The organism is Pseudomonas sp. SORGH_AS_0211, from assembly GCF_031453455.1.
In the GTDB taxonomy this organism is placed as follows: domain Bacteria; phylum Pseudomonadota; class Gammaproteobacteria; order Pseudomonadales; family Pseudomonadaceae; genus Chryseomonas; species Chryseomonas aestiva.
Genome location: NZ_JAVIZV010000001.1, coordinates 2902261 through 3082500, shown reverse-complemented (window position 1 = coordinate 3082500; position 180240 = coordinate 2902261). Strand labels below are relative to the sequence as shown.

160 protein-coding genes, 2 rRNA genes, 1 other RNA gene and 3 pseudogenes (2 of these 166 cut by a window edge) are annotated in these 180240 nt (G+C 66.2%); 95 read left to right on the top strand and 71 right to left on the bottom strand.

The features are described from left to right. A 23S ribosomal RNA gene (locus QE393_RS14305) occupies positions 1–2891 on the top strand (it extends 5 nt beyond the left edge of the window). Positions 2892–3049: 158 nt separating this feature from the next. Continuing rightward, positions 3050–3165 (top strand): 5S ribosomal RNA (rrf, locus tag QE393_RS14300). Positions 3166–3669: 504 nt separating this feature from the next. On the opposite strand, the gene cmoB is transcribed toward rrf, so the two are convergent. From cmoB to lon, 5 genes are all read right to left on the bottom strand, one after another. Continuing rightward, complete coding sequence (gene cmoB / locus QE393_RS14295) at positions 3670–4527, bottom strand: tRNA 5-methoxyuridine(34)/uridine 5-oxyacetic acid(34) synthase CmoB (RefSeq protein WP_405046254.1); 858 nt, start codon at positions 4525–4527, stop codon at positions 3670–3672. Beyond that, complete coding sequence (locus tag QE393_RS22585) at positions 4481–4639, bottom strand: hypothetical protein (RefSeq protein WP_405046253.1); 159 nt, start codon at positions 4637–4639, stop codon at positions 4481–4483. Before QE393_RS22585 ends, cmoB begins: the two co-directional genes overlap by 47 nt. After that, positions 4636–5373 (bottom strand): carboxy-S-adenosyl-L-methionine synthase CmoA, encoded by a 738-nt coding sequence (gene cmoA / locus QE393_RS14290; RefSeq protein WP_273808036.1) that lies wholly within the window; start codon positions 5371–5373, stop codon positions 4636–4638. The genes QE393_RS22585 and cmoA overlap by 4 nt, the downstream gene beginning before the upstream one ends. 63 nt (positions 5374–5436) lie before the next feature. Next, positions 5437–5829, bottom strand: coding sequence for a protease inhibitor I42 family protein (locus QE393_RS14285; protein ID WP_310044187.1), 393 nt, complete (start codon positions 5827–5829; stop codon positions 5437–5439). 61 nt (positions 5830–5890) lie between these two features. Then, positions 5891–8281, bottom strand: coding sequence for an endopeptidase La (lon, locus tag QE393_RS14280; protein ID WP_310044185.1), 2391 nt, complete (start codon positions 8279–8281; stop codon positions 5891–5893). Between the two features lie 228 nt (positions 8282–8509). On the opposite strand from lon, the gene QE393_RS14275 reads away from it, so the two are divergent. The 5 genes from QE393_RS14275 (at position 8510) to QE393_RS14255 (ending at position 13270) form a co-directional block, all read left to right on the top strand. Further along, the gene (locus tag QE393_RS14275) at positions 8510–9175 is read left to right on the top strand and encodes a methylamine utilization protein (protein WP_310044182.1); all 666 of its coding nucleotides are present in this window, start codon (positions 8510–8512) and stop codon (positions 9173–9175) included. Continuing rightward, positions 9159–11477: an EAL domain-containing protein gene (locus QE393_RS14270; protein WP_310044180.1), complete on the top strand. Its 2319-nt coding sequence runs from the start codon at positions 9159–9161 to the stop codon at positions 11475–11477. Before QE393_RS14275 ends, QE393_RS14270 begins: the two co-directional genes overlap by 17 nt. Then, positions 11474–12325 carry a DUF3034 family protein gene (locus QE393_RS14265; RefSeq protein ID WP_310044177.1) on the top strand — a complete coding sequence of 284 codons (852 nt, stop codon included), beginning with the start codon at positions 11474–11476 and terminating at the stop codon, positions 12323–12325. Before QE393_RS14270 ends, QE393_RS14265 begins: the two co-directional genes overlap by 4 nt. Continuing rightward, positions 12325–12753 (top strand): group 1 truncated hemoglobin, encoded by a 429-nt coding sequence (locus QE393_RS14260; protein WP_310044174.1) that lies wholly within the window; start codon positions 12325–12327, stop codon positions 12751–12753. Before QE393_RS14265 ends, QE393_RS14260 begins: the two co-directional genes overlap by 1 nt. Before the next feature lie 79 nt (positions 12754–12832). Beyond that, entirely contained in the window at positions 12833–13270 is a 438-nt protein-coding gene (locus QE393_RS14255; protein ID WP_310044170.1) for a DNA methylase, read from the top strand. Between the two features lie 51 nt (positions 13271–13321). On the opposite strand, the gene QE393_RS14250 is transcribed toward QE393_RS14255, so the two are convergent. Further along, a complete protein-coding gene (locus QE393_RS14250) occupies positions 13322–14428 on the bottom strand; it encodes an alpha/beta hydrolase (RefSeq protein WP_310044168.1) in 1107 nt (368 codons plus the stop codon). 91 nt (positions 14429–14519) lie between these two features. Between QE393_RS14250 and QE393_RS14245 the strand changes: the two genes are divergently transcribed. Then, positions 14520–14738, top strand: coding sequence for a hypothetical protein (locus tag QE393_RS14245; RefSeq protein ID WP_310044166.1), 219 nt, complete (start codon positions 14520–14522; stop codon positions 14736–14738). On the opposite strand, the gene QE393_RS14240 is transcribed toward QE393_RS14245, so the two are convergent. Next, a complete protein-coding gene (locus QE393_RS14240) occupies positions 14735–15718 on the bottom strand; it encodes a DctP family TRAP transporter solute-binding subunit (RefSeq protein WP_310044164.1) in 984 nt (327 codons plus the stop codon). The two genes, QE393_RS14245 and QE393_RS14240, sit on opposite strands and share 4 nt — an antisense overlap. Positions 15719–15884: 166 nt before the next feature. Between QE393_RS14240 and QE393_RS14235 the strand changes: the two genes are divergently transcribed. Next, the gene (locus QE393_RS14235) at positions 15885–16718 is read left to right on the top strand and encodes an aldo/keto reductase (protein ID WP_310044162.1); all 834 of its coding nucleotides are present in this window, start codon (positions 15885–15887) and stop codon (positions 16716–16718) included. On the opposite strand, the gene mnmC is transcribed toward QE393_RS14235, so the two are convergent. Further along, entirely contained in the window at positions 16715–18652 is a 1938-nt protein-coding gene (gene mnmC, locus QE393_RS14230) for a bifunctional tRNA (5-methylaminomethyl-2-thiouridine)(34)-methyltransferase MnmD/FAD-dependent 5-carboxymethylaminomethyl-2-thiouridine(34) oxidoreductase MnmC (protein WP_273808025.1), read from the bottom strand. The two genes, QE393_RS14235 and mnmC, sit on opposite strands and share 4 nt — an antisense overlap. A gap of 55 nt (positions 18653–18707) precedes the next feature. Beyond that, complete coding sequence (locus tag QE393_RS14225; RefSeq protein ID WP_273808023.1) at positions 18708–18923, bottom strand: DUF6316 family protein; 216 nt, start codon at positions 18921–18923, stop codon at positions 18708–18710. Between the two features lie 297 nt (positions 18924–19220). On the opposite strand from QE393_RS14225, the gene QE393_RS14220 reads away from it, so the two are divergent. The 7 genes from QE393_RS14220 (at position 19221) to QE393_RS14190 (ending at position 24609) form a co-directional block, all read left to right on the top strand. Beyond that, entirely contained in the window at positions 19221–19859 is a 639-nt protein-coding gene (locus tag QE393_RS14220) for a peroxiredoxin (protein WP_273808022.1), read from the top strand. Positions 19860–20023: 164 nt separating this feature from the next. Then, on the top strand, positions 20024–20611 hold the full coding sequence (gene ssuE / locus QE393_RS14215; protein WP_208692342.1) for an NADPH-dependent FMN reductase: 588 nt from the start codon (positions 20024–20026) through the stop codon (positions 20609–20611). Positions 20612–20626: 15 nt separating this feature from the next. Next, the gene (locus QE393_RS14210) at positions 20627–21592 is read left to right on the top strand and encodes a sulfonate ABC transporter substrate-binding protein (protein WP_310044160.1); all 966 of its coding nucleotides are present in this window, start codon (positions 20627–20629) and stop codon (positions 21590–21592) included. 24 nt (positions 21593–21616) lie between these two features. After that, positions 21617–22765: an FMNH2-dependent alkanesulfonate monooxygenase gene (gene ssuD, locus QE393_RS14205; protein WP_273808019.1), complete on the top strand. Its 1149-nt coding sequence runs from the start codon at positions 21617–21619 to the stop codon at positions 22763–22765. Positions 22766–22775: 10 nt separating this feature from the next. Then, positions 22776–23564: an aliphatic sulfonate ABC transporter permease SsuC gene (gene ssuC, locus QE393_RS14200; protein ID WP_273808018.1), complete on the top strand. Its 789-nt coding sequence runs from the start codon at positions 22776–22778 to the stop codon at positions 23562–23564. After that, positions 23561–24370 carry an aliphatic sulfonates ABC transporter ATP-binding protein gene (gene ssuB, locus QE393_RS14195; RefSeq protein WP_273808017.1) on the top strand — a complete coding sequence of 270 codons (810 nt, stop codon included), beginning with the start codon at positions 23561–23563 and terminating at the stop codon, positions 24368–24370. Before ssuC ends, ssuB begins: the two co-directional genes overlap by 4 nt. A 23-nt stretch (positions 24371–24393) precedes the next feature. Continuing rightward, positions 24394–24609 (top strand): molybdopterin-binding protein, encoded by a 216-nt coding sequence (locus tag QE393_RS14190; RefSeq protein WP_010795839.1) that lies wholly within the window; start codon positions 24394–24396, stop codon positions 24607–24609. Between the two features lie 236 nt (positions 24610–24845). Here the strand turns inward: QE393_RS14190 and QE393_RS14185 are convergent, their stop codons facing one another. From QE393_RS14185 to QE393_RS14175, 3 genes are all read right to left on the bottom strand, one after another. Beyond that, entirely contained in the window at positions 24846–25406 is a 561-nt protein-coding gene (locus QE393_RS14185) for an alpha/beta hydrolase (protein ID WP_310044159.1), read from the bottom strand. A gap of 230 nt (positions 25407–25636) precedes the next feature. Continuing rightward, positions 25637–26257, bottom strand: a complete 621-nt coding sequence (locus QE393_RS14180) for an NAD(P)H-dependent oxidoreductase (RefSeq protein WP_273808013.1) — start codon at positions 26255–26257, stop codon at positions 25637–25639. After that, on the bottom strand, positions 26244–27638 hold the full coding sequence (locus QE393_RS14175) for a class II fumarate hydratase (RefSeq protein ID WP_310044157.1): 1395 nt from the start codon (positions 27636–27638) through the stop codon (positions 26244–26246). Before QE393_RS14175 ends, QE393_RS14180 begins: the two co-directional genes overlap by 14 nt. Before the next feature lie 173 nt (positions 27639–27811). On the opposite strand from QE393_RS14175, the gene QE393_RS14170 reads away from it, so the two are divergent. From QE393_RS14170 to arfB, 5 genes are all read left to right on the top strand, one after another. Then, complete coding sequence (locus QE393_RS14170; RefSeq protein ID WP_133862822.1) at positions 27812–28348, top strand: DUF2059 domain-containing protein; 537 nt, start codon at positions 27812–27814, stop codon at positions 28346–28348. Between the two features lie 100 nt (positions 28349–28448). After that, positions 28449–28760 carry a BolA family transcriptional regulator gene (locus tag QE393_RS14165; protein WP_187980128.1) on the top strand — a complete coding sequence of 104 codons (312 nt, stop codon included), beginning with the start codon at positions 28449–28451 and terminating at the stop codon, positions 28758–28760. Between the two features lie 266 nt (positions 28761–29026). Beyond that, positions 29027–29980, top strand: a complete 954-nt coding sequence (locus QE393_RS14160) for a rhodanese-related sulfurtransferase (RefSeq protein WP_310044154.1) — start codon at positions 29027–29029, stop codon at positions 29978–29980. A 1-nt stretch (position 29981) separates the two neighbouring features. Next, positions 29982–30617 carry a DsbA family protein gene (locus QE393_RS14155; protein WP_310044152.1) on the top strand — a complete coding sequence of 212 codons (636 nt, stop codon included), beginning with the start codon at positions 29982–29984 and terminating at the stop codon, positions 30615–30617. Next, complete coding sequence (gene arfB / locus QE393_RS14150; RefSeq protein ID WP_405046252.1) at positions 30614–31030, top strand: alternative ribosome rescue aminoacyl-tRNA hydrolase ArfB; 417 nt, start codon at positions 30614–30616, stop codon at positions 31028–31030. Before QE393_RS14155 ends, arfB begins: the two co-directional genes overlap by 4 nt. A gap of 15 nt (positions 31031–31045) precedes the next feature. Here the strand turns inward: arfB and QE393_RS14145 are convergent, their stop codons facing one another. Beyond that, on the bottom strand, positions 31046–31891 hold the full coding sequence (locus QE393_RS14145; protein WP_273808006.1) for a universal stress protein: 846 nt from the start codon (positions 31889–31891) through the stop codon (positions 31046–31048). Positions 31892–31951: 60 nt separating this feature from the next. Continuing rightward, complete coding sequence (locus tag QE393_RS14140) at positions 31952–33412, bottom strand: SulP family inorganic anion transporter (protein ID WP_310044150.1); 1461 nt, start codon at positions 33410–33412, stop codon at positions 31952–31954. Between the two features lie 492 nt (positions 33413–33904). Here QE393_RS14140 and fdnG point away from each other — a divergent pair, with 492 nt between their 5' ends. The 7 genes from fdnG (at position 33905) to QE393_RS14105 (ending at position 47698) form a co-directional block, all read left to right on the top strand. Then, complete coding sequence (gene fdnG, locus QE393_RS14135; protein WP_310044148.1) at positions 33905–36985, top strand: formate dehydrogenase-N subunit alpha; 3081 nt, start codon at positions 33905–33907, stop codon at positions 36983–36985. Then, a complete protein-coding gene (fdxH, locus tag QE393_RS14130; protein ID WP_273808003.1) occupies positions 36985–37944 on the top strand; it encodes a formate dehydrogenase subunit beta in 960 nt (319 codons plus the stop codon). The genes fdnG and fdxH overlap by 1 nt, the downstream gene beginning before the upstream one ends. Before the next feature lie 46 nt (positions 37945–37990). Beyond that, positions 37991–38614, top strand: a complete 624-nt coding sequence (locus QE393_RS14125; protein ID WP_132831718.1) for a formate dehydrogenase subunit gamma — start codon at positions 37991–37993, stop codon at positions 38612–38614. 194 nt (positions 38615–38808) lie between these two features. Beyond that, positions 38809–39726 (top strand): formate dehydrogenase accessory protein FdhE, encoded by a 918-nt coding sequence (gene fdhE / locus QE393_RS14120; protein ID WP_310044146.1) that lies wholly within the window; start codon positions 38809–38811, stop codon positions 39724–39726. A 492-nt stretch (positions 39727–40218) separates the two neighbouring features. After that, positions 40219–42480, top strand: coding sequence for a catalase/peroxidase HPI (gene katG, locus QE393_RS14115; protein ID WP_310044145.1), 2262 nt, complete (start codon positions 40219–40221; stop codon positions 42478–42480). 231 nt (positions 42481–42711) lie between these two features. Continuing rightward, on the top strand, positions 42712–46707 hold the full coding sequence (locus tag QE393_RS14110) for a Pls/PosA family non-ribosomal peptide synthetase (RefSeq protein ID WP_310044143.1): 3996 nt from the start codon (positions 42712–42714) through the stop codon (positions 46705–46707). A 67-nt stretch (positions 46708–46774) separates the two neighbouring features. Further along, positions 46775–47698 carry an SdiA-regulated domain-containing protein gene (locus QE393_RS14105; protein WP_310044142.1) on the top strand — a complete coding sequence of 308 codons (924 nt, stop codon included), beginning with the start codon at positions 46775–46777 and terminating at the stop codon, positions 47696–47698. A 219-nt stretch (positions 47699–47917) separates the two neighbouring features. Here the strand turns inward: QE393_RS14105 and QE393_RS14100 are convergent, their stop codons facing one another. The 3 genes from QE393_RS14100 to QE393_RS14090 form a co-directional block, all read right to left on the bottom strand. After that, the gene (locus tag QE393_RS14100) at positions 47918–48442 is read right to left on the bottom strand and encodes an ankyrin repeat domain-containing protein (protein WP_280305824.1); all 525 of its coding nucleotides are present in this window, start codon (positions 48440–48442) and stop codon (positions 47918–47920) included. 123 nt (positions 48443–48565) lie between these two features. After that, positions 48566–48642, bottom strand: a non-coding RNA gene (locus QE393_RS14095) — sX9 sRNA. A gap of 61 nt (positions 48643–48703) precedes the next feature. Then, the gene (locus QE393_RS14090) at positions 48704–49795 is read right to left on the bottom strand and encodes a lipase (protein ID WP_187980119.1); all 1092 of its coding nucleotides are present in this window, start codon (positions 49793–49795) and stop codon (positions 48704–48706) included. 278 nt (positions 49796–50073) lie between these two features. Here QE393_RS14090 and selA point away from each other — a divergent pair, with 278 nt between their 5' ends. Further along, a complete protein-coding gene (gene selA, locus QE393_RS14085; protein WP_310044140.1) occupies positions 50074–51483 on the top strand; it encodes an L-seryl-tRNA(Sec) selenium transferase in 1410 nt (469 codons plus the stop codon). A 153-nt stretch (positions 51484–51636) separates the two neighbouring features. Here selA and phnE read toward each other — a convergent pair whose 3' ends face one another. The 5 genes and pseudogenes from phnE to QE393_RS14060 all read right to left on the bottom strand — a co-directional run bounded on the left by phnE (position 51637) and on the right by QE393_RS14060 (position 57004). After that, positions 51637–52368, bottom strand: coding sequence for a phosphonate ABC transporter, permease protein PhnE (gene phnE, locus QE393_RS14080; RefSeq protein ID WP_310045639.1), 732 nt, complete (start codon positions 52366–52368; stop codon positions 51637–51639). A 51-nt stretch (positions 52369–52419) separates the two neighbouring features. Beyond that, positions 52420–53232, bottom strand: a pseudogene (locus QE393_RS14075) (PhnE/PtxC family ABC transporter permease); the annotation flags it as partial. Further along, on the bottom strand, positions 53226–54035 hold the full coding sequence (locus QE393_RS14070) for an ATP-binding cassette domain-containing protein (protein ID WP_310044139.1): 810 nt from the start codon (positions 54033–54035) through the stop codon (positions 53226–53228). The gene QE393_RS14070 and the pseudogene QE393_RS14075, both read right to left, overlap by 7 nt. Further along, positions 54032–54880: a putative selenate ABC transporter substrate-binding protein gene (locus QE393_RS14065; protein WP_273807993.1), complete on the bottom strand. Its 849-nt coding sequence runs from the start codon at positions 54878–54880 to the stop codon at positions 54032–54034. Before QE393_RS14065 ends, QE393_RS14070 begins: the two co-directional genes overlap by 4 nt. Positions 54881–55075: 195 nt before the next feature. Further along, positions 55076–57004, bottom strand: coding sequence for a transglycosylase SLT domain-containing protein (locus tag QE393_RS14060; protein WP_310044136.1), 1929 nt, complete (start codon positions 57002–57004; stop codon positions 55076–55078). A gap of 220 nt (positions 57005–57224) precedes the next feature. Here QE393_RS14060 and QE393_RS14055 point away from each other — a divergent pair, with 220 nt between their 5' ends. Further along, on the top strand, positions 57225–59141 hold the full coding sequence (locus QE393_RS14055; RefSeq protein ID WP_273807991.1) for an ATP-binding cassette domain-containing protein: 1917 nt from the start codon (positions 57225–57227) through the stop codon (positions 59139–59141). Positions 59142–59159: 18 nt separating this feature from the next. Here the strand turns inward: QE393_RS14055 and QE393_RS14050 are convergent, their stop codons facing one another. Further along, positions 59160–59600, bottom strand: coding sequence for a universal stress protein (locus tag QE393_RS14050; RefSeq protein WP_007162381.1), 441 nt, complete (start codon positions 59598–59600; stop codon positions 59160–59162). Between the two features lie 415 nt (positions 59601–60015). On the opposite strand from QE393_RS14050, the gene fadB reads away from it, so the two are divergent. The 6 genes from fadB to QE393_RS14020 all read left to right on the top strand — a co-directional run bounded on the left by fadB (position 60016) and on the right by QE393_RS14020 (position 67381). Then, on the top strand, positions 60016–62163 hold the full coding sequence (gene fadB / locus QE393_RS14045; RefSeq protein ID WP_310044134.1) for a fatty acid oxidation complex subunit alpha FadB: 2148 nt from the start codon (positions 60016–60018) through the stop codon (positions 62161–62163). Positions 62164–62178: 15 nt separating this feature from the next. Beyond that, positions 62179–63357 carry an acetyl-CoA C-acyltransferase FadA gene (gene fadA, locus QE393_RS14040; RefSeq protein ID WP_273807988.1) on the top strand — a complete coding sequence of 393 codons (1179 nt, stop codon included), beginning with the start codon at positions 62179–62181 and terminating at the stop codon, positions 63355–63357. 72 nt (positions 63358–63429) lie between these two features. After that, positions 63430–63681, top strand: coding sequence for a DUF1653 domain-containing protein (locus QE393_RS14035; RefSeq protein WP_208692317.1), 252 nt, complete (start codon positions 63430–63432; stop codon positions 63679–63681). Positions 63682–63830: 149 nt separating this feature from the next. After that, positions 63831–66437: a type I DNA topoisomerase gene (topA, locus tag QE393_RS14030; RefSeq protein ID WP_310044131.1), complete on the top strand. Its 2607-nt coding sequence runs from the start codon at positions 63831–63833 to the stop codon at positions 66435–66437. A gap of 58 nt (positions 66438–66495) precedes the next feature. After that, positions 66496–67014: a DUF6586 family protein gene (locus tag QE393_RS14025; protein ID WP_310044130.1), complete on the top strand. Its 519-nt coding sequence runs from the start codon at positions 66496–66498 to the stop codon at positions 67012–67014. A gap of 130 nt (positions 67015–67144) precedes the next feature. Further along, positions 67145–67381 (top strand): hypothetical protein, encoded by a 237-nt coding sequence (locus QE393_RS14020; RefSeq protein ID WP_007162387.1) that lies wholly within the window; start codon positions 67145–67147, stop codon positions 67379–67381. A 63-nt stretch (positions 67382–67444) separates the two neighbouring features. On the opposite strand, the gene sulA is transcribed toward QE393_RS14020, so the two are convergent. Beyond that, positions 67445–67945: an SOS-induced cell division inhibitor SulA gene (gene sulA, locus QE393_RS14015; RefSeq protein ID WP_310044129.1), complete on the bottom strand. Its 501-nt coding sequence runs from the start codon at positions 67943–67945 to the stop codon at positions 67445–67447. A gap of 181 nt (positions 67946–68126) precedes the next feature. Continuing rightward, positions 68127–68738, bottom strand: coding sequence for a transcriptional repressor LexA (gene lexA, locus QE393_RS14010; RefSeq protein WP_183628616.1), 612 nt, complete (start codon positions 68736–68738; stop codon positions 68127–68129). A gap of 236 nt (positions 68739–68974) precedes the next feature. Here lexA and QE393_RS14005 point away from each other — a divergent pair, with 236 nt between their 5' ends. The 3 genes from QE393_RS14005 to QE393_RS13995 all read left to right on the top strand — a co-directional run bounded on the left by QE393_RS14005 (position 68975) and on the right by QE393_RS13995 (position 71510). Next, a complete protein-coding gene (locus QE393_RS14005) occupies positions 68975–69685 on the top strand; it encodes a TetR/AcrR family transcriptional regulator (RefSeq protein ID WP_310044126.1) in 711 nt (236 codons plus the stop codon). 80 nt (positions 69686–69765) lie between these two features. Beyond that, entirely contained in the window at positions 69766–70758 is a 993-nt protein-coding gene (gene nagZ, locus QE393_RS14000) for a beta-N-acetylhexosaminidase (RefSeq protein ID WP_310044124.1), read from the top strand. A gap of 11 nt (positions 70759–70769) precedes the next feature. Then, positions 70770–71510 carry an S-methyl-5'-thioinosine phosphorylase gene (locus QE393_RS13995; protein ID WP_273807975.1) on the top strand — a complete coding sequence of 247 codons (741 nt, stop codon included), beginning with the start codon at positions 70770–70772 and terminating at the stop codon, positions 71508–71510. A gap of 45 nt (positions 71511–71555) precedes the next feature. On the opposite strand, the gene mfd is transcribed toward QE393_RS13995, so the two are convergent. After that, positions 71556–75005 (bottom strand): transcription-repair coupling factor, encoded by a 3450-nt coding sequence (mfd, locus tag QE393_RS13990; RefSeq protein ID WP_310044121.1) that lies wholly within the window; start codon positions 75003–75005, stop codon positions 71556–71558. Positions 75006–75159: 154 nt separating this feature from the next. On the opposite strand from mfd, the gene QE393_RS13985 reads away from it, so the two are divergent. Together QE393_RS13985 and sthA are read left to right on the top strand one after the other, a co-directional pair. Next, a complete protein-coding gene (locus QE393_RS13985) occupies positions 75160–76602 on the top strand; it encodes a glyceraldehyde-3-phosphate dehydrogenase (protein ID WP_158894588.1) in 1443 nt (480 codons plus the stop codon). Between the two features lie 210 nt (positions 76603–76812). Beyond that, positions 76813–78208, top strand: a pseudogene (sthA, locus tag QE393_RS13980) (Si-specific NAD(P)(+) transhydrogenase). A 195-nt stretch (positions 78209–78403) separates the two neighbouring features. Here sthA and QE393_RS13975 read toward each other — a convergent pair. Genes QE393_RS13975 through QE393_RS13965 form a run of 3 tightly spaced genes read right to left on the bottom strand, consistent with a single transcriptional unit; the run spans position 78404 to position 79967 of the window. Next, positions 78404–79120, bottom strand: a complete 717-nt coding sequence (locus tag QE393_RS13975) for a glycerophosphodiester phosphodiesterase (protein WP_310044118.1) — start codon at positions 79118–79120, stop codon at positions 78404–78406. An 8-nt stretch (positions 79121–79128) separates the two neighbouring features. Next, complete coding sequence (locus tag QE393_RS13970) at positions 79129–79419, bottom strand: phosphodiesterase (protein ID WP_310044117.1); 291 nt, start codon at positions 79417–79419, stop codon at positions 79129–79131. Then, positions 79416–79967, bottom strand: a complete 552-nt coding sequence (locus tag QE393_RS13965) for a PilZ domain-containing protein (protein ID WP_183628631.1) — start codon at positions 79965–79967, stop codon at positions 79416–79418. Before QE393_RS13965 ends, QE393_RS13970 begins: the two co-directional genes overlap by 4 nt. 107 nt (positions 79968–80074) lie before the next feature. On the opposite strand from QE393_RS13965, the gene QE393_RS13960 reads away from it, so the two are divergent. The 16 genes from QE393_RS13960 to QE393_RS13885 all read left to right on the top strand — a co-directional run bounded on the left by QE393_RS13960 (position 80075) and on the right by QE393_RS13885 (position 93875). Then, complete coding sequence (locus QE393_RS13960) at positions 80075–81325, top strand: lipoprotein-releasing ABC transporter permease subunit (RefSeq protein ID WP_007162399.1); 1251 nt, start codon at positions 80075–80077, stop codon at positions 81323–81325. Continuing rightward, positions 81318–82019, top strand: a complete 702-nt coding sequence (gene lolD, locus QE393_RS13955; protein ID WP_310044115.1) for a lipoprotein-releasing ABC transporter ATP-binding protein LolD — start codon at positions 81318–81320, stop codon at positions 82017–82019. Before QE393_RS13960 ends, lolD begins: the two co-directional genes overlap by 8 nt. 7 nt (positions 82020–82026) lie before the next feature. Continuing rightward, a complete protein-coding gene (locus QE393_RS13950) occupies positions 82027–83268 on the top strand; it encodes a lipoprotein-releasing ABC transporter permease subunit (RefSeq protein WP_310044112.1) in 1242 nt (413 codons plus the stop codon). A gap of 104 nt (positions 83269–83372) precedes the next feature. Next, positions 83373–85613 (top strand): DNA internalization-related competence protein ComEC/Rec2, encoded by a 2241-nt coding sequence (locus tag QE393_RS13945; protein ID WP_310044110.1) that lies wholly within the window; start codon positions 83373–83375, stop codon positions 85611–85613. Positions 85614–85661: 48 nt separating this feature from the next. Then, a complete protein-coding gene (locus QE393_RS13940; protein WP_059315847.1) occupies positions 85662–86297 on the top strand; it encodes a MotA/TolQ/ExbB proton channel family protein in 636 nt (211 codons plus the stop codon). Further along, positions 86294–86734 (top strand): biopolymer transporter ExbD, encoded by a 441-nt coding sequence (locus tag QE393_RS13935; RefSeq protein ID WP_187980105.1) that lies wholly within the window; start codon positions 86294–86296, stop codon positions 86732–86734. The genes QE393_RS13940 and QE393_RS13935 overlap by 4 nt, the downstream gene beginning before the upstream one ends. Beyond that, a complete protein-coding gene (gene lpxK / locus QE393_RS13930) occupies positions 86731–87738 on the top strand; it encodes a tetraacyldisaccharide 4'-kinase (protein ID WP_187980104.1) in 1008 nt (335 codons plus the stop codon). Before QE393_RS13935 ends, lpxK begins: the two co-directional genes overlap by 4 nt. A gap of 14 nt (positions 87739–87752) precedes the next feature. After that, positions 87753–87938 carry a Trm112 family protein gene (locus tag QE393_RS13925; protein ID WP_007162406.1) on the top strand — a complete coding sequence of 62 codons (186 nt, stop codon included), beginning with the start codon at positions 87753–87755 and terminating at the stop codon, positions 87936–87938. Beyond that, positions 87935–88699, top strand: a complete 765-nt coding sequence (gene kdsB / locus QE393_RS13920; RefSeq protein ID WP_187980103.1) for a 3-deoxy-manno-octulosonate cytidylyltransferase — start codon at positions 87935–87937, stop codon at positions 88697–88699. The genes QE393_RS13925 and kdsB overlap by 4 nt, the downstream gene beginning before the upstream one ends. A 6-nt stretch (positions 88700–88705) precedes the next feature. Continuing rightward, complete coding sequence (locus QE393_RS13915) at positions 88706–89173, top strand: low molecular weight protein-tyrosine-phosphatase (protein WP_187981249.1); 468 nt, start codon at positions 88706–88708, stop codon at positions 89171–89173. Continuing rightward, complete coding sequence (gene murB, locus QE393_RS13910) at positions 89163–90185, top strand: UDP-N-acetylmuramate dehydrogenase (protein WP_187980102.1); 1023 nt, start codon at positions 89163–89165, stop codon at positions 90183–90185. The genes QE393_RS13915 and murB overlap by 11 nt, the downstream gene beginning before the upstream one ends. Continuing rightward, positions 90182–90760, top strand: a complete 579-nt coding sequence (gene petA, locus QE393_RS13905; protein WP_187980101.1) for a ubiquinol-cytochrome c reductase iron-sulfur subunit — start codon at positions 90182–90184, stop codon at positions 90758–90760. Before murB ends, petA begins: the two co-directional genes overlap by 4 nt. Beyond that, positions 90757–91950: a cytochrome bc complex cytochrome b subunit gene (locus tag QE393_RS13900; protein WP_187980100.1), complete on the top strand. Its 1194-nt coding sequence runs from the start codon at positions 90757–90759 to the stop codon at positions 91948–91950. The genes petA and QE393_RS13900 overlap by 4 nt, the downstream gene beginning before the upstream one ends. Further along, positions 91947–92612, top strand: a complete 666-nt coding sequence (locus tag QE393_RS13895; RefSeq protein WP_187980099.1) for a cytochrome c1 — start codon at positions 91947–91949, stop codon at positions 92610–92612. The genes QE393_RS13900 and QE393_RS13895 overlap by 4 nt, the downstream gene beginning before the upstream one ends. Positions 92613–92844: 232 nt before the next feature. After that, the gene (locus tag QE393_RS13890; RefSeq protein WP_158892870.1) at positions 92845–93459 is read left to right on the top strand and encodes a glutathione S-transferase N-terminal domain-containing protein; all 615 of its coding nucleotides are present in this window, start codon (positions 92845–92847) and stop codon (positions 93457–93459) included. An 11-nt stretch (positions 93460–93470) separates the two neighbouring features. Then, entirely contained in the window at positions 93471–93875 is a 405-nt protein-coding gene (locus QE393_RS13885; protein ID WP_133862775.1) for a ClpXP protease specificity-enhancing factor, read from the top strand. A gap of 94 nt (positions 93876–93969) precedes the next feature. Here QE393_RS13885 and suhB read toward each other — a convergent pair whose 3' ends face one another. Then, positions 93970–94785: an inositol-phosphate phosphatase gene (gene suhB, locus QE393_RS13880; protein ID WP_133862774.1), complete on the bottom strand. Its 816-nt coding sequence runs from the start codon at positions 94783–94785 to the stop codon at positions 93970–93972. 140 nt (positions 94786–94925) lie between these two features. On the opposite strand from suhB, the gene trmJ reads away from it, so the two are divergent. The 20 genes and pseudogenes from trmJ to QE393_RS13780 all read left to right on the top strand — a co-directional run bounded on the left by trmJ (position 94926) and on the right by QE393_RS13780 (position 112938). Continuing rightward, the gene (gene trmJ / locus QE393_RS13875; RefSeq protein WP_187980098.1) at positions 94926–95714 is read left to right on the top strand and encodes a tRNA (cytosine(32)/uridine(32)-2'-O)-methyltransferase TrmJ; all 789 of its coding nucleotides are present in this window, start codon (positions 94926–94928) and stop codon (positions 95712–95714) included. A gap of 84 nt (positions 95715–95798) precedes the next feature. Continuing rightward, complete coding sequence (gene iscR / locus QE393_RS13870; protein WP_017639755.1) at positions 95799–96296, top strand: Fe-S cluster assembly transcriptional regulator IscR; 498 nt, start codon at positions 95799–95801, stop codon at positions 96294–96296. 31 nt (positions 96297–96327) lie between these two features. Next, positions 96328–97543, top strand: a pseudogene (locus QE393_RS13865) (IscS subfamily cysteine desulfurase). A 27-nt stretch (positions 97544–97570) separates the two neighbouring features. Continuing rightward, positions 97571–97957 (top strand): Fe-S cluster assembly scaffold IscU, encoded by a 387-nt coding sequence (gene iscU, locus QE393_RS13860; RefSeq protein WP_007162419.1) that lies wholly within the window; start codon positions 97571–97573, stop codon positions 97955–97957. A gap of 9 nt (positions 97958–97966) precedes the next feature. Next, the gene (gene iscA, locus QE393_RS13855; RefSeq protein WP_133862771.1) at positions 97967–98290 is read left to right on the top strand and encodes an iron-sulfur cluster assembly protein IscA; all 324 of its coding nucleotides are present in this window, start codon (positions 97967–97969) and stop codon (positions 98288–98290) included. Between the two features lie 8 nt (positions 98291–98298). Beyond that, positions 98299–98820, top strand: a complete 522-nt coding sequence (hscB, locus tag QE393_RS13850; protein ID WP_133862770.1) for a co-chaperone HscB — start codon at positions 98299–98301, stop codon at positions 98818–98820. A 45-nt stretch (positions 98821–98865) separates the two neighbouring features. Further along, a complete protein-coding gene (gene hscA / locus QE393_RS13845) occupies positions 98866–100725 on the top strand; it encodes a Fe-S protein assembly chaperone HscA (protein ID WP_187980096.1) in 1860 nt (619 codons plus the stop codon). Between the two features lie 7 nt (positions 100726–100732). Beyond that, positions 100733–101071, top strand: a complete 339-nt coding sequence (gene fdx / locus QE393_RS13840) for an ISC system 2Fe-2S type ferredoxin (RefSeq protein WP_133862768.1) — start codon at positions 100733–100735, stop codon at positions 101069–101071. An 11-nt stretch (positions 101072–101082) separates the two neighbouring features. Then, positions 101083–101283 carry a Fe-S cluster assembly protein IscX gene (gene iscX, locus QE393_RS13835; protein ID WP_133862767.1) on the top strand — a complete coding sequence of 67 codons (201 nt, stop codon included), beginning with the start codon at positions 101083–101085 and terminating at the stop codon, positions 101281–101283. A gap of 91 nt (positions 101284–101374) precedes the next feature. Continuing rightward, the gene (gene ndk, locus QE393_RS13830) at positions 101375–101806 is read left to right on the top strand and encodes a nucleoside-diphosphate kinase (protein WP_187980095.1); all 432 of its coding nucleotides are present in this window, start codon (positions 101375–101377) and stop codon (positions 101804–101806) included. A 93-nt stretch (positions 101807–101899) separates the two neighbouring features. After that, positions 101900–103039 (top strand): 23S rRNA (adenine(2503)-C(2))-methyltransferase RlmN, encoded by a 1140-nt coding sequence (gene rlmN / locus QE393_RS13825; RefSeq protein WP_310044097.1) that lies wholly within the window; start codon positions 101900–101902, stop codon positions 103037–103039. Positions 103040–103049: 10 nt separating this feature from the next. Further along, positions 103050–103820: a type IV pilus biogenesis/stability protein PilW gene (gene pilW, locus QE393_RS13820; RefSeq protein ID WP_133862764.1), complete on the top strand. Its 771-nt coding sequence runs from the start codon at positions 103050–103052 to the stop codon at positions 103818–103820. Further along, positions 103817–104785, top strand: coding sequence for a helix-turn-helix domain-containing protein (locus QE393_RS13815; protein ID WP_310044094.1), 969 nt, complete (start codon positions 103817–103819; stop codon positions 104783–104785). Before pilW ends, QE393_RS13815 begins: the two co-directional genes overlap by 4 nt. A gap of 27 nt (positions 104786–104812) precedes the next feature. Beyond that, positions 104813–105925 (top strand): flavodoxin-dependent (E)-4-hydroxy-3-methylbut-2-enyl-diphosphate synthase, encoded by a 1113-nt coding sequence (gene ispG / locus QE393_RS13810; protein ID WP_231354549.1) that lies wholly within the window; start codon positions 104813–104815, stop codon positions 105923–105925. 24 nt (positions 105926–105949) lie between these two features. Beyond that, positions 105950–107257, top strand: a complete 1308-nt coding sequence (gene hisS, locus QE393_RS13805) for a histidine--tRNA ligase (RefSeq protein ID WP_273807939.1) — start codon at positions 105950–105952, stop codon at positions 107255–107257. Positions 107258–107268: 11 nt separating this feature from the next. Continuing rightward, on the top strand, positions 107269–107910 hold the full coding sequence (locus QE393_RS13800; protein WP_310044092.1) for a tetratricopeptide repeat protein: 642 nt from the start codon (positions 107269–107271) through the stop codon (positions 107908–107910). Further along, positions 107910–109052, top strand: a complete 1143-nt coding sequence (bamB, locus tag QE393_RS13795) for an outer membrane protein assembly factor BamB (protein WP_183628681.1) — start codon at positions 107910–107912, stop codon at positions 109050–109052. Before QE393_RS13800 ends, bamB begins: the two co-directional genes overlap by 1 nt. Positions 109053–109130: 78 nt before the next feature. Continuing rightward, a complete protein-coding gene (gene der / locus QE393_RS13790; RefSeq protein WP_158892845.1) occupies positions 109131–110618 on the top strand; it encodes a ribosome biogenesis GTPase Der in 1488 nt (495 codons plus the stop codon). Positions 110619–111010: 392 nt separating this feature from the next. After that, positions 111011–112159 carry a pyridoxal phosphate-dependent aminotransferase gene (locus QE393_RS13785; RefSeq protein ID WP_273807937.1) on the top strand — a complete coding sequence of 383 codons (1149 nt, stop codon included), beginning with the start codon at positions 111011–111013 and terminating at the stop codon, positions 112157–112159. Next, entirely contained in the window at positions 112147–112938 is a 792-nt protein-coding gene (locus QE393_RS13780; protein WP_273807936.1) for an amidohydrolase, read from the top strand. The genes QE393_RS13785 and QE393_RS13780 overlap by 13 nt, the downstream gene beginning before the upstream one ends. On the opposite strand, the gene QE393_RS13775 is transcribed toward QE393_RS13780, so the two are convergent. After that, positions 112939–114087 carry an aminotransferase class V-fold PLP-dependent enzyme gene (locus QE393_RS13775; protein WP_310044090.1) on the bottom strand — a complete coding sequence of 383 codons (1149 nt, stop codon included), beginning with the start codon at positions 114085–114087 and terminating at the stop codon, positions 112939–112941. It lies immediately after the preceding gene. 131 nt (positions 114088–114218) lie between these two features. Here QE393_RS13775 and QE393_RS13770 point away from each other — a divergent pair, with 131 nt between their 5' ends. After that, positions 114219–114680 carry an Lrp/AsnC family transcriptional regulator gene (locus QE393_RS13770; RefSeq protein ID WP_133862755.1) on the top strand — a complete coding sequence of 154 codons (462 nt, stop codon included), beginning with the start codon at positions 114219–114221 and terminating at the stop codon, positions 114678–114680. A 244-nt stretch (positions 114681–114924) separates the two neighbouring features. Here QE393_RS13770 and QE393_RS13765 read toward each other — a convergent pair whose 3' ends face one another. The 3 genes from QE393_RS13765 to leuA all read right to left on the bottom strand — a co-directional run bounded on the left by QE393_RS13765 (position 114925) and on the right by leuA (position 121051). Further along, a complete protein-coding gene (locus QE393_RS13765) occupies positions 114925–115875 on the bottom strand; it encodes an aldo/keto reductase (RefSeq protein WP_310044088.1) in 951 nt (316 codons plus the stop codon). A gap of 53 nt (positions 115876–115928) precedes the next feature. Then, positions 115929–119240, bottom strand: coding sequence for an EAL domain-containing protein (locus QE393_RS13760; RefSeq protein ID WP_310044085.1), 3312 nt, complete (start codon positions 119238–119240; stop codon positions 115929–115931). Positions 119241–119380: 140 nt separating this feature from the next. Next, positions 119381–121051, bottom strand: a complete 1671-nt coding sequence (leuA, locus tag QE393_RS13755; RefSeq protein WP_310044084.1) for a 2-isopropylmalate synthase — start codon at positions 121049–121051, stop codon at positions 119381–119383. 511 nt (positions 121052–121562) lie between these two features. Here leuA and QE393_RS13750 point away from each other — a divergent pair. Continuing rightward, positions 121563–121847, top strand: coding sequence for a DUF4174 domain-containing protein (locus tag QE393_RS13750; RefSeq protein ID WP_310044083.1), 285 nt, complete (start codon positions 121563–121565; stop codon positions 121845–121847). Between the two features lie 536 nt (positions 121848–122383). Here the strand turns inward: QE393_RS13750 and QE393_RS13745 are convergent. Beyond that, positions 122384–123052: a glutathione S-transferase gene (locus QE393_RS13745; protein WP_310044081.1), complete on the bottom strand. Its 669-nt coding sequence runs from the start codon at positions 123050–123052 to the stop codon at positions 122384–122386. 27 nt (positions 123053–123079) lie between these two features. After that, entirely contained in the window at positions 123080–124360 is a 1281-nt protein-coding gene (locus tag QE393_RS13740) for a mechanosensitive ion channel family protein (RefSeq protein WP_183628696.1), read from the bottom strand. Between the two features lie 112 nt (positions 124361–124472). On the opposite strand from QE393_RS13740, the gene QE393_RS13735 reads away from it, so the two are divergent. After that, entirely contained in the window at positions 124473–124862 is a 390-nt protein-coding gene (locus QE393_RS13735) for a DUF6491 family protein (RefSeq protein ID WP_310044077.1), read from the top strand. A gap of 7 nt (positions 124863–124869) precedes the next feature. Continuing rightward, entirely contained in the window at positions 124870–125424 is a 555-nt protein-coding gene (locus QE393_RS13730) for a DUF488 domain-containing protein (protein WP_310044074.1), read from the top strand. A 4-nt stretch (positions 125425–125428) separates the two neighbouring features. On the opposite strand, the gene QE393_RS13725 is transcribed toward QE393_RS13730, so the two are convergent. The 3 genes from QE393_RS13725 to QE393_RS13715 form a co-directional block, all read right to left on the bottom strand. Beyond that, the gene (locus tag QE393_RS13725) at positions 125429–125635 is read right to left on the bottom strand and encodes a hypothetical protein (protein WP_160923296.1); all 207 of its coding nucleotides are present in this window, start codon (positions 125633–125635) and stop codon (positions 125429–125431) included. 98 nt (positions 125636–125733) lie between these two features. Next, complete coding sequence (locus QE393_RS13720) at positions 125734–126555, bottom strand: peptidoglycan DD-metalloendopeptidase family protein (RefSeq protein ID WP_310044070.1); 822 nt, start codon at positions 126553–126555, stop codon at positions 125734–125736. Positions 126556–126630: 75 nt separating this feature from the next. After that, positions 126631–127737 (bottom strand): L-dopachrome tautomerase-related protein, encoded by a 1107-nt coding sequence (locus tag QE393_RS13715; RefSeq protein WP_310044068.1) that lies wholly within the window; start codon positions 127735–127737, stop codon positions 126631–126633. Between the two features lie 159 nt (positions 127738–127896). On the opposite strand from QE393_RS13715, the gene QE393_RS13710 reads away from it, so the two are divergent. Further along, positions 127897–128076, top strand: a complete 180-nt coding sequence (locus tag QE393_RS13710; protein WP_273807922.1) for a hypothetical protein — start codon at positions 127897–127899, stop codon at positions 128074–128076. Positions 128077–128087: 11 nt separating this feature from the next. On the opposite strand, the gene QE393_RS13705 is transcribed toward QE393_RS13710, so the two are convergent. Continuing rightward, on the bottom strand, positions 128088–129125 hold the full coding sequence (locus QE393_RS13705) for a purine nucleoside permease (protein WP_310044065.1): 1038 nt from the start codon (positions 129123–129125) through the stop codon (positions 128088–128090). Between the two features lie 73 nt (positions 129126–129198). Continuing rightward, on the bottom strand, positions 129199–130578 hold the full coding sequence (gene xseA, locus QE393_RS13700) for an exodeoxyribonuclease VII large subunit (RefSeq protein ID WP_310044064.1): 1380 nt from the start codon (positions 130576–130578) through the stop codon (positions 129199–129201). A gap of 102 nt (positions 130579–130680) precedes the next feature. On the opposite strand from xseA, the gene QE393_RS13695 reads away from it, so the two are divergent. Further along, a complete protein-coding gene (locus QE393_RS13695) occupies positions 130681–131232 on the top strand; it encodes a sugar ABC transporter ATPase (protein WP_310044062.1) in 552 nt (183 codons plus the stop codon). Positions 131233–131536: 304 nt separating this feature from the next. On the opposite strand, the gene otnI is transcribed toward QE393_RS13695, so the two are convergent. From otnI to QE393_RS13665, 6 genes are all read right to left on the bottom strand, one after another. Further along, entirely contained in the window at positions 131537–132316 is a 780-nt protein-coding gene (gene otnI / locus QE393_RS13690; protein WP_310044060.1) for a 2-oxo-tetronate isomerase, read from the bottom strand. A 15-nt stretch (positions 132317–132331) separates the two neighbouring features. Then, positions 132332–133792, bottom strand: a complete 1461-nt coding sequence (locus QE393_RS13685) for an SLC13 family permease (RefSeq protein ID WP_027601498.1) — start codon at positions 133790–133792, stop codon at positions 132332–132334. 139 nt (positions 133793–133931) lie between these two features. Further along, complete coding sequence (locus tag QE393_RS13680; protein ID WP_310044056.1) at positions 133932–134570, bottom strand: aldolase; 639 nt, start codon at positions 134568–134570, stop codon at positions 133932–133934. Further along, on the bottom strand, positions 134567–135859 hold the full coding sequence (otnK, locus tag QE393_RS13675) for a 3-oxo-tetronate kinase (RefSeq protein ID WP_310044054.1): 1293 nt from the start codon (positions 135857–135859) through the stop codon (positions 134567–134569). Before otnK ends, QE393_RS13680 begins: the two co-directional genes overlap by 4 nt. A 5-nt stretch (positions 135860–135864) precedes the next feature. Next, on the bottom strand, positions 135865–136758 hold the full coding sequence (gene ltnD, locus QE393_RS13670) for an L-threonate dehydrogenase (RefSeq protein ID WP_133863183.1): 894 nt from the start codon (positions 136756–136758) through the stop codon (positions 135865–135867). A 21-nt stretch (positions 136759–136779) separates the two neighbouring features. Then, positions 136780–137484, bottom strand: coding sequence for a FadR/GntR family transcriptional regulator (locus QE393_RS13665; protein ID WP_007163085.1), 705 nt, complete (start codon positions 137482–137484; stop codon positions 136780–136782). 192 nt (positions 137485–137676) lie between these two features. Here QE393_RS13665 and dksA point away from each other — a divergent pair, with 192 nt between their 5' ends. Further along, on the top strand, positions 137677–138081 hold the full coding sequence (dksA, locus tag QE393_RS13660) for an RNA polymerase-binding protein DksA (RefSeq protein WP_273807914.1): 405 nt from the start codon (positions 137677–137679) through the stop codon (positions 138079–138081). A 298-nt stretch (positions 138082–138379) separates the two neighbouring features. Here dksA and pdxY read toward each other — a convergent pair whose 3' ends face one another. Further along, on the bottom strand, positions 138380–139273 hold the full coding sequence (pdxY, locus tag QE393_RS13655) for a pyridoxal kinase PdxY (protein ID WP_310044048.1): 894 nt from the start codon (positions 139271–139273) through the stop codon (positions 138380–138382). A gap of 184 nt (positions 139274–139457) precedes the next feature. Here pdxY and QE393_RS13650 point away from each other — a divergent pair, with 184 nt between their 5' ends. After that, complete coding sequence (locus QE393_RS13650) at positions 139458–139895, top strand: DUF4345 family protein (protein ID WP_133863180.1); 438 nt, start codon at positions 139458–139460, stop codon at positions 139893–139895. A gap of 18 nt (positions 139896–139913) precedes the next feature. Here the strand turns inward: QE393_RS13650 and QE393_RS13645 are convergent, their stop codons facing one another. Continuing rightward, positions 139914–140846, bottom strand: coding sequence for a LysR family transcriptional regulator (locus QE393_RS13645; protein WP_310044045.1), 933 nt, complete (start codon positions 140844–140846; stop codon positions 139914–139916). Between the two features lie 120 nt (positions 140847–140966). Between QE393_RS13645 and fpr the strand changes: the two genes are divergently transcribed. Both fpr and QE393_RS13635 read left to right on the top strand, forming a co-directional pair. After that, a complete protein-coding gene (gene fpr, locus QE393_RS13640; protein WP_007160677.1) occupies positions 140967–141746 on the top strand; it encodes a ferredoxin-NADP reductase in 780 nt (259 codons plus the stop codon). A 137-nt stretch (positions 141747–141883) separates the two neighbouring features. Continuing rightward, positions 141884–142570 carry a dihydrofolate reductase family protein gene (locus QE393_RS13635; protein WP_273807910.1) on the top strand — a complete coding sequence of 229 codons (687 nt, stop codon included), beginning with the start codon at positions 141884–141886 and terminating at the stop codon, positions 142568–142570. Here the strand turns inward: QE393_RS13635 and QE393_RS13630 are convergent. The 6 genes from QE393_RS13630 to QE393_RS13605 all read right to left on the bottom strand — a co-directional run bounded on the left by QE393_RS13630 (position 142567) and on the right by QE393_RS13605 (position 149145). After that, positions 142567–144804: a bifunctional diguanylate cyclase/phosphodiesterase gene (locus QE393_RS13630; protein ID WP_273807909.1), complete on the bottom strand. Its 2238-nt coding sequence runs from the start codon at positions 144802–144804 to the stop codon at positions 142567–142569. The two genes, QE393_RS13635 and QE393_RS13630, sit on opposite strands and share 4 nt — an antisense overlap. 351 nt (positions 144805–145155) lie before the next feature. Then, positions 145156–146532 carry a nucleotide 5'-monophosphate nucleosidase PpnN gene (gene ppnN, locus QE393_RS13625; protein ID WP_310044040.1) on the bottom strand — a complete coding sequence of 459 codons (1377 nt, stop codon included), beginning with the start codon at positions 146530–146532 and terminating at the stop codon, positions 145156–145158. A gap of 119 nt (positions 146533–146651) precedes the next feature. Beyond that, positions 146652–147347: a tRNA (N6-threonylcarbamoyladenosine(37)-N6)-methyltransferase TrmO gene (tsaA, locus tag QE393_RS13620; RefSeq protein WP_310044037.1), complete on the bottom strand. Its 696-nt coding sequence runs from the start codon at positions 147345–147347 to the stop codon at positions 146652–146654. A 31-nt stretch (positions 147348–147378) separates the two neighbouring features. Next, on the bottom strand, positions 147379–147651 hold the full coding sequence (locus QE393_RS13615; RefSeq protein WP_273807906.1) for a hypothetical protein: 273 nt from the start codon (positions 147649–147651) through the stop codon (positions 147379–147381). Between the two features lie 69 nt (positions 147652–147720). Beyond that, positions 147721–148347, bottom strand: coding sequence for a CatB-related O-acetyltransferase (locus tag QE393_RS13610; protein ID WP_310044035.1), 627 nt, complete (start codon positions 148345–148347; stop codon positions 147721–147723). A 54-nt stretch (positions 148348–148401) separates the two neighbouring features. Continuing rightward, positions 148402–149145 (bottom strand): haloacid dehalogenase type II, encoded by a 744-nt coding sequence (locus QE393_RS13605; protein ID WP_310044033.1) that lies wholly within the window; start codon positions 149143–149145, stop codon positions 148402–148404. 100 nt (positions 149146–149245) lie between these two features. On the opposite strand from QE393_RS13605, the gene QE393_RS13600 reads away from it, so the two are divergent. Beyond that, on the top strand, positions 149246–149833 hold the full coding sequence (locus QE393_RS13600) for an HAD family hydrolase (RefSeq protein ID WP_310044030.1): 588 nt from the start codon (positions 149246–149248) through the stop codon (positions 149831–149833). A 92-nt stretch (positions 149834–149925) separates the two neighbouring features. Continuing rightward, positions 149926–152115, top strand: coding sequence for an ATP-binding protein (locus tag QE393_RS13595; protein WP_310044028.1), 2190 nt, complete (start codon positions 149926–149928; stop codon positions 152113–152115). A gap of 2 nt (positions 152116–152117) precedes the next feature. Here the strand turns inward: QE393_RS13595 and QE393_RS13590 are convergent, their stop codons facing one another. From QE393_RS13590 to QE393_RS13575, 4 genes are all read right to left on the bottom strand, one after another. Continuing rightward, positions 152118–153071, bottom strand: coding sequence for an alpha/beta hydrolase (locus QE393_RS13590; RefSeq protein ID WP_405046302.1), 954 nt, complete (start codon positions 153069–153071; stop codon positions 152118–152120). Positions 153072–153139: 68 nt separating this feature from the next. Further along, entirely contained in the window at positions 153140–154000 is an 861-nt protein-coding gene (locus QE393_RS13585) for a neutral zinc metallopeptidase (protein WP_273807901.1), read from the bottom strand. A 118-nt stretch (positions 154001–154118) separates the two neighbouring features. Further along, positions 154119–155186 (bottom strand): NAD(P)-dependent alcohol dehydrogenase, encoded by a 1068-nt coding sequence (locus tag QE393_RS13580; RefSeq protein ID WP_273807900.1) that lies wholly within the window; start codon positions 155184–155186, stop codon positions 154119–154121. Positions 155187–155432: 246 nt separating this feature from the next. After that, positions 155433–156365: a LysR family transcriptional regulator gene (locus QE393_RS13575; RefSeq protein WP_310044026.1), complete on the bottom strand. Its 933-nt coding sequence runs from the start codon at positions 156363–156365 to the stop codon at positions 155433–155435. Between the two features lie 166 nt (positions 156366–156531). Between QE393_RS13575 and QE393_RS13570 the strand changes: the two genes are divergently transcribed. The 3 genes from QE393_RS13570 to QE393_RS13560 all read left to right on the top strand — a co-directional run bounded on the left by QE393_RS13570 (position 156532) and on the right by QE393_RS13560 (position 159588). Then, a complete protein-coding gene (locus QE393_RS13570) occupies positions 156532–157596 on the top strand; it encodes an SDR family oxidoreductase (RefSeq protein WP_273807898.1) in 1065 nt (354 codons plus the stop codon). A gap of 101 nt (positions 157597–157697) precedes the next feature. Next, a complete protein-coding gene (locus QE393_RS13565; RefSeq protein WP_310044024.1) occupies positions 157698–158468 on the top strand; it encodes a sulfite exporter TauE/SafE family protein in 771 nt (256 codons plus the stop codon). 232 nt (positions 158469–158700) lie between these two features. Beyond that, entirely contained in the window at positions 158701–159588 is an 888-nt protein-coding gene (locus QE393_RS13560; RefSeq protein ID WP_310044021.1) for an alpha/beta hydrolase, read from the top strand. Between the two features lie 166 nt (positions 159589–159754). Here QE393_RS13560 and QE393_RS13555 read toward each other — a convergent pair whose 3' ends face one another. From QE393_RS13555 to QE393_RS13525, 7 genes are all read right to left on the bottom strand, one after another. Then, positions 159755–160726 (bottom strand): D-2-hydroxyacid dehydrogenase family protein, encoded by a 972-nt coding sequence (locus tag QE393_RS13555; RefSeq protein WP_273807895.1) that lies wholly within the window; start codon positions 160724–160726, stop codon positions 159755–159757. Positions 160727–160873: 147 nt separating this feature from the next. Further along, positions 160874–161680 (bottom strand): ABC transporter ATP-binding protein, encoded by an 807-nt coding sequence (locus QE393_RS13550; RefSeq protein ID WP_310044019.1) that lies wholly within the window; start codon positions 161678–161680, stop codon positions 160874–160876. After that, positions 161662–162675: an iron chelate uptake ABC transporter family permease subunit gene (locus tag QE393_RS13545; RefSeq protein ID WP_310044016.1), complete on the bottom strand. Its 1014-nt coding sequence runs from the start codon at positions 162673–162675 to the stop codon at positions 161662–161664. Before QE393_RS13545 ends, QE393_RS13550 begins: the two co-directional genes overlap by 19 nt. Beyond that, positions 162672–163649 (bottom strand): FecCD family ABC transporter permease, encoded by a 978-nt coding sequence (locus QE393_RS13540; protein WP_405046301.1) that lies wholly within the window; start codon positions 163647–163649, stop codon positions 162672–162674. The genes QE393_RS13545 and QE393_RS13540 overlap by 4 nt, the downstream gene beginning before the upstream one ends. Before the next feature lie 59 nt (positions 163650–163708). Then, positions 163709–164653, bottom strand: a complete 945-nt coding sequence (locus QE393_RS13535) for an iron-siderophore ABC transporter substrate-binding protein (RefSeq protein WP_273807890.1) — start codon at positions 164651–164653, stop codon at positions 163709–163711. Between the two features lie 249 nt (positions 164654–164902). Further along, positions 164903–166153: a hypothetical protein gene (locus tag QE393_RS13530; RefSeq protein WP_273807889.1), complete on the bottom strand. Its 1251-nt coding sequence runs from the start codon at positions 166151–166153 to the stop codon at positions 164903–164905. 232 nt (positions 166154–166385) lie between these two features. Then, positions 166386–168506, bottom strand: a complete 2121-nt coding sequence (locus QE393_RS13525) for a TonB-dependent siderophore receptor (protein WP_273807888.1) — start codon at positions 168504–168506, stop codon at positions 166386–166388. A gap of 165 nt (positions 168507–168671) precedes the next feature. Here QE393_RS13525 and guaB point away from each other — a divergent pair, with 165 nt between their 5' ends. From guaB to QE393_RS13510, 3 genes are all read left to right on the top strand, one after another. Further along, a complete protein-coding gene (gene guaB / locus QE393_RS13520) occupies positions 168672–170141 on the top strand; it encodes an IMP dehydrogenase (RefSeq protein WP_273807887.1) in 1470 nt (489 codons plus the stop codon). Positions 170142–170228: 87 nt separating this feature from the next. Next, positions 170229–171806, top strand: a complete 1578-nt coding sequence (gene guaA / locus QE393_RS13515) for a glutamine-hydrolyzing GMP synthase (RefSeq protein ID WP_133862639.1) — start codon at positions 170229–170231, stop codon at positions 171804–171806. A gap of 682 nt (positions 171807–172488) precedes the next feature. After that, a complete protein-coding gene (locus tag QE393_RS13510) occupies positions 172489–173487 on the top strand; it encodes a TIR domain-containing protein (RefSeq protein WP_310044011.1) in 999 nt (332 codons plus the stop codon). A gap of 272 nt (positions 173488–173759) precedes the next feature. Here QE393_RS13510 and QE393_RS13505 read toward each other — a convergent pair whose 3' ends face one another. The 5 genes from QE393_RS13505 to chrA form a co-directional block, all read right to left on the bottom strand. Continuing rightward, a complete protein-coding gene (locus tag QE393_RS13505) occupies positions 173760–175067 on the bottom strand; it encodes a hypothetical protein (RefSeq protein ID WP_310044008.1) in 1308 nt (435 codons plus the stop codon). Between the two features lie 563 nt (positions 175068–175630). Beyond that, positions 175631–177577, bottom strand: coding sequence for an EAL domain-containing protein (locus tag QE393_RS13500; protein ID WP_310044006.1), 1947 nt, complete (start codon positions 177575–177577; stop codon positions 175631–175633). A gap of 248 nt (positions 177578–177825) precedes the next feature. Continuing rightward, positions 177826–178503: a type 1 glutamine amidotransferase domain-containing protein gene (locus QE393_RS13495; protein ID WP_273807879.1), complete on the bottom strand. Its 678-nt coding sequence runs from the start codon at positions 178501–178503 to the stop codon at positions 177826–177828. A 158-nt stretch (positions 178504–178661) separates the two neighbouring features. After that, positions 178662–179915, bottom strand: coding sequence for a hypothetical protein (locus QE393_RS13490; protein WP_310044004.1), 1254 nt, complete (start codon positions 179913–179915; stop codon positions 178662–178664). A gap of 177 nt (positions 179916–180092) precedes the next feature. Next, positions 180093–180240: the end of a chromate efflux transporter gene (chrA, locus tag QE393_RS13485; protein WP_273807877.1), read on the bottom strand. The gene runs 1025 nt beyond the window's last position; only the last 148 of its 1173 coding nucleotides appear in the window; its start codon lies off the right edge, out of view; its stop codon occupies positions 180093–180095.

The window sequence follows — 180240 nt, the reverse complement described above, 5'->3', positions numbered from 1 at the left end:
AGTGAAGAAGCGCATACGGTGGATGCCTTGGCAGTCAGAGGCGATGAAAGACGTGATAGCCTGCGATAAGCTTCGGTGAGGTGGCAAATGACCTGCGACCCGGAGATCTCTGAATGGGGAAACCCACCTAGCATAAGCTAGGTATCTTAACCTGAATCCATAGGGTTAAGAGGCGAACCAGGGGAACTGAAACATCTAAGTACCCTGAGGAAAAGAAATCAACCGAGATTCCCTTAGTAGTGGCGAGCGAACGGGGACCAGCCCTTAAGTTGATTTGAGAGTAGCGGAACGCTTTGGAAAAGGCGGCCATAGTGGGTGATAGCCCTGTACGCGAAACGCTCTTATCAATGAAATCGAGTAGGACGGGGCACGAGAAACCCTGTCTGAATATGGGGGGACCATCCTCCAAGGCTAAATACTCCTGACTGACCGATAGTGAACCAGTACCGTGAGGGAAAGGCGAAAAGAACCCCGGAGAGGGGAGTGAAATAGAACCTGAAACCGTATGCGTACAAGCAGTGGGAGCCTACTTTGTTAGGTGACTGCGTACCTTTTGTATAATGGGTCAGCGACTTATTTTCAGTGGCGAGCTTAACCGAATAGGGGAGGCGTAGCGAAAGCGAGTCTTAATAGGGCGTTTAGTCGCTGGGAATAGACCCGAAACCGGGCGATCTATCCATGAGCAGGTTGAAGGTTAGGTAACACTGACTGGAGGACCGAACCCACTTCCGTTGAAAAGGCAGGGGATGACTTGTGGATCGGAGTGAAAGGCTAATCAAGCTCGGAGATAGCTGGTTCTCCTCGAAAGCTATTTAGGTAGCGCCTCATGTATCACTCTGGGGGGTAGAGCACTGTTTCGGCTAGGGGGTCATCCCGACTTACCAAACCGATGCAAACTCCGAATACCCAGAAGTGCCGAGCATGGGAGACACACGGCGGGTGCTAACGTCCGTCGTGAAAAGGGAAACAACCCAGACCGTCAGCTAAGGTCCCAAAGTCCTGGTTAAGTGGTAAACGATGTGGGAAGGCTTAGACAGCTAGGAGGTTGGCTTAGAAGCAGCCACCCTTTAAAGAAAGCGTAATAGCTCACTAGTCGAGTCGGCCTGCGCGGAAGATGTAACGGGGCTCAAACCAGGCACCGAAGCTACGGGTATCACCTTTGGTGATGCGGTAGAGGAGCGTTCTGTAAGCCTGTGAAGGTGAGTTGAGAAGCTTGCTGGAGGTATCAGAAGTGCGAATGCTGACATGAGTAACGACAATGCGAGTGAAAAACTCGCACGCCGAAAGACCAAGGGTTCCTGCGCAACGTTAATCGACGCAGGGTGAGTCGGTCCCTAAGGCGAGGCTGAAAGGCGTAGTCGATGGGAAACGGGTTAATATTCCCGTACTTCTAGTTACTGCGATGGGGGGACGGAGAAGGCTAGGCCAGCTTGGCGTTGGTTGTCCAAGTTTAAGGTGGTAGGCTGACTGTTTAGGTAAATCCGGACAGTTAAGGCCGAGAGCTGATGACGATCCTTCTTTTAGAAGGAGAAGTGGTTGATGCCATGCTTCCAGGAAAAGCCTCTAAGCTTCAGGTAACTAGGAACCGTACCCCAAACCGACACAGGTGGTCGGGTAGAGAATACCAAGGCGCTTGAGAGAACTCGGGTGAAGGAACTAGGCAAAATGGCACCGTAACTTCGGGAGAAGGTGCGCCGGTGAGGGTGAAGGGTTTACCCCGTAAGCTCATGCCGGTCGAAGATACCAGGCCGCTGCGACTGTTTATTAAAAACACAGCACTCTGCAAACACGAAAGTGGACGTATAGGGTGTGACGCCTGCCCGGTGCCGGAAGGTTAATTGATGGGGTTAGCGCAAGCGAAGCTCTTGATCGAAGCCCCGGTAAACGGCGGCCGTAACTATAACGGTCCTAAGGTAGCGAAATTCCTTGTCGGGTAAGTTCCGACCTGCACGAATGGCGTAACGATGGCGGCGCTGTCTCCACCCGAGACTCAGTGAAATTGAAATCGCTGTGAAGATGCAGTGTATCCGCGGCTAGACGGAAAGACCCCGTGAACCTTTACTGTAGCTTTGCACTGGACTTTGAGCTTGCTTGTGTAGGATAGGTGGGAGGCTTTGAAGCGTGGACGCCAGTCTGCGTGGAGCCATCCTTGAAATACCACCCTGGCAATCTTGAGGTTCTAACTCTGGTCCGTTATCCGGATCGAGGACAGTGTATGGTGGGCAGTTTGACTGGGGCGGTCTCCTCCTAAAGAGTAACGGAGGAGTACGAAGGTGCGCTCAGACCGGTCGGAAATCGGTCGTAGAGTATAAAGGCAAAAGCGCGCTTGACTGCGAGACAGACACGTCGAGCAGGTACGAAAGTAGGTCTTAGTGATCCGGTGGTTCTGTATGGAAGGGCCATCGCTCAACGGATAAAAGGTACTCCGGGGATAACAGGCTGATACCGCCCAAGAGTTCATATCGACGGCGGTGTTTGGCACCTCGATGTCGGCTCATCATCACATCCTGGGGCTGAAGCCGGTCCCAAGGGTATGGCTGTTCGCCATTTAAAGTGGTACGCGAGCTGGGTTTAGAACGTCGTGAGACAGTTCGGTCCCTATCTGCCGTGGACGTTTGAGATTTGAGAGGGGCTGCTCCTAGTACGAGAGGACCGGAGTGGACGAACCTCTGGTGTTCCGGTTGTCACGCCAGTGGCATTGCCGGGTAGCTACGTTCGGAAGAGATAACCGCTGAAAGCATCTAAGCGGGAAACTTGCCTCAAGATGAGATCTCACTGGAGCCTTGAGCTTCCTGAAGGGCCGTCGAAGACTACGACGTTGATAGGTCGGGTGTGTAAGCGCTGTGAGGCGTTGAGCTAACCGATACTAATTGCCCGTGAGGCTTGACCATATAACACCCAAACAATCTGACCGCGGTCAGAGCGTGAGGAAGACGACGCCGAAAACGGCGCGTGGGTTCGCAAGACCCAAGACGAGTTGTCTACTTCGATCACAGACCCAATTGGGCCAGCCAGGCATGCAGCAGCGCCTGGTCAGCCAACCGAATTGCTTGACGAACATAGAGCATTGGAACCACCTGATCCCTTCCCGAACTCAGAAGTGAAACGATGCATCGCCGATGGTAGTGTGGGGTTTCCCCATGTGAGAGTAGGTCATCGTCAAGCGCCTAACACCCAGCACCCCCGCTCAGTTCACTCTGACGGGGGTGTTGTCTTTGGGGCGGAAAAAGTTTGGCCGGGCGTCAGGGGGCTTGAATGCTGGGCGCAAATAATCGGCGAGCGGAAGCCTGAAGCTGTGTAGCTGAGGCGGCCCTAACCCCAGTCCTCTCCTTGGGGAGAGGGGATCAAAGGGCACGGCGGAGACGTTGCAGTAGTGCCTGTCGGGCAGGTGCTGCTTTAAGCCTGCAAGGGCACAAGAGCCCCAACAGCCCGGCTGCGCCGGGCTGTTTTGTTTGAAGCGCGGCACAGGACTGTCGTAGGTTGGCGCTGAGCGTAGCGAAGCCCAACGAGGGGCCGCTGCAGGTATCAAGAGAATGGCGGCGGGGCGGTGAGGGGCCAGGGTTGGAGTCTGAATGTTGGGCTTCGCTGTGCTCAGCCCAACCTACCGCAGCACCTAAGACGGCGTTAAGAGAGCAAGAAAAAGCCCGGCATGTGCCGGGCTTTTTGCGTTCAGGGTTTGCGGGCGATCAGGGTGGCGCGCAGGGGGGCGGGGAGGCCTTCGACTGTCAGGCGGGGATCTTCCGGGTTCAGGAAGTCCGGTAGCGACTGGAAGCCCATCCACTCGGTGGAGCGCTGTTCGTCTACCGTCGTGGGGGTAAGGTCCACCAGGCGGATGTCACGATAGCCGGCGCGTTGCAGCCAGAGCTGCAGGGCGGCCGCGGAGGGCAGGAACCAGACATTACGCATCTGGGCATAGCGGTCTTCGGGGACCAGCACGGTGGCGGCATCGCCTTCGACGACCAGGGTTTCCAGGACCAGCTCACCGCCGCTGTCGAGGCAGTTCCTCAGGTCCAGCAGGTGGTCGATGGGCGAGCGGCGATGGTAGAGCACGCCCATGGAGAAGACGGTGTCGAAGCCGCCGTCCAGGGCGGGCAGTTCTTCCAGCGTCAGTGGCAGGTGCCAGGTGGGCAGGTCGGGCAGATAGCGACGCAGGGCCTGGAACTGGCAGTGGAACAGCCAGTTGGGATCGACGCCCAGGACCAGGTTGGCTCCAGCACCGAGCATGCGCCACTGGTAGTAGCCGTTGCCACTGCCGACGTCCAGGACGCGCTTGCCCTGCAGATCCAGGTGGGGGGCGACCCGGTCCCACTTCCAGTCGGAGCGCCACTCGGTGTCCAGATGGAGATCGAACAACTGGAAGGGCCCCTTGCGCCAGGGCCGCAGTTGCAGCAGTGCCTCGCGCAGGGCCTGGTGCTGCTCAGCGGTAGGCGCGCCGGCGAGGCGCACGGCATACCGCAGATCGACAGCTGCTACAGCGATTTCAGGGAGCGCATCGATACCCCGCTTGCCAGCGCTGCAGATCGCCATGGCCACGGGCGTACTTGGCGGCCAGGACGGCTTCGAGGGACTGGGACCAGGTAGCCAGCGAGGTAGCCGCCAGCGCCTGTTGCAGGGCTGCGAGGTAAGGGTGCTGGGTCATGGCAGGGCGATCAGGGAGGTGAAGTTGAGGCATTGGAACCAGGGCACGACGGTGGTGAAGCCAGCGGCCTGCAGGCGTGCCCGGTGTTCGTCCAGGGTGTCGGTGAGCATGACGTTTTCCAGCGCGGTGCGTTTCTGGGCGATTTCCAGTTCGCTGTAGCCGTTGGCTCTCTTGAAGTCCAGGTGCAGGCCGTTGAGCAGTGCCTGGGTTTGAGCGTCCGGGAAACGGATCTTTTCCGATAGCAGCAGGGCTCCTCCTGGCAGCAGGCTGTTGCGCAGACGGCTGAGCAGGTCCAGGCGCTGTTCCGGAGCAATGAACTGCAGGGTGAAGTTGAGCGCGATCACCGAAGCCGATGCGAGCGGAACCTCGAGGATGTCGCCTTCCACGACTTCGACTGGCAGCAACTCCTCGTGCATCGAATCCTGGGCGCTGAGGTATTCGCGGCAGCGGGTGACCATGGCAGTGGAGTTGTCGATGGCTACCACCCGGGTACCCTCGGCGCGGACATGACGGCGCAGGGCCTGGGTCACGGCGCCCAGGGAGCAGCCGAGGTCATAGAGGCGGCTATGAGGCTGGGCGAAACGCGCGGCGATGACGCCGAGATTTTCGACGATGGTGGGATAGCCCGGCACGGATCTCTTGATCATGTCGGGAAAGACGCGCACCACGTCTTCGTTGAAGGTGAAGTCGGCAGGAGGTTGCGGCGACGCGAACAGGCGGTCGGCTTCGCTCATGGGCGGTACCTGGAAAATCGAAAGGGAGCATTGTACCCCCGGCAGGCATTGCAGGACGTGGCGTCAACGGATTTCGATACGGCAGTCGAAGCGCGCCTGGGGCTCGGCTTCGGCATCCCAGGGCTGGCGGGCCTGGAGTTCGAGATGGGCGCTGCCGGCGCTCTGGGCGCGGAAGCGCCAGAGGGACTGACCGGCGCTGCCGATGCCGCCCTGATCCTGGCGCTGTTCGCGGAAGACTTCCGGGCCGAGTTGCCTGAGATTGTCGCTGCGCTGGAGGACAGCCCAGCGATAGCCGCTGGTGGGATCGCTGGGCAGGGTCACGGTCAGTTCCTGGCCCGTGTGCATGGCCAGCGGGGTGCAGTCGCTGTCGTCGCCCAGGATGAGGTTGCCACTCGGCTGGGTACTGCTGCAGCCGGCCAGGAGCAGACAGCCGCAGAACAATAGACGGTTGGACATGAAAACCTCCGGGGTATGACGGCAAAACGCAGAGCATACCCCAAGAGATTGGCCGGTCGGACTAGAAGAGCACCTTGGCCACGTCGGCGAAGCGCTTGGCGAAGTGGACGGTCAGCCCTTCCCTGAGATAGGCGGGCAGCTCTTCGAAGTCACCACGATTGGGCTCCGGCAGGATCAGTTCGCTGATCTTCTGCCGCCGCGCCGCTATGACCTTTTCCCGTACCCCGCCGATGGGCAGTACCTGACCGGTGAGGGTCAGTTCGCCGGTCATGGCCACGTTCTTCTTCGGCGCCTGGTTGCGGGCCAGCGACAGCAGGGCGGAGGCCATGGTGACGCCGGCGCTGGGACCGTCCTTGGGCGTGGCGCCTTCGGGGACGTGCAGGTGGACGAAGGCCTGGTCGAAGAAATTCGGATCGCCCTTGAAGTCCTTGAGGTGCGCGGTGACGTAGCTGTAGGCGATCTCGGCGGATTCCTTCATGACGTCACCCAGCTTGCCGGTGAGCTTGAAGCCGCGATTCAGGGTATGAATGCGCGTCGCCTCGATCGGCAGGGTGGCGCCGCCCATGCTGGTCCAGGCCAGGCCGGTGATGATGCCGACTCCGGACAGCACCTGCTCCTTGCGGAAAGGCGGTATGCCCAGGTAGTCCTCGAGATCCGAGGCACCAATCTTCACCTTGAGCTTGGGATCCTCGATGAGCCTGACCACCGCCTTGCGCACCAGCTTGCCCAGCTGCTTCTCCAGCTGGCGCACGCCGGCTTCGCGGGCATAGCCCTCCACCAGGGCCTTGAGGGCGCTGTCGGTGAGTGTCAGGCGATCCTTGGGCACCCCGGCCTTGTCCAGCTGCTTGGGCCAGAGGTGGCGCTTGGCAATGGCCTGCTTCTCCTCGGCGATGTAGCCGGAGAGGCGGATGACCTCCATGCGGTCCAGCAGGGGGCCGGGGATGGAATCGAGGGTGTTGGCGGTACAGACGAACAGCACCTTGGACAGGTCCAGGCGCAGATCCAGGTAGTGGTCGAGGAAGTCGACGTTCTGTTCCGGATCCAGGGTCTCCAGCAGCGCCGAGGCCGGATCGCCCTGGTAGCTCTGGCCCATCTTGTCGATCTCGTCGAGCATGATGACCGGATTCATCACCTTGACGTCGCGCAGCGCCTGGACGAGCTTGCCGGGCATGGCACCGATATAGGTGCGCCGGTGCCCCTTGATCTCGGCTTCGTCCCTCATGCCGCCGACGCTGAAGCGATAGAAGGGACGGCCGAGGGATTCGGCGATGGACTTGCCGATGCTGGTCTTGCCCACCCCGGGCGGGCCCACCAGCAGCACTATGGAGCCGGTCACCTCACCCTTGAAGGCGCCCACGGCGAGGAATTCGAGGATGCGATTCTTGATGTCGTCGAGCCCGGCGTGATGGCGGTCGAGCACCTTGCGCGCGTGCTTGAGGTCCAGCTTGTCCTGGCCGTGGACGCCCCAGGGCAGGTCGGTGGCCCAGTCCAGGTAGTTGCGGGTGACACCGTATTCCGGCGAGCCGGTCTCGAGGATGGACAGCTTGTTCAGCTCGTCCTCGATACGCTTCTGGGCGGCTTCGGGCAGGATCTTGCCTTCCAGGCGCTGGCGGAAGCTTTCGATGTCGCTGCTGCGATCATCCTTGGTGATGCCCAGCTCCTGCTGGATCAGCTTGAGCTGCTCCTTGAGGAAGAATTCGCGCTGGCGCTCGTTGATCTTGCGATTGACCTCGGCGGACAGCTCCTTCTGCAGGCGGGCGACCTCGACCTCCTTGCGCAGCAGCGGCAGTACCTTTTCCATGCGCTGCAGCATGGGCACGGTATCGAGCACCTGCTGCAGTTCGTCGCCCGGCGCGGTGGTGAGGGCGGCGGCGAAGTCGGTCAGCGGCGAGGGATCATTGGGGCTGAAGCGATTGAGATAGTTCTTCAGCTCTTCGCTGTAGAGCGGATTGAGCGGCAGGAGCTCCTTGATGGCGTTGATCAGCGCCATGCCGTAGGCCTTCACCTCGTCGCTGGGATCGGGGTTGGGGCGCAGGTGCTCGACCTCCACCAGGTAGGGCGGCCGCTGCCGGCGCAGCCAGCCGCGGATACGCACCCGCGACAGGCCCTGGGCGACGAACTGCAGCTTGCCGTCCTGACGGGTGGCATGGTGGATGCGCACCAGGGTGCCGTGCTGCGGCAGCTGGTCGGGATCGAAACCCTCGGCATCGCCGGGCTGCTGCTCCATGTAGAACAGCGCCAGGCAGTGGTGGTCGGTCTTGGCCACCAGCTCCAGGGTTTCCGCCCAGGGCTCTTCATTGACGATGACGGGCAGGACCTGGGCCGGGAAGAAGGGCCGGTTGTGGATGGGAATGACGTAGAGCTTGTCGGGAAGATTCTGGCCAGGCAGGACCAGGCCGGTCTGGCCGGCTTCTTCGCTGAGAATATCCGCTTGATTGTCCTGATCGCTCATTGGCGTACCTTGGGCTTGGATGTGAGGCCAACATGGGGCGAGGGCGGCGCTTTTTCAACGCAGGCAAAGACCTGTCCTTCTTGACCGCCGGTTACCGCTCGAAGTGCGACGACCGGGACGACGCCTGGCCACCGCGACGATAAAGATTCCCCCGGCACTGCCGCTAAAGCTGAAGTCACGCCGCGAAGCCGGCGGGAGTTTCCAAGGGCGCGTGGTGGAGAGCAGCGGGTGAACAAGCATTGGTTTGTGGCGGGATGGCTGGCTTGGGGCCTGGGAGCTGCACAAGCGGCCGAGGTCGCGGTGCAGGTGGTCGACGGTCAGGGGGCACCTCTGGCCGATGCCGTGGTGATGCTGTCGGGCCAGGGCCTGGTGCCCGAGCGACAGCCCGCGGCGATCGATCAGCAGAATCGGCGGTTCGTCCCCCATGTCCTGGTGGTGGCCACCGGCACGGCGGTGAGCTTTCCCAATACCGATGACATTCGCCATCAGGTGTATTCCTTTTCCAGTCCCAAGCGCTTCGAGCTGCCGCTCTACCACGGGCTGCCCAGCACGCCGGTGGTGTTCGACCAGCCCGGCGTGGTGGTGGTGGGCTGCAACATCCACGACTGGATGGTGGGTTACGTCTACGTGACCACCGCCGGGCGCTCCGCGGTGACCGACAGTCAGGGCCGGGTCCGACTGGAGGCGCCGGACGGTCATTATCAGCTGGCACTGTGGCACCCCGACCTCAGCGACAAGCAGGAGGTTGCCCAGCCTGCGCTGGATGTGGCGGGCAAGCCGGTGACCCTGAAACTCCAGCTGGCGGTCCAGCCGAAGCCGCAGCCTGCGGAACCGGCAAGCTCGGCTTTCGAGGATGCCTTCCACAAGGCCACGCACGATGAAGCTCATCCATAGTTTCCAGACCCGCATCGCCGGCAGCCTCTTCCTGCTGATGCTGGTGGTCATCACCCTGGTCTATCTGACGGTCAAGGCTGCCACCGAGGCCAGTGCCGTGCGCCAGTCCTATGACCAGCTCGACACCGGGGCGCGGGTATTCCGCCAGGTGCTGGACGGCCGCTGCCGCCGGCTGAACGATGCCGTGCGGGTGCTCGCCGCCGATTTCGGCTTTCGCGATGCCGTGGCCAGTGGCGATGTGCCGACGCTGAGGTCGGTGCTGGCCAACCATGGCGCCCGGGTGGGCGCGGGCGATACCTACCTGCTGGACCTGGACGGCCGGCTGATCGCCAGCACCGTGGCGGCGCATAGCGAAGGCGAGCGTCTGCCCGTCGCGATGGCATCGGGCAATGACGGCAGTTGCGTGCAGGCCGGTGCCGGCCTGCCGCAGTTGCGGGTCACGGTGCCGGTCCGTGCCCCCGTGCCTATCGCCCAGGTGGTGATGAGTTTCGCCATGGATCAGGCCATGGCCGAGGAATTTCGCTCGCTGATCAATCTGGACGTAGTGTTTCTCGGCGAAGCCGCGCTGATGGCCAGCACCCTGCCGGAGGAGCAGGGACGGCTGCTGCTGCATGGGCTGGCGACCTCACCCCAGGGCAGCGACATCTGGCAGCTGACCCTGGACGGCCGGCTCTATCAGGTCAAGCGGCTGACCCTCGGGACCGCCGATCATCCGGTACAGGTCTATCTGCTGCGTTCGCTGGACGTCGCCATGGCGGAGTTCGAACCCCTGCTCGGGCAACTGGCGCTGATCGCCGGCGGTGCCCTGCTGGCGGCCCTGCTAGGTGCCCTCTGGCTTGCGCGCAACCTGGCCCAGCCGCTGCGGCAGCTGTCGCTGATGTCCTGGCGCATCGGCCAGGGGGACTATGGGGTCAGGGTGGAGGTCCAGCGCCGCGATGAATTCGGCCGGCTGGCACAGGTGCTCGAGGAGATGCGCCAGGGGATCGCCGAGCGCGAGCAGCGGCTCAACCACAATGCCCTGCACGATGCCCTGACCGGGCTGCCCAATCGCATCCTGGCCGAGGAGCGGCTGCGGGTCTTTATCGCCACCCAGTCCCAGGTGTCGCTGCTGTACCTGGGGCTGGATGGCTTCCAGGCGATCAATGAAAGCGCCGGGGTCGCCGGGGGCGATCGCATCCTCCGGATGGTGGCCGAGCGGGCCCAGGTGCTGCTGGCCGGGCGGGGTTGCGTGTCGCGCCCGGTGGGCGACGAATTTCTCGTGCAGTTCTGCCGTGTCGGTCTGGAAGGCGCGGTGGGTCTGGCCGAGCAACTGCGCCTGTCACTGGCCGAACCGATCGAATGGGAAGGTCAGCTGTTTCGTCTGAGTTGCCGGATCGGCGTCGTCGAGTATCCCCGCCATGGCGACGACCCGACCCTGCTGATCGAACGCGCGCGCAGTGCCATGCTCGATGCCGGCCAGGTGCCGGATCGCCTGCGGGTCTATGATGAGGGTCGGGATGCGGCCCAGCAGCGGCGTCTGCAACTGGTCCACGATCTGCCGCTGGCGGGCGAGCGGGGTGAATTGATGCTGGTGTTCCAACCCAAGGTGGCCCTGCAGGGCAGTGGGCCGCACCAGGCCGAGGTGCTGCTGCGCTGGCGCCATGCCGAGCTGGGCATGGTCTCGCCGGGTGAATTCATTCCACTGGCCGAGCGCAGTGGCAGCATGGCCGGACTCACCCGCTGGGTGATCCAGGCGACCATCCGGCAACTGGCGCTCTGGCAGACCCAGGACCGCGAGGTAAAGGTGTCGGTGAACGTCTCGGCGGTCGACCTGGCCGATGCCCGGTTGCCCGAGCGCGTCATGGGCTGGCTCGATGACGCCGGCGTCTCGGCGCGGCAGTTGACCTTCGAGATCACCGAGAGCGCCATCATGGACGATCCCGAGGCGGCCATCGCGTTGCTGACGCAGCTGTCCGTGCTGGGCATCCGGCTGTCGGTGGACGACTACGGTACCGGGCATGCCTCGCTGGCGCACCTGAAGCGGCTGCCGGTGGACGAATTGAAGATCGACCAGTCCTTCGTGAAGGAACTGGCGCCAGGCAACGATGACGCCGTCATCGTCCGCTCGACCATCGAGATGGGCCACAACCTGGGTCTGGAGGTGGTCGCCGAGGGGGTCGAGGAAGCCCGGGCCCTGGCGCTGTTGCGCAGTTGGGGCTGCGATGTGATCCAGGGTTACTACATCAGCCGCCCGGTACCGGCCGCGGAATTCGAGGCCTGGATGGAGCGGCAGAGCCAGCCGGTGCTGGAGGCGTTGTCATGAATCACAGCTGGCTGCTGGCTGGCCTGCTGCTGGCGACCGGTGCCCAGGCCGACGGCGGCAAGCTGCTGGCCACCGGCGGCGCCAGCAGTCTGGAAGGCGCGGCGGGCGGCGGTATCACGCCCTGGGCGGTGATCGGTGGCTATGGCGAAAGCGGCCAGCCCGGCGCCACGGCCTTTGCCACCCGGGTGTGGACCGGTGACTACCGGCTCGATGCGGCCGGCGTGGCGGTGGCCTACGACAATCGGGTGGAAGTCTCCTATGCCCGCCAGCGCCTGGACATGCCGACCCTGCGCCGCTTGATGAAGCTCGAGGAAGACAGCCTGAGCCAGGACATCGTCGGCGCCAAGGTGCGCCTGGCGGGTGACCTGATCTACGACCGGATGCCGCAGATAGCCGTGGGGGTGCAGTACAAGCATCAACGGGATTTCGGCATCCCTGCCGCCGTGGGCGCGCGGCGCGACAGCGATGTCGAGGGCTACCTGGGCGCCAGTCGGCTGTTGCTGGGTGGTGCCTTGGGCTACAACCTCCTGGTCAACGTCGGTCTCAGGTACAGCCGCGCCAACGAGATGGGGCTGCTGGGCTTCGGTGGCGACCGCAACGACAGCCGTCAATGGCTCAAGGAAGGCTCGGCCGCGGTGTTCTTCAATCCTCGCTGGGCGGTAGGCATGGAGTACCGCGAGAAGCCGCGGAATCTGTCCTTCACCCGGGAGAGCGACTGGGTGGATACCTTCGTCGGTTACTTCCCCAACAAGCACCTGTCGCTGGTGCTGGCCTATGCCTGGCTGGGCGAGATCGCCACCCTGGACGATCAGCAGGGTCTCTATCTGTCGCTGCAGGGGAGCTACTGATGCAGGGGAAAACGCTGGTACTGGCGGCGCTGCTGCTGCTGATACTGGGGTGCGCGCCCCAGCCGCCGGCGGGTGATCGGCTCTATCAGGAGCTGGGTGGCCAGCCTGGCATCACCCGGATCGTCGAGGGGATGCTGCTCAATGTGGCGCGTGACGGGCGGATCCGGCACTACTTCGCCAACGTCGACATCGCGCGCCTGCGCAGTCTGCTCATCCAGAAATTCTGCGTCGATGCAGGCGGTCCCTGTCGCTATGGAGGGGCGAGCATGGCAGAAAGTCATCGCGGTCTGAATCTGCAACCCGCCGACTTCAATGCCCTGGTGGAAGACCTGCAGCTGGCCATGCGGCGTGAGGGCGTCCCGGAGCGGGCGCAGAATGCCCTGCTGGCACGCCTGGCCCCGCAACGCGGCGAGGTGATCCGCCAGTAGCCTGCCGGCTGTCGCTGCTTTCGAACCTCAGCCGTGCGAGAGCCTCCCTAGGCAAGACGCCTGACGCGAGGGATACGGCTTGAGCAAGACGACTTCAGCGGCCGATCTCGGCCTGACGCTAACGGTGGACGACGAACCGGCACTGTTCGGTTGGTTCCTGGCGAGCTACCTGTTCGGCAAGCGCATCTCCCAGTCCATCGCTGCCCAGGCCTGGACGGTGCTCTATCGCAAATACGGTCGCGACACGCCGCGCAAGCTGCTAAATCTGGGCCGGCAGCAACTGGTCGACTACCTTGGTGAGGGGCATTACCGACGTTATGACGAGAGCACGGCCATGCGCCTGCTGGACGTCTGCCGCCACCTGCAGGAGGACTATGGTGGCAGCTTTCTCCGCCTGCGCGAGGCCAGCGTCGATCGTGCAGAGTTCGAGCGGCGTTTGCAGACCCTGAAGGGGGTAGGCCCTAAGACCTGCGAGATCTTCATGCGCGAGGCGGGTCCCTTGCTGTTTCCAGGCTGACTGCATACCGCCGGCGCGGAGCCGGCGGTATGCAGAACGAACAAGCCGTGGTTACTTGCCCAGATCGGCCTTGAGACGGCTGCCGGCATAGGCCTGGGCGTCCTTGGCCTTCTGCACCACGGCAGCGGTGCCAAAGAACTCGTGGGTTACGCCCGGATAGACCTTGCGCTCCACCTGGACGCCGGCCTGACGCAGGGCAGTCTCCAGGAAGCCGCCGTCATCACGCAGGGGATCGATCTCGGCATTGACGATGGTCACCGGCGGCAGGCCGGCGAGGTCGGCACGGGTCAGGTCCAGGCGCGGATCCTTGAGGTCGGCAGGCGTACGGGTCACCTGCTCGACGAACCACAGCATCATCGGCCGATTGAGCGGCTTGGCGTCGTCATACTGTTCGTAGGACTGGGTATGGGTGTTGGTCTGGGCCACCGGATAGACCGACAGCACGTGCTTGGGCGCGGTGAGACCGGCCTTGCGCGCCGCCACGGCGGTCGCCACCGCCAGGTTGCCCCCGGCGCTTTCGCCGGCCAGGGCCAGGCGCTGCGGATCACCATTCAGCGAGCCGGCATGGGTGGTCACCCAGCGATAGGCCGCCAGGGCATCGTCATGGGCGGCCGGAAACTTGTATTCGGGCGCCTGGCGATAGTCCACTGACACCACGATGGCATTGGCCTGCTTGGCCAGACCACGGGCGCCACCGTCGTAGACGTTGCGATCGGCGAACACCCAGCCGCCGCCATGGAAATACAGGATGACCGGGAAGGGACCCTGGCCTTCGGGGGTGTAGATACGGGCGGGCAATACCCCGGCGGCACCGTCGACGGCGCGGTCGACGCTGGTCACGCCGGGCACCAGGGCCTCGGGCTGGGTGGGACGACCTTCGTCCTGCAGGACGCCCTTGACCGCATCGGCGATGGTAGGCTGCTTGCGGGCCTGCTGGGCGGTGAGCTTTTCCACGGCCTTGGGATCGAAGCTGGCGTACTTGTCGAGCACCTTCTGCATGTCGGCATCGGTACGCGCCATGCTCTTGGCATTGCTGACCGCTTCGGCACCCAGCGAGCGTTTTTCCGGATCGCGGGCGCAGCCGGTCAGGGCGAGGCCGGCGCCAACCAGGGCCAGGGCGAGGAGGGTGGGTTTGCTACGCAAGACGGACAGCGGCATGGCGAAAATCCTGTGCGAATTCGAGGGGACTACCCTCAAACCGACATGCTTATCGCGCGAGAGGTTCCGGCGAGCCGCCGGCAGGACCCTGGTGATCGTCCTGCTGGGGCTGCTGGGGTCCCGCGCCTTCGCCGAGCCGGCGGCCTACTGGCGCTGGCGCAGCAACACGGATGGCCAGGAGTTCTGTACCCAGACGCCGCCGGGCGCGGGCTGGGTGCGGGTCGCGGGGCCCTTTCGCGATCTGCAGTGTCGCGAGCCGGGCAACCTGCCCGTGCGCCGCTGGGCCGTACCGCCGCAACAGCGCTTCTAGTTGGAGGTCTCGGCGGCCTTGAGCAGGGAGGCGCCGAGCTCGCCTTCGTAGCGTTGCCACACCGGGCGCATGGCCTCGCGCCAGCGTGTCCGTTGCTCGGGGGTAAGGGTGATGATCTCGCTGCCGCCTGCGGCGGCGATGCGCGCGCGATCGCGCTGGTTTTCCGCCTCGGATTGCTTCTTCACCTCGAAGGTCACCTGGTCGATGATTTCCTCCAGGGTGCTGCGTATGGCGAAGGGCAGGGTGCGCCAGCGATCCGCCTTGACGATCAGCATGTAGTCCAGGGCGCCGTGATTGCTTTCGGTGAAATAGCGCTGCTGCTGATCGAGGCGCTGGCTCCAGTAGTTGGACCAGGTGTTCTCGGTGGCATTGACTGTGCCCGTGGTGAGCGCCTGCAGCGTCTGGTTGAAGGGCAGCCTGACCGCCGTGGCGCCGACGGCCTCGAACTGGCTCTGGAGGACGTCGGAATTCTGGATGCGGAATACCAGCCCCCTGGCATCGCCGGGTTCGCGCAAGGGCTTGCGCGCCGCCAGTTGCTTGAGGCCGTTGGGCCAGTAGGCCAGGCCGATGATGCCGGCCGGCTCCAGACTGTGCAGCAGCTGGCGACCACTGGGGCGCGCCTGGAAGTGATCGAGGGCCGCGCGACTCTCGAACAGGAAGGGTAGGTCGAACAGCTTGAGTTTGGGACTGAGTTCGGTGAGCTTGCTGATCGCCGGCGCCAGGATGTCGACCTTGCCGTCCTGCAGCGCCTGGAGTTCGTCGGCATCGGTGAAGGCCGTGCCGCTGGGCATCACCTCCAGCTGGACCTGCCCGGCGAGGCGCTGCGCCACCAGTTGCTGGAACAGTTGAGCGCCCTTGCCCTTGGGGGTCTCCGGTGCCACCACATGGGAAAACCTCAGAGTAATGACATCAGCGTAGCTGGACGTCATGGGCAGGGCAGCAGAGAGCAGGGCGCAAAGGCCCAGGATCGACGGTTTCATGACAGGTCCTGGTGGTTATTCTTGGAATCCTTATAGGCGTACTTTACCAGTGCGACGTCAGGTCGCAGGGCCTGTGGGAAGGCGTGGGCTGCCGTTTGGCGGATCACCGGGAGAATCGGCGTCGCGCTGGCGTTCCAACGTCCACACCCAAGAGAAGGATGCGTCCATGAATACCGCTCAAACCGTTCGTTTGCCCGATGGCACTACCGTTCCGGCGCTGGGCCAGGGAACCTGGCGCATGGGCGAGAACGCCGATCTGCATCGCCAGGAGGTCAGCGCCCTGCGCCAGGGCCTGGACCTGGGGCTCACCCTGATCGACACCGCCGAGATGTATGGCGAAGGCCGCGCCGAGGAACTGGTTGGCGAAGCCATCGCCGGTCGGCGCGACGAGGTGTTCCTGGCGAGCAAGTTCTATCCGAAGAATGCCACCGAAGCCGGCGTGCCCCTGGCGTGCGAACGCAGCCTGAAACGCTTGGGCACCGATGTCATCGACCTCTATCTGCTGCACTGGCGCGGCCAGGTGCCGCTGATCGAGACGGTCATGGCGCTGGAGAAGCTGCGTGACGAAGGCAAGATCCGCCACTGGGGCGTGTCCAATCTCGACACCAGCGACATGCTCGAATTGAACGATGATCGCTGCAGCGCCAACCAGGTGCTCTACAACCTGGAGCAGCGCGGCATCGAGCATGACCTGCTGCCTTGGAGTCAGCGTCAGCAGATGCCGGTGATGGCCTATTGTCCGCTGGGGCAGGGTGGCGATCTCTTGCGGCACCCCACCCTGGCAACCCTGGCCGAGCGGCATCAGGCCACCCCGGCGCAGATCGCCCTGGCCTGGGTGCTGCGTCAGCCGGGCGTGATCGCCATTCCCAAGGCGGGCGATGCCGGACATCTCGAAGAGAATGCGCGGGCCCTGGATCTGCGCTTGAGCGAAGAAGACTTCGCCCTGCTCGACGGTGCCTTTCCGCCGCCGCAAAGCAAGACGCCGCTGGCGATCATCTAGCCGCCGCGGATCAGCCGGCGCAGGGGAAAGCGAGTGGGGTGGCAGGCTTCGGCCACCCGGCGGGCCACCGGCAGGGGTTCGTCCTCCAGCCAGGCCGCCAGCAGTTCGGCGGCCAGCGGGGTGGTGACCAGGCCGCGCGAACCGTGCGCCAGATTCACGTAGAGCCCCGTACGCCAGGGCGCCGCCCGCTCGGGCACCTGGCGGGCGTCGTAGGCCAGCGCCTGATACTGCCGGGCGAAGGCGACTTCATCCACGACCGGCCCGACCAGGGGCAGATAGTCCGGCGAGGTGCAGCGAAAGGCCACGCGGCCGTCGAGTGCCTCGGCCTGGTAGCGGGTGGCCAGCTCGGGCGACAGCTCGGCGAGCAGCTGCAGATTGCTCTGGTGTTCCGCCTGGCTGGGCTCGGTGTCGTCCCGGTCGAAGACGAAGCTGGCGCCCAGGCAATGCCGCCCGTCACGGGCCGGCGCGAGATAGCCTTCGCCGCACACCACGGTCGCCAGCACCTGGCTGTCGGGGGTTTCCGGCAGCGCGGACAATTGCCCACGGATCGCCTTGAGTGGCAGCTCAGGTAGCAGCGTCCTGGCCTGGGCGGCACTGGCCACCACGACCACCGTCGCCGCCAGCGGCGCACTCTGGGTGCTGGCCTGCCAGCCCTGCTCGGTTCGCTGCAGGGCGGTCACCTCGGTATGGGTGACCAGCTCGATATTGGGATGGGTCAGCCAGTGCGCGCACAGGGCAGGCGGATGCACCCAGCCCCCTTCCGGAAAGAACAGGCCGCCCGCCGTCAGGCCGATTCCGGCCTTGTCGCTGGCGGCTTCCCTGTCCAGCGGGTGCAGCAGATCGGCGGGGAAGTGCGCCGCCAATTGCGCCTGCCGCTGGGCGTCCTTGTCCGTCGGCGCCAGTTGCAGCACCCCGCAGGGTGACCAGGCCGCGCCCGTCGGCAGGGCCTGCAATTCGCGCAGGGTCAGGCCGAAGCCATCGAGGATCAGCCGGCTGAGCGGGGTGTCATGGGCCGACAGCTTGAGATAGAGCACCCCCTGGGGATTGCCGGAGGCTTCCTGGGCGGGCGCCCCGTGGCGCTCGACGACCCTGACCTGCCAGCCGCGACGCGCGAGACTGGCAGCGGTGGCGCAACCGGCCAGGCCGGCGCCTATGACCAGCGCCGTGCGCGGGCCCTGGGGACGCGGGGGGCGGGCATACCAGGGCACGGCGGCCGGGATGACCGGGCGTTCCAGGGCGCCGGCCAGCATCTCCCGCTTGTGGCCGAAGCCGGGCACCTTGGCCATGGCGAAGCCGGCCTCGTTCAGGCCGCGGCGGACGAAGCCGGCGCAGGTGAAGGTCGCCAGGGTGGTACCGGCGCGGGACAGCCGCGCCAGTTCGGCAAACAGCGCGGGCGTCCACATCTCGGGATTCTTGGCCGGGGCGAAGCCGTCCAAGAACCAGGCATCGCAACGGGCATCCAGTTCGGGCAGGCGCTCCAGCACATCACCGACCAGCAGGGTCAGGGTGACGCGCCCGTCGTCCAGAATCAGCCGCTGGAAACCCGGGTGGATGGCCTGGTACTGCCGCTGCAGCGCCGCGCTGTAGGGGGCGAGTTCCGGCCAGAGGGTCAGCGCCTGAGCGAGATCGGTGGCGGTCAGGGGGAAGCGCTCGACACTGACGAAATGCAGGCGCGCAGCCCTGGGTGCCTGGACGGCGAAGAGTTGCCAGGCGCAGAGGAAATTGAGGCCGGTGCCGAAGCCCGTCTCGCCTATGGTGAAGACCTCTCCTGCCGCCAGCGCGGCGAAGCGTTCGGCCAGGCGATTCTGCTGCAGGAAGACGTAGCGCGTCTCTTCCAGGCCGCTGGCGCGGGAAAAGTAGACATCGCCAAAGGTACGGGAGAGGGGTTGCCCGGAGGCATCCCAGTCGAGCTGGGCGTGCTGGAAGTCGGTCATGAGCGGCGCGGCCTGGAGATCAGGGCGCGCAGTCTAATGGATCAGGGGCAGCCGGTCAGACGTTGCTGACGGATTGGCGCATCAGGCCCTCGGAGGTTTGCAGCCGCTCGACATAGCGATCGATCTGGTTGAGGGCTTCCTCGCGGCTGAAGAAGGGGCCTTCCAGGGTGCCTTCGCGGGTGGTGAAGAAAAACTGGCCGTTGACCACGCTGACGCGCTCGCTACGGAAATGGGTGCTGGCACCCGGGTCGTCATTGCGTTTGCCGAACATGAGAATCTCCTCCTCGTCTTGCCTACAGACCATGGCGAGCGCTGCGGGTTGCCCCGCTCGGCCGAATTGCGGTCCGTCGATCTTCCTTAGGTGTAGCACCCTAGCGGGCGCTGCGCCCGGGTGGAAAAAGCGCGACGGAATTGTGAGGGTGATCACGCGGCACATGGCGTCGCGATCGTGGGATGGCCCAGGAGGGGTCGGCTTTCGCGTTATAACCACAGCGTGATCCGATCTTTCCCGCCCGCTCTGGTGGGCGGCATAGTGCCGCTATCCCTACCTGCATCAGGAGAACTGCCAATGACCATCCGTCTGGGCGACATCGCCCCCGATTTCCAACAGGATTCCAGCCTGGGTCGCATCCGCTTCCACGAGTGGCTGGGCGACAGCTGGGGCGTGCTCTTCTCCCATCCGGCCGACTTCACCCCGGTCTGCACCACCGAACTGGGCCTCACCGCCAAGCTCAAGGACGAATTCGCCAAGCGCGACGTCAAGGTGATCGCCCTCTCGGTGGACGGCCTGGAATCGCACCAGGGCTGGATCAAGGACATCGAGGAAACCCAGGCCACCGCCGTGGGCTTTCCGATCCTGGCCGACGCCGATCGCAGCGTCTCGACCCTCTACGACATGATTCACCCCAACGCCAACGACACCCTCACCGTGCGCTCGCTGTTCATCATCGATCCGCAGAAGAAGGTGCGGCTGTCGATCACCTATCCGGCCAGCACCGGGCGCAACTTCGACGAGATCCTGCGGGTGATCGATTCCCTGCAGCTCACCGACAACCACAAGGTAGCGACCCCGGGCAACTGGAAGGATGGCGACGACGTGGTCATCGTGCCGTCGCTCAAGGACGAGGAAGAACTCAAGCGGCGTTTCCCCAAGGGCTACACCGCGGTGAAACCCTATCTGCGCCTGACGCCCCAGCCGAATCGCTGAAATCTCCTGCGACAACCAGACCCCGGCCCAGGCCGGGGTTTTGTTTTTCTGGTTATAACCAAGTACCGAAAGGGTATTTTTAGGGAATAAACACCCGCTGCTAAGGTCCGCTCATTCCTTTTTCGAGCGGCGCGACACCGCTCTTTTTTCTCTAGGAGACGGCGATGCAGGTGGTGACTTTGGCGGGCAGTCCGGCAGCGCGGTCGCGCTCCAGCGGCGTGCTGGATCTGGCAGCGAACTGGCTGCAGGGGCGCGGCGTGGAACTGTCCCGCTGGCGCATCCAGGACTTTCCCGCCGCCGACCTCATCGGCGCCCGTTTCGACAGCCCGCCAGTGGTGGAACTGATCGCCCAGCTGCAGGCCGCCGATGGCCTGGTGATCGCCACCCCGGTGTACAAGGCCTCCCTGGCCGGCGCCCTCAAGACGCTGCTGGACCTGCTGCCCGAACGCGCCCTGGCACTCAAGGTGGTGCTGCCGCTGGCCACCGCCGGCTCCAGCGGTCACCTGCTGGCCATCGACTACGCGCTGAAGCCGGTGCTCTCGGCGCTCAAGGCCCAGGAAATCCTCAACGGCGTCTTCGCCGACGACAGCCAGGTCAGCTACACCGAGACCGGGGTCGCCCTGACCCCGGCGCTGGAGCAGCGCCTGCACGAATCCCTCGAACAATTTCACGCGGCCCTGGTGCGGCGTCCCCAACCCCTGACCCCCGAGCTGCTGGCCGATCGCATCGGCCAGGCGCGCTGGGGCATCTGACCAGGAGCGTTAGTCATGCAGTTCTCCTTCACGCGTTCGCTGCTCGCCGTTTCCATGCTGACACTGGCCGCCGGCCTGGCCCAGGCGCAAGAGACGGTACGCATCGGCTACCAGAAGTACGGCACCCTGATCACCCTCAAGGCCCGCGGCACCCTGGAGCAGCGCCTGGCCAAGGACGGCGTCAAGGTGCAGTGGACCGAATTCCCCGGCGGCCCGCAGCTGCTGGAAGGCCTCAACGTCGGCAGCATCGACTTCGGCGTGACCGGGGAGACCCCGCCGGTGTTCGCCCAGGCCGCCGGCGCCGACCTGGTCTATGTGGCCCACGAGCCGCCGGCGCCCACCAGCGAAGCCATCCTGGTGCCCAAGGATTCACCCATCCAGTCGCTGAATGATCTCAAGGGCAAGAAGATCGCCCTGAACAAGGGCTCCAACGTCCACTACCTGCTGGTGCAGGCGCTGGCCAAGGCCGGCATCGCCTACAAGGACATCCAGTCGGTCTACCTGCCGCCCGCCGATGCCCGCGCCGCCTTCGAACGCGGCGCGGTGGATGCCTGGGTGATCTGGGATCCCTACCAGGCCGCCGCCGAGACCCAGTTGCAGGCGCGCACCCTGACCGATGCCACCGGCCTGGCCGACAACCACCAGTTCTATCTGGCCACCCGCAGCTTCGCCACGGCCCATCCCGAACAGGTCGGTGCCATCGTCGACGAGGTGCGTTCGGTGGGTGAGTGGGCCAAGGCCCACCCGGATGAAGTCGCCGCCCAGGTGGCGCCGCTGCTGAACCTGCCGCTGGACACCGCCGAGCGGGTGGTCAAGCGCCAGGGCTATGGCGCCCGGTTCATCAGTCCCGAGGTGGCCGCGCAGCAGCAGAAGATCGCCGACGCCTTCGCCGCCCTCAAGTTGATTCCCAAGCCGTTGGTCATCCGCGACGTGGTGTGGACCCCACCCGCCGGTCTGCGGACCGCTGCCGCCCAACCCTGATTTCGCCTGCTGGAGAAAGTCCCCATGAGTCTCGATATCTTCTGGTTCCTGCCGACCCACGGCGATGGCCACTACCTGGGTACCGCCGAAGGCGCCCGCGCCGTCGACCACGGCTACCTGGCCCAGGTCGCCCAGGCCGCCGACCGCCTGGGCTTCGGCGGGGTGCTGATCCCCACCGGCCGCAGTTGCGAGGATTCCTGGCTGGTGGCCGCCTCGCTGATCCCGGTCACCCAGAAACTCAAGTTCCTGGTGGCCTTGCGCCCCGGGATCATCTCGCCCACCGTGGCAGCGCGGCAGGCGGCCACCCTGGATCGCCTCTCCGGCGGCCGGGCGCTGTTCAACCTGGTCACCGGCGGCGATCCGGACGAACTGGCCGGTGATGGCCTGCACCTGTCCCACAGCGAAAGATACGAAGCCTCGGTGGAGTTCACCCGCATCTGGCGTCGCGTGCTGGAAGGCGAGACGGTGGACTACGACGGCAAGCACATCCAGGTGAAGGGCGCCAAGCTGCTCTATCCGCCGCTGCAGCAACCGCGCCCGCCGCTGTACTTCGGCGGTTCCTCCGATGCCGCCCAGGACCTGGCCGCCGAGCAGGTGGAGCTCTACCTGACCTGGGGCGAGCCCCTGGACGCGGTGCGCGAGAAGATCGAGGCGGTCAGGGCCAAGGCCGCCGCCCAGGGCCGCACGGTACGCTTCGGCATCCGTCTGCACGTGATCGTCCGCGAGACCAATGAAGAGGCCTGGCGGGCCGCCGACCGGCTGATCGCCAACCTGGACGATGCCACCATCGAAAAGGCCCAGGCCGCCTTCGCCCGCTTCGATTCCGTCGGCCAGCAGCGCATGGCGGCCCTGCACGGGGGCCGTCGCGACAAGCTGGAGATCGCTCCCAACCTCTGGGCCGGTGTCGGCCTGGTGCGGGGCGGTGCCGGGACCGCGCTGGTCGGCGACGGTCCCACCGTGGCCGCGCGGGTCAAGGAATACGCCGCCCTGGGCATCGATACCTTCATCTTTTCCGGCTACCCGCACCTGGAGGAGTCCTATCGGGTGGCGGAGCTGCTGTTCCCGCACCTGCCGGTCAAGCGACCGACCCAGGTGGAAGGCGCCAACTACGTGAGTCCCTTCGGCGAGATGGTGGCCAACGACATCCTGCCGCAGAAAGCGGCGCAGAGCTGAGGGGGCCGACATGAACAGCACGACCGAACGTCAACTGCAGCGCCTGGCGCCCTGGGTGGTGCCAGTGGCCCTGATCGTCGCCTGGCAGCTGGCGGTCAGCAGCGGCCTGCTGTCCAGTCGCATCCTGCCGTCGCCGGCGGCGGTACTGGAAGCGGGGTGGAGCCTGGTCAAGAGCGGTGAACTCTGGCAACACCTGGCCATCAGCGGCTGGCGCGCCGGCATCGGCTTCGCCATCGGCGGCAGCATCGGCCTGGCGCTGGGCTTCATCACCGGGCTGTCGAAATGGGGCGAGCGGCTGCTCGACAGCACCTTGCAGATGGTGCGCAACGTGCCGCACCTGGCGCTGATCCCGCTGGTGATCCTCTGGTTCGGCATCGACGAGTCGGCCAAGCTGTTCCTGGTGGCCCTGGGGGTGTTCTTCCCCATCTACCTCAACACCTACCATGGCATCCGCAACGTCGATCCGGCGCTGGTGGAGATGGCCCGCAGCTACGGCCTCTCCGGGGCGCGGCTGTTCTGGCACGTGGTGCTGCCGGGCGCCTTGCCGGCCATCCTGGTGGGGGTGCGCTTCGCCCTCGGCCTGATGTGGCTGACGCTGATCGTCGCCGAGACCATTTCCGCCAGTTCCGGCATCGGCTACCTGGCAATGAACGCCCGGGAATTCCTGCAAACCGACATCGTGGTGCTGGCCATCCTGCTCTACGCCATCCTCGGCAAGCTGGCGGATCTCGCCGCCCGCGGCCTGGAGCGTGCCTGGCTGCGCTGGCACCCGGCCTATCAGAAGGGAGCCCGCGCATGACCAGTCTGCAAGCCGTTCCGCCGCTCTCGCGCGGCATCGCCCTGAAGCTGCAACAGGTGGTCAAGACCTTTGGCGAGCGCACCGTGCTCCATGGGATCGATCTGGAGATCCCGGCCGGCCAGTTCGTCGCCGTGGTGGGCCGCAGTGGCTGCGGCAAGAGCACCCTGCTGCGCCTGGTGGCCGGTCTCGACCGCGCCAGTGGCGGCACCCTGCTGGGGCAGGACGAGCCCCTGGCGGAGCACCGCGAAGACACCCGGCTGATGTTCCAGGACGCACGCCTGCTGCCCTGGAAACGCATCATCGACAACGTTGGCCTGGGCCTCAGGGGTGACTGGAAACCGCGGGCGCTGGAAGCCCTGGCGGCGGTCGGCCTGGCCGATCGCGCGCAGGAGTGGCCCTCGGCGCTGTCCGGCGGCCAGAAGCAGCGGGTGGCCCTGGCCCGCGCCCTGATCCACCAGCCGCGCCTGCTGCTGCTGGACGAACCGCTGGGCGCCCTGGATGCCCTGACCCGCATCGAGATGCAGCAGCTCATCGAAGGCCTCTGGCAGCGTCATGGCTTCACCGTGCTGCTGGTGACCCATGACGTGGGCGAGGCGGTGGCCCTGGCCGACCGCGTGGTACTCATCGAAGACGGCCATGTCGGCCTGGATCTCGACGTCAACCTGGCACGCCCCCGGGCCGCCGGCGACGCCCAGCTGGCCCGCCTGGAAGCCGAGGTGCTGGCCCGGGTGCTGCAGCAACCGCTCAACCCCGATCTACCCGAAATCGTGCAACCCCTGCCCACGCAACTGCGCTGGGCCTACTGATCGTACATCCGAGGAGTTCTGCCATGACCATCAAGGCCATCAACGTTCGCAACCAGTTCAAGGGCACCATCAAGGAAATCATCGAGGGCTCGGTGCTCTCCGAGATCGACGTCCAGACCGCCGCCGGCATCGTCACCTCCGTCATCACCACCCGCTCGGTCAAGGAGCTGGAGCTGGTGGTGGGCAGCGAGGTGATCGCCTTCGTCAAATCCACCGAGGTGTCCATCGCCAAGCTGTGATGGGAGCCGGTGGTGAGGAAACCCGCCCTGGTGGCGGGTTTTTTGTTGGGGCTTCGGGGCGTTGGGCTTCGCTGGCGCTCAACCCAACCTACGGGTGAGCGCGAGGGCGCGGATTGGGTTGAGCGCAGCGAAGCCCAGGGTATTCCAGGTTCGAGAGGGCAAAAACGCCAACGCCCCGGCTGAGCCAGGGAAGCGCCTGGGGCCGGGGCGTCGTGAAAGATTCGGAAGGGCAGGGATCAGGCGACGCGCAGGCCCTGGCTCGACCCCAGCTTCGCCAGATGGATCAGGCCTTCTTCCCACTGCCGGTGCCCGGAGCGGGTGTTGATATGGCCGGCACCCGGGAGGATGTCCAACTCGCTGCCCCAGGCCTGGGCCAGGACTTCGGCCCGGGGGAGGCTGATGGCGTGGTCGTTGTCCGAGGTCACTATTCTGGAAGGGAAGGGCAGTGGCTGCCGCGGCAAGGGCGCAAAACCCATGAGTTCCGCCGGGCAACCCGGGCGCTCGACGTCGGCCGGTGCCACCAGCAAGGCCGCCAGCACCCGCTGCCGGCGCGCCACCGGGGCGCTGGCCGCCCAGCGGGCGACGGTCACGCAGCCCAGGCTATGGGCGATCAGCACCACCGGGGCGCCGGCCTGGGCGATGGCCGCATCCAGGGCGGCGACCCAGCGCTGCGGATCGGGGTGTTGCCAGTCCTCCTGTTCGACCCGCCGGGCATCCGGCAAGCGGCGCTGCCAGTGGCTCTGCCAGTGATCGGGGCCGGAGCCTTGCCAGCCGGGAAGGATGAGATAGCGGGTCATGGCGGTGCTCCGCGGGCAAAAGGGGAGCGTTGATAGTGCCGGCGGTTGATCCGCAGGAGAAAGAATAAAAGGCGTTTTGGTTATGCCCGGAGCTCAGGCTTCGACTGGCCGCGGTAGACCCGTAGGTTGGGTTGAGACAGCTCTATCGCCGAAGCCCAACAAGGCCGGTATCGAGTTGCCGTTGGGCTTCGCTGGCGCTCAACCCAACCTACGAAGGCGCCCTGGCTGGACTACTCGTTGCGCCCCAACCGCTCCACTTCCTGCAACCAGCGCAGCCGCTGTTCCTCGTCCGCCGCCCGCACGGGCGAGTACTCATGGACCTGCAGCACCTGGATGCCACAGGCCTCGAGGCCTTCCTGAATGCCCTGGCGATGGGGGGCCTGGTTGCGCAGGCGCTGCCAGGGAGAAGGTGGGGTGTCGGAGGTGACCAGTAACTCGGCGCTGCGGCCGGTCAGCAGAGGCTCGCCGCCCCAGGTCTGGTCGCGCTGGGCAAAGGCAAAGCCCGGTTGCAGGACGCGTTCGAGAAAGCCCGCCAGCACCGCTGGCAGGCCGTTCCACCACACTGGGTAGATGAATACCAGGTGCTCCGCCCAGTGGATCTGGCGCTGGGCTTCCAGCAGGTCCGGCTCCAGTGTCTGGGAGAGGTCATAGCCCTCGCGCAGCACCGGATCGAACTGGGCGTCGGCCAGTTTGAGCTGGCGCACCACCTGGCCGCTGGCCTGGGCGCCCAAGACATAGGCGTCGGCCAGCGACTGGCAGAAACTGGTGCGCTTGGGATTGCCCTGGATGACCAACAGGCGCCGGCCATCTCCCTCTAGCGGCGTGGCGCCGCGGGCCTCACCCACGGCCACCGGCTTCCAGCATGGTTTCCGGGCGTACCCACTGATCGAACTGCGCGTCGGTCAGATAGCCAAGCTCCAGCGCGGCGGCGCGCAGGGTCTTGTTCTCGGCATAGGCCTTCTTGGCGATCTCGGCGGCCTTGTCGTAGCCGATGTGCGGATTGAGCGCCGTCACCAGCATCAGCCCCTGTTCCAGGTGCTCGGCCATCTTGTGCTCGTCCGGCTCCATGCCGGTGACGCAGTGGGTGTTGAAGTTGCGGCTGCCATCGGCCAGCAGGCGGATGGATTCCAGCACGTTGTGGGCGATCACCGGCTTGTAGACGTTGAGCTGCAGATGGCCCTGGCTGGCGGCGAAGCCGACGGTGACATCGTTGCCGATCACCTGGCAGGCCAGCATCGACAGGGCCTCGCACTGGGTCGGGTTGACCTTGCCCGGCATGATGGAGCTGCCCGGTTCGTTGGCCGGCAGCTTCACCTCGGCGAAACCGGCGCGTGGACCGGAGCCCAGCAGGCGCAGGTCGTTGGCGATCTTCATCAGCGCCACGGCCAGGGTCTTGAGACCACCGTGCAGGGCCACCAGCGGTTCATGGCCGGCGAGGGCGGCGAACTTGTTCGGTGCGGTGACGAAGGGCAGGCCGGTGAGTTCGGCGATTTCCTTGGCGATGGCTTCGTCGAAGCCCTTGGGCGCATTGAGACCGGTGCCCACGGCGGTGCCGCCCTGGGCCAGTTCCATGACCGCCGGCAGGGCGTTGCGGATGGCGCGCTCGGCCAGATCCAGCTGGGCGACAAAGGCCGACAGCTCCTGGCCGAAGGTCACCGGGGTGGCATCCATCATGTGGGTACGACCGGTCTTGACCAGGTTCTGGTAGCGCGCCGATTGCAGCGCCAGGCCGCCCGACAGCTCGGCGATGGCCGGCAGCAGGTCGTTCTGTACCGCCAGGGCAGTGGCGATGTGCATGGCGGTGGGAAAGCAGTCATTGGAGCTCTGGCCGCGATTGACGTGATCGTTGGGATGGACCGGCTGCTTGCCGCCCATGCCGTTGCCGGCCAGTTCGTTGCTGCGCCCGGCGATGACCTCGTTGACGTTCATGTTGCTCTGGGTGCCGCTGCCGGTCTGCCAGACCACCAGGGGAAACTGGTCATCGTGGAAGCCGTCGAGGATCTCGCTGCTGGCCTTCTCGATCAGGGTGGCGACGTCTTCCGGCAGTTCGCCAAGGCGCAAGTTGACCCGTGCGGCCGCCTTCTTCACCGTCGCCAGGGCATGCACCACCGCCAGCGGCATCTGCTGGTTGCCGATGGCGAAGTTCTCCAGCGATCTCTGGGTCTGGGCACCCCAGTAGACGTCGTCGGCTACTTCGATGGGGCCGATGCTATCGGTTTCGGTACGGCTCATGGCGGTCTCCGCATATAGAAGTGTGGGTCCAGCTAACTTGGGCAGCAGGTTAGCGCCAGGGTTCACAAATGGGAAGTATTCTCAACTTTACGGCGGTCCTCGATAAGTTCAGGCCAGGTTCAGCCGCTCTGTGGCACACTCGCGGTCCATTTTCAGCCTCCTGAAGGATGCCCATGAAGAAGACCCTCCGTACGCTTGGCGCCGTCGTTGTGCTCGCCAGCGCCAGCAGCTTCGCCCTGGCCGATGCCAAGAGCCACGCGGCCGACGCGGAGCGCTTTCTCAAGCTGGCCAACGCCGACAAGCTGACCACGCCGGTCTACGCCCAGGTCCAGCAGCTCTTCGCCCAGCACTTCGAGCAGGCCAAGTCGCCGGCCAAGAAAGCCGTGCTGGAAAGCTACACCGCCCGCGCCAACCAGGCGCTGGACAGCACCATCGGCTGGGAAAAGATCAAGCCCGAGATGGTCAAGCTGTACACCGACAACTTCACCGAAGACGAGCTGGAGGGCCTGATCAAGTTCTACCAGTCCGATCTGGGCAAGAAGATGATCGCCACCCTGCCGCGCCTGTCGGCGCAGTCCGCCCAGCTGACCCAGGCCAAGCTGGAGCAGGCGGTACCCAAGGTCAACGGCATCCTCGCCGAGATGGACAAGGAGCTGGGCGTGAAGCCGCCGGCCGGTGCCGAGAACGCACCCCCGCCCGCCAAGCGCTGATTCAGCCTTGCCACAAGGCCCGGACCCGTTCCGGGCTTTGTCGTTTCCGGGCGGTGCCCAGGCTCGCTAGAATGACCCCTCTCACAGTCGAGGTATCCCCATGAGCATGCGCGAACGTATCCAGTCCAGCCTGGGCCTGTTGCAACCCGAGCACCTGGAGGTGCTGGACGAGAGCCACATGCACAGCCGCGGTCAGGAGACCCACTACAAGGCGGTGGTGGTCAGCGAGCACTTCGCCGGCCTCAACGCGGTGAAGCGCCACCAGAAGGTCTATGGCACCCTGGGCGAACTCATGGGCCAGTTCCATGCCCTGGCGCTGCACACCTATACCCCCGAAGAGTGGGCGGCCCAGGGCCAGGCACCGGATTCGCCCACCTGCCGCGGCGGCAGCAAGCACGACCTGGCGGGCTGATCTCAGGGCGCCATTGTTCAGCACCGCGCTAATTGGTTAAAATTTGACCGCGCCGGCACCCTTGCCGGCGTTTTCGTCAAAGAACCTGTTTCACGACCTCGCGAGCTAGAGACAAACAAGGCGAAAAGGGCTGAGGAAGCGGAGTTTACGAGGGGTAAATGAGCATTCCGAAGACCTTTTCAACGCGGTTTGGCCGACGCGCAGCAGGTCATGAACAGGTTCTAACCGGTCCGCCCTTTGCGAGGGCGACCCCTGGGAACTCGAAGATGACCGACAAGATTGTCGTGGCGGCCTTGTACAAGTTCGTCACCCTGGACGACTACGTCCAATTGCGTGAACCCCTCCTGCAGACCCTCCTGGCCCATGACGTCAAGGGCACCCTGCTGCTGGCCGAGGAAGGCATCAACGGCACCGTCTCCGGTAGCCGCGAAGGCATCGATGCCGTGCTCGCCTGGCTGCGCGCCGATGCGCGCCTGGTCGACATCGACCACAAGGAATCCTACTGCGCCGAGCAGCCCTTCTATCGCACCAAGGTCAAGCTGAAGAAGGAGATCGTCACCCTGGGCGTGCCCGGTGTCGATCCCAACCGCCGCGTGGGTACCTATGTCGAACCCCGGGACTGGAACGCCCTGGTGGACGATCCCGAGGTGCTGGTGATCGACACCCGCAACGACTACGAGGTGGGCATCGGCAGCTTCAAGGGTGCCATCGATCCCCAGACCAAGAGCTTTCGCGATTTCCCGGCCTATGTTCGCGAGCACTTCGATCCGGCCCGGCACAGGAAGGTCGCCATGTTCTGCACCGGCGGCATCCGCTGCGAGAAGGCGTCGAGCTTCATGCTGCAGGAAGGCTTTCCCGAGGTCTTCCACCTCAAGGGCGGCATCCTCAAGTACCTCGAAGAGGTGCCCGCGGCCGAGTCGCGCTGGGAAGGCGAGTGCTTCGTCTTCGACAACCGGGTGACCGTGACCCATGATCTCGCCGAAGGGGTCTATGACCAGTGCCATGCCTGCCGCACGCCGGTCTCGCCGGAAGACATGCAGTCAGCGCATTACAGCCCCGGCATCAGTTGCCCGCACTGCTGGGATTCGCTGTCGGAAAAGACCCGCGCCGGCGCCCGCGAGCGGCAGAAGCAGATCGAGCTCGCGCGCCTGCGCAACGAACCCCATCCCATCGGCCGCGATCCGCGGCTGAACGCCCTGCCCAGCCCCGAGGAGGCCTAGGATGCCCGGTCGCCTGCTCTATGTGATGGACCCCATGTGCTCCTGGTGCTGGGGCTTCGCGCCGGTGGTCGAGCGCCTGGCCGAGCGAGCGGCCGCCCAGGGCATTCCCCTGCACCTGGTAGTGGGCGGCCTGCGTCGCGAGCGGGTGGCCCAGGACACCGCCAGCCGGGTGCGCACCCTGGCCTACTGGCAGGCGGTGCAGGAGACCACCGGCCAGCCGTTCGCCCTGGACCAGGGGCCGCCGGAAGGCCTGGTGTACGACACCGAGCCGGCCTGCCGCGCCCTGGTCGCCGCCCGCCAGCTCGACGAAGAGGCCGTCTGGCCGCTGGCCAAGCGTATCCAGCGGGCCTTCTATGTCGAGGCCCGCGACGTTACCCAGCCGGCGCTGCTGGTGGAGCTGGCCGAAGCCTGTGGCCTGCCGCGCATCGAATTCGCGCCGCTATTCGACGGCGAGCCGGCGCACCAGGCGACCCAGGCCGACTTCGACTGGGCCTTGAATCTGGGTATCGCCGGCTTCCCCACGCTGCTGGCCGAGCGTGATGGTCAGCTGGCGCTGGTCACCAACGGCTACCAGCCGCTGGAGGAACTGGAACCGCTGCTGGACGCCTGGCTCAGCCGCGGCGCGCACCCGGCGTGAGTCTGGTCATCGACGAGCATCTGACGCTGCCCGAGCAGGAAATCCAGCTCACCGCGGTTCGCGCCCAGGGTGCGGGTGGGCAGAACGTCAACAAGGTCTCCAGCGCCGTCCACCTGAGATTCGACATCCAGGCCTCGTCGCTGCCGGAAGCGCTCAAGGAGCGGCTGCTGGGGCTGCGCGACGGCCGTATCAGCCGCGACGGCGTGGTGGTGATCAAGGCACAGCAATACCGCACCCAGGAACAGAATCGCGCCGACGCCCTGGAACGCCTGGCCGCGCTGATCGCCACGGCCAATGTCCAAGAAAAGCCGCGGCGTCCGACCAAGCCCACCTACGGCTCCAAGCAGCGCCGCCTGGAAGGCAAGTCGCGCCGCAGCGGCCTCAAGGCCAGTCGCGGGCGGGTGGATTTCTAGGCGGCGCAGCCTGCGCTAGCGCACCACGATCAGCGCACTGCCGGCGGCTTCCAGCATGTTGCGGGTGTTGCTGCCCATGAAGAAGTGGCGCAGGCGGGAGTGGCCGAAGGCGCCCATCACCACCAGTTCCAGGCCGTGCTGCTTGCGATAGCGCTCGAGGCCCAGTTCCACGTCGCCGTCGGTAATGGCGGTGGTGACCGTGCGGCCCCGGGCCCTGAGTTCGTCAGCGGCGCGGGCGAGGGCGGCGCGGCGTTCTTCGCGGTCGCGGCCGACGGTCACCAGATGGCAGGCCAGGCCGTCGAACAGCCGGCAGGTGGCCACCCAGGTCACCGCCTTGCGCGCGCTGTTGCTGTCGTCGTAGGCCAGCAGCACGCCGCTGGGTTTGACGAACAGGTGGCCGGCCACCAGCAGGGGGCGATGCAGGAGGCGGATGGCGCTTTCCAGGTGGCGGCCGATCAGTCGCTTGGGCGGACTGTCCTCGCCCTGGCGGCCCAGCACGATGAGGTCGAAATCCTCCTGCAGACTTTCCAGCGAACCTATCAGGTCACCATGCTGCAGCACGGCTCCGGCGCAGCGCGCCTGTTGCTCCTCCACCCGCAGCTGGGCCGCATCGAGCAGCAGCCGACCCTGGTCTTCCGCCAGGGTGCCGCGCTGGGCATCCAGCGCCGCCAGCTCGGTCAGCAGGTGCTCGCGGTTGACCAGCAGGGGCGGCGTGGCCTGGCCCGGCCGCGGAAAGCGGCGCTGATCCAGCACGTGCAGCAGGGTGAGCGGGGCATCCAGGGTGGTGCCGGCCCAGGCGGCGAAGTCGCAGACGGCGGCGCTGACGGCCGAGCCGTCGAGGCAGGCGAGGATCTTGGACATGGCCGCGGGTCTCCGGGAGCAGGACATTGCTGGGAGAGACCCGGGCGCGCCGTTGCGGGTTCAATCGTCGAGGGCGAGCTCGTCCGTCATGCCGCCGCGGCGCAGCAGCTGCTTGCAGCGCTGGGACAGGTGCAGCACCCGCACCCGCTTGCCGGCCTTGGCATAGCGTTCGTGCAGGGTGCGCAGCGCGGCCACGGCGGAGTAGTCGACGAAACTCAGGTGGCGGCAGTCCACCACGACCCTGGCGGGGTCGCCGGCCGGATCGAACTGGTTCAGGAAGGTGGCGGTGGAGGCGAAGAACAGGGTGCCGTGTACCTGGTACCTCTTGCTGCCGTCGGCTTCCAGGTGGCTGTCGGCATAGAGCCGGCGGGCGTGCTGCCAGGCGAAGTTGAGCGCGGCCAGGACGATGCCGCAGAGCACCGCGGTGGCGAGGTCGGCGAAGACGGTGATCACGGTGACGGCAATGATCATCAGCATGTCGCTGCGCGGCACCCGGTGCAGCACCCGCAGCGAGGCCCAGGCGAAGGTCTGCTGGGCGACCACGAACATGGTGCCGACCAGTGCCGCCAGCGGAATGCGCTCGATCAGCGGCGAGAGAAACAGCACGAACAGCAACATCAGTACGCCGGCGACCACCCCCGACAGCCGGCCGCGGCCACCCGAACTCAGGTTGATCATGGTCTGGCCGATCATGGCGCAACCGCCCATGCCGCCGAACAGCCCCGAGGCCATGTTGGCCGCGCCGAGGGCCACGCACTCGCGATTGGGCAGGCCGCGGCTCTCGGTGATCTCGTCGGTGAGATTCAGCGTCAGCAGGGTCTCCAGCAGGCCGACCAGGGCCATCAGCACCGCATAGGGCAGGATGATCTGCAGTGTTTCCAGATTCCAGGGGATGTCGGGTAGCGCCAGTTGCGGCAGGCCGCCGGCGATATGGGCCATGTCACCCAGGGTGCGGGTGGGCAGGTCGAGGAAATGCACCGCCAGCCCCACGCCGAGGATGGCGGCCAGCGCCGGCGGCACGGCGCGGGTCAGTCGCGGCAAGAGCCAGATGATGGCCATGGTCACGGCGGTCAGACCGATCATCAGGTACAGCGGCGTGCCGCTGAGCCAGGTCTCGCCCTGCTTGAAGTGTTCCAGCTGGGCCAGGGCGATGACGATGGCCAGGCCGTTGACGAACCCCAGCATGACCGGATGCGGCACCATGCGGATCAGCTTGCCCAGGCGCAGCAGGCCGAAGCCGATCATCAGTAGGCCGCCGAGCACCACCGTGGCCAGCAGGTACTGCACACCGTGCTGTACCACCAGGGCGATGATGACCACCGCCATGGAGCCGGCGGCGCCGGAGACCATGCCGGGGCGGCCACCGAAGAGGGCCGTGAGGGTACAGATGAAGAAGGCGCCATAGAGACCCATCAGCGGATTGAGGTGGGCGACCAGGGCGAAGGCGATGCACTCGGGCACCAGCGCGAAGGACGTGGTGAGACCGGCCAGGAGGTCGGCGCGGGGAGAGACACTTTTCATGGCGTATCCAGAACGGGCGACCGCACGGCGGGGCGCGATCGCGGAGAGACGACAGGGCAGCAGGACTCGGGTACAGGCCGCAGCGGCAGTACCAGGGGAGGGGTGGCGCTATGGCGGCGTCGGCAGGTGCTTGGACATGGTGAGGGGTCCGCAGGCAGCGCGAGGAAAGTTAGCGAGCTTAGCATGACTTTCCGGGGCTGCCGAGTCGCCGGGATCGCCGGACCGCTCTACTGGATACCTTTCGCCGGGCCCTGGCCTTGCGCACCCGCTCACCGAGTGGCGGCTGGCCGGCGCTGATCCGCTGCCAACGGCAGGGTACCCGGCCGTGCTGGATCCCAGGCCATGCGTCAGGCCACGGCGGCTCAGGGGACGGAAGGCCGACTTCCATTGATCGGCGACAACAGCTGAGCGCTCGATAAGCCAGGCGGTTGGGTTACTCTCTGTGCAGGGTTCGGCTACGCACCGGACCCAGCCTGAACGAGGATAAGAATCGTGGATATGAACCGTCGGCAATTCTTCAAGGTCGCTGGAGTCGGCCTTGCGGGATCCAGCCTGGCGGCGTTAGGTATGGCTCCCACAGCCGCCTTTGCCGACCAGGTGCGCCATTTCAAACTGGCGCACACCGTGGAAACCCGTAACACCTGTCCCTACTGCTCGGTCGGCTGCGGCCTGATCATGTACAGCATGGGCGACCGGGCCAAGAACGTGGCCCAGAACATCATTCACATCGAGGGCGACGCCGACCATCCGGTCAATCGCGGCACCCTTTGCCCGAAGGGCGCCGGCCTGCTGGATTTCATCCACAGCCCCAATCGCCTCAAGTACCCTGAAGTCCGCAAGCCCGGCAGCAACGAGTGGACCCGCATCAGCTGGGACGAGGCGCTCGGGCGCATCGCCACCCTGATGAAGGAAGACCGCGACGCCAACTTCATCGCCACCAACGACAAGGGCCAGACGGTCAATCGCTGGTTGACTACGGGCTTCCTGGCCGCCTCAGCGTCCTCCAATGAAACCGGTTATCTGACGCACAAGATCGCACGGAGTCTGGGCCTGCTGGCCTTCGACAACCAGGCGCGCGTTTGACACGGCCCGACGGTGGCAGGTCTTGCCCCGACGTTTGGCCGTGGTGCGATGACGAATCATTGGAGCGACATCAAGAACGCCAATCTCGTCCTCATCATGGGCGGCAATGCCGCTGAAGCCCATCCGTGCGGCTTCAAATGGGTCACCGAGGCCAAGGCGCACAACAACGCCCGGCTGATCGTGGTCGATCCGCGTTTCACCCGTTCCGCCTCGGTGGCGGATTACTATGCGCCGATCCGCACCGGCAGCGACATCGCCTTCCTCGGCGGGCTGATCAATTACCTGATCACCCACGACAAGATCCAGCAGGAGTACGTCCGCAACTACACCGACGCCGGCTTCCTGGTGAAGGAAGGCTTTACCTTCGAGGACGGCCTGTACAACGGCTACGACGCCGAGAAACGGACCTACACCGACAAGGTGAACTGGGGCTATCAGATCGGCGACGACGGCTTCGTCAAGATCGATCCGACCCTGCAGGATCCGCGCTGCGTCTTCCAGCTGATGAAGCAGCACTACAGCCGCTACACCCTGGAAGTGGCCAGCCAGACCTGTGGCACGCCGACCGACGCGATCCAGAAGGTCTGGGCCGAAATCGCTGAGACCTCGGCGCCCGGTCGCGTCATGACCATCCTCTATGCTCTGGGCTGGACCCAGCACTCCATCGGGGCGCAGATCATCCGCTGCGGCGCCATGGTTCAGCTGCTGCTGGGCAACATCGGCCTGCCGGGTGGCGGCATGAACGCCCTGCGCGGTCACTCCAACATCCAGGGCCTCACCGACCTGGGCCTGCTGTCGATCCAGCTGCCCGGCTACCTGACCATCGGTGGCGACGGCGAGCAGGATTACAACGCCTTCATTGCCCGCCGCGCCAGCAAGCCGCTGCGCCCGGGACAGATGAGCTACTGGCAGAACTACGGCAAGTTCCACGTCAGCCTGATGAAGGCCTGGTACGGCGACAAGGCCACCAAGGACAACGACTGGTGCTACCACTGGTTGCCCAAGGTCGACGTCACCGGTGCCGGCTATGACGTCCTGCGCTACTTCGACATGATGGGCAAGGGCCAGGTCAACGGCTATGTCTGCCAGGGCTTCAACCCCATCGCCGCCTTCCCCAACAAGGCCAAGGTGATGCGCGGGCTGTCCAAGCTCAAGTGGCTGGTGATCATGGACCCGCTAGCCACCGAGACCTCCGAGTTCTGGCGCAACCACGGCGATCACAATGATGTGAACACCGCGGAAATCCAGACCGAGGTGTTCCGCCTGCCCACCACCTGCTTCGCCGAGGAAGACGGCTCCCTGGTCAACTCCAGCCGCTGGCTGCAGTGGCACTTCAAGGGCGCCGAGGCACCCGGGGAAGGGCGTAGCGACATCGCCATCATGTCCGAGCTGTTCCTCAAGCTGCGCGAGGCCTATGCGAAGGAAGGCGGGGCCTTCCCCGATCCGATCCTGGGGCTGTCCTGGCCCTACGCCAAGCCCGAGGAGCCGGCGCCGGAAGAACTCGCCAAGGAGTTCAACGGCTATGCCGTCACCGATGTGCTGGACGCCAAGGGCGCGGTCTCGGCCAAGGCCGGTCAGCAGCTCGCCGGCTTCGGCCAGTTGATGGACGACGGCAGCACGGCGTCGGGTTGCTGGATCTTCTGCGGCGCCTGGACCGAGCAGGGCAACCAGATGGCGCGGCGCGACAACAGCGATCCGTTCCACATGGGGCAGACCCTGGGCTGGGCCTGGTCGTGGCCGAACAACAGACGCATCCTCTACAACCGCGCCTCCTCGGATCTCAGCGGCAAGCCCTGGGACCCGAGCAAGAAGCTGGTGTGGTGGAACGACAAGGCGCAGAAGTGGGGCGGCACCGACGTGCCCGACTACAAGATCGACGCCAAGCCGGCCGACGGCATGAGTCCCTTCATCATGAATCCCGAAGGGGTGGCGCGCTTCTTCGCCCTGGACAAGATGGCCGAAGGGCCCTTCCCGGAGCATTACGAGCCGTTCGAGACGCCCATCGGCGTCAACCCGCTGCATCCCAACAACCGCAAGGCGCTCAACAGCCCGGCGGCGCGGGTGCTCAAGGACGACTGGGCGGACTTCGGCGATCGCAAGGACTTCCCCTATGCGGCCACCACCTACCGCCTGACCGAGCACTTCCACTACTGGAGCAAGCACTGCCGCCTCAACGCCATCATCCAGCCGGAGCAGTTCGTCGAGATCGGCGAGGTGCTGGCCAAGCAGAAGGGCATCGCCGCGGGTGATCTCGTGCGCGTCACCTCCAAGCGCGGCCACATCGTCTGCAAGGCGGTAGTGACCAAGCGGATCCGTCCGCTGCAGGTCAACGGCGAGACGGTGCACCACGTCGGCATCCCCATCCACTGGGGTTTCTCCGGTGTGGCGCGGATGGGTTACCTGGCCAACACCCTGACCCCCTTCGTGGGTGACGGGAATACCCAGACGCCCGAGTTCAAGTCGTTCCTCGTCAACGTGGAGAAAGCGTGATGGCCAGCCAAGATATCTACGCCCGCTCCGCGACCACCACGACCTATACGTCGGTGCGCACCCAGGCGGAAGTGGCCAAGCTGATCGATGTGTCCAAGTGCATCGGCTGCAAGGCCTGCCAGGTCGCCTGTTCGGAATGGAACGAGTTGCGCGACGAGGTGGGCCACACCCACGGCACCTACGACAACCCGGCGGACCTCACCGCGGACTCCTGGACGCTGATGCGTTTCACCGAGCACGAGGACGAGGCCGGCAAGCTGGAGTGGCTGATCCGCAAGGACGGCTGCATGCACTGCGCCGAGCCGGGTTGCCTGAAGGCCTGTCCGAGTCCGGGGGCCATCGTCAAGTACGCCAACGGCATCGTCGACTTCAACCAGGACCACTGCATCGGTTGCGGCTACTGCATCGCCGGTTGCCCCTTCGACATCCCGCGGATCTCGAAGAAGGACAACAAGGCCTACAAGTGCTCCCTGTGTTCGGACCGGGTCGGGGTCGGCCTGGAGCCGGCCTGCGTGAAGACCTGCCCGACCGGCGCCATCGTGTTCGGCACCAAGGACGCCATGAAGGAGCACGCCGCCGAGCGCATCGTCGATCTCAAGAGCCGCGGCTACGAGAATGCCGGCCTGTACGACCCGGTTGGGGTAGGGGGCACCCACGTCATGTACGTGCTGCACCATGCCGACCAGCCGCAGCTGTACAACCACCTGCCCAAGGATCCCACCATCAGCCCCACCGTGGGCCTGTGGAAGGGCTTCACCAAACCCCTGGCGCTGTTCGCCATGGGCGCGGCGGTGCTGGCCGGTTTCTTCCACTACGTGCGTGTCGGCCCCAACCGGACCGATGACGACGACGAAGTGGTCGAGGCGCCGCCCCGTCACGAGGGCGATGCGCCCAGGGGCGAGGTCAAGCAGCTGAGTCCGTCCGTGCAGATCTTCGATCCGCACGACAAGCAGCCCTAGCAGGGGCACGCCCCCGGTTTGGCCGGGGGCGTCCTGGGAGATCGAGATGAAACCTGAAATCCAGCGTTACAACGCCAACGAGCGGACCAACCACTGGATCGTGGCGATCCTGTTCTTCATGGCCGGGCTGTCGGGGCTGGCGCTGTTCCACCCGGCGCTGTTTCCCCTGTCGAACCTGTTCGGCGGCGGCACCTGGACGCGCATCCTGCATCCCTTCATGGGCGTGGCGATGTTCGTGTTCTTCGCCTTCCTGGTGATCCGCTTCTGGCGGCACAACAAGATCGGTCGCGAAGACGCCCAGTGGCTCAAGCAGATCAACGACGTGCTGAACAACCGCGAGGAGAAGCTGCCGCCGATCGACAAGTACAACCCCGGGCAGAAGATCCTGTTCTGGGTACTGCTGGCCTGCATGCTGGTCCTGCTGGTCAGCGGCGTGGTCATCTGGCGGCAGTACTTCGCCCACCTGTTCCCCATCCCGGTGATCCGCCTGGGCGCCCTGGCCCATGCCGTCGCCGCCTTCGTGCTGGTGCTGTCGATCATCGTGCACATCTATGCCGGGATCTGGATCAAGGGTTCGGTGACCGCGATGATGACCGGCTGGGTGAGCCGGGCCTGGGCCAAGAAGCACCACTCGCTGTGGTACGAGAAGGTCACCCGCGAGAAGAAGTGAGGTGTCTCTGCTGTTGGGCTTCGCTGCGCTCAACCCAACCTACGGATGAGGGGCGCGGGCTTTCTCCCGCGCACCGATCTGACACCCTCTCCCTCCGTGAGAGGGGGTGGGGTGAGGGCAGCGGAGCCCAACCTCCCGACCCGCCCGCTATCCTGAATCCTCTATCTTCCACCGTTCTGCTAAGGAGCCCTGCCATGGCGGGCCAGATCCTCGAGCCCGGCGAAATCGAAGCCGCGGCCGTCAATCCCGATTTCATCCTGCTGCCCGGTGGCGAGCTGTTCGGCTATCGCGCCGACCGCCTGCGCCTGCTGGCCGCCGGCAATGCGCTGAGTGACTACCTGCTGCTGATGGCCGAGCTTTGCGAAGCCCAGCAAGGGGTCTTCGACCGCCTCGCCCCCCTGCCGCTGGACGAGGCGCGCAGCGCCCAGAGTCTGCAGCATGGTCTGCCACCCCTGGGTTACGACACCCTGGTCCGCGAAGGCGACTGGTTGCCCGCGCTGGATGCCCTGCTGGAGACCCTCACGCTCGCGCAGGCGCCGGTGCAGGCCGCCCTGGACGAATTGCGCCAGGCCGATGCTGGCCAGCGCAAGGCCTGGGCCATCGCCCTGCTGGCCGGCAGCTACGAGCTGGTGCCCGCTGGCGTGGTGCCCTTTCTCGGCGCCGCCCTGCAGGTGGCCTGGACCCACTGGCTGCAGCGCAGTGACTTCACCGCCCTGCGCGAACAGGGTAGCCAGACGTCCTGCCCCTGCTGCGGTGCGCCGCCCATGGCCGGCATCATCCATCACCTGGGCAAGGCCAATGGCCTGCGGTATCTCACCTGCTCGCTGTGCGCCTGCGAGTGGCACTTCGTGCGGGTCAAGTGCAGCCACTGCGAGACTGGCAAGGGCCTGGGCTACTACTCCCTGAGCACCGACGACGCCAACGCCCAGAAGGCCCCGTTGCGCGCCGAGACCTGTGCCCATTGCAAGACCTACCTCAAGCACCTCTATCGCGACCATGACGCCCGCAGCGAACCCCTGTCCGCCGATCTCGCCAGCCTGGCGCTGGACGTGCGCCTGGCAGAAAAGGGTTACGAGCGCCACGCGCCCAATCTGCTGTTCGCCCCGGGCTAGACCGGGCAGGGCGACCGCTCGGGGCAGGGCGGTCGCTGCATCTGTTTCCGCATATGGCGGTCTGCTCCGCCCGGGCCTCTGTAGGCGCGCGCTCCCCGGTTGCGCTTCGTGAAGCCAAGCCGCGCGAACCTCGGCGAAGCGGTCGCCAACGTTGCTTATCGCGCCAAGAGTCGCTCGAGGATGCCCTGTCACCTCCGGGTCATCTTGCAGAGCCAGTCTATCGCAGGGCACAAAACCTTCTATCACGCCGGGCGGCGAAGCCGTCTAGTATGGAGATTGCGCCGATTCGTCGGTGTGCCCATCTGATGAGGGGATAACAATGACCGCAACGTCCGCTTCGCCCATGGTGGGGCTCTACCCGGAGCCGGCTCGATGCCGGCTTCGGCGCCTGTCGAGCCCCTAGGCCGACGCGACCGGAACCACGCCTTCTGCAGGCCGTGCTGCTGTCGCGGCTGACAACCGGATGAACAAGACCCTGAGGTAGCCAAGAAGATGTCGACCGAATCCAAGTGCCCGTTCAATCACGCCGCCGGCGGCGGTACCACCAACAAGGATTGGTGGCCGAACCAGCTCAATCTCAACTTCCTGCACCAGCATTCCTCGCTCTCCGATCCCATGGGCGAAGAGTTCGACTACGCCACCGAATTCAAGAGCCTGGACCTCGAAGCGGTAAAGGCCGACCTGCGCGCCGTGATGACCGATTCCCAGGACTGGTGGCCGGCCGACTTCGGCCACTACGGCCCGCTGTTCGTGCGCATGGCCTGGCACAGCGCCGGCACCTATCGCGTCGGTGATGGCCGTGGCGGCGCCGGTCAGGGTCAGCAGCGCTTCGCGCCGCTCAACAGCTGGCCGGACAACGTCAGCCTGGACAAGGCGCGCCGGCTGATCTGGCCGGTCAAGCAGAAGTACGGCCGCAAGATCTCCTGGGCCGACCTCATCGTCCTCACCGGCAACGTTGCCCTGGAATCCATGGGCTTCAAGACCTTCGGCTTCTCCGGCGGGCGCCAGGACGTCTGGGAACCGGACGATGCGGTGTTCTGGGGTTCGGAAACCGTCTGGCTGGGTGGCGACGTCCGCTACGGCGCCCACAAGAAGATGGAGCAGCCCGGTGACGGTGTGCTGACCGCCCAGCCCGAGCAGCATCCGGTTGAGCACAGTCGCAACGACAATCCGCAGCGCACCCTGGAAAATCCCCTGGGCGCGGTGCAGATGGGCCTGATCTACGTGAACCCCGAAGGCCCGGACGGCAATCCCGATCCGGTGGCCTCGGCCCACGACATCCGCGAAACCTTTGGCCGCATGGCCATGAACGATGAGGAAACCGTCGCCCTCATCGCCGGCGGCCACGCCTTCGGCAAGACCCATGGTGCCGGGCCCGCCACCAGCGTCGGTGCCGAGCCGGAAGCGGCCGACCTGGAACAGCAGGGCCTCGGCTGGCACAACAGCTATGGCACCGGCAAGGGCGCCGACACCATCACCAGCGGCCTCGAAGTGACCTGGACCTCCACGCCTACCCGCTGGAGCAACGAGTACTTCGAGAACATGTTCAAGTTCGAGTGGGAGCTGTTCAAGAGTCCGGCCGGCGCCCACCAGTGGCGACCGAAGGACGGCGCCGGTGCCAATGCCGTGCCCGATGCCCACGATCCCACCAAGCGTCACCAGCCGACCATGCTCACCTCGGACCTGGCACTGCGCTTCGATCCGGCCTACGAGAAGATCTCCCGCCGCTTCCTGGAAAATCCGGACCAGCTGGCCGATGCCTTCGCCCGTGCCTGGTTCAAGCTGACCCACAGGGACATGGGGCCCCTGGCCCGCTACCTCGGCCCGGAAACCCCGGCCGAAGAACTGCTGTGGCAAGACCCGCTGCCCAAGGCCGCAGGCGCGCCCCTGGGCGAGGCCGAGGTCAAGGTGCTCAAGGACAAACTGGCCGCGTCCGGCCTGAGCGTGTCCGAACTGGTCGGCACCGCCTGGGCGGCTGCCTCCACCTTCCGCGGTTCCGACAAGCGCGGCGGGGCCAATGGCGGCCGTCTGCGCCTGGCGCCGCAAAAGGACTGGGAGGTCAACCAGCCGGCGCAACTGGCCAAGGTGCTGGGGGTGCTGGAGGGTATCCAGCGCGACTTCCAAGGGCAGGGCAAGCAGGTGTCCATCGCCGACCTGATCGTGCTGGCCGGTAGCGTCGGGGTGGAAAAGGCCGCCCAGGCGGCGGGCCATTCGATCAGCGTGCCCTTTACCCCGGGTCGCGTGGATGCCTCCCAGGAACAGACCGATGTGCAATCCTTCGGGCACCTGGAGCCCTGGGCCGATGGCTTCCGCAACTACGTGGGCGGGGAGTTCAAGGTCAAGCCGGAATTCCTGCTGGTGGACAAGGCGCATCTGCTGAATCTGACCGCGCCGGAACTGACGGTGCTGCTGGGTGGCCTGCGCGTGCTGGACATCAACGTCGGCGGCGCCAAGCACGGTGTCTTCACCCAGCGGCCGCAGAGCCTGACCAACGACTTCTTCGTCAACCTGCTGGACATGGCCACCGAATGGAAGGCCACCGGTCCGGACAAGGCCACCTTCGAAGGTCGCGATCGCAAGACCGGTGCCGTGAAGTGGACCGGTACCCGGGTCGATCTGGTGTTCGGCTCCCACGCCCAGCTGCGCGCCCTGAGCGAGGTCTACGGCAGTGCCGACGCCCAGGAGAAGTTCGTCAAGGACTTCGTCAAGGTCTGGACCAAGGTGATGGAGCTGGATCGTTTCGATCTGCGCTGATCGCCATGCGGTGACGGAAAACGCCTCCTTCGGGAGGCGTTTTTTTTGGCCTCGCCAGCGACCCGCCGTCCATCCCCGATCAGTGGCGAGTCTCGCGGAGGCCACAGCCTAGAGCCATTCCGGCGCCCCCGGCGCGAGGGTCCGCCAGCCTTAAGCAAACCCTAAGCGCCCCTTAAGGAGCGCGTAACCCGGGAGATACAAACTGCGCTAAACACCTAGAGGCTGTCCCCCATGGAAGCGCTTGCCGAACTCTCCCTCAGTCTGGTCGAAGGCCCCATCCGCCCCGATCTGTGCCGCGATGAAGTCCTCGCCGATCTGTTCGAGGCCACCGCGGCGCGGGCGCCGGAGCGACCCGCCCTGCTCGAAGGCGAGCGCAGCCTGAGCTACGGCGAACTGAACGCCTGGGCCGACCGCGCCGCCTCGCGGCTGCTGGCCGCCGGCGCCGGGCCCGGCCGCGTGGTCGGCCTCTGGCTGCCGCGCGGCATCGAGCTGCTGGTGATGCAGCTGGCCATCGCCAAGACCGGCGCCGCCTGGCTGCCCTGCGATGCCGAAACCCCGGCCGACCGCGTGGCCCTGTGCCTGGAAGACGCCCAGGCGGTAGGCGTGATCACCGGGGCGCCCTTCGCCGATCTGCTGGCGCGCCCCGGGCTTGGCTGCTGGACCCCCGACGAGCTGGGCGTCGCCTTGGCTCAGGGCGAGACCCTGCGCCGGCGTGGCCAGGTCTCCCCGGACCACCTGGCCTACCTGATCTACACCTCCGGCTCCACCGGCAAGCCCAAGGGCATCGGCATTCGTCAGGACAGCATCTGCCACTTCCTGCGTAGCGAGAATTCGCTGCTCGGCATAGAGGCCGGCGATCGGGTCTATCAGGGTTTCTCGGTGGCCTTCGACATGTCCTTCGAAGAGATCTGGATCAGCTACCTGGTGGGCGCCACCCTCTGGCTGGCACCGCGCGAGATCACCGCCGACCCCGAGGCCCTGGCCCGCGCCCTGACCGCCAATCGCATCAGCGTGCTGCACGTGGTACCGACCCTGCTGGCGCTGTTGCCGGAAGACGTCCCCAGCCTGCGCCTGATCAACCTCGGCGGCGAGATGTGCCCCGAACCCCTGGTGGCGCGCTGGAGTCGGCCGCAGCGGCGGCTGTTCAATACCTATGGCCCGAGCGAGGCCACTGTCTCGGCGAGTCTGGCGCACCTGCAACCGGGCGAGCCGGTGACCATTGGCCGGCCGCTGCCCAACTACAGCCTGCTGGTGGTGCATGCCGATGCCAGCCAGCCGCTGGCGCTGCTGCCGCGCGATCAGGTGGGCGAACTCTGCATCACCGGTCCGGGCGTGGCCGATGGCTACCTCGGGCGGCCGGAACTGACCGCCGAGAAATTCCTGCCCAATCCCTGGAGCACCGGCAGCCACGACCTCAAGCTCTATCGCACCGGCGATCTGGCACGGGTCGACGAACACGGCCAGGTGCACTGCCTGGGCCGCGTCGACGACCAGGTCAAGATCCGCGGCTATCGGGTCGAGCTGGGCGAGATCGAAGCCACCCTGGCGCGGCAACCCGGCGTCGGGACCGTGGCCGTGGTGCTGCGCGAAGAGGGCGGCGTGGAGCAACTGGTGGCCTTCCTGGTCGGCGATGGCGGTCCGCTGCCGCGCAGCGACCTGCTGCGGACCGAGCTGGCCGGCTGCCTGGCGCTGTACATGGTGCCCAGCCGCTTCGAGTGGCTCGGCGAGATGCCGCGGCTGAACTCCGGCAAGATCGACCGCAAGCAACTGCGAGCCCGGCCCCTGGCCATTGCCGTGGTGGCGCCGGTCACTCCGGCCAGTGGCACCCTGGGTGCGCTGCTGGCGGCCACCGCCGAACTGTTTCCCGGTCAGCCCCTGCACGCCGAGATGGATTTCTTCGACGACCTGGGCGGGCACTCGCTGTTTGCCGCCCGCCTGGTCTCGCGCCTGCGCCAGGACCCGCGCTATGCCAGCGCCACGGTCAAGGCGGTCTATGCCGGCCGCACCCTGGGCGCCATCGCCGAGGCCCTGGAGGCCGACGCCGCCGAGGCAGGCGCAACGACGGCCACCGAGGCCTGGGCGCCGCCCAGCCGCTGGCGGCGCTGGCGCTGTGGCCTGGCCCAGGCGGTGGTCCTGCCGCCACTCCTGACCCTGCGCCTGGGCCGCTGGCTGGCGCCCTTCTTGGCCTTCCCGCTGCTGATCCATTCCGGTACCGCGCTGCCCCTGGCGATGCTGACCGCCCTGAGTCTGTTCGTCCTGGCCATCGGCCTGGAATTCGCCGTGGCCCTGCTGGGCAAGCGCCTCACCGGCCGCCTGCAGCCCGGTCGCTATCCGCTCTGGGGCCTGACCTACTACCGCTGGTGGCTGGGGGAGCGCTTCCTCGCCCTGGCGCCGGCCTATCTGCTCAGCGGTTCGCCGCTGGCCCGTGGCTGGCTACGGCTGCTGGGCGCCCAGGTCGGGGCCGAGGCCTTCGTCGGCACCCTGACCTTGCGCGTACCCGAGTTGCTGACCCTGGGGCAGGGCGCCAGCCTGGGCAACGGCGTCAACTTCGAAAACGCCCGGGTACTGCGCGGCGAACTGCTGCTCGGCGCCGTGACCCTGGGTCGCGAAGCCCAGGTCGGCTCCTATGCCATCCTCGAAGGTGACACCGCCCTTGGTGACGGCGCACGCCTGCAGGCCCAATCCGCCCTGCGCAGCGGTCAGCGCATCCCGGCCGGACGCAACTGGGGCGGTGCGCCGGCCCATGACCAGGGTGCCGCCAGTGCCCGCGTCCTGCCGCCGGCCCCGGTGTCCCGTGCCCAGCGTGCCGTGCTGAAAGGGCTCTATGCCCTCAGTGGCCTGGTGGTCTCGGTGCTGTTCTTCATGCCGCTGTTTCCCCTGGCGCTGCTGATCGACGAACTGGAAAGCCTTGGTGGACTGCCTTGGTGGCACACCTCTTCGCTGCTGCTCGATGCCCTGCAATACGGGGTGCTGGCACTACCACTGGGCGTGGTCAGCGTTGCCCTGACCCTGCTCGGCTGCGCCCTGGCGCGCCGGCTGATCCTGCCGCGCCTGGACGAAGGCCAGTGGTCGGTCGACAGCCTCTTCTACTGGCGCAAGTGGCTGGCCAACCTGATCCAGGAGTCGGCGCTGCAAAGCCTGCAGGGCCTCTATGCCACGGTCTATTCGGCGCTCTGGTATCGCCTGCTGGGTGCCCGGGTCGGACGTGATGCCGAGATTTCCACCGCCCAGGGCCCGGTCTCCTCGCTGCTCGAGCTGGGCGCCGAGACCTTTATCGCCGATGCCGTGATGCTCGGTGACGAACAGGTCGCCCAGGGCTGGATGACCCTCAGGCGCACCTCCATCGCCCGCCGCAGTTTCGTCGGCAACGGCGCCTATGTCGCCGACGGCTGCCACCTCCCCGAAGACGCCCTGATCGGTGTCCTGGGTCGGCTCGACGAAGGCGTGCCCCTGCGCCAGGGCGAAACCTGGCTCGGCTCGCCGGCGGTCCGGCTGCCGGCGCGGGAGACCCTGACCGGCTACCCGGAAAGCCTGACCTTCCGCCCGGCACCCTGGCGCCGGGTGGCGCGTGGCCTGATCGAGGCCCTGCGCATCGTGCTGCCCACCGGCTTCACCGTCGCCGCCGGCTGCGCCATCGCCGAAGCCCTGGTGCCGCTGTGGCAGGCCGGCGCCTGGCTGCCACTGCTCGGCGAGACCCTGCTGGCCGGCAGCGCCTTCGCCCTTGCCAGCTTCGGGGTGGTGCTGGGGCTCAAGTGGCTGGTGGTCGGTCGTTATCGCCCGCGCTCGGCGCCCATGTGGACCTTCTTCGTCTGGCGCAGCGAAGCCATCACCAGCCTCTACGAAACCCTGGCGGTGCCCAATCTGCTCGGCACCCTGCGCGGTACGCCCTGGCTGCCGCTGGCGCTGCGCCTGCTCGGCGCCCGCCTGGGGCGCGGCACCTACCTGGATACCACCGACCTCACCGAATTCGACTGCGTGCGCCTCGGTGACCATGGCGAACTCAATGCATTGGCCGGGCCCCAGACCCACCTGTTCGAAGACCGGGTGATGAAGGTGGGCGAAGTCGAGCTGGGAGCCGGGGTCAACCTGGGGCCGCGCAGCGTGGTGCTCTATGGCGCCCGCGTCGGCGACGACGTGGAGCTGGGTCCGCTGTCGCTGGTCATGAAGGGCGAAACCTTGCCGGGTCGCTCGCGCTGGGAGGGTAACCCCGTTCAGCCCCGGCGCTAGGACTGTCACACAACCATAAAGACAGCCCCGGATACTCCGCCCCGTACAACAATGACGGGGCAAGGCGATGACGGCGTGGGTACGACGGATCAGGATTGGGCGGACCGGCTGGCTGCTGGCCCTGGCGCTGCTGCTGGCACTGGGAGTGACCCAGGGTCTGCGCAGCAGCCATCTGGATAGTCAATTGCTGTTCTGGCTCGGCCAGCAGTGGCAGAGCGAACCCCGAACCTCCCTGGAGCTCGGTCGCTACCGGGTGGCGGTGGAAGCCAAGCCGGTGGCCGGCGTCAGCGAGAATCTGTCCGACCTCAGCTATGACCCGGAGCGGGATCGCCTCTGGGCGGTGGTCAACAATCCGCCGGAGTTGCTGGCCCTGAGCCGGGACGGCGAGCTGCTGCAACGCCATCGCCTGGAGGGCTTCGACGACGTCGAAGGCGTGACCTATCTGGGAGACGACCGCCTGCTGCTGGCGGAAGAGGGCGCCAACGCCCTGACCCTGGTAGGCATCCCCGAGGGCGACGACGTGCTCCGCCGCAAGGACTATCGCAGCCTGACCCTGGATCTCTTCCCCCGCGCCAACCAGGGCTTCGAGGGGCTGGACTACGATGCCGCCCGCGATCGCCTGTTCGTGGTCAAGGAGCACTCGCCGCGCAAGCTCTATGAAATCCGTGGCCTGCTCAGGAGCTTCGACGGCGACTTCGCCCTGCGCATCATTGATCGCCAGGCCTGGCTGGACCAGGCGCCCAGCACCGGTGACCTGTCCGCGGTCCATGTCGATCGCCGCACCGGCCACCTGCTGCTGCTCAGCGACGAATCGCGGGTGCTGATCGAACTCGACGACCAGGGCCATACCCTGGATACCCGTTCCCTGGCGGCGCCCTTTGGTGGCCTGTCACGGCGGATCCGCCAGCCCGAAGGCGTCACCCTGGATACCGCCGGCAACCTCTATGTGGTCAGCGAGCCCAACCTGTTCTATCGCTACCAGAAGCGCTAAGAGCCTGTTCAAAGCCTGCTGCGCGTCGGCCAAACGGCGTTGAAAATGCCCTGGAAGGCCAGCCCCGCCTGGGCGGTCCCGTCGCAATGCTCATTTACCACTCGTAAACTCGCACGCGAGCCCGGTCGAGCGCGAGTCCGATCCGCTTCCTCAGGCATTTTCGCGGGGCCGCCTAGGCCTTGTTTGTCTCTAGCTCGCGAGCCTTTGAATAGGCTCTTATCAGACGCCGCCCAGTCGCTCCAGCACGGCGGGGGTATCCTTGGCGCCCATGGCGCGGGCCACGCTCAGCGCCGTGTTGCCGGCGGCATCCCGGGCCTTGGGGTCGGCGCCGCGGGCGACCAGCAGTTCCACCATCTGCACATGATTGAACATGGCCGCCATCATCAGCGCGGTCTTGCCGTCGGGCATGGCGCCCTCCACGGCGGCGCCGTGCTCCAGCAGCAGTTCGGCCATCGGCAGGTTGTTCTTGAAGGCCGCGCCGGCCAGGGGCGACTGGCCCATGTCGTTGGCCAGATTTGAATCGGCCCGGTGCTCCAGCAGGACGCGACTGGCCTCCAGGTGGCCGTGGTAGCTGGCCAGCATCAGCAGGCTGTCGCCCTTGTGGTTGCGCAGATTAGGCGTCAGCCCCTTCTCCAGCACCAGGGCCAGCACCTCGGCATTGCCGGTGCGCGCGAGGTTGAACACCTCGGTGGCGAATTCCTGGGCTTCTTCATCGGTCATGCGCTGGGGACCGTCTGCGGTCATGGTGCTCTCCTGGACTAAGGCGGGCGGGACCCTCGGGATCCCGGACGATAGGAGGGCAGACCCGAACGGCAGGGGGGAGTTCTCTCGCGGCGGCGAAACAAGGCCGCCGCAAAAGCGTGAGTCGGTTATAAAACGTCGCGAGCGGTTGTCAGACAGGTGTGTGCGGCGCGCAGGAACCGGAGTGTACGAGAGTAGTACATGAGGATTCCGAGCACCGCACGTGCCTGTATGGCGGACGCGCAGTAGTTTTATAAGCGGCTCTCAGCCGAAGGTCGCGTGGGTCTCGGCGAAGGCCTGCAACTCCGCCACGCTGTAGTTGCCGACCATCAGCACCGGGCCATGGGCCGTACCGATCTGCGCGGGTAGGGTGTCGAGAAAACCCCCGGTAGGGGTCACCCCGAGGTTGGTGTATTCGGCGGCCGGCAGATGGAATTCGGCGATCAGGCGCGCCGCTTCGGCGATCCCGGCGGCCACGCTGACTGGATGCAGGGCGGCCCCCAGCGGATTGACCTGGCCACCGTTGTCGCCGCTGAACAGGTGGCCGACCTTGGCTGCCGCCTGGGTCAGGTCGTGCTGGTCAGCCTGGGCGCCGATCAGGAACAGCGAACCATAGTGCGGCAGGCTGCCGCCGCCCTCGGCCTGGCTGACGAAGCTGGGCGCGAAGGGCTGCTCGCCACGGATGTCGGAGCTGTAGTTGGCCACCGGATCGCCGAGGGTGACCACATTGACGAAGTTGCCTCCGTGACCCGCCGCGTGCGCATCGCGGGGAATGCCCGAGGCCTCGAAGCTGATGCCGCCGAGACCGGTCTGCTGGGCGACGTAGGCCGCCGAGATGCCACCCAGGGAGTGGCCGGTGACGAAGATGTCCTGGGTGCCATAGCCCTGCTTGGCCGCCGCCTCGATCACCTGGTGGGCGAAGTCCAGCGACTGCCGCTGGGCGCTGGAGACCTGCTGGCCGAGGATCTGCAGATCGCTCAGCAGACCACCGGCGGTGGACAGGGGGTCGATCAGCAGATTCTCGCCTCTAGTGGTGCCGGCATAGCTGATGAGCACCTGGTTCTCGGCGGTGATCCAGGTGTGGGCCGTCGCGCCGTTGAGCGAGTTGTGCAGCGTCAGCTGCTGGCCATCGACCAGGAACGGCCGCATGCCGTCGGGCGTGCCACCCAGCACGTACTCGCTGATGGCGCCGTTGAGGAATTCGCTGACGGTGGGGGTGCTGGCCGAGCTGGTCTGCGCCAGCGGCGTGACCGCGGCGCTCTTCAGCGTGTGCAGGTAGGTGAAGTTGCCGAGGCTGACGATGTCGCTGTTGTCGAGCAGGCCATCGCTGGCCCAGGGGGAGGTTTTCTTGGACATGACGGCACCTTTGTTATTGTCGTGAGGTGGACGCGGTGGCCAGGGCTTTCCATGCCAGGACCGCGATGGGCGCCTGGGCAAAGCCCGCGAAAACCATCCTAGGACGGGCTCTGGCACGCGGCAAACCGGGAACCCGGGGGTCATTTCCGGACGCCCCAGGTCCGGGTTCGGGCCACTCCACGCCAGGACGGGCCAGGCCTGCGGCAGCGTGGCGCGCCCTGGTCGACCCGCCGCGGGTTCGGGCTACACTGGGGGTCGAATCGATCCAAGAGGCTCCCATGACCGCCATTCGCCTGCCGTCTATCGACCGCCTGCTGCGCCATCCCGCTTCGCGTCCGCTGGAGGAGCGCCACGGTCGCGAGCAGGTCCTTGGCGGCTATCGCTCGCTGCTTGACGACCTGCGCGACGCCCTGAAAGCCGGCACCCTGACCGCCGTGGAGGTGGAGGAGGGCGTGCTGGCCGGTCGCCTGGGCGAGCGCCTGGCGTTGCACAGCCAGCCGCGGGTGCGGCGGATGTTCAATCTCACCGGCACGGTGCTGCACACCAACCTGGGGCGGGCGCTGCTGGCGGAAGAGGCCATCGCCGCGGTAACCGAGGCCGCGCGTCAGCCGATGAATCTGGAATTCGACCTGGCCACCGGCAAGCGCGGTGATCGCGACGACCTGGTCGCCGACCTGGTGCGCGAACTCACCGGCGCCGAGGCGGTAACGGTGGTCAACAACAACGCCGCGGCGGTTCTGCTGGCCCTGCATGCCCTAGGCGCGCGCAAGGAAGGGGTGCTGTCCCGCGGTGAGCTGATCGAGATCGGCGGTGCCTTCCGCATCCCCGATATCATGGCCCGCGCCGGGGTCAAGCTGGTGGAGGTGGGTACCACCAACCGCACCCATGCCCGCGACTACGAAGCCGCCATCGGCCCGCGCACCGCGCTGCTGATGCGCGTGCACACCAGCAACTACAGCGTCCAGGGCTTTACCGCCAGCGTGGCCACGGCGGAGCTGGCCGCCATTGCCCGCGCCCATGACGTCCCCCTGCTGGAAGACCTGGGCAGCGGCACCCTGGTGGACCTGACCCGTTGGGGGCTGCCCGCCGAGCCCACGGTGCAACAGGCGCTGCGCGATGGCGCGGACCTGGTGACCTTCAGTGGCGACAAGCTGCTTGGCGGCCCCCAGTGCGGCCTCATCGTCGGTCGCCGTGACCTCATCGAGCGGATCAAGAAGAATCCGCTCAAGCGGGCGTTGCGGGTCGACAAGCTGACCCTGGCCGCCCTGGAAGCGACCCTGGCGCTCTATCGCGATCCGGATCGACTGGCCGAACGGCTGCCCAGCCTGCGCCTGCTATCCCGTCCGGCCGAGGCCATCACCACCCAGGCCGAACGGCTGCTGCCGGCCTTCGCCGCCGTGCTGGGCGCGACCTATGCGGTCAGCGTGGAGCCGGCGCTGGGCATGATCGGCAGTGGCGCCCAGCCGGTGGCACGCCTGCCCGGCGCGGCGCTGTGCTGTCGCCCCCAGGTCAGCAAGCGCCTGCGTGGGCGCGCCCTGCGGCAATTGGAAGAGGGCCTGCGCCAGCTACCCATTCCGGTGGTGGGGCGCATCGATGCCGATGCGCTCTGGCTGGATCTGCGTCAGCTCGACGACGAATCCGCCTTTCTGGCGCAGTTGCCAGCGCTGCTGCTGCCAGAGATTCGTTAAGAGTCTGTTCAAAGGCTCGCGAGCTAGAGGCAAACAAGGCCTAGGCGGCCCCGCGAAAATGCCCGAGGAAGCGGAGTTTATATAGGATAAATGAGCATTCCGAAGGCATTTTTAACGCAGTTTGGCCGACGCGTAGCAGCCTTTGAATAGGCTCTAACGAACGACCCAGCGCTGCCGGGCCCAATTGCTCAGCCCATCCACGCCCAGCACCAGCACCAGCATGCCGAGGATCACGGTGGCGGCCTGGGCCTGCTGGAACAGGCTCAGGCTGAAGTACAGCTGCTGCCCCAGGCCGCCGGCGCCGACGAAGCCGAGGATGCTGGCCATGCGGATGTTGTTTTCCCAGCGATAGAGCACGTAGGCCAGCAACTGTGGCCAGACCGCCGGCAGGGTGCCGTAGAGAAAGGCCGCCAGCGCGCCACCGCCGGCCAGGCGAATGGCCTCGGCGGGCGCCTTGGGGGTGTTTTCCAGGGCTTCGGCGAACAGCCGGCCGAGTACCCCGGCGGTATGCAGGGCCAGGGCCAGGGTCCCGGCGTTGGGTCCCAGGCCGGCGGCTAGCACCATCAGCGCCGCCCAGACCAGTTCCGGCACGGCGCGCAGGGCATTGAGCACCAGCCGCGCCAGCGCCAAGGCGCCCAGGCCCAGGCGACCGGCCGCCGGCAGCGCCAGCAGGATGCCGAGCAGCCCGGCGAGCAGGGTGCCCAGGGCCGACATGGCCAGAGTCTCCACCGCGCCGTGGGCCACGGCCGACAGCTGGGCGAGGGAGACGTCCGGCTTGAGAAAATCGGCCAGGAAGCTGCCCATCTGCGCCAGGGCGCGAGCGCTCAGCAATTCGCCGAAGGCGGTGCCCAGGTAGCTGGCGGACGCCACCAGGGCGGCGCCCATGGCCAGCACGGTCAGAGCGCCGCGGCCCCGACCCTGACCGCGCTCCACCCGGCGCAGCAGGCGACTGAGCACATCGGCCAGGAGCACCAGCACCAGGAAGGTCAGCAGCAGGCTGGCCACCTCGCCACCGGCGAACATGCGCAGCGACAGGTCCACCTGCTGGCCGAGACCGCCGGCGCCGACGAAGCCCATCACCACCGAGGCACGGATGGCGCATTCCCAGCGGTAGACGCTGTAGGAAATCATCTCGCCCGTGGCATTGGGTAGCACGCCATAGACGAAGGCCTGCAGGCGACCGGCCCCCTGCAGCAGCAGGGACCGCGCCGGGCGGGGATCGACCGATTCGAAGATCTCCGCATAGACCTTGCCCAGCATGCCGCCGTAGGTGATGGCGATGGCCAGCACCCCGGCGGTGGGACCCAGGCCCACGGCGCGGACGAACAGCAGCGCCCAGACGATCTCCGGCACGCTGCGCAGGACGATCAGCACCCCGCGGACCAGTCCGCGGAGCAGGCGCGGCAAGCGGCCTGGACGTCCGCCGCGGGGCAGGGCGGAGATCGACAGCACGCGAGTCGCGAGCAGGGCGGCGGGCAGGGCGATCAGCGCCGCCAGGGCCATGCCCAGGGTGGCGATGGCCAGGGTTTCCAGGGTGGCGCGCCCGAGCACGGCGAGAAAGTCGGCGTCATGGGCAGGCGGCCAGAAGCCGGCGAGAAAGTTGCCCATGGTGCGGGCGTTGTCGCCGGTGAAGAGTCCGAAGAGATCGAACTCCGCCAGGCGCAGCGTCGGCCAGGCCAGCAGCAGCGCCAGCAGGGTGAGCAGCAGACGAGGCCGCGCGGCCGGGTCCTGGCGGGGCGACGTCAGCATCGCGGCAGGTCGAGCGGCGTCTCGGCCGGGGCCGGGGCGGCGGGCGCCAACGTGGCGCTCAGCCCCTCGTTGGCATAGAGCGCGGCGAGATCGGCCGGGGTGACGGCGCTCGCGGGTTTGTCCCACAGCAGCCGACCGGCCCGCAGGCCGAGGATGCGCGGAAAGCGCTGCAGCGCCAGCTCCACGTTGTGCAGGCTGGTGACCAGGGTGCTGCCCTGGCGCGCCGCTGCGTCGCTCAGCACCTCCAGGGTATGGCCGGCCAGCACCGGGTCCATGGCCGACACGGGTTCGTCGGCGAGCAGCAGCTGCGGTTGCTGATAGAGCGCCCGGGCGATGCCGATGCGCTGCAATTGGCCACCGGACAGCTGGTCGCAGGAGGAATAGAGGCGATCGGCGAGATCCAGCGGCGCCAGGGCGGCGGCGGCGCCGTCACGATCCAGCGGATGCACCAGGCTGACCAGGCTGCGCGCCAGCGACCACTGGCCGAGGCGTCCGGCCAGTACCGCGGTGATGACGCGCTGGCGCGCCGGCAAGGGCGGCGCCTGATGGATGAGGCCGATGCGGGCGCGCAACTGGCGCCGCGCCCGGTTGCCCAGGCTCCAGGGTTCCTGGCCGAGCAGCTCCAGTTGACCCACGACCGGCCGCAGGCCGGTGGCCAGCAGGCGCAACAGGCTGGTCTTGCCCGCCCCGGATGGGCCGATCAGGGCGACCTGCTCACCCTGTTGCAGGCTGAGGTCGAGATCGGCCAGGGCGGGCGAGCCGTCGGCGTGTACCAGCGTCACGCCCCTGAGGGCGAGACTCACTTGAGCAGGCCGGCTGCCAGGGCGGAAGCCTCGATGCTCTTGTAGTTGTCCGGCGAGGTCGGCACGAAGCGGCTGGCCGCCTGCAGGTCGAGGATCGCCTTGTCGGCCGGCTTGGCCGGATCCAGGTCGAGGAAGGCCTGCTTGATCTTGGCCGCCAGTTGCGGATCCAGATTGCCGCGCACCGTCCAGTTGTAGTCGTAGTAGGTCGGGGTCGTGGAGATGACCCGGACCTTGCTGGTATCGACCTTGCCGGCGTCGACCAGCTTCTTCCACACCGAGGCATTGAGCACGCCGGCATCGGCCTTGCCCGCGGCGACCCAGGCGACGGTGGCGTCATGGGCGCCGGAATAGGCCACCCGCGAGAAGAACTGCTCGGGGACGATGCCCTCCTGCTGCATGAAGTAGCGCGGCATCAGGCTGCCCGAGGTGGAAGAGACCGAACCGAAGGCGAAGGTCTTGCCCTTGAGGTCCTGCAGGGTCTTCACGGCCGGGTCGGCGGTGATGAATTTGCTGGTGAATTTTTGATCTTCTTCGCGCTGCACCAGGGGGATCATCGGCGCCTTGCGCTGCGCCTGGACGAAGGTGAAGCCGCCGAACCAGGCCAGGTCCAGGCGATCCGAGGCCATGGCTTCCACCACGCCGGCATAGTCGGACACCGGGACGAATTTCACCGGCATGCCGAGGCGCTGCTCCAGGTATTCACCCAGCGGCTTGAACTTGCGGATCAGCTCGGTGGGCGCCTCGTCGGGAATGGCCGAGACGCGCAGTTCGGCGGCGGCGTGGGAGAGCAGGGAAGTCAGAGACAGGGCCAGGCCTGCTGCCAGGGCCAGCGAACGCTTGAGCATGGGTTTCTCCGGTTCAATAGCGGAAAAAAAGGGGCTGCAGTATAGGGGGTGGCGCTGTTTTGCGCAGCCGTCACGGCGCCGAAGGCCTTGCGGGATGCTGCTGCCAGTGGCCCAGGGGCTCTGGGCGGCCACTGTGCAGCGGACGAACCGGCGTCCGGGTCCGCTGCGGTGGTATCAGGGCGAGCCCGCAGGCGCTTAGGTCTCGTCGAAGAAGCGCTCGTTCCAGTCCACCAGGGGTTGCGGCGCATTGAGCTTCTGGCCGTAGATCACTGCGTAGGCCAGCACGTTCTGCACGTATTGCCGCGTCTCGTCGAAGGGAATGGTCTCCACCCAGACGTCGAAGGCCAGGTGCCGAGCGCCCGTCAGCCAGCGCTTCACCCGACCCGGGCCGGCGTTGTAGGCCGCCGAGGCCAGCACCCGGTTGCCGTTGAACTGGGCATGGACCATGGACAGATAGGCGGTGCCCAGCTGGATGTTCTTTTCCGGGGTCAGCGCCTGTTGTGGCGAGGCCAGGGGAATGGCGAACTTGCTGGCGGTATGACTGGCGGTGGCCGGCATCAGCTGCATCAGGCCCATGGCGCCCACGCCGGAGCGCGCATCGGCCATGAAACCGCTTTCCTGGCGGGTGATGGCGAACACCCAGCTGCTGTGCAGGCCGCGGGTCTGGGCCTCGCGCACGAAGCTTTCGCGGTAGGCGATGGGGAAACGGATGTCCAGATCGTCCCAGTACTTGGCCAGGCTGATGGTGCGGATCGCCGGGAAATACCATTGCATGTCATAGGCCATGCGCGCCTGGGCCACCAGTTCGTCGCGGTTGAAGTGGCGGCTGACGTAGAACCACTCGCGGCGGGCGTTGATCGGTTCTCCGCGGGCGATGAATTCCAGGGCGCGCTGCACGCCAGGGGTATTGCGCACCTTGCGCTTGAGGGCGTCGCTGAGCATCAGCGGCTTGTTGTTGAGCTGATAGGGCGCCTTGCTGCGATCGGCGGCAAGGAAGCCGTAGTAGTCACGCTCGCGACTGACCTCGGCGTATTCGCGCAGCACCGCCGGACTCTGCGGCTGCATCAGCTCCAGGGTGCGGGCGCGCCAGTATTCCCAGCGATTGGCCTTGGCCAGGCTCGGCGGAAAACGCTCGATCAGGGCGTGGGCATCGCTCCAGCGACCCAGGCGCAGGAGCAATCGGGCACGCCATTCGCTGACGTCGTCATCACGCAGCTCGGGATCGTACCGCTCCATCAGCGGCAGGGCGCGCGGATCGAAGTTCTTCGCCAGGGTCAGGCCGATCTGGCGGGCGATGGCGACCTTTTCATCGCGGGTGAAGGGCATGCGCTGGCTGTAGACGTCGAGCAGGCTCATGGCCTGTTCCGGGTCCTGGCGCGCCAGCTTGCGCAGGCCCAGGCCGACCACGTCGGCGAGGCTTTCGCTGGCCGGGGCGAAGGCCTGGACATTGGCGATCTGCTGCGGCTTCTGGGCCACGTCGATCAGCCGCTGGGCCTGGCCGGACAGCGTTGGCAACTGGGCGGACAGGGTGCGCACCAGGCCGTATTCGCCCTTGTCGGCGGCCAGCTTGGCGCGCTCCCAGACCCGCTCCTCGGTGAGCTGGCCACGCGCTGCCCAGGCCTGGAACAGGCCATCGCAGGTGGTCGGCTGGGCCTTGCCCACCAGCCAGTACTTCTCCGCCAGTTTGAAGCCCTCGCTGGCATTGCCCTGGGCGATCAGGTACTGGCCGTGCAGGCAGTCCAGTTCGGTGAAGTTGAAGTCCGGCGAATAGTATTTCTCGAAGCGATTCCAGTCGCCGCGATCGGCGAGGCTGCGCAGCCAGCGCAGGCGCAGCCAGTTGGACTGCGGCAGATCGCCGTGCTCGGCGAGAAAGCCCTCGATCTCGGTATCGCTGGCACCGGGGACGCGCTTGATCAGCTCGTCGTAGGCCAGGTAGGGCTCCAGCGGATAGGTGCGCAATTCGCCGCGATTGGCCAGGTAGACGCTGGCATCGCCACGGTCCAGCGCCGCCTTGGCCTGGTCGTAGAGTTGCCGCTGCTGCTCCAGGGGAGCGGCTTGCGAGGTGGTGGAGCCGATCAGGGGAGCGAGGAGCAGGGGCAGGATGACGAACAGGCGACCGCGCATGGGAATTCCGTAAAAGCTGGATGCGGAGGGGGCGGCGCGCCAGGCTCAGGGCAGGCGGCCGACCGTCACGGGGCAGTCTAGCTTACGTGCCGGCGGCAGGTGGCGAAAGCGTCGGCCATGGCCTGCCGTCGGGCGGTCCGGGCGTTTCGCCGGGTCGTGCAGACCGGCGCCGGGCTAGGCGTCTCTGCTAGACTGGCTGGCCTTTTTCGCGGAGAAACCCATGGCGCTGCTCAAGTTCACCAACGTATCCCTGGCCTTTGGCGTCACCCCCTTGCTGGACGGGGTGTCCTGGCAGATCGAGCGGGGCGAGCGGGTATGCATCATCGGCCGCAACGGCACCGGCAAGTCCAGCCTGCTGCGCATCGTCAAGGGCGAGCAGCAGGCCGACGACGGCGAGGTCTGGCGCGCCCCGGCGATCAAGATCGGCGAATTGCCGCAGGAATTGCCCCGCGCCGACGACCGCTCGGTGTTCGACGTGGTGGCCGCGGGCCTGGCCGGTGTCGGCGAATTGCTCGCCGAGTATCACCACCTGACCCAGGACACCAGCGGCGAACTGGACATGGAGCGGCTCATGCACGTCCAGCAGGAGCTGGAGGCCCGCGATGGCTGGCGCCTGCAGCAACTGGTGGACAGCACCCTGAGCCGGCTGCAGCTGCCGGCGGAAAAGACCCTCGCCGAACTCTCCGGCGGCTGGCGGCGGCGCGTGCTGCTGGCCCAGGCGCTGGTGGCCGAGCCGGATCTGCTGCTGCTCGACGAACCCACCAACCACCTGGACATCGGCGCCATCGCCTGGCTGGAAGACGCCCTGCGCGGCTATCCCGGCGCCGTGCTGTTCATTACCCACGACCGCGCCTTCCTCCAGGCCCTGGCCACCCGCATCCTCGAACTGGATCGCGGCAACCTGATCGACTGGCAGGGCGACTACGCCAGCTTCCTGGTGCACAAGGAGCAGCAGCTGGCGGCGGAAGAGACCGCCAATGCCCTGTTCGACAAGCGCCTGGCCCAGGAAGAGGTCTGGATCCGCCAGGGCATCAAGGCCCGGCGTACCCGCAACGAAGGCCGGGTCCGTGCCCTCAAGGCCATGCGCAACGAGCGCAGCGAGCGCCGTGAGCGCCAGGGCAAGGCCAACCTCCTGCTGGAAACGGCCGACAAGTCCGGCAAGCAGGTCATCCTCGCCGAGCACATGAGCTATGCCCACCCCGGTGGCGAACCGCTGATCCGTGATCTGACCCTGCTGATCCAGCGTGGCGATCGCATCGGCCTGCTCGGCCCCAACGGCTCCGGCAAGACCACCCTGCTCAAGCTGCTGCTGGGTGACCTGCAGCCGACCACCGGCAAGATCCAGTACGGCACCAAGCTGGAGATCGCCTACTTCGACCAGCTGCGCCTGCAACTGGAGCCGGAAAAGACGGTGATCGACAACCTCGCCGAGGGTCGCGAATTCATCACCATCAACGGCCAGGATCGGCATGTGCTGAGCTACCTGGGCGACTTCCTGTTCAGCCCCCAGCGTGCCCGCACCCCGGTCAAGGCGCTGTCCGGTGGCGAGCGGGCGCGCCTGCTGCTGGCCAAGCTGTTCAGCAAGCCGGCCAACCTGCTGGTGCTGGACGAACCGACCAACGACCTCGATGTCGAGACCCTGGAACTGCTCGAAGAGGTACTGCTGAGTTTCGAGGGCACGGTGCTGATGGTCAGCCACGACCGGGCCTTCCTCGACAACGTGGTGACCAGCACCCTGGTGTTCGAAGGGGAAGGGCGGGTACGCGAATACGTCGGCGGCTACCAGGACTGGTTGCGCCAGGGCGGCTCGCCGCGCCTGTTGGGTGTGCAGACCCGCGAGGACAGCAAGCCGGCGCCAGCGGCTGCCAAGGCTGAGCCCGCAACCGCTGCGGCACCCGTGGCCGCGGCAGCCGCACCGGCCAAGCGCAAGCTCAGCTACAAGGAGCAGCGTGAGCTGGACGCCCTGCCAGGTGCCATCGAAACCGCGGAAATCGAACTGGAAGCCCTGCAGACCGCCATCGCCGATCCCGGCTTCTACCAGCTGCCGGGCGAAGTCACCCAGGCCAAGCTTGCCCGCATGGACGCGCTGCAGGCCGAGCTGGATCGGCTCATCGAGCGCTGGGCCGAGCTGGAGTGATCCAGCCCTGCCGCGGCATCAAGCCTTGTCTTTCTTCAGGGCCACCGCGAGGGTATCGCAGGGCGCGCCGTGCAACAGGTCGTTGGACGTCGAGCCCAGCAGCAGCGCCAGACCGTGACGACCATGGCTGCCGACCACGATCAGGTCGCAGCCCTGCTCCTTGGCCATGCGGTGGATCTCCTGGCGTGGCTGTCCGTAGGCCAGCACGCAGTTGCCGGCCAGCTCGGCATACTGGGTGGTAAAGCCATCCAGCCGCTCGCGAGCCTGCTCGATCTGCTGCTGCTGCAGCGACGACAGATCCATGGGCACATCACCGCCAAAGGCCATGGCCATGGGTTCGACCACATGCACCAGGGACACCTTGCTGCCACAGCACTGACCCAGGGCCACGGCGCGACGGATCACCGGTTGGCAATCTTCGGTCAGGTCGACGGCAACCAATATGTGTTGGTAGGCCATACACATCTCTCCTTCATGATGGGGCGCCAGGCCATACCGTGGCTGGCGCTCGATTCGCAGGCTTCAGGTGCTGGCCGGACAGAACCGGCTGTCGCTCGGCAACTGTTCAGGCAGACGCTTGCCCACTTGTAGTTTCGACTCCAGGAGTCGGGGATAGCTCCACGGCTATCTTGCACAGAAGCGCGCCAAGCTCAAGCACTCACCACTCGAACCCCCGGCCGCGCTTTCCCCGTGCGTCCCAATTGACAAGCGCCCGCTTTTGCCAGAAGGTTGTGCGAACCGTTCAAACGGTTGTATGAATTTTCGCCCCGGCCCGGCCGGTGCCCTCCACACAACAATATCGGGGCTGGCGATTTTCGGCTTCCATCCGAAGCTGCCGCCCGCCTTGCGACCAGGACTCAAGGGAGACCCGCTGATGATTTTCGAAGGCAAAGCCCTTTCGGTGCGCGACGTGGAGGACGGCATCGCCGAACTTCGCTTCGACCTTCAAGGCGAATCGGTCAACAAGTTCAGCGCCATCACCCTGCGTGAATTTCGCCAGGCCGTGGACGCCCTGAAAGCCCACGCCGGCCTGCGCGGCGTCATCGTCACCAGCGGCAAGGACGTCTTCATCGTCGGCGCCGACATCACCGAATTCGTCGAGATGTTCGGCCGTCCGACCGAAGAGCTGCAGGCCGGCATCGCCGAGATCAACCGCATCTTCAACGACTTCGAAGACCTGCCGGTGCCCACCGTGGCCGCCGTGGGCGGCATCGCCCTGGGTGGCGGTTGCGAGATGACCCTAGCCGCCGACTACCGGGTGCTGAGCACCGCGGCGCGCATCGGCCTGCCGGAAGTCAAGTTGGGCATCTATCCGGGCTGGGGCGGTACCGTTCGCCTGCCGCGCCTGATCGGCAGCGACAACGCCATCGAGTGGATCGCGTCCGGCAAGGAAAACGACGCCGCCACCGCCCTCAAGGTCGGCGTGGCCGATGCCGTGGTCGCGCCCGAGCACCTGTTCGACGCGGCGCTGGACCTGGTCCGCCGCGCCGCCGCCGGCGAGCTGGACTACCGCGCCAAGCGCAAGCCCAAGCTGGAAAAGCTGCAGCTCAATGCCATCGAAGCCATGATGGCCTTCGAATCGGCCAAGGGTTTCGTCGCGAGCCAGGCCGGCCCGCACTATCCGGCCCCGCTGGAAGCCATCAAGGCCATCCAGAAGTCCGCCAACTACGGTCGCGACAAAGCACTGGAAGTCGAAGGCGCCGGTTTCGCCAAGATGGCCCAGACCTCGGTGTCCGCCAGCCTGGTCGGCCTGTTCCTCAATGACCAGGCGCTCAAGCGCAAGGCCAAGGTGCTGGAGAAGCAGGCTGCGCCGGTCAAGCTGACCAGCGTGCTGGGCGCCGGCATCATGGGGGGCGGCATCGCCTACCAGTCCGCGCTCAAGGGCACCCCGATCCTGATGAAGGACATTCGCGACGAAGCCCTGGAACTGGGGCTGAGCGAAGCCAGCAAGCTGCTCAACAAGCGCGTCGAGAAGGGCCGCCTGGAGCCGGCGAAGATGGCCGAGGCGCTCAATCGCATCCGTCCTACGCTGTCCTATGGCGACTTCAAGAGCGTCGACCTGGTGGTCGAGGCCGTGGTCGAGAATCCCAAGGTCAAGCAGGCCGTATTGGCGGAAGTGGAAGGCCAGGTGCGCGAGGACGCCATCCTCACCTCCAACACCTCGACCATCTCCATCAGCCTGCTGGCCCAGGCGCTCAAGCGTCCGGAAAACTTCTGCGGCATGCACTTCTTCAACCCGGTGCACATGATGCCCCTGGTCGAGGTGATCCGCGGCGAGAAGACCAGCGAAAGGGCCATCGCCACCACCGTGGCCTATGCCCGCCAGATGGGCAAGAATCCCATCGTGGTGAACGACTGCCCCGGCTTCCTGGTCAATCGCATCCTCTTCCCGTACTTCGGCGGCTTCGCCGCGCTGCTGGCCCAGGGCGCCGACTTCCAGCGCGTCGACCGGCTGATGGAGAAGTTCGGCTGGCCCATGGGCCCGGCCTACCTGATGGACGTGGTCGGCATGGACACCGCCCACCACGCCCGCGACGTCATGGCCGAGGGCTTCCCCGAGCGCATGAAGGAAAGCCGCAAGACCGCGGTGGACGCCCTCTACGAAGCCCAGCGCTTCGGCCAGAAGAACGGCAAGGGCTTCTATGTCTACGAGACCGACAAGAAGGGCAAGCCGAAGAAGGTCGCCGACCCGGCCGTGGCCGCGGTGCTGGCACCGGTCACCTACGAGCAGCTTGAGTTCACCGACGAGCAGATCGTCGAGCGGATGATGGTGCCGCTGTGCCTGGAAGCCGTGCGCTGCCTGGAAGACGGCATCGTCGACAGCGCCGCCGAAGCCGACATGGGCCTGATATACGGCATCGGCTTCCCACCCTTCCGTGGCGGTGCGCTGCGCTACATCGACAGCCTGGGCGTGGCCGAATTCGTCGCCATGGCCGACCAGTACGCCGACCTCGGGCCGCTGTACCACCCGACCCCCAAACTCCGCGAAATGGCCGCCGCTGGCCAACGCTTCTTCGGTTGAGCCTGGAGTAAAGAAATGAGTCTGAATCCGAGAGACGTCGTCATCGTCGACTTCGCCCGCACGCCCATGGGCCGTTCCAAGGGTGGCATGCACCGCAATACCCGCGCCGAGACCCTGTCCGCGCGGCTGATCGACGCGGTCCTCGACCGCAATCCCCAGGTCAATCCGGCCGAGGTGGAAGACGTGATCTGGGGCTGCGTCAACCAGACCCTGGAGCAGGGCTGGAACATCGCCCGCATGGCGTCGCTGCTGACCCGCATCCCCCATACCAGCGGCGCCCAGACAGTGAGCCGGCTGTGCGGCTCCTCCATGAGCGCCCTGCACACCGCCGCCCAGGCGATCCAGACCGGCAACGGCGACGTCTTCGTCGTCGGCGGCGTGGAGCACATGGGCCACGTCGGCATGATGCACGGCGTCGATCCGAACCCCCAGCTGTCGCTGCACGCCGCCAAGGCCTCGGGCATGATGGGCCTCACCGCCGAGATGCTGGGCAAGATGCACGGCATCACCCGCGAGGCCCAGGACCAGTTCGGCTACCGTTCCCATCAGCTGGCCTGGAAGGCCACCCAGGAAGGCAAGTTCAAGGACGAGATCATTCCCCTGGAAGGTCACGACGAGAACGGCTTCCTCAAGGTCTTCAGCCATGACGAGACCATCCGTCCGGAAACCACCCTCGAAGGCCTGGCTGCCTTGAAGCCGGCGTTCAACCCCAAGGGTGGTACCGTGACCGCCGGCACCTCCTCGCAGATCACCGACGGCGCCTCCTGCATGCTGGTCATGTCGGCGCAGCGCGCCCAGGACCTGGGCCTGCAGCCGTTGGCCAGGATCCGCTCCATGGCCGTGGCCGGGGTGGATCCGGCGATCATGGGCTACGGTCCGGTCCCGGCCTCGCAGAAGGCCCTCAAGCGTGCCGGCCTGACCATCGCCGACATCGATTTCATCGAGCTCAACGAAGCCTTCGCGGCCCAGGCCCTGCCGGTGCTCAAGGACCTCAAGGTGCTCGACAAGATGGAGGAAAAGGTCAATCTGCATGGGGGCGCCATCGCCCTGGGCCACCCCTTCGGTTGCTCTGGCGCCAGAATTTCAGGCACGCTGTTAAATGTCATGAAACAGAATGACGGCACCTTCGGCCTGGCCACCATGTGTGTGGGTCTTGGCCAGGGCATCACCACGGTGTTCGAACGCCTGCGCTGATCCGCCGCAGCGTGCGTCATCCGACCGGGGCGCCCCCAGGGCTGCCCCGGTTTTCTTTTTTCGAGGTGGAACATGGCATTGCAGACGGGACTTTACCGGCACTACAAGGGTCAGCAGTATCGGGTGCTGGGTCTGGCCCGGCATTCGGAGACCGAAGAAGAGCTGGTCATCTATCAGGCGTTGTATGGTGAATATGGTCTCTGGGCGCGTCCCCTGAGCATGTTTCGCGAGAGCGTCCAGGTGGATGGCGAGCAGGTGCCGCGCTTCGCGCTGATCAGCGTCGAAGCCGCTCCCTTGGGTCTGGATGCCACGCCGCAGCCTTGACCTTGCCGACATCGCCACTATATATAGCGGTGCCGCGTTGGCCGACCGCCCCCGGCGCACCAGACTGAAATCGATCTGGTCCTCCATCCGCCTTTATGGCGCTCGCCTTTCGCTCGCTTACCGCCTTCAAGCAGGAATCTGACTCTCCCATGGGTAAATCGCTGGTCATCGTGGAATCCCCGGCCAAGGCCAAGACCATCAACAAGTATCTGGGTAACCAGTACGTGGTGAAGTCGAGCATCGGCCATATCCGCGACCTTCCCACCAGCGGCGCCGGCACCGCCAAGGAGCCCGCCGCCAAGACGCGCAAGACCGCCGCCGAGGCGCCCGCGCTGTCACCCAAGGAAAAGGCCCGGCGCCAGCTCTTCACCCGCATGGGCGTCGACCCCGAACACGGCTGGAAGGCGCACTACGAAATCCTGCCCGGCAAGGAAAAGGTGATCGAGGAACTGCGCCGCCTGGCCAAGGACGCCGACACCGTCTATCTCGCAACCGACTTGGACCGCGAAGGGGAGGCCATCGCCTGGCACCTGCGGGAAGCCATCGGCGGCGACGACTCGCGCTACAAGCGCGTGGTCTTCAACGAAATCACCAAGAAAGCCATCCAGGAGGCCTTCTCCCGGCCGGGCGAACTGGACATCAATCGCGTCAACGCCCAGCAGGCGCGGCGCTTCCTCGACCGCGTGGTCGGCTACATGGTCTCGCCGCTGCTGTGGTCGAAGATCGCCCGTGGCCTGTCCGCCGGTCGAGTGCAGTCGGTGGCGGTCAAGCTGGTGGTGGAGCGCGAGCGCGAGATCCGCGCCTTCGTCCCCGAGGAATACTGGGAAATCCACGCCGACCTGGCCACGCCGAAAAAGGCCCAGGTGCGTTTCGAAGTGGTGCGCGAGAAGGGTGAAGCCTTCAAGCCGCTGAACGAAGCCCAGGCCAAGGCCGCCCTGACCAAGCTGGAAAAGGCCGCCTATCGCATCGCCAAGCGCGAAGACAAGCCGACCAGCAGCCGGCCCTCGGCGCCCTTCATCACCTCCACCCTGCAGCAGGCGGCGAGCAATCGCCTGGGCTTCGGGGTGAAGAAGACCATGATGATGGCCCAGCGTCTCTATGAGGCCGGCTACATCACCTACATGCGTACCGACTCGACCAACCTGTCGGGCGATGCCATCGCCATGGCCCGCGGCTACATCGGGAGCGAATTCGGCAAGCAGTACCTGCCGGAAAAAGCCAATGTCTATGGCAGCCGCGAAGGCGCCCAGGAAGCGCACGAGGCCATCCGCCCGTCCGACATCAACGTCAAGCCCAACAGCCTGTCGGGCATGGAGCGTGATGCCGAGCGCCTGTACGAGCTGATCTGGCGCCAGTTTCTAGCCTGCCAGATGCCCCCGGCCGAATACCTGTCCACCACGGTGACCGCCGCGGCGGGTGACTTCGAGCTGCGTGCCCGTGGCCGTATCCTCAAGTTCGACGGCTATACCCGGGTCCTGCCGCAGCAGGGCAAGCCGGGCGACGATGATGTCCTGCCCGAGATGAAGCAGGGCGAGGACCTCGGCCTGGTCAAGCTCGACCCGAGCCAGCACTTCACCAAGCCGCCGGCCCGCTTCTCCGAAGCCAGCCTGGTCAAGGAACTGGAGAAGCGCGGCATCGGCCGGCCGTCGACCTATGCCGCCATCATTTCCACCATCCAGGATCGCGGCTACGTGACGGTGCACAATCGCCGGTTCTATGCCGAGAAGATGGGCGACATCGTTACCGACCGGTTGAACGAAAGCTTCGCCAACCTGATGGACTTCAGCTTCACCGCCAACATGGAAGGCAACCTGGACAACGTCGCCCAGGGCGAACGGGACTGGAAGAATCTGCTCGACGAATTCTATGGGGATTTCAAGCAGAAGCTGGAATACGCCGAAGCGGGCGAGAAGGGCATGCGCGCCAATCAGCCGACCCTGACGGACATTCCCTGCCAGCTCTGCGGCCGGCCGATGATGATCCGTACCGCCTCCACTGGCGTCTTCCTGGGCTGCTCCGGATACGCCCTGCCGCCCAAGGAACGCTGCAAGGCCACCATCAACCTGGTGCCGGGCGACGAGATCGCCGAAGACGACGAGGGTGAATCCGAGTCCCTGGTCCTGCGCGGCAAGCACCGGTGCCCGATCTGCAGCACCGCGATGGATGCCTATCTGATCGACGAGCACCGCAAGCTGCACGTCTGCGGCAATAACCCGGACTGCCCGGGCTACGAGATCGAGGAGGGCAGCTATCGCATCAAGGGCTACGAAGGCCCGTCGCTGGAATGCGACAAGTGCGGCAGCGAGATGCAGCTCAAGACCGGCCGCTTCGGCAAGTTCTTCGGCTGTACCAACCCGGCCTGCAAGAACACCCGCAAGCTGCTCAAGAACGGTGAGCCGGCGCCGCCGAAGATGGACGCCGTGCCCATGCCGGAGCTGCGTTGCGAAAAGGTCGACGACACCTATGTGCTGCGTGACGGCGCTTCGGGTCTGTTCCTGGCTGCCAGCGGCTTCCCGAAGAATCGCGAGACCCGCGCGCCGTTGGTCAGCGAATTGCTGCCTCATCGCGACGAGATCGATCCCAAGTACCATTATCTGCTCAGTGCCCCGGTGAAGGATGCCGAGGGTCGCCCGGCGGTGATCCGCTTCAGCCGCAAGACCAAAGAGCAGTACGTGCAGACCGAGGTCGAGGGCAAGCCCACCGGCTGGAAGGCCTTCTACGACGGCAAGAAGTGGCAGGTGGAAGAGAAGCGCTAGGGCCTCGGGCTCCGGCGCGAGACAGGCGGTCGGCGTGAGCCGGCTCCAGGAGATGGGCATGGCCAACGAGCGTTACACCCGCACCAACCAGAAGCTCTATTTCGCCGGCCTGGCGCTGGACAACTGGCGCTCGGCTCAGGCGGCACCTTCCGCACAAAGCCAGGGCCGCATCATGGCCGAGCGCGAGGCCTGCCTGTTTCACCTGCATGGCGCCCTGCTGGGCCTCTGTCAGGAGGTGGCGGGTTTCTACCGCCATCCCACCATGGAGGCCACATCGCTCGCCGTACTGCTCTCACCTGAAGCCTTGAACGAGGCGCCCAGTCCGGAAATGGGGGAGCTGGTGGAGCTGGCTGGCAATCCGGAGACCTGGCTGGCACGGCTGATCGCCGAATACCAGCGGCTGCTGCAGCCGCCCCAGGCGCCACGACGGCCCAAGCAGGACCCGACGCTGGCCTTGATCGAGGCGGTCAGCCTGGAACCGGCCGAGCCGGAACTGGGTCTTGAAGAAGTGGAAGCCTGGCGCGACAGCCTCAAGCAAACGGCGCTCAGATTCCGCGGTGCCATGACCGAGTGGTAGGCCCGTTCCACCAGCAACTCATCCAAGGCTGCCAGGATGCTGGCCTTGCAGACCGTCGAAAAAGGCTCAGGCAAGTCAGCCTCTCAGACCCCACGCTGTTACACTATCCGCTTAGCTGTGGAGATACTGAATGACTACTGCCTACCTGGAAATCGTTGAACTCTCCGATGGTCGCATCGTGCTGCGCCGTGCGGACGACGAGGAAGCCCTCGTTACCCTTGAGTTTTCCAGCGATGCCAAGGATTTCCTGCATGGACAGCAGATAGAGGTGGCCAAGGCCATGTTCAACCTGGGCGTGCAGATGGCGGGTCGCTTGGCCGAAGGCGACAGCCTTCAGCGTGACGATCAACCCCGCGTCCTGCACTGACTCTCCGCCTGATCCGGCATTCCGCGCGGGAATGCCACCGCTATATCCCTTTCTGCCTGCTGCCTACGCGAATCTGACGTTCAGACTCTGGCTGTTGCCTTGGGCCGCGGCGCGTGCCAGTTGCTGCTTGCCCGCATCGCTCAGGTCGTGCAGCCAGCTGATCACCGTATGACTCTGTCCCTTGCGCAACACCTCGCAGGCCAGTTGCAGGGTCTTGGCTGCGCTCGGCGTCTGCAGCAGCAGCACGCGCTCCGGATTCAGATGGGTACTGCGCAGCCAGGCGTTGCTGAGCAGCGACGGCGGCGTGACCAGCGTCAGCCAGCGGGCATCGTCCTTGTCGCTCAGCTGGCGCAGGATGGGCGCCAGCAATTGCAGGCACTGCTCCTGGCTACCGTGCAGGGACATCTCGCTGAAGGTGTCCGGCAGCGAAGCGGTCGGCAGCTCCCGTGCCGGCTTGCCGGACTTGGGCAGAAAGGCGGTCAGCTCCTGCAGCAGGAGCTCGGGTGCCAGATCCAGCTCCTGAACGGACGAGCGCGGTGCATCGAACATCAGGGGAAATTGCATGGCGACCTCCTGGAGGCGACTTGATCAAATCCACTTGACGTCATGTACCACGGATACATGACGTCACTGTGCTCAGCCTGGTCTTGAGCGCTTTACGAAGCGCGAACAGATACCCCCGATCAAGACCTCGGCGTAAGGCAAAAGGCGTGATAAAGGCTGGCCCGAAGGCCAGCCTTAGACGTTAACGGCGGATGACGCCAACGCTTAACCCTTCGATGGCGAATTCCTGGGTAGAAAGATCGACTTCGATAGGGGAGAACTCGGGATTCTCTGCCAGCAGGGTGACCTGGTTGCCCGAGCGCTTGAATCTCTTCACGGTGACCTCGTCGCCCACCCGGGCCACGACGATCTGGCCATTGTGCACCTCGCGGGTCACATGGACGGCCAGGAGGTCGCCATCGAGGATGCCGACGTCTCTCATGCTCATGCCCTTGACCTTGAGCAGGTAGTCGGCACGTGGCTGGAAGAAGGCCGGATTGATGGCGCAGTTCTCTTCGACGTTCTGTTCGGCGAGGATGGGCGCGCCCGCGGCGACCCGACCAATGACCGGCAGGCTCTCGTCGGCCTTGCGCGTGGCATCCAGCCCCGGGATGCGGATGCCCCGGGAGGCGCCCGGCGTCATCTCGATGGCGCCCTTGCGCGCCAGGGCCTTGAGGTGCTCCTCGGCCGCGTTCGGCGATTTGAAACCAAGCTCCTGCGCGATCTCCGCGCGGGTAGGCGGAAAACCATTGGCTTCGAGGCAACGCTTGATGAAGGCCAGGATCTCGGCTTGTCGCGGTGTCAGTTTCAGCATGATGCACGTCGCGTCGTCTAATGATGCTGTGATTATATACAGTAACTCCGGGTGGTAGGCAAGGCCGCTGCCCAGGCCTTCGGACGACAGGCCCGATTCACCGCAATCTGCCTCCCGAGCGTGGATCGCCGGCTCTTTCACGCCCTTGTGCAGACCCCTCGAGTCCAGCTCGCGATTGACTTGGATAGCGTTTGAAACATATGTTTCAAACGGAAATTCATCTATCGAGGAAGGTCATGGCGCAGTCGGATACCGTAGAGCGCATTCTGGATGCGGCCGAGCAGCTGTTCGCCGAGCGCGGCTTTGCCGAAACCTCGTTGCGACTCATCACCACGCGAGCCGGGGTCAACCTGGCTGCGGTCAACTATCACTTCGGCTCGAAGAAGGCCCTGATCCAGGCGGTGTTCTCGCGCTTTCTCGATCCCTTCTGCTTCAACCTGGAGCGGGACCTCGATCAGTGGCAGCCGAAGAACGGCGAGGAGGTGAGCCTGGAGGCGCTGCTGAATCTGCTGGTGGATCACTCCCTGGCCATCAAGCCGCGGCATGGCAATGACCTCTCGGTGTTCATGCGCCTGCTGGGCCTGGCCTTCAGCCAGAGCCAGGGCCACCTGCGCAAGTACCTGGAACAGACCTACGGCCGCGCGTTCCGCCGCTTCCTGCTGCTGGTGAATCGAGCCGTACCCGAGATTCCGCCGCTGGAGCTGTTCTGGCGCGCCCACTTCATGCTGGGCGCGGCGGTGTTCAGCATGTCCGGCATCAAGGCACTGCGGGCGATCGGCGAAAACGATTTCGGCGTCGATACCCATACCGATCAGGTACTGCGACTGATGGTGCCCTTCCTCGCCAGCGGAATGCGCGCCCCCACGGCGATGCACGCGCCGGAGCTGGCCCAGGCGCAATATCGGCCACGGCGGCCGGTGGTCGCGGAGATGGCCGAGAGCTACTAGGCTGCGAGGCCGGCGGTGCCTGGGGTAAGCTTGCGTCCCTTTCACGGCGCCGTGCGCCGGAGCATTCGGACGAGGTACCCATGCAAGGCTCCCTGATGGTCGATATCGCTGGCACTTGGCTCACCGCCGAGGATCGCCAGCTGCTGCGCCAGCCGGAGGTGGGCGGACTGATCCTGTTCGCCCGCAACATCGAAACCCCAGGGCAGGTACGGGAACTGTGCCGTGCCATTCGCGCGGTGCGGCCAGAGCTGTTGCTGGCCGTGGACCAGGAAGGCGGTCGCGTGCAGCGCCTGCGCCGCGACGTGGTGCGGTTGCCGGCCATGGGGCAGCTGGGCGGACGCGCGGACAGCCTGGAGCTGGCCCGACTCTGCGGCTGGCTGATGGCGACCGAGATCCTGGCGGTGGGGCTGGACTTCAGCTTCGCCCCGGTGCTGGACGTCGACCATGGGCGCAGCCAGGTCATAGGCGCCCGTTCCTTCGGCAGTGCCGACCAGGTGATCGAGCTGGGCAGCGCCTTCATCACCGGCATGGGCGACGCCGGCATGGCCGCCACCGGCAAGCACTTCCCCGGCCATGGCTGGGCCGAAGCCGACTCCCACTATGCCATTCCCACCGACGAGCGCGATCTGGACACCCTGCTGCGCACCGACCTGCGCCCGTTCCAGGCTCTCTTGCCGACCTTGGGTGCGGTGATGCCCGCTCACGTCATCTATCCCGCGGTGGATCCCCAGCCTGCCGGCTTTTCCCGACGCTGGCTGCAGGACATCCTGCGCGGCCAGCTGGATTACCAGGGCGTGATCTTCAGCGACGACCTGTCGATGGCGGGTGCCCACGTCGCGGGCGATGCCGGCCAGCGCGTCGAGGCGGCGCTCAGCGCCGGCTGCGACATGGGCCTGGTGTGCAATGACCGCGCAGCGGCTGAGCTGGCTCTGACCCGGGTACAGCAGCTGGGCGTCTCGCCCGCGCCACGACTGGCCAGCATGAGAGCTCGCCGCCTTGTCGATCTCGATTACCGCCAGCAACCGCAGTGGAGTCTTGCCCTGCGGCGGTTGCGCCAGGCTGAACTCATCTAAAGGACGTTTCCATGACTACCTACGCCATCATCGGCGGTACCGGCCTCACCGCGCTCGCGGGTCTGGAGCTGGACCAGGCCCAGACCTTCGAGACGCCCTGGGGTGTGCCCTCGGCGCCCGTGCAGCGTGGCCACTATGCCGGCCGCCCGGTGCTGTTCCTGGCCCGCCACGGCCACCCGCATCGCATTCCGCCGCACCAGGTCAACTACCGCGCCAACCTCTGGGCGCTCAGGGAGGCCGGCGCCGAAGCCATCGTCGCGGTGAATGCCGTGGGTGGCATCCATGCGGCCATGGGCAGTGGCCACCTGTGCGTGCCCCACCAGCTGGTGGACTACACCTGGGGGCGCGGCCATACCTTCTTCGAAGGCGCGGACCTCGAGCATGTCACCCACATCGACTTCAGCTTTCCCTACGACGAACCCCTGCGCCAGCGGCTGTTGAATGCACTGCGCACGCTGCAGCTGCCGCACAGCGACCATGGCGTCTATGCCGCCACCCAGGGGCCGCGGTTGGAGACTGCGGGGGAGATCGTGCGGCTGGAGCGTGATGGCTGCGATATCGTCGGCATGACCGGGATGCCGGAAGCGGCCCTGGCGCGCGAACTCGCTCTGCCCTATGCCTGCCTGGCGCTGGTGGTGAATCCGGCGGCCGGCAAGGTGCAGCGGGAAATCACCATGGCCGAGATCGAAGCGGTCCTGGCCAGCGGCATCGACGAGGTGCGCCAGGTGCTGGCCGAGGTGCTGACAGGCTGATGAGCCCCAAGCCGCTCCCTGGATCAACCGGGAACGGCTCGTCGGTCAGCTGGCGGCGGGCGTCAGGCGATCGAACAGGGCTTCCAGAACGTTGAAGCGCTCTTCCGCCCGCTCCATCGGCACCTGGAACTTGAACAGGGTCGCGCCCTCCAGCCGGTACTTCTTCGGCTGTGCCTGGATCATCTTCACCAGCACCAGCGGATCCACCTGGGTATCGGCGGCGAACTCCAGCCGCCCGCCCTGGGGGCCCGCATCCACCTTGACGATGCCCAGGCCTTCCGCGCGCAGTTTGAGCAGCGTCAGGCGCACCAGATTCTTGGTCGGTTCCGGCAAGAGGCCGAAGCGGTCGATCATCTCCACCTGCAATTCCTTGAGGGCGTCTTCGTCCGGCGCCGAGGCGATGCGCTTGTAGAGGATCAGCCGCGCATGGACATCGGGCAGGTAGTCTTCCGGGATCAGCGCGGGAACGCGCATGTTGATGTCCGGACCGCCGCCCAGGGGCTTCTCGAGGTTGGGCTGCTCGCCCTTACGAATGGCCTTGACTGCCCGCTCCAGCATTTCCATGTAGAGGGTGAAACCCACCGCCTGGATCTGCCCGCTCTGGCCTTCGCCGAGCAGTTCGCCAGCGCCACGGATCTCCAGGTCGTGGGTCGCCAGGATGAAGCCGGCCCCCAGGTCCTGGGCACCGGCGATGGCTTCCAGGCGCTTTTCGGCATCCGGCGTCATGCCCTTGCGCGGCGGCGTGAGGAGGTAGGCGTAGGCCTGGTGGTGACTGCGCCCGACGCGGCCGCGCAGCTGGTGCAGCTGGGCCAGGCCGAACTTGTCCGCGCGCTCGATGATGATGGTGTTGGCATTGGGCACGTCGATGCCGGTCTCGATGATGGTCGAGGCCACCAGCACGTTGAATCTCTTGTGGTAGAAGTCGCTCATCACCTGTTCGAGATCGCGTTCGCGCATCTGCCCGTGGCCGATGCCGACGCGGGCCTCGGGCACCAGCTCGGCCAGTTCGCGGGCGCGCTTCTCGATGGTCTTGACCTCGTTGTGCAGGAAGTACACCTGGCCGCCGCGCAGGAGCTCGCGCAGCAGGGCTTCCTTGATCACCGCGTTCTGCTCTTCCATGACGAAGGTGCGTACCGAAAGCCGGCGGGCCGGGGGCGTGGCGATGATGGACAGGTCGCGCATGCCGGCCACGGCCATGTTCAGGGTGCGCGGAATCGGCGTGGCGGTGAGGGTGAGGATGTCCACCTCGCTGCGCAGCGATTTCAACTGCTCCTTCTGACGCACCCCGAAGCGGTGCTCCTCGTCGATGATGGCCAGGCCCAGGTCCTTGAACTTCACATCGCCCTGCAGCAGCTTGTGGGTGCCGATGATGATGTCGATCTTGCCATCGGCCAGCTCGCGCGCGGCGGCGGCGACTTCCTGGGCCGACTTGAAGCGGCTCATCACCTCGACGCGTACCGGCCAATCGGCGAAGCGGTCACGGAAGCTGTTGTAGTGCTGCTGGGCGAGCAGGGTGGTGGGGACCAGCACCGCCACCTGGCGCCCACCGTGCACGGCGATGAAGGCTGCGCGCATGGCCACCTCGGTCTTGCCGAAGCCCACGTCGCCGCAGACCAGGCGATCCATGGGCGTGCCCGCCAGCATGTCCTTGTGCACCGCCTCAATGGCGGCCTGCTGGTCCGGCGTCTCCTCGAAGGGGAAACCGGCGGAGAAGGTCGCGTAGTCGGCGGCCGGGTCCCTGAAGGCATAGCCCTTGCGCGCGGCGCGGCGGGCATAGATGTCGAGCAGCTCGGCGGCGACGTCGCGCACCTGTTCGGCTGCCTTGCGCTTGGCCTTCTGCCAGGTTTCGGACCCCAGCTTGTGCAGCGGCGCCAGGGCATCGTCGGTGCCCGAATAGCGGGCGATCAGGTGAAGGCTGGCCACCGGTACATAGAGTTTGGCGTCGTCGGCGTATTCGAGCAGCAGGAATTCCTGGGGCTGATCGTCCAGCTCCAGGGTGATCAGGCCCATGTAGCGACCGACGCCATGGTCGATGTGCACTACCGGCGCGCCTTCGCGCAACTCGGTGAGATTCTTGATGACGTTCTCGCCGGCATCGCGACCCTTCTCGCGGCGGCGGCGCTGCATGATGCGCTGGCCGAACAGCGGATTTTCCGGGATCAGGGCGACACCGGCTTCATCCAGCACCAGGCCCTCGTCCAGCGGCGCCAGGGCGATGGCGATGCGCTCGGCGCTGGCCTGGAAGGCCGCCCAGCCCTCGACCTGGCCCGGACGCAGATTCAGTCGGGCCAGCAACTCCAGCAGCACTTCGCGGCGACCGGCGCTTTCCGCGGTGAACAGCACCCGGCCGGGAAAATCGGTGATGAAGTGCTCCAGGGCCGCCAGCGGCTGGCTGGCCTTGGCATCGATGGCCAGGTCCGGCAGTGCTCGCGCCGTGAAGCGCTCGCGGCCCACACCGGATTCCAGGTCGTCCGCGCCGATGACCACCCGCGGCCAGTTCTTCAGGCGCGCGAAGCAGTCCTCCACCGGTAGGAAGACATCGGCCGGCGGCAGCAGCGGCCGCTCCGGATCGACCCGACGGTCCTCGTAGCGATTGCGGACATCGGTCCAGAACTGCTCGGCGGCCTGTTCGATACCCGGCAGCGAAAACACCTGGGTGTTGGCCGGCAGATAGTCGAAGAGGGTCGAGGTTTCATCGAAAAACAATGGCAGGTAGTACTCAATGCCCGCCGGCGTGATGCCGCTGGCCAGATCCTGATAGATGGGACAGCGGCGATAGTCCACGTCGAAGCGCTCGCGGAATCGCGCGCGAAAGCCGGTCACGGCTTCTTTATGCAGCGGGAATTCCCGCGCCGGCAACAGGCGGATGCTGTCGACCTTGTCGATGGATCGCTGCGTCTCCGGATCGAAGGTCCGCAGCGTCTCGATCTCGTCGTCGAACAGGTCGATCCGATAGGGCAGGTTGCTGCCCATGGGAAAGAGGTCGATCAGGGCGCCGCGCACGGCGAATTCGCCATGTTCGTACACCGTGTCCACATATCTGTAGCCGGCCGCTTCCAGGCGCGCGCGGGTGGCTTCGACGTCCAGCCGCTGGCCGACGTCCAGCACCAGGCTGCTGCCGAGCAGGAAACGGGTGGGCGCCAGGCGGTGTAGGGCAGTCGCCAGCGGGACTACCAAAATGCCGTGGGAGAGCTCCGGCAGCCGATAAAGCGTCGCGACGCGCTGGGAGATGATGTCCTGGTGCGGCGAGAAGACATCGTAGGGCAGCGTCTCCCAATCGGGGAAATTCAGCACCGGAAGCTCGGGCGCGAAGAAGCGCAGTTCCTGCTCCAGGCGATCAGCGGTCTGGCTGTCCTGGGTGATCAGCAGGGTGAAGCGGCGAGTCGCGGCCTTGGCGGCTTCAGCGATGGCGAGGGCTAGCGCGGCGCCGGGCAGGTTGCCCCACTGTTGGCGGCCGGCGGTTTCAGGAATTGACGGGGTACGCAAAACTGACACGCGGGCGGAACTCCGGTGGATTTCGGGAGGGTTGGGATTGTAACGACCGGGCTTTCGCGCTGTCAGTGCAGCGACGCGCGTAGATTGCCTGGGAGAGGCAGCGCGGTCATAATGTAGTTCCTTTTTTCAGCTCCTACATAGGGAAGGATTTGTCGTGAGTCAGAAGCCTGAGCAGTGCCTTGAAGAATGGATCGATCGCGAAGCGCTCGCCGAGGCCATGATTCCCCTGATTGGTCAGCTGTACCGTAACAACAATGTTGTGACCTCGATTTACGGTCGCGGTTTGGTCAACCGTTCGGTGATCTCCATTCTCAAGGCCCACCGGTTCGCCCGCCAGATCGACAACGTCGAGCTGTCCGTGCAGGACACCTACCCGCTGGTGAAGGCCCTGAGCGAGCTGGAACTGGGTGCCGCCTCCATCGACCTGGCCCGCCTGAGCCTGAAGTTCAAGGCCGAAGCCGCCGGTCGCGACCTCAAGGACTTCCTGCGCAGCGAGCTGTCCGCCGTGGTCGGCAAGCAGGGCGTCGAGCAGCGCAAGGGCAAGGACGTGGTGCTCTACGGCTTCGGTCGTATCGGCCGTCTGCTGGCACGCATCCTCATCGAGCACCAGGGTAGCGGCGACGGCCTGCGCCTGCGCGCCATCGTCGTGCGCAAGGGCGCCGACAACGACCTGGTCAAGCGTGCCAGCCTGCTGCGTCGCGATTCCGTGCACGGCTCCTTCGACGGCACCATCACCGTCGACGAAGCCAACAGCACCCTGTGCGCCAACGGCACCCTGATCAAGGTGATCTACTCCAACGATCCCACCACCGTCGACTACACCGCGTACGGCATCCAGGATGCCATCGTGGTCGACAACACCGGCAGATGGCGCGATGCCGAAGGCCTGGGCCAGCACCTCAAGTGCAAGGGCGTCTCCCGCGTGGTGCTGACCGCGCCCGGCAAGGGCAGCCTGAAGAACATCGTGCATGGCATCAACCATGACACCATCACCGCCGAAGACACCATCGTCACCGCGGCCTCCTGCACCACCAACGCCATCGTGCCGATCCTCAAGGCGGTCAACGACAAGTACGGCATCGTCAACGGTCACGTCGAGACAGTGCACTCGTACACCAACGACCAGAACCTGATCGACAATTTCCACAAGGGCGACCGCCGTGGCCGCAGCGCCGCGCTGAACATGGTGATCACCGAGACCGGCGCCGCCAAGGCCGTGGCCAAGGCCCTGCCGGAACTGGCCGGCAAGCTGACCGGCAATGCCATCCGCGTGCCGACGCCCAACGTTTCCATGGCGATCTTGAACCTGAACCTGGAAAACGGCACCAGCAAGGACGAGATCAACGAGTACCTGCGCGAAATGGCGCTGCACTCGCCGCTGCACAAGCAGATCGATTTCGTGAACTCGCCGGAAGTGGTCTCCAGCGACTTCGTCGGCTCCCGTCATGCCGGCGTGGTCGATGCCGGCGCCACCATCGTCAGCGACAACCGTGTCGTCCTCTATGTCTGGTACGACAACGAGTTCGGTTACAGCTGCCAGGTCGTGCGGGTGCTGGAAGAGATGGCGGGGGTCAATCCGCCGGCCTTCCCGGCCTGAGTCTTGCGCGCTAGGCAAGGCTGACTTGCAAGAAAAAACGGGAGCCCAGGTGGCTCCCGTTTTCGTTTTGACCGGGTTTTGCGCCACAATAGCGGCCCGTGACAAGAGGTCGCAGCCCCCTGGGGGCGATCTCGCGTCGGATCCGGCCTCGCATGAGGCGGTCCGGCTCCAGCCGTCGCCTGCGGACGGCTAACCTTCTGAGGAGAAAGCATGGCGGTCTATAGCTACGACGTGGTGGTACTGGGTTCGGGACCGGCCGGCGAGGGCGCGGCGATGAACGCCGCCAAGAATGGCCGCCGCGTGGCGGTGGTGGACAATCGCCAGGTGGTCGGCGGCAACTGCACCCACCTGGGTACCATTCCCTCCAAGGCGCTGCGCCATTCGGTCAAGCAGATCATCCCAGTTCAACACCAACGAGATGTTCCGCTCCATCGGCGAGCCGCGCTGGTTCTCCTTTCCCGATGTGCTGCGCAGCGCCGAGCGGGTGATCGCCCGGCAGGTGTCGTCCCGTACCGGCTACTATGCGCGCAACCGGGTCGACCTGTTCTTCGGCACCGCCAGCTTCGCCGACGACAACACCATCGAGATCGTCAACCTGCGCGGCGACCTGGAGCGCCTGGTGGCCAAGCAGGTGGTCATCGCCACGGGTTCGCGTCCCTATCGCCCGGTGGATGTGGATTTCAGTCATCCGCGCATCTACGACAGCGACACCATCCTGTCGCTGACCCATACCCCGCGCCGGCTGATCATCTACGGCGCCGGGGTGATCGGCAGCGAATACGCGTCCATCTTCAGCGGCCTCGGCGTGCTGGTGGACCTGATCGACAACCGCGACCAGCTGCTCAGCTTCCTTGACGACGAAATCTCCGACGCCCTGAGCTATCACCTGCAGAACAACAATGTGCTCATTCGCCACAACGAGGAATACGAGCGCATCGAAGGCCAGGAAAACGGCGTTGTCCTGCATCTGAAGTCCGGCAAGAAGCTGCGCGCCGATGCCCTGCTGTGGTGTAACGGCCGGACCGGCAACACCGACCAGCTGGGCCTGCAGAACGTGGGCCTCTCGGTCAACAGCCGGGGCCAGGTCACCGTCGACGAGAACTACCGGACCTCGGTCGCCAACATCTATGCGGCGGGCGACGTCATCGGCTGGCCGAGCCTGGCCAGTGCCGCCTACGACCAGGGGCGTTCGGCGTCGGACAACATCCTGCACGACAACAATGGGCGGGTGGTCAACGACATTCCCACTGGCATCTACACCATTCCCGAGATCAGTTCGCTGGGCAAGACCGAGCGCGAGCTGACCCAGGAAAGGGTGCCCTACGAGGTCGGCAAGGCGTTCTTCAAGAGCATGGCGCGGGCGCAGATCTCCGGCGAACCGGTGGGCATGCTGAAGATCCTCTTCCACCGCGAGACCCTGCAGGTGCTGGGCGTGCACTGCTTCGGCGACCAGGCGTCGGAGATTCTGCACATCGGCCAGGCGATCATGAACCAGGAAGGTGCAGCGAACAGCATTCGCTATTTCGTCAACACCACCTTCAACTACCCGACCATGGCCGAGGCCTACCGGGTGGCGGCCTTCGATGGTCTGAATCGGCTGTTCTGAGCAGGGCGGTTCTCTTCGCGATAGCCCGTAGGTTGGGCTGAGCGTAGCGAAGCCCAACAAGGCCTAGGGTCAACTCGGGCTGTTGGGCTTCGACGATGAAGCTGTCTCAACCCAACCTACGACGCCACACGGCACCCGTAGGTTGGGCTGAGCGTAGCGAAGCCCACTGATGCCCAGATTCGATTCGTCAGGCCCTTACCCCAGCGTCCGCCGTGCCAGACTCGGAAAATCCGTGATCAGGCTGTCCGCACCGAAATCGGCCAGGCGACGCATCAGGCTGGCGTCGTTCACCGTCCAGACCGAGACATGCAAGCCCTGGCGCTGCGCCTTGAGCAGCCGCTCCGGGGTGCACAGCGTCCAGTTCAGCGCCAGCAGGTGGCAGTCGTAGTGAGCGGCCACCTTGAGCGGATCCAGCCAGGCGTATTCCGCCACCAGCCCGCGCGCCAGCTGCGGCGTATCGCGCTGCAGGGCGCGCAGGACCTCGCGCGAGGCGCTGGTCACGGTGATCCTGTTCTGCAGGCCGAATTCCTCGACCAGCTGGGCGATGGCCCTGACGGTCTGTGCCGCCCGCACCCGGGAGGCGCTCTTCACCTCCAGCTGCCAGTGTTCGAAGGCGCACTTCTCGAACAGCTCGCGCAGGGTGGGGATGGGGCAGGGGCGTGGCCAGACCGGGCCGCCCTGGCGGGCATCCAGGGCGACCAGATCGGCGACGGCCTTTTCGCTGACCTTGCCGCCTCGCCCGGTGGTACGTTTCAGGGTAGGGTCATGAATCACCACCAGCTCGCCATCCCGGGAGAGGTGCAGGTCCAGTTCGCAGCGCCTGACGCCCAGCTCCAGGCACAGCTCGAAACCGGCCAGGGTATTTTCCGGGGCTTCGCCGCGGGCACCGCGGTGTCCGTAAATGAGGGTCATGAAGGCTCCTAGGGTGACGTGACCGGGCGTCGCGGTTCACGGACCGCGTCCAGCACCCGATCGTTTTCGAAATAGACGCTGAAATCTCGGTAGTCCCAGCGGCGAATCGCCGGGCGTCCGACCGGCGGATGCTCCTGGTCGGGCAGGCCGAAGCGCTCCAGGACCTGACTGCGACTGTCGCCGCGCAGGGGCAGCGGGGTACTGCCATCGCCCTGCTGGCCCAGCGGGATCTGCAGGGTCTCGGCCCAGCCGGGCAGGGCGGTGCCGAGCAGCAGGAACGCCAGCCAGGGGCGTTTCACGCCTCGTCTCCGCGGTCGGCGCGCCGTACCCGGGCCTGCTGGCGCAGGACATGGCGGGCCAGCAGCTGGCGCTGGGCGTCTTCCAGGTCGATGAAGCTGGTGCCGATCTCGTACCCGCCGGCCACGGCCTGGCAACCGGTCACCTCCGCCAGCACCTGCAGGCCCAGGCCCTGGGGTGGCAGTGCCATGCGCAGGTCGAGCCGGGTGCCCAGGGCGTAGGGCTCGGCATCGACGAAGGCCAGGCCGCCCTCGGACAGCACCACGTCGCGGGTGGCGCCGCTGTCGTGCAGGAGATTCCAGGTGAAGGCCTGGCCGAGCAGGTCGAGGCGCTTGTTCACCAGGCGCAGGCAGGCGGTGACGGCGCGGTCGCGCTCGTCCAGATTGCGCAGCAGGTGACGGGATTCGAATTCCAGCTGATGCAGTTCGCTCAGGAGTGCGAACAGCGGCGCGGTCTCGCCGGGGACCCCGTCGGCAGGGCTGATTTGCAGTGCGATACGGTCGGTGATGCGATAGTATTCCCGCCGTTCACGCGCGTCTGGGGTGGTCATGTCGGGCCGCTCCGTGGGTGATGGCCCCGAGTGTAGCCGGCGAGCCGGCACGGTGTCGCCGTCCAACCCGCAGGGCGCCTACGTCTTTCCGCCGTGCAAGCGAGCCTATGTTCAGACCCCTGCCGATCTACCTTGGCCTGCGTTACGTCCGCGCCAAGCGCCGCAACCATTTCGTCTCCTTCATCTCGCTCACCTCCATGATCGGCCTGGCCCTCGGCGTGGTCGTCATGATCGTGGTGCTGTCGGTCATGAACGGCTTCGATCGCGAGATGCGCGATCGCGTCCTCGGCATGATTCCCCATGCCACGGTGGAGTCCTACCAGCCGGTGCCCGACTGGCGCAGCGTGCGCGAATTGGCGCTGCAGAACAGCCAGGTGGCCGCGGTGGCGCCCTTCACCCAGTTGCAGGGCATGCTGGCCCACGACAAGGCGGTGCAGACGGTGTTGCTCAACGCCATCGATCCGGCCGAGGAGCCCAAGGTCTCGATCATCCCCAGCTTCATGCGCGAGGGCCGGCTCGACGACCTCAAGCCGGGCGAATTCGGCATCATCATCGGTTCCCTGGCCGCCGAGAAACTGGGCGTGAAGGTTGGCGACAAGCTCACCTACATCGCCCCGGAAGTGGCCGTGACCCCTGCCGGCATGTTTCCGCGCATGAAGAGATTCACCGTGGTGGGCATCTTCAGCGTCGGCGCCGGCGAGCTGGACGGCTCGGTGGGCCTGATCGACATCGAGGACGCCGCGCGACTGCAACGCTGGCCGGCGAACGCGGTGCAGGGTGTGCGCCTCAAGCTGCACGACCTGTTCCAGGCGCCCGACGTGTCCTGGAACATCGCTCGCCAGTTGCCGGGCAACGACTGGTACGCCCGCGACTGGACCCGCACCCACGGCAATCTCTACCAGGCCATCGGCATGGAGAAGACCATGATCGGCCTGCTGCTGCTGCTGATCGTCGCCGTGGCCGCCTTCAACATCGTCTCCACCCTGGTGATGGTGGTGACCGACAAGAAATCCGACATCGCCATCCTGCGCACCCTGGGCGCCACGCCCCGGCAGATCATGGCGGTGTTCATGGTCCAGGGGACCTTCATCGGCGTCATCGGCACCGCCATCGGCTGCCTGCTGGGCGTGCTCGCCGCGCTCAACGTCAGTGCCGCCCTGGCCTGGGTGCAGCGGGTCACCGGGCACCAGTTCCTCAACGCCGAGGTGTATTTCATCGACTACCTGCCGGCGCAGCTGCAGCTGCACGACGTCCTGCTGGTCTGCGGCGCGTCCTTCGCCCTGAGCTTCCTGGCCACGCTCTATCCCTCCTGGAGCGCCGCCCGTACCCAACCCGCCGAGGCCCTGCGTTATGAATGATCGAGCCGTTTTGCGTTGCCAGGACCTGGGCAAGCGCTACGAGGAAGGCCCCCAGACCGTCGAGGTGCTGAGCAACGTCCAGCTGACCCTGCAACCGGGCGAGCGGGTGTCCATCGTCGGCAGTTCGGGGTCGGGCAAGACCACCCTGCTGAACCTGCTCGGCGGCCTGGATACCCCCAGCAGCGGCAGTGTCTGGCTCGACGGCGAAGAGCTGTCGGCGCTGAACGAGAAGGCCCGTGGCCTCTTGCGCAATCGCGCCATGGGCTTCGTCTACCAGTTCCACCACCTGCTGCCCGAATTCAGCGCCCTGGAAAACGTCTGCATGCCGCTGCTGATCGGCAAGGCCTCCATCGGCGAAGCCCGCGAGCGCTCCGCCAAGCTGCTGGAGCGGGTCGGTCTCGGTCATCGCCTGGGCCACAAGCCGGCCGAGCTGTCCGGCGGCGAGCGCCAGCGGGTGGCCATCGCCCGGGCGCTGGTCAACCAGCCCAAGCTGGTGCTGCTCGACGAACCCACCGGCAACCTCGACCAGCACACCGCCCACGGCATCCAGGACCTGATGCTGGAGCTGTCCACCTCGCTGCGCACGGCCTTCCTGGTGGTGACCCACGACCAGGTGCTGGCCGGCCAGATGGACCGGATGCTGCGCCTGGACGAAGGCCATCTGGTCGACGCCACGCCAGCCCGGCAGGTCTGAGGTCGCCATGTTCAGACCGCTTTCGCTGTTCATCGGCCTGAGATACACCCGCGCCAAGCGGCGCAAGTCGTTCATCTCCTTCTTCTCGCTGGTCTCCATGTTCGGCCTGGCGCTGGGCGTGCTGGCCATGATCCTGGTGCTGTCGGTGATGAACGGCTTCCAGGAAGAAATGCGTGGCCGCATCCTCGGCATGGTGCCCCATGCCTTCATCAGCGCGGCCCAGCCGCTGGACGACTGGCGGCCGCTGGCGGCCAGGGCCGAGCAGCAGCCCCATGTGCTGGCGGCGGTGCCCTATACCCAGTTGCAGGGCATGCTCTCGGTACGGGGCCGCATGCAGCCGCTGCTGGTGGACGGCATAGATCCGGCCCAGGAAAAGCGCGTGTCCATCGTCGGCGAGCGCATGACCCAGGGCAGTCTCGATGCCCTCAAGCCGGGCGAATTCGGCATCGTGCTGGGCGAGATCGCTGCGCGACGCTTCCAGCTGGAGCTGGGCAGCCAGGTCACGGTGATCATCCCCGAGGTCGGGGCCACCGGCAGCATCACCCCGCGGCTGCGACGCTTCACCGTGGTCGGTACCTTCAAGGTCGGCGCCGAGCTGGATGCCTCCCTGGCCCTGATCAACGTCGCCGATGCCGCCCCGCTCAAGGGCTGGCAGCCGGGCCAGGTGGAAAGCATCCGCCTGGCGCTGGACGATCTGTTCCAGGCGCCGCGCATCTCCCGTGAGGTGGCCAAGGCCCTCGGCGACGGCTACCAGGCGCGTGACTGGACGATCTCCCAGGGCAGTCTGTTCCAGGCGATGCAGATGGAAAAGACCATGATCGGCCTGCTGCTGCTGCTGATCGTCGCCGTGGCTGCCTTCAACATCATCGCCACCCTCATCATGGTGGTGGCCGACAAGAAGGCCGATATCGCCATCCTGCGCACCCTGGGCGCCACGCCCGGGCAGATCATGGCGGTGTTCATGGTGCAGGGCACGGTGATCGGCCTGGTCGGTACCCTGATCGGCGGCGTGCTGGGCGTCATCGCGGCACTCAACGTCAGCAGCTGGATCGCTGCCCTGGAGCGCCTGGTCGGCCACAAGCTGTTTGGCGGTGACATGTACTTCATCAGCAACCTGCCGTCGCGGCTGGAGTTGGAAGACGTGGTGCTGATCGCCGTGGCCGCCCTGAGCATGAGTTTCCTGGCGACCCTCTATCCCGCCTGGCGCGCCTCGCGCACCTCGCCGGCCGAAGCCCTGCGCTACGACTGACCTCCCGCCGGGCCAGGTGGCGCCATGCCCCTGGCTCCGCGGCGTCCAAACTGCTCTAATCCGCGCTTCCGAAGCCCTTTCGGCTCTCCAAGGATGGAGTCCTGATGCGCGCCGCTCTGCTGTCCTTCGCCCTCGGCGTGCTGCTCCTGCGCGCCTTCGCCACGCTGCCGGCCCTATCCCTGCTGGCGGCGCTCGCGGCGGCGGCCCTGGTGCTGCTGTTCACCCGCTTCCTGGCGCTCGGTGCCTTCGGGCTGGGCCTGGCCTGGGCGCTGCTCAATGGCCACTGGGCACTGGACGATCGCCTGGATCCGGCGCTGGAGCAGCGGGTGCTGTGGGTCGATGGCCAGGTCAGCGGTCTGCCGGTCGTGGACGCCGACTCGGTGGGCTTCGTGCTCGCCGGAGCGACCAGCCGCCGCAACCTGAAACTGCCGGCGCGGATCCGCCTGAGCTGGCACGGAGGGCCGCGCCCGCTGGCCGGCGAACGCTGGCGCCTGGCCGTGGAATTGCGCGGCCCCGCAGGTCTGGTCAACCCCCTCGGTCAGGATCGCGAAGCCTGGTTGCTGGCCCAGGGCATAGGCGCCACGGGCAGCGTCAAGGATGGCCAGCGCCTGGCCGCTGCCAGTGGCCTGGCGACCTGGCGCGACGGCATCCGGCAATACCTGCAGACGCGGGATCCAGCCGGGCAGGGCGGCCTGCTCGCCGCCCTGGTGGTGGGCGACGGCTCGGGTATCACCGATGCCCAGTGGCAACTGTTCCAGGACACCGGCACCGTGCACCTGATGGTGATCTCCGGGCAGCACATCGGCCTGATCGCCCTGGGCGTCTATGCCGGGGTGGTCCTCCTGGCGCGCCGTGGTCTCTGGCCGCGTCAACTGCCCTGGCGCCTGTCCGCGGCGGTGCTGACGATCGCCACCGCGCTGGGCTACGGACTACTGGCCGGCTTCGAGGTGCCGGTGCAGCGGGCCTGCGTCATGGTCACCCTGGGCCTGCTCTGGCAGCTCGGGCGCCAGCAGGTGCGGCTGGCGGACGCCGTCCTGCTGGCCCTGGCCCTGGTGCTGGCTGCCAATCCGCTGGTCAGTCTGCTGCCCGGGTTCTGGCTGTCCTTCGGCGCCGTACTGTTGCTGCTGTGGAGCTTTGCCGGCCGCCTGGGCCGACTGCCCTGGTGGCTCACCCTCGGGCGCGCCCAGTGGTGCATGGCCGTGGGCCTGGCGCCGCTGCTCCTGGCGCTGGGCTTGCCCCTGAGTCCGAGCGGCCCGCTGGCCAATGCCCTGGCCGTGCCACTGATGGACCTGGCCATCGTGCCCCTGGCGCTGGCGGGGACCCTGCTGTCCCTGCTCTGGTCGCCGCTGGGGACTCCGGCCTTGCTGCTGGCGGGTGGCCTGCTGCAGGGACTGCTCTGGCTGCTGAGCGGATTGGCGCACCTGGCTGCGGCCTGGCAGCCGGTCCTCGCGCCCGCCTGGGCGCTGTGGCTGGCGGGGCTGGGAGCGCTGCTGGCGCTACTGCCCGCGGGTGTGCCGCTACGAGGCTTCGGCGCGCTGCTGATGCTGCCGGGGCTGTTTCCCCCACCGCCGGTACCCGCGGAGGGGCTGGCGCGGATCACCGTGCTGGACGTGGGACAGGGTCTGGCGGTGCTGGTGCGCACCCGCGACCATGCGCTGCTCTACGACGCCGGCCCGCGCCAGGGCAGCTATGACAGCGGCGCCCGGGTCGTGCTGCCCAACCTGAAGGCCGTCGGCATCGGCGCCCTGGATGTCATGCTGCTCAGTCATGCCGATGCCGACCATGCCGGCGGTGCGCCGGCCGTGGCCAGGGGACTGCCGCCAGGGCAGGTACTCAGCGGCGAGGCCGGTCGCCTCAAGCCGGAATTGCACGCGCGGGACTGCACGGACGGCGCCGAGTGGCGCTGGAACGAGGTCGTCTTCAGCACCTGGTGGCACCCCGCTGCGGATTCCAACGCCTCGTCCTGCGTGCTCAGCGTCGCGGCGAGGGGCGAGCGCCTGCTGTTGACCGGCGACATCGATGCCCGCCGTGAAGCGGAGCTGGTGGCCAGCGGGGTGCCGCTGACGGCGGAGTGGCTGGTCGCTCCGCACCACGGCAGTCGCAGCGGCTCCAGCGCCGCCTTCATCGATGCCGTCCAGCCGCGTGGCGTACTGATCTCCCGGGGGCTGAACAATCGCTATGGCCATCCCCATCCCCAGGTACTGGCGCGCTATCGCGAGCGCGGCGTGCTGCCCTACGACACCGCCGCGCTGGGCGCCCTCAGCTGGACCCTCGGTCGTTGGGAGGCGCCACGCGGGCGGCGCCAGGAACGCCATTGGTGGCGAGCACCGCCACCGACACCTTGAGGCGTTCGTGCTAGAGTGGCCGCATTTTGCGGCAGGGGTAACGGTCTCGTGTTCGAAATGGTCAAAGCTGGCGGCTGGATGATGCTGCCGATCATCCTCAGTTCCATCCTGGCCACGGCCATCATCGCCGAGCGGTTGTGGACCCTGAGACGCAGCCGGGTCGCACCGCCGACACTGCTCGCCCAGGTCTGGCGCTGGATCCAGGACAAGCAGCTCAATGCCGAGCGGCTGCGCGAATTGCGCGCCGGATCGCCCTTGGGCGACATCCTCGCCGCGGGCCTGACCAACTCCCGTCATGGCCGCGACATCATGAAGGAAGCCATCGAGGAAGCCGGCAGCCGCGTGGTGCACGACCTCGAACGCTATCTCAACACCCTTGGCAGCATCGCCGCCCTGGCACCCCTGATGGGCCTGCTCGGCACGGTGTTCGGCATGATCGACATCTTCAGCGCCTTCATGAACGACGGCATGGCCAATGCGCCCATCCTCGCCGGCGGCATCTCCAAGGCGCTGGTCACCACCGCCACCGGCCTGCTGGTGGCGATTCCCGCGGTGTTCTTCCATCGCTACCTGCTGCGCCGGGTCGATGAGCTGGTGGTCGGAATGGAGCAGGAAGCGGTCAAGCTGGTGGACATCCTCCACGGCGATCGCGAGGTGGACGTCCGCGAAGGGGCTCCGGCGTGAAATTCCGTCGCCGCGCCGGGGGCGCCGCCCGCGAAGAGATCTATATCAACCTGGCCTCCTTCATCGACGTCATCTTCGTCCTGCTGCTGTTCTTCGTGGTGACCGCGACCTTCAGCAAGCCCAGCCAGCTGAAGATCGAACTGCCCGAGGCCGACAGCGCCGCAGCGGCCGCCAACCAGGCCAAGACCCTGGAAATCAGCATCACCGCCGAAGGCCAGATGGCGCTCAACGGCCAGACCCTGGCGCGCAACGACCTGACCGGCCTGACCACCGCGCTGCAGCGTGAATCCGGCGGCGACAACAGCCTGCCGCTGGTGATCACCGCCGATGGCCGCGCCACCCACCAGTCGGTGGTCATGGCCATGGACGCTGCCGGCAAGCTGGGTTTCAGCCAGTTGCGCATCACCACCCTCGAGGCCCAGGCGAAGCGTCCGTGAGCCTGGGTGAGCGCCTGGTCCGCGCCTGGTACCAGGGGCATCCGGCCCTGAGCCTGCTGGCGCCGCTCGAAGCCCTCTATCGGCAGGTCGCCCGGCGCAAGCGCCGGCGGTTCCTGGCGGGGCAGGGCAGCATCCATCGCGCGCCGGTGCCGGTCATCGTGGTGGGCAATCTCACCGTCGGCGGTACCGGCAAGACGCCCATGATCCTCTGGCTGATCGGCCACCTGCGCGCGCGCGGGCTGAGGGTCGGGGTGGTCAGCCGGGGCTATGGCGCCACGCCGCCGAGTCTACCCTGGCGGGTGCGGGCCACCGACACCGCCGCCGTCGCCGGCGACGAGCCGCTGCTGATCGTGCAGCGCACCGGGGTGGCCTTGGTCACGGATCCCGATCGTGGGCGCGCCGTCGAACGCCTGCTCGCCGAGGAGCGGCTCGATATCATTCTCAGCGACGACGGCCTGCAGCACTATCGCCTGGCCCGCGACCTGGAACTGGTGATGGTCGATGCGGCGCGCGGCTTCGGCAATGGCCGCTGCCTGCCGGCCGGGCCGCTGCGCGAACCCCTGGAGCGGCTGGCCGAGGTGGACGCCGTGATCCACAACGGCGCCACTGTCGATCCTGCCGACGGCTACGGCCTGACCCTGCAGCCCAGCGCCCTGGTCAATCTGCGCAGCGGCGAGACGCGATCGCTGGATTTCTTTCCCCCGGGGCAGCGCCTGCACGCCCTGGCCGGCATCGGCAACCCCGGCCGTTTCTTCGCCACCCTCGAAGGACTACACTGGCAGCCGTTGCCCCATGCCTTCGCCGATCACGCCACCTACAGCGCGGCAGAGCTGGCCTTCACCCCGGCGCTGCCGCTGGTGATGACCGAGAAGGACGCGGTCAAGTGCCGGTCCTTCGCCGCCGCCGACTGGTGGTACCTGGCGGTGGACGCCCAGCCCTCGGCCGCTTTCGTCGCCTGGCTGGATGGGCGTCTCGACCGGCTCCTGCCCGAACACTCTCACTGACGGAATCTTCGCCCATGGATCTCAAGCTGCTGGACATCCTCGCCTGCCCCCTGACCAAGAGCCCGCTGATCTTGAGCGACGACAAGACCGAGCTCATCAGCAAGGCCGCCGGCCTGGCCTTCCCGATTCGCGACGGCATCCCGGTGATGCTGGAAAGCGAGGCGCGCATCATCACCACGGATGAGCGTCTGGACAAATGAGCACCGCGTTCACCGTCGTCATCCCGGCGCGGCTCGCCAGCACCCGACTGCCCAACAAGCCGCTGCTCGACATCGCCGGCAAGCCGATGATCCAGCACGTCTGGGAGCAGGCCCGGCGCAGTGGCGCCGAGCAGGTGGTGGTGGCGACCGACCACGACGACATCCTGCGTGCCTGCGAAGGCTTTGGCGCGCGTGTCCTGCTGACCCGTGCCGATCATGCTTCGGGCACCGATCGCCTGGCCGAGGTGGCCGAGCTGCTCGGCCTGGCCGCTGACGCCCTGGTGGTCAACGTCCAGGGCGACGAGCCGCTGATACCACCGGCGGTGATCGACCAGGTGGCCAATAATCTCGCTGCCCATCCCGAAGCCGGCGTGGCCACCCTGGCCGAGCCGATCGCGGACGTCGACAGCCTGTTCAATCCCAATGTGGTCAAGGTGAGCACCGACCTGAACGGCCTGGCGCTGACCTTCAGCCGGGCGCCGCTGCCCTGGGCGCGCAATGCCTTCGCCGCTGATCGCGCGCAGCTGCCCCAGGGCTTTTCCTACCGTCGCCACATCGGCATCTACGCCTATCGCGCCGGCTTCCTCGCCGATTTCGTCAGCTGGGGTCCCTGCGCCCTGGAAGAGACCGAAGCCCTGGAGCAATTGCGCGCCCTCTGGCACGGCGTGCGTATCCATGTCGCCGATGCCCTGGAAGCGCCCCAGGCCGGCGTGGATACCCGAGAAGATCTCGAGCGCGTCAGACGCCTGCTGGGAGCCTAGATGACCCTGCGCATCCTGTTCGTCTGCATGGGCAACATCTGCCGTTCGCCCACCGCCGAAGGCATCCTCAGGGCCAAGCTGGACGCCGCCGGCCTGACCGAGGTGGTGGAGCTGGATTCGGCCGGCACCGGCGACTGGCATGTCGGCAAGGCCCCGGATCCCCGTGCCATCCAGGCCGCGGCGGGTCGCGGCTATGCCATCGGTGACCTGCGCGCGCGTCAGGTCGCCGAGGATGATTTCCAGCGTTTCGACCTGATCCTGGCCATGGACCAGGACAACCTCGCCTGGCTGGAACAGCTGCGCCCGGATGAGGGCGCCGTGCCCGAACTCTTCCTGGCGCGCCAGGGCCTGGCGGTGGACGAGGTGCCGGATCCCTATTACGGCGGCGCAGCCGGCTTCGAGCGGGTCCTCGACCTGCTGGAAAGCGCCTGCGATGGCCTGGTCGCCGAGGTGGCTGCCCGTCATGGTCGCTGAGCTGCAACAGCAGGTCCCCCTGCAAGGCCTCAACACCTTCGGCCTGGTGGCGCAAGCCGATCGCTATCTGGAAGCCGCCAGCGACGCCGAGGTCCGCGCGGCCCTGGCGTTGGCCCGGCAACTGGACGTGCCCCTGCGGGTGCTGGGCGGTGGCAGCAACCTGGTCCTGCCCGAACGGGTCGAGGGTCTGGTGCTGCGGTTGACGTCCCGCGGCATCCGTCTGCTGGCGGAGGAGGGCGATGCCCTGCTGGTGGAAGCCGAAGCCGGCGAGCCCTGGCATCCCTTCGTCATGGCCACCCTGGCCAATGGCTGGTACGGGCTGGAAAATCTCAGCCTGATCCCAGGCACCGTGGGCGCCTCACCGATCCAGAACATCGGCGCCTATGGCGTCGAATTGAAGGACAGATGCGCCGGGGTCACGGCACTCGATCGCCACAGCGGCGAGCTCCATGACCTCGGCCCGGCCGATTGCGCCTTCGCCTATCGCGAGAGTCGCTTCAAGGCCGAGGCCGGGCGCTGGATCGTGCTGCGGGTACGCTTCCGGCTCAGTCGCAAGCCGCAGCTGGTGCTGGACTATGGTCCGGTACGCCAGGCGCTCACCGCGGCGGGCGTCACGCAGCCAACGCCCGAAGCCGTCAGCGCGGCCATCTGCAGCATTCGCCAGAGCAAGCTGCCCGACCCGGCGGTGCTGGGCAATGCCGGCAGCTTCTTCAAGAATCCGGTGGTGACCGCTGGCGAGGCCGCAGCTCTGCATGAGCGCTATCCGAGCCTGCCGACCTATCCGCAGGCCGATGGCAGCGTCAAGCTGGCCGCTGGCTGGCTGATCGATCAGGCCGGCTGGCGCGGCCATCGCGACGGCGCCGTGGGGGTGCATGCCGCCCAGGCGCTGGTGCTGGTCAACTTCGGTGGCGCCCGCAGTCGCGACGTCCTGGCCCTGGCCGAGCGCATCCGCGCCTCGGTGCGCGAGCGCTTCGGCGTGACGCTGGAGATGGAGCCGGGAAGCCTGACGTGACCGCTGACGCCCCCGATGCCCAACGCCGTCGTCTGCTGATCGCCACCACCTCCGCCGTCGGCGGTCTGGGCCTGGTGGCGGGCAGCGTGCCCTTCGTCTGCGCCCTGCGGCCCAGTCGGTCGGCGGAGGTGGCGGCGGCGCCGGTCGAGGTGGATCTCCAGGCCTTGCGCGAAGGCGAGCAACTCACGGTGCAATGGCGCGGCCAGCCGGTCTGCGTCCTGCGCCGCAGCGCGGCGGACCAGGCCCGCCTGCTGGCCGACGAGGCAGGGCTGGCCGACCCGGATTCCCGGGAATCCAGCCAGCCACCCTATGTCGATCCGCGCCTGAGATCGCGGCGGCCGGACATCTTCGTCGTCACCGCGATCTGCACCCATCTGGGCTGCATTCCCTCCCTGGCACCAGGCGCGGCGGACCGGGACGGGGGCTATCTCTGTCCCTGCCATGGCTCCCACTTCGATCTCGCCGGGCGGGTCTATCGCGACCAGCCGGCACCGCTGAATCTGGCCGTGCCGCCCCATCATTTTCGCGGCGACAATCTGCTGGTGATCGGCAGCGACGGGGAGGGCGCGACATGAGCAACGACGAGCCCGGCTGGCTGGAGCGACGGCTGCCCCTGGGCGCCTTCTGGCGCCGGCACTTCAGTGACTACCGGGTGCCGCGCAATCTCAACGTCTTCTACCTGTTCGGCTCGCTGCTGCTCTTCATCCTGGCGCTGCAGGTGCTGACCGGACTCTGGCTGCTGTTCGGCTATGAGCCGACGGTGAAGGGCGCCTTCGCCTCGGTCCAGCTGTTCATGCGCGAGGTGCCCTTCGGCTGGCTGATCCGCTACCTGCACGCGGTGGGCGCCTCGGCGCTGTTCGTCTGCCTCTACCTGCACATGCTGCGCGGCCTGCTCTATGGCTCCTATCGGGCGCCGCGCGAGCTGGTCTGGAGCTTTGGCGTGCTGCTCTACCTGCTCCTGCTGGCCCAGGCCTTCTTTGGCTATCTGCTGCCCTGGGGGCAACTCTCCTACTGGGGCGCCCAGGTGTCTCTGAGCGCGGTCGAGGCGCTGCCCCTGGTAGGCCCGAGCCTGGCCGATCTGCTGCGCGGCGGGGTGGTGCTGTCCGACGCCACCCTGCGGCGCTTCCAGGCCCTGCATGTGGTCGGGCTGCCGCTGTTGATCCTTGCGCTGGTGAGCCTGCACGTCGTCGCCCTGCGCCAGACCGGCTCGAACAATCCCGAGGGTGACGAGCGCGATGTCCGAGGTGCAGCCGGGGTGGCTTTCCACCCCTATCTGACGCTCAAGGACCTCTGTGGTCTGGCAGTCTTCCTGCTGGTGTTTCTCGCCGTGGTGCTGCTGGCGCCGGACCTGGGCGGGCTGGTGCTGGAGCCGGCCAACCAGCAGCCGGCCGATCCGCTGGTGACCCCCGCGCACATCGCCCCGCCCTGGTACCTGGCGCCCTTCTATGCGCTGCTGCGGGCGGTGCCGAGCAAGGCCGGCGGCCTCGGCCTGGCGGCTCTGGCCATCGCCCTGCTGTTCGTGCTGCCCTGGCTGGATCGCAGTGCGGCCCGCTCGATCCGCCACAAGGCCTGGCCGGGGCGGCTGGGGCTGTACCTGGTCTGCCTGGCCTTTGTCGCCCTGGGAATACTGGGCGTGGTCGCGCTGACCGATGGGCGCCTGTGGCTGGCGCGCCTGGCCGCGGGTGTCTATTTCATCGGCCTGCTGGGCATGCCCTGGTACAGCCGGCTGGGTCGTCCGCGTGCGCCAGTGGAGTCCCGGTCATGAGTCGCGGGCTGCTGCTGGGCCTGCTTCTGCTGTGCAGCGGTCTGGCCATCGGTGCCGACGGTGATCCCCGGGCTGGGGCCATCAGCTTCGGCCGCTATTGCCTGGCCTGTCATGGCCAGGAATACCAGCGCTTCGACCGGGTCGCCGCCGATCTCCACCTGGACCTCGCCAGCTGGGCGCCCGGACGCACCGCCAGCGCGCCCATGCTCGGCCTGCTCAAGCCCGAGGATGCCCGGCGTGCCTTCGGCAGCGTGCCGCCGGATCTCACCCTGATCGCCGCGGTGCGCGGCGAGGCCTGGCTGCGCGCCTTCCTGCAGGAGTTCTACGTGGCGCCCGGGCGGCCACTCGGGGTCGACAACCTCAGGGCGCCCGGCACCCGCATGCCCGATGTTCTGGCCGCCTTGCGCGGCCGCCAGGTGCGCGACTGCAGCGCGGGACGTTGCGTGCTGCGTCTGGAGCCGGACAGTGGCGCCCAGACGCCCGAACAATTCGCCCGCACCGTCGAGGATCTGGTTGCCTACCTTGGCTATTCGGCGGCGCCGGAACGTAGTCTGGCCTGGCGCCTCGCGCCCTGGGTGCTGGGCTATCTGCTGCTGTTCGCCGTCCTGGCCTTCTGGCTTAAGCGCGAATTCTGGCGGCGATTGCCCGACAGTGAGCGATGAGACGGAGGCTTGTCTGAAAAGTCGCCGAGCGAAGGTGAGGCAGGGCAAAAATCAGCGAGGAAGCGGACCGGGCTCGCGCTCGAGTTTGCAAAGGGTAAATGAGCATTCCGAGCTGATTTTTAACGCAGCATCACCGATGTGCAGGCAGTTTTTAGACAAAGCCTAGGTCTCGGGCGGCAAGGTGCGAGATAATCCCGCCTTTGCAGCTTCGCCCCCAACGGGGGAGGGACCCATGGGCGCCATAACCCGCCTGACCTGTTTCCATGATCCCGAGGATCACTACAGCCACCGGATCCGCCTGATCCTGGCGGAAAAGAACGTCGAGTGCGAGCTGATCGCCGTACGTCGTGGCGAATGCCCGCGGCAGCTGGCCGAGCACAATCCCTATGGCACCGTGCCGACGCTGATGGATCGCGACCTGGTGCTCTATGGTACCGAGGTGCTCATGGAGTATCTCGAGGAGCGCTATCCGCACCCGCCGCTGTTGCCGGCCTATCCGGTCACCCGCGGTCAGTCGCGGCTGCTGATGCACCGCATCGGGCGCGACTGGTGCACCCTGGTGGACGCCATCCTGCAGGCGGCGCCGGGCGCCGACCTCGCAGCCGCGCGCAAGGAATTGCGCGAGAGCCTGACCGGCGTGGCGCCGATCTTCGCGGAAAAACCCTTTTTCCTGAGCGACGACTTTTCCCTGGTGGACTGTTGCCTGCTCCCCCTCCTGTGGCGACTGCCGCGCCTGGGCATCGAATTGCCCCGGGCCGCCAAGCCGCTGCAGGACTACATGGATCGCATGTTCGCGCGCGACAGTTTCCGATCCAGTCTTTCGGTCACCGAGCGTGAGATGCGCTAGAGGAGAACCCCATGAATTCCAGTCGCCCCTACCTGGTCCGCGCGCTCTACGAGTGGATCGTGGACAACGACTGCACGCCCCATCTGCTGGTCAATGCCGACTACGCCGAGGTGCGCGTGCCGCCGGGCTATGCCAACGACGGCCAGATCGTGCTGAACGCCTCGCCCAGTGCCGTGCGTGACCTGCACATGGACAACGAAGCCGTGAGCTTCAACGGTCGCTTCGGCGGCGTGGCCTACAACCTCTATGTCCCGATCGGCGCCATCCTGGCTATCTATGCCCGCGAGAACGGCCAGGGCATGGTCTTCGACAGCGAGCCCACCCCGCCGGATGACCAGGGTCCCGACAGCGGCGGCAGCAAGCCCGAGGCACCCAAGCCGGCACCGGCGCGGCCGAGTCTGAAAGTGGTCAAGTGAGCCCTGACGGCCTGCCGCGGAGTCTCGCTGCGGCAGGCAGGAAAAAGCCCCTGTCGGCGCTGCCGGCAGGGGCTTTTTCGTAAGCCAGGTGAACTCAGCGCTTGAGCGAGGCCGGCAGGTGCGGCTGGATCTGCGTCAGCAGGCCACGGAAGCACTTGGGGTTGCCGGCGACGATGTGGCCCTTCTCGAGGAAGTCGTGGCCGCCATTGAAGTCACCGATCAGGCCACCGGCTTCCTGGACCAGCAGAGCGCCTGCGGCCATGTCCCATTCCGACAGTCCCATTTCCCAGAAGGCGTCGAAACGACCGGCGGCGACATAGGCCAGGTCCAGCGCGGCGGAACCGGCGCGGCGGATGCCGGCGGTCTGGCCGATCAGGCTGCGGAACATGCCCAGGTAGTTGTCCAGGTGGTCGACGTCATTGGCGCGGAAGGGGAAGCCGGTACCCAGCAGGGCGCCTTCCAGGCTGCGTCGATTGGTGACACGGATGCGCCGGCCGTTCAGGGCGGCGCCGCGGCCACGGCTGGCGGTGAATTCTTCCTGGCGCACCGGATCCAGCACCACGGCGTGTTCCAGGCGGCCCTTGTACTTGCAGGCGATGCTTACCGAGAAGTGCGGGACGCCACGGAGGAAGTTGGTGGTGCCATCCAGCGGATCGACGACCCAGACGTAGTCGGCGCCTTCGCCTTCGCCCGCCAGGTAGCCGGATTCCTCACCGTAGAAACCATGGGTGGGGTAGGCCTTGCGCAGGGTGGCGAGGATGGTCTGCTCGGCGGCTCGGTCGACTTCGGAGACGAAGTCGTTGGCGCCTTTTTCATCGACGGCGATCACGTCCAGGCGCTCAATCGAACGGAAAATCAGTTCACCGGCGCTGCGGGCCGCGCGCAGTGCGATGTTCAGCATGGGCTGCATGGATAAATCACCTGGGTTGTATAAGGAAAGCCGGCAATGATAGCAGACTTCGCGGCGCTGGAAGGGGTATTCGTGGCCAGCGGGCGCGTGTGGGCGTAGTATACGGCGCCGATTTCCCGCGTCCGCTCGAGGATAGCCACGTGCTGAATAACATCCGCGTCGTTCTGGTCAATACCAGCCATCCCGGCAACATCGGCGGTGCCGCCCGGGCAATGAAGAACATGGGCCTGTCGCGCCTCTATCTGGTCGATCCCGAGGACTTTCCCAGTGGCGAGGCCAATGCCCGCGCCTCCGGGGCCAATGACGTGCTCGACGCCGCCATTGTGGTCGACACCCTGGAAGAAGCCCTGACCGGCTGCAGCCTGGTGCTGGGCACCAGTGCCCGCGACCGCCGCATCCCCTGGCCGCTGCTCGATCCGCGGGAATGCGCGACCACCTCCCTGGCCCAGGTGGAGCGGGGCGGCGAGGTGGCCCTGGTATTCGGGCGCGAGTATGCCGGCCTGACCAACGAAGAGTTGCAGCGCTGCCACTACCACGTGCACATCCCCTCCGATCCGGCGTTCGGCTCCCTCAATCTCGCTGCGGCGGTCCAGGTGCTGGTGTACGAGGTGCGCATGGCCTGGCTGGCGGCGCAGAACCAGCCGACCAAGATGAACAAGGTCGAGGCCACCGCCATGCTCAACACCCAGCCGGTGACGGTGGAAGAGCTGGAGCTCTATTACGAGCACCTGGAGCAGACCCTGGTGGAGATCGGCTTCCTCGATCCGGCCAAGCCGCGCCACCTGATGAGTCGCTTGCGGCGCCTCTATGGCCGGGCCGGCATCAGCAAGCTGGAGATGAACATCCTGCGTGGCATCCTGACCGAAACCCAGAAGGCGGCCCGCGGCGAATCCCACCCGCGGACTATCCCGCCGATAGATAATGCCTGAGTGATTTGGTTGGTTTTATAGTTGACCTTTTTTGTCGGGAATCCGATAATCGAAGTCATCCGATGCAACCCGCTCGAGTTCGTCATGAGACTGACCACCAAAGGCCGCTATGCCGTAACCGCCATGCTCGACCTGGCGCTGCACGCCCAGCGGGGCCCGGTGTCGCTGGCCGACATTTCCGAGCGGCAGGGCATTTCGCTGTCCTATCTGGAGCAGCTGTTTGCCCGGCTGCGCCGCGGTGCGCTGGTCAATAGCGTACGCGGCCCCGGCGGCGGCTATCAGCTGGCGCGCGACATGGGCGGTATCCATGTGGCCCAGGTGATCGATGCCGTCAACGAATCCGTGGATGCCACCCGCTGCCAGGGCGGTGGGGGCTGTCACCAGGGTGATACCTGCCTAACCCACCACCTCTGGTGCGACCTGAGCGATCAGATCCACACCTTTTTGAGTGGTATCACCCTGGCCGACCTGGTCGCCCGCAACGAGATCCAGCAGGTGGCCAAGCGTCAGGACACCAAGGCCTGTGCCAGCAAGCAATCGCCCTTAGCGGTCGAAAAAATCGAAGCGTCCACCATCGACTGAGCAGAGACGCCCGTCTGATTAGGAGTAACCGATGAAATTGCCGATCTACCTAGACTATTCCGCCACCACGCCCGTCGATCCGCGCGTCGCTCAGAAGATGAGCGAGTGCCTGCTGGTGGACGGCAACTTTGGCAACCCCGCATCGCGCTCCCACCTGTTCGGCTGGAAGGCCGAGGAAGCCGTGGAAAACGCCCGTCGTCAGGTGGCCGAACTGGTCAACGCCGACCCGCGCGAGATCGTCTGGACCTCCGGTGCCACCGAGTCCGACAACCTCGCCATCAAGGGCGCCGCGCACTTCTACCAGAACAAGGGCAAGCACCTGATCACCTCCAAGATCGAGCACAAGGCGGTGTTGGACACCACCCGCCAGCTCGAGCGCGAAGGCTTCGAGGTCACCTATCTCGAGCCGGGCGAAGACGGCCTGATCACCCCCGCCATGGTCGAGGCGGCCCTGCGTAACGACACCACCCTGGTGTCCATCATGCACGTCAACAACGAGATCGGTACCGTCAACGACATCGCCGCCATCGGCGAGCTGACCCGCTCCCGTGGCGTGCTCTTCCACGTCGACGCGGCCCAGTCCACCGGCAAGGTCGAGATCGATCTGGAAAAGCTCAAGGTCGACATGATGTCCTTCTCGGCGCACAAGACCTATGGTCCCAAGGGCATTGGCGCTCTCTACGTCCGTCGCAAGCCGCGCGTGCGTATCGAGGCCCAGACCCACGGTGGCGGCCATGAGCGTGGCATGCGTTCGGGCACCCTGGCGACCCACCAGATCGTCGGCATGGGCGAAGCCTTCCGCATCGCCAAGGAAGAGATGGTCCAGGAAAATACCCGCATCAAGGCCCTGAGCGATCGCTTCTACCGGCAGTTCGAAGGCCTGGAAGAGGTCTACCTGAACGGCAGCCTGATCCATCGTGTGCCGCACAACCTGAACCTGAGCTTCAACTACGTCGAAGGCGAGTCGCTGATCATGGCGCTCAAGGATCTGGCGGTCTCGTCCGGTTCGGCCTGTACCTCGGCGTCCCTGGAGCCGTCCTACGTCCTGCGCGCCCTGGGCCGCAACGACGAGCTGGCGCACAGCTCCATTCGCTTCACCTTCGGTCGCTTCACCACCGAAGAAGACGTTGACTACGCCGCTAGCAAGGTCACCGAAGCCGTCAACAAGTTGCGCGAATTGTCTCCGCTGTGGGACATGTTCAAAGAAAGGCGTAGACCTGAGTCAGGTCGAGTGGCAAGCCCACTGACCCACCCTGATAAGCGAGGATTGAACCATGGCATACAGTGAAAAGGTCATCGACCACTACGAAAATCCGCGCAACGTCGGCAAGTTCGACGCGGCCGATCCCGATGTCGGCACCGGCATGGTCGGCGCCCCGGCCTGCGGCGACGTGATGCGCTTGCAGATCAAGGTCAACGAGCAGGGCATCATCGAAGACGCCAAGTTCAAGACCTATGGCTGTGGCTCCGCCATCGCGTCCAGCTCCCTGGCCACCGAGTGGATGAAGGGCAAGAGCATCGAGGAAGCGGCGTCGATCAAGAACAGCATGATCGCCGAAGAACTGGCTCTGCCGCCGGTGAAGATCCACTGCTCGGTACTCGCCGAAGACGCCATCAAGGCGGCGGTCAGCGACTACAAGCAGAAGAAAGGCCTGCTCTAAGGAGGAACCATGGCGATCAGCATGACCGAGTCCGCCGCCCGCCACGTGCAGCGTTCCCTCGAGGGGCGCGGCAAGGGGGAGGGCATCCGCCTGGGCGTTCGTACCACGGGCTGCTCGGGACTGGCCTACGTGCTCGAATTCGTCGATGAATTCGCGCACGAGGACCAGGTGTTCGAGAGCCATGGCGTCAAGGTCATCATCGACCCCAAGAGCCTGGTCTACCTGGACGGCACCGAGCTGGATTTCGTGCGTGAAGGCCTCAACGAGGGCTTCAAGTTCAACAATCCCAACGTGCGTGGCGAGTGTGGCTGCGGCGAAAGCTTCAACATCTGAGGCCGGCCATGGGTAAGCCCTGTCACTTCGCGCTGTTCGAGATCAGGCCCGCCTTCGAGATCGACCAGGCGGGCCTGGCCTCGCGTTACCGCGATCTGGCGCGCACGGTCCATCCGGATCGGTTCGCCGATGCGCCGGAGCGTGAGCGTCGCCAGGCGCTGGAGCGCTCGGCCGAGCTCAACGAGGCCTATCATGTGCTGCGCGCCCCGTCGCGCCGCGCGCGCTATCTGCTGGAGCTCGAAGGGCACGAGATGCCGCTCGAAGCGACCATCCAGGACACCGACTTCCTCATGCAGCAATTGCAGTGGCGCGAGGAACTGGAGGACCTGCAGGACGCGGGCGACAGCGCGGGCATCCCCGCCTTTCGCCAGCGGCTCAAGGATGCGCAGCGCGACATCGAACAGGCCTTCGCCGCGATCTGGCAGGACCCCGCCCAGCGTGAGCCTGCCGAGCGCCTGGTCCGTCGCATGCAGTTTCTCGACAAGCTGGCCAGCGAAATCCGCCAGCTCGAAGAGCGTCTGGACGATTAATCACAGGTGTCGCTCAGGCACCGACAACCATAAGCCGACTAGCCAATGGCTCTATTGCAGATAGCCGAACCCGGAATGGCGCCCAAGCCGCACCAGCGCAAGCTGGCGGTGGGTATCGATCTGGGCACCACCAATTCCCTCGTGGCCGCCGTCCGCAGTGGCGTGGCCGAGACCCTGCCCGATCTGCAGGGCGAGGTGATCCTGCCGTCCGCCGTGCGCTACACCGCCGCTGGCGTGGAAGTGGGGGCGGGCGCCAAGGCCGCTGCCGCCCAGGATCCCTTCAACACTATCCTTTCCGTCAAGCGCCTCATGGGGCGTGGCATCGCCGACGTCAAGCAACTGGGCGAGCAGTTGCCCTATCGCTTCGTCGCCGGTGAATCGGAAATGCCCTTCATCGATACCGCTGCCGGGCGCAAGAGTCCGGTGGAGGTCTCCGCCGACATCCTGCGGGTGCTGCGCGAGCGGGCCGAGGCGACCCTGGGTGGCGAACTGGTCGGTGCGGTCATCACCGTGCCGGCCTATTTCGACGATGCCCAGCGCCAGGCCACCAAGGACGCCGCCCGCTTTGCCGGCCTGAATGTCCTGCGCCTGCTCAACGAGCCTACCGCGGCCGCCGTGGCCTATGGTCTGGACCGGGGCGAGGAGGGCGTGGTCGCCATCTACGACCTGGGCGGCGGTACCTTCGATATCTCCATCCTGCGCCTGACCCGCGGTGTCTTCGAGGTCATGGCCACCGGTGGCGACAGCGCCCTGGGCGGTGACGACTTCGATCACGCCATCGCCAGCTGGATCGTCCAGCAGGCCGGGCTGTCCAGCGATCTGGATCCGGGCACCCAGCGGCGCCTGCTGCAGAGTGCCTGCGCCGCCAAGGAAGCCCTGTCCGCTGCCGAGCGCGTCGAGGTCGGTCATGGCGACTGGTCGGGCGTGCTGGAACGCAGCACCTTCCAGGAACTCATCGCGCCGCTGGTCGCGCGCAGCCTCAAGGCCTGTCGCCGCGCCCTGCGCGATGCGGAAGTGGAACCGGCGGACATCGCCGCCGTGGTCATGGTCGGCGGTTCCACCCGCGTGCCCTATGTCCGTGAAGCCGTGGGCGAGCTGTTCGACTGCACCCCGCTCACCGACATCGATCCGGATCGCGTGGTCGCCATCGGGGCCGCCCTGCAGGCCGATTCCCTGGCCGGCAACCGCGCTGGCGAAGAATTGCTGCTGCTGGACGTCATCCCGCTGTCCCTGGGACTCGAGACCATGGGCGGCCTGATGGAGAAGATCATTCCGCGCAACACCACCATTCCGGTGGCGCGGGGCCAGGACTTCACCACCTATCGCGACGGCCAGACCGCCATGCTGGTGCATGTGCTGCAGGGCGAGCGCGAACTGGTCAAGGACGCCCGCTCCCTGGCCCGTTTCGAATTGCGCGGTTTCCCGCCCATGGTCGCCGGTGCCGCCAAGATCCGCGTCACCTTCCAGGTCGATGCCGACGGCCTGCTCGGCGTCAGCGCCCGCGAGCTGTCCAGTGGCGTGGAAGCCAGTGTCCAGGTCAAGCCGTCCTACGGCCTGACCGATGGCGAGATCGCCAACATGCTGCAGGACTCCTTCCGTCATGCCGGTGACGACATGCAGGCCCGCGCGCTGCGCGAGCAGCAGGTCGAGGCCCGGCGGCTGATCGAGGCGGTCACCGCCGCGCTGGCCGCCGACGGCGAGCGTCTGCTGGACGCCGAGGAGCGTCAGGTGATCGAGCTGGAAATCGGTCAGTTGGCCGAGCTGCTGGACGCCACCGACCTCCAGGCGCTCGAAGACCAGACCAAGCGTCTTTCTCACGTAACCGATGCCTTCGCCGCCCGGCGGATGAACGCCTCGGTCAAGGCGGCCCTGGCGGGTCGTCGTCTCAACGATATCGAGGAGTAGTTCCATCATGCCGCAGATCACCCTGCTGCCCCACGCCGAGCACTGCCCCGAGGGGGCGGTCTTCGAAGCCAGCGAAGGCGAAACCATCATCGCCGCGGCCATGCGCAACGGCATCGACATCGAGCACGCCTGCGAGATGTCCTGTGCCTGCACCACCTGCCACGTGGTCGTCCAGGAAGGCTTCGATTCCCTCGCGCCCTCCGATGAGCTCGAAGACGACATGCTGGACAAGGCCTGGGGTCTGGAGATGCGTTCGCGCCTGTCCTGCCAGGCGGTAGTAGGCAGCGAAGACCTGGTGGTGGAGATTCCACGCTACACCATCAACCAGGTTTCCGAAGGTCACTGAGGACAGCTGTCATGGCACTGAAATGGACCGATGTGCTGGATATCGCCATCGAACTCAACGACACCCATCCCGACGTGGATCCGCGCTACGTGAATTTCGTCAAGTTGCGCAACTGGGTCGTGGAGCTGCCGGAGTTCGACGACGATCCCCAGCGGGGTGGCGAGAAGGTGCTGGAGGCCATCCAGGCCGCCTGGATCGAAGAGTCCGCCTGACGCATCGCCCGTACCGCGCTACGCTTTTCACCGGGACCCGCGTATAATCCGCGGGTTTCGTTTTTGCTCTATTCCCACATTCGGAGTTCACATGTCTGTTCAACGTACCCTGTCGATCATCAAGCCCGATGCCGTAGCCAAGAATGTCGTCGGTGAGATCGTCACCCGCTTCGAGAAGGCTGGCCTGCGCGTCGTCGCTGCCAAGATGGTCCAGCTGTCCGAGCGCGAAGCCGGTGGCTTCTACGCCGAACACAAAGAGCGTCCCTTCTTCAAGGATCTGGTCTCCTTCATGACCTCCGGTCCGGTCGTGGTCCAGGTGCTGGAAGGCGACAACGCCATCGTCAAGAACCGTGAGCTGATGGGCGCCACCGATCCCAAGAAGGCCGACGCCGGTACCATCCGCGCCGACTTCGCCGTCTCCATCGACGAGAACGCCGTCCACGGTTCGGACTCCGAAGCGTCCGCCGCTCGCGAGATCTCCTACTTCTTCGCAGCCACCGAAGTCTGCGAGCGCGTCCGCTAAGGATGAGCGCCGGCCAGGGAAGCGGCCAGCCCGCCTTCCTGGCACCGCCCGCGCCTTGCGCGGGTTTCAAACAGATTTCGTCGAGGTGATCCCATGACCACAGCCACCGATAAGGTCAATCTGCTGGGCCTGACCCAGCCGCAACTCGAGTCGTTCTTCGAGTCCATCGGGGAGAAGCGCTTTCGCGCCGGCCAGGTCATGAAGTGGATCCATCACTTCGGCATCGACGATTTCGACGCCATGAGCAACCTGGGCAAGGCGCTCAAGGAAAAGCTCAAGGCCGCCGCGGAAATCCGTGGCCCCGAGATCGTCAGCGAGGACATCTCCCGCGACGGCACCCGCAAGTGGGTGATCCGCGTCGCCTCCGGCAGCTGCGTCGAGACCGTCTACATCCCGCAGAATGGCCGCGGCACCCTGTGCGTGTCGTCCCAGGCCGGTTGCGCGCTGGACTGCAGCTTCTGCTCCACCGGCAAGCAGGGCTTCAACAGCAACCTCACTGCCGCCGAGGTGATCGGTCAGGTGTGGATCGCCAACAAGTCCTTTGGCAGCGTACCGGCCAAGATCGACCGCGCCATCACCAACGTGGTGATGATGGGCATGGGCGAGCCGCTGCTGAACTTCGACAACGTCGTCGCCGCCATGCGCATCATGATGGACGACCTCGGCTACGGCATCTCCAAGCGCAAGGTCACCCTGTCGACCTCGGGCGTGGTGCCGATGATCGAAGAGCTGGCCAAGCACATCGACGTCTCCCTGGCGCTGTCGCTGCACGCGCCCAACGACGAGTTGCGCAACGAGCTGGTGCCGATCAACCGCAAGTATCCGCTGGCCATGCTGCTCGACGCCTGCCAGAGATACATCCGGCAACTGGGCGAGAAGCGCGTCCTGACCATCGAGTACACCCTGCTCAAGGACGTCAACGACCTGTCCGAGCACGCGCTGCAGATGATCGAGCTGCTGCGCAACGTGCCCTGTAAGATCAACCTGATTCCCTTCAATCCCTTCCCGCACTCCGGGTACGAGCGGCCGAGCAAGAACGCCACCCGCCGGTTCCAGGAGCTGCTGGTGCAGGCCGGTTTCAACGTTACGGTGCGGACCACCCGCGGTGACGACATCGATGCCGCCTGCGGCCAGCTGGTGGGGCAGGTCATGGACCGCACCCGCCGCAGCCAGCGCTATATCGCCGTTCGCCAGCTCGACGGTGCCGAAACCGTAACGCCGCTCCAGGGCTGAGGGCGCGACCATGGCGATCACGCGCTTTGCGGCTGTCGCGCTCGCCCTGCTGGTCGGTGGCCTCGCCGGCTGCGTGACCGAGGGTGATCGCAACCCCATGGATACCCGCCAGGGACGGATGCAGGCCCGTGATGCCTATATCCAGCTCGGCCTCGGCTATGTCCAGCAGGGCAATACCGAACAGGCCAAGGTGCCGCTGAAGAAGGCCCTGGAGCTGGATTCGTCCAGCGCCGACGCCCATGCCGCGCTCGGACTGGTGTTCCAGGCCCAGGGCGAAACCGACCTGGCCGATCAGGAATACCGCCTGGCCCTGCGCGAGCGGCCCCACGATGCCCGCATCCTCAACAACTACGGCAGCTTCCTCTATGAGCAGGGGCGCTACAAGGATGCCTACGAACGCTTTACCCAGGCCGCCGAGGACAGCCTCTATCCGGAGCGCGCCCGGGTGTTCGAGAATCTCGGCCTGACCGCCCTGCGACTCAATCAGGTCGACTTGGGCAAGGAAAATCTGGAAAAATCCCTGCGGCTGGATCGCAATCAGCCCAGGGCCCTGTTCGAATTGGCTCAATTGGCCTACCAGACGCGCGATTACGTGCCGTCCCGGAGCTATTACCAGGCCTTCAGCCAGCTAAGCCCCCAGGATGCCCGCAGCCTGCTGCTCGGGATCCGTCTTGCCGAGGTGTTCAATGATCGCAACACCGCCGCGAGTTACGCCCTGCAGCTGAAGCGCCTCTACCCGAACTCACCTGAATATCGTCAACTTCAGTCGGAGCAGAAATGACCGCAGTGCAATCCGAAGCGGTACACGCCGGACGGGGCAATCCCGGTGAGATCTTGCGTCAGAAGCGGCTGGAGCTTGGCTGGAGCCAGGCCCAGGTCGCCCAGAATCTCAATCTCAGCGAGCGCATCATCGAGCAGCTCGAGTCCGGCAACTATCAGCAGATGCCGGGGCACACCTTTGCCCGCGGCTACACCAAGGCCTATGGCAAGCTGCTCGGCCTGGACCAGATCGAGCTGGTGCGTACCTTCGACGGCTATACCGGCACCGATGCCAAGGGCAGCACCGTGCACAGCCTGGGGCGTCTCGACGAGCCGGTGCGGCTGTCGCGCAATGTCCTGAGATTCGTCAGTTTCATCCTGGTGGTGCTGATCATCGCCATGGGCCTGTTCTGGTGGCAGGAGCGCAGTCGCCAGGCCTCCAGCGCCAGTGCCGTGAGCATGGAGCATGTCGAGGTCGAGGGCGCCGACGGCAAGACCGAGATCCATCCGATCGACGAGCCGGAAGAACAGCCTCCGGCGGCCGCCCAGCATCCGGCGACCACCGTGCCTTCCCCGGTGGGCACGCCGACGCCGGATGCCAATGCCGTCGCCGCCATGACCGCCCCCACCGCCGCGCCCACCCCGGCCCCGGTAACGGGTTCGACTACGCCGACCCCGACGGCGCCCACCGCAGCGGCTCCTGCCGCGCCGGCCAGCGCGGTGCCCGTCGCCGGCAGCGACAGCCTGAACATCCGCTTCACCGCCAGTTGCTGGACGCAGGTCAGCGACGGTACCGGCAAGATCCTCTTCAGCGGCGTGAAGAAGGGCGGCGAGAGCCTCGAATACACCTCGATCAAGGCGCCGGTGAACATCCGTCTCGGCTTCGCCCGCGGTGCCCAGATCTCCTACAACGGCCAGGTCGTCGACCTTGCGCCCTACACCAAGGGCGAGACCGCCCGCATCAAACTCGGTCAGGCCGGACAATGACGTCCGGCGACCCCATGGGAAACCAGCATGCATAGCGAATCGCCCATCAAACGTCGGTTGTCCCGCAAGATCTGGGTCGGCTCGGTACCGGTCGGCGGCGATGCCCCCATCGCCGTGCAGAGCATGACCAACACCGAAACCTGCGACGTCGACGCCACCGTGGCCCAGGTCCAGCGCCTGCAGGACGCCGGTGCCGACATCGTGCGCATCTCGGTGCCCGACATGGACGCCGCCGAAGCCTTCGGTCGCATCAAGCAGCGGGTCAGCCTGCCGCTGGTGGCCGACATCCACTTCGACTACAAGATCGCCCTGCGCGTGGCCGAGCTGGGCGTGGACTGCCTGCGCATCAACCCCGGCAACATCGGTCGCGAAGACCGGGTCAGGGCGGTGGTCGACGCGGCCCGCGAGCGTGGCATCCCGATCCGCATCGGCGTCAACGCCGGTTCGCTGGAGAAGGACCTGCAGAAGAAGTATGGCGAGCCCACCCCGGAAGCCCTGGTGGAATCGGCCATGCGCCACGTCGACCACCTGGAGAAGCTGGACTATCCGGACTTCAAGGTGAGCGTGAAGGCCAGTGACGTCTTCATGGCCGTGGCCGCCTATCGCCAGCTGGCCACCCGCATCGAGCAGCCGCTGCACCTGGGCATCACCGAAGCCGGCGGCCTGCGCTCGGGTACGGTGAAGTCCGCCGTGGGTCTGGGCATGCTCCTGGCCGAAGGCATCGGCGACACCATCCGCATCTCGCTCGCGGCCGATCCGGTCGAGGAGATCAAGGTCGGTTTCGACATCCTGAAATCCCTGCGCCTGCGTTCGCGTGGCATCAACTTCATCGCTTGCCCGAGCTGCTCGCGGCAGAACTTCGATGTGGTCAAGACCATGAACGAGCTGGAAGGGCGCCTGGAGGACCTGCTGGTGCCCCTGGACGTCGCGGTGATCGGCTGCGTGGTCAACGGCCCCGGCGAAGCCAAGGAGGCCCACGTCGGCCTGACCGGGGGTACGCCGAACAACCTGGTGTACATCGACGGCAAGCCGGCCTCCAAGCTGAACAACGACAATCTGGTGGACGAGCTGGAAGGGCTCATCCGCCGCAAGGCGGCCGAAAAGGCCGAAGCGGATGCCGCACTCATCGCGCGCAGCTGAAAGATCAAGGAATAAGGCCCTTTCGTGAGCAAGTCCCTGCAAGCCATCCGTGGCATGAACGATATCCTGCCGGAGCAGACTCCGGCCTGGCGCTACTTGGAACGTACCTTCGCGACGCTGCTCGATGGCTATGGCTACCACGAGATCCGTCTGCCCATCATGGAGTTCACCGAACTCTTCGCCCGCGGCATTGGCGAGGGCACCGACGTGGTCGACAAGGAGATGTACACCTTCCTCGACCGCAACGAGGAGTCCCTGACCCTGAGGCCGGAAGGCACCGCGGGTTGCGTGCGGGCCGTGCTCGAACATGGCATGACCGGCGGTGGCCAGGTGCAGAAGCTCTGGTACGCCGGGCCGATGTTCCGCTACGAGAAGCCGCAGAAGGGTCGCTATCGCCAGTTCCACCAGATCGGCGTGGAGGTGTTCAACCTGCCCGGTCCGGACATCGACGCCGAGCTGATCGTGCTCACCGCGCGCCTCTGGCAGCGCCTGGGCCTGACCGACGCCGTCACCCTGCAGCTCAACAGCCTGGGTTCCAGTGCCGATCGCGTGCGCTATCGCGAAGCCCTGGTGGCCTATCTGCAGGACCGCTTCGAGCAACTCGACGAAGACAGCCAGCGCCGCCTGACCACCAATCCGCTGCGCATCCTCGACAGCAAGAACGCCCAGACCCAGGCGCTGCTGCAGGACGCCCCGACCCTGGCGGATTACCTGGACGACGAATCCCGCGCCCACTTCGATGGCCTCAAGGCCCGCCTGGACGCCGCCGGCATCCGCTACCAGATTAATCCCAAGCTGGTGCGAGGCCTGGACTACTACGGCCGTACCGTCTTCGAGTGGGTCACCGACAAGCTGGGTGCCCAGGGCACCGTCTGCGCCGGTGGCCGCTACGACGGCCTGATCACCCAGTTCGGCGGCAAGCCTACCCCGGGGGTCGGCTTCGCCATGGGCGTCGAGCGCCTGGTGTTGCTGCTGGAAACCCTGGAGCGGCTGCCCGGTGATCTGCAGCGCCCCGCCGATCTCTATCTCTGCGCCTTTGGCGAGGCGGCCGAACTGGCCGGCCTCAAGCTGGCCGAGCAACTGCGCGATGCCCGTCCCGACCTGCGTCTGCTGGTCAACGCCGGCGCCGGCAGCTTCAAGAGCCAGTTCAAGAAGGCCGACAAGAGCGGCGCGCTCTGGGCGATGATCCTGGGTGAGGACGAACTGGCCGCGCAACAGGTGGCGCTCAAGCCGCTGCGTGGCGAGGCGCCCCAGGAAAAGGTCGACTTCGCGGCCCTGGCCGCCCGTCTGGACGAGATTTTGCCCCCGGCCGGTTCCGGTCGCGGGAATTGAGGAGAACGGATTTGAGTTCCATCGACGACGACAATCTGGTGGTCGCCAAGGCCTGGTGGCAGCGTAACGGCAAGCCGCTGTTGGCCGGTGGCGTCATCGCCCTGGTGGCGGTACTCGGCTGGCAGGGCTGGCAGCGTTACCAGAACAACCAGGCGCAAGGCGCCTCGGTGCTCTATCAGCAACTGGTGGAAGCCGCCCTGGCGCCCGGTGGCAAGGTCGACACCGCGCGGGTGACCGATACCTACGGCAAGCTCAAGCAGGATTATTCCGGTACCGCCTACGCCCAGTACGGCAGTTTCTTCGTCGCCAAGGTGGCGGTGGAGAACAATCGCCTGGATGACGCCGCCGCCGAACTCAAGGCCGTGGTGGACAAGCCCCACGACGCCGAACTCGGCGAACTGGCGCGGCAGCGCTTGGCCCGGGTGCTGGCCGCCCAGGGCAAGGCCGAGGAAGGTCTCAAGCTGCTGGATGGCGAGGCGCCCAAGGCCTATGTCGCCAACCGCGAAGAATTGCGTGGCGACCTCTTGGTGGCGCTGAAGAAGCCCACCGAGGCCCGCGCCGCCTATGAAAAAGCCCGCGCCGCGCTGCCCAACGATGCAGCCGAAGGCGTGCTGCAGATGAAACTCGATGATCTCGCCAAAGGAGACGCCTGATGTTGCGCTGGAAGCCTATCGCGGTACTGGGTCTCGCCCTTGCGGTCGTCGGGTGCAGCAGCACCGGCAAGAAGGAATTGCCGCCGGCCGAGCTGAAGGACATCAAGGCCGAAGTCCGGCTGGATGAAGTCTGGAGTCGCTCGGTGGGCGACGGCCAGGGCAAGGAATACAACCGCCTGGTACCGGCCGTGGACGGCCAGACGATCTTTGCCGCCGATGCCGATGGCCGGGTCATGGCGATGAATCGCGAGACCGGCCAGGTGCTGTGGAAGAAGGACCTGGACCTGCCGGTATCCGGCGGCGTCGGGGTTGGTTCCGGCCTGGTACTGGTTGGCACCCTGCGGGGCCAGGTGATCGCCCTCGACAGTGCCAGTGGCGACGAGAAGTGGCGCGCCCAGGCGTCCAGCGAGGTGCTGTCCGCCCCGGTAGTCAACAACGACGTGGTGGTGGTGCAGTCCCAGGACGACAAGCTGCAGGCCTTCGAGCTGGGCAGTGGCACCCGTCGCTGGATCTACGAAGACACCCAGCCGGTGCTGAGTCTGCGCGGTACCGGTGCTCCCCTGGTCACCAACCAGGTGGTCATGGCCGGTTTCGCCAGCGGCAAGGTGGTCGCCCTGGACGTGCAGCGCGGCCTGCCGCTGTGGGAACAGCAGATCGCCGTGCCCAAGGGCCGTTCCGAACTGGAGCGGATCGTCGACGTGGACGGCGGCCTGTCGCTGTCGGGCGACACCCTCTATGTGGTCAGCTACAACGGCCGCGTGGCGGCGCTCAATCCGGCCAACGGCCAGATCCTCTGGCAGCGGGATGCCTCCAGCTACGACGGCGTGGCCGAAGGCTTCGGCAACGTCTACCTGAGCCTGGACAACGGTACCGTGGAAGCCGTCGAGGAATCCTCGACCTCCGCGCTCTGGACCAATGCCGACCTAGCCCGTCGCCAGCTCACCGGCCCGGTGGTCTGGTCGAGCAACGTGGTGGTGGGCGACTACGCCGGCTACATCCACCTGCTGAGCCAGGTCGATGGGCGTTTCGTCGGTCGCACCAAGGTCGACGGTGACGGCGTCCGGGTACGGCCACTGGTCGTCGGCGACATGCTCTATGTTTACGGCAATGGCGGTAAACTCGTCGCCTATCGTCTGCGCTAGAAACTATTATCCTCAACCGATGGCCGCTACCGTGAAGTTCGGTAGCGGCCATCGTGTTTTCTGCTCTGGGAGAGCCGCATGGTTCCCGTAATTGCCCTGGTGGGGCGGCCGAACGTCGGCAAATCCACGCTTTTCAACCGCCTGACCAAGACCCGGGACGCCATCGTCGCCGACTTTGCCGGCCTGACCCGCGATCGCAAGTACGGCGAAGCCAAGTGGCAGGGACGCACCTACATCGTGGTCGATACCGGCGGTATCTCCGGTGACGAGGAAGGCATCGACCTGAAGATGGCCGAGCAGTCGCTGCAGGCCATCGAAGAATCCGATGCGGTGCTGTTCCTGGTGGACTCCCGCGAAGGCATGACCGTCGCCGATCAGATGATCGCCGAGCACCTGCGCAAGCGAAACAAGCGCACCTTCTTGGTGGCCAACAAGGTCGATACCGTCGACCCGGATATCGCCCGGGCGGAATTCAGCCCGCTGGCCATTGGCGACGCCTATCCCATCGCGGCGGCCCATGGGCGCGGCGTGAACAACCTGCTGGAAGACGCCCTGGGCGTCTTTCCCAAGGATGAGGTCGAGGTCGAGGAGCTCACCGAGGAGCAGGTGCGGGCGGCCGCGGAAGAGGGCGGTGACGTCTTCCGTCGCGTGCAGGGCATCGACGAGACCACCGGCATCAAGATCGCCGTGATCGGCCGGCCCAACGTCGGCAAGTCGACCCTGGTCAACCGCATGCTCGGCGAAGAGCGGGTGATCGTCTATGACCAGGCCGGCACCACGCGCGACAGCATCTACATCCCCTTCGAGCGCAACGAAGAACGCTATACCCTGATCGACACCGCCGGCGTGCGCCGCCGCGGCAAGGTCTTCGAGGCGGTCGAGAAGTTCTCGGTGGTCAAGACGCTGCAGGCGATCCAGGACGCCAACGTGGTGATCTTCGTCATGGACGCCCGCGAAGGCGTGGTCGAGCACGACCTCAACCTGCTCGGCTTCGTGCTGGAAACCGGTCGCGCCCTGGTGATCGCTCTCAACAAGTGGGACGGCATGGAGTCCGGCGAGCGCGACTACGTCAAGACCGAACTGGAACGCCGCCTGCTGTTCGTCGACTTCGCCGACATCCACTTCATCTCGGCGCTGCATGGCACCGGCGTGGGTCACCTGTACAAGTCGGTGCAGCAGTCCTTCGCCTCGGCCACCACCCGCTGGCCGACCAGCCGCCTCACCCAGATCCTCGAGGACGCGGTGCAGGAGCACCAGCCGCCGATGGTCAGCGGTCGCCGCATCAAGTTGCGCTATGCCCACCTGGGCGGCGCCAACCCTCCGCTGATCGTCATTCACGGCAACCAGACGGATGCGGTGCCCAAGTCCTATACCCGCTATCTGGAAAAGACCTATCGCCGGGTGCTCAAGCTGGTGGGTACACCGATCCGCATCGAGTACCGCGGTGGCGAGAACCCCTTCGAGGGCAAGAAGAACACCCTCACCGAGCGCCAGGTCAACAAGAAGCGCCGGTTGATGAGCCACCACAAGAAGGCCGAGAAGAAGCGCAAGGACAAGCGCCGGTAAGCCGGTCGGGCGTTGTGCAGGGAAGGGGGCTAATAGCCCCCTTTTTCTTTGGTAGAGGGTTGGGGCGAAGGTGCCCCTCGCGTACCGAACTGCACCCTTTCCCCCTGGAAGGGGGTTGGTGAGGGCGTCCCCGCGGATTCATCAGTGGAAAAGGCTGCGCCGTTTTCCACGCTACGTGAGCAGTCTTATCGCGGCCATGGCGGTTCGCCGATGCGGCCGATCCTACAGCAGTTCGAACCCGGTAGGAGTGGCCCAGGGCCGCGATCAGCTTTGGGTCGAGCGTCTAGCTGGGCGCACGAACCGAACCGCTCCCTTTCCAAGCTCCCTCTCTTGCCCTCGCGGGGAAAAAATCGCAGGCTGCTGGTCTTATCAGCCAGACCCGTGCCCGCGCGATGATCCAGAGCAAGCTTCCCGACCTCGCCGTCACCATCTTTACCCGCATGTCCCAGCTCGCCGCCCAGACCGGTGCGCTGAATCTGTCCCAGGGCTTTCCCGATTTCGACGGCCCGGCCGAGCTGCTCGCGGCGGTCGGTCGCCATGTCGCGGCCGGTCACAACCAGTACGCGCCCATGACCGGACTGCCGGCGCTGCGCCAGCAGGTGGCGGCCAAGGTCGCCCGCTTCTATGGCCGGGAGGTGGATGCCGAGGCCGAGGTCACCATCGTGCCCGGGGCTACCCAGGGGCTGTTCTGCGCCCTGCAGACGCTGGTGCGACCAGGCGACGAGGTGATCGTCTTCGATCCCTGCTACGACAGCTACGAACCCTCGGTGCAACTGGCCGGCGGGCGCTGCGTGCACGTACCCCTGGCGCTGCCGGGCTTCGGTATCGACTGGACGGCGCTGGAAGCGGCCCTGGGTCCGCGCACCCGCGCCATCGTGCTCAATACCCCGCACAATCCCAGCGGGGCCCTGGTCAGCGCGGCCGAACTGGATCGCCTGGCCGACCTGATTCGTGGTCGTGATCTCTACCTGGTCAGCGACGAGGTCTACGAGCACCTGGTCTACGACGGCGAGCGCCATGCCAGCGTCATCGCCCACGACGAACTCTATGCCCGCGCCTTCGTGGTCAGCTCCTTCGGCAAGACCTATCACGTCACCGGCTGGAAAACCGGCTATGTGGTGGCGCCGCCGGCGCTGTCGGCCGAGTTGCGCAAGGTGCACCAGTACGTGAGCTTCTGCGGGGTGACGCCGATCCAGGCCGCCTTGGCCGACTTCATGGCCGCCCATCCCGAACACCTTGGCGAGCTGCCGGCCTTCTACCAGGCCAAGCGCGATCTCTTCTGCGATCTGCTGGGCAACTCGCGCTTCGGCTTCCAGCGGGCCGCCGGCACCTATTTCCAGGTGGTCGACTATTCCGCCATCCGCCCGGATCTGGACGACGTGGCCATGGCCGAATGGCTGACGCGCGAGCATGGCGTCGCCGCCATTCCGCTCTCGGTGTTCTACCAGACACCGCCCGCGGACCTGCGCCTGGTGCGCTTCTGCTTTGCCAAGCGCGAAGACACCCTGCGTCAGGCAGCGGAGCGGCTATGCGCGATCTGACCCTCAACCAGGACCTGCGCCTGGCACTGGTGCAGAGTGAACTGGCCTGGCACGATCCGGCCGCCAATCGCGCGCATTTCGAGCGTCTGCTGACGTCAGTGGGCGACACCGACCTGGTCATCCTGCCGGAGATGTTCACCACCGGCTTTTCCATGGATTCGGCGACCCTGGCCGAGCCCGCGGAGGGGCCAACAGCGGCCTGGATGAGCGAACAGGCGCAGCGTCTCGGCGCGGTGGTCACCGGCAGCCTGATCGTGAGGGACGCGGATGGCCAGCACCGCAATCGCCTGTTGTGGGCGACGCCTGATGGCGATCTGCAGCACTATGACAAGCGCCACCTGTTTCGCATGGCCGGCGAGCACGAGCACTATGCCCCGGGCGAGCAGCGGCTGCGGGTGACACTCAAGGGTTGGCGGATCCGCCCGCTGATCTGCTACGACCTGAGATTCCCGGTGTGGAGTCGCGCCCAGGACGATACCGACCTGCTGCTCTATGTGGCCAACTGGCCGGCGCCGCGGCGCGGGCACTGGAACCGCCTGCTGCCGGCGCGGGCCATCGAGAATCTCTGCTATGTCGCCGCGGTGAACCGCCTCGGCAGCGACGGCAATGGCCATCCCTATGCCGGTGATAGCCAGGTGCTGGACTTCCAGGGTGAACCCCTGGTCGAGGCCGGCGCAGTAGCCGGCATCTTCCACACGACGCTCTCGGCGACGGCCCTCACAGCTTATCGCCAGCGCTTTCCGGCGCAGCACGATGCCGACGCCTTCCGCCTGGACTGATCAGGCCCAGAAGGGCGCTGGCTGGGCGGCGTGCTGATGGATCAGGGCGACGGCCTGGTCCACGTCCGCCGCGGTGGTGTAGCGACCCAGACTGAATCTGTAGCTGCGTGCGGCCTGTTCGGCGGTGAGGCCCAGACCCAGCAGCACATGGGAGGGCGCCGCCTTGGCCGAACTGCAGGCCGAGGTGGTCGAGAAGGCCAGCTGGCGTTGCAAAGACAGGGTATCCAGCGGCGTGGCGAAGGTCAGATTCGTGGTGTGGGGAATGCGCTGACGGGCACAGCCATTGAGCTGCATGCCGGGCAGAGTCCGGACCCCGGCCAGGAACCGTTCGCGCAACTGGCCGAGTCGCTCGTTCTCCCGCGCCATCGCCTGGCCGGCGAGGGCGAAGGCGGTCCCCATGCCGACGATCTGGTGGGTGGCCAGGGTGCCCGAGCGCAGCCCGCGCTCGTGGCCGCCGCCATGGATTTGCGCCTGCAGGGCGCCCTCGGCACGCGGACCCACATAGAGGGCGCCGATGCCCTTGGGCCCATAGGTCTTGTGCGCGGAAAAGGACATCAGATCGACTTCCAGGCCGGTCAGGTCGATGGCGACCTTGCCGGTGGCCTGGGCGGCGTCCACGTGGAAGAGGGCGCCACGGGCGCGCACCAGCCGGCCGATGGCGTCGATGTCGGTCAGGGTGCCCAGCTCGTTGTTCACCACCATCAGCGAGACTAGGCAGGTGTCCGCCCGCCAGGCCTGCTCGACGGCGGCCGGAGTGATGAGACCTGCCGCGTCCGGCGTCAGGTAGGTGACGGCGAAACCCTCCGCTTCCAGTTGGGCCGCGGTATCGAGCACCGCCCGGTGTTCCAGGCAACTGGTGATTAGGTGGCCGCGCCCGCGACGCCGGGCCACGCCGAGCAGGGCAAGATTGTTGGACTCGGTGGCGCCGGAGGTCCAGACCAGTTGCTCGGGCCGGGCACCGACCAGCTCGGCCACCTGCTGGCGAGCGGTGTCCACGGCGCGCTGGGCGTCGTTGCCGAAGGCATGGCCGCGGGAGGCGGGATTGCCGAAGACGCCCTGGCGCCCCAGGCAACCCAGCATGGCTTCGATGACGACATCGTCGACAGGAGTGGTGGCGGCGTAATCGAAATACAGGGGGTAAGCGTCCATGGCGGCCTCGCGCGTTTGAATGGAACTAGGCTAACGCTCGCGCTCGTGAAGAAATTTGCTTTTTTATCGTCTATTGGCGTTTTCGAGAGAATAGAATTCTCTCGAATAGCTTTTATGGGGAAATCCATTTCATGGATCGCTTCGATCGCGCCATCCTCGAGATCTTGCAGCAGGACAGTACCCGACCGGTGGCCGATATCGCTGAGCGTATCGGCCTGGGCACCACCGCCTGTTGGCGGCGAATCCAGAAGCTGGAGGAGCAGGGGGTCATCCGCGCCCGGGTGGCGCTGCTCGATCCCCGGCAGCTCAACGTGGGGGTGACGGTCTTCGTCTCGGTGCGCACCAACCAGCATGCCATGGACTGGCTGCAGCGCTTCCACGAGGCGGTGGCGGCCATTCCGGAAGTGGTCGAGCTCTATCGCATGGCCGGCGACACCGACTACCTGATGCGCATCGTGGTCCCGGACATCGCCGCCTATGACGGGGTCTACAAACGGTTGATCCAGGTGCCGGGGCTGCTGGACGTCAGCTCCAGCTTCGCCATGGAGCAGATCAAGTACAGCACGGCCTTGCCGCTGGATTATGTGCGATGAGGGGGTTGGTCTATCGCGACCATAGGCCGCTCCTACGGCTAAATCGGAGCGCGTAGGAGCGGCCCATGGTCGCGATTGGATCCTATGATCGCTGCCAGACCGTAGGTTGGGCAGAGACGGCTTCATCGTCGAAGCCCAACACCGGCGGCGCCTTGAGACAGGACCTGTTGGGCCTCGCTACGCTCAGCCCAACCTACGGCGGCCGGTCATGACCGCGATGAAAGAGGTCGGGTGGCGCCAAGGCTCAGCGATAGGCGCTGACCTGATCCAGCAGGGTGATGTCATCGGCCGGCAACTGCAGCCGGGTCGCCGCGATCAGGTCGTCGAGTTGCGCCTGGGAGGTGGCGCTGGCGATCGGCGCGGTGACGCTGGGGCGGGCGATCAGCCAGGCCAGGGCGACCTGGGCCGGGGTAGCGTCGTGCTTTTCGGCGATCTCGTCGAGGCCGGCCAGGATGGCCACGCCGCGTTCGTCCAGGTAGCGCTTGACCATCTCCGCGCGCGAACCCTGCAGATCGTCCTTGGTGCGGTACTTGCCGGTCAGGAAGCCGCTGGCCAGGGAGAAATAGCTGATCACGCCCAGGCCGAGTTCCTCTACCACGGGTTCCAGGTCGGTCTCGTAATCCTGGCGTGCATGCAGGTTGTAGTGGGGCTGCAGGCTCTGGTACGCCGGCACGCCCAGGCGTTCGGCGATCCTGGCCGCTTCGCGCAGGCGCTGGCCGCCATAGTTGGAGGCGCCGATCACCCGCACCTTGCCTTGCTCCACCAGCCGGGCGAAGGCGCCCAGGGTTTCCTCCAGCGGGGTATCCTCGTCATCGCAATGCGCCTGATAGAGATCGATGCGATCGGTCTGCAGGCGCTTGAGCGAAGCTTCCACCGCCTGCTGCACATAGCTGGCCTTGAGGCCCTTGCGGCCTTCGCCCATGTCCATGCCCAGCTTGGTGGCCAGGATCACCTGGTCGCGCTTGCCGCTGCGGGCGAACCATTTGCCCAGCAGGGTCTCGGATTCGCCACCGCTGTTGCCGGGTGCCCAGCGCGCATAGACGTCGGCGGTGTCGATGAAGGTCAGGCCTGCCTCGATCAGGGCGTCCAGCATGCGAAAGGACTGGGCTTCGTCCAGCGTCCAGCCGAAGACGTTGCCACCGAAGCAGAGTGGCGGCACCTGGAGGTCTGAGTGGCCAAGGGTACGTGTGTGCATGGAATCCTCATCCGGTTGGGGGAGTCATGCAGGTTACGACCGATGGCCGCGGCTCAAGGTTCGAGGCGTGACGACCCCGGCCACTCCCGCAGGGGGAGGGGTTTGCCGAGGGCATAGCCCTGGGCGTAGTCCACGCCGATGGTGCCGAGCAATTCGAAGGTGGCCTGGGATTCGACGAATTCGGCGATGGTCTCGGCGCCCAGGTGGTGGGCGACCTGGTTGATGGACTCGACGATGGCGCGATCCAGCGGATCCTGGTCGAGGGTGCGGATGAAGCTGCCGTCGATCTTCACGTAGTCGACGCGGAAGTGCTTGAGGTAGGCGAAGGAGCTGAGGCCGGCGCCGAAGTCGTCCAGGGCGATGCGGCAGCCGCGTTCGCGGACCTGGCTGATGAGCGCGGAGGCCACCGAGAGCTTGTTGATCACCGCGGTCTCGGTCAGCTCGAAGAGCAGGCGCTGCGGATCCAGTGGCGAGGCGGCGATCAGCTCCAGCAATTCGGGCAAGAAATCGGGATCGCTCAGGCTGTTGCCCGAGAGATTGATGCCCACGTGCAGCTCGGGTCGTTCCTGCAGCCAGGGCACCAGCTCGACCAGCACCTGGCGCACCACCCAGCGGTCGATGCTGCTCATCAGGCCGAAGCGCTCGGCAGCCGGGATGAAGGTGGCCGGCGAGATCAGCTGGCCCTGGACATCGCGCAGGCGCAGCAGCAGCTCGACGTGCTGCGCGGTGCTGCCGGTGGCACGCGTGGGGACGATGACTTGGGCGTGCAATTCGAAGCGGTGCTGTTCCAGGGCTTCGCGCAGGCCGCTGGCCATGAGGATCTCGCGGTGCTGGCGTTCCACGTCCTCGCTGCCGGCGCGATAGAGCGCCGCGCGATTGCGCCCCGCGTGCTTGGCGGTGTAGCAGGCCACGTCGGCCTGGCTCATCAATTCGGCCGGGCTGCGGGTCTCGGCGGTGATGGCGACGATGCCGGCACTGGCGCCGACGTCGTAGATCCGGTCCTGCCAGTTGAAGCGTACGGCACCTATGCTGGCGATGAGCTTTTCGGCGACGGCCTCGGCCTGTACCAGGTCGCAGTCGCGCAGCAGCAGGGCGAATTCGTCGCCGCCGATGCGCGCCACGGCGTCCGAGCCGCGCAGGGAATCGCGCAGCAGGGTGCCCAGTTCGCGCAGCAGCAGGTCGCCGGCGGCATGGCCGGCGGAGTCGTTGACCACCTTGAAGCGGTCCAGGTCGATGAAGCACAGCGCATGCTGGGTGGTGCCGGCCTGGGCCTGCTGCCAGGCGGCGTCCAGCTCCTGCTCGAACTTCAGGCGGTTGTAGAGACCGGTGAGGGCGTCGTGGGAGGCGTTGTAGCTCAGCTCGCGCTGCAGGTTGCGGGCATGGGTGACGTTCTGGAACACCAGTACCGCGCCGATGATGTGGCCATCCACCGTGCGTACCGGCGCGGCGGAGTCCTGCACCTCGTGTCTTTCACCCTGGCGGCTGAGCAGCACCGCGCCTTCGTCCAGTGAGGTGATGGTCTGCTCGCGCAGGCAACGGGTCACCGGACTGGGCAGGACCTCGTCGCTCTGGCTGTCGTGGATGCGGAACACCTCTTCGTGGCGGCGTCCCTGGGCATCCGCCAGCGACCAGCCGGTGAGCTGCTCGGCGACCGGATTGAGAAAGAGGATGCGGCCGTCCATGTCGGTGGTCAGCACGGCGTCGGCGATGGAAGCCAGGGTGACCTGCAGCCGTTCCTTTTCTTCGTAGAGCGCCGTGGTCAGCTGGTGATGCTCGGTGACGTCGCGGTTGCTGCCGACCAGGCGCACATGGCCGTCGGCCTCGACCACCGAGATCAGCTCGGAACGGATATGGCGGACCTCGCCGCCGGAACCGCCACGGTTGATGCGGAACTCGAAGGTGTAGAACATCGACTCGCTGACGACCTTCTCGAACACCTCCAGCGAGCGCGCCTTGTCGTCCGGGTGGATGAAGGTGAGCCAGAAGTCCATGTCCCGGTTGAGATTGTCGGGGGCGATGCCATAGAGATCGCGCAGCCGTGCATCGGCATTGAAGCCCGGACTGCGGGTGTCCCATTCCCAGATCCCCACGTTGCTGGCACGGATGGCCAGTTGCAGCCGCTCGCGCAGCCGGGCGTTGGTCGCCTCTGCGCGGCGCTGGGCGTCGATGTCGCGGGCCTGCAGCAGATAGCCGGTGAGCAGATCGCCGTCGTCATGGTCGGGCGACAGTGCCAGTTGCATCCACAACCCCTGGCCGTCGCGATGCAGCAGACGGCGGGTCTGTTCGCCTTCCTCGATCGTCAGGGGCTCTTCGGCATCGGCGATCAACTCCTCGAGCAAGCGGCCGTCGAGGCTGTGGCGCGGATAGCCGAGCATGGCCTCCAGGGCCACGTTCACCTGGCTCAGGCGGCCCTCCACCGACAGCAGCGCCATGCCATAGGGCGCGGCGCTCAGGGCATGGCGAAAACGCGCCTCGTTGCGCGCCAGGCGCTGGTTGTGGTGGCGGCTTTGCTGCACGGCGGCGGCCAACAGCAGCGGTGGAATCTGCATCAGGGCCACGGGAATGTAGGTCAGGGCTTCCTGCACCAGGGAGGCGCCGCGGACGCCAAGCAGATAACCGTGGGCCACCAGGTAGGTGAAGATCAGGATGTTCAGGCCGCCCACCACCGCGGTACCCGCGGCGCTGAGCCTCAGGGTCATCAGCAGCAGCAGGGTGGAGACGTAGACGAAGGGATAGGGCACGTAGGCCAGCAGGGCGAGCACCAGCACGGGGCTGATCAGCAGCAAGACGACGAATTCGCGGGCGCCCTGGCGGCTGAACTGCTGCCACTGCAGCGGGCGGCGGAGAAAGGCCAGGGGCATCACCACCAGCAGGCCGAGGGCATCGCCGAGGTACCAGTGCAGGGCCACTCGCAACAACTCCGGATTGCCCTGCTGGGTGGCGATCAGGGTCCCCAGCGCGGTACCGGCCAGGGGCGTCACCAGCACCCCGTAGAACAGCAGTCGTCCCATGGCCGCGACATTGCGTTCGGGATGGAGGATGCGATCGTGCAGCAGCCAGGCGCCGAACAGGATCTCGGCCAGATTGGGCAGGGAGTAGAGCGCGCCGATGGCCGGCTGGCCACTGAAGGGCAGCTCGGCCAGGGCGCCGGCCAGCCAGATCGCCAGCAGTTGCAGCGGCCAGCGGCGGGGCGCCGAGCGCAGCAGCCAGGCGATCGCCAGGCCATTGGGCAGCCAGAGGGTGGCCACGGTGGTGGACGCCTGGCGGGTGAAGAGGATGCACAGGACCGAGCTGATCAGGAACAGCAGTGCCAGCGCGGTGGCGTCACGCAGTGGAGAGGTGTTTCGCGACAGAGTGAAGGTCATTGCCTATCCAGACACGCTGCTCGGCCGGCAGGTGCCGGGCAGACGAGACGATCCCGAGGAAGCGGGGAGTATCTCCGCTGGTTGGCCATAAAAAAAGGGAATACCGGTCGGTATTCCCTTGGGCTTGACCAACGTCAGCGTCAGGCGGCCTTGGCCTGGGCCTGGGTGACCGCGCGGTTCAGGGCGCTGAGCAAGGCACGGAAGCTGGCCGTGGTGATGTTCTCGTCGATGCCGATGCCATGCAGCGGACGCTGGCCTTCCAGGCGGACCTCGATGTAGGAGGCGGCCTTGGCGTTGGCGCCGGCGCCGATGGAGTGCTCATGGTAGTCCATGATCTCCACCGCCTGGGGCAGGCTGGCGACCAGGGCTTCCAGCGGCCCCTTGGCCGTGCCGTGCCAGTGCTCGGTACGACCGTCGACGGCGACCTTGATGTCGACGGTGGAGGTGCCGTCCTCCTCGCGCAGCTTGTGGCTGACCAGGGCGTAGGGAGTCTTGGCCTGCAGGTATTCCTGTTCCAGCAGCGCATGGATCTGCGCCGCGCTCATCTCCAGGCCCAGGCGGTCGGTCTCGCGCTGCACCACCTGGCTGAACTCGATCTGCATGCGGCGCGGCAGGCTGATGCCGTATTCCTGCTCCAGCAGGAAGGCGATGCCGCCTTTGCCCGACTGGCTGTTGACGCGGATGACCGCCTCGTAGTCGCGGCCGATGTCGGCCGGGTCGATGGGCAGGTAGGGGACTTCCCAGAGGGCGTCCGGCTTCTGCTGGGCGAAGCCCTTGCGGATGGCGTCCTGGTGGGAGCCGGAGAAGGCGGTATGGACCAGGTCGCCGACATAGGGATGACGCGGGTGCACCGGCAACTGGTTGCACTCCTCGACGGTCTTGCGCACGGCGTCGATGTCGGAGAAGTCCAGCTCGGGATCGACGCCCTGGGTGTAGAGGTTGAGCGCCAGGGTCACCAGGCAGACGTTGCCGGTGCGCTCGCCGTTGCCGAACAGGCAGCCTTCGACACGATCGGCGCCGGCCATCACTGCCAGTTCCGAGGCAGCCACGCCGGTGCCGCGGTCGTTATGGGTGTGGACGCTGATCAGCACGCTGTCGCGGCGGTTGATGTGGCGACCGAACCATTCGATCTGGTCGGCGTAGTTGTTGGGCGTGGCGCACTCGATGGTGGCCGGCAGGTTGAGGATCAGCTTGTTGGCCGGGGTCGGTGCGAACACCGCGATCACCGCGTTGCACACCTCGACGGCGAAGTCGGTCTCGGTGGAGCTGAACACCTCGGGGGAATACTCGAAGCCCCACCGGGTCTCCGGCCGCTCGGCGGCCAGGCGCACGATGGTCTGGCCGGCGGCCACGGCGATGGCCTTGACGCCGGCCTTGTCCTGGCCGAAGACGATGCGGCGGAAGCTCGGCGCACAGGCGTTGTAGTAGTGGACGATGGCGCGCTTGGCGCCCTTGAGCGATTCGAAGGTGCGCTCGATGAGGTCGTCACGGGCCTGGGTCAGCACCTGGATGGTGACGTCGTCGGGGATATGACCGCCCTCGATCAGCTCGCGGACGAAGTCGAAGTCGGTCTGGGAGGCGGAGGGGAAGCCCACCTCGATCTCCTTCAGGCCCACGGCGACCAGGCACTTGAAGAAGGCCATCTTCTTCTCGGCGTCCATCGGCTCGATCAGCGACTGGTTGCCGTCGCGCAGGTCGGTGGACAGCCAGATCGGCGCCTTGTCGATGACCTTGTCCGGCCAGGTGCGGTCGGGCAGGGCGACGGGCGTGAAGGGACGGTACTTCTGCGAGGGATCTTTGAGCATGGTCATGGCGATTCTTTCCTTGGGCGGGGTCGGGACTTACGAAGCGAGCGCGGTCGAGCTTCGCAGTCGTGGACTGACCAGTCGCAGGCAGCGGTGCTGCCGGAGGAGGATGAGGGTATGGGCGTTGTGCATGGCGCTAACGTTAGTCCGCTCGGGGCAGGTCTCGCAATGTTCTTTTTGAAATTGGCAGAAATGTGTGCCTGGAAAGTTTTAGTGAGCATTTATTGCTCAATAGGGCTAGTTATTGGTGATTTCTAAATGAGTGGGCTGGTGTTTTTTATGTAACCCGAGATCGCCAGGGTGATCCCTGCCGCCAGGCCGGGGTCAATGCTGGACGATTCCCGGCAACCGAATGGAAGGAAGGCGTCCATGAAGACTCTGGCGTTGATAGGGCTGATGGCCACACTGGGCGGCGGCGTGACGGCGGCAGCCCAGGCTGCCGACAATCCTCTGGAGGCGGGAACGCTGGAAGACGCGCCCGCTGGTCCTGGTCGCGCCGACGGCGAACGATCCCCAGGTGGCGAAGCTCCGCGAGGAGCTGGCGCAGCCGGCCAATCGCGAAGCCTTCGTCGAGCGCGAGATGGTGCTCTATACGGTGGTGGGGGAGGCGGGTAGTCGCAACGACGAGCCGCTGCGGCCGGAGCAGACCCGGGCGCTGCTCAAGGCGCTGGACGCCCGTACCGGCCAGCCGGCGACGCTCTATTTGGTGGGCAAGGATGGCGGCGTCAAGGTGCGGGAGCAGCAGGGATGGTCGCTCAAGGCGCTGTTCGGCACGGTCGACCGGATGCCGATGCGGCGGTAGGGCAGGACCCTCACCCCAGCCCTCTCCCAGGGGGAGAGGGGGTACTCCGAGACCAGCCGGACGCGTGTAGGGTGGACAACGGCGCAGCCTTGTCCCCGTGGGAGCGCCGAGCCACCGGAAACATTGCGGGCTTAGTGCCTGAGCTGATCGCGGCCATGGGCCGCTCCTACAGGCTCCGATGTGACCGTAGGAGCGGCCGCATCGGCGGACCGCCATGGCCGCGATAAGTAAGGTGGCGTGCCGTCAGTGGAAAACGCTGGCGCGGTTTTCCACGCTACGGGGCTGGGGTTTTCCCTCACCCCAGCCCTCTCCCCGGGGGAGAGGGGGTTCTCCGAGGCCATCCGGACGCCGTGTAGGGTGGACAACGGCGCAGCCTTGTCCACGCGGGTAAGGTGCTGTGCCGTCAGTGGAAAACGCTGCGCGGTTTTCCACGCTACGGGCTGGGGTTTTCCCTCATTCCAGCCTTTCCAGGGGGAGAAAGGTACAGGCACGGTAGGTTGGTTTGAGCGTCTAGCAAAGCCCAACAAGCCCAGCCCTCAGGCGTAGACGTAGGGCCCACCCTGCTCCAGCGCCCGTTGATAAGCCGGACGGGCATGGATGCGCTCGAGGAAGTCCACCAGCTTGGGACGCTTGCCGTCGTCCAGGCCGGCGCGGCTGGCGGCGGCTTCCAGGGGGAAGCTGAGCTGGATGTCGGCCGCGGTGAAGCTATCGCCGACGAACCAGCCGCTGGCGCCCAGCTGGCTTTCCAGGTAGTCCAGGTGCAGGTCGAGCTGGGGCTGGATGAAGCTCGCGGTGGCCTTGGCGGCGATGCCCTTGGCGATGGGCCTGGCGAAGAAGGGCATGGGCGAGGTGGCGATGCGGTCGAACACCAGCTTGAGCAGCAGCGGCGTCATGGCCGAGCCTTCGGCGTAGTGCAGCCAGTAGGTGTAGCGCACGAACTCCGGGCTGTCTTGGGCGGGCAGCAGCTGCGGCCCGTAGCGCCGCGCCAGGTAGTCGACGATGGCGCCGGATTCGGCCAGGGTCAGGTCGCCGTCGACGATTACCGGCGACTTGCCCAGCGGATGCACCTTGCGCAACTCCGGCGGGGCGAACAGGCCGCCCGCCGCTCGCTCGTAGCGCTGTACCCGATACTCGATGCCCAGCTCTTCGAGCAGCCAGAGCACCCGCTGGGAGCGGGAGTTGTTCAGGTGGTGGACGACGATCATGGTCTTTCCTTAGGCCTGGGCGGGCGATCAGGGCGCCGGGGTGCCCGGTTCGCCGAGGGAGGTCATGGCCTCGGTCGGCTCCAGCCGCTTGCGGAAGTCGCGTCCGCTCGGGTGCTGGAACACATGCAGGCCGAATTCCGGGAGGATCGAGAGCAGGTGGTCGAAGATGTCCCCCTGGATGCCTTCATATTGCGCCCACACCGTGGTGTTGGTGAAGCAGTAGATCTCCACCGGCAGGCCCTCGCCGGAGAGTGGCATCTGGCGGACCAGCAGGGTCATGCCCTGGTGCACCCCGGGGTGGGCGCGCAGGTAGCGTTCCACATAGGCGCGGAAGGTCCCCAGGTTGGTGACCCGGCGGGTATTGACCGGTTCCTGGCCACGCTTTTCCAGCTTGCGATTCCAGTCCGCCAGTTCCTGCTCCTTGGCGGTGAGGTAGTCGTCCAGCAGGTTGAACCGATGCAGGTGCTCGCGCTCGGCGTCGCTAAGGAAGTGCACGCTGTTCTGGTCGATGTTGAGCGCCCGCTTGATGCGGCGGCCACCGGCTTCCTGCATGCCGCGGTAGTTGCGGAAGGAGTCGGTGATGAATCTCTTGGTCGGGATGGTGGTGATGGTCTTGTCGAAGTTCTGCACCTTGACCGTGTGCAGGGCGATGTCGATGACGTCGCCATCGGCGTTGAGCTGGGGCATCTCGATCCAGTCGCCGACGCGAATGATGTCGTTGCTGGAGATCTGCACGCTGGCCACCAGGGACAGCAGGGTGTCCTGGAAGATCAGCAGCAGTACCGCGGCCATGGCGCCGAGGCCGGAGAGCAGGATCAGCGGCGAACGGTCGATCAGGGTGGCGATCATCAGGATGACCGCGATGGCGTAGATGACGATCTTGCTGACCTGGACATAGCCCTTGATCGGCTTGAGCCGCGCCGACGGTCGCCGCGAATAGAGCACGTTGACCACGTTCAGGGCGCTGCCCAGGGCCAGGGCGATGGTCAGCACGATGAAGGCGCTGCAGACGTTCTGCACCACGGTGACCAGGGCCTCGGGACGCCCGGGCACCAGTTCGATGCCGATCGAGAGCACCAGGGCCGGGACTATGTTGGCCAGCCGCCCGATGACGCGATGGTGGTTGAGTTCCTGATCCTGACCGAAGGAGGTGCTGCGCAGCAGGCGATAGAAGCCGCGCACCAGGATGCGCTTGACGATCCAGTTGAGAACCCAGGCCGCCAGCAGCAGGCCGAGGCAGGCGACCAGGGTGAGCAGTTGCGGGTGTTTTTCCAGGTCGTCGATCAGGTTGGTCAGGGCCGTGGGCATAGGGGGTCTCTTGGCGGGATACTACGGGCGCCACGTTAGCAAAGCTGCGCCCCGCGTGCCGTATTCGTCGCCTCGGGTCGGTCCAAGGTTCAGCCCCTCCAGGAAAATTTCCATGCGCTTTTTCCCCGCCTTTCTCACCCTCGTCGCGGTCCTGCTGCTCGCCGGTTGCGCCGGGCGTCCCTTCGGACCGCCGACCCTGGATGATCGCCTGGCCGATCTCGGCTATCGGCAGGGCGCTGCCCTGGACACCATCCTGGGCTTCGATCTCTCCGGCTGGCACTACCTGGACACCCAGCACCTGGCGCTGGGGACCGGATTGGGCCGCGCCTACCTGGTGGACTTCGCCGTGCCCTGTCGCAACCTGGCCGCCGGCAATCGCCTCGGTTATCGCTCGCGGGCGGCTGGCCTGCGGCCGGGTGATTTCCTCGTTTCCACCGATGCCCGGGGCAACCGTATGGAATGCCCCATCGGCGGGCTGTATCGCCTCGATCCCTTGCGTTGAAATCCCCATGATCCTGACCCTCGGGCATTCCAATCACCCGCTGGCGCGCTATATCGAACTGCTGCAGGCGCAGGAGGTGACGGCCGTGGCCGATGTGCGCTCGCAGCCCTATAGCCGGCACGTACCCCAGTATCGCCGGGAGGCCTTGCGCGAAGCGCTGGCTGCGGCCGGGATCGCCTATGTATTCCTGGGCCAGGAGCTGGGCGCACGCAGCCCGGACCCGGCGCACTACCAGGATGGGCAGGTGCGCTACGACCGCCTGGCTGCCAGCGCGCTGTTCCAGCAGGGATTGCTGCGGCTGGAGCTGGGCCAGGCGCGCTGGCGGATCGCCCTGCTGTGCGCCGAACGCGATCCCCTGACCTGTCATCGTGGCCTGCTGGTGGCGCCCTGCCTGATACAGCGGGGCCTGGCGGTCGCCCATATCCACCCGGACGGTCGCCTGGAAAGCCAGGCCGAGCTGGAAGACCGGCTATTGGCCGCGAGCGATCTGGCGGACGGCGATCTGTTCAGTTCGCACGCGGAGCGGCTGGCGCGGGCCTATGCCCGCCACGGCTGGGGCTAGGTGCCTAGGGCTCCACTGGCTCGCGTTTCTTCCACCAGCCGGCGAACAGGCCGACCGGATAGATCGTCACCATGACGGCGAAGACCAGCCAGGTGCGCCAGGACCAGGCCGACAGCACGAAGCCCTGGGAGAAGCCCACCAGCAGGTAGCAGGCCGCGGTGACCAGCAGGATGCTGCCGAGGGCGCTGCCGAAGCGAGGTCTTGGGGTCATGGCGGCGGTTCCAGGTCGGGGCAAAGGAGGGCGTCCCTTTTAAGCCAGCGCCGAACGCCTGGCAATGCCCCCGACTGCAACCAATTGTTTGCTGCCGGTCAGGGCTTGAAGGCACCGATGAAGATGCTCGGATCCACGCGCACGTCGTTGAGGCTGACGTTCCAGTGCAGATGGGGGCCAGTAGCCCGCCCGGTGCTGCCGACGCGACCGACCACGCCGCCGCGGGGTACCTCCTGGCCGACCTGGACATCGACGCGCGAGAGGTGGCAGAACATGCTGATCAGGCCCTGGCCGTGATCGACGAACACCGTCTTGCCATTGAAGAAGTAGTCACCCACCAGCACCACCTTGCCAGCAGCCGGGGCCTTGACCGGGGTGCCGGCGGGCACGGCGAAGTCCAGGCCCGAATGTGGATTACGCTCCTGGCCGTTGAAGAAGCGGCGCAGGCCGAAGGGACTGGAGAGCGGACCGTCCACGGGCTTATCCAGCAGCAGGTTGCTGGGCTGGTTGGGCGAGAACAGCCGGTAGGCGGCCTGCTGTTCGGCCAGTTCGCGCTCGAAGCGCTTCAGGTCCTCAGGATTGGGCGTGACCTGGCGCTGGTTCTTCAGGGTGATGCGCTGCTCGGCGTAATGCCGGCTGCCGACCGTGAACGCCAGGGACGCGGCGCCGGCGACCTCCAATGGCTGGCGGCCAGTGGCCGTGCCCAGGGGGATGCCGACGATGGCTACCCAGCCATTGCCGTCCTTGACCACCAGCACCGGCTTGCCCTGGTAGCGCACCCGCGGCGCCGCGTCACCCGGAATGGGGACCACGGCGACGCCGCCCGGCACGGGTTTGTCCAGCAGGCGTTGCAGGTAGGTGCCGGCATGGGCGGGCAGGGCGAGGAACAGGCAGCAGAGCAGCGGCAGCAGGCGGGACATGGGAATTTCCAGCGACGAAAATACCCATGCTGGAGCAGGCAAGGGCCGCGGGCAAGGCGCCCGCGGCATTCTTCATCAGTTGGGGACGATCTTGTAGAGCACGGTTTCCAGCGCCGGCTTCTGCTTGGGATCGAAGAAGCTCATCTCGGGGATGCGCGAATCCGTGACGTAGACGGTGCCATCCGGACCGCGGCCGAAGGTGTCCGGCCAGATCAGCTTCTTGTCCTGTACCAGGGTGGTGAGCTGACCGTTCTCGCGGATCTTTACCGCATGGTCTTCCACCGCGCTGACATAGAGGCGCCCTTGCGGGTCCATCAGCAGGCCATCGGCCGGACCGTTCTCGCCGACCTTTTCCACCTTGGCCGGCAGGCTGGCGAGTTCGTCGCCCTGCAGCGCCGCGGTAGGAATGCGGTAGAGGGTATTGCCCTTGACCGCCTGCCAGTAGAGGTAGTCGCCGGCCGGGGAGAGGGCGATGCCGTCGGCGGAAAATTCCACGCCACGGCCATCCGGACGCACCAGCGGCTCGCCATCGGCCTTGACCTTGACGCCCTTCTCGGCCTGGGTGCTCGGATCGCCATCCAGGGCGCGGCGGGCCTTGCCGCTCTCCAGGTCCAGCACCACCAGGGCGCCACGGGCGCCGGAGTCGGTGATATAGGCATGGCGGCCATCCGGGCTGAATCTGACGTCGTTGAGGTAGCTGCCCTGGGGTGCCACGCTCTCGTCCAGGGCGTAGACCTTGCTCACCTGATTGCTGGCCAGGTCGATCTTGACCAGCTTGGGCGCGCCGGGCACCACCAGGGCCTGGGCCGGGGCGCCCGGGTCGATCACCCAAAGACTGCCGCGACCGTCGGCCACCACGGATTGCACGCAGACCCAGTGATTGCCCGGGGTCAGTTCGTCGCGCTTGGCATTGCGCCAGCCGTTCCAGGCCGGGTCCGGATAGGGCGCCAGGCTGCCGTCGGGCTTGAGTTCGGCGACCGATACCTCGCTGTCTTCGGTCCAGCGCGGGAAGTTGACGAAGATCCGTCCGCTCTCGCTGACGGTCACGCCGGTGACCTGGTGATTGAAGCTGGCGACCTTTTCCAGTTTGGCGCTGGATTCAGCGGCCAGGGCGACGGGTGCCAGGGGCAGGGCGGTCAGCAGGGTGGCCAGGGCGAGGCGGGAGAGGGCAGGTCTGGGCATGGCGGATTCCTGATAGGTGACCGGAGAAGCCGGTCCTGCAGGTACGACTGCGCCAGCCCCGTGGAAGATCGCCAGGGCCGACAGCCGGCCGGCCCTTGGCCTGCGCGGGAACGTCCGTGGAAATCCCGGGGTCCTCCTTCAAACCCCAAGGAGAAGACCATGCCTCGTCTGATCAACAGCAGCCTGGCGCTGCTGACCCTCGGCGCTCTGCTCGCCGGTTGCGACAAGTCACCGGAAATGCCGCCACCCCAGCGCAGCGAGGTGGTACAGAAGAGCGCACCGGGCAGCGATCCGGCCGCCCAGTCGCCCGAGCGGACCGTGGAGCAGCCCCACCGGTAGGGCTCGGAGTCTCAGCTCGCCGGCACGCCCTTTTCCCAGACGTCCCAGTGCTCGACGATCTCCTGCACCAGCGGATTGCCGGTGCGATAGAGATTTTCCAGCGCCGGGGCGAAGCCGCCCTGCTTGGCGTAGTCGAGCAGATTGGCCACCTCGGAGGCGCCCTTGGCCGGGCGGTCGAAGTCGGAGCCGGCGCGGACCACCGCCAGACGTTGCAGGTCGACCTTGCCCAGGCGGCTGGCGCGCAGCAGCGCTTCGTAGGTGGCGTTGTCTTCCTGCTGGGTAGTGCAGTAGCGGCCCTGGCCGTCGGTGACCAGGCGGGTCCATTCCTCGGCCCGTTCGGAGAGGCGGGTACCGGAATACCAGGTATCGCCGGCCAGGGTGTCGCAACGGGTCACCACCGGCGGCTGGTTGGCCGGGGCGTAATCGTAACCTTGGCGCCAGGCCTTGGATTCCGCGCTCTCGGTCAGCTCGGCCTGGCGCGACAGGGCATAGGCCTTGTCTCTCAGGCGCACATTGAGTTCGAAGACCTCGGTCTTGTAGTCCAGCGGCGGTTTCTCGCCAGGCCCACGGGTGTTGATCCCCAGGTAACCGGTGGGCCAGTCCTTGGGCACGTCACGGGGATCGAGCTCCCACTGGATGCCGAAGTCCACCAGATAGCGCGCCCAGGCGGTGGTGCCCAGGGTGCCTTCCTTGGGGCTGATCCCGGCGATGCCGGCGACCAGGAAATAGGTGTGTTTGAGGTCAAACCTGGGCGACAGGGTCAGCGCCAGGGTCGAGGCGGCGGCGTTGGCATGCCCCATTCCGGTGGTCATCAGGCACACCCGTGCCTCATTGCAGAGCACATCGGGATAGTCGGCGGAGAGTCCGTCGACAGCGACCTTGTGGCTGAGCTTGAGGCGATCGATCCAGGTCTGGGCCTCGGGGGCGAACATCGCCACGATCATGACCTTGGGCTGCAGCGGCGCGGCGGGCGGGGTCGCGGCCTGGGCCGCGCCGGCCAGCAGGGCGGTGGTGAGGGGGAACAGGGAAGCGCGCAGAAGGGAATGCATGAGGGGCCTCGGTAGGGGGAAATCCTGACCGAGGGTTCAAGATGCATGCCACCATCGGTCCGGGTTGGACCGATTAGTCCAACAGAGACAGAGTGGTGGGTTCCTGGTGATTGTCCAGTACCCGGACCGCCAATTCGCCCTCGGCGAGCCGGGCGGTGAGCTTTTGCCCATTGGCGACCTCGGCGGCGGCACGCACGGCATGGCCCCGCTCGTCGAGCAGGATGCTGTAGCCGCGACCCAGGGTGGCCAGGGGGCTGACGATCTGCAGGGTCTGGACGGTACCGGCCAGGCGCTGCTGACGCTCCTTCAGCTGCCGCTGCATGACCCGTGGCAGGCGTTCGGCCAGCTGCTCCAGCCGTTGGTGCAGCAGGGCCAGCTGGCGCCCCGGATGTTGGCCGGCCAGCCGGGTGTCCAGGTGGGCCAGGCGATCGCGACGGCGATTCTGGGCGATGACATAGGCACGGCGCAGGCGCAGATCCAGGTCGTCCAGCCGTTGGGCCTGCTGGCGCAGGCGCTCGCCAGGATGCCGTAGGCGGCGGCTGCAGGCGTCCAGGCGCAACCGCTCGCGGGCCAGTCGTTCGCGCATGCGCAAGAGCAGCTGGCGATGCAGACCGTCGAGGCGCTGGCGCAGGTCGGCGCTATGGGGCGCGAGCAATTCCGCGGCCGCCGAAGGCGTCGGCGCGCGGACATCGGCGACGAAGTCGGCGATGGAGACATCGGTCTCGTGCCCCACGGCGCTCACCACCGGGGTCCGGCAGGCGGCCAGGGCACGGGCCACGGGTTCTTCGTTGAAGCACCAGAGGTCTTCCAGCGAGCCGCCGCCGCGCGCCAGGATCAGCGCATCGAAACCCTGGCGGTCGGCCAGTTGCAGGGCGCGGACGATCTGGGCGGTGGCCTCGCGGCCCTGCACCGCGGTGGGGATCAGCGTCAGTTCGACCTGGGGCGCCCGTCGCCTGAACACGCTGACGATGTCGCGGATCACCGCGCCGGTGGGCGAGGAGACGATGCCGATGCGTTGCGGATGGGCAGGCAGCGCGCGCTTGCGCTCGGCGGCGAACAGCCCTTCGGCGGCCAGGCGCTCCTTGAGCGTCTCGAAGGCCAGGCGCAGGGCGCCGTCGCCGGCGGGCTCGACGCTGTCGAGAATCAGCTGGTAGTCACCGCGGCCCTCGAACAGCGAGACCTTGCCGCGCACCTTGACCGCCAGGCCGTCGCGCAGCGCCTGGCGCACCCGGCTGGCGTGCTGGCGGAACAGCGCGCAGCGCACCTGGGCCTGGCCGTCCTTCAACGTGAAATACAGGTGGCCCGAGGCGGGCTTGGCCAGGTTGGAGATCTCGCCCTCGACCCAGACCTGGGCGAAGACATCTTCCAGCAGCACCCGGGCGCGGCTGTTGAGCTGGCTGACGCTGAGCACCTCGCGGTCGAGACCGAGGCGGGCGAAGGGGTCCTTGAACATGGGGCGCTTTCTGTGGCTTTCGTCGGCCTCACCTTAGCAGCTCTGGGCGTGGGGCGAGCAGCACATTAAGCTGCGCGCCCCTTCCTTCGAGACCCGTGTTCCATGACCCTGCGCCAGACCATCCTCGCTCCCCGCATTTCCAGCCATCCGCGGGTGGAGCGCACCGCCGTGGAGATTCTCGGCTGGCTCGCCGCCAGTGGCGTGGTCAGGGCCGAGGCCTCGCCCTGCCTGCCCAGTCGCGGCCGGCGTGGCCATGCGCCGGGTCCGCGACTGACCGAGGTGCTGCGCCTGGCGCCAGGCATGGACGATCCGCGCGATTTCGCCGATGGCGGTCTGGAGATCGTTACCGAGCGCTGCATCTTCACCTCGTTGGAGGGCTTCGAAGGGCGCGCCCGCTGCCCCGCCTGCCGCCGCGAGATCGGCGAGGCGCTGTTCGAGCATCTGGAGGTGTGGATGCCGGCGGAAAGCGACAACTTCGCCTGCCCGGAATGCGCTCACGAAGACGACATCAACGGCTTCGACTTCCCCCAGCCCTGCGCCTTCTCCGACCTGGGCTTCATCTTCAACCACTGGCCGGCGCGGGCCTTCGCCCCGGCGTTCCTGGAGGAATTCCGGAGAAGGCTGGGGCAGCCGTTGGCGGTGGTGGAGGTATAGGGGGCGTTTTTAGCGCGCCCATGACGGTCCGCGATAGATCCGTAGCGTGGAAAACCGCGCAGCGTTTTCCACTGGGCCTAGGTGCCTGACGATGGACAAGGCTGCGCCGTTGTCCACCCTACAAGTCTGAGCGTAGGTCGGGTTGAGACGGCTTCATCGTCGAAGCCCAGCAGGGAAGCGCGGCGGGGCGTGCGAGGTGTTGGGCTTCGCGTTGCTCAGCCCAACCTACAGGGCGGGTAGGTTGGGCTGAGACGGCGCTTTCGTCGAAGCCCAACAGGGGCGCAGGCAGCGTGGGGTGTTGGGTTTAAGCCCTGAGCGTGCGCAACCATTCCAGCCCGGCCGAGGTGTCGCCCCGTGGACGGTATTCGCAGCCGATCCAGCCGTCGTAGCCAAGGGCGTCGAAGCGCTCGAACAGGTAGGGGTAGTGCAACTCCCCCAGGTCCGGTTCGTGGCGATCGGGCACCCCGGCGATCTGCACGTGGCCGATGCCGGCGAAGTCGCGCTCGAAGGTCTTGCTGACGTCGCCCTCGACGATCTGGCAGTGGTAGCAGTCGAACTGCACCTTGAGGTTGCTGGCACCTATGGCCTGGCGGATGGCCTGGGCGTCGTCCTGGCGATTGAGGAAGTAGCCGGGCATGTCGCGCCCGTTGATGGGCTCGATGAGGATCGTCACTCCGGCCTTGGCCGCCTGCTCGGCGGCATGGGCCAGGTTGTCCAGGTAGGTGTCGCGGGCGCGGGCCCGGTCGACCCCGGCGGGCAGCAGGCCGGCCATCACATGCACCAGGCGATTGCCCAGCACGGCGGCGTAGTCCAGCGCGCGGTCGATGCCGGCGCGGCACTCGGCCTCGCGACCGGGCAGGGCGGCCAGGCCGCGTTCGCCGGCGGCCCAGTCACCGGGCGGGGCATTGAACAGCACCTGGGTCAGGCCGGCGGCGTCCAGGCGGGCCTTGATCTCGGCGGCGGTGTGCTCATAGGGAAAGAGGTATTCCACGGCCTGGAAGCCATCCGCGGCGGCGGCGGCGAAGCGATCGAGGAAGGCATGCTCGGGGTAGAGCATGCTGAGGTTGGCGGCGAAACGGGGCATGGCTTGTCTCCCAGATCAGACGAAGGGCCAGAGCAGCAGGGTGATGGCGAAGCCCAGGCACCCTAGCAGGGTGGTCAGGACGGTCCAGGTACGCAAGCCGTCGGCGACGCTCAGGCCGACCAGCTTGGTGAAGATCCAGTAGCCGGCGTCGTTGATGTGCGACACGGCCAGACCACCGGCGCCCATGGCCAGGCAGAGCAGGGCCATGTGGTTGGCCGAGAGGTCGAGGGTGGCGATCAGCGGGCCGAGGATGCCGGCGGTGGTGACCAGGGCCACGGTGGTGGAGCCTTGCACCGCGCGCAGCAGCAGGGTCAGCACGAAGCCCAGCGCCAGCACCGGCAGGCCGGTGGCGCGCAACAGCTCCGAGACCACCGCGCCGATGCCGGTGTCCACCAGCACCTTGCCGAAGACGCCGCCGGCACCGGCGATGAGGATGACCATGGCCACGCCGGGCAGCGCCGAGCCGATGACGTCCGAGACCTGCTCGCGCGACCAGCCGCGGCGGAAGCCCAGCACATAGGCGCACAGCAGGGTGTCGATCAGCAGCGCCACCAGGGGCGCGCCGACCACGGTGAGGATGTCGCGCAGCAGGTTGCCGGCCGGTAGCCAGCTGGTGGCCAGGGTGCCCAGCAGGATCAGCACGATGGGCAGCAGGATCAGGGTCACCACCAGGCCGAAGCCGGGGGCCGGGGCGGGCGGCAGGCCGGCGGCGAGGCCGGCCGGGGTCTCGTCGACCTTGACCGCGGCGGCGCCGAGGCTGGGCAGGCCGGGGGCCATGTCCTGGCCGCGGCCCCACTGCTGCAGGTGGGTGTCGGTGATCTGCGGACCATAGACGTCGCTGCGGATGTCGTCGGTCATGGGGTAGTGACGACGGGTCATGCGCCCGGCCACCCACCAGCCGATCAGGGCCAGCACGGCGGTGATCGGCAGGCCGAACAGCAGCACCCGACCCAGGTCGGCGCCCAGCTGGCCGGCGGCGGCCACGGCGCCCGGGTGGGGCGGCAGCATGGCATGCACGGTGAGCATGGTGGCGCACATCGGCAGGGCGAAGACGATCAGCGGCTTGCGCGCGGTGCGGGCGATGCCATAGGCCAGCGGCATCAGCACGATCACGCCGACCTCGAAGAACACCGGGATGCCGACCAGGAAGCCGGCCAGGGTCAGGGCCAGCGGCGTGCGTCTGTTGCCGAAGCGCTCGATCAGCGTCTTGGCCAGGGCTTCGGCGCCGCCGGAGAGTTCGATGATGCGGCCGATCATGGCGCCCAGGGCGATGATGATGGCGATGTGGCCGAGGATCTTGCCCATGCCGCCTTCGATGGTGGCGACCAGCTTGGACGGTTCCACGCCAGCGGCCAGGGCCACCAGGATGCTCACCAGCATCAGCGCCACGAAGGGCTGGAATTTGTACTTGAGAACCAGGAACAGCAGCAGGGCGATGCCCGCCGCGGCGATGAGGACCAGCAGCAACGGACTCATGAGCGGGACTCCGGGCAGGTGAGGCTGACGACGTGGGACATGGCACTTTCCTCGCTATTGTTGTTTTTCCAGGGCAAGCCGATCCCGCGATGGCCGGCGAGGGCCATCGTGGGGGTGTTGCGGTAGCGCGGGCTTCAGGTCACCAGACGGCGCCGAAGGTCTCCGCCAGTTCGGCCAGGGCGGCGGCATCGAGCGGCGCCGGGCGCGGCTCGATGAGCAGCCACAGCCGCGCGGTTTCTTCCAGCTCCTCCAGGGCGAAGCTGGCCTTGCTCACGCTGCTTTCCCAGACCACCGGGCCGAGGCGTTCGAGCATCACGCCGCGGACCCGGTTGGCCAGTTGCGCCACCTGCTCGGCGACGCTGGTGGCGCCGGGACGGGCATAGGGAATCAGCGGGATATGGCCGACCTTCATCACCTGGTAGGGGGTGATGGGGGGCAGGATGTCGTCCGGGCGCCAGACGCCGGCCAGGGTCAGGGCCACCAGGTGGGTGGAGTGGGTGTGCACCACGCCGCCGACGCCGGGATTGCGGTCGTAGACCTGGCGATGCAGGGCCAGGGTCTTGGATGGCTTGTCGCCGGAGACCCAGTCGCCATCCAGGCCGACCTTGGCGATGGCCGCCGGATCCAGGCGACCGAGGCAGGCGTCGGTGGGGGTGATCAGCCAGCCGTCTTCCAGGCGGGCGCTGATGTTGCCGGCGCTGCCCACGGTGTAGCCGCGGGCATAGAGGCTGGCGCCGACGGTGCAGATCTCTTCGCGCAGGCGGGCTTCGGCGCTCATGGCTGTTCTCCCGCCAGCTGGCGCAGGGCCTTGGCGAAGAAGTCGCGGCTGCCGAAGTTGCCGGACTTGAGCGCCAGGGCCAGGGGTTCGCCCTGCACCTGGCCGAGGGTGGCCGGCACGCCCGGATCGATCTGGGCGCCGATGCGCAGGGCCTGTACGCCCAGGGCCTGGACCACGGCGCCGGAGGTTTCGCCACCGGCCACCACCAGACGGCGTATGCCGCTGTCGAACAGGCCGCGGGCGATCAGGCCGAGGGCGCGTTCCACCAGTTCACCGGCGCGCGCCACGCCCAGCTCGCGCTGGATGGCCTTGACCTCGTCGGCGGGACTGGTGGCATAGATGAGCACGGCCTGGCCCTGGTCACGGGCCCAGGCGAGGGCGGCGTCGATACTGTCGTCACCCTGGGCCAGGGCCAGCGGGTCCAGGCGCAGGGCCGGGCGGCCGGCTTCCAGCCAGGCGGCGACCTGGCCATTGGTGGCCTGGGAAGCGCTGCCGGCCAGCACTGCTTCGCCACCGGCGGGCAGCGCCAGGGCGGCGGCGTCATGGGCCTGGAGCAGGCCGGCGCGGCGGAAATTCTCCGGCAGGCCCTGGGCGATGCCCGAACCACCGGTGACCAGGGGCAGCTCGGCACAGGCCGTGCCCAGGGTGTGCAGATCGGCGTCGGACAGGGCATCGGCGATGGCCAGGCGATGACCCGAAGTCCGCAGTTCGGCGATGGCCGCGCGCACGGCCTCGGGGCCCTTGGCGACCTGGTCGTAGCGCAGCAGCCCTACCTTGCCGCCGCTCTGGGCCTGCAGCACCCGCACCAGGTTGGCGTCGCCCATGGGCGTCAGCGGGTGATGCTGCATGCCGGACTCGCTGAGCAGCTGGTCCTGCACGAACAGGTGGCCGCGGAACAGGGTGCGCCCGGTTTCCGGGAAGGCCGGGCAGGCCAGGGTGAAGTCGCAGTCCAGTGCCTCCTGCAAGGCCTCGGCTACCGGGCCGATGTTGCCTGCGGCAGTGGAATCGAAGGTCGAGCAGTACTTGAAGAAGAATTGCCGGCAGCCGCGCTGGCGCAGCCACGCGAGGGCGGCCAGGGATTCGCTCACCGCCTCGGCGGCCGGCGTGGTGCGGGATTTCAGCGCCACTACCACGGCGTCGGCCGCTTCGAGTTCGGCGTCGGCCGCGGGCACGCCGATCACCTGCACGGTGCGCATGCCGCCACGCACCAGCATGTTGGCGAGATCGGTGGCGCCGGTGAAGTCGTCGGCGATGCAGCCCAGCAGCGGGCGTGTCTCGGTCTGGCTCATGGGTTTCACTCCGCGGCCTTGGGCAGCTCGATGCCCGGGAAGATCTTGATCACCGCCGAGTCGTCTTCACGACCATGGCCCGCGGTGGACGCCTGCATGAACATCTGGTGGGCGGTGGCCGACAGCGGCAGCGGGAATTTCGAGGTGCGCGCGGTATCCAGCACCAGGCCCAGGTCCTTGACGAAGATGTCCACGGCGGACAGCGGGGTGTAGTCGGCCTTGAGGATGTGCGGCACGCGATTCTCGAACATCCAGGAGTTCCCGGCGCTGTGGGTGATGACCTCGTAGAGGGCGTCCGGATCGACGCCTTCGCGCAGGCCCAGGGCCATGGCCTCGGCGGAGGCGGCGATATGCACCCCGGCCAACAGCTGGTTGATGATCTTGACCTTGGAACCCTGGCCGGGCGCATCGCCCAGGCGATAGACCTTGCCGGCCATAGCGGCCAGGACTGCCTCGCCCTTGGCGTAGGCTTCCGCGGTGCCGGAGGTCATCATGGTCATCTCGCCGCTGGCGGCCTTGGCGGCGCCCCCGGAGAGCGGGGCGTCCAGCAGCAGGATGCCGCGCTCGGCCAGGCGCTCGCCCAGCTCGACGGCATAGGCCGGCGCCACGGTGGCGCAGGCGATCACCAGGCTGCCCGGCCGCAGGGCAGAGGCGGCGCCGCCTTCACCGAACAGCACGGCTTCGGTCTGCTCGGCGTTGACCACCACGGTGATGAGGATGTCGCAGCTGTCGGCCAGGGCCGCGGGCGAGGTGCAGGCCACGCCGCCTTCGCTGGCGAAGCTTTCCAGCACGCTGGCGCGCACGTCGCAGGCATGCACGGCGAAGCCGGCACGCAGCAGCGAACGGGCGACGCCCAGACCCATGGCCCCGAGGCCGATGACACCGACGTTGTCTTGCATCTTGTTGTTCTCCAGAAAAGGTCAGGCGAAGCCGGCCTGCCGCAGGCGGCGGGCGGCGTTGTAGATGTGCTGGCGGGCGGCGTTGGCGGCGGCCAGGGGATCGCCGAGGCGGATGGCGGCGACGATGGCCTGGTGTTCTTCATGTACCTGGCGGGAAAAATCCTCGCGCCGCGCCTCGTTGGTGCGGGTGATGCGCGTGGCCGTCTCTAGGTACTGGCTGACGAATTCCAGGGTCCTGATGAAGTAGGGATTGCCGGTGGCCTGGGCGATGGTGCGATGGAAGGCCACGTCGGCCCGTACCCCGTCATGGCCGTCGGCGACCTCTTCGTCGATGGCGGCCAGGGCCTCGTCGATGGCGACCAGATCGGTCTCGCTGCGGTTGATGGCGGCTTCGGAGGCGATCTCGGCCTCGATGGCGCGACGCAGGTCCAGCAGGTGGAAGACGCTGCCGGGCAGACTGGCTTCGTCGGCGTCGATGCGCAGCGGGCGGATGCTGGCGTGGGCCGTGACGAAGATGCCGCGACCCTGCTGGGGCTGCAGCACGCCTTCGTTCTTCAGCCGCGAGATGGCCTCGCGTACCACGGTGCGGCTGACACCGAAGGCTTCGGACAGCAGGGCTTCGCTGGGGATCTTGCTGCCGGGGGCGAAGACGCCGGCTTCGATCTTGTCCAGCAGCTGCTGGGCGACGTTGTCGCTCAGCACATTGGCGGGAACCTTGGCGAACATGGAGACCTGCTTATGTGGTTGTAAGGTTGTCATACAGGTTGTGAAGCTACTTTCGCACAGGCTTTTGCCTTTGTGTAGTGGTTTTGGCTGAGGCACTACCGACTTTTTGTGATGGATTCTACGGCTGGCAGTTGCGGGCTAGAGCCACTATAGAGAGTTATAATATAACATTTGCGGATGGAGGGCTCCCTCATGACCCCTGAAGAACTCGCGGCACAACCTGCCACGGACTACATGAACGAGGTCCAGCGGGAATTCTTTCGTCGACTGCTGCTCACCCAGCGTGGCGACCTGCAACGGCTGATCGACGAGCAGGTGGAAGACCTGCGCGGCCTGGACACCCACGGCGACCCGGCCGATGTCGGTAATGCCGAGCGGGAACGCCAGTGGCAGCTGCGCCAGCTGGAACGGGAAAAGAAGCTGCTGGACAAGATCGACGAGGCCCTGGAGCGCCTGGCCCGCGACGACTACGGCTGGTGCCAGGAGACCGGCGAACCCATCGGCCTTGCCCGCCTGCTGTTGCGGCCTACCGCGACCCTCAGCGTGGAAGCCAAGGAGCGCCAGGAGCAGCGCGAGCGGCATCTGCAGTCGGCGTGAGCGGCGGTAGCCGGGCTTTCCCTCACCCCAGCCCTCTCCCTCAGGGAGATGGGGCAAAGCACCCGTAGGTTGGGTTGAGACAGCTCCATCGTCGAAGCCCAACAGAGCGGGGTAGGGTGGAAAACCGCGTAGCGTTTTCCACACGCTCAAGGGTTCAGGCGTGAAGGGTTGCCCTTACCCCAGCCCTCTCCCTGAGGGAGAGGGGGCAAAGCGCACCCGTAGGTTGGGTTGAGACAGCTCCATCGTCGAAGCCCAACAGAGCCCGGCGGCGTCGGGCTTAGTTGGCGCTCAACCCAACCTACGCCAGCCGCTGCGCCTCGAACAATTCGCCTGGTCGCACGATCTGGTCGCGGGCGGCGATCAGCGGCAGGTCGCGACTGCCGGGGCCGGTGCGGGCGACCAGGGCGTAGAGCGCGCTGACCGCATGGGACGCGGCAGCAGGTGTGGACTGGCCGTTGAGCAGTTGGCCCAGCAGCACCGCGGAAAAGACATCACCCATGCCGTTGGGCAGCGGCTGCAGGTCTAGGTAGGGCGTCTGCACCAGCCAGGCATCCGCCGCCTCCACCACCAGGGTGCTGAGGACGTCGGTGGGCAGGTCCGAGGTGCGCAGGCTGGTGATGACGATGGTCGTAGGGCCCGGTTGGCCGGGACGACCGAGCAGCAGGCGGGCGGCGCTCACGGCGTCGGCGGTGTCGGCCAGCGGCTGGCCGTGCAGCAGCTCGAATTCGTACTGGTTGGGAGTGATCAGGCTGGCCTGTTCGATGGCGCGGCGGCGCAGGAAGTCGGGGATGCCGGGACGCACGAAGATGCCGCGGCCGACGTCGCCCATCACCGGATCGCAGAGATACTGCAGGTCGCCGCGCTGACGGCGGATCTCCTGCACCACGCCAAGGATCACCTCGCCGATGGCGGCGTCGCCCAGGTAGCCGGAGAGCACCGCCACGCAGCGCTCCAGTACGCCGCGGGCGCGCAGGCCGTCGAGTACGTCGTGGATGTGTTCGGGCGGAAAGACCTGGCCCTTGAATTCGCCATAGCCGGTGTGATTGGAGAATTGCACCGTGTTGACCACCACCGGCTGCAGGCCAAGCAGTTGCAGCGGCAGGGTGGCGGCGGCATTGCCGACGTGGCCGTAGGCGACATGGGACTGGATGGACAGCGCCAGCGGCGGCTGGGCGGGCAGGGCGGCGGGCATGGCGATCTCTCGGGCGGCGGGCTCGGGGCAGGAGCCGGAAGGGTGGAGGCCTGCAGCTTACCGCAGCCCTTCCGGCGAACCCTAACCCGCCTGTGGCGGTCTGCATCGGCAGTGCAGATCGCTCCCGGCGCTGGCTACACTGGAGCGGCTGTCATTCGTCTCTAGCCCCAAGGAGAAACGGGGAATGTCCGAGCTTCGCTTCGCACGTCTGGTGTTGGGTCTGCAGGCCCTGGTCTGGTTTGGCCTCGCCCTGGCGCATTGGTTCTATCCCTACGAGATGGCCAATGCCCGCGGCATGGTACTGATGGATTCGGCGTCGGTGGCCGAGGCGCGGGTCTGGTACGGCGGCATGCAGTTCGCCCTGGCGCTGTTCGCCGTGCTGGCCTTTCGCCGGGCGGAATGGCTGTCGGCCGGCCTGCTGCTGGTGGCCTTCGTGCAGCTGACGCTGTTCGTGGTGCGGCTGATCAGCGGCGTACTGGGCGAGTCGGCCACCGCCGAGCTGGATCTCTATTCCCAGGGCTATCGCCTGGTGATCGGCATCCTGGCCCTGCTGGCGCTGCGCGCCCACCGCCGCCACGAGCAGCGGGAGCTGGAGAATCGCCGCCTCTACCAGGGCCAGTAATCGGACCGGCGCCAGCAACTAGCGCCCGGGCCGGGGCCGTGCGGTGTCGATCTGGTCGCTGCGGCTCAGGCCCAGGGTCAGTTGGCGACAGAGGTCGAGGAATTCGACCATGGCCCCGGTCTGGTACTTCTGCTTGTGCCAGATGAAGCAGAACTGGCGACGCAGATCCAGGGTCGGCGTCTCGATGGGCACCAGGGTGCCGCGGGCGAAGGCATCGCGCAGCGCCAGCCGCGACAGGCAGCCGATGCCCAGCCCCGACTCCACCGCGCGCAGGATGGCCTCGGTGTGTTCCAGCTCCAGGCGCACGTCCAGCGGCTGGGCGTGATGCCGCATGGCCTGGTCGAAGGTCAGGCGGGTGCCGGAGCCCTGTTCGCGCAGGATCCAGGCCTGGGCTTCCAGTTCGGCCTGGGCGGCCTGTCTGCCTGCCAGGGTGTGTCCGGGCGCGCAGAACGCCACCAGTTCGTCCTCGATCCAGGGCTGCACCTCCAGGTCCGGATGCTGGCAGTCGCCCTCGATCAGGCCGAGGTCGATGTCATGGTTGGCGATGCGCTGCACCACGCTGGCGGTGTTGTGCACGTGCAGCCGCACCCGGCAGTCGGGATGGCGCTGCATGAAGTCGCCCAGCAGCAGGGTGGCCAGGTAGTTGCCGATGGTAAGGGTCGCGCCGACCTCCAGGGAGCCGAAGCCGGTCTTGCCGCGCAGCAGGTTTTCCACCTCGGCGCTGCGGTCCAGCAGGGCCACCGCCTTGGGCAGCAACTGGCGCCCCAGGGCGTTGAGCGTCAAACGCTTACCGGCGCGGTCGAACACCCGGCAGTCGAATTGCCGTTCCAGTTCGCCCAGGGCGGTACTGGTGGCTGACTGCGACAGACTGAGCGCCTCGGCCGCGCGGGAAACGCTTTCCTGGCGGGCCACGGCGACGAAGACCTCGAGTTGACGCAACGTGAATCTCATATCTGCCTTTTGGATAACCTATATTCGAATTATTCATTTCACGGATATTTTCCCCCTCTATAAACTGTCGCGCAATTTCTATCCAGCCCCGGGCTGTACCGATTTTTCCTGGAGTCATCGATGAGCAACCTGTACACCGAGCGCGTCCTGAGCGTTCATCACTGGAACGACACCCTGTTCAGCTTCAAGACCACCCGCAATGCGGGCCTGCGTTTCGAGAACGGTCAGTTCGTGATGATCGGCCTGGAGACCGAAGGCGGTCGTCCGCTGATGCGTGCCTACAGCATCGCCAGCCCCAACTATGAAGAGCACCTGGAGTTCTTCAGCATCAAGGTGCCGGACGGCCCCCTGACCTCGCGCCTGCAGCACCTCAAGGAAGGCGACAACCTGATGGTCAGCCGCAAGCCCACCGGCACCCTGATCCTCAGTGACCTGAAGCCCGCCAAGCACCTCTATCTGCTGAGCACCGGCACCGGCATGGCGCCCTTCCTGAGCACCATCCAGGATCCGGAGACCTACGAGCGCTTCGAGAAGGTGATCCTGGTCCACGGCGTGCGCTACGTGAACGAGCTGGCCTACGCCGACTTCATCACCAAGACCCTGCCGGAGCACGAGTTCATCGGCGATCTGGTCCGCGAGAAGCTGATCTACTACCCCCTGGTCACCCGCGAAGAATTCCGCAACCAGGGTCGTCAGACCGACCTGATGCGCAGCGGCAAGCTGTTCGCGGACATCGGCCTGCCGCCGATCAATCCGCAGGACGACCGCGCCATGATCTGCGGCAGTCCGAGCATGCTGGACGAGACCAGCGCCGTGCTGAACGAATTCGGCCTGACCATCTCGCCGCGCATGGGCGATCCGGGCGACTACCTGATCGAGCGCGCCTTCGTCGAGAAGTAACGCGACCCGGCTTCATGAGAACCCGCCCTCCGGCGGGTTTTTCGTTTCCGCGGCCCGGCGGGCTGAACTCCGCCGGCGTCGGATCGGTCGGTTGCTGCAAGGCGTGTCATGGCGACACGCCATTGCCGGGAGCCCCCATGAAGCCCTATGTGATCTGCCATATGATGTCGTCGGTCGACGGTCACGCCCTCACCGACGGCTGGGACCGCGCCGTTAAGAAGCAGGCTGATGCCACCTACGAGCGCCTGGCCGAGCGCTTCGCCTTCGATGCCTGGGCCTGTGGCCGGGTGACCATGGAAGAGATCGCCCACGGCGAGGGCTATCCCACCGGCGTCGCCCAGGCGCCCATCCCGCGTACCCACCATTTCGCCAGGCGCGACGCCGCGAAGTACGCCCTCGCCATCGACCCCCAGGGCAAGGTGGCCTGGAAAAAGAGCGAGGCCCTGGATTCCCACGTGGTGGCAGTGCTCACCGAAGGGGTCAGCGACGATTACCTGACGCACCTGCAGAACATCGGCGCCTCCTACGTCTTCGGCGGCAAGGACGAACTGGATCTGGCGGCGGTGCTGGAGCTGCTGAACGCCGAACTGGGCATCGAGCGCCTGGTGGTGGAGGGCGGTCCCCACGTCAGCGGCTCCTTTGTCGCTGCCGGGCTGGTGGACGAGATCAGCGTGCTGATCATCCCGCTGGTGGATGGCCGCGGTGCCCATCCGGCCTCCTTCGAGATCGCCGAGCAGGCCTGGCAGCAGCCGCTGTACCTCAAGCTGGACGCGGCCGAAGCCCAGGACGACGGCAGCGTCTGGCTGCGTTATCGCCGCGGCTAGCCGAGCGCCTTGGCCAGGGCCAGGGCGTCGGCATCCGCTTCCGCCTGGGCCTCTGCCTGGGCCTGCAACGGACAGACCCCGCTGGCATAGCGGGCGATCACCTCGGGCACCTGGGCCAGTGGGACCGGGCGGCTGATGTGGTAGCCCTGGATGAAGTCGCAGCCCAGGGCGCACAGCAGGCGCAACTGCTCCAGGTGCTCAACGCCCTCGGCGGTGACCTTGAGCTTGAGCGGTCGGGCCATGCCGATGATGGCCTGGACGATCTGATGATCGGCATTGCCCTCGGCCAGGCCGACGACGAAGGAGCGGTCGATCTTCACGGTGTCGATCGGCAGGCGCTTGAGATAGGCCAGCGACGAATAGCCGGTACCGAAGTCGTCGATGGACACCGTCACGCCCAGGTCGCGGATGCGCTGCAGCAATTCGGCGGTGGGCTGCACGTTCTTGACCAGGGCGTTCTCGGTGACCTCCAGCTCCAGCCGTCGCGGCGATAGCCGGTGGTCGTCCAGGCGCCAGGCGATCTGCCCGGGCAGGGCGTCGTTGCTCAGACTGAGCGCCGAGCAATTCACCGCGATGCGCAGGTCCGCCAGGCCAGCGGCGCTCAGCTCGGCCAGGTCCTGGCAGGCGCGCTTGAGCACCCAGGCGTCCAGTTCCTCGATGAAGCCGTTGGCCTCGGCCACGCCGAGAAAGCAGTTGGGCGCCAGCATGCCCAGGCGTGGATGATCCCAGCGGATCAGGGCTTCGGCCTTGTCCAGCTGGCCGCTGGCGACGTCGAGGATCGGTTGGTAGTAGAGCTGCAGCCCACGTTCCTCGACCAGGGCCTCGCGCAATTCGGCTTCCAGCTCCAGCTGCAGCGAGATCTTCTCGCGCAGGGTCTCGTCGAAGAAGCTGTAGGTATTGCGGCCATTGCCCTTGGACAGATAGAGCGCGAGATCGGCGCTCTTGAGCAATTCTTCGCAGCAGCCGCCGTCGCGGGGATAGAGGCTGATGCCGATGCTGGTGGTCATCACCAGGGTGCGGTTGCCGATGGTGACCGGATTGCGCAACCGCTCCAGGATGCGCTGGGCCAGTTGCCGGGCTTCCTCGGGCCCGGCGAGGCTGGCGAGGATGCAGAATTCATCGCCCCCGAAGCGGGCTACCAGATCGCCTTCGCGCACCGCGTCGCGAATGATCCTGGCCATGGCCACCAGCAACTGGTCGCCGGCGTCGTGGCCGAGGCTGTCGTTGATGCGCTTGAAGTGATCGATGTCGAGGAACATCACCCCCAGGCTGCGCCCCTGCTGGGCGTGGCGTTCGAGGATCTCGGCGAAGGCCTGGTTGAAGGCGCGGCGATTGTGCAGGTCGGTGAGGGGATCGTAGTGCGCCGCCTGTTGCAGTGAGGCGCGGGCTTCGTCGAGCTGGCCGACCAGGGAATTGACCCGCTCCAGGTCGTTTTCCTTGCGCTGCAGCTGGCGATCCGCCCAGGCCGCGCCCAGGCCGCCTATCCCCAGGAGCAGGGCGATGATGGCGATGCCGACGCCGAGCTGCCAGGAATTGCTGGCGCCCTGCAGGGTGCTTTCGGTCTCGGCGGGTGCGATCAGCACCATGGACCACATGCCGGTGAAATGCATGGCGGCAATGGCCAGGCCCATCACCAGGGCGGTGGCGATGCGCAGCCAGCGATAGATGCCGGTGTAGTGACGACGAAATATCTGGATCAGTTGCAGGGCGGCGAAGCTGGCCCCTACGGCGATGGCGATCGACAGCAGGAAGGGCAGCGGGCGATAGAGCACCACGGCCTCGGTGTGTACCGCGGCCATGCCGGTGTAGTGCATGAGCACGATGCCCAGGCTCAGCACCGTACCGGCCTTGAGCCGCTGGCCCAGGGTGAGGTCGGGCTGGCTGAGGGCGGGCATGGCCATGAGTCCGGCCAGCACCACGATCAGCAGCGAGGCCAGGGTGATGAAGAGGTCGTAGTGCACCCGGGTGGGCACGGTGAAGGCCAGCATGGCGATGAAGTGCATGCCCCACACCCCGAAGCCGAAGCTCAGGGCGCCCATCAGGCTCCAGGCACGCCGCCGCGCCAGGGTACGGGTCTGGCCGATGCGCTCGGCGAACACCAGGGTGACGTAGCAGGCACTGACCGCGACGAGATAGGCGAGCGCCACCAGCCAGCCATCATGTTGGCCGTGCAGGTGCACCTGCTCTTGGGCAAGAGGGGCGACGAGGAAGTCGAGTCCCAGCCAGTTGTTCATTCCGTGGCCTCGGCAGGAAGTCTGGCGCGGCTGGAGGAAGACGGCCCGGCGGGATCTCCGTCCGGGTAGATTTCACCACGGCAACCTGCGCTCTGAGGTTAGCTTGCCTTGCCCTATCGGCGTGGTGAAGAGGGGCTTGAGTCTGCAGCCGCGCAGTTAGCGCGCGAGGTTTTTTCTGGAGCGGCAAAGTCACTTCGCCACCCGGCAGGCACAGGTTAGCGAAGCGCTCTGGATAGCTAGCTAGCGACTTTGCGATGTCACCTGGCTAGCATTATGACCGTTCGTCGAACAGGAGGCTGACGAACGGTCATGTGGGGAAGAAATCGGCCAAACAGGCCGACGAGAAAGGATTCAGCTGACCACGCGGTAGCAGGGCTCGTAGGCCGCGCCGCCGGGTAGCTTCATCCGGTGCTGCTCGACGAAGGCCTGCAGCAGCCGATCCAGCGGTCGCATGATGTCGGGATCGCCATGGATCTCGTAGGGTCCGCGTTCCTCGATCAGCTGGATGCCCTTGGCCTTGACGTTGCCGGCGACGATGCCCGAGAAGGCGCGACGCAGGTTGGCGGCCAGCTCATGGGGCGGCACGGCATGGGTCAGCTGTAGCGCGGCCATGTTCTCGTGGGTGGGATCGAAGGGGCGCTGGAAGCTTTCCTCGATACGCAGCAGCCAGTTGAAGTGGAAGGCATCGTGACGCTCGCGACGGAATTGCTTGACCGCCTTGAGGCCCTGGGCCATCTGCCGGGCCACCTCGACCGGATCGTTGACCACGATCTGGTAGTGGCGCTGGGCGGCCTCGCCCAGGGTGGCACCGATGAAGGCGTGCAACTGCTCGAGATAGGGCGCGGCGCTCTGCGGCCCGGTGAGCACCACCGGGAAGGGGATGTCTCGGTTGTCCGGGTGCATGAGGATGCCCAGCAGGTAGAGGAACTCCTCCGCCGTGCCGGCGCCGCCCGGGAAGATGATGATGCCGTGGCCAACGCGGACGAAGGCTTCCAGGCGCTTCTCGATGTCGGGCAGGATCACCAGTTCGTTGACGATGGGATTGGGCGCCTCGGCGGCGATGATCCCCGGCTCGGTGAGTCCCAGGTAGCGACCGCCCTGCAGGCGCTGCTTGGCGTGGGCGATGGTGGCGCCCTTCATCGGGCCCTTCATCACGCCCGGGCCGCAGCCGGTGCAGATGTCCAGGCTGCGCAGGCCCAGTTCGTGACCGACCTTCTTGGTGTACTTGTATTCCTCGGTGCTGATGGAGTGGCCACCCCAGCACACCACCATCTTGGGTTCCATGCCGGCGCGAAGGGTGCGGGCGTTGCGCAGCAGGTGGAAGACGTAGTCGGTGATGCCCTCGGAGCTCGCCAGATCGATGCGCAGGCTGCTCTGTTCGCTCTCGGTGTAGACGATGTCGCGCAGGGCGCTGAACAGCATCTCGCGGGTGCTGGCGATCATCTCGCCGTCGACGAAGGCGTCGGCGGGGGCGTTGATCAGTTCCAGGCGCACGCCGCGGTCCTGCTGATGGATGCGGATCTCGAAGTCCTGATAGGCCTCGAGGATGGTCTTGGCGTTGTCGCTGTGGGCGCCGGTGTTGAGGATGGCCAGGGCGCACTGGCGAAAGAGCTGGTAAAGGTTGCCCGAGCCGGCGGCGCTGAGCTGCTGGACCTCGCGCTGGGAAAGGGTCTCCAGGCTGCCCTTGGGGCTGACCTGAGCGTTGATGACCTGTCTGCTTGGAGCCATAGATGCTTCCCTATCGGTGATACGGCCGAACGGCGGCCGTAGCCGGGTGCGGACCGCCTCATGCGATCCGGCAATGTCATTGTTGGGGCCTCGGACGCCGGAATGCAAACCGGGCGGCGTCAGGACGCCGCGGTCACGTCCAGTACCCGGATCCGGTCCGCGGTCGGATAGTGCCAGTGCACCTCCACGTCCCACAGGCGCACCCCGTAGCGGCGCTCGGGCGCCGGCGCCTGATAGGCCGGCCGGGGGTCCTGAGCCAGGCACTGCTCGATCAGCTCGGCCAGGGGTTCGCCCAGCCGCTGGCCATGGGCCTCGGCCTGGGCCCGCGCGGCATCCGCCCAGCCCACCGCCAGGGCCGGCGGCGGCGCCTCGGCGATGGCGTTGTGGGCGCCCGGCGGGCTGTCGGCGTAGGGCACATAGGGCTTGATGTCCAGCACCGGGGTGCCGTCGAGCAGATCGATCCCCGAGAGCAGCAGCCGTCCCGGTTCCAGGCCGTCGAGGCGCACCACCGACTGGCCGATGCCATTGGGTCTGTGGGTGGCGCGGGTGGCGAAGACGCCCAGATACCGATTGCCACCCAGGCGCGGTGGCCGCACCCGCAGCCGTGGCTGGCTTTCCAGGGCCTGGTGGAAGAGAAACAGCAGCCAGACATGGCTGACGCCTTCCAGGCCGGCCACCGCTTCGGGCCGGTCGAAGGGCGGCAGCAGCTCCAGCACGCCACGGGCGGCCGGGGCCAGCGCGGGTTGCCGGGGAATGGCGAATTTCTCCTTGAAGCAGGAGCGGACGTGGCCGATGGGGGTGACGCTGTACTGCATGGGGCGGAGCCGTCTGACGCAGGGCCGGTCATTATGCCCTGCCCGAAGCCTCCGCGACCGCCGTGGCCGACGCCTCGCCGGCGTTGCGGCGCACCCCGCGCAGATTCATCGCCGCCAGGCCCAGCTGTAGCACGATCAGGGCATAGGCCTCCGCCTGCAGGCCCCAGGCGATCCACAGGCCGTTGCTCAGCAGGAACACCCAGAAGCCCAAATTGCGCCGGCCCTGGCGCTGGGAGGCCACCAGCCAGGCGGCGAGCAGGGTGATGGCCATGGCCGGCCATTGCAGCAGATCGAGCGCTTCCATGGAAAACCTTCAAAAGAGTGGCTAATGAAGGTGAGCCCTGGAAAGCGTCCCGAGTTCCGAAGGCTGGATTCAGGGCGCCGGATGGCGCGCCCGCGCGTAGGCGATGAAGCACTCGATATCGGCACTGCACAGGTGTCCGCCGGCAGCCAGGATCTCGGCTTCGGGCCAGTTCCACCAGGCGATGTCGAGCAGCGCCTGGCAGGTGGCCTCGGGAAAGCGCCACTTGAGGAAGCGCGCCGGATTGCCGCCCACTACCGCATAGGGCGGCACGTCGCGGGTGACCACGGTACCGGCGGCTACCACGGCGCCATGGCCGATGGTGACGCCGGAAAGGATCAGTGCATCGGTGCAGATCCAGCAGTCGCTGCCGATCACCACGTCGCCGCGGGTGCCGCCGTAATCGGTGATGTGGGCCAGGTCGTCGACGAAGGCAGGGAAGGGATAGGTGGTCACCCAGTCCAGCCGATGCAGGCCGCCAAGCAGGATGCGCACGCCCTCGGCGATGGAGGTGTAGCACCCCAGGCGCAGGGTGGCGCCTTCCTTGAGATCGAACACCTTCGGCGCGCCATAGGTGCCGGCGCCGATCTCGTAGTCGGGCAGCTCGCGGCGCAGGCGCGCCGTACGCTGATGCAGGCGGGGCAGGGCGGCCAGGGCCTGGCGTTCACGTTTCTTGCGCAGCTTGTCGAGAAAACCCATGGTGGTGCCCTGGCGAAAAGTATCCGGCAGGATACCGAAGCGCCCGGGCCGCGCTCAATCGCCGGGCTCGATCCGATCGCCCTCCACCGCCGGCAGGCCGAGCTGGTCGGCGAGATCCTGAAGGTCGCTCGCTTCGAGATCCCAGCCGCCGCTGGACACCTCGCCACCCGCCGGACCCTTTTCCCGTGGGCGCTGGATGAAGGCGGTCGCCAGCCCCAGCTCCTTGGCCGCCTGCAGGTCGCCATTGTGGGCGGCGCAGAGCATCACCTGTTCCGGTTGCAGGTCGAGCAGGGCGCAGGCACCCAGGTAGACCTCCGCGGCCGGTTTGTAGCGCTGGAAGAGATCGGCGCCAAAGAGCATGTCCCAGGGCAGTCCGGCGTGGCGGGCCATGTCCAGCAGGAGGCTGACGTTGCCATTGGACAGGGCGCAGACCGGATAGCCCTGGCGCAGCCGCGTGAGACCCGGCACGGCATCGGGCCAGGGGGTCAGCTGGTGCCAGAGGCGATTGATCCAGGCCACCTCCGCGGTGGTCAGGCCGACCAGTCCGTGGCGGGGCAGCAATTCGTCCAGCGCCAGGCGATGGACCTCGTCGAGGGGCAGCCAGGGCAGGCTGCGGGCGGCGATCTGCGGCAGGATGGCCTCGTAGGCTTCGGCGCGCCAGGCATCGGCCAGCCGCTCCCAGTCGCCCTGGACGCCATGCTTGGCGGACAGCCCCTGCAAGCCCTCGACCAGGCTGCCACGCCAGTCCACCACGGTGCCGAAGACATCGAAAAGTAGCGCCCGAACGGTCGTCGTCATGGGTAGACTCCTGCAGAAGGTTGTCTCCACCAGACGGAGCACGGATGACGGGGGTTCCCCCGGAGTGCCCGAAGGTCACCTCTCGCCAAAGGATCCCTGCATGACACTGCGTCACCTCAGCCACTGGGTGTTCGACCTCGACGGCACCCTGACCCTGGCGGTACATGACTTCGCCGCCATTCGCCTGCACCTGGGCATTCCCGAGCAGGCCGACATCCTCCACCACCTGGCCGAGCTGCCGGCCACCGAGCGCGAGGCCAAGCACGCCTGGCTGTTCGAGCACGAACGCGAACTGGCCGTCGCCGCCCGCCCGGCGCCGGGCGCGGTGGCCCTGGTACGCCGGCTGCACGAACAGGGCTGCCGGCTGGGCATCCTCACCCGCAATGCCCGCGACCTGGCGCTGCTGACGCTGGCCGCCATCGGCCTGGAAGACTGCTTCGACCCGCCTGCCGTGCTGGGGCGCGACGAGGCGGCGCCCAAGCCCGATCCGGGTGGCCTGCTGCGGCTGGCCGACCTCTGGCAGGTGGCGCCGGCCCGCCTGGTGATGGTCGGCGATCACCGCTATGACCTGGAGTGCGGGCGGGCCGTGGGCTGCCACACCCTGCAGGTCAATCAGCCGGGCGATCCCTGGCCGGCGGCGCGTGACCAGCGCTTCGAGACCTGCGCGGAGATCCTGGCGGCGCTCTGACGCTGGAAATTTGTCCGTTAGGCGTAAATAGTCTGTTGTTTGCCTGGCCGCTGGCTAAGATGCCGGCTTCGCATCCAGGTCGGGCCAGCCGTATGAGCCTCCACACGCCTTCGAGCGATCAGCCAGCCTCCAGCGATCTGCGCCAGTACGAGCGCCAGACGCTGGAAAGCCTTGCCACCGGGCTGCCCCTGACCCAGGTGCTGCACACGCTGCTGCAGCGGGTGGAGGTCCTGGCCCAGGTCCGCCTGCATGCCTGCATCCTGTTGCTCAGCGAGGATGGCCGTTATCTGCAGGACGGCATCGCGCCGAGTCTGCCGGACGCCTACAGCCGCGATCTCGGTCGGCTGGAGATCGGGCCGCTGGCGGGCTCCTGTGGCACTGCCGCCTACCGCCGCGAAGCCGTCTATGTCGAGGACATCGCCTGCGACCCACTGTGGGCCGGCGCTCGCGACCTGGCGCTGCGCTATGGCCTGCGGGCCTGCTGGTCGATGCCGCTGCTGGCCCTGGACGGTCGGTTGCTGGGCACCTTCGCCAACTATTTCCTCGAGCCGCGGCGCCCCCTGGCCGCCGAGCGCGACGCCTTCCGCCTGGTCACCGAGACCGCCGCCCTGGCCATCGAGCGCCATCAGGCGGATCTGCAGTTGCGCGAGAGCGAAGACCACTATCGGCACCTGGTGGAACTCAATCCGCAATACACCTGGACCTGCGATCCCGGTGGCCGGCGCATGGTCTTCTCGCCGCGCTGGCGGCAGCTGACCGGCCAGCCGGTACTGGAAGCCGAGACCTTCTGGGCGCTGCTGCATCCGGACGACCGCCGGACGACACGGCAGGCCTGGGACGCTGCGCGCAGCGCTGGTCAGGCTTACGATCGGGAGCACCGGGTCCGGGTGGCGGACGGCAGCCACTGCTGGCTGCGTACCCGCGCCTATCCGCGGCGCGATGCGGCGGGCACGGTGATCCGCTGGTATGGCACCAGCGAAGACATCGACGACCGCCGCGAGGCCGAGGAGGCCCTGCGCCGCGAACGCGCCACCCTGGAGCTCCAGGTGCGGGCACGGACCGCCGAACTGGAGGAGCGCAATCGCCAGCTGCGCGAGGAGATGCAGAATCGCGCCCAGGCCGAGGAGCTGCTGCGCCAGGCGCAGAAGATGGAAGCCGTGGGCCAGCTCACCGGCGGCATCGCCCATGACTTCAACAACCTGCTGGCTGGCATCCAGGCCAGCCTGGATCTCATGCGCCGCCGCCTGGCGCCGGAGGCGCTGAACGGGGTCGGCAGTCTGCTCGATACCGCCACCCAGTCGGTCGGCCGGGGCGCCAGTCTGACCCATCGACTGCTGGCCTTTTCCCGCCGCCAGACGCTCAATCCCCAGGCGGTGGACGTCACCCGGCTGATCGGCGATTTCCAGGAGTTGCTGCGGCACAGTCTCGGGCCGCAGATCCGCTGCCAACTGGAACTGGACGCCGAACTCTGGCTGGTCGACGCCGATCCGCACCAGCTGGAAAATGCCCTGCTCAACCTGGCCATCAACAGCCGCGATGCCATGCCGGCGGGCGGCACCCTGACCATCCGCGCGCGCAACTGGGTACAGCCCGACGCCGATCCGGCATTGCCGGCGGGCGACTACCTGCTGATCGAGGTAGGCGACGATGGCGTGGGCATGACGCCAGCGGTGCTGGAACGGGTCTTCGAGCCCTTCTTCACCACCAAGCCGGTGGGCCAGGGCTCGGGCCTGGGGCTGTCCATGATCTATGGCTTCGTCCGCCAGTCCCGTGGCCAGGTGAGCGTGACCAGCGCACCGGGGCAGGGCTGTCGGGTGAGGCTGCTGCTGCCGCGCCATCCGGCCCTGGCCGTCCAGCCACCCCTGGCCGTCGCCAGCGCCCCGACCGCTCGTGCGCTACCCGGTGTCCGGGTGCTGCTGGTGGAGGACGACGAGGTCATTCGCCAGTTGCTGGTGCAGGTGTGCGTCGACCTCGGCTGGCGCTATCGCGACGCCGTCGATGCCGAAGCGGCGCTGGCGGCGCTGCGCGAAGGCGAGGGCTTCGACCTGCTGATCACCGATGTCGGGTTGCCGGGGCTGAACGGCCGCTTGCTGGCCGGGGCGGCCCGTACCCTCAGACCCCACCTGCCGATTCTCTTCATCACCGGCTATGCGGCGGGCAACGAACCTCCCATGCCCCTGGTCGGCGCGCGCATGGCGCTGCTGGGCAAACCCTTCACCCTGGAGGCCCTGGTCGCCCAGGTACAGGAGCTGCTGGACGCGCCCACCGCCCTGGAGCGCTGAGGCTAGTCGCCGGCGCCGAACAGGGCCCGGCGGCCTGCGGGCGAGGTGAAGATGGCATCGCCGTTGTGACCGACGCCGAGCACCTCCACCAACTGCTGACGCAGCCCCGGATGACGGCCTTGCAGGTAATGGTAGTAATTCAGTCCGCGGGCCAGGCGATAGGGGCCCTGGGCCTCGGCGGCGCAGCCCTTGTCCAGCGCCGGATGGTTGGGGTTGGTGTCCTCGGCGCCCAGCAGATAGGTGAGATCGAGCCCCGCATAGTGCTGCTCCAGGCTGGCAGCCGGGCGTCCTTCGGCATAGGCCGGCAGATCCTGCATGCCGTATTTCCAGGTGTCGAAGTCCGGGCAGCTGGCGGCGTCGGCGAAGGGCACGGGCTGGCCCTGGGCATCCGGACGGCGGGCATCGAAATAGGCATAGGACGACGGATTGGCCACCACGTATCTCAGGCGGATGCCGTGGGCGGCGAGGGCGCGCTCGCCCTGGCCGAGCACGGCGTAGCGCTGCACCACCTGGCCACCGCCGGAATGCCCGGCGATCACCACCTCCTGCAGATTGGGCAGCAGCCGGCGCTCCGCCAGCCGTGCGAGCAGGGCGTCGAACACCGCGAAGCTGCTCAGCGGCTGCGGACCCAGGGCGGGTTCGCCACCCATCCAGGCATTGCCCTGCCAGCGCAGCAGGGTGTCCGGCAGCTGATGACGCTGGATGTCCGTTTCGTTGAGGAACTGCGGGGCGATCGCCAGGGTGTCCGCCGCGGCGCCGGCCGCCGCCGTAGCCGTTTCGCCGGAACGGAAATAGGTCGCGGCATTGCGCAGGCGACCGTGCACGATCACCAGGGCGCGGCGGATCTGCGGATGGGGCTGGTTCCAGTCGGCCGACAGCTGCAGGGTGGCCTGCGCCCGGCCAATCGGTAGCCGGTCGCCGACGATGCGGGCGACCCCCTCATGAGGCGCCGCCAGGGCGGAGCTTCAGGCCAGGGCCAGGCACAGCGCGAACAGGCGACGCATCGGGGATCTCCCGGTAGAGGTCAGAGCGCCTTGGCGGCGAAGGTGTCGCAGCTCTCCACCTTGCCACTCTCGAAGCCGGTACGGAACCACTTGACCCGTTGCGCGGAGCTGCCATGGGTGAAGGAATCCGGTACCACGCGGCCCTGCGACTGGCGTTGCAGGCGGTCATCGCCAATGGCGTTGGCGGCGTTCAGCGCCTTCTCCAGGTCACCCGGCTCCAGCCAGTTCAGCCGCTTCTGGGCATCGTTGGCCCAGACCCCGGCATAGCAGTCGGCCTGCAATTCCAGACGCACCGACAATCCGGTGGCACCCTCGGTGGGGATGCCGCGACGACGCGCCGCTTCCATCTTGCTGGTGGTGCCGGTGAGGTTCTGCACGTGGTGGCCGACCTCGTGGGCGATCACGTAGGCGCGGGCGAAATCGCCGTCGGCGCCGAAGCGCTGCTGCAGTTCCTGGAAGAAGGTGAGGTCCAGGTAGACCTTGCTGTCGACCGGGCAATAGAAGGGACCGCTGGCCGCGGTGGCGCCACCGCAACCGGATTGCACCTGGCCGTTGAACAGCACCAGCTTGGGCGGCTGATACTGCTCGCCATGGGCCTGGAAGATGCGCGTCCAGGTGTTTTCGGTCTCGCCCAGTACCACGCGGACGAAGTCCACCTGGCGATTGTCGGCCGGCGCGGTGGTCTCCTGCTGGCTCGGCGCGCCCTGGCCGCTGAGGCTGATCAGGTTGCCGAGGATCTGCGTCGGACTCTGGCCGCTGAGCAGGCCGAACACCACCACCAGGGCCACGCCGCCCAGGCCGAGGCCGCCGCCGATCTTCATGCCGCGTCCACCGCTGGCCTGTTGCACGTTGTCGCTACGTTGTCCCTTGTCCCACTGCATGGCGATTGCCTCCTGATCTTTGCTATCGCTAGGACCGCAGGGCGCGCCAAAAATGCGTTACCGGAAATGACAACGCCCGCGACGGGCGCGGGCGTTGGTGGCAGAGCGGAGCGCGGGATCAGGCCGCGGTCTTGCCCTGCTTGAGGCTTTGCATGTCGATCACGAAGCGGTACTTCACATCGCTCTTGAGCATGCGCTCATAGGCTTCGTTGATGTCCTGGATGGCGATCTGCTCGATGTCCGAGACGATGCCGTGCTTGGCGCAGAAGTCCAGCATCTCTTGGGTCTCGCGAATGCCACCGATGAGCGAACCGGCCAGCTGGCGGCGCTTCATCACCAGGTTGAACACGCTGGGCGCCGGGTGCGGCTCGGCGGGTACGCCGACCAGGGTCATGGTGCCGTCCCACTTCAGCAGGGTGAGGAAGGCGTCCAGGTTGTGCGGCGCGGCCACGGTGTTGAGGATGAAGTCGAAGCTGTTCGCGTGCGCGGCCATCTCGTCTTCGTTCTTCGAGACCACCACCTCGTCGGCGCCCAGGCGCAGGGCGTCGTCCTTCTTGTTGGCGCTGGTGGTGAAGAGCACCACGTGGGCACCCATGGCATGGGCGATCTTCACGCCCATGTGGCCCAGGCCACCCAGGCCGACGATGCCGACCTTCTTGCCCGGACCGACCTTCCAGTGGGCCAGCGGCGAGTAGGTGGTGATGCCGGCGCACAGCAGCGGCGCCACGGCGGCCAGGTTCTCGGTGTGGCTCACCTTGAGCACGAACTTCTCGTTGACCACGATGTGGTCGGAGTAGCCGCCCTGGGTGTTCTCGCTGCCACCGTAGAGGTTGCCGTTGTAGGTGCCGGTGAAGCCGTTCTCGCAATAGGATTCTTCGCCGGCATCACAGGGCGCGCAGTGCTGGCAGCTGTCGACCATGCAGCCGACGCCGACGCTGTCGCCGACCTTGAAGTTCTTCACGTGGGCACCGACCGCCGTCACCTTGCCGACGATCTCGTGACCGGGCACGGAGGGGAAGAGGGTGTTGTTCCACTCGTTGCGTGCGGTGTGCAGGTCCGAATGGCAGACGCCGCAGAAGAGGATGTCGATCTGCACGTCGTGGGCGCCGGGTTCGCGCCGCTCGAAGGAGTAGGGCGCCAGGGGCTGGTCGGCGGACTGGGCAGCGTAGCCTTGGGCTTGGCTCATGAGATACCTCATCTAGGTGGTGGAACCGGGGGGTGGAACGTCGCGGCCAGGCGGACCTGGCCAGGTGACAAACCGCCGATCCTGCTGAGCCAGAGCCGACGGCGCCAATCGATCGTCTCGATAATCGTCATGCCGCCCATCGATGGAACTCATGGGCGAGGGGTGCGAGATTTTACGACCGGGGTGCCCGCGCGGATGTTCCCGCCCCCGGCGCGGCAGCCGGGGCCGGTCGTCGAGCGGTCGTGGCTAGCGCGCAAGCTTCGGGGCCACGGTGGGCAGCAGGCGACTGGCCAGATGCTCCAGCAACAGCCGGACCCGTGGCAGGGTCTCGCGACTGCGCGGCCACACCAGGTTGATCGGCGAGCCCTCGACGCCGTGTTCCGGCAGCACGTCCACCAAGGCGCCGCTGGCCAGGTGCGTGGCGATCAGCCAGGTCGGCAACTGGGCGATGCCATGCCCCGCCAGGGCGGCCAGCACTTCGCCTTCGCCATCACCCACCACCAGGCGCGGCTGGAACACCCAGCGTTCGCTGTCGCCCGGCTGCTCGCCGCGCAACTGCCAGGGGCTGACCAGGCCGTCGGCCTGGCGAAAGCCGATGCACTGGTGATCGACCAGCTCGGCCGGGGTCAGGGGTCGGCCATGCCGGGCGAGATAGGCCGGCGCGGCGCAGAAGACCTGGCGCTGGGTGCCGAGGAAACGATGCCCCAGGCTGGCCGGCCAGGCGTCGGAGCCGCCGATGCGCACCAGGATGTCGATGCCCTCGTGGACCGGATCGACGAAGCGATCCGACAGCGACAGATCCGGCTGCAACAGCGGATAGCGATGCAGCAGCTCCAGGATCAGCGGCAGCACGTGCAGGCGGCCGTAGGAGGCGGGCAGGTCGATGCGCACTCGGCCATGGGGCTCGCCGTCCTGGGCGGTTAGCCCCAGTTCGGCCTGCTCCAGCTCGGCCAGTACCCCGGTGCAGGTACGGTAGAAGCTGGCGCCGGCCTCGGTCAGGGTCAGGCGGCGGGTGGTGCGCTGGAACAGCCGGACGCCCAGGCGGCTCTCCAGGCGGGCCACGCTCTTGCCGATGGCCGAACCGGTGAGATTGAGGCGCTCGCCGGCCGCGGTGAAGCTGCCGAGGTCGGCCACGGTGACGAAGACGTCGAGGCCCTTGAGGCGTTCGGAGGAATACAAGGCTGGCTCCCGATTGCGGAATCTGATTCCTGATAAACAGGAATTTATACCCAGGATACGCCGTTAATTCTCCAATAGGCTGGAATCAACCCTGGGACAAGGCACTCCCTTATCTACAGCGCCTGCGACCGCCGCAGGCCGTCTCTCATCCCTATCTGGAGGTTTCATGCGCAAGGGCACCGCTCTCATCGTCGGCGTGACCGGCATTTCCGGCTACAACCTGGCCAACACCCTGGTCGCCTCGGGCTGGACCGTCTATGGTCTGGCGCGCAAACCGGTGGCGCAGGAAGGCGTCATCCCGGTCGCCGCCGACCTGCTCGACGCCGAATCCACCCGCCAGGCGCTGGCCGGCCTGCCGATCAGCCACGTGTTCTTCTGCACCTGGACCCGTCGTGCCACCGAGAAGGAAAACGTCGAGGCCAATGGCGCCATGATGGACAACCTCTGCCAGGCCCTGGACGGTGCGCCGCTGCAGCACCTGGCGCTGGTCACCGGCACCAAGCACTACCTGGGTTCCTTCGAGGAATACGGCAGCGGCAAGGCCGAGACGCCCTTCCGTGAAAGCGAACCGCGCCAGGCCGGCGCCAACTTCTACTACACCCTGGAAGACATCCTCTTCGCCGCCGCGGAGCGTCACGGCTTCGGCTGGAGCGTGCACCGCTCCCACAGCATGATCGGCCAGGCCAAGGGCACCAACGCCATGAACATGGGCCTGACCCTGGCGGTCTATGCCTCCCTGTGCAAGGCCACCGGCCAGCCCTTCGTCTTCCCCGGTTCCCGTACCCAGTGGGACGGCATCACCGACGTCACCGACGCCGGCCTGCTCGCCGAGCAGCTGGAATGGGCCGCCCTGGCCCCGGCCGCGCGCAACCAGGCCTTCAACACGGTCAACGGCGACGTCTTCCGCTGGCGCTGGCTGTGGGGCGAGATCGCCGCCTTCTTCGACCTGGAGCCGGCACCCTATCCCGAGCAGCCCATGCCGCTGGAAGCGCGGCTGAAGGACGTGGCGCCGGCGCAGTGGCGCCAGCTCGCCGAGGAGCACGACCTGGTGGAAGCCGACGTCGACAAGCTTGCCTCCTGGTGGCACAGCGACGCCGACCTGGGCCGCGAGATCGAGTGCCTCAACGACATGACCAAGAGTCGTGACCTGGGCTTCTTCGGCTATCGCGACACCCGGGCGAGCTTTCTCGACCTCTTCACCCGGCTGCGGGCCCAGCGCCTGATTCCCTGAGCCGCTCTGGATCGCCGATTCTCGTGAGCGCGGGCAGCCGGCGGTTTTCACCGGCTGTTTCCGGGGCGCAGAATGCGCTTTCCTGTCGCAGGATGCGCCCCATGCTCGAAACCCTTGCTGCCCTGATTCCCGCCCTCAGTCCGCTCGATTGGCTGTTCATCGAAGCCATCGTGGTCCTGGCCTATCTGATCTTTGGCGTCGCCGGCTTTGGCAGCGCCCTGGTCGCCGGTCCCCTGCTCACCAGCTGGATGCCCCTGTCGCGCATCGTGCCCCTGCTGGTGATGCTGGATTTCCTCGCCTCCTTCCACAACTGGCTGCCGGATCGCCGCGCCATCGCCGGCCGCGAACTCAGGCGACTGCTGCCGATGCTGCTGCTCGGCGCCGCCGTGGGCACCTACCTGCTGATGCGCACCGATGCCCGGCTGCTGATGCTCTGGCTGGGGCTCTTCGTGGTCGTCTATTCCACCTACAGCCTGCTCACCCCCAAGGGCTTTCGCCAGCTGGCGCCGGCCTGGTCGATCCCGGCGGGCGGGGTAGGGGGCCTCTGCGGCGCCCTGTTCGGCAGCGGCGGCTTTCTCTATGCGCTCTATCTCAATGGTCGCCTGCAGGACAAGAACGCCGTCCGCGGCACCCAGAGTTTTCTCATCGGCTGCAGCGCCTCCATCCGCATCGTCCTGCTGCTGATCGCCGGCGCCTACAGCGACGGCCGCCTGCTGCTCCTGGCGGTCTGCCTGCTGCCGGCCATGCTGCTTGGTGGCTGGATCGGCCGCCATCTGCAACGGCGCCTATCGCGAGAGCGCTTCACCCGCCTGGTGACCTGGCTGGTGCTGGTCTCGGGGGTGACCCTGATCGGCCGGTATCTGGCGGGGTAGCCAGGCCTTCATGCGGCATAAGACCCGTAGGTTGGGTTGAGACGGCTCCATCGTCGAAGCCCAACGAGACCGGACACCCCTGTTGGGCTTCGCTGCGCTCAACCCAACCTACGTCGCCTCGACGGCGTGTTCGGGCGGAAACCCCTTGGCGTTTTCCACCCGAAGCCCACGGCGGGAACTCCCGACCCCTCATCCCGCTCCGCTCTATACCCCCAACGGCGGAGAATCCTCCATGCTCACCTCCATCCAGGCCGGCGTCCTGGACGTGGCCTACCAGGTCCAGGGACCGGACGCTGGGCATCCAGTCCTGCTGCTGCATGGCTTTCCCTACGACATCCACGCCTACGCCGAGGTGGCCGACGAACTGGCCGCCGCTGGCTGCCGGGTCCATGTGCCCTATCTGCGCGGCTACGGCGCCACTTGCTACCTGAGCGCCGACACCCCGCGCTCCGGCCAGCAGGCCGCGCTGGCCCATGATGTCCTGGCGCTGCTCGATGCCCTGGGCCTGGAGCGGGCGACCCTGGCCGGTTACGACTGGGGTGGCCGCGCCGCCGGTATCGTCGCCGCCCTCTGGCCCGAGCGGGTCGCGGGACTGGTGCTGGGAGACGGCTATCCGATCCAGGACATCACCGCCGCGGCTACCCAGCCCGCCGAGCCGGCGGCAGAGCTGCGCTATTGGTACCAGTACTATTTCCACGGTGAGCGGGGGCGCGCCGGCCTGGCGGCCCATCGCCGCGACTTCTGTCGACTGCTCTGGTCGCTGTGTTCACCCAGCTGGCGCTTCAGCGACGCCACCTATGCGCTTAGCGCCGCGGCCTTCGACAATCCCGATTTCGTCGACACCGTGATCCACTCCTATCGCCACCGCTACGGCCTGGCACCGGACGATCCGGCCTATGCCGAGACCGAGCGCCGGCTCGCCGCGCAGCCACCCATCCACGTGCCCACCACGGTATTGGCCGGTGCCGACGACGGGGTCACCCCGGTGCAGGGTGAGGCCAGGGTGGCGCAGCACTTCAGCGGACCCTTCCGCTACGAGGTGCTACCCGGCTGCGGCCACAACATCCCCCAGGAAGCCCCCGCCGCCTTCGCCGCCGCGGTAAGGGAGCGGCTGCCGTAAATGTCGGGGAGGTGTTGGGCTTCGCTGCGCTCAACCCAACCTACGGTCGAGCCAGGTGCCGAGTGATAGGTTAGGTTGAGCCGGCTCCATCGTCGAAGCCCAACGGAAGGCCGCGTAGGGTGGATAACGGCGCAGCCTTATCCACGCGATCCACGCGCCCCCAAGCCTACCGCCCCGACACCTCCGGATTGGCCAGGCCGGTCGGTTCGCCGGCGAAGAAACCCACCAGGTTGGCGAAGGCCTCGCCGAAATAGAGTTCGTAGCTGTGCTTTTCCACGTACCCCAGGTGCGGGGTGCAGAGCACCTGGGGATGGGCCAGCAGGGGATCGTCCGGCGCCACCGGCTCCTGCTCGAAGACATCCAGCGCCGCCTGGCCGGGATGACCTTGTTCCAGCGCGGTGAGCAGGGCGCCGGGTTCGATCAGGCCGGCGCGGGCGGTGTTGACCAGCAGCGCGCTCTTCTTCATCCGCGCCAGGTCCTCGGCGCGCACGCAACCACGGCTGCGCTCGCTGTATCTCAGATGCAGGCTGATGACATCGGCCTCGGCGAAGAAGGCCTCCTGGCTGGTCGCCGCGCGATGGCCGTCGGTTTCGGCGCGCGCGCGCGAGGCCTCGCTGCCCCAGACCAGCACCGGCATGCCGAAGGCCTGGCCGTAGCGCGCCAGGCGCTGGCCGATCCTGCCGTAGCCCCAGATGCCAAGGAGCTGCCCGTCCAGCCGCTCGCCCAGGTTGACCTGCCAGCGTCCGGTATAGAGGGCATCGATGGCCGGCTTGAGCTTGCGCCGGGCCATGAGGATCAGCGTCCAGGTCAGCTCGGCGGTGGAGACCGGCGAGCCGCTGCCCTCGCAGACCGCTATCCCCCGGTGGGTGCAGGCGGCCACATCGAGGTGGGCGGTGGCCTTGCCGGTCTGGCTGATCAGCTTGAGGCGCGGCAGGTGCGCCAGCAACTCGGCGTCGATCCGGGTCCGCTCGCGGGTCAGCACCAGCGCATCGGCATCGCGGAAGCGCTCCACCAGCACCTTGGGGTCACGCTCGGCGTCGTGATAGAGCGTCACCTGATGCCCGGCGCGCTGGAGCAGAGGGTAGCAATCCAGGGTTTCGACGACGTGCTGGTAGTCGTCGGGGATGACGATATGCATGGCGGGCTCCGTTGTTGTTCTGGACGGCCAGTGGAGCACTTGCAACGTCGTCCGACAAGCATGAAGCGGGGTGGTGGACAAGGCTGCGCCGTTGTCCACCCTACGCGTAGCCTGGAAAACCGCGCAGCGTTTTCCGGGGTTCGTTTCCTAGTAGGGAATCACCAGCGGCGTACCCGCCAGGGGATTCTCGATCACCGCGCACTTGAGGCCGTACAGCGCCTCGATCAGCTCGGGGGTGACGATCTCCGCCGGCCGGCCCTCGGCGAGGATGCGACCGGCGCGCAGGGCGATGATGTGGTCGGCGTAGCGACAGGCCTGGTTGAGGTCGTGCAGTACCGCCACCAGGGTGCGGCCACCCTCCCGATTGAGGCGGCAGAGCAGCTCCATCAGCTCCACCTGGTGGGCGATGTCGAGAAAGGTGGTGGGCTCGTCGAGCAGCAGCAGCGGGGTCTCCTGGGCCAGCGCCAGGGCGATCCAGACCCGCTGGCGCTGGCCGCCGGAGAGGCTGTCCACCGCCCGCTCGGCCAACGCCAGGGTGTTGGTGGCTTCCAGGGCGTGCTGCACCGCGCGTTCGTCGGCCTCCGTCCAGCCGGCGAAGGCCTGGCGATGGGGATGGCGCCCGCGCGCCACCAGGTCGCTGACCAGGATGTCGTCCGGCGCCACCGCGCTTTGCGGCAGCAGGCCGATGCGCCGGGCCACCTCACGGGTCGGTAGGTCCTGGATCAGCCGGCCGTCCAGGCGTACCTCGCCGGCGCTGGGACGGATCAGCCGCGCCAGGCTGCGCAGCAGGGTCGATTTGCCGCAGCCGTTGGGGCCGATGATGACGGTGAAGCGGCCGTCGGGCAGGCGCACATCGAGGTCGGCGCAGATCGGCTGGCCGCCGTAGCCCACGGTGAGACGGTGGGCGGCGAGGCGACTGGAAGGGGCGTCTTGACTCATGAGGTCCGCCGCCATTCGCGGCTCAGCAGGAAGATCAGATAGAGGCCGCCCAGGGCGCCGGTGAGCAACCCGACCGGAATCTGGAAGGGCGCCAGCAGCCGCTGCGCCAGTAGGTCGGCCAGGGCGGTGAGGCAGGCGCCGAGCAGGGCGGGGGCGAGGATGCCGAGATCGGTGCTGCGGGTCAGGCGGCGGGCCAGCTGGGGCGCCGCCAGGGCGACGAAGCCGATGGGGCCGGCGGTGGCGATGGCCAGGGCGGCCAGGGCCACGGCGACGGCCAGCAGCAGATTCTGGCTGGGCAGCACGGCCAGGCCCAGGGCCCTGGCCAGGTCGTCGCCCAGCTCCAGCAGGCGCAGCCGCCGCGCCAGCCAGGCGGCCAGCGGCAGGAGCAGCAGGCAGCCGGCGAGCAGGGTCAGGGTGCGACTCCAGGTCAGCATGTCCAGGCTGCCGAACAGCCAGAGCCGGGCCTCCTGGGCTTCATCCAGCTCGGCGCGGGTCAGCAGGTATTCGTTGAGCGAGGCGAGCAGGGCGCTGACGGCGATGCCGAGCAGGATCATCCGCTCGCCGCGGATCCCCGCCAGGGCCGCGAGGCCGGCCACCAGTACCGCGGCCAGCAGCCCGCCGCTGAGAGCGCCCAGCATCAGCGCCGCGCCCCCCAGTTGCAGCCAGAGCAGGGTGATCAGGGCACCACTGGCCGAGCCGACGGTGAAGCCCACCAGATCCGGACTGGCAAGGGGATTGCGCGCCAGCCGCTGGAAGATGGCGCCACTGGCGCCCAGGGCCGCGCCGACGCCAAAGGCCGCCAGCAGTCGCGGCAGGCGCAGCTCCAGCAGGATCAGGCTGGCCAGGGCATCGCCCCGACCGAGCAGGGTGACCGCCACCCGGTGCGGCGCCGGGGCGAAGGCGCCGCCGGTGAGGGTCAGGGCGCAGATGCCGATGGCCGCCAGCAGAAGCAGCAATAGGCAGGCCTTGAAGCGTGCCGAGCGGCGGGGGGCGAAACGATGACGACTCAAGGGCGCACCCGGCGGGCGGAACGGATGATCAGCGCGAGCAGCACCGGGGTACCGAGCAGGGCGCAGACGATTCCCGCCTCCAGCTCTCCCGGCAGCGCCACGCGGCGGCCCAGGGTGTCGGCCAGTAACAGCAGGTTGGCACCGGCCAGCGGCGCCAGGGCCAGGATCCAGCGCCAGTCGGCGCCCACCAGCAGGCGCAGGGCGTGAGGCACCACCAGGCCGAGAAAGCCGATGGGGCCCGCCACCGCGGTGGCGGCGCCACAGAGCAGCACGATGGCGACGAAGGCGAGCAGCCGCAGTTGCCCGGGTCGGGCGCCGAGGGCGCGACCGAGGTCGTCGCCCAGGGCCAGGGCATTGAGGCGGCCGCCCAGGGGCAGGCCCAGCAGCAGGCCGATCAGCAGCAGCGGCAGGATGCCGAGGGCGCCACCCGGCGTCTGGCCGCTCAGGGCGCCCACCGCCCAGAATCGGTAGCTGTCGAACACCGCGCTGTCGAACAGGGTGATGATGCCGGTGCAGGCGTTGAGACTGGCACTGAGGGCGATGCCGGCCAGGATCAACCGTATGGGCTGACCACGGGCCGGGGCGCTGCCACCGAGCAGATAGACCAGGCCGGCGGCCAGGGCCGCTCCCAGCAGGGCACAGGTCAGGCGCATCGGGGCGTCGTCCAGCCCCACCAGCGACAGCCCGGCCACCACGGCGAAGGCCGCCCCGGCATTGATCCCCAGCAACCCGGGATCGGCCAGCGGATTGCGCGTCAGCGCCTGCATCAGGGCACCGGCCAGGCCCAGGGCCGCGCCCACCAGCAGCCCGAGCAGGGTGCGCGGCAGGCGCAGTTCCCAGAGCACCACGGCGTCGGTGGAGTCATCGGGCGCGACGAGCAGGTGCAGGATCTGCGCCGCCGACAGCGACCGCGCCCCTATGCCCAGACTCGCCACCACCGCCAGCGCCAGGACGATCAGCAGCAGGACCAGCACCAGGCCGCCGCGGGCCGCGGATGCTCGTTGCGCAAGGGGCGCGGGGCGGGCTGGCTGGGTCATGTCACCCCCAGGGCGCCGGCGACCGTGCCGATCACCTGGCGGGCCGCGAGGGGGCCGGCGTTGAGATAGAAGGCGTCGGTGTCCACGCGGATGGCTCGGGAATTGCTCACCGCAGTGAGTCGAGGCCACAGCGGCTGTCGCGCCAGGCTGGCCAGGGCGGTGCCCTGCTCGGCATAGAACAGCCAGTCGGCGTCGGCCAGGTCCAGCAACTCGGCGCTGACGTCCCGCGAGGTGCCCTTGAAGCGCTGCGCCGCCGGACGGGTCATGCCCATGGCCTGCAGCAGGCCGCCGGCAAAGGAATCCGCGCCCATCAGGCGCAGTCGCGCGCCGCTGGAAAACAGCAGGGAGGCGGAGGGCGGCTGGGCGCCGAAGCGCTGCGCCAGGCCGGCCAGCTCAAGATCCAGGTCCGCCAGCAGTCGCTCGGCCTGCTGCCGGCGGCCCAGGGCATCGGCCAGCAGCAGGAAATCCGGTCGCCAGTTGCCGCCGGTGCCGCGCGCCACCACCGTGGGGGCGATGCGCGAGAACAGCTCCAGCCCGCCGGCCTTGAGCACGGTGCGATTGAGCACGATCAGATCCGGCGCCAGGCGTGCCAGGGCTTCCAGATCCGGCGCCTGGCGACTGCCCAGATCGACCATGGCCTCCAGCTCCTGCGCGCGGCTGGCGAGGGCGGTGCGCAGATAGCCGGGCGCCAGTTCGCGATTGTCCACACGGGTGGTGCCCGCCGGGATCACGCCCAGGCTCAGGGCGGCGTCCAGCTGGCCGGTGGAGATCACGGCCACCCGCTGGGGTTGGCGCGGGATCAGGGTGCTGCCCACCACATGCTCCACCTGCCGCGGAAAGTCGCCATCGACGACCGCTGCACGCGCGAACACCCGACCGGACAGGCCGGCGAGCAGGACGGTACCGGTGGCGAGCTGGAGAAAGGCGCGACGATCGAGCATGAGGGTGACTGGCTGAAGACGGAAAGAGGCACGCCAGGCGGGCCGAGGCCCCGTGGCGGGGCGGCTAGGATAGAGCATCAGCACCTGGCTGACATCCGCTGTCCATTGCCTCTTTCTGGCTCAGGGCGATTTTCTTCGCCCGCTCTCGGCGGTGCTGTCGCCTCCATTGTTCCGAGCCGCCAGATCGCGCGAAAGCCACGGGACCCCAACGTCTGGGCAGGCAGGGATCCCGCGGCCGGGTGCCGGGCCCTAGCTGCCTATGCCGCGCGGACCGGCGGACACCGTACCGGCCACGTCCTGCAGATCCTGGATGCCCACCAGTTGGATCAGCGAATCGGCGGCGTCGATCTGACCGGTATCGCCCACGTTATGCAGAACGTAGGTGTCCGAGCCATAGTGAAAGACCGCGGCACGCTCGTTGTAGGCCATGGATTGCGCCACCTGTTGCAGTGCGCCGTACAGGCTGTTGGCGCCCTTCAGGGCCGCATCCGCCACCGTGGTGACCGCCTCGGGTTTCTGGATCGAAAAACCGAAGATGAGCTGGTCTTCACTGGCCTGGTAGTCGGTAATCGTGACGTGGTTGGCCGCCAGAGAGCGATTGGCGGCGGCGCTGCTGCTGCCATCGAAGTTGGCCAACGTGCCGTTGCCCAGGGTGTCGACGATGAGGTAGTCCCGGCCTTCACCCAGGGTGATGGTAGCGCCGTGACCGTAGTTGCCCCTTACGGTGGCATTGTGCGCCGCGACGCCCTTTTCGATGGACAGGTCGATGGAGTCTCCACCCGCACCGGCGTTGATGACCATATCGGCCTGCTGGATGTAAGCCGATATATCGTCCCCACCGGCACCCGTGTCTATCGTCAACGGCTTCACCCTGGAATTGCCGAGCGCGGCGACGCTGTCCAACTCCGCTGCGGCGATGGTGCTGACATAGAGAAAATCGCCCGCGCTGCCAGTCGTTACCGTCTTGAGAAAGGCGCTCTCGCTACGCACGTCGGGGCCATCGCTTCTGTAGGCATTGGTCAGGTCGATGAACAGGCCGACGGTGGACTGGGAGCCGTCGAACGTCTGCAGCCCGTCGAAGTTGCTCAGGTCGACGTGAGACCACAGGTTGAGGTCATTGGTGGGCACATCGGTGAGGCTGACGGTCAGCTTGGCAATGCTGGAATCCAGCGAGGTGTCTCCCGGTGTGGTGCCGCGGGTATGGCCATCCAGGAGGGTTCGTTGCTCTTCGTAGTGACCGATGAGGCTCACTTCATTCAACGTCGAGCCTGCCGTGTAGTGCGGGCCGTTGGCGTCGAAGGTCTTGGCGAAACCGACCTTTGCCGCGGCGGCGTTGATGTCGAGGGTAAGGCGCGGCTGGTTCTGGAACGCGTAGTAGCTGACGCCGTCGAAGGTACCGGCCGGCGTGGCGGGTACGGCGGCCTGGGCTGCCCTGGCAAAGGCGGCGGATGGATTGGAGAGGGTCTGGTCAGCGTCTAGCGGATGTTGCTTGGCAGTCATGGCGTTCATCCTTGGTGAAAGTCAGGTTGAGCGCTCGCTGAACTTGCTCAGGGGAGCAAACGACTTGAACAAACGAACGTGGGCTGGACAGTGCCTGCCTTTCCACGCCCCGTCAGTGAACCATGCCTCATTCGTTGGCGCTGAAGGACGGTGCCGGAAGAGGGGATCGTACCTTTCAGCCCTCGGCCGGTTTTCGCACGCTGAGGGCTAAGAGGTACGCGTATCCTTTAGATCAAAAGCTCACGCTGGCACTCAACCGCGCCGTCCGCGGCTCGCCCACCGCGACCTGCAGCGGGCTGTTGGCGCTCGATGGGTAGTACTGCTTGTCGAACAGGTTGTCGACGTTGAGCTGCAGTCGGGTCTGGTAGCCGGTCACCGGCAGGTCCCAGCGCAGGAAGGCGTCGGCCACGGTGTAGCTGCTCATGTAGAAGCTGTTGGCCGCATCGCCGGCGCGCTCGCCGACGTAGCGGGCGCCGCCGCCCAGACGCCAGTCGCCCAGGTTCGAGGGCATTTGCAGGTGATGGGTCAGGTACAGGCTGCCCATGTGCTCGGGTGCCTGGGTCAGACGATTACCCTCATTGCTGGGGTCATCCAGCACCTTGGTCTTGTTGTAGGCATAGGTGGCGATCATGTCCCAGCGCTCGGCCAGGCGACCGGTGAGATCCACCTCCACGCCTCGTGAGCCAACCTTGCCGGCGGCTTCGCCAATAGTCAGGCCGCGCTCGGTACGAGTGGTGACCACGTTCTTTTTCTCGATGTCATAGAGCGCGACGTTCAGGTTCAGCCCCGGCGCCAGGTCATACTTGGCGCCTACCTCGAAGCTGCGGCCTTCTTCGGGATCGAAAGTAGTACCCAGGTCGTCCACCGTGGTGTTGGGGACGAACGAGCGGCTGTAATTGCCATACAGCGATAGATCGTCGGTGGCCTTGAATACCAGTCCGGCCAGTGGTGTCACTGCGTGATCGCGCTTGTCCAGGTTGACCACATGGGGTGCCAAACCCTGAGCCGCGTACTGGTCGAACTGCTGATAGCGCCCGCCGAGGACCAGGATCCAGCGGTCGTTGAGGTGCCAGTTGTCCTTGAAGTACAGGGAGGTCGAGTCGAGGTCGCTATCCTGGTTGCTCTGCGTCGGACTGAGATCGCTCGGCGGCGCCAGGTTGCCATAGACGGGCGCATTGATATTGATGTTTCGCCGCGTGTTGGTGTTGCGATAGGTCTTGCCGCGGTACTGGCTGTTTTCTTCGTGGTCAATGCCTACCAGCAGCTCATGACGTTGGCCAAACACTTCCTGACTGCCGATGAAGTCCCAACTGGTGTACTGGGTCTCGTAGTCGTAGTGGGCGCCATTGGCCGCCCGCAGCAGGTTGCCATTGGCGGCTAGAGAGGCTGGCTGAGCGAAGTCCAGGCTGTACCTGTCATTGTTCCAGGCGTAGATCAGCCGCGTCTTCCAGTCGTCACTGAGCTGGTACTCGAAACGAGCACTGGCCGTCTCGGTGATGCCTTTGGTCTGGGCCCATTTCTCGTCGAGGCGCTTGTCGTAGCTGGCGCTGCTGGGATGCCCATTGACGAACACCGTCCCCCGATCCACCGGGCCGGTGTAATCATTGTAGGAATAGGCCAGGGTCAGGCTGGCGCGCTCGCCGGTCCAGGACAGCGACGGCGCCACCAGGGTGTGCTGATCCACCCCGTAGTTGCGCCAGTAGTCCTCGCTCTGCCGTTCGGCGATCAGCCGATAGGCGAAGCCGCTGTCGCCCAGGGGACCGGTGGTGTCGACGCCGAGATTGCCGCCGCCTTCGCTGTAGGCCGAGCCGCTCAAAGTGGTGCGCTGTTGATACTGCGGTTGTTTGCTGACCACGTTGATCAGGCCGCCGGGCTCCAGGGCGCCATAAAGCAGAGAGGCGGGGCCCTTCAGGACTTCCACACGCTCGGCGGTGGCGTCGAAGTTATGCGACAGATTCGAGCGCACCCCGTCGCGGAAGATGGAGCCGTCGGCGTTGGTGCCGAAGCCGCGTTTGACGAAGGCATCCTTGGTCCCGGCCAGGGTGTTGCTCTGGGTCACGCCGCTGACGAATTTCGAGGCATCGTCCAGGGTCCGCACCTCGTAGTCCTGGATCAGCTGCGGAGTCACGGTCTGCACCGACTGCGCCTCTTCCTTGATCGGCACATCGCTCTTGCTCGCGGTCGAGGCCCGGGTCGCGCGATAGCCCTGGTCGGCCTCCGTAGCGGTGGCGGAAATGTCCATGGGGGCGAGGCTGGCGTTTTCCGCGGCCAGGAGGCCCGAACTGGTCGCCAGGGCCAGGGTGCTGAAGGCGAAGGGCGCAAAACGGCGAAGGGCTCTGGGCGGCGTGTTCAAGGGTGATCTCGAGAGGGGCGGGGAAAGTGGCGGCGATTCTATGTTGATAGTCATTCTCACGTAAATCGAATCCTCTTACCGTTGGTGTCCAGGTCCGTTGCCGCCCATCCCCAAGCGCAGGTATAATGTCGCGCTCCTAAATTTTCCCGCCCGGGAGCGCCCGCCATGCTGCGCATCAGCCAAGAAGCCCTGACGTTCGACGACGTTCTCCTCATCCCCGGCTATTCGGATGTCCTGCCGAAAGACGTCAGTCTCAAGACCCGCCTGACCCGTGGCATCGAGCTGAACATTCCCCTGGTGTCCGCCGCCATGGACACCGTGACCGAGTCCCGTCTGGCCATCGCCATGGCCCAGGAAGGCGGCATCGGCATCATCCACAAGAACATGACCGTCGAGCAGCAGGCCGCGGAAGTCCGCAAGGTCAAGCGCTTCGAGGCCGGCGTGGTGAAGGACCCCATCACCATCGACGCCGACGCCAGCGTGCGCGACCTGTTCGACCTGACCCGTATGCACAACATCTCCGGTGTTCCTGTGCTGTCCGGTCGTGACCTGGTCGGTATCGTCACCTCCCGCGACGTGCGCTTCGAAACCCGTCTCGACGTGCCGGTGCGCGAAGTCATGACCCCCAAGGATCGCCTGGTCACCGTGCGCGAAGGCGCCGACAAGCAGGAAGTCCGCGAGCTGCTGCACAAGCACCGCATCGAGAAGGTGCTGATCGTCGACGAAGCCTTCGCCCTCAAGGGCATGATGACCGTCAAGGACATCGAAAAGGCCAAGGCCTACCCCAACGCCAGCAAGGACGACGCCGGTAGCCTGCGCGTCGGCGCAGCCGTCGGTACCGGCGCCGAGACCCCCGAGCGCGTGGCCGCCCTGGTCGCCGCTGGCGTCGACGTCATCGTGGTCGACACCGCCCACGGTCACTCCAAGGGCGTGATCGAGCGCGTGCGCTGGGTCAAGGAGACCTATCCGCAGGTCCAGGTCATCGGCGGCAACATCGCCACCGCCGAAGCCGCCAAGGCTCTGGCTGACGCCGGCGCCGACGCGGTCAAGGTCGGTATCGGCCCGGGCTCCATCTGCACCACCCGCATCGTCGCCGGTGTCGGCGTGCCGCAGATCTCCGCCATCGCCAACGTCGCCGCCGCTCTCGAAGGCACCGGCGTCCCGCTGATCGCCGACGGCGGCATCCGCTTCTCCGGTGACCTGTCCAAGGCCATCGTCGCCGGTGGCTACTGCGTGATGATGGGCTCCATGTTCGCCGGTACCGAAGAGGCCCCGGGCGAGGTCGAGCTGTTCCAGGGCCGCTCCTATAAGTCCTACCGCGGCATGGGCTCCCTGGGCGCCATGTCCCAGACCCAGGGCTCCAGCGACCGCTACTTCCAGGACTCCGCCTCCGGCGCCGAGAAGCTGGTCCCCGAGGGCATCGAAGGCCGCGTCCCCTACAAGGGCCCGCTGGCGGCGATCATCCACCAGCTGATGGGCGGCCTGCGTGCCTCCATGGGCTACACCGGTTGCGCCACCGTCGAGCAGATGCGCACCAAGCCGCAGTTCGTGCGCATCACCGGCGCCGGCATGGCCGAATCCCACGTCCACGACGTGCAGATCACCAAGGAAGCACCTAACTACCGCGTTAGCTGATTCCTGATCTGTCGTTCTTATCGTTGCGATTCGGGGCTGTCTAGACAGCCCCGAATCGTCTGAACCTAGCGCTATCGAGACCTGGCCATGTCCCAAGACATCCACGCCCACCGCATCCTCATCCTCGACTTCGGCTCCCAGTACACCCAGCTCATCGCCCGCCGCGTGCGCGAACTGGGCGTCTATTGCGAGCTGCACCCCTTCGACATGGACGACGCCGACATTCGTGCCTTCGCTCCGCGCGGCATCATCCTCGCCGGTGGCCCCGAGTCGGTCCATGAGGCTGGCAGCCCGCGCGCACCCAAGGCGGTGTTCGACCTGGGCGTGCCCCTGTTCGGCATCTGCTACGGCATGCAGACCATGGCCGAGCAGCTCGGCGGCAAGGTCGAAGGCTCCAACATCCGTGAATTCGGTTATGCCAAGGTCGACGTGGTCGGCAAGAGTCGCCTGCTCGAAGGCATCCAGGACCACCTCGACGACGACGGCGTACTCGGCCTGGACGTCTGGATGAGCCATGGCGACAAGGTCGGCAAGCTGCCGGAAGGCTTCCACATCGTCGCCAGCACCCCCAGCTGCGCCATCGCCGCCATGGGCGACGACGAGCGCGGCTGGTACGGCGTGCAGTTCCACCCCGAGGTGACCCACACCAAGCAGGGCGGGCGGATCCTCTCGCGCTTCCTCAAGGACATCTGCGGCTGCGAGGCCCTCTGGACCCCGGCCAACATCGTCGAGGACGCCATCGCCCAGGTGCGCGCCCAGGTCGGCAGCGCCAACGTGCTGCTGGGCCTCTCCGGCGGCGTCGACTCCTCGGTGGTCGCGGCCCTGCTGCACAAGGCCATCGGCGACCAGCTGACCTGCGTCTTCGTCGACAACGGCCTCTTGCGCCTGCACGAAGGTGACCAGGTGATGGCCATGTTCGCCGAGAACATGGGCGTCAAGGTGATCCGCTCCAACTCCGAGCAGCGCTTCCTGACCAACCTGGAAGGCGAAGCCGACCCAGAGAAGAAGCGCAAGATCATCGGCCGCACCTTCATCGACGTCTTCGACGCCGAAGCCAGCAAGCTCGACAACATCAAGTTCCTGGCCCAGGGCACCATCTACCCCGACGTCATCGAGTCGGCCGGCGCCAAGACCGGCAAGGCCCACGTCATCAAGTCCCACCACAACGTCGGCGGCCTGCCCGAGGAGATGAACCTCAAGCTGGTCGAGCCGCTGCGCGAACTGTTCAAGGACGAGGTGCGCAAGATCGGTCTGGAGCTGGGCCTGCCCTACGACATGGTCTACCGCCATCCCTTCCCGGGCCCGGGCCTGGGCGTGCGCATCCTCGGCGAAGTGAAGAAGGAATACGCCGACCTGCTGCGCCGCGCCGACGACATCTTCATCAGCGAACTGCGCAAGGCCGACTGGTACCACAAGGTCAGCCAGGCCTTCGTCGTCTTTCAGCCGGTGAAATCCGTCGGCGTGGTCGGCGACGGCCGCCGCTACGCCTGGGTCGTCGCCCTGCGCGCGGTGGAAACCATCGACTTCATGACCGCCCGCTGGGCCCATCTGCCCTACGAGCTGCTGGAAAAGGTCTCCAACCGCATCATCAACGAAATCGACGGCATCTCCCGCGTCACCTACGACGTCTCGAGCAAGCCGCCGGCGACGATTGAGTGGGAGTGATCCCGCGGCCGGTATAGACCGGTACGTCTAGCAGAAAAAGCCCAAAGCCCGCGTAATTGCGGGCTTTTGGCTTTTTGATGAGGGTGAATCCTGGCGGTCTCCACGACTGGCGCCGCACGGCCAGCAGCGTTCGCACGGGGTGGGTTACGACTCCGACTGGATCGAGAAATAGCTAGCTCGCCAGCAGAGGGGACTCGCGCACCGTTTACAACTAGGTCGTGGCGGGATCAGCGTCGTGCAATGTAGCAGGATTGGGCCGATGTGATTGTTGAATGGACGCTCAGCCAACCTGGGAAAGCTATTGGGTAGGTTGCGTGGCTGCCCTTCATTCCGGCTAGTCGCTTGAGGAAGAAATTGCCCTCTATCGGAACAATTTGCATAGGTGCTGAGTAGCCGTTGGCATTTGACGTGACCGGTCGCACACGCGGCTCAGGGACGAAAGCAGTCATTCATGACTGACCGCTAACGACCCATAGCTGCCGTCGGCGGAGATCGGCTAACGGCTTTGGCGACCCACAAAAATCGGCTAGCGGCAGTTTCTTGGAGAGATGGATCGGAGGTGTCTACGAAACCAGGGACGACTCAGATGATAGCGTAGTAATGGCCTTTAAGGCATGCGATAGTCTTGCGCAAAACTCAGAGCGTCGCCGCCTGCACATAGAATTTTATAAAGGACCAGGTTATGTCGGATCAACGTGAATTTGATATTGCCCTCTCATTTGCGGGAGAAGATCGTGGTTATGTCGACCAGGTGGCTAACCTTTTGCGGGACTCTGGTGTGAAAGTTTTTTACGATAAATTTGAAGAGGATAATCTCTGGGGTAAGAATCTCTACGACTATTTATCTGATATCTACATGAACAAGGCCTTGTATACGATAATGTTCATATCTGAGCATTATGCCAAAAAGCTATGGACGAGCCATGAACGAAAAGCCATGCAGGCTAGGGCTTTCCAAGAAAGCCAGGAATATATACTTCCAGCCCGTTTCGATGAAACAGAGATATCAGGTATTTTGCCAACAACAGGATACATCTCACTCCTTGGTCGTTCTCCAGAAAAATTTGTTGAAGTGATTCATAAGAAGCTTATCAATAGTGGCAGAACATTACCTTCTGAGTCGATTCGCAAAGCGCTCTTTGCCACTACAACAATCCCACGCATTGATCCCCAGATACCCAGCGTATCGGTGATTTCATCCTCCGGTGCTACGGTAGCCTCAGCTACCGTCGTGGCCATTGCAGACAATGACACCACGAAGAGCGGGCAAACAGACTCCAACGGCAAAGTCACACTAACAATCCCCACTCGCCGTCGATATCAGTTGCTCGTGGCACACCCTGATTTCCCTGCTGCGTTGATCTCTTCCTGGGATCCAGCGGAAAACATTCAGGTAGCCCTCGCAGCTACTGAAAACACGGGCTCGGTAATTTGTCACAGCACCGGATACATACCTGGGCTTGAAGGTCGGCTTAATCCGATTCTTGATACAAGCAACAGAACGTATTTGTATGCAGAAAACATTGCCATCAACAATGGCGAGAAGCAACCTGCTACCTTCAAGGTGGATGAACCATTTGAGCTTGAAGATTCAAATGGAGTAGTTATGGAGGTTCGCGTAATTTATATTAAGGGGAGAACATCTTTGATACAGTTTGTTCGGCCGCGTTACGATCGCTAGAGGAATTTCCTTGAAGCAGCCCCAAGAGGATACAAAATGCACTAGAGAGTGAGATCCTAGATATCACAATCGCATCCAGAAATGAATTTAGCGACTTAAGACTAGATCAGGATAACTTGATCCGCGCATTCCCCTAGTAACACTACGAAAGAGTTGCTGTTTCCTTTTTTGGCCGATTTCAGCCGGTGGTAACGGGCTGCAATCGGCCGAAAGCGGCATTCAAAAGGGGCCTTGAAAATGCAAAGCCGAGCTTTATGCGAAAATTTACCTACTCACTCCTCGGCATCAAGTCTACGAGAAAAATTCGGGTAAGGTGTGAAATCAAAATCATGATTTATAGCTAATAGACGGCTCTTGACGCCCATATGATCAATACGTGCAGAGCCACGCCCGTACGTCTGACGGTTTCGCTCAACTCGCTCTAGCGTGAATATAAGCGCGTCTTCGTCGAAAAGGTGCAAGTATGGCTCAATCGCACTAGCAAATCGAACATCAGCACTGTTGAAACCCGCGCTCGCCCCATAATAAGCCCCCAAGAGCTTACACGCCCATTGCTGCCACTCGGGTGAGTCCTCAATTTCTACCATGACCTTCAGTTGTTCGTCATCGAGGCGCGGGTAGTCGTCACTTTCGATCCATTGCAGTAGGTCTGCGAAGTGATCGGACAATTCAGTCTTCACAAACCAACTGGCAATTTTTGCGGCGGAGTCAGTCGCAATTCCATGTTGAACACGTAGCTTTGCCGCATCGGATAATAAAGCATGTAATGTTGGATGCTTGGATAAGTAGTAAACAAAGAATCTCAACGGCGCACCATCAGCGGCAACGTTGCTGAAGTATTCCTGCTCAGCCCTGATGATCTCCTCCAGACGACCTGCTTGCCGATCGCTGATCGCTTCAAGTACGTCCAGATTAATCCTTCTGTTCGCATTACATTCAGCATTTTCAAGCTTAAAGGTGAGTTTCCACAAAGATTTAAAGATTGACGTTTCGACTGTAGGCTTGAACCGCCGCAGGTACCGGCTTTCCACATAAGCCTTTACCTTATGACGATCGTTAAGTGCATCTCGATGTTCTGCAAGATCTGCGAGCATTTCATTCAGGATGTGCTGGGTGTAGAAGGGAGGCTTAATGAGTAAGCCTTCCAGTGTATTACGAAGTAGGGATCTGACTGTTTCTCGGTTCGGCGCGTGGAGCTCACGCTCTTGAGTCAAAACCGGATGCGCAGAGAGGTGTCGCTGCTTTTGTAGAAACTTGAGGTTTTCGTATTCTGGAGCGTCAAGTAGCCGTGTCTTGGAGAACGTGTCCTCAATTAGCTTTATTTCCCAGGCAGAAGAAAATGGCTCTTGAGCCTGAATTCGAGTCATCTCATTTATTATCTCGGTAGCCGTTGCGTCCCTGTACACATCAATTAGGTATTCGAGCTTATAAATAATATCACATACTGCTACTGACCAGAGCATCACTACGGAAGAGCGGTAATTCTCGTTTTGGTATGAAGAAAGAACCTCTCTGAAATATTCCTTTGTTTTGGCCGCAAAAATATCGTCAGCGAATCCTTCTAGGGAAAATCCAGGCATGGGCAAATCCTTAAATACAAATTAGTTTCGAGGTAGGAAGCAGCGAATCATCCGAATACTTGTTGGGCATAGCTGGTATGACCTCTTGCGGGTAATGCATGACCTTATAGGCACTTTTTACCAACTCAGTGGCCAGCCCCTCTTGATGTTTTGAGCCTATCTAGAGGTCGGACTGATGGCCGTCTGCTTATGGCCGGTAGCTGCCCACCGCCAACGGCAGCCTTGGGTCGGTAGCGGTCGCTTGTCGACGTCCTCTTTTGGCCGCCTGCAGGCACGGAATGATCACATCACGGTATTCATGTTCTAGGCCCGACGGGCCAAGCGTGTCGCGCAAGCAAGTATGTCTATGTCGGCTTTCCGCAGGCTTCAGGAGTGCAGGGTCAAGCCCATACTTACCGGCCTAAGCTAAACTTCTTCAAGCTTCTGAATGAAATGGCACGAGCACCTACGTAAACCCAGGCAGGGCAAGGTGTTACGGGATTACAGGTGTGAGCGGACGCGTCTAAGCGAGAGATCGCTGCTTGGACAAGAGCTCGCGTCGCACCTGATACCCCCCCTACGAGTCAAACCGCCAACACCTTCTCCAACTGCTCCCCCTCCAACCAACCCCTAATCTCACTCGCCCGCATCGGCTTGGCGAACAGATAACCCTGCGCCCTCGTACAACCAAGATTCTTCAGCGCACCCAGTTCCGCAGCCGTCTCCACCCCTTCCACGATGCATTCCAGCTGCATGTCCTGGCACAGGGCGATCAGGGATTTGACGATCTTGAAGCTGGCCGGGTCGAGGTGAAGGTTGGTGACGAAGGTGCGGTCCACCTTGAGTTTGGTCAGGGGTAGGGCGTGGATCTGGCTCAGGCTGGAGTAGCCGGTGCCGAAGTCGTCGAGGGAAATGCCGCAGCCCAGCTCGCGAAAGCGGCTGATGGCGCGCTGGGTCTGGGGCAGGTCCTGGATGGCGGCGGTTTCGGTGATTTCGAGATCCAGGCAGGCCGGGTCGAACGGGCTGCGCTTGATCAGTTCGACGATCTGCTGGGCGGCTTCTTCGGAGGCACAGTCGTGGGCGGAGAGGTTGAAGGCCAGGCGGATGCCTGCAGGCCAGCGGGCGGCCGTGTTCAGCGCCTTGTTCAGCAGCGGCAGGGTGAGTCTATTGACCATGCCGACGCGCTCGGCGGTGGAGATGAAATCACCCGGCGGGACGTTGCCCAGCTCCGGGCTTTCCCAGCGGGCCAGGGCCTCGAAGGCCACGGTCTGCTTGCTGTGGATGTCCACGATGGGCTGGAAGACCATGTAGAATTCGCGCTCCAGGTCGGCCCGGCGCAGGGCCTGTTCGGTCAGGCCCTCGCGATTGAGTTGCTGACGATGGGCGGTGCTGAACAGGCAGGCCGTGCCGGGCCGGTGACGCTTGCTCTGGTACAGGGCGTAGTCGGCGTGTTCATAGACATCCGTGGCAGAAAAGGCCTGGTCGGGAAAGGTCGCAAGACCCAGCGAGCCACTGATCTGGATGGGCAGGTCCACCAGCAGGAAGGGCTCGCGCAGGCTGGCGCAGACCCTTTCGCCAAACGCGCGCAGCTGCTCATCGTTCAAGACCCCGGTGATGATCAGGCTGAATTCATCGCCGCCCAGGCGGGCCAGGTGGACGTCTTCGCCCAGCAGCCTGCTCAGGCGTTGGCCGACCTGATGGAGCAGCCGGTCACCCACGCTGTGGCCATAGAGGTCGTTGACCGGCTTGAAGCCGTCCAGGTCGATCAGGCCCACGGCCAGACGGGTCCCCTGGGCACGCGCGTCGGCCAGTAGCGTATCGAGGCGGGCAAAGAACTGTCGTCGATTAGCGAGGCCGGTCAGGCTGTCCTGATTGGCCAGCTTGAGGTTCTCCTCGCTGAGTTTCGCCGTCTGCGCCTGCATGTTCACCAGGCGGGTGAAGTCGCCGTACTGCGCCTTGAGGATGACCAGCATGGCGATGGACACCAGCAGGACGTCGATCGCCGTGGCCACGAAGGTGCTGATGGTGGTGGAGGCGAAGAACACCACGAAGGCCGTGTTGACCACGGCGGTGGTGGCCAGGGCCGCGGGCAGCAGGTGCATCATGCAGAAGATGCAGCCGATCACGGTGATCGCCATGTAGAAGCCCACATGCGCCTGGGTATAGCTGTCGCCATAGGGAAACAGCGCCAGCGCCCAGGCGGTGAAGGCCGAGGCCACGATGGGCGCCAGCCGGTTGGTGCGCTTCAGGGCCCTGAGCATCTGCGTCGGACTGCGCGGCTGATTGCGCGTGCGGACCCATTCGGCCGCGCGGACTACGCCGAACAGCGTCATGACCAGCGGGCAGTAGAGCACCAGCCAGCGTGGCGCGACGGCGTAGTGGGTGCCGGCCAGCATCAGGGTGTTGGTCAGCAGGATGAAGTACATCATCGGCAGCTGGCGCGACAGCGCGAGGTATTGCGCCTTGACCAGGCCAGGATTGTCCTTGGGCACCGACATCAGGGCACGCACGCCGAGCAGGAGTCTCTTCATCGGGCAAGGCTCTGAAAATACGACCAGGTAATCGATTGCACGGAATATCCTTTCCAGCCTGGGCGGAGCAGGGTTAAGGCTGCGCTCATGAGAGGCTGTCGGCAGGCGCCGGGATTTCTGCAGTCTTTGCGACTAGTGGCACTTGGGCAGCAGGGCAGGGGTGCAGCGCGGAAAACAGCCGTGTGCAGGCGTTGACGGGGCGCAGTAAAAAGCCCGCCGGTTGGCGGGCTTTTTCAGGTGCTTAGCTCTTAACCCAGCTTGGTCAGCAAGGCGTCCGCCGCGGCTTCCGAGCTGGCCGGATTCTGGCCGGTGACCAGGTTGCCGTCCTCGACCACGAACTCGCCCCAGTCCGGGCCCTTCTCGTAGCGGGCGCCGAGTTTCTTCAGCTCGTCTTCCACCAGGAAGGGCACCACGTCGGTGAGTTGCACGCCGGCTTCTTCGCTGTTGGTGAAGCCAGTGACGGTGCGGCCCTTGACCAGCGGGGTGCCATCGGCGGCCTTGACGTGGCGCAGCACGCCGGGGGCGTGGCAGACCAGGGCGAAGGGCTTGTTGGCCTGGGCGAAGGCTTCGAGCAGGGCGATGGAATCGCGGGATTCGGCGAGGTCCCAGAGCGGGCCATGGCCGCCGGGATAGAAGACGCTGTCGTAGTCGTCGGCCTGCACCTCGGCGAGCTTGACGGTGTTGGCCAGGGCCTGCTGCGCCTCGGGATCGTTCTTGAAGCGTTCGGTGGACTCGGTCTGGGCGTCGGCGGCGTCGCTCTTGGGGTCCAGCGGCGGTTGGCCACCGGCGGGGGAGGCCAGGGTGATCTCGGCGCCGGCGTCCTTGAAGACGTAGTAGGGAGCAGCGAATTCTTCCAGCCAGAAGCCGGTTTTCTTGCCGGTGTCGCCGAGCTGGTCATGGGAGGTCAGGACCATCAGGATCTTCATCGCGCGTTCCTCGTGTTCGAAAGGGTATCGCTAGACAGACCCTGGGTTCCTGCCGTGAGTGCCCGACTTCTTCGGCAAGCCACGAATACCGCACATAAGCAGCCGGCGAGCCGCCCGGTTGATCGCTCTGGGCGGCAAGCCGTGCGGCTCAGGGGCTATCAGGCCCAGCCGAGGGTGCCACCGGGTTCATAGCGTTCACGGGCCGCCACGGTGCTGGCGACATCATCGAGGTTATGGACGCCGATCAGCTGGACCAGGGAGTCCAGGTTATCGACCTGGCCTTCGTAGCCGGAGTCACGGAAGACATAGGTGTCCTGGCCGTAGTGGAAGACCGCGGCATTGACCAGCCCGGTGGTCGATTGAGTGACGATATTGAGCGCGGCGTACAGGCTGTGGGCGTTGGTCAGGGCTGAATCCTGGACGGTCACCACGGCCTTGGGGTCGGTAATTGCGAAGCCAAAGATAATGTTGTCTTCGCTCGCCTTGAAGTCGGTGACCGTCACATGGTTGGCCGCCAGCGCACGGTTGGCGGCGGCGCTGCTGCCGCCATCGAAGTTGGCCAGGGTGGGGTTGAGCAGGCTCAGGGTGTCACGGCCTTCACCCAGGGTGACGGTGGCGCCATGGCCGTAGTTACCTCGCAGGGTGGCATTGTGCGCGGCCACGCCTTCGGTGATCAGGATGTCGACGAAGTCACTGCCGGCGCCGGCATTGATGACCATATCAGCTTGCTGGATGTGGGCACCGATCTGGTCGCCGCCTGCGCCGGTATCGACGGTGATGGCCTTGACCCGCGAGTTGCTCAACGCCGCCACGTGCTCGAGTTCCGGGGCGGTACGGGTGCTGACCTGGATCAGATCGCCGCCGCTGCCGGTGGTCACGCTTTTGAGGAATGCGCTCTGGCTGGCATAGGTGTAGTCCGCGCCTGCGGTGTAACCATGCAGGAAGTCGATCGACAGGCCGGCCGTGGAGGTGGAGCCGTCGAAGGTCTGCAGGCCATCGAAGTGGTCCAGGGTGATCAGATCGCCTTCATTGAACTGATTGGTCGGCACGTCGGTGAGGCTGACGGTCAGCTTGGCGATGCTCGAATCCAGGGTGCTGTCACTGGCAGTGGCACCGCGGGTGTGACCGTCGAGGCGAAGGATCTGGTCTTCCCAATGACCGGTCAGGGTCAGTTCGTTCAGGGTCGAACCAGCCGTATAGTGCGGGCCCTTGGCGTCGAAGGTCTTGGCGAAGCCGACGTATTCGGGCGCGGTATTGATGTCGAGGGTGAGCCGGGGCTGGCTCTGGAAGGCGTAGTAGGTGACGCCGTCAGAGGTGCCGGCAGCCTTTGCGGGCGCGGCAACCAGGGGCGCCTTGGCAAGGGCAGCGGTGAACAGGGGGGCGGTGGTGTCCAGGGGATTCTTGTAGGTCATGGCGGTCATCCTTAATGCATGTCAGGCCGAGCGCTCGCTGGACACGTTCTCGCGCAGGGCAAGACGTTTCATACAGCCGAACGTCACGCCGACAGTGCCTAGCTTTCCACGGAGCTACAGCGAACCACGCCGCAATTTCATCGGGCCACTAGTGGCACGCCGCTAAACGGTAGTGCGCTAAAAGTTCAACAACCACGCGGCCAGAACGACCAATAGCGCGATCAGGACGGGCGACCAGCGGGTGCTCAGGAGCAGCGCCAGGGCCAGTGCGGCCAGAGCAACGTCCAGTGGGCCGCGGATGCCTCCCGTCCAGACCGGATCGTAG

Excerpts from the sequence above, each read along its gene's own strand:
- cmoB (WP_405046254.1), bottom strand. The coding sequence starts at position 4,527 with ATGGCGATCTGCAGCGCTGGCAAGCGGGGTATCGATGCGCTCCCTGAA.
- QE393_RS22585 (WP_405046253.1), bottom strand. The coding sequence starts at position 4,639 with ATGACCCAGCACCCTTACCTCGCAGCCCTGCAACAGGCGCTGGCGGCT.
- cmoA (WP_273808036.1), bottom strand. The coding sequence starts at position 5,373 with ATGAGCGAAGCCGACCGCCTGTTCGCGTCGCCGCAACCTCCTGCCGAC.
- QE393_RS14285 (WP_310044187.1), bottom strand. The coding sequence starts at position 5,829 with ATGTCCAACCGTCTATTGTTCTGCGGCTGTCTGCTCCTGGCCGGCTGC.
- lon (WP_310044185.1), bottom strand. The coding sequence starts at position 8,281 with ATGAGCGATCAGGACAATCAAGCGGATATTCTCAGCGAAGAAGCCGGC.
- QE393_RS14270 (WP_310044180.1), top strand. The coding sequence starts at position 9,159 with ATGAAGCTCATCCATAGTTTCCAGACCCGCATCGCCGGCAGCCTCTTC.
- QE393_RS14265 (WP_310044177.1), top strand. The coding sequence starts at position 11,474 with ATGAATCACAGCTGGCTGCTGGCTGGCCTGCTGCTGGCGACCGGTGCC.
- QE393_RS14260 (WP_310044174.1), top strand. The coding sequence starts at position 12,325 with ATGCAGGGGAAAACGCTGGTACTGGCGGCGCTGCTGCTGCTGATACTG.
- QE393_RS14250 (WP_310044168.1), bottom strand. The coding sequence starts at position 14,428 with ATGCCGCTGTCCGTCTTGCGTAGCAAACCCACCCTCCTCGCCCTGGCC.
- QE393_RS14240 (WP_310044164.1), bottom strand. The coding sequence starts at position 15,718 with ATGAAACCGTCGATCCTGGGCCTTTGCGCCCTGCTCTCTGCTGCCCTG.
- QE393_RS14235 (WP_310044162.1), top strand. The coding sequence starts at position 15,885 with ATGAATACCGCTCAAACCGTTCGTTTGCCCGATGGCACTACCGTTCCG.
- mnmC (WP_273808025.1), bottom strand. The coding sequence starts at position 18,652 with ATGACCGACTTCCAGCACGCCCAGCTCGACTGGGATGCCTCCGGGCAA.
- QE393_RS14225 (WP_273808023.1), bottom strand. The coding sequence starts at position 18,923 with ATGTTCGGCAAACGCAATGACGACCCGGGTGCCAGCACCCATTTCCGT.
- QE393_RS14220 (WP_273808022.1), top strand. The coding sequence starts at position 19,221 with ATGACCATCCGTCTGGGCGACATCGCCCCCGATTTCCAACAGGATTCC.
- ssuE (WP_208692342.1), top strand. The coding sequence starts at position 20,024 with ATGCAGGTGGTGACTTTGGCGGGCAGTCCGGCAGCGCGGTCGCGCTCC.
- QE393_RS14210 (WP_310044160.1), top strand. The coding sequence starts at position 20,627 with ATGCAGTTCTCCTTCACGCGTTCGCTGCTCGCCGTTTCCATGCTGACA.
- ssuD (WP_273808019.1), top strand. The coding sequence starts at position 21,617 with ATGAGTCTCGATATCTTCTGGTTCCTGCCGACCCACGGCGATGGCCAC.
- ssuC (WP_273808018.1), top strand. The coding sequence starts at position 22,776 with ATGAACAGCACGACCGAACGTCAACTGCAGCGCCTGGCGCCCTGGGTG.
- ssuB (WP_273808017.1), top strand. The coding sequence starts at position 23,561 with ATGACCAGTCTGCAAGCCGTTCCGCCGCTCTCGCGCGGCATCGCCCTG.
- QE393_RS14190 (WP_010795839.1), top strand. The coding sequence starts at position 24,394 with ATGACCATCAAGGCCATCAACGTTCGCAACCAGTTCAAGGGCACCATC.
- QE393_RS14185 (WP_310044159.1), bottom strand. The coding sequence starts at position 25,406 with ATGACCCGCTATCTCATCCTTCCCGGCTGGCAAGGCTCCGGCCCCGAT.
- QE393_RS14175 (WP_310044157.1), bottom strand. The coding sequence starts at position 27,638 with ATGAGCCGTACCGAAACCGATAGCATCGGCCCCATCGAAGTAGCCGAC.
- QE393_RS14170 (WP_133862822.1), top strand. The coding sequence starts at position 27,812 with ATGAAGAAGACCCTCCGTACGCTTGGCGCCGTCGTTGTGCTCGCCAGC.
- QE393_RS14165 (WP_187980128.1), top strand. The coding sequence starts at position 28,449 with ATGAGCATGCGCGAACGTATCCAGTCCAGCCTGGGCCTGTTGCAACCC.
- QE393_RS14160 (WP_310044154.1), top strand. The coding sequence starts at position 29,027 with ATGACCGACAAGATTGTCGTGGCGGCCTTGTACAAGTTCGTCACCCTG.
- QE393_RS14155 (WP_310044152.1), top strand. The coding sequence starts at position 29,982 with ATGCCCGGTCGCCTGCTCTATGTGATGGACCCCATGTGCTCCTGGTGC.
- QE393_RS14145 (WP_273808006.1), bottom strand. The coding sequence starts at position 31,891 with ATGTCCAAGATCCTCGCCTGCCTCGACGGCTCGGCCGTCAGCGCCGCC.
- QE393_RS14140 (WP_310044150.1), bottom strand. The coding sequence starts at position 33,412 with ATGAAAAGTGTCTCTCCCCGCGCCGACCTCCTGGCCGGTCTCACCACG.
- fdxH (WP_273808003.1), top strand. The coding sequence starts at position 36,985 with ATGGCCAGCCAAGATATCTACGCCCGCTCCGCGACCACCACGACCTAT.
- QE393_RS14125 (WP_132831718.1), top strand. The coding sequence starts at position 37,991 with ATGAAACCTGAAATCCAGCGTTACAACGCCAACGAGCGGACCAACCAC.
- fdhE (WP_310044146.1), top strand. The coding sequence starts at position 38,809 with ATGGCGGGCCAGATCCTCGAGCCCGGCGAAATCGAAGCCGCGGCCGTC.
- katG (WP_310044145.1), top strand. The coding sequence starts at position 40,219 with ATGTCGACCGAATCCAAGTGCCCGTTCAATCACGCCGCCGGCGGCGGT.
- QE393_RS14110 (WP_310044143.1), top strand. The coding sequence starts at position 42,712 with ATGGAAGCGCTTGCCGAACTCTCCCTCAGTCTGGTCGAAGGCCCCATC.
- QE393_RS14105 (WP_310044142.1), top strand. The coding sequence starts at position 46,775 with ATGACGGCGTGGGTACGACGGATCAGGATTGGGCGGACCGGCTGGCTG.
- QE393_RS14100 (WP_280305824.1), bottom strand. The coding sequence starts at position 48,442 with ATGACCGCAGACGGTCCCCAGCGCATGACCGATGAAGAAGCCCAGGAA.
- QE393_RS14090 (WP_187980119.1), bottom strand. The coding sequence starts at position 49,795 with ATGTCCAAGAAAACCTCCCCCTGGGCCAGCGATGGCCTGCTCGACAAC.
- selA (WP_310044140.1), top strand. The coding sequence starts at position 50,074 with ATGACCGCCATTCGCCTGCCGTCTATCGACCGCCTGCTGCGCCATCCC.
- phnE (WP_310045639.1), bottom strand. The coding sequence starts at position 52,368 with ATGGGCGCCGCCCTGGTGGCGTCCGCCAGCTACCTGGGCACCGCCTTC.
- QE393_RS14065 (WP_273807993.1), bottom strand. The coding sequence starts at position 54,880 with ATGCTCAAGCGTTCGCTGGCCCTGGCAGCAGGCCTGGCCCTGTCTCTG.
- QE393_RS14060 (WP_310044136.1), bottom strand. The coding sequence starts at position 57,004 with ATGCGCGGTCGCCTGTTCGTCATCCTGCCCCTGCTCCTCGCTCCCCTG.
- QE393_RS14055 (WP_273807991.1), top strand. The coding sequence starts at position 57,225 with ATGGCGCTGCTCAAGTTCACCAACGTATCCCTGGCCTTTGGCGTCACC.
- QE393_RS14050 (WP_007162381.1), bottom strand. The coding sequence starts at position 59,600 with ATGGCCTACCAACACATATTGGTTGCCGTCGACCTGACCGAAGATTGC.
- fadB (WP_310044134.1), top strand. The coding sequence starts at position 60,016 with ATGATTTTCGAAGGCAAAGCCCTTTCGGTGCGCGACGTGGAGGACGGC.
- fadA (WP_273807988.1), top strand. The coding sequence starts at position 62,179 with ATGAGTCTGAATCCGAGAGACGTCGTCATCGTCGACTTCGCCCGCACG.
- QE393_RS14035 (WP_208692317.1), top strand. The coding sequence starts at position 63,430 with ATGGCATTGCAGACGGGACTTTACCGGCACTACAAGGGTCAGCAGTAT.
- topA (WP_310044131.1), top strand. The coding sequence starts at position 63,831 with ATGGGTAAATCGCTGGTCATCGTGGAATCCCCGGCCAAGGCCAAGACC.
- QE393_RS14025 (WP_310044130.1), top strand. The coding sequence starts at position 66,496 with ATGGCCAACGAGCGTTACACCCGCACCAACCAGAAGCTCTATTTCGCC.
- QE393_RS14020 (WP_007162387.1), top strand. The coding sequence starts at position 67,145 with ATGACTACTGCCTACCTGGAAATCGTTGAACTCTCCGATGGTCGCATC.
- sulA (WP_310044129.1), bottom strand. The coding sequence starts at position 67,945 with ATGCAATTTCCCCTGATGTTCGATGCACCGCGCTCGTCCGTTCAGGAG.
- lexA (WP_183628616.1), bottom strand. The coding sequence starts at position 68,738 with ATGCTGAAACTGACACCGCGACAAGCCGAGATCCTGGCCTTCATCAAG.
- QE393_RS14005 (WP_310044126.1), top strand. The coding sequence starts at position 68,975 with ATGGCGCAGTCGGATACCGTAGAGCGCATTCTGGATGCGGCCGAGCAG.
- nagZ (WP_310044124.1), top strand. The coding sequence starts at position 69,766 with ATGCAAGGCTCCCTGATGGTCGATATCGCTGGCACTTGGCTCACCGCC.
- QE393_RS13995 (WP_273807975.1), top strand. The coding sequence starts at position 70,770 with ATGACTACCTACGCCATCATCGGCGGTACCGGCCTCACCGCGCTCGCG.
- QE393_RS13975 (WP_310044118.1), bottom strand. The coding sequence starts at position 79,120 with ATGACCCTCATTTACGGACACCGCGGTGCCCGCGGCGAAGCCCCGGAA.
- QE393_RS13965 (WP_183628631.1), bottom strand. The coding sequence starts at position 79,967 with ATGACCACCCCAGACGCGCGTGAACGGCGGGAATACTATCGCATCACC.
- QE393_RS13960 (WP_007162399.1), top strand. The coding sequence starts at position 80,075 with ATGTTCAGACCCCTGCCGATCTACCTTGGCCTGCGTTACGTCCGCGCC.
- lolD (WP_310044115.1), top strand. The coding sequence starts at position 81,318 with ATGAATGATCGAGCCGTTTTGCGTTGCCAGGACCTGGGCAAGCGCTAC.
- QE393_RS13950 (WP_310044112.1), top strand. The coding sequence starts at position 82,027 with ATGTTCAGACCGCTTTCGCTGTTCATCGGCCTGAGATACACCCGCGCC.
- QE393_RS13945 (WP_310044110.1), top strand. The coding sequence starts at position 83,373 with ATGCGCGCCGCTCTGCTGTCCTTCGCCCTCGGCGTGCTGCTCCTGCGC.
- QE393_RS13925 (WP_007162406.1), top strand. The coding sequence starts at position 87,753 with ATGGATCTCAAGCTGCTGGACATCCTCGCCTGCCCCCTGACCAAGAGC.
- kdsB (WP_187980103.1), top strand. The coding sequence starts at position 87,935 with ATGAGCACCGCGTTCACCGTCGTCATCCCGGCGCGGCTCGCCAGCACC.
- murB (WP_187980102.1), top strand. The coding sequence starts at position 89,163 with ATGGTCGCTGAGCTGCAACAGCAGGTCCCCCTGCAAGGCCTCAACACC.
- QE393_RS13900 (WP_187980100.1), top strand. The coding sequence starts at position 90,757 with ATGAGCAACGACGAGCCCGGCTGGCTGGAGCGACGGCTGCCCCTGGGC.
- QE393_RS13895 (WP_187980099.1), top strand. The coding sequence starts at position 91,947 with ATGAGTCGCGGGCTGCTGCTGGGCCTGCTTCTGCTGTGCAGCGGTCTG.
- QE393_RS13890 (WP_158892870.1), top strand. The coding sequence starts at position 92,845 with ATGGGCGCCATAACCCGCCTGACCTGTTTCCATGATCCCGAGGATCAC.
- QE393_RS13885 (WP_133862775.1), top strand. The coding sequence starts at position 93,471 with ATGAATTCCAGTCGCCCCTACCTGGTCCGCGCGCTCTACGAGTGGATC.
- suhB (WP_133862774.1), bottom strand. The coding sequence starts at position 94,785 with ATGCAGCCCATGCTGAACATCGCACTGCGCGCGGCCCGCAGCGCCGGT.
- iscR (WP_017639755.1), top strand. The coding sequence starts at position 95,799 with ATGAGACTGACCACCAAAGGCCGCTATGCCGTAACCGCCATGCTCGAC.
- iscU (WP_007162419.1), top strand. The coding sequence starts at position 97,571 with ATGGCATACAGTGAAAAGGTCATCGACCACTACGAAAATCCGCGCAAC.
- iscA (WP_133862771.1), top strand. The coding sequence starts at position 97,967 with ATGGCGATCAGCATGACCGAGTCCGCCGCCCGCCACGTGCAGCGTTCC.
- hscB (WP_133862770.1), top strand. The coding sequence starts at position 98,299 with ATGGGTAAGCCCTGTCACTTCGCGCTGTTCGAGATCAGGCCCGCCTTC.
- hscA (WP_187980096.1), top strand. The coding sequence starts at position 98,866 with ATGGCTCTATTGCAGATAGCCGAACCCGGAATGGCGCCCAAGCCGCAC.
- fdx (WP_133862768.1), top strand. The coding sequence starts at position 100,733 with ATGCCGCAGATCACCCTGCTGCCCCACGCCGAGCACTGCCCCGAGGGG.
- iscX (WP_133862767.1), top strand. The coding sequence starts at position 101,083 with ATGGCACTGAAATGGACCGATGTGCTGGATATCGCCATCGAACTCAAC.
- ndk (WP_187980095.1), top strand. The coding sequence starts at position 101,375 with ATGTCTGTTCAACGTACCCTGTCGATCATCAAGCCCGATGCCGTAGCC.
- rlmN (WP_310044097.1), top strand. The coding sequence starts at position 101,900 with ATGACCACAGCCACCGATAAGGTCAATCTGCTGGGCCTGACCCAGCCG.
- pilW (WP_133862764.1), top strand. The coding sequence starts at position 103,050 with ATGGCGATCACGCGCTTTGCGGCTGTCGCGCTCGCCCTGCTGGTCGGT.
- QE393_RS13815 (WP_310044094.1), top strand. The coding sequence starts at position 103,817 with ATGACCGCAGTGCAATCCGAAGCGGTACACGCCGGACGGGGCAATCCC.
- ispG (WP_231354549.1), top strand. The coding sequence starts at position 104,813 with ATGCATAGCGAATCGCCCATCAAACGTCGGTTGTCCCGCAAGATCTGG.
- bamB (WP_183628681.1), top strand. The coding sequence starts at position 107,910 with ATGTTGCGCTGGAAGCCTATCGCGGTACTGGGTCTCGCCCTTGCGGTC.
- der (WP_158892845.1), top strand. The coding sequence starts at position 109,131 with ATGGTTCCCGTAATTGCCCTGGTGGGGCGGCCGAACGTCGGCAAATCC.
- QE393_RS13785 (WP_273807937.1), top strand. The coding sequence starts at position 111,011 with ATGATCCAGAGCAAGCTTCCCGACCTCGCCGTCACCATCTTTACCCGC.
- QE393_RS13780 (WP_273807936.1), top strand. The coding sequence starts at position 112,147 with ATGCGCGATCTGACCCTCAACCAGGACCTGCGCCTGGCACTGGTGCAG.
- QE393_RS13775 (WP_310044090.1), bottom strand. The coding sequence starts at position 114,087 with ATGGACGCTTACCCCCTGTATTTCGATTACGCCGCCACCACTCCTGTC.
- QE393_RS13770 (WP_133862755.1), top strand. The coding sequence starts at position 114,219 with ATGGATCGCTTCGATCGCGCCATCCTCGAGATCTTGCAGCAGGACAGT.
- QE393_RS13765 (WP_310044088.1), bottom strand. The coding sequence starts at position 115,875 with ATGCACACACGTACCCTTGGCCACTCAGACCTCCAGGTGCCGCCACTC.
- QE393_RS13760 (WP_310044085.1), bottom strand. The coding sequence starts at position 119,240 with ATGACCTTCACTCTGTCGCGAAACACCTCTCCACTGCGTGACGCCACC.
- leuA (WP_310044084.1), bottom strand. The coding sequence starts at position 121,051 with ATGACCATGCTCAAAGATCCCTCGCAGAAGTACCGTCCCTTCACGCCC.
- QE393_RS13745 (WP_310044081.1), bottom strand. The coding sequence starts at position 123,052 with ATGATCGTCGTCCACCACCTGAACAACTCCCGCTCCCAGCGGGTGCTC.
- QE393_RS13740 (WP_183628696.1), bottom strand. The coding sequence starts at position 124,360 with ATGCCCACGGCCCTGACCAACCTGATCGACGACCTGGAAAAACACCCG.
- QE393_RS13735 (WP_310044077.1), top strand. The coding sequence starts at position 124,473 with ATGCGCTTTTTCCCCGCCTTTCTCACCCTCGTCGCGGTCCTGCTGCTC.
- QE393_RS13730 (WP_310044074.1), top strand. The coding sequence starts at position 124,870 with ATGATCCTGACCCTCGGGCATTCCAATCACCCGCTGGCGCGCTATATC.
- QE393_RS13725 (WP_160923296.1), bottom strand. The coding sequence starts at position 125,635 with ATGACCCCAAGACCTCGCTTCGGCAGCGCCCTCGGCAGCATCCTGCTG.
- QE393_RS13720 (WP_310044070.1), bottom strand. The coding sequence starts at position 126,555 with ATGTCCCGCCTGCTGCCGCTGCTCTGCTGCCTGTTCCTCGCCCTGCCC.
- QE393_RS13715 (WP_310044068.1), bottom strand. The coding sequence starts at position 127,737 with ATGCCCAGACCTGCCCTCTCCCGCCTCGCCCTGGCCACCCTGCTGACC.
- QE393_RS13710 (WP_273807922.1), top strand. The coding sequence starts at position 127,897 with ATGCCTCGTCTGATCAACAGCAGCCTGGCGCTGCTGACCCTCGGCGCT.
- QE393_RS13705 (WP_310044065.1), bottom strand. The coding sequence starts at position 129,125 with ATGCATTCCCTTCTGCGCGCTTCCCTGTTCCCCCTCACCACCGCCCTG.
- xseA (WP_310044064.1), bottom strand. The coding sequence starts at position 130,578 with ATGTTCAAGGACCCCTTCGCCCGCCTCGGTCTCGACCGCGAGGTGCTC.
- QE393_RS13695 (WP_310044062.1), top strand. The coding sequence starts at position 130,681 with ATGACCCTGCGCCAGACCATCCTCGCTCCCCGCATTTCCAGCCATCCG.
- otnI (WP_310044060.1), bottom strand. The coding sequence starts at position 132,316 with ATGCCCCGTTTCGCCGCCAACCTCAGCATGCTCTACCCCGAGCATGCC.
- QE393_RS13685 (WP_027601498.1), bottom strand. The coding sequence starts at position 133,792 with ATGAGTCCGTTGCTGCTGGTCCTCATCGCCGCGGCGGGCATCGCCCTG.
- QE393_RS13680 (WP_310044056.1), bottom strand. The coding sequence starts at position 134,570 with ATGAGCGCCGAAGCCCGCCTGCGCGAAGAGATCTGCACCGTCGGCGCC.
- otnK (WP_310044054.1), bottom strand. The coding sequence starts at position 135,859 with ATGAGCCAGACCGAGACACGCCCGCTGCTGGGCTGCATCGCCGACGAC.
- ltnD (WP_133863183.1), bottom strand. The coding sequence starts at position 136,758 with ATGCAAGACAACGTCGGTGTCATCGGCCTCGGGGCCATGGGTCTGGGC.
- QE393_RS13665 (WP_007163085.1), bottom strand. The coding sequence starts at position 137,484 with ATGTTCGCCAAGGTTCCCGCCAATGTGCTGAGCGACAACGTCGCCCAG.
- dksA (WP_273807914.1), top strand. The coding sequence starts at position 137,677 with ATGACCCCTGAAGAACTCGCGGCACAACCTGCCACGGACTACATGAAC.
- pdxY (WP_310044048.1), bottom strand. The coding sequence starts at position 139,273 with ATGCCCGCCGCCCTGCCCGCCCAGCCGCCGCTGGCGCTGTCCATCCAG.
- QE393_RS13650 (WP_133863180.1), top strand. The coding sequence starts at position 139,458 with ATGTCCGAGCTTCGCTTCGCACGTCTGGTGTTGGGTCTGCAGGCCCTG.
- QE393_RS13645 (WP_310044045.1), bottom strand. The coding sequence starts at position 140,846 with ATGAGATTCACGTTGCGTCAACTCGAGGTCTTCGTCGCCGTGGCCCGC.
- fpr (WP_007160677.1), top strand. The coding sequence starts at position 140,967 with ATGAGCAACCTGTACACCGAGCGCGTCCTGAGCGTTCATCACTGGAAC.
- QE393_RS13635 (WP_273807910.1), top strand. The coding sequence starts at position 141,884 with ATGAAGCCCTATGTGATCTGCCATATGATGTCGTCGGTCGACGGTCAC.
- QE393_RS13630 (WP_273807909.1), bottom strand. The coding sequence starts at position 144,804 with ATGAACAACTGGCTGGGACTCGACTTCCTCGTCGCCCCTCTTGCCCAA.
- ppnN (WP_310044040.1), bottom strand. The coding sequence starts at position 146,532 with ATGGCTCCAAGCAGACAGGTCATCAACGCTCAGGTCAGCCCCAAGGGC.
- tsaA (WP_310044037.1), bottom strand. The coding sequence starts at position 147,347 with ATGCAGTACAGCGTCACCCCCATCGGCCACGTCCGCTCCTGCTTCAAG.
- QE393_RS13615 (WP_273807906.1), bottom strand. The coding sequence starts at position 147,651 with ATGGAAGCGCTCGATCTGCTGCAATGGCCGGCCATGGCCATCACCCTG.
- QE393_RS13610 (WP_310044035.1), bottom strand. The coding sequence starts at position 148,347 with ATGGGTTTTCTCGACAAGCTGCGCAAGAAACGTGAACGCCAGGCCCTG.
- QE393_RS13605 (WP_310044033.1), bottom strand. The coding sequence starts at position 149,145 with ATGACGACGACCGTTCGGGCGCTACTTTTCGATGTCTTCGGCACCGTG.
- QE393_RS13600 (WP_310044030.1), top strand. The coding sequence starts at position 149,246 with ATGACACTGCGTCACCTCAGCCACTGGGTGTTCGACCTCGACGGCACC.
- QE393_RS13595 (WP_310044028.1), top strand. The coding sequence starts at position 149,926 with ATGAGCCTCCACACGCCTTCGAGCGATCAGCCAGCCTCCAGCGATCTG.
- QE393_RS13585 (WP_273807901.1), bottom strand. The coding sequence starts at position 154,000 with ATGCAGTGGGACAAGGGACAACGTAGCGACAACGTGCAACAGGCCAGC.
- QE393_RS13580 (WP_273807900.1), bottom strand. The coding sequence starts at position 155,186 with ATGAGCCAAGCCCAAGGCTACGCTGCCCAGTCCGCCGACCAGCCCCTG.
- QE393_RS13570 (WP_273807898.1), top strand. The coding sequence starts at position 156,532 with ATGCGCAAGGGCACCGCTCTCATCGTCGGCGTGACCGGCATTTCCGGC.
- QE393_RS13565 (WP_310044024.1), top strand. The coding sequence starts at position 157,698 with ATGCTCGAAACCCTTGCTGCCCTGATTCCCGCCCTCAGTCCGCTCGAT.
- QE393_RS13560 (WP_310044021.1), top strand. The coding sequence starts at position 158,701 with ATGCTCACCTCCATCCAGGCCGGCGTCCTGGACGTGGCCTACCAGGTC.
- QE393_RS13555 (WP_273807895.1), bottom strand. The coding sequence starts at position 160,726 with ATGCATATCGTCATCCCCGACGACTACCAGCACGTCGTCGAAACCCTG.
- QE393_RS13550 (WP_310044019.1), bottom strand. The coding sequence starts at position 161,680 with ATGGCGGCGGACCTCATGAGTCAAGACGCCCCTTCCAGTCGCCTCGCC.
- QE393_RS13535 (WP_273807890.1), bottom strand. The coding sequence starts at position 164,653 with ATGCTCGATCGTCGCGCCTTTCTCCAGCTCGCCACCGGTACCGTCCTG.
- QE393_RS13530 (WP_273807889.1), bottom strand. The coding sequence starts at position 166,153 with ATGACTGCCAAGCAACATCCGCTAGACGCTGACCAGACCCTCTCCAAT.
- guaB (WP_273807887.1), top strand. The coding sequence starts at position 168,672 with ATGCTGCGCATCAGCCAAGAAGCCCTGACGTTCGACGACGTTCTCCTC.
- guaA (WP_133862639.1), top strand. The coding sequence starts at position 170,229 with ATGTCCCAAGACATCCACGCCCACCGCATCCTCATCCTCGACTTCGGC.
- QE393_RS13510 (WP_310044011.1), top strand. The coding sequence starts at position 172,489 with ATGTCGGATCAACGTGAATTTGATATTGCCCTCTCATTTGCGGGAGAA.
- QE393_RS13505 (WP_310044008.1), bottom strand. The coding sequence starts at position 175,067 with ATGCCTGGATTTTCCCTAGAAGGATTCGCTGACGATATTTTTGCGGCC.
- QE393_RS13500 (WP_310044006.1), bottom strand. The coding sequence starts at position 177,577 with ATGAAGAGACTCCTGCTCGGCGTGCGTGCCCTGATGTCGGTGCCCAAG.
- QE393_RS13495 (WP_273807879.1), bottom strand. The coding sequence starts at position 178,503 with ATGAAGATCCTGATGGTCCTGACCTCCCATGACCAGCTCGGCGACACC.
- QE393_RS13490 (WP_310044004.1), bottom strand. The coding sequence starts at position 179,915 with ATGACCTACAAGAATCCCCTGGACACCACCGCCCCCCTGTTCACCGCT.